The sequence below is a fragment of the Bradyrhizobium zhengyangense genome, assembly GCF_022012435.1.
GTDB lineage: Bacteria > Pseudomonadota > Alphaproteobacteria > Rhizobiales > Xanthobacteraceae > Bradyrhizobium > Bradyrhizobium zhengyangense.
The window spans coordinates 955,988-1,182,703 of sequence record NZ_JAKLUA010000001.1 but is presented as its reverse complement, the minus strand read 5'-3'; the positions used below and the strand labels follow the sequence as shown (position 1 = coordinate 1,182,703).

Annotated in this window: 218 protein-coding genes, 1 tRNA gene and 2 pseudogenes (2 of these 221 only partly in view); 130 read left to right on the top strand and 91 right to left on the bottom strand. The window is 64.0% G+C overall.

Annotated elements, in window-relative coordinates; genetic code table 11:
• Together L6637_RS05760 and L6637_RS05755 are read right to left on the bottom strand one after the other, a co-directional pair.
• Positions 1–386 carry the start of a glycoside hydrolase family 172 protein gene (locus L6637_RS05760; RefSeq protein WP_237858656.1) on the bottom strand. Its footprint begins 724 nt before the window's first position, so only the first 386 of its 1,110 coding nucleotides appear in the window; its start codon is at positions 384–386; its stop codon lies off the left edge, out of view.
• Between the two features lie 90 nt (positions 387–476).
• Positions 477–2,102 (bottom strand): long-chain fatty acid--CoA ligase, encoded by a 1,626-nt coding sequence (locus tag L6637_RS05755; RefSeq protein WP_237869569.1) that lies wholly within the window; start codon positions 2,100–2,102, stop codon positions 477–479.
• 177 nt (positions 2,103–2,279) lie between these two features.
• On the opposite strand from L6637_RS05755, the gene L6637_RS05750 reads away from it, so the two are divergent.
• The 14 genes from L6637_RS05750 (at position 2,280) to L6637_RS05685 (ending at position 17,100) form a co-directional block, all read left to right on the top strand.
• Positions 2,280–4,139, top strand: a complete 1,860-nt coding sequence (locus L6637_RS05750) for a flavin-containing monooxygenase (RefSeq protein ID WP_237858654.1) — start codon at positions 2,280–2,282, stop codon at positions 4,137–4,139.
• Between the two features lie 5 nt (positions 4,140–4,144).
• The gene (locus L6637_RS05745; protein ID WP_237859409.1) at positions 4,145–4,951 is read left to right on the top strand and encodes a shikimate dehydrogenase family protein; all 807 of its coding nucleotides are present in this window, start codon (positions 4,145–4,147) and stop codon (positions 4,949–4,951) included.
• Positions 4,952–5,071: 120 nt separating this feature from the next.
• Positions 5,072–5,890, top strand: a complete 819-nt coding sequence (locus tag L6637_RS05740) for a lytic murein transglycosylase (RefSeq protein WP_237869567.1) — start codon at positions 5,072–5,074, stop codon at positions 5,888–5,890.
• 111 nt (positions 5,891–6,001) lie between these two features.
• Positions 6,002–6,223, top strand: coding sequence for a hypothetical protein (locus L6637_RS05735; protein WP_194476437.1), 222 nt, complete (start codon positions 6,002–6,004; stop codon positions 6,221–6,223).
• Positions 6,224–6,235: 12 nt separating this feature from the next.
• Positions 6,236–6,658: a hypothetical protein gene (locus L6637_RS05730; RefSeq protein ID WP_237858652.1), complete on the top strand. Its 423-nt coding sequence runs from the start codon at positions 6,236–6,238 to the stop codon at positions 6,656–6,658.
• A 387-nt stretch (positions 6,659–7,045) separates the two neighbouring features.
• On the top strand, positions 7,046–7,492 hold the full coding sequence (locus L6637_RS05725; RefSeq protein WP_237869565.1) for a MaoC family dehydratase: 447 nt from the start codon (positions 7,046–7,048) through the stop codon (positions 7,490–7,492).
• A gap of 96 nt (positions 7,493–7,588) precedes the next feature.
• On the top strand, positions 7,589–8,086 hold the full coding sequence (locus L6637_RS05720; protein ID WP_237858650.1) for a hypothetical protein: 498 nt from the start codon (positions 7,589–7,591) through the stop codon (positions 8,084–8,086).
• Positions 8,087–8,295: 209 nt separating this feature from the next.
• The gene (locus L6637_RS05715) at positions 8,296–9,450 is read left to right on the top strand and encodes a helix-turn-helix transcriptional regulator (RefSeq protein ID WP_237858649.1); all 1,155 of its coding nucleotides are present in this window, start codon (positions 8,296–8,298) and stop codon (positions 9,448–9,450) included.
• 231 nt (positions 9,451–9,681) lie between these two features.
• Positions 9,682–10,656 (top strand): AraC family transcriptional regulator, encoded by a 975-nt coding sequence (locus tag L6637_RS05710; protein WP_237869563.1) that lies wholly within the window; start codon positions 9,682–9,684, stop codon positions 10,654–10,656.
• A gap of 190 nt (positions 10,657–10,846) precedes the next feature.
• Complete coding sequence (locus L6637_RS05705; protein ID WP_237858648.1) at positions 10,847–11,095, top strand: DUF6894 family protein; 249 nt, start codon at positions 10,847–10,849, stop codon at positions 11,093–11,095.
• A 241-nt stretch (positions 11,096–11,336) separates the two neighbouring features.
• Positions 11,337–14,372 (top strand): autotransporter outer membrane beta-barrel domain-containing protein, encoded by a 3,036-nt coding sequence (locus L6637_RS05700; RefSeq protein WP_237869561.1) that lies wholly within the window; start codon positions 11,337–11,339, stop codon positions 14,370–14,372.
• Positions 14,373–14,589: 217 nt separating this feature from the next.
• Positions 14,590–15,708 (top strand): helix-turn-helix transcriptional regulator, encoded by a 1,119-nt coding sequence (locus L6637_RS05695; protein ID WP_237869559.1) that lies wholly within the window; start codon positions 14,590–14,592, stop codon positions 15,706–15,708.
• Between the two features lie 219 nt (positions 15,709–15,927).
• Positions 15,928–16,185, top strand: a complete 258-nt coding sequence (locus L6637_RS05690) for a hypothetical protein (RefSeq protein WP_237869557.1) — start codon at positions 15,928–15,930, stop codon at positions 16,183–16,185.
• A gap of 186 nt (positions 16,186–16,371) precedes the next feature.
• Complete coding sequence (locus L6637_RS05685) at positions 16,372–17,100, top strand: sulfite exporter TauE/SafE family protein (RefSeq protein WP_237858634.1); 729 nt, start codon at positions 16,372–16,374, stop codon at positions 17,098–17,100.
• Here L6637_RS05685 and L6637_RS05680 read toward each other — a convergent pair.
• Together L6637_RS05680 and L6637_RS05675 are read right to left on the bottom strand one after the other, a co-directional pair.
• Entirely contained in the window at positions 17,097–20,297 is a 3,201-nt protein-coding gene (locus L6637_RS05680) for an efflux RND transporter permease subunit (RefSeq protein WP_237869555.1), read from the bottom strand. The genes L6637_RS05685 and L6637_RS05680 overlap by 4 nt on opposite strands.
• 179 nt (positions 20,298–20,476) lie before the next feature.
• Positions 20,477–21,718 (bottom strand): efflux RND transporter periplasmic adaptor subunit, encoded by a 1,242-nt coding sequence (locus tag L6637_RS05675; RefSeq protein WP_237869554.1) that lies wholly within the window; start codon positions 21,716–21,718, stop codon positions 20,477–20,479.
• 201 nt (positions 21,719–21,919) lie between these two features.
• Here L6637_RS05675 and L6637_RS05670 point away from each other — a divergent pair, with 201 nt between their 5' ends.
• Positions 21,920–22,564 carry a TetR/AcrR family transcriptional regulator gene (locus L6637_RS05670; RefSeq protein ID WP_237869553.1) on the top strand — a complete coding sequence of 215 codons (645 nt, stop codon included), beginning with the start codon at positions 21,920–21,922 and terminating at the stop codon, positions 22,562–22,564.
• A gap of 87 nt (positions 22,565–22,651) precedes the next feature.
• Here the strand turns inward: L6637_RS05670 and L6637_RS05665 are convergent, their stop codons facing one another.
• The 5 genes from L6637_RS05665 to L6637_RS05645 all read right to left on the bottom strand — a co-directional run bounded on the left by L6637_RS05665 (position 22,652) and on the right by L6637_RS05645 (position 28,901).
• A complete protein-coding gene (locus L6637_RS05665; RefSeq protein WP_237869552.1) occupies positions 22,652–23,605 on the bottom strand; it encodes an ABC transporter substrate-binding protein in 954 nt (317 codons plus the stop codon).
• A gap of 307 nt (positions 23,606–23,912) precedes the next feature.
• Positions 23,913–24,842: an outer membrane protein gene (locus tag L6637_RS05660; protein ID WP_237869551.1), complete on the bottom strand. Its 930-nt coding sequence runs from the start codon at positions 24,840–24,842 to the stop codon at positions 23,913–23,915.
• Between the two features lie 441 nt (positions 24,843–25,283).
• Positions 25,284–26,651: an MFS transporter gene (locus tag L6637_RS05655; RefSeq protein ID WP_237869550.1), complete on the bottom strand. Its 1,368-nt coding sequence runs from the start codon at positions 26,649–26,651 to the stop codon at positions 25,284–25,286.
• Between the two features lie 73 nt (positions 26,652–26,724).
• Complete coding sequence (locus tag L6637_RS05650; protein WP_237869549.1) at positions 26,725–28,254, bottom strand: aldehyde dehydrogenase; 1,530 nt, start codon at positions 28,252–28,254, stop codon at positions 26,725–26,727.
• The gene (locus L6637_RS05645; protein ID WP_237858624.1) at positions 28,251–28,901 is read right to left on the bottom strand and encodes a GntR family transcriptional regulator; all 651 of its coding nucleotides are present in this window, start codon (positions 28,899–28,901) and stop codon (positions 28,251–28,253) included. The genes L6637_RS05650 and L6637_RS05645 overlap by 4 nt, the downstream gene beginning before the upstream one ends.
• Positions 28,902–29,055: 154 nt before the next feature.
• On the opposite strand from L6637_RS05645, the gene L6637_RS05640 reads away from it, so the two are divergent.
• The 3 genes from L6637_RS05640 (at position 29,056) to L6637_RS05630 (ending at position 31,428) form a co-directional block, all read left to right on the top strand.
• The gene (locus L6637_RS05640; RefSeq protein WP_237869548.1) at positions 29,056–29,829 is read left to right on the top strand and encodes an alpha/beta fold hydrolase; all 774 of its coding nucleotides are present in this window, start codon (positions 29,056–29,058) and stop codon (positions 29,827–29,829) included.
• 371 nt (positions 29,830–30,200) lie between these two features.
• Positions 30,201–31,106 (top strand): ribonuclease Z, encoded by a 906-nt coding sequence (rnz, locus tag L6637_RS05635; protein WP_237869547.1) that lies wholly within the window; start codon positions 30,201–30,203, stop codon positions 31,104–31,106.
• A 118-nt stretch (positions 31,107–31,224) separates the two neighbouring features.
• Positions 31,225–31,428, top strand: coding sequence for a hypothetical protein (locus L6637_RS05630; RefSeq protein ID WP_128952352.1), 204 nt, complete (start codon positions 31,225–31,227; stop codon positions 31,426–31,428).
• Positions 31,429–31,464: 36 nt separating this feature from the next.
• Here the strand turns inward: L6637_RS05630 and L6637_RS05625 are convergent, their stop codons facing one another.
• A complete protein-coding gene (locus L6637_RS05625; RefSeq protein ID WP_237869545.1) occupies positions 31,465–32,325 on the bottom strand; it encodes an IclR family transcriptional regulator in 861 nt (286 codons plus the stop codon).
• 124 nt (positions 32,326–32,449) lie between these two features.
• On the opposite strand from L6637_RS05625, the gene L6637_RS05620 reads away from it, so the two are divergent.
• Genes L6637_RS05620 through L6637_RS05605 form a run of 4 tightly spaced genes read left to right on the top strand, consistent with a single transcriptional unit; the run spans position 32,450 to position 36,716 of the window.
• The gene (locus L6637_RS05620) at positions 32,450–33,385 is read left to right on the top strand and encodes a dihydrodipicolinate synthase family protein (protein WP_237858619.1); all 936 of its coding nucleotides are present in this window, start codon (positions 32,450–32,452) and stop codon (positions 33,383–33,385) included.
• A gap of 52 nt (positions 33,386–33,437) precedes the next feature.
• Entirely contained in the window at positions 33,438–34,544 is a 1,107-nt protein-coding gene (locus L6637_RS05615; protein WP_237870021.1) for a four-carbon acid sugar kinase family protein, read from the top strand.
• A complete protein-coding gene (pdxA, locus tag L6637_RS05610) occupies positions 34,541–35,569 on the top strand; it encodes a 4-hydroxythreonine-4-phosphate dehydrogenase PdxA (RefSeq protein ID WP_237869543.1) in 1,029 nt (342 codons plus the stop codon). Before L6637_RS05615 ends, pdxA (L6637_RS05610) begins: the two co-directional genes overlap by 4 nt.
• 16 nt (positions 35,570–35,585) lie before the next feature.
• Positions 35,586–36,716, top strand: coding sequence for an iron-containing alcohol dehydrogenase (locus tag L6637_RS05605; RefSeq protein WP_237869542.1), 1,131 nt, complete (start codon positions 35,586–35,588; stop codon positions 36,714–36,716).
• Positions 36,717–36,727: 11 nt separating this feature from the next.
• On the opposite strand, the gene L6637_RS05600 is transcribed toward L6637_RS05605, so the two are convergent.
• Complete coding sequence (locus L6637_RS05600; RefSeq protein ID WP_237869540.1) at positions 36,728–38,227, bottom strand: amidase; 1,500 nt, start codon at positions 38,225–38,227, stop codon at positions 36,728–36,730.
• A gap of 259 nt (positions 38,228–38,486) precedes the next feature.
• On the opposite strand from L6637_RS05600, the gene L6637_RS05595 reads away from it, so the two are divergent.
• Positions 38,487–38,560, top strand: a tRNA-Gln gene (locus L6637_RS05595).
• A 149-nt stretch (positions 38,561–38,709) separates the two neighbouring features.
• Here the strand turns inward: L6637_RS05595 and L6637_RS05590 are convergent.
• A complete protein-coding gene (locus L6637_RS05590) occupies positions 38,710–38,991 on the bottom strand; it encodes a hypothetical protein (protein WP_237869538.1) in 282 nt (93 codons plus the stop codon).
• Between the two features lie 628 nt (positions 38,992–39,619).
• Between L6637_RS05590 and L6637_RS05585 the strand changes: the two genes are divergently transcribed.
• The 4 genes from L6637_RS05585 to L6637_RS05570 are packed head-to-tail and all read left to right on the top strand — an operon-like array spanning position 39,620 to position 44,285.
• Complete coding sequence (locus tag L6637_RS05585) at positions 39,620–41,098, top strand: porin (protein ID WP_237869536.1); 1,479 nt, start codon at positions 39,620–39,622, stop codon at positions 41,096–41,098.
• 57 nt (positions 41,099–41,155) lie between these two features.
• Complete coding sequence (locus tag L6637_RS05580; RefSeq protein WP_237869534.1) at positions 41,156–41,296, top strand: hypothetical protein; 141 nt, start codon at positions 41,156–41,158, stop codon at positions 41,294–41,296.
• A 59-nt stretch (positions 41,297–41,355) separates the two neighbouring features.
• On the top strand, positions 41,356–43,362 hold the full coding sequence (locus L6637_RS05575; RefSeq protein ID WP_237869532.1) for an O-linked N-acetylglucosamine transferase, SPINDLY family protein: 2,007 nt from the start codon (positions 41,356–41,358) through the stop codon (positions 43,360–43,362).
• Positions 43,326–44,285, top strand: a complete 960-nt coding sequence (locus L6637_RS05570) for an FkbM family methyltransferase (protein ID WP_237869530.1) — start codon at positions 43,326–43,328, stop codon at positions 44,283–44,285. The genes L6637_RS05575 and L6637_RS05570 overlap by 37 nt, the downstream gene beginning before the upstream one ends.
• Before the next feature lie 135 nt (positions 44,286–44,420).
• On the opposite strand, the gene L6637_RS05565 is transcribed toward L6637_RS05570, so the two are convergent.
• The 3 genes from L6637_RS05565 to L6637_RS05555 all read right to left on the bottom strand — a co-directional run bounded on the left by L6637_RS05565 (position 44,421) and on the right by L6637_RS05555 (position 49,364).
• Entirely contained in the window at positions 44,421–44,990 is a 570-nt protein-coding gene (locus tag L6637_RS05565; RefSeq protein ID WP_237869528.1) for an invasion associated locus B family protein, read from the bottom strand.
• Between the two features lie 64 nt (positions 44,991–45,054).
• Positions 45,055–48,192: a multidrug efflux RND transporter permease subunit gene (locus L6637_RS05560; protein WP_237869526.1), complete on the bottom strand. Its 3,138-nt coding sequence runs from the start codon at positions 48,190–48,192 to the stop codon at positions 45,055–45,057.
• Complete coding sequence (locus L6637_RS05555; RefSeq protein WP_237869524.1) at positions 48,189–49,364, bottom strand: efflux RND transporter periplasmic adaptor subunit; 1,176 nt, start codon at positions 49,362–49,364, stop codon at positions 48,189–48,191. Before L6637_RS05555 ends, L6637_RS05560 begins: the two co-directional genes overlap by 4 nt.
• A 389-nt stretch (positions 49,365–49,753) precedes the next feature.
• Between L6637_RS05555 and L6637_RS05550 the strand changes: the two genes are divergently transcribed.
• From L6637_RS05550 to L6637_RS05520, 7 genes are all read left to right on the top strand, one after another.
• Complete coding sequence (locus tag L6637_RS05550; RefSeq protein WP_237858601.1) at positions 49,754–49,993, top strand: hypothetical protein; 240 nt, start codon at positions 49,754–49,756, stop codon at positions 49,991–49,993.
• Positions 49,994–50,227: 234 nt separating this feature from the next.
• Positions 50,228–52,642, top strand: coding sequence for a TonB-dependent receptor (locus L6637_RS05545; RefSeq protein ID WP_237870019.1), 2,415 nt, complete (start codon positions 50,228–50,230; stop codon positions 52,640–52,642).
• A 255-nt stretch (positions 52,643–52,897) separates the two neighbouring features.
• Positions 52,898–55,456, top strand: a complete 2,559-nt coding sequence (locus L6637_RS05540) for a TonB-dependent receptor (RefSeq protein WP_237869522.1) — start codon at positions 52,898–52,900, stop codon at positions 55,454–55,456.
• A gap of 17 nt (positions 55,457–55,473) precedes the next feature.
• Complete coding sequence (locus L6637_RS05535) at positions 55,474–56,163, top strand: Fe2+-dependent dioxygenase (protein WP_237869520.1); 690 nt, start codon at positions 55,474–55,476, stop codon at positions 56,161–56,163.
• Positions 56,160–57,164 carry a tonB-system energizer ExbB gene (exbB, locus tag L6637_RS05530; protein WP_237869518.1) on the top strand — a complete coding sequence of 335 codons (1,005 nt, stop codon included), beginning with the start codon at positions 56,160–56,162 and terminating at the stop codon, positions 57,162–57,164. Before L6637_RS05535 ends, exbB begins: the two co-directional genes overlap by 4 nt.
• Positions 57,165–57,167: 3 nt before the next feature.
• On the top strand, positions 57,168–57,629 hold the full coding sequence (gene exbD / locus L6637_RS05525; protein WP_237858595.1) for a TonB system transport protein ExbD: 462 nt from the start codon (positions 57,168–57,170) through the stop codon (positions 57,627–57,629).
• 10 nt (positions 57,630–57,639) lie between these two features.
• Entirely contained in the window at positions 57,640–58,431 is a 792-nt protein-coding gene (locus L6637_RS05520) for an energy transducer TonB (protein ID WP_237869516.1), read from the top strand.
• Positions 58,432–58,442: 11 nt separating this feature from the next.
• On the opposite strand, the gene L6637_RS05515 is transcribed toward L6637_RS05520, so the two are convergent.
• The 3 genes from L6637_RS05515 to L6637_RS05505 form a co-directional block, all read right to left on the bottom strand.
• Positions 58,443–58,865, bottom strand: coding sequence for a hypothetical protein (locus L6637_RS05515; RefSeq protein ID WP_237858593.1), 423 nt, complete (start codon positions 58,863–58,865; stop codon positions 58,443–58,445).
• Positions 58,866–58,940: 75 nt separating this feature from the next.
• Positions 58,941–59,621 (bottom strand): site-2 protease family protein, encoded by a 681-nt coding sequence (locus L6637_RS05510; protein WP_237858592.1) that lies wholly within the window; start codon positions 59,619–59,621, stop codon positions 58,941–58,943.
• 74 nt (positions 59,622–59,695) lie between these two features.
• A complete protein-coding gene (locus tag L6637_RS05505) occupies positions 59,696–60,562 on the bottom strand; it encodes a LysR family transcriptional regulator (RefSeq protein ID WP_237869514.1) in 867 nt (288 codons plus the stop codon).
• Between the two features lie 91 nt (positions 60,563–60,653).
• Between L6637_RS05505 and L6637_RS05500 the strand changes: the two genes are divergently transcribed.
• Entirely contained in the window at positions 60,654–61,565 is a 912-nt protein-coding gene (locus L6637_RS05500; RefSeq protein WP_237869512.1) for a DMT family transporter, read from the top strand.
• 2 nt (positions 61,566–61,567) lie between these two features.
• Here L6637_RS05500 and L6637_RS05495 read toward each other — a convergent pair whose 3' ends face one another.
• The 6 genes from L6637_RS05495 to gntR all read right to left on the bottom strand — a co-directional run bounded on the left by L6637_RS05495 (position 61,568) and on the right by gntR (position 67,876).
• On the bottom strand, positions 61,568–61,960 hold the full coding sequence (locus L6637_RS05495) for a GFA family protein (protein ID WP_237858589.1): 393 nt from the start codon (positions 61,958–61,960) through the stop codon (positions 61,568–61,570).
• Positions 61,957–63,114, bottom strand: a complete 1,158-nt coding sequence (locus tag L6637_RS05490; RefSeq protein WP_237858587.1) for a serine hydrolase domain-containing protein — start codon at positions 63,112–63,114, stop codon at positions 61,957–61,959. The genes L6637_RS05495 and L6637_RS05490 overlap by 4 nt, the downstream gene beginning before the upstream one ends.
• 39 nt (positions 63,115–63,153) lie before the next feature.
• Positions 63,154–63,900 carry an SDR family NAD(P)-dependent oxidoreductase gene (locus tag L6637_RS05485; RefSeq protein WP_237869510.1) on the bottom strand — a complete coding sequence of 249 codons (747 nt, stop codon included), beginning with the start codon at positions 63,898–63,900 and terminating at the stop codon, positions 63,154–63,156.
• A 21-nt stretch (positions 63,901–63,921) separates the two neighbouring features.
• Positions 63,922–64,653, bottom strand: coding sequence for an SDR family oxidoreductase (locus tag L6637_RS05480; protein ID WP_237858584.1), 732 nt, complete (start codon positions 64,651–64,653; stop codon positions 63,922–63,924).
• Positions 64,654–64,821: 168 nt separating this feature from the next.
• The gene (locus L6637_RS05475; protein WP_237858583.1) at positions 64,822–66,651 is read right to left on the bottom strand and encodes an IlvD/Edd family dehydratase; all 1,830 of its coding nucleotides are present in this window, start codon (positions 66,649–66,651) and stop codon (positions 64,822–64,824) included.
• A gap of 127 nt (positions 66,652–66,778) precedes the next feature.
• A complete protein-coding gene (gene gntR, locus L6637_RS05470; protein ID WP_237858582.1) occupies positions 66,779–67,876 on the bottom strand; it encodes an HTH-type transcriptional regulator GntR in 1,098 nt (365 codons plus the stop codon).
• Between the two features lie 203 nt (positions 67,877–68,079).
• Between gntR and L6637_RS05465 the strand changes: the two genes are divergently transcribed.
• From L6637_RS05465 to L6637_RS05410, 12 genes are all read left to right on the top strand, one after another.
• Positions 68,080–69,141 (top strand): ABC transporter ATP-binding protein, encoded by a 1,062-nt coding sequence (locus L6637_RS05465; protein WP_237858581.1) that lies wholly within the window; start codon positions 68,080–68,082, stop codon positions 69,139–69,141.
• Positions 69,142–69,187: 46 nt separating this feature from the next.
• Positions 69,188–70,501: an ABC transporter substrate-binding protein gene (locus L6637_RS05460; protein ID WP_237858580.1), complete on the top strand. Its 1,314-nt coding sequence runs from the start codon at positions 69,188–69,190 to the stop codon at positions 70,499–70,501.
• 69 nt (positions 70,502–70,570) lie between these two features.
• Positions 70,571–71,518, top strand: a complete 948-nt coding sequence (locus tag L6637_RS05455; protein WP_237858578.1) for a carbohydrate ABC transporter permease — start codon at positions 70,571–70,573, stop codon at positions 71,516–71,518.
• A 2-nt stretch (positions 71,519–71,520) separates the two neighbouring features.
• Positions 71,521–72,396: a carbohydrate ABC transporter permease gene (locus L6637_RS05450; protein ID WP_237858577.1), complete on the top strand. Its 876-nt coding sequence runs from the start codon at positions 71,521–71,523 to the stop codon at positions 72,394–72,396.
• A 76-nt stretch (positions 72,397–72,472) separates the two neighbouring features.
• Positions 72,473–73,459, top strand: coding sequence for a D-erythronate dehydrogenase (gene denD / locus L6637_RS05445; RefSeq protein WP_237869508.1), 987 nt, complete (start codon positions 72,473–72,475; stop codon positions 73,457–73,459).
• 29 nt (positions 73,460–73,488) lie between these two features.
• The gene (locus tag L6637_RS05440) at positions 73,489–74,457 is read left to right on the top strand and encodes a sugar kinase (RefSeq protein ID WP_237858575.1); all 969 of its coding nucleotides are present in this window, start codon (positions 73,489–73,491) and stop codon (positions 74,455–74,457) included.
• A 30-nt stretch (positions 74,458–74,487) separates the two neighbouring features.
• Entirely contained in the window at positions 74,488–75,138 is a 651-nt protein-coding gene (eda, locus tag L6637_RS05435; protein ID WP_237858574.1) for a bifunctional 4-hydroxy-2-oxoglutarate aldolase/2-dehydro-3-deoxy-phosphogluconate aldolase, read from the top strand.
• A 60-nt stretch (positions 75,139–75,198) separates the two neighbouring features.
• Entirely contained in the window at positions 75,199–76,368 is a 1,170-nt protein-coding gene (locus L6637_RS05430) for an acetyl-CoA acetyltransferase (protein ID WP_237869506.1), read from the top strand.
• A gap of 116 nt (positions 76,369–76,484) precedes the next feature.
• A complete protein-coding gene (locus tag L6637_RS05425) occupies positions 76,485–76,691 on the top strand; it encodes a hypothetical protein (RefSeq protein WP_237858572.1) in 207 nt (68 codons plus the stop codon).
• A gap of 115 nt (positions 76,692–76,806) precedes the next feature.
• Positions 76,807–78,006 carry a CaiB/BaiF CoA transferase family protein gene (locus tag L6637_RS05420; protein WP_237858571.1) on the top strand — a complete coding sequence of 400 codons (1,200 nt, stop codon included), beginning with the start codon at positions 76,807–76,809 and terminating at the stop codon, positions 78,004–78,006.
• A gap of 9 nt (positions 78,007–78,015) precedes the next feature.
• Positions 78,016–79,152, top strand: coding sequence for a thiolase family protein (locus L6637_RS05415; protein ID WP_237858570.1), 1,137 nt, complete (start codon positions 78,016–78,018; stop codon positions 79,150–79,152).
• Positions 79,149–79,502, top strand: a complete 354-nt coding sequence (locus L6637_RS05410) for a Zn-ribbon domain-containing OB-fold protein (RefSeq protein WP_237858568.1) — start codon at positions 79,149–79,151, stop codon at positions 79,500–79,502. The genes L6637_RS05415 and L6637_RS05410 overlap by 4 nt, the downstream gene beginning before the upstream one ends.
• Positions 79,503–79,724: 222 nt before the next feature.
• Here L6637_RS05410 and L6637_RS05405 read toward each other — a convergent pair whose 3' ends face one another.
• Entirely contained in the window at positions 79,725–79,985 is a 261-nt protein-coding gene (locus tag L6637_RS05405) for a hypothetical protein (protein ID WP_237858566.1), read from the bottom strand.
• Between L6637_RS05405 and L6637_RS05400 the strand changes: the two genes are divergently transcribed.
• Both L6637_RS05400 and L6637_RS05395 read left to right on the top strand, forming a co-directional pair.
• Positions 79,984–80,511: a carboxymuconolactone decarboxylase family protein gene (locus L6637_RS05400; protein ID WP_237858565.1), complete on the top strand. Its 528-nt coding sequence runs from the start codon at positions 79,984–79,986 to the stop codon at positions 80,509–80,511. The two genes, L6637_RS05405 and L6637_RS05400, sit on opposite strands and share 2 nt — an antisense overlap.
• Before the next feature lie 26 nt (positions 80,512–80,537).
• On the top strand, positions 80,538–80,840 hold the full coding sequence (locus L6637_RS05395) for a nucleoside triphosphate pyrophosphohydrolase family protein (RefSeq protein WP_237858564.1): 303 nt from the start codon (positions 80,538–80,540) through the stop codon (positions 80,838–80,840).
• 7 nt (positions 80,841–80,847) lie between these two features.
• Here L6637_RS05395 and glsA read toward each other — a convergent pair whose 3' ends face one another.
• Entirely contained in the window at positions 80,848–82,695 is a 1,848-nt protein-coding gene (glsA, locus tag L6637_RS05390) for a glutaminase A (protein WP_237869504.1), read from the bottom strand.
• A 142-nt stretch (positions 82,696–82,837) separates the two neighbouring features.
• Complete coding sequence (locus L6637_RS05385; RefSeq protein ID WP_237858557.1) at positions 82,838–83,059, bottom strand: biotin/lipoyl-containing protein; 222 nt, start codon at positions 83,057–83,059, stop codon at positions 82,838–82,840.
• 95 nt (positions 83,060–83,154) lie between these two features.
• Here L6637_RS05385 and L6637_RS05380 point away from each other — a divergent pair, with 95 nt between their 5' ends.
• The 3 genes from L6637_RS05380 (at position 83,155) to L6637_RS05370 (ending at position 86,293) form a co-directional block, all read left to right on the top strand.
• Positions 83,155–84,129, top strand: coding sequence for an IclR family transcriptional regulator (locus L6637_RS05380; protein ID WP_237858555.1), 975 nt, complete (start codon positions 83,155–83,157; stop codon positions 84,127–84,129).
• Entirely contained in the window at positions 84,059–85,618 is a 1,560-nt protein-coding gene (locus L6637_RS05375; RefSeq protein WP_237858553.1) for an acyl-CoA carboxylase subunit beta, read from the top strand. The genes L6637_RS05380 and L6637_RS05375 overlap by 71 nt, the downstream gene beginning before the upstream one ends.
• Positions 85,619–85,756: 138 nt before the next feature.
• Entirely contained in the window at positions 85,757–86,293 is a 537-nt protein-coding gene (locus tag L6637_RS05370) for a hypothetical protein (RefSeq protein WP_237858551.1), read from the top strand.
• Positions 86,294–86,320: 27 nt separating this feature from the next.
• Here L6637_RS05370 and L6637_RS05365 read toward each other — a convergent pair whose 3' ends face one another.
• Both L6637_RS05365 and L6637_RS05360 read right to left on the bottom strand, forming a co-directional pair.
• Entirely contained in the window at positions 86,321–87,796 is a 1,476-nt protein-coding gene (locus L6637_RS05365; protein ID WP_237858550.1) for an FAD-binding oxidoreductase, read from the bottom strand.
• Positions 87,797–87,981: 185 nt separating this feature from the next.
• Positions 87,982–88,431: a c-type cytochrome gene (locus tag L6637_RS05360; RefSeq protein ID WP_237858549.1), complete on the bottom strand. Its 450-nt coding sequence runs from the start codon at positions 88,429–88,431 to the stop codon at positions 87,982–87,984.
• Between the two features lie 340 nt (positions 88,432–88,771).
• On the opposite strand from L6637_RS05360, the gene L6637_RS05355 reads away from it, so the two are divergent.
• Positions 88,772–89,866 (top strand): alpha/beta hydrolase, encoded by a 1,095-nt coding sequence (locus L6637_RS05355; RefSeq protein ID WP_237869502.1) that lies wholly within the window; start codon positions 88,772–88,774, stop codon positions 89,864–89,866.
• A gap of 164 nt (positions 89,867–90,030) precedes the next feature.
• Here the strand turns inward: L6637_RS05355 and L6637_RS05350 are convergent, their stop codons facing one another.
• The 3 genes from L6637_RS05350 to L6637_RS05340 form a co-directional block, all read right to left on the bottom strand.
• Positions 90,031–91,326 carry an MFS transporter gene (locus L6637_RS05350; RefSeq protein ID WP_237869500.1) on the bottom strand — a complete coding sequence of 432 codons (1,296 nt, stop codon included), beginning with the start codon at positions 91,324–91,326 and terminating at the stop codon, positions 90,031–90,033.
• Positions 91,327–91,439: 113 nt separating this feature from the next.
• Entirely contained in the window at positions 91,440–92,636 is a 1,197-nt protein-coding gene (locus L6637_RS05345; protein ID WP_237869498.1) for an acetyl-CoA C-acyltransferase, read from the bottom strand.
• A 129-nt stretch (positions 92,637–92,765) separates the two neighbouring features.
• Positions 92,766–93,536 (bottom strand): enoyl-CoA hydratase, encoded by a 771-nt coding sequence (locus L6637_RS05340; protein ID WP_237869496.1) that lies wholly within the window; start codon positions 93,534–93,536, stop codon positions 92,766–92,768.
• 151 nt (positions 93,537–93,687) lie between these two features.
• Here L6637_RS05340 and L6637_RS05335 point away from each other — a divergent pair, with 151 nt between their 5' ends.
• Both L6637_RS05335 and L6637_RS05330 read left to right on the top strand, forming a co-directional pair.
• On the top strand, positions 93,688–94,227 hold the full coding sequence (locus tag L6637_RS05335; protein ID WP_237869494.1) for a PaaI family thioesterase: 540 nt from the start codon (positions 93,688–93,690) through the stop codon (positions 94,225–94,227).
• 59 nt (positions 94,228–94,286) lie between these two features.
• Complete coding sequence (locus L6637_RS05330) at positions 94,287–94,907, top strand: TetR/AcrR family transcriptional regulator (RefSeq protein WP_237869492.1); 621 nt, start codon at positions 94,287–94,289, stop codon at positions 94,905–94,907.
• 138 nt (positions 94,908–95,045) lie between these two features.
• On the opposite strand, the gene L6637_RS05325 is transcribed toward L6637_RS05330, so the two are convergent.
• Positions 95,046–95,954, bottom strand: a complete 909-nt coding sequence (locus L6637_RS05325) for a LysR family transcriptional regulator (RefSeq protein WP_237869490.1) — start codon at positions 95,952–95,954, stop codon at positions 95,046–95,048.
• Between the two features lie 101 nt (positions 95,955–96,055).
• On the opposite strand from L6637_RS05325, the gene L6637_RS05320 reads away from it, so the two are divergent.
• From L6637_RS05320 to L6637_RS05285, 8 genes and pseudogenes are all read left to right on the top strand, one after another.
• Complete coding sequence (locus L6637_RS05320) at positions 96,056–97,552, top strand: CoA-acylating methylmalonate-semialdehyde dehydrogenase (RefSeq protein WP_237869489.1); 1,497 nt, start codon at positions 96,056–96,058, stop codon at positions 97,550–97,552.
• 22 nt (positions 97,553–97,574) lie between these two features.
• Complete coding sequence (locus L6637_RS05315) at positions 97,575–98,720, top strand: isobutyryl-CoA dehydrogenase (RefSeq protein ID WP_237869487.1); 1,146 nt, start codon at positions 97,575–97,577, stop codon at positions 98,718–98,720.
• The gene (locus tag L6637_RS05310; RefSeq protein ID WP_237869485.1) at positions 98,717–99,784 is read left to right on the top strand and encodes an enoyl-CoA hydratase/isomerase family protein; all 1,068 of its coding nucleotides are present in this window, start codon (positions 98,717–98,719) and stop codon (positions 99,782–99,784) included. Before L6637_RS05315 ends, L6637_RS05310 begins: the two co-directional genes overlap by 4 nt.
• Before the next feature lie 24 nt (positions 99,785–99,808).
• Positions 99,809–100,702 (top strand): annotated as a pseudogene (gene mmsB / locus L6637_RS05305) (3-hydroxyisobutyrate dehydrogenase); the annotation flags it as partial.
• Positions 100,702–102,420, top strand: a complete 1,719-nt coding sequence (locus L6637_RS05300; protein ID WP_237869483.1) for an AMP-binding protein — start codon at positions 100,702–100,704, stop codon at positions 102,418–102,420. The pseudogene mmsB and the gene L6637_RS05300, both read left to right, overlap by 1 nt.
• Positions 102,421–102,900 carry a MaoC family dehydratase gene (locus L6637_RS05295; protein WP_237869482.1) on the top strand — a complete coding sequence of 160 codons (480 nt, stop codon included), beginning with the start codon at positions 102,421–102,423 and terminating at the stop codon, positions 102,898–102,900. It abuts the gene before it with no gap.
• Between the two features lie 118 nt (positions 102,901–103,018).
• Complete coding sequence (locus tag L6637_RS05290; protein WP_237869481.1) at positions 103,019–103,936, top strand: SDR family NAD(P)-dependent oxidoreductase; 918 nt, start codon at positions 103,019–103,021, stop codon at positions 103,934–103,936.
• Positions 103,933–105,162 (top strand): BaiN/RdsA family NAD(P)/FAD-dependent oxidoreductase, encoded by a 1,230-nt coding sequence (locus tag L6637_RS05285; protein ID WP_276575730.1) that lies wholly within the window; start codon positions 103,933–103,935, stop codon positions 105,160–105,162. Before L6637_RS05290 ends, L6637_RS05285 begins: the two co-directional genes overlap by 4 nt.
• A 100-nt stretch (positions 105,163–105,262) precedes the next feature.
• Here L6637_RS05285 and L6637_RS05280 read toward each other — a convergent pair whose 3' ends face one another.
• From L6637_RS05280 to L6637_RS05270, 3 genes are read right to left on the bottom strand one after another with little or no spacing between them, the layout of a single operon-like run.
• The gene (locus L6637_RS05280) at positions 105,263–106,342 is read right to left on the bottom strand and encodes a D-TA family PLP-dependent enzyme (RefSeq protein WP_237869478.1); all 1,080 of its coding nucleotides are present in this window, start codon (positions 106,340–106,342) and stop codon (positions 105,263–105,265) included.
• Positions 106,343–106,345: 3 nt separating this feature from the next.
• The gene (locus L6637_RS05275) at positions 106,346–108,154 is read right to left on the bottom strand and encodes an ABC-F family ATP-binding cassette domain-containing protein (RefSeq protein WP_237869477.1); all 1,809 of its coding nucleotides are present in this window, start codon (positions 108,152–108,154) and stop codon (positions 106,346–106,348) included.
• A 2-nt stretch (positions 108,155–108,156) separates the two neighbouring features.
• Positions 108,157–108,648 carry a YaiI/YqxD family protein gene (locus L6637_RS05270; RefSeq protein ID WP_237858507.1) on the bottom strand — a complete coding sequence of 164 codons (492 nt, stop codon included), beginning with the start codon at positions 108,646–108,648 and terminating at the stop codon, positions 108,157–108,159.
• Positions 108,649–108,755: 107 nt separating this feature from the next.
• Between L6637_RS05270 and L6637_RS05265 the strand changes: the two genes are divergently transcribed.
• The gene (locus L6637_RS05265) at positions 108,756–109,556 is read left to right on the top strand and encodes a hypothetical protein (RefSeq protein WP_237858505.1); all 801 of its coding nucleotides are present in this window, start codon (positions 108,756–108,758) and stop codon (positions 109,554–109,556) included.
• 101 nt (positions 109,557–109,657) lie between these two features.
• Here L6637_RS05265 and L6637_RS05260 read toward each other — a convergent pair whose 3' ends face one another.
• Complete coding sequence (locus L6637_RS05260) at positions 109,658–112,030, bottom strand: xanthine dehydrogenase family protein molybdopterin-binding subunit (protein WP_237869476.1); 2,373 nt, start codon at positions 112,028–112,030, stop codon at positions 109,658–109,660.
• Positions 112,031–112,241: 211 nt separating this feature from the next.
• Here L6637_RS05260 and L6637_RS05255 point away from each other — a divergent pair, with 211 nt between their 5' ends.
• Together L6637_RS05255 and L6637_RS05250 are read left to right on the top strand one after the other, a co-directional pair.
• On the top strand, positions 112,242–113,315 hold the full coding sequence (locus tag L6637_RS05255; RefSeq protein WP_237869475.1) for a Ppx/GppA phosphatase family protein: 1,074 nt from the start codon (positions 112,242–112,244) through the stop codon (positions 113,313–113,315).
• 1 nt (position 113,316) lies between these two features.
• The gene (locus L6637_RS05250) at positions 113,317–113,997 is read left to right on the top strand and encodes an RlmE family RNA methyltransferase (protein ID WP_237858499.1); all 681 of its coding nucleotides are present in this window, start codon (positions 113,317–113,319) and stop codon (positions 113,995–113,997) included.
• Positions 113,998–114,042: 45 nt separating this feature from the next.
• Here L6637_RS05250 and L6637_RS05245 read toward each other — a convergent pair whose 3' ends face one another.
• Positions 114,043–114,741: a winged helix-turn-helix transcriptional regulator gene (locus tag L6637_RS05245; RefSeq protein WP_237869474.1), complete on the bottom strand. Its 699-nt coding sequence runs from the start codon at positions 114,739–114,741 to the stop codon at positions 114,043–114,045.
• Positions 114,742–114,937: 196 nt separating this feature from the next.
• Between L6637_RS05245 and L6637_RS05240 the strand changes: the two genes are divergently transcribed.
• Positions 114,938–115,753: a class I SAM-dependent methyltransferase gene (locus L6637_RS05240; RefSeq protein ID WP_237858496.1), complete on the top strand. Its 816-nt coding sequence runs from the start codon at positions 114,938–114,940 to the stop codon at positions 115,751–115,753.
• A 176-nt stretch (positions 115,754–115,929) separates the two neighbouring features.
• Complete coding sequence (locus tag L6637_RS05235; protein WP_237869473.1) at positions 115,930–116,199, top strand: hypothetical protein; 270 nt, start codon at positions 115,930–115,932, stop codon at positions 116,197–116,199.
• 71 nt (positions 116,200–116,270) lie between these two features.
• Here the strand turns inward: L6637_RS05235 and L6637_RS05230 are convergent, their stop codons facing one another.
• Positions 116,271–117,761, bottom strand: a complete 1,491-nt coding sequence (locus tag L6637_RS05230; RefSeq protein WP_237858495.1) for an MFS transporter — start codon at positions 117,759–117,761, stop codon at positions 116,271–116,273.
• 436 nt (positions 117,762–118,197) lie between these two features.
• Between L6637_RS05230 and guaB the strand changes: the two genes are divergently transcribed.
• The 3 genes from guaB (at position 118,198) to L6637_RS05215 (ending at position 121,444) form a co-directional block, all read left to right on the top strand.
• On the top strand, positions 118,198–119,691 hold the full coding sequence (gene guaB / locus L6637_RS05225) for an IMP dehydrogenase (RefSeq protein WP_237858494.1): 1,494 nt from the start codon (positions 118,198–118,200) through the stop codon (positions 119,689–119,691).
• 225 nt (positions 119,692–119,916) lie between these two features.
• A complete protein-coding gene (locus L6637_RS05220; protein WP_237869472.1) occupies positions 119,917–120,951 on the top strand; it encodes an NADP-dependent oxidoreductase in 1,035 nt (344 codons plus the stop codon).
• A gap of 193 nt (positions 120,952–121,144) precedes the next feature.
• A complete protein-coding gene (locus L6637_RS05215) occupies positions 121,145–121,444 on the top strand; it encodes a hypothetical protein (RefSeq protein WP_237869470.1) in 300 nt (99 codons plus the stop codon).
• Positions 121,445–121,452: 8 nt separating this feature from the next.
• Here the strand turns inward: L6637_RS05215 and L6637_RS05210 are convergent, their stop codons facing one another.
• On the bottom strand, positions 121,453–122,295 hold the full coding sequence (locus L6637_RS05210) for a metallophosphoesterase family protein (RefSeq protein WP_237869468.1): 843 nt from the start codon (positions 122,293–122,295) through the stop codon (positions 121,453–121,455).
• A gap of 68 nt (positions 122,296–122,363) precedes the next feature.
• Positions 122,364–122,981, bottom strand: a complete 618-nt coding sequence (locus L6637_RS05205) for an acriflavin resistance protein (RefSeq protein WP_237869466.1) — start codon at positions 122,979–122,981, stop codon at positions 122,364–122,366.
• Between the two features lie 156 nt (positions 122,982–123,137).
• On the opposite strand from L6637_RS05205, the gene L6637_RS05200 reads away from it, so the two are divergent.
• Together L6637_RS05200 and L6637_RS05195 are read left to right on the top strand one after the other, a co-directional pair.
• Entirely contained in the window at positions 123,138–123,560 is a 423-nt protein-coding gene (locus L6637_RS05200; protein ID WP_237869464.1) for an MAPEG family protein, read from the top strand.
• Between the two features lie 35 nt (positions 123,561–123,595).
• On the top strand, positions 123,596–124,897 hold the full coding sequence (locus L6637_RS05195; protein WP_237869462.1) for an RsmB/NOP family class I SAM-dependent RNA methyltransferase: 1,302 nt from the start codon (positions 123,596–123,598) through the stop codon (positions 124,895–124,897).
• 97 nt (positions 124,898–124,994) lie between these two features.
• On the opposite strand, the gene L6637_RS05190 is transcribed toward L6637_RS05195, so the two are convergent.
• The 3 genes from L6637_RS05190 to L6637_RS05180 all read right to left on the bottom strand — a co-directional run bounded on the left by L6637_RS05190 (position 124,995) and on the right by L6637_RS05180 (position 126,389).
• Positions 124,995–125,204: a cold-shock protein gene (locus L6637_RS05190; RefSeq protein WP_027532363.1), complete on the bottom strand. Its 210-nt coding sequence runs from the start codon at positions 125,202–125,204 to the stop codon at positions 124,995–124,997.
• A 262-nt stretch (positions 125,205–125,466) separates the two neighbouring features.
• The gene (locus tag L6637_RS05185) at positions 125,467–125,799 is read right to left on the bottom strand and encodes a DHCW motif cupin fold protein (RefSeq protein WP_237858484.1); all 333 of its coding nucleotides are present in this window, start codon (positions 125,797–125,799) and stop codon (positions 125,467–125,469) included.
• 218 nt (positions 125,800–126,017) lie between these two features.
• Entirely contained in the window at positions 126,018–126,389 is a 372-nt protein-coding gene (locus tag L6637_RS05180) for a nuclear transport factor 2 family protein (protein WP_237869460.1), read from the bottom strand.
• 148 nt (positions 126,390–126,537) lie between these two features.
• On the opposite strand from L6637_RS05180, the gene guaA reads away from it, so the two are divergent.
• The 3 genes from guaA (at position 126,538) to L6637_RS05165 (ending at position 129,429) form a co-directional block, all read left to right on the top strand.
• Positions 126,538–128,136, top strand: a complete 1,599-nt coding sequence (gene guaA / locus L6637_RS05175; protein ID WP_237869459.1) for a glutamine-hydrolyzing GMP synthase — start codon at positions 126,538–126,540, stop codon at positions 128,134–128,136.
• A 53-nt stretch (positions 128,137–128,189) separates the two neighbouring features.
• Positions 128,190–129,092 (top strand): HNH endonuclease, encoded by a 903-nt coding sequence (locus L6637_RS05170; RefSeq protein WP_237869457.1) that lies wholly within the window; start codon positions 128,190–128,192, stop codon positions 129,090–129,092.
• 160 nt (positions 129,093–129,252) lie between these two features.
• Entirely contained in the window at positions 129,253–129,429 is a 177-nt protein-coding gene (locus L6637_RS05165; RefSeq protein WP_237869454.1) for a hypothetical protein, read from the top strand.
• 74 nt (positions 129,430–129,503) lie between these two features.
• Here L6637_RS05165 and L6637_RS05160 read toward each other — a convergent pair whose 3' ends face one another.
• On the bottom strand, positions 129,504–129,896 hold the full coding sequence (locus tag L6637_RS05160; protein WP_237870017.1) for a VOC family protein: 393 nt from the start codon (positions 129,894–129,896) through the stop codon (positions 129,504–129,506).
• Positions 129,897–130,062: 166 nt separating this feature from the next.
• Between L6637_RS05160 and L6637_RS05155 the strand changes: the two genes are divergently transcribed.
• Positions 130,063–130,941, top strand: coding sequence for an AraC family transcriptional regulator (locus L6637_RS05155; protein ID WP_237869452.1), 879 nt, complete (start codon positions 130,063–130,065; stop codon positions 130,939–130,941).
• Between the two features lie 30 nt (positions 130,942–130,971).
• Here L6637_RS05155 and L6637_RS05150 read toward each other — a convergent pair whose 3' ends face one another.
• Positions 130,972–131,877, bottom strand: a complete 906-nt coding sequence (locus tag L6637_RS05150) for a LysR family transcriptional regulator (RefSeq protein ID WP_237869450.1) — start codon at positions 131,875–131,877, stop codon at positions 130,972–130,974.
• Between the two features lie 122 nt (positions 131,878–131,999).
• Here L6637_RS05150 and L6637_RS05145 point away from each other — a divergent pair, with 122 nt between their 5' ends.
• The 4 genes from L6637_RS05145 (at position 132,000) to L6637_RS05130 (ending at position 134,722) form a co-directional block, all read left to right on the top strand.
• Positions 132,000–132,461, top strand: a complete 462-nt coding sequence (locus L6637_RS05145; protein ID WP_237869448.1) for a hypothetical protein — start codon at positions 132,000–132,002, stop codon at positions 132,459–132,461.
• Positions 132,461–133,576, top strand: coding sequence for an alpha/beta fold hydrolase (locus L6637_RS05140; RefSeq protein ID WP_237869446.1), 1,116 nt, complete (start codon positions 132,461–132,463; stop codon positions 133,574–133,576). Before L6637_RS05145 ends, L6637_RS05140 begins: the two co-directional genes overlap by 1 nt.
• A gap of 121 nt (positions 133,577–133,697) precedes the next feature.
• Positions 133,698–134,360, top strand: coding sequence for an SRPBCC family protein (locus L6637_RS05135; RefSeq protein ID WP_237869445.1), 663 nt, complete (start codon positions 133,698–133,700; stop codon positions 134,358–134,360).
• Entirely contained in the window at positions 134,360–134,722 is a 363-nt protein-coding gene (locus L6637_RS05130; protein ID WP_249801967.1) for an ArsR/SmtB family transcription factor, read from the top strand. Before L6637_RS05135 ends, L6637_RS05130 begins: the two co-directional genes overlap by 1 nt.
• Before the next feature lie 31 nt (positions 134,723–134,753).
• On the opposite strand, the gene L6637_RS05125 is transcribed toward L6637_RS05130, so the two are convergent.
• Together L6637_RS05125 and L6637_RS05120 are read right to left on the bottom strand one after the other, a co-directional pair.
• Complete coding sequence (locus L6637_RS05125) at positions 134,754–135,167, bottom strand: GFA family protein (protein ID WP_237858466.1); 414 nt, start codon at positions 135,165–135,167, stop codon at positions 134,754–134,756.
• A 109-nt stretch (positions 135,168–135,276) separates the two neighbouring features.
• Positions 135,277–135,774 (bottom strand): peptide deformylase, encoded by a 498-nt coding sequence (locus tag L6637_RS05120; RefSeq protein WP_237869443.1) that lies wholly within the window; start codon positions 135,772–135,774, stop codon positions 135,277–135,279.
• Between the two features lie 319 nt (positions 135,775–136,093).
• Between L6637_RS05120 and L6637_RS05115 the strand changes: the two genes are divergently transcribed.
• Positions 136,094–137,320 (top strand): MFS transporter, encoded by a 1,227-nt coding sequence (locus L6637_RS05115; RefSeq protein WP_237858464.1) that lies wholly within the window; start codon positions 136,094–136,096, stop codon positions 137,318–137,320.
• 6 nt (positions 137,321–137,326) lie between these two features.
• On the opposite strand, the gene L6637_RS05110 is transcribed toward L6637_RS05115, so the two are convergent.
• From L6637_RS05110 to L6637_RS05080, 7 genes are all read right to left on the bottom strand, one after another.
• The gene (locus tag L6637_RS05110) at positions 137,327–138,205 is read right to left on the bottom strand and encodes a bifunctional helix-turn-helix transcriptional regulator/GNAT family N-acetyltransferase (protein WP_237869442.1); all 879 of its coding nucleotides are present in this window, start codon (positions 138,203–138,205) and stop codon (positions 137,327–137,329) included.
• A gap of 94 nt (positions 138,206–138,299) precedes the next feature.
• Complete coding sequence (locus tag L6637_RS05105) at positions 138,300–139,481, bottom strand: VWA domain-containing protein (RefSeq protein WP_237858462.1); 1,182 nt, start codon at positions 139,479–139,481, stop codon at positions 138,300–138,302.
• Complete coding sequence (locus L6637_RS05100) at positions 139,478–141,703, bottom strand: DUF5682 family protein (protein WP_237869441.1); 2,226 nt, start codon at positions 141,701–141,703, stop codon at positions 139,478–139,480. Before L6637_RS05100 ends, L6637_RS05105 begins: the two co-directional genes overlap by 4 nt.
• Before the next feature lie 4 nt (positions 141,704–141,707).
• Complete coding sequence (locus L6637_RS05095) at positions 141,708–142,784, bottom strand: ATP-binding protein (protein WP_237869440.1); 1,077 nt, start codon at positions 142,782–142,784, stop codon at positions 141,708–141,710.
• A complete protein-coding gene (locus tag L6637_RS05090; protein WP_237869438.1) occupies positions 142,781–144,211 on the bottom strand; it encodes a DUF5691 domain-containing protein in 1,431 nt (476 codons plus the stop codon). The genes L6637_RS05095 and L6637_RS05090 overlap by 4 nt, the downstream gene beginning before the upstream one ends.
• Positions 144,204–145,592 (bottom strand): SWIM zinc finger family protein, encoded by a 1,389-nt coding sequence (locus L6637_RS05085; RefSeq protein ID WP_237869436.1) that lies wholly within the window; start codon positions 145,590–145,592, stop codon positions 144,204–144,206. Before L6637_RS05085 ends, L6637_RS05090 begins: the two co-directional genes overlap by 8 nt.
• 98 nt (positions 145,593–145,690) lie before the next feature.
• Entirely contained in the window at positions 145,691–146,065 is a 375-nt protein-coding gene (locus L6637_RS05080) for an MmcQ/YjbR family DNA-binding protein (RefSeq protein ID WP_237869434.1), read from the bottom strand.
• Positions 146,066–146,134: 69 nt separating this feature from the next.
• Here L6637_RS05080 and L6637_RS05075 point away from each other — a divergent pair, with 69 nt between their 5' ends.
• The 11 genes and pseudogenes from L6637_RS05075 (at position 146,135) to L6637_RS05025 (ending at position 155,257) form a co-directional block, all read left to right on the top strand.
• Positions 146,135–146,686 (top strand): carboxymuconolactone decarboxylase family protein, encoded by a 552-nt coding sequence (locus L6637_RS05075; protein ID WP_237869432.1) that lies wholly within the window; start codon positions 146,135–146,137, stop codon positions 146,684–146,686.
• A gap of 108 nt (positions 146,687–146,794) precedes the next feature.
• Positions 146,795–147,421 carry a PadR family transcriptional regulator gene (locus L6637_RS05070; RefSeq protein WP_237869430.1) on the top strand — a complete coding sequence of 209 codons (627 nt, stop codon included), beginning with the start codon at positions 146,795–146,797 and terminating at the stop codon, positions 147,419–147,421.
• A 204-nt stretch (positions 147,422–147,625) separates the two neighbouring features.
• Positions 147,626–147,722 (top strand): annotated as a pseudogene (locus L6637_RS05065) (methyltransferase); the annotation flags it as partial.
• A gap of 369 nt (positions 147,723–148,091) precedes the next feature.
• Positions 148,092–149,747, top strand: coding sequence for an acetolactate synthase large subunit (locus tag L6637_RS05060; RefSeq protein ID WP_237869428.1), 1,656 nt, complete (start codon positions 148,092–148,094; stop codon positions 149,745–149,747).
• A gap of 108 nt (positions 149,748–149,855) precedes the next feature.
• Positions 149,856–151,682, top strand: coding sequence for a chloride channel protein (locus tag L6637_RS05055; protein ID WP_237869426.1), 1,827 nt, complete (start codon positions 149,856–149,858; stop codon positions 151,680–151,682).
• Positions 151,683–151,706: 24 nt separating this feature from the next.
• Positions 151,707–152,054: a Lin0512 family protein gene (locus tag L6637_RS05050; protein WP_212066034.1), complete on the top strand. Its 348-nt coding sequence runs from the start codon at positions 151,707–151,709 to the stop codon at positions 152,052–152,054.
• A 4-nt stretch (positions 152,055–152,058) separates the two neighbouring features.
• Positions 152,059–152,751 carry a GNAT family N-acetyltransferase gene (locus tag L6637_RS05045; protein ID WP_237858446.1) on the top strand — a complete coding sequence of 231 codons (693 nt, stop codon included), beginning with the start codon at positions 152,059–152,061 and terminating at the stop codon, positions 152,749–152,751.
• A 148-nt stretch (positions 152,752–152,899) separates the two neighbouring features.
• A complete protein-coding gene (locus L6637_RS05040; RefSeq protein WP_237858444.1) occupies positions 152,900–154,084 on the top strand; it encodes a serine hydrolase domain-containing protein in 1,185 nt (394 codons plus the stop codon).
• Between the two features lie 94 nt (positions 154,085–154,178).
• Positions 154,179–154,388, top strand: a complete 210-nt coding sequence (locus L6637_RS05035) for a YgaP family membrane protein (protein ID WP_237858443.1) — start codon at positions 154,179–154,181, stop codon at positions 154,386–154,388.
• Positions 154,385–154,906 (top strand): RNA polymerase sigma factor, encoded by a 522-nt coding sequence (locus tag L6637_RS05030; protein ID WP_237858439.1) that lies wholly within the window; start codon positions 154,385–154,387, stop codon positions 154,904–154,906. Before L6637_RS05035 ends, L6637_RS05030 begins: the two co-directional genes overlap by 4 nt.
• Before the next feature lie 3 nt (positions 154,907–154,909).
• On the top strand, positions 154,910–155,257 hold the full coding sequence (locus tag L6637_RS05025) for a carboxymuconolactone decarboxylase family protein (protein ID WP_237858438.1): 348 nt from the start codon (positions 154,910–154,912) through the stop codon (positions 155,255–155,257).
• Between the two features lie 42 nt (positions 155,258–155,299).
• Here L6637_RS05025 and L6637_RS05020 read toward each other — a convergent pair whose 3' ends face one another.
• Entirely contained in the window at positions 155,300–156,640 is a 1,341-nt protein-coding gene (locus tag L6637_RS05020) for an RtcB family protein (protein ID WP_237858437.1), read from the bottom strand.
• 118 nt (positions 156,641–156,758) lie between these two features.
• Positions 156,759–158,084, bottom strand: coding sequence for a TROVE domain-containing protein (locus L6637_RS05015; protein WP_237869424.1), 1,326 nt, complete (start codon positions 158,082–158,084; stop codon positions 156,759–156,761).
• A gap of 1,200 nt (positions 158,085–159,284) precedes the next feature.
• Between L6637_RS05015 and L6637_RS05010 the strand changes: the two genes are divergently transcribed.
• The 3 genes from L6637_RS05010 (at position 159,285) to L6637_RS05000 (ending at position 161,017) form a co-directional block, all read left to right on the top strand.
• Entirely contained in the window at positions 159,285–159,950 is a 666-nt protein-coding gene (locus L6637_RS05010) for a DUF429 domain-containing protein (RefSeq protein ID WP_237858434.1), read from the top strand.
• A gap of 115 nt (positions 159,951–160,065) precedes the next feature.
• The gene (locus L6637_RS05005; protein ID WP_237858431.1) at positions 160,066–160,209 is read left to right on the top strand and encodes a hypothetical protein; all 144 of its coding nucleotides are present in this window, start codon (positions 160,066–160,068) and stop codon (positions 160,207–160,209) included.
• Between the two features lie 103 nt (positions 160,210–160,312).
• The gene (locus L6637_RS05000; RefSeq protein ID WP_237858429.1) at positions 160,313–161,017 is read left to right on the top strand and encodes a glutathione S-transferase family protein; all 705 of its coding nucleotides are present in this window, start codon (positions 160,313–160,315) and stop codon (positions 161,015–161,017) included.
• Between the two features lie 2 nt (positions 161,018–161,019).
• Here L6637_RS05000 and L6637_RS04995 read toward each other — a convergent pair whose 3' ends face one another.
• The 3 genes from L6637_RS04995 to L6637_RS04985 form a co-directional block, all read right to left on the bottom strand.
• The gene (locus tag L6637_RS04995) at positions 161,020–161,799 is read right to left on the bottom strand and encodes a sulfite exporter TauE/SafE family protein (RefSeq protein ID WP_237858428.1); all 780 of its coding nucleotides are present in this window, start codon (positions 161,797–161,799) and stop codon (positions 161,020–161,022) included.
• 3 nt (positions 161,800–161,802) lie between these two features.
• Complete coding sequence (locus L6637_RS04990; RefSeq protein ID WP_237858427.1) at positions 161,803–162,435, bottom strand: TetR/AcrR family transcriptional regulator; 633 nt, start codon at positions 162,433–162,435, stop codon at positions 161,803–161,805.
• A gap of 190 nt (positions 162,436–162,625) precedes the next feature.
• Positions 162,626–162,997, bottom strand: coding sequence for a tRNA-binding protein (locus tag L6637_RS04985; protein ID WP_128961888.1), 372 nt, complete (start codon positions 162,995–162,997; stop codon positions 162,626–162,628).
• Between the two features lie 128 nt (positions 162,998–163,125).
• On the opposite strand from L6637_RS04985, the gene L6637_RS04980 reads away from it, so the two are divergent.
• Positions 163,126–163,491, top strand: coding sequence for an ArsC family reductase (locus L6637_RS04980; RefSeq protein WP_237858418.1), 366 nt, complete (start codon positions 163,126–163,128; stop codon positions 163,489–163,491).
• Here L6637_RS04980 and L6637_RS04975 read toward each other — a convergent pair.
• Complete coding sequence (locus L6637_RS04975; RefSeq protein WP_237869422.1) at positions 163,488–164,135, bottom strand: PAS domain-containing protein; 648 nt, start codon at positions 164,133–164,135, stop codon at positions 163,488–163,490. The genes L6637_RS04980 and L6637_RS04975 overlap by 4 nt on opposite strands.
• A gap of 339 nt (positions 164,136–164,474) precedes the next feature.
• On the opposite strand from L6637_RS04975, the gene L6637_RS04970 reads away from it, so the two are divergent.
• The 7 genes from L6637_RS04970 (at position 164,475) to L6637_RS04940 (ending at position 171,045) form a co-directional block, all read left to right on the top strand.
• On the top strand, positions 164,475–165,230 hold the full coding sequence (locus L6637_RS04970) for an ABC transporter ATP-binding protein (protein WP_027535192.1): 756 nt from the start codon (positions 164,475–164,477) through the stop codon (positions 165,228–165,230).
• Positions 165,223–165,969 (top strand): ABC transporter ATP-binding protein, encoded by a 747-nt coding sequence (locus L6637_RS04965; protein ID WP_237858412.1) that lies wholly within the window; start codon positions 165,223–165,225, stop codon positions 165,967–165,969. Before L6637_RS04970 ends, L6637_RS04965 begins: the two co-directional genes overlap by 8 nt.
• A 43-nt stretch (positions 165,970–166,012) precedes the next feature.
• Positions 166,013–167,233, top strand: coding sequence for an ABC transporter substrate-binding protein (locus L6637_RS04960; protein WP_237858411.1), 1,221 nt, complete (start codon positions 166,013–166,015; stop codon positions 167,231–167,233).
• Between the two features lie 73 nt (positions 167,234–167,306).
• Positions 167,307–168,170, top strand: a complete 864-nt coding sequence (locus L6637_RS04955; protein ID WP_237858409.1) for a branched-chain amino acid ABC transporter permease — start codon at positions 167,307–167,309, stop codon at positions 168,168–168,170.
• Position 168,171: 1 nt separating this feature from the next.
• Entirely contained in the window at positions 168,172–169,140 is a 969-nt protein-coding gene (locus L6637_RS04950; protein ID WP_237858407.1) for a branched-chain amino acid ABC transporter permease, read from the top strand.
• A 156-nt stretch (positions 169,141–169,296) separates the two neighbouring features.
• Positions 169,297–169,941, top strand: a complete 645-nt coding sequence (locus tag L6637_RS04945) for a DUF47 domain-containing protein (RefSeq protein ID WP_128952241.1) — start codon at positions 169,297–169,299, stop codon at positions 169,939–169,941.
• A gap of 99 nt (positions 169,942–170,040) precedes the next feature.
• Positions 170,041–171,045, top strand: coding sequence for an inorganic phosphate transporter (locus L6637_RS04940; protein ID WP_237858405.1), 1,005 nt, complete (start codon positions 170,041–170,043; stop codon positions 171,043–171,045).
• On the opposite strand, the gene sugE is transcribed toward L6637_RS04940, so the two are convergent.
• Positions 171,038–171,352 carry a quaternary ammonium compound efflux SMR transporter SugE gene (gene sugE, locus L6637_RS04935; protein WP_237858403.1) on the bottom strand — a complete coding sequence of 105 codons (315 nt, stop codon included), beginning with the start codon at positions 171,350–171,352 and terminating at the stop codon, positions 171,038–171,040. The genes L6637_RS04940 and sugE overlap by 8 nt on opposite strands.
• Before the next feature lie 160 nt (positions 171,353–171,512).
• On the opposite strand from sugE, the gene L6637_RS04930 reads away from it, so the two are divergent.
• The 8 genes from L6637_RS04930 to L6637_RS04895 all read left to right on the top strand — a co-directional run bounded on the left by L6637_RS04930 (position 171,513) and on the right by L6637_RS04895 (position 180,309).
• The gene (locus L6637_RS04930; protein ID WP_237858402.1) at positions 171,513–173,135 is read left to right on the top strand and encodes a peptide chain release factor 3; all 1,623 of its coding nucleotides are present in this window, start codon (positions 171,513–171,515) and stop codon (positions 173,133–173,135) included.
• 175 nt (positions 173,136–173,310) lie between these two features.
• A complete protein-coding gene (locus L6637_RS04925; RefSeq protein WP_237858401.1) occupies positions 173,311–173,889 on the top strand; it encodes a hypothetical protein in 579 nt (192 codons plus the stop codon).
• 71 nt (positions 173,890–173,960) lie between these two features.
• Positions 173,961–174,545, top strand: coding sequence for an NnrU family protein (locus tag L6637_RS04920; RefSeq protein WP_237858400.1), 585 nt, complete (start codon positions 173,961–173,963; stop codon positions 174,543–174,545).
• Between the two features lie 73 nt (positions 174,546–174,618).
• On the top strand, positions 174,619–176,205 hold the full coding sequence (locus tag L6637_RS04915) for a class I adenylate-forming enzyme family protein (RefSeq protein ID WP_237869420.1): 1,587 nt from the start codon (positions 174,619–174,621) through the stop codon (positions 176,203–176,205).
• Positions 176,206–176,374: 169 nt separating this feature from the next.
• Positions 176,375–177,028, top strand: coding sequence for a tetratricopeptide repeat protein (locus L6637_RS04910; RefSeq protein WP_237858398.1), 654 nt, complete (start codon positions 176,375–176,377; stop codon positions 177,026–177,028).
• A gap of 34 nt (positions 177,029–177,062) precedes the next feature.
• Positions 177,063–177,623, top strand: a complete 561-nt coding sequence (locus tag L6637_RS04905; RefSeq protein WP_237869418.1) for a hypothetical protein — start codon at positions 177,063–177,065, stop codon at positions 177,621–177,623.
• Positions 177,624–177,673: 50 nt separating this feature from the next.
• Positions 177,674–179,056 carry a ribosome biogenesis GTPase Der gene (der, locus tag L6637_RS04900; RefSeq protein WP_237869416.1) on the top strand — a complete coding sequence of 461 codons (1,383 nt, stop codon included), beginning with the start codon at positions 177,674–177,676 and terminating at the stop codon, positions 179,054–179,056.
• Positions 179,053–180,309: a TCR/Tet family MFS transporter gene (locus tag L6637_RS04895; protein WP_237869414.1), complete on the top strand. Its 1,257-nt coding sequence runs from the start codon at positions 179,053–179,055 to the stop codon at positions 180,307–180,309. The genes der and L6637_RS04895 overlap by 4 nt, the downstream gene beginning before the upstream one ends.
• Positions 180,310–180,476: 167 nt before the next feature.
• Here L6637_RS04895 and L6637_RS04890 read toward each other — a convergent pair whose 3' ends face one another.
• From L6637_RS04890 to radA, 6 genes are all read right to left on the bottom strand, one after another.
• Positions 180,477–181,703, bottom strand: coding sequence for an ABC transporter substrate-binding protein (locus L6637_RS04890; protein ID WP_377802666.1), 1,227 nt, complete (start codon positions 181,701–181,703; stop codon positions 180,477–180,479).
• A gap of 215 nt (positions 181,704–181,918) precedes the next feature.
• Positions 181,919–182,659, bottom strand: coding sequence for an SDR family NAD(P)-dependent oxidoreductase (locus tag L6637_RS04885; protein WP_237869412.1), 741 nt, complete (start codon positions 182,657–182,659; stop codon positions 181,919–181,921).
• An 87-nt stretch (positions 182,660–182,746) separates the two neighbouring features.
• Complete coding sequence (locus L6637_RS04880) at positions 182,747–182,890, bottom strand: hypothetical protein (protein ID WP_237858383.1); 144 nt, start codon at positions 182,888–182,890, stop codon at positions 182,747–182,749.
• A 16-nt stretch (positions 182,891–182,906) separates the two neighbouring features.
• Positions 182,907–184,418 carry an amidophosphoribosyltransferase gene (gene purF / locus L6637_RS04875; RefSeq protein ID WP_237869410.1) on the bottom strand — a complete coding sequence of 504 codons (1,512 nt, stop codon included), beginning with the start codon at positions 184,416–184,418 and terminating at the stop codon, positions 182,907–182,909.
• 29 nt (positions 184,419–184,447) lie between these two features.
• Positions 184,448–185,077 (bottom strand): CvpA family protein, encoded by a 630-nt coding sequence (locus L6637_RS04870; RefSeq protein WP_092234672.1) that lies wholly within the window; start codon positions 185,075–185,077, stop codon positions 184,448–184,450.
• 167 nt (positions 185,078–185,244) lie between these two features.
• Positions 185,245–186,693, bottom strand: coding sequence for a DNA repair protein RadA (gene radA, locus L6637_RS04865; protein ID WP_237869408.1), 1,449 nt, complete (start codon positions 186,691–186,693; stop codon positions 185,245–185,247).
• Between the two features lie 203 nt (positions 186,694–186,896).
• Between radA and L6637_RS04860 the strand changes: the two genes are divergently transcribed.
• Together L6637_RS04860 and L6637_RS04855 are read left to right on the top strand one after the other, a co-directional pair.
• Complete coding sequence (locus tag L6637_RS04860; protein ID WP_237858377.1) at positions 186,897–188,054, top strand: ABC transporter substrate-binding protein; 1,158 nt, start codon at positions 186,897–186,899, stop codon at positions 188,052–188,054.
• 17 nt (positions 188,055–188,071) lie between these two features.
• Complete coding sequence (locus tag L6637_RS04855) at positions 188,072–190,108, top strand: putative bifunctional diguanylate cyclase/phosphodiesterase (protein WP_237869406.1); 2,037 nt, start codon at positions 188,072–188,074, stop codon at positions 190,106–190,108.
• A 102-nt stretch (positions 190,109–190,210) separates the two neighbouring features.
• Here the strand turns inward: L6637_RS04855 and L6637_RS04850 are convergent, their stop codons facing one another.
• On the bottom strand, positions 190,211–190,936 hold the full coding sequence (locus L6637_RS04850) for a sulfite exporter TauE/SafE family protein (protein ID WP_237858373.1): 726 nt from the start codon (positions 190,934–190,936) through the stop codon (positions 190,211–190,213).
• Positions 190,937–191,208: 272 nt separating this feature from the next.
• Between L6637_RS04850 and L6637_RS04845 the strand changes: the two genes are divergently transcribed.
• Positions 191,209–191,577 carry a GFA family protein gene (locus L6637_RS04845; protein WP_237858372.1) on the top strand — a complete coding sequence of 123 codons (369 nt, stop codon included), beginning with the start codon at positions 191,209–191,211 and terminating at the stop codon, positions 191,575–191,577.
• Positions 191,578–191,584: 7 nt separating this feature from the next.
• On the opposite strand, the gene L6637_RS04840 is transcribed toward L6637_RS04845, so the two are convergent.
• On the bottom strand, positions 191,585–192,355 hold the full coding sequence (locus L6637_RS04840; RefSeq protein WP_237858369.1) for an exodeoxyribonuclease III: 771 nt from the start codon (positions 192,353–192,355) through the stop codon (positions 191,585–191,587).
• Positions 192,356–192,396: 41 nt separating this feature from the next.
• Here L6637_RS04840 and L6637_RS04835 point away from each other — a divergent pair, with 41 nt between their 5' ends.
• Positions 192,397–192,615, top strand: a complete 219-nt coding sequence (locus tag L6637_RS04835; protein WP_237858365.1) for a cysteine rich repeat-containing protein — start codon at positions 192,397–192,399, stop codon at positions 192,613–192,615.
• A 12-nt stretch (positions 192,616–192,627) separates the two neighbouring features.
• Here the strand turns inward: L6637_RS04835 and alr are convergent, their stop codons facing one another.
• Both alr and L6637_RS04825 read right to left on the bottom strand, forming a co-directional pair.
• Positions 192,628–193,905: an alanine racemase gene (gene alr, locus L6637_RS04830; RefSeq protein ID WP_237859396.1), complete on the bottom strand. Its 1,278-nt coding sequence runs from the start codon at positions 193,903–193,905 to the stop codon at positions 192,628–192,630.
• A gap of 47 nt (positions 193,906–193,952) precedes the next feature.
• Positions 193,953–195,464, bottom strand: coding sequence for a replicative DNA helicase (locus L6637_RS04825; RefSeq protein ID WP_237858363.1), 1,512 nt, complete (start codon positions 195,462–195,464; stop codon positions 193,953–193,955).
• Between the two features lie 549 nt (positions 195,465–196,013).
• Between L6637_RS04825 and L6637_RS04820 the strand changes: the two genes are divergently transcribed.
• Entirely contained in the window at positions 196,014–196,220 is a 207-nt protein-coding gene (locus L6637_RS04820; protein WP_237858361.1) for a transcriptional regulator, read from the top strand.
• 3 nt (positions 196,221–196,223) lie between these two features.
• Here L6637_RS04820 and L6637_RS04815 read toward each other — a convergent pair whose 3' ends face one another.
• The gene (locus L6637_RS04815; protein WP_237858359.1) at positions 196,224–197,474 is read right to left on the bottom strand and encodes an SAM-dependent methyltransferase; all 1,251 of its coding nucleotides are present in this window, start codon (positions 197,472–197,474) and stop codon (positions 196,224–196,226) included.
• Between the two features lie 281 nt (positions 197,475–197,755).
• Between L6637_RS04815 and L6637_RS04810 the strand changes: the two genes are divergently transcribed.
• Positions 197,756–198,784 carry a hypothetical protein gene (locus L6637_RS04810; RefSeq protein WP_237869404.1) on the top strand — a complete coding sequence of 343 codons (1,029 nt, stop codon included), beginning with the start codon at positions 197,756–197,758 and terminating at the stop codon, positions 198,782–198,784.
• A gap of 160 nt (positions 198,785–198,944) precedes the next feature.
• Here L6637_RS04810 and rplI read toward each other — a convergent pair whose 3' ends face one another.
• The 4 genes from rplI to rpsF form a co-directional block, all read right to left on the bottom strand.
• A complete protein-coding gene (gene rplI, locus L6637_RS04805; RefSeq protein WP_237858357.1) occupies positions 198,945–199,544 on the bottom strand; it encodes a 50S ribosomal protein L9 in 600 nt (199 codons plus the stop codon).
• A gap of 46 nt (positions 199,545–199,590) precedes the next feature.
• The gene (locus L6637_RS04800) at positions 199,591–200,568 is read right to left on the bottom strand and encodes a DUF2232 domain-containing protein (protein ID WP_237858354.1); all 978 of its coding nucleotides are present in this window, start codon (positions 200,566–200,568) and stop codon (positions 199,591–199,593) included.
• 216 nt (positions 200,569–200,784) lie between these two features.
• Positions 200,785–201,024: a 30S ribosomal protein S18 gene (gene rpsR, locus L6637_RS04795; protein ID WP_007592020.1), complete on the bottom strand. Its 240-nt coding sequence runs from the start codon at positions 201,022–201,024 to the stop codon at positions 200,785–200,787.
• A gap of 5 nt (positions 201,025–201,029) precedes the next feature.
• Positions 201,030–201,527 carry a 30S ribosomal protein S6 gene (gene rpsF, locus L6637_RS04790; RefSeq protein ID WP_128952215.1) on the bottom strand — a complete coding sequence of 166 codons (498 nt, stop codon included), beginning with the start codon at positions 201,525–201,527 and terminating at the stop codon, positions 201,030–201,032.
• Positions 201,528–201,871: 344 nt separating this feature from the next.
• Between rpsF and L6637_RS04785 the strand changes: the two genes are divergently transcribed.
• The 9 genes from L6637_RS04785 to gmk all read left to right on the top strand — a co-directional run bounded on the left by L6637_RS04785 (position 201,872) and on the right by gmk (position 210,542).
• Positions 201,872–202,576 (top strand): TetR/AcrR family transcriptional regulator C-terminal domain-containing protein, encoded by a 705-nt coding sequence (locus tag L6637_RS04785; RefSeq protein WP_237869402.1) that lies wholly within the window; start codon positions 201,872–201,874, stop codon positions 202,574–202,576.
• A 3-nt stretch (positions 202,577–202,579) separates the two neighbouring features.
• Positions 202,580–203,605: a fatty acid desaturase family protein gene (locus L6637_RS04780; RefSeq protein WP_237869400.1), complete on the top strand. Its 1,026-nt coding sequence runs from the start codon at positions 202,580–202,582 to the stop codon at positions 203,603–203,605.
• 176 nt (positions 203,606–203,781) lie between these two features.
• Positions 203,782–204,741, top strand: a complete 960-nt coding sequence (gene fabD / locus L6637_RS04775) for an ACP S-malonyltransferase (RefSeq protein WP_237869397.1) — start codon at positions 203,782–203,784, stop codon at positions 204,739–204,741.
• 68 nt (positions 204,742–204,809) lie between these two features.
• Positions 204,810–205,547 (top strand): 3-oxoacyl-[acyl-carrier-protein] reductase, encoded by a 738-nt coding sequence (fabG, locus tag L6637_RS04770; protein ID WP_237858343.1) that lies wholly within the window; start codon positions 204,810–204,812, stop codon positions 205,545–205,547.
• Between the two features lie 309 nt (positions 205,548–205,856).
• A complete protein-coding gene (locus tag L6637_RS04765; protein WP_008130699.1) occupies positions 205,857–206,096 on the top strand; it encodes an acyl carrier protein in 240 nt (79 codons plus the stop codon).
• Positions 206,097–206,204: 108 nt separating this feature from the next.
• Positions 206,205–207,470 carry a beta-ketoacyl-ACP synthase II gene (fabF, locus tag L6637_RS04760; RefSeq protein ID WP_237869395.1) on the top strand — a complete coding sequence of 422 codons (1,266 nt, stop codon included), beginning with the start codon at positions 206,205–206,207 and terminating at the stop codon, positions 207,468–207,470.
• A gap of 125 nt (positions 207,471–207,595) precedes the next feature.
• On the top strand, positions 207,596–208,864 hold the full coding sequence (mltG, locus tag L6637_RS04755; RefSeq protein ID WP_237858340.1) for an endolytic transglycosylase MltG: 1,269 nt from the start codon (positions 207,596–207,598) through the stop codon (positions 208,862–208,864).
• A 130-nt stretch (positions 208,865–208,994) separates the two neighbouring features.
• Positions 208,995–209,882: a YicC/YloC family endoribonuclease gene (locus tag L6637_RS04750; RefSeq protein WP_237858339.1), complete on the top strand. Its 888-nt coding sequence runs from the start codon at positions 208,995–208,997 to the stop codon at positions 209,880–209,882.
• Positions 209,883–209,885: 3 nt separating this feature from the next.
• Positions 209,886–210,542: a guanylate kinase gene (gmk, locus tag L6637_RS04745; protein ID WP_237858336.1), complete on the top strand. Its 657-nt coding sequence runs from the start codon at positions 209,886–209,888 to the stop codon at positions 210,540–210,542.
• Here gmk and L6637_RS04740 read toward each other — a convergent pair.
• The 14 genes from L6637_RS04740 to lptF form a co-directional block, all read right to left on the bottom strand.
• Positions 210,475–211,689, bottom strand: a complete 1,215-nt coding sequence (locus tag L6637_RS04740) for a hypothetical protein (RefSeq protein WP_237858334.1) — start codon at positions 211,687–211,689, stop codon at positions 210,475–210,477. The genes gmk and L6637_RS04740 overlap by 68 nt on opposite strands.
• Positions 211,690–211,841: 152 nt before the next feature.
• Positions 211,842–212,348 (bottom strand): hypothetical protein, encoded by a 507-nt coding sequence (locus L6637_RS04735; RefSeq protein ID WP_237858333.1) that lies wholly within the window; start codon positions 212,346–212,348, stop codon positions 211,842–211,844.
• 25 nt (positions 212,349–212,373) lie between these two features.
• Positions 212,374–213,717 (bottom strand): caspase family protein, encoded by a 1,344-nt coding sequence (locus tag L6637_RS04730; protein ID WP_237858332.1) that lies wholly within the window; start codon positions 213,715–213,717, stop codon positions 212,374–212,376.
• Between the two features lie 225 nt (positions 213,718–213,942).
• Positions 213,943–214,176 carry a hypothetical protein gene (locus L6637_RS04725; protein ID WP_237858331.1) on the bottom strand — a complete coding sequence of 78 codons (234 nt, stop codon included), beginning with the start codon at positions 214,174–214,176 and terminating at the stop codon, positions 213,943–213,945.
• 61 nt (positions 214,177–214,237) lie between these two features.
• Entirely contained in the window at positions 214,238–214,411 is a 174-nt protein-coding gene (locus L6637_RS04720; RefSeq protein WP_237858329.1) for a hypothetical protein, read from the bottom strand.
• A gap of 40 nt (positions 214,412–214,451) precedes the next feature.
• Positions 214,452–214,643, bottom strand: a complete 192-nt coding sequence (locus L6637_RS04715) for a hypothetical protein (RefSeq protein ID WP_237858327.1) — start codon at positions 214,641–214,643, stop codon at positions 214,452–214,454.
• A gap of 280 nt (positions 214,644–214,923) precedes the next feature.
• Positions 214,924–215,151 (bottom strand): hypothetical protein, encoded by a 228-nt coding sequence (locus L6637_RS04710; RefSeq protein WP_237869393.1) that lies wholly within the window; start codon positions 215,149–215,151, stop codon positions 214,924–214,926.
• A gap of 74 nt (positions 215,152–215,225) precedes the next feature.
• The gene (locus tag L6637_RS04705; protein WP_237858324.1) at positions 215,226–216,284 is read right to left on the bottom strand and encodes an alcohol dehydrogenase; all 1,059 of its coding nucleotides are present in this window, start codon (positions 216,282–216,284) and stop codon (positions 215,226–215,228) included.
• A 22-nt stretch (positions 216,285–216,306) separates the two neighbouring features.
• Positions 216,307–217,164 (bottom strand): 16S rRNA (adenine(1518)-N(6)/adenine(1519)-N(6))-dimethyltransferase RsmA, encoded by an 858-nt coding sequence (rsmA, locus tag L6637_RS04700; protein ID WP_237869391.1) that lies wholly within the window; start codon positions 217,162–217,164, stop codon positions 216,307–216,309.
• A complete protein-coding gene (gene pdxA, locus L6637_RS04695; RefSeq protein WP_237869389.1) occupies positions 217,164–218,186 on the bottom strand; it encodes a 4-hydroxythreonine-4-phosphate dehydrogenase PdxA in 1,023 nt (340 codons plus the stop codon). The genes rsmA and pdxA (L6637_RS04695) overlap by 1 nt, the downstream gene beginning before the upstream one ends.
• Positions 218,186–219,130, bottom strand: a complete 945-nt coding sequence (locus tag L6637_RS04690; protein ID WP_237869387.1) for a SurA N-terminal domain-containing protein — start codon at positions 219,128–219,130, stop codon at positions 218,186–218,188. Before L6637_RS04690 ends, pdxA (L6637_RS04695) begins: the two co-directional genes overlap by 1 nt.
• A gap of 69 nt (positions 219,131–219,199) precedes the next feature.
• On the bottom strand, positions 219,200–221,683 hold the full coding sequence (locus L6637_RS04685; RefSeq protein WP_237858315.1) for an LPS-assembly protein LptD: 2,484 nt from the start codon (positions 221,681–221,683) through the stop codon (positions 219,200–219,202).
• A complete protein-coding gene (lptG, locus tag L6637_RS04680) occupies positions 221,683–222,780 on the bottom strand; it encodes an LPS export ABC transporter permease LptG (RefSeq protein ID WP_237858313.1) in 1,098 nt (365 codons plus the stop codon). The genes L6637_RS04685 and lptG overlap by 1 nt, the downstream gene beginning before the upstream one ends.
• Positions 222,777–223,946: an LPS export ABC transporter permease LptF gene (lptF, locus tag L6637_RS04675; RefSeq protein WP_237869385.1), complete on the bottom strand. Its 1,170-nt coding sequence runs from the start codon at positions 223,944–223,946 to the stop codon at positions 222,777–222,779. Before lptF ends, lptG begins: the two co-directional genes overlap by 4 nt.
• Positions 223,947–224,288: 342 nt before the next feature.
• Between lptF and L6637_RS04670 the strand changes: the two genes are divergently transcribed.
• The 3 genes from L6637_RS04670 to L6637_RS04660 form a co-directional block, all read left to right on the top strand.
• Entirely contained in the window at positions 224,289–225,788 is a 1,500-nt protein-coding gene (locus L6637_RS04670; RefSeq protein WP_237858310.1) for a leucyl aminopeptidase, read from the top strand.
• Positions 225,785–226,237 carry a DNA polymerase III subunit chi gene (locus L6637_RS04665; RefSeq protein WP_237858308.1) on the top strand — a complete coding sequence of 151 codons (453 nt, stop codon included), beginning with the start codon at positions 225,785–225,787 and terminating at the stop codon, positions 226,235–226,237. The genes L6637_RS04670 and L6637_RS04665 overlap by 4 nt, the downstream gene beginning before the upstream one ends.
• A gap of 163 nt (positions 226,238–226,400) precedes the next feature.
• Positions 226,401–226,716 carry the 5' portion of a hypothetical protein gene (locus L6637_RS04660; protein WP_237859393.1) on the top strand. The gene runs 185 nt beyond the window's last position, so only the first 316 of its 501 coding nucleotides appear in the window; the start codon lies at positions 226,401–226,403; its stop codon lies beyond the right edge, outside the window.

The window sequence follows — 226,716 nt, the reverse complement described above, 5'->3', positions numbered from 1 at the left end:
GACGACACCTGCGCAAATTCCTCCCAGCCACAGGCGAAGAAATCGCCCGCCGGGCACTCCACGCTCGGATGCGCCTGGTCGTCCCAGTAGACGCGCAGGATGGAATGGCGCAGCCGTCCGCGTGCCAGCGTCATCCAGATCTGCTGGATCGCGCCCTGACCCTCGATGTCCGCGAGCGTGAAGGTCGCGCCGGGCTCGATCACGACAAAGGGAGACACCTTCCAGCCCTGGCCGAGGTCGCGGGCCTGACGCGCCGCCGGGCCATCGACGGACATGCCGCCCTTGCCCTTTTCGCCGGTGAAATTCTCGGGGCTGATTGACCGCGTCTGCGCATTCGACAGGCGCGACAGATTGCCGAGATGCAGGCCCAACCCGGAAAACGCCATGATGTCCTCGATCAGGAGTTAGCGATATCAGGATATATCGCTCCCGAATCTACCAAAAGATGAAGATGACGGCGTACCGAAAGCCAGAGACTACGCGACGCGATACGCTTTGAACTTCTCGCGCAGCGCCGATTTGAGCACCTTGCCGGTCCCGGTCATCGGGAATTCGTCCAAAAATTCGACCGCATCCGGCATCCACCAGCTCGCGATCCTCGGGCGCATGTGGTCGAGCAGGGTCTTGCCGTCCACGGTCGCGCCCTTCTTGCGGACGACCAGAAGGAGAGGGCGCTCCTGCCATTTCTCGTGCGCGATGGCGACCACGGCGGCTTGCAGCACGTCAGGGTGGGACAGCGCGATGTCCTCGAGCTGGATCGACGAGATCCATTCGCCGCCGGACTTGATCACGTCCTTGGAGCGGTCGGTCAGCGTGACGTGGCCCTGCGGATCGATCACGGCCATATCGCCGGTGATCAACCAGCCGTCGCGATCGAGGCCTTCGTCGAGCTTCATGTAGCCGGAGGCGACCCAGGGCCCCCTGGCGCGCAAGTGCCCGACCGTCTTGCCGTCGCGCGGCAGCTCAACGCCTGAATCGTCGACGATGCGCAAGGTCGTGCCGAAGCAGGCGCGACCGGAGACCTGGCGCCGGTCGAAGAATTCGGTTTCGCTGAGATGCTCCGAGCCGGGCCGGAGGCCCGGCATCGAGCAGCCCAGCGCCTCCGTCATGCCCCAGGCCTGAATATAGTCGACCTTGTAATCGCGCTTGAGTTTCTCGACCATCGCGCGCGGCGGCGCCGAGCCCGATGACAACGTTGCGCGCAGCGTCGAGAATTTGTTGCCGGTGCGGCCGAGCCAGTCGAGCAGGATCAGCCAGAAGCTCGGCACGCCGGCCGAGAGCGTCACCTTCTCGCCCTCGAGCAGCTCATAGAGCTTGTCGGGCTCGTAATTGCGGCCAGGCAGGACCAGCTTCGAGCCGGTATAGGGCGCGGTGAACGGCATGTTCCAGCCGTTGCCGTGGAACAGCGGGGCCATCGGCATCATCACCTCGCGCACGCCTTCGACATGTCCGGGCAGGAAGTCGAAATTGCAGCAGGTCATGGTCTGCAGGATCGCCGCGCGGTGCGAATAGATCACGCCCTTCGGATTGCCTGTCGTGCCCGACGTGTAGCAGATGGTCGATGCGGACTTTTCGTCGAACTCCGGCCAGGCGAAGCCGGTGTCGCTCTCCTTTTCGAGCAGCTCCTCGTAGCAATGCACGTTGGCGAGTTTTGTCTCCGGCATCCGCTCGCGCGAGGACATGATGACATAGGCCTCGACCGTCTTCAGTTGCGGTGCGATCGCCTCGACGATCGGCAATGTGGCGCGGTCGATGAACAGCAGGCGATCTTCCGCGTGGTTGATGATGTAGACCAGCTGTTCGGGAAACAGGCGCGGATTGACGGTGTGCAGCACGTAGCCCATGCCCGGCGCGGCGTAGAACATCTCGAAATGGCGATGCGTATTCCAGGCCAGCGTACCGACGCGATCGCCTTGCTTCATGCCGAGCCGCTTCAGCGCCAGCGCCATGCGCTTGATGCGTGGATGAGCGTCCGCATAGGTGTAGCGATGGATGTCGCCCTCGATCTCGCGCGCGACGATTTCCGCTTCGCCGTGGTAGTCGGCGGCATACTGGATCAGGCCGCTGATCAGGAGCGGCATGTCCATCATCAATCCCAGCATCGTTCCCTCCAGATCGCCACGTCGTTGCGTGGCATACGCTATGATTTGCGCGAAAGGTTAGCGGAACGCCGCGCGGCGTTCACGCAAAAAGCGATGGACGCGATTGCATGCGTCACTTTTTCGGGGCTAAGTGGCGCCAGCTCCCGGCGAAGCAGCGGGCCGCGGTGGAGGAGATCGATGTCAGCGGAAAGACACAAGACCGGAGCAGCCGGCGTACCTACGGTCGACATTCAAGCCTTGCGTGCGCGCTATCGCGACGAGCGTGACCTGCGTCTTCGCTCCGAAGGCAAGGCGCAATATGTCGAGGTATCAGGCGACTTTGCCCGCTATCTCGACGATCCTTGGGCCGATGCTGGCTTCACGCGCAAAGCCTTGAGCGAAGAAACCGAAGTGCTGATCGTCGGTGGTGGCTTCGGCGGCCTGCTGTGTGGGGCGCGTCTGCGCGCGGCCGGTATCAACGATTTCCGCATCGTGGAAAAGGCCGCCGATTTCGGCGGCACCTGGTACTGGAATCGCTATCCAGGCGCCGCCTGCGATACCGAAAGTTACATCTATCTGCCGCTGCTGGAAGAGACCGGCTACATGCCGGTGCGCAAATACGCGCGTGCGCCGGAGATCTACGAGCACTCGCGCCGCATCGGCCGTCATTTCGATCTGTACGAGCGCGCGCTGTTTCAGACCGTGATCTCGCGCATGACATGGCAGGAGCAGGAGGGGCGCTGGCTGGTCGAGACCGATCGCGGTGATCGCATCCGCGCGCGCTTTGTGATCCTGGCTGGAGGTCCGCTGAGCCGGCCGAAGCTGCCGGGCATCCCCGGCATCGAAAGCTTCAGGGGCCACAGCTTCCATACCAGCCGCTGGGACTATGCTTACACCGGCGGCAGCGCGGAGGGCGGTCTCGATGGTCTTGCCGACAAGCGCGTCGGCATCATCGGCACCGGCGCCACATCAGTGCAATGCGTGCCGCATCTCGGCCGTTCGGCCAAAGAGCTCTACGTGTTCCAGCGCACGCCGTCCGCGATCGGTGTGCGCGCCGACCGCCCGACGGATACCGCCTGGGCGGAAAGCCTGAAGCCCGGCTGGCAGCGTGAGCGGATGGACAATTTCACCGCGGTGATCTCAGGCGAGCCGTTCGAGCACGATCTGGTGCAGGACGGCTGGACCGGCCTGCTCGGCGAGATCCTGCTGGCGCCGCGCCGTCAGCCGCAGCCGGTGACCTCGATGGAAGAGGCGCTGAAGGTGATCGAGCAGGCCGACTATCGCAAGATGGAGGAGATCCGCGCCCGCGTCGATGCGATCGTGAAGGATGAGGCGGCCGCAGCGGCGCTCAAACCCTGGTACAAGGCATTCTGCAAGCGGCCGTGCTTCCACGACGAATATCTCGACACGTTCAACCGCCCCAACGTGCATCTGGTCGACACCAAGGGCAGGGGCGTGGAGCGCATCACGGAGAACGCGGTCGTGGCTGGCGGCAAGGCCTACGAGCTCGACTGCCTGATCTACGCCAGCGGTTTCGAGGTTGGCACCGACTATGCACGCCGCATGGGGTTTGAAGTCTACGGTCGCGACGGCAAGAGCCTGTCCGAGCGCTGGCGCGATGGTGTCAAGACGATGCATGGCTTCTACAGCCGCGGCTTCCCGAATTGTTTCCTGATCGTGACGGTGCAGGCCGGTCAAAGCGCCAACTTCCCGCACATCATCGACGAACAGTCGCAGCACATCGCCTATGTCATCGCTGAGGCACGCAAGCGCGGCGCAAGAACGTTGGAGCCGACGCTCGCGGCCGAGAACGCCTGGGTCGATGAGGTCGTGAAGGCCGCGGTCGGCCGCCAGACTTATCTGGCCGAATGCACCCCCGGCTACTACAACAACGAAGGCGTGTTCGATCCGGTCGCGGCGCGCAACAGCCAGTATTGGCGCGGGCCGATGGCGTTCCTCCGGCTGCTCGCCATCTGGCGGAAGGAGGGCAATCTGGACGGGCTGGAATTGACCTATGGAGCCGACGCGAAGAGCCAGGGGGCTCCGCTCTCGGCATGAACGGCATGATCCCGGCTCCATCAGGTGCGACCCGGCTCTACGTCATCATCGGCGATCCCATCGCACAGGTGCGTTCACCCGCGGGTGTTTCCGCGGAGTTCGCTGCGCGCGGCCATGACGGCATTCTCGTCCCGGTTCAGGTTGCGACCGACGATCTTGCTGATTTTCTCTCGGTGGCGAGCCGGTTGAAAAATCTCGACGGCATCGTCGTGACCATTCCGCACAAATTCGCCTGCTACCAGGCGTGTGCCAGCGCGAGCGATCGCGCGCGCTTCCTACGCACTGCGAACCTGATGCGCCGGCGTGCCGATGGTTCGTGGCACGGTGACATGGTGGACGGTCTCGGCTTCGTCGGCGCCGCGCGGACGAAGGGGATTGATCCCAAAGGGATGCGAGCTCTTCTTGTCGGCGCCGGTGGGGCCGGCTCGGCCATCGCGCTGGCGCTGGTCGAGGCCGGCGTCAGGGAGCTCGCCATTCACGATAGCTCGGCCGAGCGACGGGATGCGCTGATCGGCCGGCTCAACGAGCTCGGCAAAGCACCCGTGCGGTCGGGCAGCGGCGATCCCGCAGGCTTCGATTTCGTCGCCAATGCGACACCCGCCGGGATGAAGGGCGGCGATCCGCTTCCCGTCGACGTTATCAGGCTGGCGCCGTCAACTTATTGCGGCTGCGTCATCACCAAGCCGGAAATCTCGCCCTTCATCGCGGAAGCCCGCAAGCTCGGCTGCGTCACCGCGACCGGCACCGACATGTACCGGCAGCACCAGGGCATCATGGTGGATTTCCTGCTCGGGACCGACGGCAGCCTTTGATTCATGTCAAGCGTATTGCGTGCATCGATTGCACCGGTCGGGGCTTGAGCTGATACGGCTGACGTAGGATCATGCCCATGCGCGAGCCGGTCGCGCAATTTGAAAGAAGGATACGCTGGAATGACTGAGGGCAGGACCGTTGCGACGGCGATGATCGGCGCGGCCGCGCTGCTGTTGTTCCTGGCCCCCTCGGCCATGGCTGCGCAATGCGGCAACGGGCCCGGCGGATTCGAGGCCTGGAAGCGCGAGTTCAGCGCGGAAGCGCAGGGCAAGGGCATCGGCCAGACCGCGATCGCGGCGCTGATGCAGACCAATTATGCCAGCGCGACGATCAACGCCGACCGCAGCCAGCACAGTTTTTCGCTGTCGCTCGACCAGTTCCTGGCCAAGCGCGGTGCGACCACCATCGTCGCGCGCGGCCGGTCGCTGAAGCAATCGCAGGCGCCGATGTTCGCCTCGATCGAGCAGCGTTATGGCGTGCCGCCCGGGCCGTTGATTGCGATCTGGGGCATGGAAACCGGTTTCGGCAGCCAGCGCGGCAACCAGAACATGCTCTCGTCGATCGCAACGCTCGCCTATGACTGCCGTCGCCCCGAATTCTTTACCGAGCAGCTCTATGCGGCGCTGAAGTTGGTCGACCGCGGCGCGCTGTCTGGATCGACCCGCGGCTCCATGCATGGCGAGGTCGGCCAGACCCAGTTCATGCCCAAGAACATCCTGGCCTATGGCACCGGCAATCTCGACGTCGCCGCCAACGCGCTGAGCTCGACCGCGAACTTCCTCAAGGCCAACGGCTGGCGTGCGGGAGCCGGTTACCAGCCCGGCGAACCGAATTTCGCCGCCATCCAGGCGTGGAATGCGGCCGGCGTCTACCAGAAAGCCATCGCGCTGATGGGCCGGCAGATCGACGGGGGTGGCGGGGCGGCGGCCGTGCGTTGAGCTGCTCCGCAAGGCGTGACTGGGCGTCTCAGAGAAAGTTGTTGCTTTCGGGAACTGACGGCACGAGGTTTGCTTTGATCAAGTTCAGGGCTGGGCATGAGGAGACTCAACATGGCTACCCAGATCGTGATGGATCAGACCGGCGATACGCGCCACGAGTTTGATCCTGAAAATGCCGAAGCGTTGGCGCGGGCCGAACAGCGCTTTCGGGAATTGACCGGCGCGGGCTTTACCGCGGCGTACCGGACCGGACCCGGCGAAGTCACGCGTATCAAATCGTTTGACCCGACCGCGCACGAAACGCTGTTCTATCCCCGCCTGGTCGGCGGTTGATCTGAACGGTCCATGATCGCGGTCTTCAGGCTTCGCGCGCCCGCGCGAGCGCGTCTGCACGCGCTCCGCGAGCTCTACCGGCGCTTCTTTGGCGAGAACACGCCAGAGGCGCGGGGAAGGAGGCTATTGGCTGAATGGCTCACCGACGAGCAGCGCGCTCAGTTCGAGCAGCACCGGCACTTTGACGTCATCGGCTGCGACAGCGGCAAGCGTTATCGCATCCACTACGGTACTGCGGCCAATGTCCACGAGATCGACGCGTCAGGCAATGCAACGATGGGGTGGTGCTTCGTCCCGTCAGGCTTCCTGGTGCCCGGCGACGTCATGCTGGCGCAGAAGATCGCGCTCGAGACGGACGAGAAGGGGGCGCTGGCGCTCGCCAACCGGTTTCCGCCGGCGACGCATTCAGAGCATTTTTACCGGCGTCCGTTCTAGGCTACCGGGATCGCCGGTCAGAAGTGGGTGGTGCGATAAGCGTCCACCGCATGCGCCGCGAAGACGCCGATGCTGCAAAGCACGAGGAGGGCTGAGATCAACTCGATCATAGCTCATCCTCCCCGAGCGGCTGGGCGACGAGATGTTGGCAGCAGGCATATTCGCTGATCAGGTCGAGGAAGAATTGCATGACGCACGTCCCTGTATGATTTTGACAACCAGATAACCGGCCGTCTGTTTCAGGCGTGTTTCGTCGAGATAGGAAAGGGGTTTCGCGGGGAACCGGGACCTGGCCTGCAGGCCGCCGAACCGCTACATCCCCGTCACCGATCCATCCTCTGGCCGTGCGCAATGCGCGCGCGGCATGTCACATTTCGAGGCAAAATCATGGCTCAGGTCGCCTGGTTCGACGATCTCACCCTGGGGATGCGCTTCAAATCCCCCGAGGTCGTGGTCAGCGAAGCCGACATTAAGCGGTTTGCCGCCGAGTTCGACCCGCAGCCGATGCATCTCGATCATGAGGCCGCCAAGGACACCCTGTTCAAGGGGCTGGCTGCCTCGGGTTGGCACACCGCGGCGATCGCCATGAACCTTGCGATCCAGACCCGCCCCTTCGGCCCGCACCCGCTGATCGGAGCCGGTGTCGACGGGCTGCGCTGGACCATTCCGGTGCGGCCGAATGACCGGCTGCATCTGGTCGGCGAGGTCATGAGCCTGACGCCGTCGAAGTCGAAGCCGCAGGGCATCGCCATGGTCAAATGGACGATGTTCAACCAGAACGGCGAGGAGGTTTACACCTTCACCCCGATCGCGATTGTGCCGCGGCGGGCGTAGGGAGCGCGCATTTCGCCACCGGCTGCGTCGAGCCGGCCCTTGCGGCCTTCCAGGAGAGATGGTCAGCTTGGCGTGGGGAAAACGCTGGAGGCTGACATGAAACGATTCTGCCTTGCCGCTGGACTATTCGCCGGGGCCTTGATCGCCGGGCCTGCGCTCGCGCAACAATCCAAGGTCGGTGACTGGACCATCGAGAAACGCAGCCAGGACACCCATTGCAACGCCAGCCGCGGCTACAAGGACAAGGACGACGAGAACCGTGACTACGTCATCGTCATCACCTACTCGGACAAGGCCATCGTCATCGTGATGATCTATGACGGCTGGGAGTGGGACAAGGTCGGCGAGATCCTGCGCGCCGACGTCGGCACCGACGATGCCGACATCATGTCGAAGGCGAAGTGGGAGGTCATGGACAAGACCACCGTGCGCGGCATCTTCGAATACGATCAGTCCATCATGGACCGCCTGTCGAAAGCCAAGCGTCTGACGCTGGACTTCGAGGACGATGACGACGACAGCATCGAGATGCAGATCCCGCGCGCCGGCGAGGCGCTCGCCGCGCTGAAGTTCTGCGAGGAGAACCGGAAATAGAGATCCGTGCCCTCAGGCGCGGTCGATTGAGCAGGCAGCGAGCGGACGCGTGATATCAGGCTCACAGTCCGCCCGCTGTTCGCTTTTATCCTAGTCTTTGGCGAAAACGTCCAAGCCGCACCCTGCGGTTGACGTTACGCAAGGACGATGTTCGATATTCCAGCATTTTTATCTTACGTTTTTGCTTCGTCCCCGGCGTCGTTCGTCCGATGACAATGCTGGAGGCGAACAGGTTCTCCGCGCTCGTCGGCGAGATCTACGATGCAGCGGTCGACCCAGCGCAGCGCGGTGCCGCGCTGGAGCAGGTCGCGGGGTTCGTCGGCGGCTCCGCCGTGACCATTCTCTCGCGGGATGCCGCCAGGCTCTCGCTCGAGATCCACCAGCACTACGGAACGGATTCCCGTTTCCGCGAGCTCTATCGTGACAGGTTTGTCGAGCTCGATCCGCTGCTCGATCGCCACCTTGATCTTGCTGTCGAACGGACCGTCGGCGTGGCCGACGTCATGCCCTATTCGGACTTCGTGGCGACCAGCTTCTACCGGGAATGGGTGGAACCGCAGGGCGCGGTCGACCTCGCGACCGTCACGCTCGAGCGGTCGACTGCACGCACGACGATTCTTCAGGTCATGCGCAGCCGGTCGCGTGGAAACGTCGATGATGCGATGCGCGAGCGCATGCGGTTGATTGCGCCGCACATCCAGCGTTCCCGCGTCATGAGCAAGCAGATCAGGGCCCGCTCGCACACCGTCGCCGATCTTGCGGAGGTCCTTGATCGCCTCAGCACCGCAATCTGCCTGTTCGATGCGGAGGGACGGGTTGTCCACGCCAATGCGGCTTGTCGCAAAATGCTCGCTGACGGCGGTCTGCTCGCGATCGTCGGCGATCGCATCGTGGCCCGCAACACCCAAGCCGACAAAATATTCCGCAGTATGTTCGATGTTGCCGCCAACAGCGGAATCGGCCCGGCCGAGCGCCGCAGGATCGAAATCATGACGTCGACCGACGGTCAGCACTACCTGGCTCACGCCTTTCCGCTGACGCACGAACGCAGCCTGCAACGCGACGGGGTCGCGACGGTGCTGTTCCTGCAAAAGGCTGCGATGGCCGCCCGGCTCGCAACGGAGGCGATCTCTGCTGCATTCAGGCTGACACCGTCTGAGATCCGTGTGTTGACGGCCATCATCGAGGTCGGTGGAGTTCCCGATGTCGCGGCAAAGCTCGGAATTGCCGAGACCACGGTGAAGACCCATCTCGGCCGTCTGTTCGAGAAGACCGGCGCGGGCAGGCAGGCCGATCTCGTGAAGATCGCGGCAGGCTTTGCTGCTCCGTTCGTTCAGGCGACCGGCCCTGACGACGCCGTGTGATCCAATTCATATTGTGCCCGACGAAATTGCGCGATCTCATTCCATTGTGAAGGCGAGGCGACACGCGTCCTCCGAACGTATGACGCGTGTCATTTGACACTTTCGTATGGAACGTTTCCTGAAATGAGAAGGGCAATGCGCGCCACAACGATAATGCGCGATGGCACCGGATACGGGTGCGGGGAAACAACAGCGCGTGGCCGAGCCTGCTCTTCGGTTGGAGAGATTGCAGTGAGCAGCAAGGATCAGTCTTCCATTCTCAACGTGTCGACAAACGGCGTTCCCGAAAACGAACGTCTCGCGCTGCTGCGCGAATTCTATCGCTGCGGGGTGGTCAAAGCCGAGGTTGATCCGAACGAAGGGCAGCCGCTCGACGCGAGCTTCAACTGCTACGCCGTGCCGGAAGCGCAATTGATGACGGGAAAGTTGTCGGGAGCTCGACTCATCAGGACGAAGGAACTGGTTGTCGACGGTGACGACAGTCTTGCCCTGGTCGTGGTTCGATCCGGAGCCGTCGGGATATCTGCGCGAGGTCGCGACCTGCTGCTCGGTCCTGGAGAAGCTGTCTTGGCCAGCGCCGAGGATACGGTGGTGCTCGAGCGGCATCTGGCCGGCGATTGCTTCTCGCTTCGCGTGCCGCGGCGCATTCTCGCGCCGATGATCATGGATGTCGACGACGCGGTCATGCGCATCATCCGGGACCGGCCCAGCGAGATCAGGGTGCTCGTCGACTACGCGACCTCGCTGGTTCGGGAGAACGGGTTTGCGACGCCGGCGTTGCGCCAACTGGGTGTCGGACATTTGCATGATCTCCTGGCTCTCGTGCTCGGTCCCACCGACGACATCAGGGAAAGCGCTGGTCGGGGTGGCGCGAAGGCCGCCCGCTTGCGCAAGGCCAAATTCATGATCGTCAACAATTGCTGGCGGCAGGACTTGTCGGTCGCCGGCGTCGCGCAGGAGCTCGGCGTCACGCCACGCTACCTCCAACGCCTGTTCGAAGCCGACGGCAAGACATTCTCTTCCTTCCTGATCGAGCAGCGCCTGAAGCGAGCCCATCGCATGTTGCGGGAACCGGAGTTCGCCGAGCGTCCGGTCTCGTCGATCGCCTACGACGTCGGCTTCGGCGATCTCTCCTATTTCAATCGCTCCTTTCGACGGGCCTACGGCGCGACGCCGAGCAACGTCAGGAGCGGCGCGGCGGAGTGAGCTCTTCCCGGCGAATTTGAGCGACCTGCCGTTTTTTCGAGCGCAAGCAGGGAATTTTTCACATGATCCTTGATCGTGGAATCATGACTGTTGCGGGAGTGTTGGGCAGGGGTGTCGTTGTTGCTGACGTGCTCTGCGGCACGCCGGTGCCGTATTCCGCCGACTACGTATTCCGGCGCGTGGAGTAGATATGCGCCGATTCTTCTTCGACCTCTTGGTCGGCAATGTCGTGAAGATCGATCCGGGTGGCATGGTGTTCGAGAATGCGCGGGCGACATTCGTCGTCGCCGATGAGATGGCAAAGCATCTCTTCGTCTGGCGCGATGATCTGCGCGATCGCGATGCCTGGATCCGCGTCAGGAATGACGGCGGCCGCGAGATATATCGCGCCGCGGTCTGGGCAGAGAGCGCGGAGAAGGCGGGCTGGGACCAGGCATAGTTCCTGCCGGCGGTGTCGCAACTCTGCATCAGTCGCAGCCGAAAGGGCCTCAGTTCGTTTTGAGCCGAAACCCAGTCGCATTAGTCCAAGTCGGATGATGGGCGTCCTTCTACCTTGGCGATCAGCGATTCACGGATCGCGGCGTCGGCCTCCTCCGATCGGAGGAGGGCGATCGCAACAGGCTGCACGCGCGTCGCGTGGCAGGCTTCGTTTGGGGAATGAAATGAAACGAAGGCTTCTTATGACCGTCAGCCCCCGCGTGCTGCGGATCCCGGTGTCCGCGCTGCTGCTGGCGCCATGGATCATGACTGAGCGCGCGGAAGCTGCCTGCACGCCGCCGTCACCGGTCAATGATGCGGTCGTCACCTGCTCCGGAACGGTAACCAATGCGAACGGGACGATCGGCTATGGATCGGCAACCGACACCGGCAACACGATCAACGTGACCTCAGGCACATTCTTGAACGGCACGACCTCCGGCGTCACGCTTAACCGGGGCGCCATCAACAATGCCGGCGCCATCCTCGGCGGCACCGCGGCGTCGAATGACGCCACCGGAATTGCGGCCGGTGGGGACCTCGACCTGAAGAACACCGGAGATCGCGTTCAGGCAGCAGGGACAAATGGTATCGCCATCAGCAGCTCTGGTACGGTGAACATTGAGAATGCAGCAGGCATCTTCGCGATCGGCACAGGTGGAATCGCGATCCAGGCAAACATTGTCAACCTGGCGACCAACTCCGGCCAAGTCGATGGACTCCGGTTTGGAATCTTTGCAACGACCTCCGTTGTGGTCAACAACACCAGCTCCGGGTCAGTCTTCGCAGACGGAACGAACGGCGCAGCGATCACGACATCCGGTAGCGTCCTCATCAACAACGCCAACTCCGTTTTCGCAACATCGAGCGGCAGCGTGGCAATTCGCGCCGGCACCGTGACTGTCGCTAGCAACACCGGCACAATCGCGGGAGGCTTGGCCGGCATCTCCTCCGCCGGGGCGGCCACGATCAACAACGGCGCTTCTGGCGAAATTGAATCCACCCTCGCGAACAGCGTCGCCATATCGAGCGGGAGCGCTGTCACGGTTGCCAACGCCGGCGAGGTTATTGGCAACGCGGTGGGAAGCCGGGGCATCGCAGCGAATACCGTCGTGGTATCCTCGAATTCCGGAAGGATAGAAGCCGGAGCGCAAGGCGTCTTTGCCAATACGGCAACGGTGACGAACGGCAGCGGTGGCACCATACAGGCGCTCGACCAGAACGGATCCGCCGTCAATGCGCTGATCGCGAACGTCTCGAATGCCGGACAGATCCTGGCATTGAACGGCGGCGGCTTCGCTATCCTCGCCGGAACGGTGAACGTGACGGCCAACACCGGCACGATCTCAGGCGAGTTCAATGCGATCCGATCGCCGTCAGGTTCCGTGACGGTCAACAACAACGGTGGCACAATCCAGAGTACGAACTTCAATTCCACCGCGGTGTTCGCCAAAACGGACGCGACCATCGTCAATGCGGGCACGATCAAGGGCGGTGCAGGCGGCGGAATCGGAATCCGCGCCGATGGCACGGCGACGGTCGACAACGCCGCCGGCGGGCTGATCTCCGGCGGCCAATTCGGCATCAGTGCCGTCGACGTCAAGCTCAACAATGCCGGCATCGTGGAATCGAGCTTTGCGGCCGCTGGCGTCGATGCCCGGACAGCCGAGATCACCAATTCCGGCATGATCCGAGCGAATGACGGCGCCGCAATTCAAGCGTTCGATGCGCTGACGCTGAGCAATTCCGGAACGATCACCGGTGCACCGGCCGCGGAGGCCATTTCCGTTCGGGGAACCGCTGCGATCAACAATGCGGGCATCATCTCCACGGGCGTGCGCGGTGTGTCGGTCGATGGCGCCGCAACCATCGTCAACTCGGGTTCGATCTCCGGTGAAACCGGTGTGCAGGTGCGGGGCGGGGCTGAGATCGCGAACTCCGGCACGATTACCGGAACCGGCGGCACGGCGATCAAGCTCTCCGCCAACGCGGATACGCTGACGCTGCGGCCGGGATCGAAGATCAACGGCGTGGTCGATTTCGGCTTCGGCAACGACGTCGTCAACGTCGATTTCGGAGTGCGCAGCAGGGTATCGTCGCTGACAACGATCGACCTGCCGACCTTCATCAATTTCGACGGCACGATCAACACCATCACCTCGGGATTCAATGGTCCGTCAGTCGTCTCCGGAACGACGCTGGCAACCCTCGACCCCACTGCGCTCGCCCAGACGGACCGCACGCTGATGGACTTCACCGGCGGTGTGTCCTCGCTGGTGCAGGGCCGCTTGAGCGGCGCTGGGTCCGGCGCGAACAACATGATGGCGATGGCCTTTGCGCCAGATACCGCGCAGGCCGGCCCTTTCACCAAGGCACCGAAGAGTCTCTGGACCGATCCGGCGCCGATCACGGTCTGGGCCAACAGCTTTGGCGGTCAGCGCATCCAGGACGAAACCGCCGCTACCCTGCGCGCGACCTCGACCGCGTGGGGCGGTGCGATCGGCCTCGACCGCAAGGTGCAGCCGAACTGGCTGGTCGGCGCCTTCCTCGGCGGCGGGCAGGGCGGCCTCTCGGTCGACCTCAACTCGCAGTCGGTCGACACCGTTTATGTCTTTGCCGGCGCCTACAGCCGCTTCGAATGGGCCGCGCAGTTCTTCGATTTCACGCTCCAAGGCGGCAATGCCGACAACAAATCGCGGCGGCTGGTGCTCAACAATGCCGCGGTCGGCGGCATGGAGACGGCGACCGCCAGTTACAGCGGCTGGTACATCAGCCCCGAACTCGCCTATGGCTACAAGCTCGATATCGGCAACGGCTATCTGCTGACGCCGACGGTGCGGCTGCGCTACGTCGCGGGCCGGTTCGACGGCTATAGCGAGGCCGGCTCGGCGCAAGGCTTGTCGGTCGGCAGCCGCACGCTCCAGGATCTTGAGGAGCGCGGCGAGGTCGATCTCTCCAGGGTGACACGCTTCGACGGCGGCGCGCTCACGGCGAACGTCCACGGCGGCGTGATCGCGCTCCAGCGCGTCGGCGACACCGGCATCAACACGGTGCTGCTCGGGCAGAACCTGTCCTTCGACACGCCGGGCAGCCGAAGCACGATCGGCGCGGTGGCGGGCTTCGGCCTCGACTATCGCACGACCAGGAACGTATCCGTGTTCGGTGCCGTGGAGGGCATGGTGATGTTCGACCAGAGCCGCACCGGAACCGCGAAAGGGGGCCTACGCGTCGCGTTCTGAGCCGGCATCAGCCCTGGCGGCCTGAACGCGGCGCTTGCCGGCCGGGCTCCATCCGCCCGGCCGGCGCATCCTCCGATCGGAGGATGCCGCATGCGGGGGTTGTGATAGCTTGGTGATCGCTGTCTGAGTTGAACCTTTTGCTTCTGTGATAGACTCACCTAGGCCGCCGGGCATGAAGAACATTTCGCTATCGCCTGTTTGACCATTGGCTCTTTCGATGCCCCGACCTCCAAAACAGTCCGATTTGATCGAGCGCATCTATGATGCCGGTCTCGATCCTGGGTTGTGGGGCGACGTGGTCGTCATGCTCAATGGGTTCATTGGCAGCCGGGCCTGCGGTCTGATTTCGAAGGATCCGATCAGCAAGTCCGGTGCGACGCATTATTATTGCGGGGTCGATCCGCACTACATCCAGCTCTATGCGGAAACCTACGCCCGGTACGATCCCCTCGCCAGGCTTCCCCGCTATGGCGAGGTGCGCAACATCCCGGACCTCGTGAATTTCGAGGAATATCGCCGTGGCCGCTTCTATCAGGAATGGCTGCGCCCACAGGGCTGCGCCGATGTCGCCAACGTGGTTCTGGAGCAGTCGCAGTCGTCGTGTCCGATGTTGCTGACCGTGATTCCGGGCAAGGAGATGCTCGACGCGGTGCAGCGGGCGAGGATTCAGGCCGTCGTCTCGCATGCGAGCCGGGCCCTGGTGATCAATCGAGCGATCGAGCGAAAGCAGCAGCGCGCGACCGCGCTCGCTGACGTCGTGGATCAACTGAATGCAGGCCTCATCCTGCTCGATGCGGCCTGCAATATCGTCCACGGCAATCCGGCCGCGGATACGTTGCTCGCCGCCGACGACGTCCTGCGATCGGTTTCGGGGCGGCTCGTGGCAAGATCGTCCGCAGCGAATTCCGTTCTGCGCGCGACCTTTCGTGACGCGGGAGAGGTTGCCCTGGCGGCGGCCTCGGGGCAGAAAATTCCGCTGATGTCGCACGACGGTTCGTACTACATCGCGCAAATCGTCGCGCTGCCCTCGCTGCTGCGTAACGGAGGGGAATCGGCTGGCGGCGCCATCGGAGCCCTGTTTGTCTGGAAGGCCGAGGTCGACAGTCAGTCGTGCGCCGGCCTGATCGACCGTACGTTCGGATTGACGCCTGCGGAGCTTAGGGTTCTGCAATCCATCGTCGAGGTCGGCGGCGTTCCGGAGACCGCGATCGCGCTCGGCATCGCGGAGACGACGGTGAAGACGCATCTGCATCGCGTCTTCGCCAAGACGGGTGTTTCGCGTCAGGCCGACCTCGTCAAGCTCGCGGCCGGGTTTTCCAATCCGCTCGTCCACTGACGCATCAGGGCGCTGAAGCAAGCATCAGCGCGTCGCCTTCAAATTCATCATCAGAATGTTATTGCGCGTCATTCGTTTGGGTGACGCGATTTGCTGCGTTCTCTCCTACCAGAACGCACACGATTTCTTGTTCGTCGCGCTCGAGCTTCGTGTGAAGCAACTCACAGCGCGCGGACGTGAAGTCCATCAATCTCGCTTGCAGGTTGAAAGGAGGTTGTCATGCCAACACCGTTGCGGAGCCTGGTTTGGACGTTCCACGGCGTTGCCAATCGCATGCTCGCAGGGCTGCATCAGCAGCGTGCGATCGAGGCGCGGCGCGTGTTGCGGCGCTATCGCCATCTCCTGGAAACGCAGCACGAAACATTGCCTTTGAACGAAATCGATTCTGTCTGCAGCGAAGAGGAATTTATAGAAAATGCCCACCGATCTGATGCGCACCAGCGTTCGGCCAGTCGCCGCAGTCTCGAGCACACGTAACCTCAATAGTGTCGCGCTGGCTCTCACCGCGGCCCTCGTCACGCTTCAACTCGCCGGTCTTGTCATGCTGGAGCGAGCTCACGCGCATGCCATGCAGGTGTCGTTTCCGCGCGAGCCTGCGGCGTGCGCGGACAGCACCGTAGCGCCCGTATCCCAGATTCCTTACGACTGAGCGGAGGGCGGACCATGCCTGACGTCGCGACCCTCCTGCTGCTCAGCGTTGCCGTGTTCGCCGGAGCCTTCGTCTCGGGGCTCTCCGGCTTCGCATTCTCGGCGGTGGCGGGCGCGGTCTTGCTGCGCGTGTTCCAGCCGCTGGAGGCGGTGCCGCTGATGATGGCGTGCAGCATCGGCGTGCAGGCAACCAATCTGTGGGCGCTTCGGCGCAGCATCCGCTGGGAGGGAAGCCTCCTGTTGATCGTCGGTGGACTGATCGGCGTTCCCATCGCGGTCTCGCTGTTGCAATCGACCGATACGCATCTGCTCCGGCGCGGCTTCGGCATCGTCGTGTCCCTCTATGCCGGCTACATGCTGCTGCGACCGACGCTGGTGACGGCCAGCGAGGCAGTCGGCCGGCACTGGGTTGCGCTGATCGGATTCGGAGGAGGGCTCGTCGGCGGGCTCACCGCCATGCCTGGCGCGATCCCGACGATCTGGTGCGACATGCGCGGCATGCCCAAGAGCGAGCAGCGCGGCCTGGTGCAGCCGTTCATTGCGGCGATGCAGGTCTTTGCGATCGCCCTGCTGGTCGGACACCAGGACCTCTCGTCAAAGGTCTTCGTCGACCTCGCCGTCAGCCTGCCTGCGTTGTTTGCCGGATCCGCGCTCGGCGTGATCGCGTTTCACCGGGTCAACGAGACGGTCTTTCGCAAGACCGTGCTCGTGCTGTTGTTGATCTCCGGGATATCCCTGATCTAGTGGCCGGGATTGGTGACTGAGCCCTGAACTGGCGCGGCGCTGGTGTCGCTGGTGTGATGCACCAGCGGCTTCATGCCGGTGATGGTTCGCAGCAGCACATAGAACACCGGCGTCAGGAACAGGCCGAACACGGTGACGCCGATCATGCCGGAGAACACGGCAACGCCCATCGCGCGCCGCATTTCGGAACCTGCGCCGGTCGAGAGCACCAGCGGCAGCACGCCCATGATGAACGCCATCGAGGTCATCAGGATCGGACGCAGGCGCAGCCGGCTCGCCTCGATCGCGGCCCGGATCGGCGTGCGGCCGGCGAATTCGAGCTCGCGCGCGAATTCGACGATCAGGATCGCGTTCTTGGCCGAGAGTCCCACGAGCACGATCAGGCCGATCTGGGTGAAGACGTTGTTGTCACCCTTCGAGAGCCAGACGCCGAACATCGCAGCCAACAGGCCCATCGGCACGATCATGATGATTGAGAGCGGCAGGGTCAGGCTCTCATAGAGCGCGGCTAGCACCAGGAACACCAGCAGGATCGCCAGCGGAAACACCCAGAGCCCGGAATTGCCGGCGATGAATTCCTGATAGGTCAGGTCGGTCCATTCGAAGGCGAAGCCGGGTGGCAGCACCTCCGCCGCGATCCGCGTCGCTGCTTCCTGCGCCTGGCCGGACGAATAGCCCGGCGCGGCCGCCGCGTTGATGTCGGACGACAGAAAACCGTTATAGCGGATCGCGCGCTCCGGACCCGCGCTCTGGCGGATCGTGAGCAGCGCCGACAATGGCACCATGTCGCCCGAGGATGAACGCACCTTCAACTGCCTGATGTCGTCGGCCCGGGCGCGGAACGGCGCATCGGCCTGGACATAGACGGAGTAGGTGCGGCCAAACTTGTTGAAGTCGTTGACGTAGTAGGACCCGAGGTAAATCTGCAGCGTGTTGAAGACCTCGGTCACCGGCACGCCAAGCTGCAACGCCTTGGTGCGGTCGATGTCCGCGAACAGCTGGGGCACGTTGACCTGGAAGCTCGAGAACACGCCGGCGATCTCCGGCGCCTTCTGCATCGCCGCCATGAACGCCTTGGTCGCGTCGTTCAGGGCTTCATAGCCCAAGCCGGCGCGGTCCTCGATCTGGAGCTTGAAGCCGCCGATGGTGCCGAGACCGTTGACCGGCGGCGGCGGGAACATGGCGATGAAGGCTTCCTGGATGCCGGCATATTTCTTGTTCAGCTCGGCCGCGAGCGCGGGGCCGCTGAGTGAGGGATCCTTGCGCTCATCGAACGGTTTCAGCGTCGAGAACACGATGCCGGCGTTGGAGGAGTTGGTGAAGCCGGAGATCGACAGGCCCGGGAAGGCGACCGAGCTCTCGACACCGGGCTGGGTCAGGGCGATGTCGCTCATCTTGCGGATCACCTCTTCGGTGCGGTCGAGCGTCGCGCCGTCGGGCAGCCGCGAGAAGCCGACCAGATATTGCTTGTCCTGGCCCGGCACGAATCCACCAGGCACTTGCTGGAACAGGAAGGCGGTGATGCCGACGAGGACGACGTAGAGACCCATCACCGCGGCCTTGCCGGAGATCACCTTGGTGACGGTGCCGCTGTAGCTGTTCGAGGAGTAGGTGAACGCCTGATTGAAGCGGCGGAAGAACCAGCCGAGGCTCTTCTCCATGATGATCGTCAGCCGGTCCTTCGGCTCGTCGTGACCCTTCAGCAGCAGCGCCGACAGGGCCGGTGACAGCGTCAGCGAGTTGACGGCCGAGATCACGGTCGAGATCGCAATCGTCAGCGCGAACTGCTTGTAGAACTGCCCCGTCAAGCCTGAGATGAATGCGAGGGGCACGAACACGGCGATCAGCACCATCGCAATCGCGATGATCGGTCCCGACACCTCGCGCATCGCCTGATAGGTGGCATCGCGCGGAGACAGCCCGCCCTCGATGTTGCGCTCGACGTTCTCGACCACGACGATGGCGTCGTCGACCACGATGCCGATCGCGAGCACCAGGCCAAACAGGCTCAGCGCGTTGATGGAGAAGCCGAACACGTGCATGACCGCAAACGTGCCGACGATCGACACGGGCACAGCGAGCAGGGGGATGATCGAGGCGCGCCAGGTCTGCAGGAACAGGATGACGACCAGCACCACCAGCGCGATTGCCTCCAGCAGCGTATGGATCACGGCCTCGATCGAGGAGCGCACGAACTGGGTGGGGTCGTAGACGATCTGATAGGACACGCCCTCCGGCATGTTTTTCTTGATCTCGGCCATGGTGGCGCGGACGTGGTCGGAAATCTCGAGCGCATTGGAGCCCGGTGCCTGGAAGATCGGGATCGCCACCGCCTGCTTGTTGTCGAGCAGCGAGCGCAGGCCGTATTCGGAGGCGCCGAGCTCGATGCGGGCGACGTCGCGCAAGCGCACGACCTCGCCGCGCGTGCCGGTCTTGACCACGATGTCGCCGAACTGCTCCTCGTTGGCGAGCCTGCCCTCCGCGTTGACGGAGAGCTGCAGGTCGATGCCCTTGACGTTCGGCGACGAGCCGACCACGCCGGCGGCGGCCTCGACGTTCTGCGCCTGGATTGCCTTGACGATGTCGCTCGCGGTCAGGCCATGCTCGGCCGCCTTCTGCGGATCGACCCAGACCCGCATCGAATAGTCGCCGGCGCCGTAGAGCTGGACGTCGCCGACGCCGTCGATGCGCGCGAGGCGGTCCTTGACGTTGAGCACCGCATAATTGCGCAAATACGTCATGTCGTAACGGTTGTTCGGCGACAACAGATGCACCACCATGGTGAGGTCCGGCGAAGACTTCTTGGTGATGATGCCGAGCTGGCGCACCACGGCCGGCAGGCGCGGCTCGGCCTGCTGCACGCGGTTCTGCACCAGCTGCGTCGCCTTGTCGGGGTCGGTGCCGAGGCGGAACGTCACCGTCAGCGTCATCGCGCCGTCGGTGGTCGCCTGGCTCGACATGTAGAGCATGCCTTCGACGCCGTTGATCTGCTCCTCGATCGGCGTCGCCACCGTCTCCGCGATCACCTTGGGATTGGCGCCGGGATAGGTTGCACGCACGAGCACCGAGGGCGGCACGACATCGGGATATTCCGAGATCGGCATCGCGAACAGCGAGATCAGTCCGGCGAGGAAGATCAGCACCGACAGCACGCCGGCGAAGATCGGACGATCAATGAAGAACTTTGAGAGATTCATGGCTTTGCCCCTGGGCAATATCTTTCTCGTCTCCACACAGCTCCGCCCTCATTCCGGGGCGCGCGAAGCGCGAACCCGGAATCCAGAGGTGATGTGCTCTGAGCCTCGTTACTTCGAGACTCTCAGGTGCGCTATTGCGCACCGTAGTTCGCGCTACGCGTGCCCCGGAATGACGGTGACTAGCGTTGCACCACGTCCTGGTTGCTGTGGTTGGAGGCCTGCTGTCCGCGCGCACCCATCGCGGCCACTTCCATCTTGAGGAGAGCGCCCGGACGCACGCGCTGCAGACCGTTGACGACGATGCGATCGCCGGGCTTCAGACCCGCGGTGACGATGCGCAGGCCGTCGACCGCGCCGCCGAGCGTGATCGGCCGGTAGACCGCACGGCTGTCATCGCCAACAGCCATCACGAACTTCTTGTCCTGGTCGGTGCCGATCGCGCGCTCGTCGATCATCACCAGCGTCTGCTGCTTCGGCTGGCCCATCCGCACGCGGGCGAATTGGCCGGGGATCAGACGCCCGTCGTCGTTCTGAAAAACAGCGCGCACACGAATGGTGCCACTCTGGCCGTTGACCTGGTTGTCGATGAGCTGGATGTGCCCCTTGGCGGAGAGACCGCCTGAGGTCGCCATTTCCACCGGGATCTGATCGAGATTGCCGCGCTTTCCTGACGCCTCCGCGATCGAGTTCAGTGCGCGCAGCACGACCTCTTCATCGGCGTCGAAGGAGGCGTAGATCGGATTGACCGAGACCAGCGAGGTCAGAACGGGAGAGGCGGTGCCGGCGGCAACGAGATTGCCGACGGTGATTTCGATCTTGCCGACGCGGCCGTCCACGGGCGCGCGCACCTCGGTGTAGTCGAGATTGAGCTTCGCGGTCTGCAGAGTCGCCTCGGCCGCCTTCACATTGGCGATCGCTTCACGATTGGCATTGTCGCGCTGGTCGTAGTCGCGCCGCGTGACCACGGCATTGCCGACCAGTTGCGCGCCGCGCTCGAGCTCGCCCTGGGTGAAGACGACGCGCGCTTTCGCGGCCTCGAGCTGCGCGTTGGCCTTGTCGACCTCGGCCTCGTAAGGCGCCGGATCGATCTTGAACAGGACGTCACCGGCCTTCACCAGTGCACCCTCGGTAAAATTGGTCGCGAGGATCGCGCCGGCAACGCGCGGCCGAAGCTCGACGCGGTTGATGGCCTCGAGCCGGCCGGAGAAATCGTCCCACAGCACGGTCTGCCTTGGTTCGATCAGCGCGACGGTGACGGGAACGGCCTGTTCGGCTGCCGCCGCCGTTGCGGTCGCCTGCGCGGCGCGAAAATAATGGCCGGTCGCGATCGAGCCGGCCACGGCGAGGGCGCCCACAACAGCAACGCCGCTGAGAAGTCGGCGGATCCGGCCGGGACGAGAGGGTGTTTGGGTGGGGGGCATTTGCGCGCTCCAGATATGTAGTGTTTACTACAGATGTGGAGCTGGATACCGCAGCGCAAGATACTTATGTACCGTTCGCTAAGAAAATTGTACCCGCTTACCGCAAGATTGGGAAGGCGGAAGAGAAAAGAAAGATAGAACAAATAGATAGGACCAGGCGTTAGATCGAGGGACGACGCCGAATCCAAGGAGGATAGTGGCATGGGCATGGGACGCCCCCGCGAATTCGACGCTGATGTCGCGTTGGATCGGGCGATGGAAGTGTTTTGGCGCCATGGCTATGAGGGCGCCACGATCGCCCAGCTCACGGAGGCCATGGGTATCAACCCGCCGAGCCTTTATGCCTGCTTCGGCAACAAGGAAGGCCTGCTCAAGGCCGCGCTCGACCGCTACACCAAACTGCGTGGCGCGTGGATGGACGAAGTGGTGTCCGCACCGACCGCCCGCGAAGTCGCCGAGCGGATGCTGATGGGCATCGCCGAGAAGCAGACCGATCCCGCCAATCCGCCGGGCTGCCTGCTCGTGCAAGGCGGCATCGCCACCGGTGCCGGCTCCGAAAACGTCCCTTTCGAACTCGCAGCGCGCCGCGCCCAGAACGAAGAGCAACTGCGCGAGCGCTTTGTCCGGGCCAAGGCAGAGGGCGATCTCAAGGACACGTCAGATCCCGCAGCACTCGCGCGTTATGTCTCGGCGGTCTCAGTCGGCATGGGCGTGATGGCCTCCTCAGGCTCTGATCGCGAAGCGCTGCGGCAGGTGGCTGATGTCGCGGTGCAGGCCGTGGAGGCGCAGTCGGAGCGGGACCAGGCTGTGAACTCGTTAAGCGGCAGGCCGCCTAATGTCCGCTGAAACTCTAACAGCCGCGGAAAAGCGGCATTCTCCCGATGTCGCTCAAGGGCCGATTCCGGACTCATGCACCGCAGCAAGCGAGGTGGTCTATCCGATTACCTCGTCCGCGCGAGCAACTAAATCGGGAGGCAATTGTAAGCCAAGTTGCCGAGCTGCTTTTTGGTTTACGACCAACTCAAACTCGGTTGGAGCTTGAACGGGCAGTTCGGCGGGATCAGCGCCGCGCAGAATCCGATCAACGTACGACACCGCACCATCGAATATCTTTATGAAGTAGACGCCGTACGAAATTAGGCCGTCAGCGTCGCAGAAGGAACGGAGTGGATATATTGCTGGAATGCGGTATTGGCGGACCAAGGCCGTAAAACGATCTGGTTGTGAACTCGTGAATGCATCAGGCAAGAAAATGAGGCCGCTATCGGGCTTGTCTTTAAAGGAAACGATCAAACGCTCTATGTCGGATTCTCCGCCGCTGGGCGTTTCCACTGACGCGATTCCTGATGCGCGCGCGGTCCTGTCAATCGATTCGCGGAATGCCGCGGAATTGTTTCCGGGTTCAGGATTGTAGACGAGCCCGATGTGCTGGATGTTCGGCGCAATCTCCTTCAGGAGAGAAACCCACTTGCCACCCAAGCTCGGCTCAAATGGTGTGAAGCCCGTCACGTTGTGGCCCGGTCTGGAAAAGCTATCAACGTAATGCATTCCCACCGGATCACTGACCATGGCAAAGACAGTACGAAGCGTTGAGCCCTCAGCTTGAAGTGCCGCCATGGACGTATTGGTCAATGCAAACAGCACATCCGGCTTCAGGGAGATCAGCTCGCGGGCATAACGATGCGCCAGATCAGTATTTCCGTTGTATATTCGGCTTTCAATCATGAGATTATCGCCAAGCTTCCAGCCACGTTGTTTGAGGCTATCTTCAAGAAACTTCTTTGTAATTTCTCCTACAAGCAGTGCACCTACACGACGGACTTTATCTTGAGCCATTGTGTGAGTGGCTACTGCGCCGAAGCCGGCGACAACACTGACAGCTTTCATGAAATCCCGTCGTTTCATGGCGCGCGCCCTCTAGTCTCCAGCTTCGCCAACAATATGATGCTGCCGAGAAGGAAGACAGCCACACATTGATCGATGCGAGTTCCGCTTCGGGTCAAAATGCGAAGAGCTCAGGTTGAGCAAATCCGGTCCGCCCTACGGCGATGAGCGAACCTCCGTCAGACGCGGCGCAACTTCGCTGACGGGCCAACAGACGATATGGCCAGCGTCCTGCCTGGATGGCACCGCAAACAAAAAAAGCCCCGGCGCAAGCCGGGACTTTCTTCGCTTCCCGGAGGAAGACGTTCAATCAGTACTTCGCAACCACCGGACCACCGAATTGATAGGCCGCGCCTACGCGCACGCTGTCAATGTCGAGGTTGCCCCAGTTCGCGCGCCAGCCGCAACCCGCGCAAGCTGCTGCCCCGTTGGCTAGGACGGCCGGTACGATGCCGCTCGCACCGTCAAATCCGTAGTGGAGGTATTCGACGCGAACCAGCCACTGCGGCGCAACTCGCCATTCGACGCCGGCGCCGGCGACCCAGCCGACTTGGTTTCGTGAGAAGGCAACGGCCGAGGTCCCAAAACACGTGGTGGCAGCGGCGCCCGGACATCCGAATCCGAACAGGCTGGCCGGATTCGTCGACGGGGTGAACACGGCAGAGTACTTGGTATCAGTAAAGGCCACACCGCCTGTGCCGTAGAGCAACACGTTGTCGCCAGCACCCACGACCATGCCGACGCGTCCTCGCAACGAAGCCAACCACTGGGTTGAGCTGTTTAACTGCATGTTCGTGCCCAACGGGGGGAAGTTGGCGGGCTGCCCCGTGAACGAGCCGACGACGGTTTGGGCGTCGCTTCCCGTCTTATTGTCCGTCCATGTTATATCGCCCTCGAAGCCAAACACCCACTTGTTCTGCTGCCAGTTGCAGCCTCCATAGCCGCCGCCCAAGACGCTGTCGCGCGACAAACCATGCGATGTGGGTAGAACGCCGTACCCCGCGATTCCCGCTCCGTTGATCGCAGGCGCTCCGAAGCCCGGTGAGGGGAACGCCGATGTGTCCCCGTTCTGATGAGCGTGGTACCAGCCGACGTCACCACCGATGTAACAGCCGGTCCAGCTTACAACGACCGGCGGCGGCAGTGGAGGCGCCTTGACGGCCATGTCAGCCGCGTATGTGGAGCCGACGCTTGCGATGATCATCGACGACGCGATCGCCGATTTAAGAGCAGCCTTCATGCAGACTTCCCCCTTAGAAATTATTGATAATGCAAATTCCAACGGCAGCGTAATTTGAGGACGTGCGATTGACGAGCGCAAACGCCGGTTCCATTTGGCTTACCAGCATTTTCCTCGACCGATGTTGCCGGATTGCAACCTCAAAGGGTCAGCATCGCTGATGCATTTCAAGTTGGTGCGCCAAGCTGCCCGGACTGCGTGAAATATTTTTCATGAGCGTAGCCGTCCGTTCGGACGACCTGGTCTCATTGGCTTGCGCAAGTATGCGGCGCTCCGCAGCGGTTGTGTGGGGTGTTCGTCCAGGATATTTCGGTGAGCCCGTTCGAGCCCCTTGTTGCCAAGTACACGCTCCAGCTCGCCGCCGGAGAGTGCAGCAAAGCAAGACGCCCCGATGTCAGCCATCGGAGCGTCATGAGCGAGAGAGCGTGGAGCTATTGGTTCTCAGGACACTTCGCTCAGAACGGGCGCCGCCGCTTCCTCCGTCTTCAGCTCCTCGAGGCTGCGATGCCTGGGCTCGATGCCAAGCGCCCAGACCGTGATGATCTGAATCACCAGCAGCCCGATCATCAGCGCCATCACGCCGGCAACGCCGCGCGATTCAAACAGCGACACAACGAGGAACGGTGTGACGATCGTGGCGCCGCGCCCCAGCGTATTGACGATGCCGGAGGCGCGCAGGCGAACCTCGGTCGGAAACAGCTCGGGAATGTAGATGCCGAACAGCAGGGCGACCAGGACGTAGATCGGCACGGTCAGCGCAAAGCCCACGGCCGGCAGCAGGATCGGATCCGAGATCATGGGATAGAGGATGCCCAGCGCCACCGAGACCAGCGACGCGCCGATGATGGTCGGCTTGCGACCCCAGCGGTCGGCTGTCAGCGCGCCGATCGCCGAGCCGATCGGCGCGCCCAGCGCCATCAGCAGCGAATAGCCGAACGAGGTCGCGATCGACAGACCCTGCTTGACGAAGAACACCGGAAGCCAGGTGACGAAGCCGTAGAGCAGGGTGTTGATGGTGATCAGGCAGACCGCACCGACGATCATCCGCGACAGCAGCGGTGCGGTGAACAGTGTGCCAAGATCGGCCGAGACCGGGGCCGATGTCGTGGCCGCTGGCGCAGGCACGGGCTGACCTTGCGCCGCCTCCCTCTCGATGGCCTGCATCAGCGCTTCGGCCTCCGCGGTCCGTCCCACCGCTTCCAGCCAGCGCGGCGATTCCGGCAGCGACTTGCGCATGTACCAGACCACGAGCGCGCCGATGCCGCCGAGCACGAACATGGAGCGCCAGCCGAATTGCGGCACCAGCACGGATGCGACCAGCAGCGCGACGGGCAGACCGGTGACGACGCACACGGTGGTGAAGCCGAGCCATTTGCCGCGGGTCCGCGCGGGCACGAACTCCGTCATCGTCGAATAGCCGACGACGTTCTCCGCGCCGAGCCCGACGCCCATCACGAAGCGGCAGGCAATCAGGAAGGCCATGTTTGGCGAGAATGCAGCAGCAAGGGAGGCAACGCCGAAAAGCAGCAAATTGAATTGATAGGTGAAGCGGCGCCCGTAACGGTCACCGAGAAAACCGGTGCCGAATGATCCCAGCATCATCCCGACGAAAGTCGCGGAGATGAAAACCGCGTTCTGGGCCAGCGTCGAGAAGCCCGTCTTCAGCGTCACGCTGAGCACGGTCCCGGCGATGTAAATGTCAAAACCATCGAAGAACATGCCGATGCCGATCAGCAGCATGATGCGACGGTGGAATGGCCCGATCGGCAGCCGATCAAGACGGCTGCCTGCGTTCACCGATGTCGACATTGACGCTCTCCCTTGACTGTTATTCTTGATGATGCGGCCCGCCTTCTCTGAGCGATCTGCCGCTTGTCGTTCTCTAGTTCAGCCGCTTCTGGTTGGCCGTGTCGCGATACCAGTCGAACGGCTGCTCGTGCGTGGCGACCATCACGCTCTTGGTGTTGAAATGGTCGTCGAAACTTTCGGTGCCGCATTCGCGGCCGATGCCGGAATCATCGACGCCGCCCCAGGGCGAAGCCGGATCGAGCCGATGATGATCGTTGACCCAGACGATGCCGGCCTTGACGGCAGCGGCGACGCGGTGGGCGCGCGCGACGTCCCGGGTGCGGATCGCGGCGGCGAGGCCGAAGGGCGAGTCGTTGGCAAGCCGCAGCGCATCGGCTTCGTCCTTGAACGGCGTCACCGAGGTGAAGGGACCGAACACCTCCTCCTGGAAGATGCGCATGTCGGAGGTGACGTCGGCGAAGACCGTCGGCTCGACGAAATAGCCAGCGTCGTGACCCGGCACCTTCGCGGCAACGCCGCCGGTGACGAGACGTGCACCGTCTTGGTGACCGTAGCCGGAATAGGCGAGCACGCGGTCACGCTGCCGGGCGGAAATCACGGGGCCAAGCTGGGTGTTGGCATCGAAGGGATCGCCGATGCGGATGGAGCGGGTCTTGGCCTGCAGCTTCTCGACGAACTCGTCGTAGATCGAGGCCTGCACGATATGGCGCGAGGCGCAGACGCAGGTCTGGCCGGCGCCGATGAAGGCACCGAACGCCGCGTAATTGACGGCGCGGTCGACGTCGAAATCGTCGAACACCATCACCGGCGTCTTGCCGCCAAGTTCCATGGTCTGATGCGCAAACACCCTTGCGGCCGCGCTGCCGGCGATGCGGCCGGCCTCGGTGCCGCCAGTCAGGACCAGCTTGTTGATGTCGCCGTGCTCGGCGAGCATCTTGCCGGCGCTTTGGCCGAGACCGAGAACGATATTGAAGACGCCGGGCGGCAGACCGGCCTCGGTGAAGATCTGCGCGAGCTTCAACGTCGTCAGCGGCGTGTATTCGGACGGCTTGACCACGGTGACGCAGCCGGTCGCCAGCACAACGGCGAGCGACTTGCACAGAATCATCAGCGGATGATTGAACGGTGTGCAGTTGGCAACGATACCGATGGGGGTGCGAAGCGTGTAGTTGAGATACGGGCCCTCGACAGGGATCACGGAATCGCGGCGCGACAGCGCGACGCCGGCAAAGTAGCGGAAGAAGTCGGGGAGGCGGGAGAGCTGGGCGCGGGTCTCATTGATCGGGCGGCCGTTGTTGAGGGTCTCCAACCGGTACAGGCTGTCGAGATTGGCCTCGAAGGCATCGGCAAGCTTGTTGACCAGCCGGGCGCGTGCGCGCGTGTCCATGCCGCCCCAGGCCTTGCCTTCGAAGGCGGCGCGTGCGCTTCGCATGGCGCGATCGATATCCTCAGCGGTCGAATTGGGAATGCGGGCGATCACATCGCCGGTCGCAGGATTGCGCACGTCCAACATCGCGCCGCCTCCGGCTTCGACTTCCCGGCCATCGATGAAATTGCCGTGAATTTCGACGTCGATCGAGGCGGGTTTCGACGGAACGTTCATGATGACCTCTCTTCGACGATGACGGCGTTGCGCTTGAGCGCCGGCAGAACGCGTTTTTCGGTGGCCCCGATATGGGCCTTGATGATGCGTGCCGCGGTTCGCGTTTCGCGGCTCTGCATGGCGTCGATCAGCGCGACGTGTTCGGCGACGAGTTTCGCCGGGTCGTGTCCCTTCAGATTCGAAACGCTGACGCGGACCAGCCGATCGGCCTGGCCGATCAAATCGCAGAGCGCCGTTGCCATGCGGCGATTGCCGGACGCATGCGCCAGCGCGGTGTGGAAGCCGCGATTGTAGACGATGAAGTCTTCGTGGTTGCCCGAGAAGCGGCGAAAATCGTCGAGCGATTTCAAGACGCTGTCAGGCGCACTCTCGATCGCCTCGGCAACGCAGGCCGGCTCCAGCGCAAGGCGGAAGCGCAAGAGGTCGCGCGCATCCGAGAGCGAGATCGGCGTGACCCGATAGCCCTGGCGCGGCTGCACCGTCACGAGGTGCTCGCGCTGCAGCCGCAAAAGCGCGTCCCGCACCGGTTGCCGGCTCACCTCATAGCGCTCGGCGAGGTCCTGCTCTCGCATTTCATCGCCAGGAGCAAGGCGGCAAGCTAAAATATCAGCTCTCAGAAGATCGTAGATATTCTCGCGCAAAAGCATGACCTGTAGGACCTCCGTGAGTGTAATCTCTCAGTCCTGATATTTCACGTCAAGGCCTCAATGCTTGAATTCCCGGCGATTTGATTTATCAATCGAGCCAATAGGACGCGCGGGTCGCGCGTGCTCTGACCGACGCAATCGAGAAAGACCGGACATGGACAGGCTTCTTGCCAACGGAACCGTCAACGCCGCGGAATCGGGCGAGGGGCCGCCGTTGTTTCTCTTTCACTCGCTGTTGTCGGATCGCGCGAGCTTCGATGCGATCGCGCCGGAGCTTGCGACATCGTTTCGAACCATCGTGCCGGAGCTGCCCGGGTTTGGCCGTTCAGGCGCCGTGGAGGGCGGCCTTGCTGCGGTCGCGGACCGGATGGCCGAGGCCGTACGGGATGCGGCGAACGGCGCGCCGGCGATCGTGCTCGGCAACGGCTATGGCGGCTTCGTCGCCTTGCAGATGGCGATCCGGCATCCTGAGATCGCCGCTAAGCTCGTTCTCGCCGACAGCGGCGCTGCGTTCTCGGAGCCCGGCCGCGAAGCGTTTCGCAACATGGTGAGGGTGTCGCGCGAGAAAGGGCTGGAGGCGATCACCGACGTCGCCATGCGGCGCCTGTTCGCGCCGGAGTTTCAGGAGCAACATCCTGAGCTGATGAAGGATCGTCGCGCAGCGTTCCTGCGGACGGATCCCGATGTCTTCCGTGCCGCGTGCGATGCATTGGCAAGCCTCGATCTCCGCGCTCAACTCGCCACGGTGAAGGTTCCCGTCCTCGTTCTGGTCGGTGAGCACGATGAGGCGACGCCGCCGCCGATGTCGCACGAACTCGCCGCCGGATTGCCGCACGCCAGGCTCGAGATCATTCCGGGCTGCGCGCACGTGCCGCAGCTGCAATCGCCGCGGCAGTTTCTCGTTGCTCTCAACGGCTTCTTGTTCTGATCGGCGCGGGCGCCGCGTTCGAAATGGCGATGGCTTCCGAACCGTTAATGGTTCGGAGTGATTGCGAATTCACGACTGGGGATCATGCCATCGTGCGCCTGTTTTGCCCGACGTGTCAAACGTCCGCCGTCGGCGAGGCGCGCGGCGTGAGGCGCGAATTTCTCCAATGATTTGTACTGTGCATGGGGTTGTTTTCGCGTTTTCGATTGAGCGCCCTCACCCAGCGAGGCGCCTTCCTCAAATGGCAGCAGCGCATCCAGGCCGCAGAAGCCGCGTCGATGGGACTATACGCACTGCTGCCCACGTGGCATTGGGAACGGTGAGGCCGTCCGGGGGGAGGTCTCGGCCGACCCGCTGGACAACTGACCGCCATGTTCGCCCTGACTTTCCTCGGCACCTCCGCGAGCGTTCCATCTGCAGAACGTAACCATCCAGCGCTTCTCCTGGAGGCCGCGGGCACGCGCATGCTGATCGACTGCGGGGAGGGGACGCAGCGCCAGATGCTGCGAAGTGGCGCCGGCTTTCGGCGGCTCGACCGCATTCTCCTTACGCATGGTCATCTCGATCACGTGCTGGGCATTCCCGGTCTCTTCTCGACTCTGGGATTGCGACAGATCTCCGACGTGATGAGCATCCATGGCGGGCCTGGGACGCTCGATATCGTGATCTCCATGCTCGCGGGCCTGTGGGGCGCGGGAAGGGCGCCGATCTCCGTACAGTTCGCGCCGCTGTCTGAAGGGCAGGTCATTGACGCCGGCGACTTCACCATCGACTGCTTTCCGGTCCGCCATCGCGACACCGACAGCTTTGGATTCTCATTCCAAAGTCCGGCGCGCCGCCATCTGTTGTCTGATCGCCTCTCAGCGCTGGGTGTGCCTGATGGTCCGCTGCGGGGCGAGTTGGCCGCAGGGCGTACCATCACGGTTGAAGGCGGCCGGACGATTGATCCGGAAGATGTTTTGGGGCCGCCAAGCGGCGGCAAGAAGCTCGTCGTGATCGGCGACACCGAGACCACCGATGGGCTTTCGAAGCATGTCGCGGATGCCGATCTGCTTGTGATCGAGGCGACGTTCCTGGATCGGGATGCGCCGACGGCGCGAGACTACGGCCACCTCACGGCAGCAGAGGCGGCCCGGTTTGCGGCCACCAACAATGTCCAACAACTCGTGCTGACTCATCTTTCGGGTCGCTATGAGGACGATGAGATCTTGGCCGAAGCGGCAAAGATCTTTCCGAGCGTCAGGATCGCCGCCGATCTGGAACGCATCGCCGTTTAGGCAGTGCGTTGCACGACCATTAATCTTACCTGTCAAGGTTGACGCGACTTCATTCCCGCAGCCACGCGTCAGCGCGATATTTTCGCGGATCAAAAGTCAGCTTGTACTGAGAGTATTTATGTCCCGTTCCGTTGAATTGATCGTTGAGGGCTATGTGAGGCTGAACGATCGTGATGCGCTGGAAGGTATCTTGACGCATCGCCAGGACCTGCTCCGGCAATTGGTGGCCGTGACTGGTGTCGATCCGAAGCAGGCCATCGCGCAGGTCAGCGAGGAAATCACCATTATCGAAGCCGGTCTCGCGACGCTCGTTCCGGAATAGCCGCCGCCAAGATCGCGTCCCGCCTGGAGATGCCGATCAGCTCAACAGTCCTGACTTGATCGCGAGCTCCTGTACTTTGCTCGTCAGCCGCATCAGCTTCGGCAGCGCCTGATCGCGGAAGGTCGGCATGTCCATGCGCATGGCATCCACGGTGACGCTCAGTCCGGCGATGACAGAACCCTGGGCGTCGAGGATCGGCGTCGCCAGCGTGCGCAGACCATAGGCGTTCTCGCCATCGGAGACGGCATGGCCCTTCTTCTTCACCTGGTCGAGCCGGGCGAGCAGGGCATCGAGATCGGTCAGCGTCCGCTCCGATAGCTTGACGCGGGGGCGTGACTCCAGCCGCGCAATCTGCTCATCGCGCTGAAGATGCGCCAGCATGGCATGGCCGAGAGCAGCGCTGTAGGCCGGGATGCGGGTGCCCGGCCGGCGATCCATCTTGTAGCGGTCGAGGCCTGCACTGACGCGTGCGAGATAAATCACGTCACCGCCATCGAGTATGCCGAGCGAGGCCGCATCGCCGACCTCGGGCACGAGGTCGCGCAGCAACGGCTCGACGATGGCGCGCAACGATCCGTGCGATAGCACGGTGTAGCCGAGATCGAGGCAGGCAACGCCGAGACGGAACCGGCGGCTCTGCGGCACCGCCTGGAGGTAGCCGAGCTCGATCAGGGTCTGGATCAGCCGGAACGCCGTGCCGCGATCGAGATCGGCGCGCGCGGCAACTTCGCTCAATGTCAGCTCGAACGCCTCGCTGGTGAAACTCTTGAGCACCGCAAAGGCCTTGCCGACGGATGCGACGTAATTCTTGGGGTTATTCTTCGGATTTTTGGGCTCCGGTGATTTTGCAGCCGCGTCCGCTGTGCGCTTCGCCGCCTTGTTTTCGACCTTGGCCATGCCTGAATGCCCTATCATGACGGCTACGGCCCTTGACGCCGCGGCAGCCTGCTCTTACCAACGAGGCAGATTATAACAAATGTTCGCATTCCGAACAACATCGATCTGACGATCGGAGGAAGCTTTGTCGACATCGTCGTTGCACCCCCAGTCCTTGAACTCCCACGGCGTGTTCTCCGCGGCGCTGACGCCGCTCGACGCCGATCTCGCGCCTGATCACGCGCGCTTCATCGCGCATTGCCGCTACCTTCTGGACGAAGGCTGCGATGCCATCGCGATGCTGGGTACGACGGGGGAGGCGAACTCCTTCTCGGTCGCCGAGCGCACTGCATTGTTGGAGGCCGTGATCGCCGGCGGCATCAAGCCGAACCAGTTGCTGCCGGGCACCGGCGTCGCGGCCTTCACCGAGACCGTCGCGTTGACGCGCCACGCACTGTCGGTCGGCGTCGGTACCGTGGTGATGTTGCCGCCGTTCTATTACAAGAACGTCAGCGATGACGGCGTCTATGCCGCCTACAGCGAGATCATCCAGCGCATCGGCGATGCCAGGCTCAAGATCGTGCTCTATCACATCCCGCAGATGTCGATGCAGCCGATCTCGCATGCGCTGATCGAGCGGCTGCGCAAGGCGTATCCGTCGACCATCGTCGGCATCAAGGATTCCTCGGGGGACTTCGCCAACATGACCGCGATGGTCGAACGTTTCCACGGCTTTGCGGTGCTGACCGGAGCCGACCCCCTGTTGCTGCCGCTGCTGCGCAAGGGCGGCGCGGGCTGCATCACCGCGACCTCGAACCTCGTGGCGCGCGATCTTGCCTATGTCTTCAAGCATTTCCGCGACAGCGACGACGACGCAGACCTTGCTGCAGCGCAGGCGCGGATCGTGAAGGCGCGCGAGCTGGTCTCGCGCTTCGCACAGATGCCTTCGCTCAAGGCGCTGATGGCCGAGCGTACCGGTCACGCGGGCTGGCAGCGCCTGCGGCCGCCGCTTGAGACCTTGCCTGCAGCTCAAGTGAAAGAATTGCTCGCGAGTGCCGCGGCATTCGCGAAAGCCGCTTAGAGGCGGACGCGCACGACGAGGCGATCCGATGTCCGAATCTTTCGGAGATGCGTTGACCAGCGTCCGTATGCTTGCCGACGACCTCACCGGGGCGCTCGACACCGCGGCGGAGTTCGCCGGCCCGTGCGGACCATTCGACGTCGTATGGGGAGAAGCGCCTGTCGCGTCAGACTCCCCGAGCCTTGCGATCGACAGCGGCACCCGTGAGCGTTCGAAGGCCGAGAGTGTCGAGATCGTCACTCGGTTGGCGCCGCTGCTTCAGCACGGAGAGATCGCGTACAAGAAAGTCGACAGCCTGCTTCGTGGCGCATGGGCGGCCGAGCTCGGTGCCTGCCTGAGCACCGGCCATTGGGCGTCTTGCGTCGTCGCGCCTGCTTTCGACTATCAGGGACGCCGCACGGTCGAGGGCCAGCAATATGCGCGCACCATGCAGGGCGACTGGCATCGGGTCGGCGACAATCTGCTGGATCAGTTGAGGCAGGACGGCATCGCGGCGCTACGTGGCAGCTCCGACACGCTGTCACAAGGCGGCGTTCAGGTGTTTGATGCCGAGAGCGATCTCGATCTTGATCGCGTCGTCGAAATGGCCCGACGCATGCCGGGACCTGTGCTCTGGTGCGGCAGCGGCGGTTTGGCCGGAGCGCTTGCGCGAAATCATGGGGCCGCAGCGCCGTCGGTTCTGAAGCGTCCGGTGCTGGGCTTGTTTGGTTCCGATCAGGCGACATCAGCCTCTCAGCTCGCGGCGTGTGGCGAGGCCACCATTGCGTTGGCTGAAGGCGAGGGCGGCGCCGTTGTTGAGCGGAAGCTCATGGATGACGGTGTGGCCCTGGTGAAATTCACGCTTGCCGAGGGCCTTGCGCGTTCCGAGGCGGCGCGGCGGATCGCGCATGAATTGACGGCACTGATCGCGTCGCTCGATCCGCCTGGAACCCTGATCGTTGCTGGCGGCGAGACGTTGAAGGCCGTATGCCTTGCCCTCGGCGCGCGTGCGCTCCAGGTCACGGGTCGCATCGCGCCGGGCTTGCCGCGTTCGACGCTGCTAGGTGGCCGCTGGGCCGGCGTCGACGTCATCTCGAAATCCGGAGCGTTCGGCGCGCGCGAGCTGTGGCGCGATCTGCTGCGGGCCAATCATTTTCTCAACTTGGAGAGTCCGACATGACCTCTCGTCACCTTGCCATCACCATGGGCGATCCTGCCGGTATCGGGCCGGAGATCATCGTCAAGGCCTGCGTCGGACTGAAGCACCGGATCGCAAAAGGCGATCTGCGTCTGTTGATCATCGGCAGCGGCGAGGCGCTGGACGGCGCGAAGGCCGCGCTCGGCGCCAACGTTGCAATCCCGCAAGTCACAGCCGACGATCGCGACTGGCCGAACCTCTGTTATCTGCAAGCCGACGCCGAAGGCGACCCGATCAAGCCCGGCGTGCTCAGCGCCGATGGCGGCCGCTTTGCCTACAAGGCGATCGAGCAGGGCGTGCGCCTGACACAGGCTGGTCGTACGGCGGCGATCGTCACGGCGCCGCTGAACAAGGAAGCGCTCAACAAGGCCGGCTATCATTTCCCGGGCCATACCGAGATGCTGGCGCATCTCACCGGCGTGCGCGGCTCGGTGATGCTGCTTGCCCACGGCAACATGCGCGTCAGCCATGTCTCGACCCATGTGGCGCTGGAGGACGTGCCGAAGCGTCTGACGCCGGAGCGTCTGCGTATGGTGATCGATCTCACCGATGATGCGCTGCGCCGGCTCGGCATTGCAAAGCCCAAGATCGCGATCGCTGCGCTCAATCCGCATGCCGGCGAGGGCGGTCTGTTCGGCCGCCAGGACATCGACGTTTCCGCGCCGACGATCGCCGAGGCGGTGGCTGACGGTCTTGACGTTGTCGGCCCCGTGCCCGGCGACACCATCTTCGTCAAGCTGCGCGCCGGCCAGTTCGACGCGGCGGTCGCGATGTATCACGACCAGGGGCACATCCCGGTCAAGCTGCTCGGCTTCCAGGTCGATCCCGCCACCGGCCGCTGGCAGGAGCTGTCCGGCGTCAACATCACGCTGGGCCTGCCGATCATCCGCACCTCCGTCGATCACGGTACCGCTTTCGACATTGCCGGACAGGGCATCGCCAACGAGCACAGCCTGATCGAGGCCATCGACTATGCCGAGCGGCTCGCCGCGGGCGCTTCCAAGTAACGAGATCGAGCCTGAGATGACCAACGCCTTCACGCCCATCGAAATCCTTCGCCCCACCATCCTCGAGTTCGGTAATGGCACGATCACCGCGGCCGCGCGCTTCGCCGAGCGGATTGGAGCCAGGCGACCACTGGTCATCTCCGACCCCTTCAATGCGCGCCGCGTCGACACGTTGGCGCTGCCGGGCTCAGTCAATGTGTTCGGCGAGGTCAAGCCTGAGCCGGACCTGCCCAATCTCGAGAAGGCGGTAGCGATGGCGAAAGAGGTCAGGCCCGATCTCGTCGTCGGCTTCGGCGGCGGCAGCGCGATGGATCTCGCCAAGCTGGTCGCGGTGATGTGCACGTCGGATGTGCCCTTCGCCGACATCGTCGGGCCGGAGAAGGTGGCCGGCCGCAGCGTCCCGCTGATGCAGGTCCCGACGACGTCCGGCACCGGCAGCGAAGCCGGCACCCGCGCGCTCGTCACCGATCCCATCAGCCAGAACAAGCAGGCGGTGCAGAGCCGCTTCATGCTGGCCGATATCGCCATCGTCGATCCCGATCTGACGATGACCGTGCCGAAGGAGATCACCGCCGCCACCGGCGTCGATGCGCTGGCGCATTGCGTCGAGGCCTATACCAGCCGCAAGGCGCATCCGACGATCGATCTCTACGCGCTCGAAGGCGCGCGGCTTGTCGGGCGTTATCTCAAGCGCGCGGTCGCCGATGGTGGTGATCGCGAGGCGCGCGCCGGTCTCTCGCTGGCCTCGCTCTATGGCGGCTATTGCCTCGGGCCGGTGAACACCACCGCCGGTCATGCCGTGGCCTATCCGCTCGGCACGCGCCATCACATCGCCCACGGTCTCGCCTGCGCAATGATCTTCCCGCACACGCTGGCGTTCAACATGCCGGCGGTCGAAGAGAAAACGGTCGCGGTGCTGCGGGCGCTCGGTTTGCCCGAGCAGAGCGATGCGAAGCGCGCATTCGAAGCCACCTATGCGTTCTGCAAGAATCTCGGTGTCGAGATGCGGCTGTCGGCACTCGGCGTGCCCAGGAATGATCTTGGCCTGATGGCCGACGAGGCTCACGCCATCAGGCGCCTGCTTGACAACAACCCGCGCGATCTAAGCCGGGATGCGATCCTCAACATGTACGAGGTCGCGTTCTAGGCCTCTCCGCATCAAGATGGACGGGCGAGCGATGGCGGCGGCACGAAGCCGCCGAATTCGCGTTCGATCAATCCGGCAAGTGCGATCGTCGTGCGGTCCTCCAGATACGGTCCGATGATCTGCACGCCGATTGGGAGACCCGACGGCGACCGGTCGATCGGAACAGCGGTCGCCGGCAGTCCGCAGGTCGATGCCGGATCAGCCCAGATGAAGCAGGCGTCGGCGTAGGGGTGTGCCTTGCCGTCGATGTCGAGCTGCCGCGCATCGAACGGCTCGGAATGATCATGCGGGAAGGCCGGCACGGCCGCTGCCGGGTAGATCACCGCGTCGAAGTCGCGGAATAGCGCGTGCCACTGCGCCTGCAGACGCAGGCGCATCGCATCGGCTGCGAGCCAGTCTCGATGGATCATGCCCCAGCCGCGGGCGCGCTCGGCTTGCAGGCTGCGGTCGCCAGGCGCGAGCGCAGCGGCCAATTGCTGGGCTTCGGTCAGGGCCTCTGGTGTCAGGCGCGGACTGCGCGCTGCGTTCAACAACCTCATATAGAGGCGCGCCGAGTCCGCGAGATCGGGCAGCGCGGTGCTCGATCGCGAAACGTGTGCGCCCGCTTTGGCGAGCCGCTCGGCCAGTCGGACGATCGCCGAACGCACGGCTTCGCCCGTTGGCATCAACGGATGGCTATCGATGGCGAGGATTCTGAAATCCCTGAGGCTGTTGTGCCGGGAGGAGGGCAAGGCGAGGCGATAGCCGATGCCGTCGCGGGCTTCGTCGGGCCCGGCAATCACGTCGAGCGCCAGCGCGAGGTCGAAGGCGGTGCGCGCCATGGGGCCGACGACGGCAAGATCGCCCCGGCCCGGAACGGGCGGCGCCGGCGGGAGGCTGTAGCCTCGCAGCGGGACCAGGCCGAGGCTCGGCTTGTGTCCGAACACGCCGCAGAAATGTGCGGGCACGCGGATCGAGCCGCCGATGTCGGAGCCGATCGACAGCGGACCGAATCCCGCCGCCAGCGCTGCCGCGCATCCGCCTGAGGAGCCGCCAGGCGAACGGCCGAGGTCCCATGGGTTCTTCGTGGTCCCGTAGATCTCGTTGTAGCTTTGGAAATCCCGCAGTCCGATCGGGATATTGGTCTTGCCGATGATGATTGCGCCGGCCGCCTTCAATCTGGAGACGAGCAGCGCATCCTCTGCCGGCCGGAAATCCCGAAAATGCGGAAAGCCCCATGTGGTCGGCAGGCCCGCGACGTTGAAGGGCTCCTTCAAGGTCACGGGAATGCCGAGGAGCGGGCCTCGCTCGCCGCGGCCGAGCGCGGCATCGGCAACGCGCGCAGCGTCTCGTGCGCGATCGAAGTCGCGAACGACAACCGCGTTGATGTCGCCGTCCAGCGCCTCGATGCGCGCAATCGTGTGCGCGAGCAGCTCCGACGCCGACAGCTTTTGCGCAATCAAAGCGCTCTGCAGTGCGCCGATTGAGCCGTAGTCGAGGTCGGGGGTGTCTGCGGGTAACCCTCGCTGCATCGGAATCTCCAATTGGAATCTCCAAGTGTCTCGCAGTTATTTCGGCGCCGGCACGGCCACCGACCGATGCTGACATTTAGAGATTTGGGCGACCGGGCGGGAGAGGTGCCTGAGCACGCGCTTCCGTGCACAGCCGCGCTTGCCAGCCTATGGCTGAGCGGGTAGAAGGCTGCACGCCTGAGCCGTGATTTGCGCAAATTGCGCTGCCGGCCACAGTCGGACAAATCAGTAAGGCATTGAATTTGTTCGACTATTCCGTTGGGGAATGGTGTAACGGTAGCACAACAGACTCTGACTCTGTTTGTCTTGGTTCGAATCCAGGTTCCCCAGCCAAGCGTCAGATTCCCGACCGGAAGCGCTGATTGATCCGCTGATCGCGGAACCTCCCTGTCAGCATTGCACCCCTTGCTCCGCTCGGACCAAATCAAGCGCATCGGAGGATGACGCGAACTATGCAGGCGTCCTGCGCAGTTCGCTCGCGTTCACATGTCGTCGTGTTGTGTGTTGAGTTCTTGACGTTTGCAGATGCAGATGCCGGCAAAGATTGTCGCCGTTTGCCTTCGCAGAATTTCGATCATCACTCGCTGCACATCATGCGGCTCGTTTGAAAGCTTGGTGATTCTGTCCGCGATATTGAGAGGCTTCTCTCTGATTGCCCTGCAGCGGCTCGGCGAGAGCGAGGCATTTGCAATATTTGCCGGCGAGCCATCCGGGCTGTTGCTTCCGGCTTTCGGACGACCTGAATAGCGACGCCTTCCGCTCATCGAGATGTCCCGCGGTCGCTGCGAGCCTCTGATTCCAGTGATTGCGGGGATGCGGGGCCAGTTCGGCTCGCCGGGGATGGACGCTTTTGCGATCCTGGCTTGGTCCGTAGCCCGTAGCGGCTGAAGTTTCCCCTTTATTTTCAAGTCGCGGTTCGCTCAGGAGCGCGCCTTTCGAGCGCTTTTTCCTCGCGGTCCGATTCGACCTTTTCAAGGTCGGAAGTTGGTCTCCCGGGATCGGCTTCCCAATCCCGCTGCGAGGAGTTCCATTGGCAACCTCACGCGTCACGCAGCTGTGATCGATATTTTATGCAGCGTAATCAATTAGTTATCTATTCTCCGCCCCAAAAATGTTGCGTGATTTTTGTGCAACACCTGACCGGATTCGGATTGTTGGGGGGTGTTTGGGGCCGTTCGGTTGTTGCGTGTGCATCGGCCATCGATCATGGTGATCAGGCGACGGAGGGGGGCATCCCAAGGTCGTCCCGTTTAGGTCTTTCGCTTAAGTCCCTCGCGTTCATGCGGGTGTGTCCGAAGACGCGAAGGCGGCCAAGGCGGTGATTTAAAGGGGGTTGGGGAATTGGCCGTTCGGGTCAGTGACCTTCCCTGAAGAGCAACTTGGAGGTTTAACATGAAGTTGGTTAAGAGCCTTTTGCTCGGCTCAGCGGCGGGTCTGATCGCCGTGGGCGGAGCTCAAGCAGCCGATCTCCCCGTGAAGGCCAAGGCGGTCGAATACGTGAAGATCTGCTCCCTGTACGGTGCGGGTTTCTACTACATGCCGGGCACCGACACCTGCATCAAGTTCGGTGGCTACCTGCGCGCTGACGTCTGGGCCAATGGCGGCGACTACGGTTTCCGTCAAGGCGCGAACCAGGGTTCGAACAACCGTCTGACGAACTACTGGGGCGAACGCGCTCGTATGGACTTCACGGTCGATACGCGCACGGCGACCGAGTATGGCGTGGTTCGCACCTTCGCCGACATGGTCTTCTCGTGGGATACGACTTCGGTCACCGGCAGCGCCCCGTCGGCGTTCTCGACCGGTTCGGCCTCGCTCGGCCTGTACCACGCGTTCATCCAGTTCGCCGGCTTCACGTTCGGCCGCACGGTCTCGATCTTCGACGCTCCGTGGCAGAGCTATCCGGCTGGCGGTCCCGATACCCTTCCGGGCGGTTCCAACCACGTGACCGGTATCAACCAGGTTGCCTACACGGCTGATTTCGGCCAGGGCATCACCGGTTCGATCGCGTTGGAGGATGAATCGACCTCCGCTAACGGTCAGTCGAACCTCTGGAACCTGTCGGGCGCGACTGCGGCCAACATGGTCACGGGCGTGTACGGCAACAACAGCTGGGGCGGCACGCGTTCTCCCGACATCACCGGTGCGGTCCGTGTTGACCAGGCCTGGGGTCTGGCTCAGATCTCGCTTGCTGCACATGACATGCATCCTGCCTACTACGGCGCCACGGAACCGACGGGTCACCCCGGCGACAAGTGGGGTTGGGCGATCCAGGGTTCGTTGTCGATCAAGAACATCCCGACTGGTGCGGGCGACTCGATCAACTTGCAGGCGGTCTATACCGACGGTGCGAGCCGCTACAACTTCCAGAGCCTGTTCCCGCAGACCTTCTTCATGTACAGCGGTACTGGCTTGGCTGGCGCCTATCAGGGTCTCGGAATCGCCGGCATTGCTGATGGTGTCTTCACCACCGGCGGTGGCATCGAATCCGTCAAGTCTTGGGGCTTCCGCGGTGGCTACACCCACAACTGGAACCCGAACTGGGCGAGCGCCATTTATGGTGGCTACGGCGCCCTGCAGTACGGTGGCGCTGGCAAGGCAGCGATCTGCGCGAACATGGTTGCTCTGCTCGGCCTCACCGGCGCCTGCAACCCCGACTTCAACTTCGCTGTGATCGGTGTCAACACCATCTGGACCCCGGTCAAGAACCTGGCCTTCACGGCGGACGTGAGCTGGTCGCGTCTTGACCAGAAGTACTCGGGCACCATCGCGAGCCCGGGCGTTGCGGCCGCTGCCAAGCCGGCAGCTCTCTATGAGATGAAGGATCAGGACTCGGTCGCCCTGCTCCTCCGCGCTCAGCGTAACTTCTAAGCTCACTCCTGAGCCGATAACAAAGACCCCCAGCGGTTTCGCTGGGGGTCTATTTTTTTGCCTGTCACTTTGATCATCCTCGCCGCGAAGTATCGAAAAGCCAAACGAGTTGGTGGCATCGACAATGTCGCGCGCGCGGTCTTTAGTGCTTTGCAGCGCGACGGCGCTGCCGTTGTTCTCTCCGGCAAAGGCGACTAGAGTTTTTTGCACCAGTTCACCTGAAAACCGACCCGTCGTCGGGTGCGGAATCCAATCAAATGGCGCAGCAAAGCCGCAACAAGGGAGCCTCGGCTCCCATCTCACTCCATCCGTCGGCTGGTCTGGACCAGGCAATTGCAGCGCACCGTTCCGGCAATCTGTTGGAGGCGGAGCGGGCCTATACGACCATCCTGAAGGGAAGCAAAACGCATCCTGTAGCGCTGCATATGCTGGGGCTGTTGCGCGCTCAGCGGGGTGATTTCGCGGACGCCGAGCTGCTGCTCAAGAAGGCAGCTCGCCTTGATGGCGGCAATCCCGACGTTCTTTTCAACTATGCCAACGTGCTGCGTGCATTGAACAAGACGGACGACGCGCTCGCTTGGCTAGCGAAGGCGATTGCCCTTTCGCCTGATTTCGCCGATGCGTATCTCAATCGCGGAGCGATCCTGATGGCACGGCAGGAGCTTCACGGGGCCATCGCGGAATTCGATCGCGCCATTGCGATCGCACCATCGAGCGCGGCGTTCGCAAACCGGGGCAGCGCGTTCCAGCAACTCGGTCAGCTCGACGAAGCCCATGACAGCTACCAGCGTGCCGTGGCGCTCGCACCGTCGAATCCACAGAACCATTTCGCTTTGTCCGAGGTCCTTGGCCAAATGGGCCGACACGACGAAGCGATCGCAGCGCTCGAAAGAACCGTCGCACTGGACAAGGCCTTCCCGTTCGCGTTGAGCAAGCTCGTTGATTCCAGGCGGAAGCGCGCCGACTGGCGCAGTTTCGAGCGTGAACAGGCCGGCCTGGACGAGGCCGTCGAGTCAGGCGTGGCGGTCGATCCCTTCACATTCCTTCATGCCTCGTCGTCTCCCGCACGCCAATTGACCTGCGCGAAGACGTTTGTCGCCAAGGTCGCCCCGGAGCGGGGTGCCGCGATAGCCAGAACGCCGTCGCCGGTTTCGCGGCTGCGGATCGGGTACATGTCTGCCGATTTTCGCAATCACGCCATCGGGCACTTGATGGTCGGAGTCATCGAGGAGCACGACCGCGAGCGCTTCGAGGTCAGCGCCATTTCCTATGGACCCGACGACCGGAGCGAGTTGCGCGACCGCCTGAAGGCAGCGTTCGAGCGCTTCGAAGACGTCAGCCATCTTCCCGACGAGGACGTGGTCAAGCTGATACGCCAGCTCGACATCGAGGTTCTCGTCGATCTGGGAGGCTTCACCGCCGGTGCGCGGCCGAGGATCCTCGCGCACCGGGCGGCTCCCATCCAGGTCAACTATCTCGGCTACCCCGGCACGATGGGCGCGCCCTACATGGACTACGTCATGGCCGACCCGATCATCGTCCCCGAAGCAGAGCAGAAGCATTACAGTGAGAAGGTGATTTATCTCCCCGACAGCTATCAGGCGACCGACGCGAGGCGATCGCTCGCAAATGTACCTGCCAGGAGTGAGGTCGGGCTGGCGGACGATGCATTCGTCTACTGTGCGTTCAACAGAACGTCCAAGATCACGCCCGTGCTGTTCGATGTCTGGATGAGGCTGCTTGCCAAGACCGCCGGCAGCGTCCTCTGGCTGCTCGATGGGGACCCGATCGCGAAGGAGAACCTGAAGCGTGAGGCCGTTGCGCGCGGCATCGCGGCAGAGAGGATCGTGTTTGCACCACACGCGCCTGCCGACGCGCACTTGGCGCGCCACCAGCTCGCCGATCTGTACCTGGACACGCTGCCCTACAATGCCCATACGGCGGCCAGCGACGCTCTCTGGGCCGGCTTGCCGGTTGTGACCTGCCTCGGCACCGCCTTTGCGGGACGCGTTGCAGCCAGCATCCTGAACGCTGTCGGCCTGCCTGAACTGGTGACGCAATCGCTGGACGACTATGAGAGCTTGGCGCTTCGGATCGCGCATGATTCCGAACTTCGAGCCGCCCTGAAGGGCAAGCTGGCGTCGCAGCGGACCACTTGGCCTCTGTTCGATACGGCCCGCATGACGCGGCACATCGAAAAGGCCTTCAATGAAATGTGGCGCCGGCATTGCGCTGGCGAAGCGCCGGCCTCGTTTGCCGTCTAAATCTCATCATGAGGTCGCCTTGGTGTGAAGCCTCATGTCATTCCTTCCATGGGCTTCGCATGACTGACAACGAACCGGACTATCTAAACAATCTCATCCGGCCGGCACGGCTGACCTCGGTCGTTGATATCGGGGCCAATCCGATCGATGGCGAGCCGCCCTACAAGGCGATGCTGCAACGAAGGCTTTGTACCGTCATTGGCTTTGAACCGCAGGACGAAGCGCTTGCAGAGCTCAATGCCCGCAAGAGCGACCTCGAGAGCTACTATCACTATGTCGTTGGGAATGGGCATAAGGCCAAGCTGCGTCTATGCCGAATCCCGGGAATGACGAGCCTGCTGCTTCCGGATCAGAATGTGCTGTCGCATTTTGCCAAATTTTCCGAATGGGGCACCGTAGTCAGCGAACATCCGGTCCAGACCCGCCGGCTCGACGATATTGCCGAAATCCGGGATCTGGATTTCCTCAAAATCGACGTTCAGGGCTCCGAGCTGGCTGTCTTCGGAAGCGGGCGGCAGAAGCTGAAGCAGGCCGTCGCCATTCAAACGGAGGTCTCGTTTCTTTGTCTCTACAAGGACCAGCCGACATTCGGCGATATCGATGGCGAATTGCGCAAGCAGGGATTCGTTCCTCACGCCTTTACGGCCATTAATCGGCGTATGATCGCTCCCTTGAGCGACCCATCCAATCCCTATGCGGCGATGAACCAGTTGCTGGAGGCCGATATCGTCTATGTGCGAAACTTCATGCGGCCGGCCGACATGACCGTGGAGCAACTCAAGCATCTGGCAATGATCTCTCATCATTGCTACCGCTCATTCGATCTTGCTGCGAACTGTATTCACCACCTGATCGCGCGCAAATCGATCCCTGATCAGTCGATCCACGATTACATGGCGTCGATCCAGCTTCCGCAAAGCTGACCTGCGCTGGTCGCGCCCGGATCAGAAGTTACAATCGCGGCTTCACGATGCCGTTGCCGGCGGGCGAGCTGAACGGCTGACCGCCTCGCCTGAAGCAGTGGCAGTCAAGCAGGTGTCTCGAAGGACGACCGTAAATTACTTGATCTTGTCGTAGGCCGCCGCGAAATCGTTCAACGGCATCGGGATCGCGATCGTCTCCTTGGCCATGTTCTGGAAGGAAACCTTCAGCTGCTTGCCCGAGCGAAGGCTCGCAAGCAGGTCGGGCGCGATCGGCGTCGAGGCGTAGCAGCCGCGGTTCTCGCAGGTCTGGATCTGCAGATCGATCGCCTTGCCTTCGTCGACCTGAAGCTTGGCGCCGAGCGGAAGATTGAGACCGAGCGGCAGCTGCAGCAGTGCAACTGGCGTGCGGGTGTCGGGCGCGATGCGGATGTTGATCAGGACGATGGTCTGGCCGGTCTTGGTCAGCACTGCGTTCTGCTCGATCGCGCATTCGAGCGGGGCGTCGCGGCTCGCGCTGGTGCAGCGTGCGATCCAGCCAGGCTGCGGCGGCGTGCCCTCGGCTTGCGACTGGGCCGGAGCGGGCGTGGGCTGGGCCGCGGGGGCAGGGGGAGCCGCGTTCTTCTTGGCGCCCTGCTGGGCAGACGCGGCGCCGCTCGACAACAGGACAGCGGCGGCAAGGGCGACGAGTCTGGATTGTATGGGCATGGCGTGACCGCGTTGGCGTGAAGCGAGGGCTTGGCTGTAGCGTCGCGAAAGCCGCGACGCAAGCTTACTCGGCGGCTTCCTTGACGGCGCCGTGCGCCGACGTCTCGTGCCCTTCCGCGTCGGTCGAGCTGCCCTTGAACAGGTTCGAGAACTTGTCGAGATAGAGATAGACCACCGGGGTGGTGAAAAGGGTCAGCGCCTGGCTGACGATGAGGCCGCCGACCATGGCGTAGCCAAGCGGCTGGCGGATCTCGGCGCCGGTGCCGTGGCCGAGCATCAGCGGCACGCCGCCGAGTAGCGCTGCCATCGTCGTCATCATGATCGGGCGGAAGCGCAGCAGCGCGGCTTGGCGGATCGATTCCTCCGGCGTCTTCCCGTCGCGCTCGGCTGCGATGGCGAAGTCGACCATCATGATGCCGTTCTTCTTCACGATGCCGATCAGCAGGATGATGCCGATCAAGGCAATGAGGCTGAAGTCGAAGCCGGCCGCCATCAGGATCATGAGCGCCCCGACGCCGGCCGAGGGCAGGGTCGACAGAATCGTGATCGGATGAATGTAACTTTCGTAGAGGATGCCGAGGATCAGATAGACCACGACCAGCGCCGCGAGGATCAGCAGCGGCACGGTGCCGAGCGATTGCTGGAACGCCTGCGCAGTGCCCTGGAAGCTCGAATTCAGCGTCGCCGGCGCGCCGAGATCGGCCATCGCCTTCTGAACGGCCTGGGTGGCCTGGCCGAGCGCAACGCCCTGGGCGAGGTTGAAGCTGATCGTGATCGCCGGGAATTGGCCCTGGTGGCTGATCGAAAGCGGACGAACCGGATCGGTGGTCCAGGTCGCAAAGGTCGACAGCGGCACCTGATCGCCGGTCAGCGGCGATTTCAAATAGAGCTTGTTCAGCGAATCCAGGTTGCCTTGCATCTCCGGCAGGATTTCCAGGATCACCTTGTAGGTGTTGAGCTGGGTGAAATACTGCGTAACCTGCCGCTGGCCGAAGGCATCATAGAGGGTGTCGTCGATCAGCTGCGGCTGGATACCGTAGCGCGAGGCGGTGTCACGGTTGATCTTGAGCTGGACCGTGGTGCCTTGGGTCTGCTGGTCGGTCGCGACGTCACGCAGCTCCGGCAGCGTCTGCATCTTGGCGAGAATTCTCGGCGCCCATTCGTTCAGCTCGGAGAGATCGGCATCCTGCAGCGTGAACTCGAACTGCGTGCGTGTCGGCCGGCCGCCGAGCCGGACGTCCTGGGCCGCCTGCATGTAAAGCCGCGCGCCCGGCACCTTCTCGAACTGCGGACGGAGTCGTCCAATGACCTGCTGCGCAGAAACGTCGCGCTGATCGCGGGGTTTCAAGGTGATGAACAGATTGCCGTTGTTGCCGGCCCTTCCGCTGCCGCCGATGGCCATGGCGACGCTGGCGACGGCAGGATCTGCCTGTATGATCTTGGCAAGCGCCTCTTGCCGTTCCTTCATGGCCGAGAAGGAGATGTCCTGTGAGGCTTCTGAGGTCGCGGTGATCAGGCCGTTGTCCTGCTGCGGGAAGAAGCCCTTGGGGATCAAGACGAAGAGATAGACTGACAGCGCAAGCGTTGCGAAGAAAATGACGAGCGTCGTGCGCTTCCAGCTCAAAGCGATGTCGAGGATATGCTCATAACCGCGCAGCATCGCGTCAAAGGCGCGTTCGCTCCACTGATAGAAGCGGCCGTGCTGGATCTCCCCATGGGCGCGCAGGAAGCGCGACGCCATCATCGGAGTGAGTGTCAGCGAGACGATCATTGAGACGAAGATGGTCATCGCCAGCACGACGGCGAACTCGCGGAACAGACGGCCGATGATGCCGCCCATCAGCAGCAGCGGGATCAGCACCGCGACCAGCGAGATACTGATCGAAACGATGGTGAAACCGATTTCCTTCGCGCCCCTGAAGGCGGCAGCCATCGGCGCTTCACCTTCCTCGACGTAGCGGGAGATATTCTCGAGCATGACGATGGCGTCGTCGACCACGAAGCCGACAGCGATCGTCAGCGCCATCAGGGACAGATTATCCAGGGTGTAGCCGAACACCCACATCAGGGAGCAGGCGCCGAGCAGCGCCAGAGGCACCGTGATCGTCGGAATCACCGTCGCCCAGAAGCTGCGCAGGAAGATGAAGATGACCATGACCACCAGGAAGATGGTCAGAAGCAGAGTGTACTGCACGTCCTCGACCGCGGCCCGAATGGTCTGGGTTCGGTCGCTCATCAGCTCGATCTTGATCGCCGGCGGGATCGCCGCAACGAGGCGGGGCAAGGCCGCTTTGATCTTGTCCACGGTTTCGATGACGTTCGCGCCGGGCTGCTTGAACACCACCAGGAAGACGCCGCGTTTGCCATTCGCCCAGGCGGCCTGTTTGGCGTCCTCGGGGCCGGTGACAGCCTGGCCGATGTCGCGGATGCGCAGCGGACCGCCATTGCGATAGGCGATGATGACGTCGTTCCAGTCCTTCGACTGCGTCAGCTGATCGTTGGCGTAGATTGTATAGGCGCGCTTCTCGCCGTCGATATTGCCTTTGGGACTATCGACTGTCGTGATCGCTATCTGGGTCCGCACGTCCTCCAGTGACAAGCCCTTGGCGACGAGCTTGGCGGGATCGATCTGGACCCGGATGGCCGGCTTCTGCTGACCGCCGATGATGACCTGTGCGACACCGGAGATCTGACTGATCTGCTGGGCAAGCTGCGCGTCGACCGCATCGCTGACGCTGGTCAGGGGCAGCGTCTCGGAGGTGGCGGACAGAAGCAGGATTGGAGAGTCCGCCGGATTGACCTTGCGATAGGTCGGCGGCGAGGGCAGGTTTTTCGGCAGTTGACCGGCGGCGGCGTTGATGGCGCCCTGCACGTCGTTCGCGGCGCCGTCGATGCTGCGATTGAGGTCGAACTGGATGGTGATCGAGGCGGTGCCCAGATAGCTCGTCGAGGTCATCTGCGCGATGCCGGGAATCTGGGCGAACTGGCGCTCCAGCGGCTGGGCGACCGATGAGGCCATCGTCTCCGGGCTGCCGCCCGGCAGATTGGCCGTGATCTGGATGGTCGGGAAGTCCACCTGCGGCAGCGGCGCCACTGGCAGTAGCGGATAGGCGACGAGACCGACAAAAAGAATGCCGGCCATCAGCAGCGATGTGCCGATGGGATAACGGATGAAAGGTGCCGAAATCCCGCCTTCGGTCATTCCTGCTGAACCTTGTTTTTCTGGACCGGATCCGAACTCGCGACAGTCGTCGAGACCAGGCTGCCGGGCTGAACCTTGTACTGTCCGCCGGTAATCACCTGCTGACCAGGACTCAATCCTTTATCGACGACCGAACGTCCGTCGATGGAGTAGCTGACCTTGATCTTGCGGACCTCGGCCTTGTTGGCCTGGCTGACAGTGTAGGCGTAGAGGCCGTTGGTCGAATGCTGGACCGCGTCATCGGGGACGATGGTCGCGTCCTTCAGCGTTCGTACCAGCAGGCGTGTCGACACCGATTGTCCCGGCCACAGCGCGTGCTCCTTGTTGTCGAACACCGCCTTGAGCCTGATAGTCCCGCTGGTCGTATCGACCTGGTTGTTGATGACGGCAAGCTTGCCTTCGGCCAGCGTTTTCTTGCCGTCGGTGGTGAACGCGATCACCTTGAGCTCGCCGGACTTCTGGCCCTCGCTGATATAGGGCAGCTGATCCTCCGGCGCGGTGAAGATCACCGTGATCGGCTCGACCTGCGCGATGGTGACGACGCCGGTCTGGCTCGAGGCGTTGACGATGTTGCCGATGTCGACCTGGCGAAGGCCGGCGACGCCGGTGATCGGCGACTTGACCTGGGTATAGTCGAGCTGGGTCTGGGCGTTGGAGATCGCGGCTTCGTCGGAGGCGATCTGGGCGGTGAGCTGGGCAACGGTGGAGCGCTGCGTATCGGTCTGCTGCCGCGTCGCGAATTCACCGAGTTTGGTGTAGCGCTGAAGGTCGAGATTGGCGTTGGCGAGGTTGGCCTCGTCCTGGGACTTCTTGGCCTTGGCTTGGTCGAGGGCGGCCTGGAACGGGCGCGGGTCGATCTCGACCAGAAGATCGCCTTGCTTGACCATTTGGCCCTCGGTGAAGGCGATCTTGTCGATCTGGCCGTCCACCCGGGTCCGGACTTGGACGGTGTTGAAGCCCTGAACGGTGCCGAGGCCGGTCAGGTAGACCGGGAAGTCGGCCTTCTGGACCGGTGTGATGCTGACGGGCACGGCAGGGGCGCGCGGCGCACCCTTCTGAGCCGTTTGGGCTTTTCCGGCCTCCGCGGCCCGATATCGCTGCCAGCCGTAATAGCCGCCGCCGGCCACGGCTGCGATGATGACAATCCACAGGATCGGCCGTGACTTTTTCATTTGTGAGCGTATCGGCTTGTATGCCCAAAACAACGAATTGCGGGGCAATCAATGGGTTCCAGCGAGGCTTGTATATTACACGCCAAGTTCCAGTGTAAACAGCACTATCAGTTGAGAATCCTAAACAATTGGAAAGCTTTGCACCCCGTAGGCAAACGGGTGACGCGCCGGTGTGCAGTGCTGCATTTTCCTCTGATGAACGAGGAGCGTGCGAGAGACAGGAAATGCTCGCGGACGGCGTGGGCCTGCGACGGGGGCGCGAGTGAGCGCGCCGTGCGGGGAAGGCGAATTTGCCTTCGCGAGAACGGTTCTAAACCACCGGGGCCGCGTTTCGGTTGTCACCAAAACCAGCGTCGTTCATATCAGCGCCGCCATATCAGGAGTGCGGAATGGACGAATTGAACGGCAAGCTGATCGCGTGCCAGATCTTGATCACGGGATTGATCGCGCGCGTCGCCAATGAACAGCGCGATCCCTTGCGCTTCCTCACAGACTTCCGCGACGAGATCAAAGCCGTCGTTGGCGGCGTCAACATCGCCGGCATGGACAACACCGACCGCGTGCGTGTAACCGCGCAGCGCACCGTCGATGAATTGTTCTCGCTCATGAAGCCGCCGAGCAGCGACTGACGCCTGCGCGAGATGATGCGCGAAGACAAGTGCCTCAGCGTTCTGCTGCATCAATGTGTCGCGCGACACTTCAGCTTTTTCGAAATCGATTTTTTAGAATCGCTTTCATCTGGACCTATTCAAGTGCTGTCTCGGGCCCCGTTGCATTGACCAGATTTTTTGCGGTCGATAGCACCACCCTATCGTTCGTCGCGCATGTTGCGCATCGGCGAGTTTGGAATGGGGTGCGTTGGAATGGGGCTGGTGATGGCTCCGCGATCGCTGCGTGCGATCACGGCAAGAAATTCAGTTGAAGAGAAGCTCGAGGGCAATTCCGGCAAGTCGGCATCAGTCGTTGCCGGCCTGATTGCGGTGGCGTCGGTGTCGAGCGGCGCGCAGGCGCAACAATCAAGCCTGCCTCCGGTGAATGTCGATGCGCCGGTCGAGCGTCCGCGCCCGGCGGCCTCGAAGCCGTCGCCCGAGCAGGTCCGCGCGCGCAACGCGCTTCGCCGCGCCGCGCAGCGCCAGCAGGCGCAGCAGCAGGCTGCTGCTGTTGCGCCGGCCCCGGCCGGAGCGCTCGATCGAAATCCCTACGCCGATCCGGCCGCGCCCTACAAGGTCGACCACGTCCAGGCGTCCGGCAAGTTTCCCGAGCCGATGCTGAACACGCCGAAGACGATCACGGTGCTCAGCAAGGAAGTGCTCGAGGACAAGAACGCGACCACGCTGAAGGAGATCGGACGCTCGACCGCCGGCGTGACGCTGGGATCGGGCGAGGGCGGCAATGCTTTCGGCGACCGCTTCTTCATCCGCGGCTTCGACGCGCGCAACGATGTCTTCATCGACGGCATCCGCGATCCCGCCGTGTCGATCCGCGAGAACTTCTTCACCGAGCAGATCGAGATATTGCGCGGGCCGGCATCGTCCTATGCCGGACGCGGCACCGCCGGCGGCGCCATCAACATCGTCACCAAGCAGGCCGGCGACGTCAACTTCAAGCGGATGGACACCGAGTTCGGCACCGACATGACCAAGCGCGTCACGCTCGACGTCAACCAGGTCATCGATCCGACCTTCTCGGTGCGCACCGGTGGCCTGTTCCAGGACGCCAATGTCGCCGGCCGCAATTACGTGACCGACGATCGCTGGGGCACCTTCCTGTCGACCAAGTACACCCCGACCAACGACATCAAGATCACGACCAACTACGTCCACACCGATCTCAGCGGCCTGCCGGATTTCGGCGTGCCCTTTTACAAGCAGGGCAATTTGCCGGTGACGTCGGCCGGCATTCCGCGCGGCAACTGGTACGGCTTCCTCAACCGCGACTTCCAGACCGCGCGGCAGGATTTCGGCACAGCAACGGCCGAGTACAAGGTCAACGAAGCCATCACGCTGACCAGCAAGGTGCGCGGCGAGCATTCGCTGCTCAATTACATCGGAACGCTGCCGCAGAATCCGATCACGACCAATCCCAATCCGTTGCTCTGGACCACGACGGCGAGCGCGCAGAGTCGCTACCAGACAGCGGACGTGTGGGCCAACCAGAACGAGGCCACGTTCAAGCTCGACACCGGCGGGGTCAAGCATACCGCAGTGTTCGGCGCCGAATACACCAACGAGAATGTCTCGATCGATCGTTACGCGGGTCTGACGTCGGAGCTCGCCGGCTCGCCCTTCACGAGCAACGGGGCGATCTCGGGGGTTAATCTCTACTCACCTCAGTACACGTATCTCGGTGGCTTCGGGTCGGCGTCGCTGACAGGCAACCCGACGCGCTATGGCGTCAACACCAGCAGCGTCTACGCCATGGACACCGCGAACTGGCAGGATACCATCATCCTGAACGGCGGCGTTCGCTACGACGGCTACAACATGAGCTCGTCGACCAACACCGCCTATCTGAAAATGAACTCCGATCTGGTCAACTACAATGTCGGCCTGGTCTACAAGCCGATGTCGATCGGCAGCCTTTACGCGGCCTATGCGACCTCGGCCAATCCGTTCGGCTCGGAGCTCGACGCGACCGGCACCGATTACGGCGGCGTTCCCGCCAACACGGCCGTCCTGCTCGGCCCCGAGCGCAACAAGGCGGCCGAGCTCGGCACCAAATGGGAGCTGGCTGATCGTCACCTGCTGGTGAGTGCCGCATTGTTCCAGACCACGAAGGACAACGCGCGCGAGACCAATGCGGCGGGCGTGCTCACCTCGAATGCGGCCTACCGCATCCAAGGGATCGACATCGAGGCCGAGGGCAAGATCACCGATCGCTGGAGCGTCTTCGGCGGCCTGGTCCTGATGCAGTCCAAGGTCACACAGAGCAACATTGCGTCCAACATCGGCCTTCAGCTCGCCAACGTCGCGCATCAGTCGTTCAGCATGCTGACCAAGTACAAGTTCGACGGCGACTGGGAAGTCGGCGGGCAGGCGGTATACCGCTCGAAGGTCTATGGCGGCACGTTCGCCGCCAACACCGGCAACGAGCTGCCGAGCTATTGGCGCTTCGATGCGTTCGTCGAAAAGAAGATCGACAAGAACTGGACCATGAAGTTCTACGCCCAGAACCTGACCAACAAGCTCTACTACGACACGCTTTACCGGAGCGCCGTGCCGTTCGTCGCAGTCGCGCCGGGGAGGGCCTTCTACATCATCACGACGGCCAAGTTCTGATGAGGTCCTTGTCAACCCGCCATAATCGCGATGCACGAGACCGTGCATCGCAAGGACAAACATCGGCTCCAGTTTAGAACGCTTACAAACTCGCGTTTAGAACGGTTTCAAACTCAAGTTTAGAATCGTTTTGATCTGGATGGATTCAAGATTGCTCTCGCCGTGACTGCGTTGACCCTCACTGCCCCGCTCGATACGACCAGTGTGTCGCACTGTCACGGTGCGACACACTGCAGCAATGGAATGGGGCGTAGGATGGGCATGGCAAGGGCTCCGCGGTCGTTGCGTTCGACCGCGGCACGGCAAGCATTGGTCGGCAATTTCGATGGTGCGGCCGGCAGGACTGTTTCCACCGTTGCAAGCCTGATCGCAGTCGCCTCCGTATCGAGCGCAGCACAAGCGCAGCAAACAAGTCTGCCGCCTGTCAACGTCGACGCACCCAAGGAACGGCCACGCTCCACCACCGCAAAACCGACGCCTGATCAGGTCCGCGCCCGCAACGCGTTGCGGCGTGCCGCGCAACGTCAGCAGGCTGCAGTGGCTCCGGTCGTCGATGCAGCCGCACCGTCGCCCGACCGCAATCCCTATGCGGATCCCGCTGCGCCCTACAAGGTCGATCACGTCCAGGCCGGCGGCAAGTTTCCGGAGAAGCTGGTCGATACGCCGAAGTCGATCACGGTGCTCAGCAAGGAAGTGCTCGAGGACAAGGGCGCCACAACGCTGAAGCAGGCGATCCTGAGCACGGCCGGCGTGACGCTCGGCACTGGCGAGGGCGGCAACGCCTTCGGTGATCGCTTCTTTATCCGCGGCTTCGATGCCCGCAACGACGTCTTCATCGACGGCGTGCGCGATTCCGGCGTAAGCGTGCGTGAGAACTTCTTCACCGAGCAGGTCGAGATCCTGCGCGGTCCCGCGTCGTCCTTCGCGGGCCGCGGCACGGCGGGTGGCGCCATCAACATCGTCACCAAGCAGGCCGTGACCGAGAAGAGCTTCTATAACATGGACACGACGTTTGGCACCGACCAGACCAAGCGTGTTACGCTCGACGTCAACCAGGTGATCAATCCGTCGCTCGCCGTTCGTGCCGGTGGCTTGTTCCAGGATGCCGACGTTGCGGGGCGGGACCGGGTCAAAGACAATCGCGATGGCGCCTTCGTCGCCACGACCTGGAAGCCGACCGACGCCATCAAGATATCAGGCAATTACATTCACACCGAACTGACCGGCATTCCCGATTTCGGTGTGCCGTACTATCGACCGAGTACGTCGTCGACATCAGGCGGTCCTTTCCCGGATTTCGGCGTCAACCGGAATAATTTCTACGGCTTCGTCAACCGCGACTTCTACCGGACCGGCCAGGACATAGGCACGATCAATGCCGAAGTCCAGGTCACGCCCGATCTGTTGCTCACCAACAAGATCCGGGAATCGCGTTCGACGCAGAACTACATCGGCACACTGCCGGAATCGCCGACGCTGGCCGCAGGCGCTCCATTCACGGCCTATACTTTGAGCGCCAACCCGCAGAGCCGGTACCAGGCCACGGACGTGTTCGCCAACCAGACCGAGGCCACGTACAAGTTCGACGATTATGCCGGCTTCAAGCACACGTTGCTTGCGGGCATCGAATACGACAACGAGCGATCGTCGATCGACACTTACACCGGACTTGGCTCGGAGATCACGACGGGGACAACGCCTTTCACCGGTTCGGGATCGACGTCCGGGGTCAGCGTGTTTTATCCGCAGGCCACCGACAATCCGTTCCCGATACCGGGAGGCTTGACCGGCAGGCCGACCAAGATTGGAATCGAAACGATCAGCGGCTACGTCGTGGACAGCGCGAATTATCGTGACGTCCTCATTCTCAACGGCGGCTTCCGCTATGACGATTACAGCATCAAGACGTCGGCCTTCACGGCGGCGGGTGCTTTCGGGCAGCAGAGCGCGGAATTCCTGGTTCCGGACTACAACCTCGGCCTCACGCTGAAGCCGCTGCCCAACGGCAGCGTCTATGTGGCCTATGCGACCTCGGCGAACCCCGTGGGCTCGGAGTTCGACGGTACCAGCACCGCCTATGGCGGCATCAATCCGAATTTGGCCGGCGGCAACAACCAGATCTTTGGGCCCGAGAAGAACAAGGCGATTGAGCTCGGTACCAAATGGGAGTTGTTCGATCGCCACCTGCTTCTGACCGCAGCACTGTTCCAGACGACCAAGGAGAACGCGCGCGAGGCGCAGAACGTCGGAAGCACCGTCGCCGCCGCGGCGCTTGGCTGCACCTATGCTCCGGTGGCTCCGGCAACCACCGTATCCTGCATCACGGCGGGGGCGGCTTATCGCGTCCGCGGTATCGATCTCGGCGTCGGCGGCAAGATCACCGATAAGTGGAGCGTGTTTGGAGGCCTCGTGCTGATGCAGTCGGAGGTGACGAAGTCGCTCGCGCCGCCGGCCAATACGACACTCTATGCCTCGAACGTCGGGCGGCCGCTCGCCAACATCGCGCACCAGTCGTTCAGCCTGCTCTCGAAGTACCAGCTCAACGACACCTGGGAGTTGGGCGGGCAGGCGGTGTACCGCTCGAAGATCTATGGCGGCACATTGCTCGCGGCCAATCAGGGCACGTCAATCCCAAGCTACTGGCGGTTCGATGCGTTCGCGGAAGCCAAGATCAACAAGAACTGGCGCCTGAAGCTGTTCGTCAACAACATCTTCGACAAGCGCTACTACGACGCGCTGTACCAGAGCGCCGCGCCCTTCGTGCTCGAAGCACCCGGACGCGCTGCTTACGTGGTGATCTCGGCGCGCTACTGACGGAGACATGAGCTGCCATGCTGACATGCATAGAAGGCGTCCTGAGCAAGGATGATGTGGCGGAGTTCCGCCGCATCATGGACGCCAGTGAATGGGAAGACGGCCGTTCCACCGCGGGCGCGCAGTCAGCAATGGTCAAGCGCAATGAGCAATTGCCGCCGGATAGCGAGGTCGCGCGCAAGCTCGGCCATCGCATCATCTCGGCGCTGACGGCGAACCCGCGATTTCTGGCAGCGGCAATCCCGCTCCAGATCTTCCCGCCGCTGTTCAACCGCTATGCGGCGGACAGCGGTCACCATTTCGGCCTGCATGTCGACAACGCCATCCGCGGCGACCGCCTGACCGGTCTTCGCATCCGCACGGATCTGTCGGTCACGCTGTTCCTCAGCGAGCCCGAGGATTACGAGGGTGGCGAACTTGTGATCGAGGACACCTACGGTTCGCACGAAGTCAAGTTGCCAGCCGGGGACTGCGTGCTCTATCCCTCAACCAGCCTGCATCTGGTCACACCGGTGACCCGGGGGGCGCGGGTTGCGTCTTTCTTCTGGCTCCAGAGCATGATACGGGACGATCAAGCCCGCAGCATGATCTTTGACCTCGACACCGCCATTCAGGCGTTGGTGGCACGGCTCGGGCGTGACGATCCCGAAACGGTCAAATTGACGGGTATCTATCACAACCTCATTCGCACCTGGGCCGAAGTATGAAGACCACATCTTTCCAAGCAAGCCTCGCTGCAGCCGTGCTGCTCACGGCCACCTGGCTTGCAGGGCCTGTTTCTGCCCAGACACAAACGCAAGCCCCGACACAGACGCGTCCCGCGGCGCCTGCACCTGTGGCCGCCCAGCCGGCGCCGGCGGCTCCCGCTGCCGCAGCGCAACCAACCGCGATTGCGGCGCCATCGGCCGCGGCCCCCGCGGCTGCGGCTCCCGTGGCCGTGACGCCCAGCGCGCCCGCGACCGAGGCTGTTGTGGCCCCGGCGTCCGAGGCGGCGCCGAAGGCCGGCATCGCTCCGGCCATGAAGGAATTGTCGCCCTGGGTGATGTTCATGTCGGCGGACGTCATCGTGAAGGCGGTGATGATCGGACTTGCCTTCGCCTCGCTCGTGACCTGGACCGTCTTCATCGCGAAGTCGATCGAGCTGTCGTTTGCGTCCGCGAAGCTTCGTTCGGCTTTGAAGAAGATTGCAGAGGTGCGCTCGCTTGCGGAAGCCCAGATGGCGCTCGGCACCAAACGGGGCATCCTGTCGTCCTTCCTGGCGGCCGCTCTGCGCGAGGCGCGGATGTCGGCGGGCCTGTCCAGCGACATCGGCATCAAGGAGCGCGCAGCCTCGAGCTTCGCCGAGATCGTGCGCGCGGAAGCGCGCCGCATCCGCGTCGGTATGGGTGTGCTTGCGACCATCGGTTCGACGTCGCCGTTTGTCGGTCTGTTCGGCACCGTGTGGGGCATCATGAACAGTTTCATCGGCATCTCGAAGTCGCAGACGACGAATCTTGCTGTGGTTGCCCCCGGCATCGCAGAGGCGCTGCTCGCGACCGCCATCGGTCTCGTCGCCGCTATTCCCGCCGTCATCATCTACAATTACTTCTCGCGCGTGACGAAGGGCTATCTCGAGCTCGTCAGCCGGGCCTCGGGAGCTGCGGCGCGGCTGTTGTCGCGCGATCTCGACCGCAGCCATGGCAGCGCGCATTCGCGCGCGGCGGAGTAAGCCATGGCCGTTTCGCTCACCGACAACGATGACGACGACGATTTCTCGGAAACGCATGACATCAACGTCACGCCGTTCATCGACGTCATTCTGGTGCTGCTGATCATCTTTATGGTCGCAGCCCCGTTGTCGACGGTCGACCTGCCGATCGACCTGCCGACATCAAGTGCGACCCCGCAGAAGAAGCCGGACAAGCCGACCTATGTCAGCATCAAGCCCGATCTGACGCTCGCGATTGGCGAAAATCCGGTCAAGCGCACCGACCTCGTCAGCTCGCTCGACGCCATCGCCGACATGAGCAAGGACAAATACGTGTTCCTACGCGCCGACAAGGCGGTGCCTTACGGCGAGTTGATGGGCGTCATGGAAATCCTGCGATCCGGCGGCTATTCTCGGATCAAGCTGGTGGCGCTCGAGGCTCCTCCTGCGGCGGCCGGGCCGGCGCAAGGAGCGGTCCAACCCTGATGGCAGCGCGATGACCGACCCTGTGTTCGAGGCAAAATCCTCGCGGCCGTTGTGGATCCTGGCCGCTGTCGTGGCTGTCGGCCTGCACCTTGGCGGGGCCGCGCTGGCGCTCGCGAACCTTCGCCCCGACGACGCTGACGATGGTCTCGGCGCCAACGGCGCGGAATACGCCGTCGAAATGACCTCGCCAAAGCTCCCCGAGACTGATCTGCCGCCTGGCCCGGACAGCGAAGCCTCGCAGTACCAGCCGCAGCAGATGCAGCAGCAGGCCGAGGTGAAAGAGACCGATCTGCCGAAGGATATCCCCCAGGAAGCCGAGGACCCGGACCGCCTGGTTACCGAGAACGACTCCAAGAAGCCGGTCGAGGACACCACGGAGGTGGCCAAGGTCGAAACGCAGGCGGTCGAGGAGATGCCGAACGCCCAGGAATCGGCCAGGCAGGCGCTGAACGAGGACGCGCGCGAGGGCGAGAAGGCGGCCGCCCCCCATCAGGGCATCGGCAAGGACATCCGCAAGCTGACGGCCGAATGGGGCAAGCGGATCAGTGCCTATTTCGAGATTCACAAGCGCTACCCCAAGGAGAAGAGCAAGACGACGACGGTCAAGCTCAGCCTGGTCCTGAACCGGCGCGGCAATGTCGTGTCCGTCAATGTCGCGGAGTCCTCAGGGGACCCCGCCTTCGACGATGCGGCCATTTCAATGGTGCGTCGCTCGGATCCGGTGCCGGTTCCGCCGGCTGAGCTGACGGATGACCAGTTCGCCTTTAGCCTGCCGGTGAATTTCAAGAAGCCGTCGAAATAGCGGCGTGGCCGTCAGCGCCAGTAGAACTTGATCCCGACATAGACCACGACCAAGCACGCAAAGATCAACGCCACCGGCAGGGGGCGCTTCTGCGTTCCCCCGACCGTCGTCGCCCCGAAGAAGCTGGCCTTTTTCGGTTTGGGGGCCGGGCGCCGGAAAGCGGTAACATTGTCCTTTGCCGGTTCGGCCGGCCGGGTGCGGACGTCGGGCGGGTTTCCACCGCCGCCCATCTCCAGATAGTAGGATTTATAGACCTCGGCGATGGTGGCCTCGGACGCTTCGTCCTCGTTCATCCGCTCCAGCAGCTTCTTGTAGCCATCGAGGAAGCCCTGTGCATCCGGTGGCAGCGCCGACAGCCCATTCAGCTTGGCCATCATCTTCCAGGTGGCGAAATCGGCGCGGGCACGGGTGTCGGCGCGTCGCGCGATCAGCATATCGGCAGCTTTGACCAAGTTGGCCTCTAGCCCTCAGGCTTGTCTTCAAGTGCAGGGTCGGGTGTACGGCTTCAACTACGCATTGCCGGTAGCGAAGAGAACAGCTTGAATCACATAACCGGTCAACGTTCGCAGTATTGCTGAAATAACATCAAGATTTAGACCGAACTGGGAACCCGCCAGCGGCAACAGGATCAGGAGCGCGATCAGGATCAGCATGCCGAACGGCTCGAGCCGGGACAGGGGCAAAGCGAGCGGCCGGGGCAACAGCCCGACCGCGACCCGTCCGCCGTCGAGCGGCGGGATCGGCATCATGTTGAATACGGCCAGCACGGCGTTGATCAGCAGCGCATTCTTGAGATTGTCAAAGATCCATTGCGCTGAGCCTGCCGGCGCCCAGGGCAAAACGTGGAGCGCGAGGCCCGCGAGCAGCGCCAGTAGGATGTTGGTGATGGGGCCGGCGAGGGCGACCCAGACCATGTCCATCTTCGGATTGTTGAGCTTGCGAAAATTCACCGGCACGGGCTTGGCATAGCCGAACAGGAACGGCGAATGCGCGAACAGCAGCATCGCCGGCAAAATGAGCGTGCCGAACGGGTCGATATGGCGGAGCGGGTTGAAGCTGACGCGGCCGAGCTGCCAGGCGGTGTTGTCGCCGAGCCGGTGCGCCACGAAGCCGTGCGCGGCTTCATGGAACGTGATGGCGAGCACCAGCGGCAGCACCCACACAGAGAGATCATAGAAGGAAATGTTCACGTCGTATCTTGCCCGTATGTGCCTGTCGCCTTGCAGACGACCCGGCCAAACCGGCGGTGCAGCAACGCTTCAGCTCAACATAGGGTGGCCGGTTCCGAAATGCCACGCTGCAAATGATCGGCGAGCAGCGCCGCCGGGCGCGGCAGCTTGCGCGCGCGGTGCAGGCGGATGTCCGCCGCGGGCAGCGGCGGCAGACCATCGCGCAGGCCGAGAGTGCGCAGGCGAGGCGGCAGGGTGCCTGCCTTCACCACGGTGACCGCGAGGCCCTGCGCCGCGATCGCTTCCACCGCTGCCAGCGTCCGGCTGACAAAGGCGAGCCGCCAGGGCCGGTAGGCGTGATCAAGCGCCTCGGTGGCCCATTGGCGGAACAGGCAGCCGCGCGGGTAGAGCGCCACGGGCAGGGTGTCTTCCGCCACGGCGCGACAAGAGGCGGCGGCCGCCCAGACGGCCTGCTCGCGCCGCAACAGCTCACCACCGCCGCGCCCTTCCGGATGCATGGCGATAACGAGATCATAGGCCTCGCCGAGCCGGGCCGGCATGGTCGCGGTCAGTCCGGTCTCGACCTCGACCCTGACAGTCGGATGGCTTTTGGCAAAGTCCGCCAGCAGCGGCGGAATGACGATCGTGCCATAATCGTCCATCACGCCGAGGCGGATGACGGCCTCCGGCTTGCGCCCATGCAGAGCACCGACTGCCTCGGCATGAAGGGCAAGGATTCGCTGCGCATAGGCGCACAGCTCCTGGCCCGCCGCGGTCGGCACGACGCCGGAGCGATTGCGCTGAAACAGCTTTGTGCCGAGCCGCTCCTCAAGTCGCCTGACCTGCACGCTCACCGCCGACTGGGTCCGGTTGAGCTGGTCGGCCGCGCGCGTGAACGAGCGATGCTCGGCGACGGCGAGAAAAGCCCTCAGCAAATCGGGATCGAGATCGGACGCGGTCATGATGGAACGTTATCCCAGCATGACGGAAATTCCATTCCCAGTTTTGGCACGCCCCGTATGCTGTTCGTCGACCTGTCCGAGTGGAGGAATTGTGGGCGAGATTTTTGGCGTTCTGGCCGCAGTGCTGTCGAGTGCGCTGGGCGGCACCTCGATCGGCGCGACGCGCTATCTCGTGAGCAGTATCGATCCGCTGGCGATCGGCTCGTTCCGGTTCGGCATCGGCTTTCTGCTGCTGCTGCCGCTGACCTTGCTGCGAGGCGATCGTTGGCCGGCGCGAGGCGACTGGGCTGTTGCTATTGGGCTCGGCATCCTGTTCTTCGCGCTGTTTCCGATCCTGTTCAATGCATCTTTGATTTTCACGACGGCCGCGCGCGGTGCGCTCGCGCTGTCGACGCTGCCGCTGTTGTCGCTGGTGATCGGCGCCGCCCTCGGCAGCGAGGCCCTGAGCTGGCGCAAAGCGATCGGTGTCGTGGTGGCGACGCTTGGTGTTGCCGTCGCGCTGCTCACTGACCTCAGTTCGGCGCCATCAGGCGCCTGGCGCGGTGATCTCCTGATGATGGCGGCTGCACTGTGCATGGCACTGTACGGCATCTGGTCGAAGCCGGTGATCCGGCGCTCCAGCCCGATCGCCTTCACGACCATGAGCATGGCCGCAGGCGCTGCCTGTCTCATCCTGCTCTCGAGCGTCCGTGGCAGTTTCGCACCCATCGCAGATTTCGGCAGGTCGCAATGGCTCGCGGCGTTCTATCTCGGCGCATTTGGTGCGGCGCTGACCTTCTATCTCTGGGCCTTCGCGTTGGAGCGGACCACGCCGACGCGCGTGGCGATCTCGGTGACGGTCAATCCGACCACGGCATCGCTGGTCGGCGCCTGGCTGCTGCATGAGCCGCTGCGCTGGAATCTCGCCGCCGGCATCGTCGCGGTGTTCGCCGGGATCTGGCTCGCCACGACGACTGGACGGCGCGTTGAGGCCGCCGGCCTGTCTGCTTCAAGCCGCTCCTAAGATCACGCCGGGATCGTTCCCTGATATTGCGTCAGGCCGTCGTCGAGCTTCACCCAGACGAGCTTTTCCGAGACCCAGATGTGTTCGGTCGGTGCGAAAGCGTTGCGGTCGTCGAAGGTCGCGAGTGCGACGCCTGCCAGCGTGCCGTTGCGCCGCCAGGAGAACAGCCGCGTGCCGCAGGTCTTGCAGAACACGCGATCGATCGCTTCGGACGACTTATAGCGGCCGGTGTCTCCCTCGACGGTCAGCATTTTCTGGTCGAACTGGGCGCGGGCGAAATAGGGCGAGCCCATCGCCTTCTGGCACATGCGGCAGTGACAGATGCGCACGTTCAGCGGCTCGCCCTCCGCCTTGAACCGCACCGCGCCGCACAGGCATCCACCTTCTCTAATCATGCCACCCGCCATTCGCTGACTTGCCGCGCCATGTTCCAGTTGAGCTCATCGAGGTCGCCATCCATGTTGGTGTTCGGCCGGCTGACATTGGTGAAGGCGGCCCAGCAGAAGCCGCCATGGGTTCTGACCGCAATGGTGCTGGTGCCTGGCAGGCTGCCATTGTGCCACCAATTGTCTGATTTGTTGATGCAGAAACCCTTGGCGTAATCAGGGCTGTAGCTCGGCGCTGATGTCATCGTCTGGATGGTGTGCGGCCGCAAAATGTTCGCCGGCCGTGCATAGCCGTCGACATGCATCAGGAATTGCACGAGGTCGGTCGGCGTCGCGATCCAGCCGCCATGGGAATCCATGCGGTGGACGTTCATCTCGTAGGGACTTTCGACCTTGCAGTAATAGGCGACTTCGCCCGCCTGGCGCTGATCGCGAGTGTTGCCTGCGAGCGTCATGTCGTTGACGCCGCAACGGCCGAGCACTTCGGCGCGGACATGCTCGGCGTAGCGCTGGCCGGTAAGCTTCTCGATCACCCGGCCCAGCACGCAATAGCCGAAATTCGAGTAGGCGTAGTGCTGGCCCGGCGGACGGTCCAGCGGCCGGTTGGCCAGCGTCCAGGTGATCAGCTGCGCATGATCCATGTGCGGATGCGTGAACATGGGATCGTGGTTGTCGTTGGTCCAGCCGCCGCCGGTGTGTGTCAGGAGATGCTCGAGCGTGATCTGGTCGATGCCGGGCGAGGTGGGCGGCGCGCCGTAATCGGTGCCGAGCAGCGCACCGGGGCCGAACACGCGGTCGCCGAGCTTGACGCGGTTCTCCTCGATCAGCCGGAACAGCGTGACCGATGTGATCATCTTGCTGACGCTGGCGATGCGAAACAGGTGCTGCGGCGTCGTTGCTTCGTTCTGCTCGCGATCGGCCACGCCAAAGGCGGCCTGGTGCACGATCGCGCCGGCATAACCGATCGCAAAGGAGAGCCCCGGCACGTCGTATTTGCCCATGAAGGTCTGCGCCAGTCGGCCCATCGCTGCGCGTTCGGCCGGCGAGGGCGGGCGGATGCTTGGCGGGTTCGGCGCGAGCTGCGCGATTGCAGGATGCGAAAATAGCGACAGCGCGCCTGCGCCCGCTGCGAGCTTCACAAAATCGCGTCGCCTGAGCTGCATGGTCCGCCCCTTCGGAGTCCCCTTGGGGCGGCCAATGGCTCAGTAGGTCGCCCGTCCCCCGGAAATATCAAAGACCGCGCCGGTCGAGAAGCCACAATCCTGAGATGCAAGCCAGCTCACCATCGCGGCGAGCTCTTCGACCAGCACGAAGCGCGCTTTGGGGATCTTAGACAGCATGAAATCGATATGCTGCTGCGTCATCTGGTCGAAGATCGCGGTCTTGGCCGCGGCCGGCGTGACTGCATTCACGAGAATGTCATGCGCGGCGAGCTCCTTGCCGAGCGACTTCGTCAGCGCGATCAGGCCGGCCTTGGAGGCGGAATAGTGCGCGGCGTTCGGGTTGCCTTCCTTGCCGGCGATCGAGGCGATGTTCACGATCCGCCCGTATTTCTGTTCGAGCATCACAGGCACGATCGCCTTGCAGACGATGAAGGGGCCGTCGAGATTGATGCGCAGCACCTTGCGCCATTCCTCGAGGTCGGTTTCCCAGACCGGCTTGTTGACGCCGGCGATGCCGGCATTGTTGACGAGGATATCGATCTTGCCGAAGGCGGCCAGCGTCGCATCGCGGGCCTGCCCGACGCCTGCGGTGTCGGTGACATCGACCTTGAAGGTGCGAACGTTGTCGCCGATGTCCTTGGCGGTTTTCTCGGCCAAGCCTGAGTCGAAATCCCAGATCGCGACCCGGGCGCCGGAGGCGACGAAACGTTCGGTGATGGCGCGGCCAAAGCCCTGCGCGCCGCCGGTGACGACGGCGACCCGATCGTTGAGATCAATCTTGTTCATCAGATGTGATCCGGGTGGACGTCAGAGCATGTAGCCGCCGTCAACGACGAGGTCGACGCCAGTGGTGAAGGCACTCTCGTCGCTGCCGAGATAGATCGCCATGTTGGCGATTTCGTCGGCCGTGCCGAGCCGACCCATCTTCTGGCGCGAGATGAACATCTCCTTGCCCTGCGGGCCTTGCGCGGCCGCGCGGTCGAGCATCGAGGGGGTCTCGACGGTGCCGGGGCAGATCGAGTTGCAGCGGATGCCCTTGGTGATGAAGTCGAGCGCCACTGCACGCGACAGCAGCGACACCGCTGCCTTCGATGAGCTGTAAACGTAGCGGTTCGCCGGCGGCCGCAGCGCCGCGCAGGACGAGATGTTGACGATGCTGCCGCCGCCGCCTGCGATCATGTCGGGCAGGAAGGCCTTGATGGTCCGGTGCATCGACTTGACGTTGAGGTCGAACGAGAAATCGAAATCCTCTTCCGAGCAGTCCAGGATGCTGCCGTGGTGCACGAAGCCGGCTGCGTTGAGCAGGATGTCGATCTTGCCGACACGCTTGGCGAAGGCGTTCACGTCGGCGGTGTTGCGGACGTCGAGCTTGGCGACCTCGGCGATGCCTTCCTTGGTCAGGCCTGCGATGCCGGCCTCGTTGATGTCGGTTGCGATGACGGTCGCGCCCTCACGTGCGAACGCAACGGCGCATGCGCGCCCGATGCCGGCCGCTGCGGCCGTGATGACGGCGCGCTTGCCCTTGAGGCGGTCTGCCATGTTGTTTTTCTCCCTTGTGTTCATTCGAATGCCAACCCCACCTCATTGCGAGGAGCTCGTGACAAAATTGCGGAGCAATTTTGCACCGATGCGACGAAGCAATCCAGGACTGTCTCCGCGGAGATATCTCTGGATTGCTTCGCTTCGCTCGCAATGACGGTGTGGCTGCTAGTGATTATCCCGCGGCACGCCAAACGCCGAGGCGACGTTCTGGTAGCGCGTGGCGAGCTCCATACAGGCGCCGGTCGATTGCTGGCCGACGGTGTTGCGATAGATCTCCTGCCACGGCGTCTGGTTCGGCGGATGCTTGAAGCCGCCGGCGGCCTTGAGGTCGGCGTGACGCTTCTTCAGCTCCTCGTCCGTGATCAGGATGTTGGCGCTGCCCTTGTTGAGGTCGATGCGGACCTTGTCCCCGGTCTTGAGGATCGCGAGCCCGCCATTGGCGGCCGCTTCCGGCGAGGCATTCAGGATCGAGGGCGAGCCCGAGGTGCCGGACTGGCGGCCGTCGCCGATGCAGGGCAGGGCGAGGATGCCACGTTTGATCAGCGCGGCCGGCGGCTGCATGTTCACGACCTCGGCGCCACCGGGGTAACCGATCGGGCCGGTGCCGCGGATGAACAGCACGCAATGCTCGTCGATCCCGAGCGCGGGATCCTCGATCCGTTCATGATAATCTTCCGGCCCCTCGAACACGACCGCGCGTCCTTCGAACGCGTTCAGGTCTTTCGGGTTGCTGAGATAGCGCTCGCGGAACTCCTTTGAGATCACGCTGGTTTTCATGATCGCGGAATCGAACAGATTGCCGCGCAGCACCAGGAAGCCGGCATCCTTCACCATCGGCTTGTCGTAGGCCCAGATCACATCCTGATCGGGCTTGGGCGCACTTGCGCAGTTCTCGCCGATGCCGCGGCCGTTGACGGTGAGCGCGTCCTCATGGATGCGCTTGTGCTTCACGAGTTCGCGAATCACGGTGGGCACTCCGCCGGAGCGATGGAATTCCTCGCCGAGATAGAAGCCGGCCGGCTGAAGGTTGACGAGCAGTGGCACGTCGTGACCGACTTTCTGCCAGTCGTCGATTGAGAGCTCGACGCCGATGTGGCGCGCGAGCGCGTTGATATGGATCGGCGCATTGGTCGAGCCGCCGATGGCCGAATTTACCACGATGCAGTTCTCGAACGCTTTGCGGGTCAGGAAATCCGAGGGCTTCAGATCCTCCCAGACCATATCGACGATGCGCTTGCCCGTCTCATAGGCGATCTGGCCGCGCTCGCGATAGGGCGCCGGGATCGCCGCGCAGCCCGGCAGCGAGAAGCCAAGTGCTTCTGCAAGCGCATTCATGGTCGAGGCCGTGCCCATGGTGTTGCAGTGGCCGACCGAGGGTGCCGAGGAGGCCACGATCTCCATAAACTCTTCATAGTCGATCTCGCCGGCGGCGAGCCGCTCGCGCGACTTCCAGACGATAGTGCCGGAGCCGGTGCGCTCACCGTCATGCCAGCCGTTCAGCATCGGGCCACCCGACAGAACGATCGCAGGCAGGTTGACAGTCGCAGCGGCCATCATGCAGGCCGGCGTGGTCTTGTCGCAACCGGTGGTCAGCACCACGCCGTCGAGCGGATAGCCGTAGAGCACCTCGACCAGGCCGAGATAAGCCAGGTTGCGGTCGAGCGCCGCCGTCGGGCGCTTGCCGGTCTCCTGGATCGGGTGGGTCGGGAACTCCATCGCAATGCCGCCGGCCTCGCGGATGCCTTCGCGGACGCGGTGGGCGAGCTCGATATGGTGGCGGTTGCAGGGCGACAGGTCATTGCCGGTCTGGGCGATGCCGATGATCGGCTTGCCGGATTGCAGCTCGGCACGGGTGAGGCCGAAATTCAGGTAGCGCTCCATATAGAGCGCGGTCATGCCCGGATTATGCGGATTGTTGAACCAGTCCTGCGAGCGAAGATGGCGGCGGGTGCCGTTGCCGGCGGGCGCGTGCCCATTGGTTGGCTTTTTTGTCATGGGTTTCTCCTTCAATGCAAACGCACGGGCCGACGTTTGGGATGTCGATCGGTGCGCTGCCCGGCAGTGCGAGCAAGTAAAGACGGCCCGCCTGCTGGCGAACATTTCCTCATCGTTGGGATATTACTCACGGGTCGTTGGTAACGCTATCATTTTGTACGGCGGGCGCCCATTCACCCGCGCGGGGGCTCGCCGTCGGCCGTTGTGCTTGTGAACTCTGCCGTTCGATGACCGTGAAGCCGAGATCGAGCACGGGCTTTTCGGGACGCTTTCCCTCGATCGCCTCAATCAGCATCGCGGCAGCCGTGCTGCCCATCTCGTAACGGTTGGTCCGCACGCTCGTCAGCGTCGGCACCGAGGAGGCCATGAATTCGAGGTCGTTGAAGCCGACGATTGCGATCTGATCGGGGACCGGGATCTCGCGGCGGCGGCATTCGAAGAGAACGCCGAGCGCAAGGTCGTCATTGGCGCAGAACACCGCGTCGATGTCAGGCTCGCGCGCGATCAGATCGGCAAACAGCGCGCCACCCAGCGTCACCGAGGTCGGCGTCGCCGTCGTCACGATCAGTCTTTGGTCGAACAGGCCGGCGTCTTTCATGGCTGCGGCATAGCCGTCGAGCCGGCGCTGCACCCGGGGATCCATGCGGGCGCCTACGAAGCCGATCCTGCGGTGGCCCTGTGCGAACAAATGCGCAATTGCTGCGCGCGCTGCATCATAATGGGAAAAGCCGATCATCATGTCGACCGGATTGGGCCCAATCTCCATGATCTGCACGATTGGGCAGTCAGCCGCCTCTAGCATCGCGCGGGATTCGGTGGTCTGGTCGATGCCCGTGACGATCAGTCCCGCCGGCTTCTGCGCCAGGAACAGGCGCAGCAGCTTCTCCTCCTGAAGAATGGAGTAGCGCGTGTTGGACAGCTGGATCGAATAGCGGCTGCCTTCGGACGCATCGTAGATCCCGCGGAGCACATCGGAAAACACGTTGTTGGTCAGTGACGGAATCAAGACACCGATCACCTCGGTGCGCTGCGAAGCCAGCGCCCGTGCCGCAAGGTTGGGCACATAGCCGAGCTCCCGGGCCGCGCTTTCGACCCGCGTCCGCTTGGCGACCGACAGCGCCTCGGGATTGCGGAAGAAGCGGGACGCTGTGATCGGGCTGACGCCGGCCAGCTCGGCGACTTCCGCCAGCCGAATCTTGCCAGACTTGGTGCGCTTTCGACCCATTTGTTGCTCTTAACACAGCCTATCCCGCAAACAAAGGATCGTTGACAGCGCTACCAGCAGCGACTAACCAAAGACAAATTGCCAAACCCGCACAAACTGCTGACAATGTCGCCTGTTAAGAGGGCTTCAGGTCAGCGAAGTTCAGAAAAACAAGACGGTGGCGGCGCGCCAGTTGCGTCGTCTAAGTCGAAGGAGGGAGCTAGATGTCGTCTGTGCAAATCCGCGACGTGCGGAAATCGTTCGGCAATTTTGAAGTCCTGCACGGCGTCTCGATCCCGATCGAGGACGGCCAGTTTGTCGTCCTGGTTGGCCCCTCCGGCTGCGGCAAGTCGACGCTTCTGCGCATGCTCGCAGGCCTCGAGAACATCACATCAGGCACGATCTCGATCGGCGACCGCGTCGTCAACAATGTCCAGCCCAAGGAGCGGGACATTGCGATGGTGTTCCAGAACTACGCGCTCTATCCGCACATGACCGTCGCCGAGAACATGGGCTTCTCGCTGAAGCTGCGGAATGCCGGCTCGGACGAGATCAGCAAGCGCGTCAAGCGCGCCGCTGAGATTCTTGCACTGACGCCATTGCTCGACCGCTATCCGCGCCAGCTCTCAGGTGGCCAGCGCCAGCGCGTCGCCATGGGCCGCGCCATCGTGCGCGATCCCCAGGTGTTCCTGTTCGACGAGCCGCTGTCGAACCTCGACGCCAAGCTGCGCGTCGCCATGCGGACCGAGATCAAGGAGCTGCACCAGCGGCTCAAGACCACCACCGTTTACGTCACCCACGACCAGATCGAGGCCATGACCATGGCCGACAAGATCGTCGTGATGCATGACGGCATCGTCGAGCAGATGGGCACGCCGCTCGAGCTCTACGACAAGCCGGAAAACCAGTTCGTCGCCGGCTTCATCGGCTCGCCGGCCATGAATTTCCTGAAGGGGCACATCCGCGTCAACGGCGTTGCCACCTTCGAGGGACCGAACGGCGTCAAGCTGCCGCTCAAGAGCGCGCCGGCTGCCTCGGACGGCAAGCCCGTCGTTTACGGCGTCCGTCCCGAGCATTTCACCATTGCCGACGACGGCGCCGACGCCGAGATCGTCGTGGTCGAGCCGACCGGCTCGGAGACGCAGGTATTTGCGAAGGTCGGTGGCGAGCAGGTCGTCGCGGTCTTCCGCGAACGTCACCAGTTCAACCCGGGCGACAAGGTCAAGCTGAAGCCCGATCCGGACGTGATTCACTTGTTTGACGAGGCGACAGGCAAACGCCTGTAGCGACTTCAGAACGACCAAATACAATTAAAAAATCAGGGAGAGAACGATGAGCGATTTCGACAGGCGAAGTGTGCTTAAAGCCGGCCTGGGCGGCGCAGCGTTGCTGGCTGGCCCGGGGATCGTCCCCGTCCGGGCTGCGGAGTGGACCAACACGCCGGAGCCTAACGCCTCGATCCGCGTGCTGCGCTGGAAGCAGTTCATCCAGGCCGAGTTCGACAAGTTCGCCGAGCAGACCAAGAAGTTTTCCGAGAAGACCGGCATCAAGGTGAAGCTCGAGGCCGAGAGCTGGGAAGACATCCGCCCCAAGGCCGCGGTCGCCGCCAATGTCGGCGCGGGTCCGGACCTGATCATCGGCACGCTCGACGATCCCTTCAAATTCCCGGAGAAGCTGATCGACGTCACCGACGTTGCCGACTATCTCGGCAAACAATATGGCGGCTGGTATCCGGTGGCCGAGCGCTACGGCAAGAAGGGCAACAACTGGATCGCGATTCCGCAAGGCGCGACCGGCGGCTGCCTGAACTACCGCATCAGCCACATGAAGGCCGCGGGCTTCGAGCAATTCCCGAAGGATACCGACGGCTTCCTCAAGCTGTGCCAGGCCCTGAAGAAGAACAATACGCCGGCCGGCTTCGCCCTCGGCCACGCCACGGGTGACGCCAACGGCTGGTGCCAGTGGGCGCTGTGGGCGTTCGGCGGCAAGGTCGTCAACGACAAGAACGAGGTCGTGCTCGATTCTCCCGAAACGATCGCAGCCCTCGAATACGTCAAGCAGCTCTATGCGACGTTCATTCCGGGCGTGCTGTCGTGGAATGACTCGAACAACAACAAGGCGTTCCTCAACGGCGAACTCAGCCTTACCCTGAACGGCATCTCGATCTGGACCGTCGGCAAGACCTCGCCCGATCCGAAGCAGCAGGAGATCGCCAAGGACATGGACCATGCGCCGATGCCGATCGGGCCCGTGGGCGTGCCGACCGAGCAGCAGAACGTCCTCGTCTACTACGGTTACAAGCACTCGAAGTATCCGAAGGCGGTCAAGGAATACATCAAGTTCATGATGGATAAGGAGAACTACGACGCGTGGGAGGTCGCCTCCAACGGCTACGTCTCGCCGCCGCTTCCGGCCTATAATGACAATCCGGTGTGGACCTCCGATCCCAAGATCACGCCGTATCGCGACTGCCTAAAGCGTTGCCGCGACAACGGCTATGCCGGCGATCTCGGCTACGCCTCGGCCGCCGTCATGGGCGACTTCGTCGTGGTCGATATGTTCGCCGAAGCCGCCTCTGGACAGGCCACGCCGCAGGAAGCAGCAAAGCGCGCCGCCGAGCGCGCCAAGCGCTACTACCAGGTCTGATCTGCTACCACCTCGGCGGCGCCCGGTTTGCTGGGCGCCGCCGTTGTCGTTCTTGAAGGGGAGTCCGACATGGCCGTTATCGCCGAGCCCGCCGCTGCGCAGGTCAAGCGCAGCAGTTTGTGGAGCAGGGCGTTCGAAAGCCGAAACTTCCTGGGCGCCATGTTCATGGTGCCGGCAATCGCCATCCTCATTCTGTTTCTGGCTTACCCTCTGGTGCTCGGCCTGTGGCTCGGCATGACCGACACCAAGATCGGCGGGGTCGGGCGCTTCATCGGCTTCGGAAACTTCGTCTCGCTGGCGAAGGACTCCGTGTTCTGGCTGTCGGTGTTCAACACCATCTTCTACACCGTGGCCGCCAGCATCGTGAAATTTGCGATCGGTCTTTACCTGGCGCTGCTGCTCAATGAGCGGCTGCCGTTCAAGTCGATGATCAGGGCTATCGTACTGTTGCCCTTCGTGGTGCCGACGGTGCTCTCGGCGATCGCGTTCTGGTGGATCTATGACAGCCAGTTCTCGATCATCTCCTGGGTGCTGATCAAGGCCGGCTTGATCACGCGCTACATCGACTTCCTCGGCGATCCCTGGAATGCGCGCTGGTCGGTGGTTGTCGCCAACATCTGGCGCGGCGTGCCCTTCGTTGCGATTACGCTTCTCGCCGGACTCCAGACCATCTCTCCCTCGCTTTACGAGGCCGCTAATCTTGACGGCGCCACCAATCTGCAGCGATTCCGTCACATCACGTTGCCGATGCTGTCGCCGATCATCGCTGTCGTGATGACGTTCTCGGTGCTGATGACGTTCACCGACTTCCAGCTGATCTACACCATCACGCGCGGCGGTCCGATCAACGCCACGCATCTGATGGCGACGCTGTCGTTCCAGCGCGCCATCACCGGCGGCAATCTTGGCGAGGGCGCAGCGATCTCGAATGCGATGATCCCGTTCCTGGTTGCGGCGATCCTGTTGAGCTTCTTCGGGCTTCAGCGCTCTCGCTGGCAGCAAGGCGGAAGGGACTGACCATGAGCACCGCGGACGACCAAAGCGTCGGAATGGACTACCTCGAACGTTTTCCGCGGAAGTTTCTCCGCGTCTACCTTCCGCTCGGCCTGATCGTCGTCTTCCTGCTGTTTCCGTTCTATTGGATGACGGTCGCGACCTTCAAGCCGGACGCGGAGATGTACGACTACGAGAAGTACAATCCGTTCTGGATCGTACATCCGACGTTCGAGCACATCACAAAACTGTTCTTCGAGACCGACTATCCGCTGTGGATGTGGAACACGGTGATCGTCTCGGTGTCCTCAACTTTCATCTCGCTGTTCGCCAGCGTCTGCGCCGCCTATGCGATCGAGCGTCTGCGCTACAAGGGGTCGCGTTATGTCGGCCTTGCGATCTTCCTTGGCTATCTCGTACCGCCCTCGATCCTGTTCATTCCGCTCGCCGCGATCGTGTTCCAGCTCGGCCTGTTCGACGGCAATCTGGCGCTGATCCTGACCTATCCGACTTTCCTGATCCCGTTCTGCACCTGGCTGCTGATGGGCTATTTCCGCACCATTCCCTATGAGCTGGAGGAATGCGCGCTGATCGACGGGGCCACGCGGCTGCAGATCCTGGTCAAGATCACGCTTCCTTTGTCTCTGCCGGGAGTGATCTCCGCCGGCATCTTCGCCTTCACGTTGTCCTGGAACGAGTTCATCTACGCGCTGACCTTCATCTCCTCCTCGGAGAACAAGACCATTCCGGTCGGCGCCATCACCGAGCTCGTCAATGGCGACGTCTACCATTGGGGCGCCCTGATGGCGGCGGCCCTGACCGGCTCGGTCCCCGTAGTTATCCTTTATTCCTTCTTCGTAGAGTACTATGTGTCGGCAATGACCGGCGCCGTGAAGGAATGACCAGCGGGGCCTGCCTGAGAACGCGCCAACATGTCTCAAGAGCGGCGCGTTCCGGCCAATAAGAAGGAGTAGGCTCTTGCACATTCTGGTTCTGGGCGCCGCCGGCATGGTCGGCCGCAAATTGTGTGAACGTCTCTTGCGCGACGGCCGTCTCGGCAAGAGCGACATCACCAAATTGACCATGCACGACGTGGTCGAGCCCAAAAAGCCGGAGAAATCAGGTTTTGCCGTCGAGACCGTCTCGGGCGATTTCGCCGTGCCGGGCGCTGCCGAGAAGCTGATCGCCGGCCGTCCCGATGTGATCTTCCATCTCGCCGCCATCGTCTCGGGCGAAGCCGAGCTCGATTTCGACAAGGGCTACCGCATCAATCTCGACGGCACGCGGATGCTGCTGGATGCTGTCAGGCTGGTCGGTGGCGGCTACAAGCCGCGCGTGGTGTTCACGTCCTCGATCGCGGTGTTCGGCGCGCCGTTCCCGGATGCGATCGGCGACGAATTCTTCCACACCCCGCTGCTCAGCTATGGCACCCAGAAGGCGATCGGCGAGTTGCTGCTCGCGGACTATTCCCGCCGCGGCTTCCTCGACGGCATCGGCATCCGCCTGCCGACCATCTGCATCAGGCCCGGCCTGCCCAACAAGGCGGCATCGGGCTTCTTCTCCAACATCCTGCGCGAGCCCTTGGCCGGCAAGGAAGCGATCCTTCCGGTGTCCGAGGACGTTCGCCACTGGCACGCCACGCCGCGCTCGGCCGTCGGCTTCCTGCTGCACGCCGGCACCATGGACCTCGCCACGGTCGGTCCCCGCCGCAATCTGACGATGCCGGGCCTGTCGGCGACCGTCGGCGAGCAGATCGCGGCCTTGAAGCGCGTCGCCGGCGAGAAGGTTGCTGCCCGCATCAAGCGTGAGCCCGATCCTTTCATCGTCGGCATCGTCGGTGGCTGGCCGCGCAACTTCAACGCAAAGCGGTCACTCGAGCTCGGCTTCACCACCGCCGAGAAGAATTTCGACGATATCATCCGCATTCACATCGAAGACGAGCTGGGCGGCAACTTCGTCGCCTGAGCTATCAGACGAACAGCGTGGATATGACGATGGCGAGCGTGGCTTGCATCGGTGAATGCATGGTCGAGCTTCGGCAGGCCCAGGGCGGCCAGTCTGCCGGGCAGGGCGGTGGCCTGTACTCGCGTGGCTTCGGCGGCGATACCCTGAACACGGCGGTTTATCTGGCGCGGCTCGAGGTCAAGGTCGACTATCTCACCGCGCTCGGCGACGACGGCCTCAGCGAGGAAATGATCGCGGCTTGGAACGCCGAGGGCGTCGGCACGCGCCGTGTCGTGCGGCTGCCGGGGAAGCTGCCCGGCCTCTACATGATCCAGCTCGATGCCAACGGCGAGCGCCAGTTCTTCCACTGGCGCGACAGCGCGGCGGCGCGGCAGCTGATGAGCCTCCCGGAGACCGACGAGCTGCTCAACTCGCTGATGAGCTATGACATCGTCTATCTCTCCGCGATCACGCTCTCGATCTACGACGCGGCCGGGCGCGATCGCCTGTTCGCGGCGATCAAGCGCGCACGCCTGCTCGGCACCCGCTTCGTGTTCGACACTAATTTCCGCGCACGCGGCTGGCCCGATCGCGACGTCGCGCGCGAGGTGTTTGCCGCGGCGTTTGCGGCCGCCGACATCGTGCTGACGTCGGCCGAGGATCTGCTCGCGCTCTATCCCGGCGAGAGCCCCGAGCAATTGATGGCGCGCATCCCGACGCCGGAGCTGGTGTTCCGGCTCGCCGAGCCCGTCAGCCTGCTGCGCTACCCCGGTGGTACCCACGAGGTCCGCGCTGAACCCATGACGAAGCCCGTCGTTGATACCACCGCTGCCGGAGACAGCTTTGCCGCGGCCTATATCGCGGCCCGGCTCGGCGGCTCCGATCCGGTCGAGGCGGCCCAATCAGGCCATCGCCTCGCCAGCCTCGTGATTTGCTATCCCGGCGCCATCATTCCGGGCTATGCCATGCCGCCGAAGAAGCGGCACCGGCCGGCAACCACGCGCCAAGCCACGAAGTAACGCGACCACGTCAACGAAAAGATCCCTGAGATGCCCACTGCTGCCCAACAGAACCACCTCGTCGCGCTGTTCAAGGCCGCGACCGTCATTCCCGTGCTCACCATCGAGCGGATCCAGGATGCCGTACCGTTGGCAAAAGCCCTGGTGGCCGGCGGCGTTCGCACGCTGGAGGTGACCATGCGGACGCCCGTTGCGATCGAGGCGGCGCGGGCGATGATGGCCGAGGTCCCCGATGCGGTGGTCGGCATCGGCACCATTCTCACTCCGGCCGACTTCACCCGTGTCGAGAAGCTCGGTGTCGCCTTTGGCATCAGCCCGGGCCTGACCCCCGATCTCCTCAAGGTCGCCGGAGATAGCTCCCTGCCGTTCGCACCCGGTATTGCCACGGCGTCCGAGCTGATGACGGCGCTGTCCTACGGCTTCGACGTCGCCAAGTTCTTCCCGGCCGAGCAGGCCGGCGGCATCAAGGGCCTGCGCTCGCTTGGCGGGCCGTTCCCGAATGTGCGGTTCTGCCCGACCGGCGGGGTGGGCGAGGCCAATGCAGCGACCTGGCTCGCCGAGCCAAATGTGGTCTGTGTTGGCGGTTCCTGGCTGTGCCCGACGGCGGAGATCAGGGCCGGGAACTGGGCCGGCATAACTGCCATCTGCCAGCGCACCCTCCAGGCCCTTAAACCCGCGTGAAGTCTTGCCATCCCTGGGCTAAGACTTAGGTCAGCAAGAGACCGCCAGGGAGAGAAGACCATGACTGCCAGCATCGTCGGATGGGCGCATACGCCGTTCGGCAAGTTCGACACCGAAACTGTCGAAAGCCTCGTCACCCGGGTCGCCAATGAGGCGATGGCCGATGCCGGCATTTCGGCCTCCGATGTCGACGAGATCGTGCTTGGCCATTTCAACGCTGGCTTCTCGGCGCAGGATTTTACCGCCTCGCTGGTGCTCCAGGCCGACCCGAAACTGCGCTTCAAGCCGGCGACCCGCGTCGAAAATGCCTGTGCCACGGGGTCTGCTGCCGTGCATCAGGGCCTGCGCGCGATCGCCGCTGGCGCCGCCAAGATCGTGCTGGTCGTCGGCGTCGAGCAGATGACCCGCACGCCCGGGCCCGAGATCGGCAAGAACCTGCTCAAGGCCTCCTATCTGCCCGAGGACGGCGACACGGTCGGCGGCTTTGCCGGCGTGTTCGGCAAGATCGCCAGCTCCTACTTCCAGAAATACGGCGACCAGTCCGATGCGCTGGCGCTGATCGCGGCCAAGAACCACAAGAACGGCGTCGCCAATCCCTTTGCCCAGATGCGCAAGGATTTCGGCTTCGACTTCTGCCGCGCCGAGAGCGAGAAAAATCCTTATGTCGCAGGCCCCCTGAAGCGCACCGACTGCTCGCTGGTGTCCGACGGCGCCGCCGCGCTGGTGCTGGCCGACGCCGAGACCGCCAAGGGGATGAGCAAGTCGATCGGCTTCCGTGCCACCGCGCATGCGCAGGATTTCCTGCCGATGAGCAAGCGCGACATCCTCCAATTCGAGGGCTGCACGGTTGCCTGGCAACGCGCCTTGGAGAAGGCGGGCGTGACGCTGTCCGATCTCTCCTTCGTCGAGACCCATGACTGCTTCACCGTCGCCGAGCTGATCGAGTACGAAGCGATGGGACTGACGCCGAGGGGGCAGGGAGCCCGCGCCATCAAGGAGGGCTGGACGCTCAAGGACGGCAAGCTGCCGGTCAATCCGTCCGGCGGCCTGAAGGCCAAGGGCCACCCGATCGGCGCTACCGGCGTCTCCATGCATGTGATGACCGCGATGCAACTCGCCGGGCAAGCGCCCGAGGGCATGCAGCTGAAGAACGCCAGGCTGGGCGGCATCTTCAACATGGGCGGCGCCGCGGTCGCCAACTACGTTTCGGTTCTCGAGCCATTGAAATAGGTCTTGTAAGGTGGGCACAGGCGCAAGCGCCGTGCCCACCTTTTCCTTGCGTTAGATCATGGTGGGCCGGTTCCAGCTCGCCTTAATGCTCCTGATTGATTTGCAGGGAATGCATCATGGGCAATGACTACGAAGATTCACTCTCTATCGAAGCTCTCAACGATCGCATCGCGATCCTCGAGGACAACATCCGCCAATTGATCGAGCAGGCTGCCGCCGCCTCCGGCGAGCAGAACGAGTCGCGCATCGCCGACCGCATCAACCAGCAGAACGACGAGCTCGAGCGTCTCATGAAGATCCGCGAATCCCGCCAGAAGAAATAGCGGCTGCGTCCATGCGCATGCGGCCATACGCCGGCCGCCCTTGCGCATGTGCCGTTACTCCCCTTAGCTGGACCGAAATCGCGCATCTTGAGTGCGCGCAATCGGGAGCGAACCAATGGGGCCGTTGAAGGGCATCAAGGTCGTCGACATGACAACCGTGCTGATGGGCCCCTATGCGACCCAGATGCTCGGCGACTACGGGGCCGACGTCATCAAGGTGGAATCGCTCGACGGCGACGTCACCCGCCTGATCGGCCCGATGCGGCACACCGGCATGGGCCCGGTGTTCCTCAACACCAATCGCAGCAAGCGCTCGATCTGCCTCGACCTGAAGAAGCCCGCAGGCCGCGAAGCCGTGCTGCGGCTGCTGAAGGATGCCGACGTGCTCGTCTACAACGTCCGCCCGCAGGCGATGGCGCGGCTGCAGCTCGGCTATGACGTCGTCTCGGAGATCAATCCGCGCCTCGTCTATGCCGGCGTGTTCGGCTTCGGCCAGGACGGGCCCTATGCTGCTAAACCCGCGTATGACGATCTGATCCAGGGCGCGACCGCGCTGCCGGCGCTGATGGCTCAGACCGGCGACGGCGTGCCACGCTATGTGCCGAATGCGCTGGTCGATCGCATCGTCGGCCTCACCGCCGTCGGCGCGATCTGCGCCAGCCTCGTGCATCGCGACCGCTCCGGGCGCGGCCAGCGGGTCGACATCCCGATGTTCGAGACCATGGCCGGTTTCGTCATGGGCGATCACATGGGCGGACTCACCTATGAGCCGCCGCTCGACAAGGGCGGCTATGCCCGGCACCTCTCGCGCGACCGCAGGCCGTACAAGACCTCGGACGGCTATCTCAGCGTGATCGTCTACAACGACAAGCAGTGGGAGAATTTCTTCAAGGCGACAGGCCGCGACGATCTGCGTGCCGATCCAAAGTTCGCGACTTTCGCCGGCCGCGCCGCCAATATCGATGTCGTCTATGCCGAGCTCGCGCGTATCTTCGAGGCGCGCACCACCGCCGAGTGGATCGACCTTTTGACCAGGGCCGATGTGCCCGTCATGCCGATGCACGATCTCGCCTCGATCCTGCACGACGAGCATCTGGAGGCGACCGGCTTCTTTCCGGTCGTCAACCATCCAACCGAAGGCCCAATCCGCAGCATGAAGGTGACGGCGACCTGGTCGGAGACCGAGGCTGAACCCGTGCGCCTCGCGCCACGCCTCAACGAGCATGGCGCGGAGATTCTTCGCGAGATCGGCTACTCCGCTGACGAGATCGCTGCCATGGTCCGCGACGGCGCCACGCGCTCGGCGCCGGAGTAGGAGAGCGCCATGAGCTTCATCACCGGCGTCGGCCTCACGCCTTTCGGCAAGCACGACGGCTCATCCTCGCTCGACCTGATGAGCAAGGCGGCGCAATTCGCTCTCGACGATGCCGGCCTCAAGCGTGCGGAAATCGACGGTATCCTCTGCGGCTATTCCACCGTCTCGCCGCACATCATGCTGGCGACGGTGTTCGCCGAGCATTTTGGCATCCGCCCGTCCTACGCCCACGCCGTGCAGGTCGGCGGCGCCACCGGCCTTGCGATGACCATGCTCGCCCATCATCTTGTCGAAGAGGGTGTCTGCCGTAACGTGCTCGTCGTTGCCGGCGAGAATCGCCTTACGGGCCAGAGCCGCGACGCCTCGATCCAGGCGCTGGCACAGGTCGGCCACCCCGACTACGAGGTGCCGCTCGGTCCGACCATCCCCGCTTACTATGGCCTCGTTGCTAGCAGATACATGCACGAATACGGCCTGACCGAAGAAGACCTCGCCGAATTCGCGGTGCTGATGCGTGCGCACGCCTGCACTCATCCCGGCGCGCAATTCCACGATCCCATTTCGGTTGCCGACGTCATGGCCTCGAAGCCGGTGGCGATGCCGTTAAAATTGCTCGATTGCTGCCCGGTGTCCGACGGCGGCGCGGCGTTCGTCATCAGTCGCGAGCGGACCGGCGACGCCGGCGTGCGCATCCGCGGGTGTGCCCAGGCGCATACGCATCAGCACGTCACCGCCGCGCCGGGCTTAAGCGAGCTCGGCGCCGAGATCTCCATCGCGCGCGCGAAGGAGGCCACGGGCCTGGCGATATCAGACGTGCGTTACGCCGCGATCTACGACAGTTTCACCATCACACTCGCCATGCTGCTGGAGGACCTCGGCCTTGCTGGACGAGGCGAGGCGGCTGCGCGCGTGCGATCGGGTCATTTCGGCCGCGACGGTGCGATGCCGCTCAACACCCATGGAGGCCTGCTCAGCTACGGCCATTGCGGCGTCGGCGGGGCCATGGCGCATCTGGTCGAGGCACATTTGCAGATGACGGGGCGGGCGGCGAATCGCCAGGTGCGGGACGCCTCGATTGCGCTGCTGCACGGTGACGGCGGCGTGCTGTCGTCCCACGTCAGCATGTTTCTGGAGCGAGTGAGATGAGCGAACGTCTGGCCGACTGGACCAGGGGCGAAGAGGCCATCACCTACCAGACCTGCGCCGCGTGCGGTCATGTCCAGTATTTCCACCGCGCCTTCTGCGCCGCATGTGGAACCGCAGGTCCGCGCGAGGCGCGTGCCAGCGGCAAAGGCAGGGTCTATGCGACCTCGCTGGTCTGCCGCGCCGCCACGACCGAGACGCGCGCGCACGTGCCCTACAATATCCTGCTGGTCGATTGCGCCGAGGGATTTCGCATGATGGCCCATGGCGACAACGGATTGGCCATCGGCGATGCGGTCACGGCGAGCTTCAAGCCTTTTGCCGGGAAGCTGGTACCGTTTTTTACGAAGTAAGGGATTTCGCCATTCGGGGGCGGTCATGGGACCGAGCCTGGAACGGGAATTCTGGGCCTGGCCTGTGCGAGGGCCACCCCGGAATGGCGAAAACTGTAAAACTCCAACTCAGCGCGCGTAGAACAATATGCTGGCGATGACGAGCATTGCCATCACCGCCAGCATATGCGCGAGCGCTTCCGAGGCCGCCCCCTTGGAGGCTTCCTTCATGCCGTTTTCTCCCTAGACTTGGGCGTGACTCATCGTTGCGTGGTAAGCGCGCAGACGGCCAATTGTTTTTACTCGGAACACCCCACTCGAGTATTCACCGCAATGTGTCCCCACGCGGCGAATATCGACTGTGCCAAGGTCGATCAGCAATGCGGCGGCAATTTGACTCGATGATGTTGCTCCTGCGTCGGGCTGCGAATAGAGTTTTTGGGAACTTATTCCGGTAACGACAATAAGCCTCAAAGGCGTCAGGAAAAACTCAAGGTAAATCATGGCCCGTATCGACTACAGCGATCCGTCCAAGGCGTCGGACCGCACCCGCGAAATCCTCGACAAGAACCGCAACGCCAACATTTTCCGCATGATGGCGCACTCGCCGAGCTATTTTGAGCAGTATTGCCGACTCGGCGGCGCCATCAGGCACAAGGGCGAGCTCGACCCCATCGTGCGGGAGCTCGCGATCACGCGCACCGGGATTCTGTGCGAGGCGCCGTACGAGATCATCGCGCACAAGCGCATCGGCAAGAATGTCGGCGTCACCGACGCGCAGAACGAGGCGCTCGAGAACTGGCAGGCCGCAGACTGCTTCGATGAGACGCAGCGCGCCGCACTCGCCTTCACCGATGAGATCGTCAAGCTGAAGAAGCCGACGGATGCGACCTTCAAGGCGATTGCTGCAAGACTGACGCCGGCGGCACTGGTCGAGCTTCAGCTCTCGATCGGCTTCTACATCATGACGTCAAAGTTCTTGGAGACATTTGAGATCGATCTCCAGCCCGTCACCGAAGTGGTGGGCTGATCAGGCGCGAGCCGCGAGGAATGGCCATGACGATCGATGAATATGCGGTCTGGGCCGCAACCATTGCGAAAGTCGATGAGCAGCCCTCGAACGAGCGGCTGTCCTATCTCGGGTTGGGCCTCGCCGGTGAAGCCGGCGAGGTCGCCGAGCACATCAAGAAGCTGCTCCGCGACGACTGGCTCGACAAGGCGGGTCTCGTCGAAGAGCTCGGCGATGTCATTTACTACTGGGCCTGTCTGTGCGCCGCCACCGGCCACCAGCCGTCCGAACTGCTGAAAGCAAGTGCTGCCAAGATCAAGCGGCGCATCAGCGAGGCGGCGAGCCGCTAAGCTTAGCTTACGTCGACGTCAGGATATCCACCTTGGTGTTGGCAACGATCAGGCGATCGGCCAATAGCTGCGCCAGATTGCGCATGATGCGCTCGCTCGCCCGCGGGTGCTGCCTGCGAAAGCGCTCAAAGTCCTTCAGCGGGACTTCAAATGCCGTCGCTGCCATGTCCGCGAACACGTCGGCGGAGCGGGTGGTCTCGATCAACGCCATCTCGCCAAAGGCCATGCCGGCGGTGAGCGTCGCCAGGCGCACGCCATCGGGCAGGGTGACGTGCACCGCGCCGCTGCGCAGGAAGAACAGGGCATCGGCAGGATCGCCGGTCGTGACGATCTTTGCGCCGGTCTGATAGGTCCTGATGGTGCAGATCGAGGCAAGATCCGTCAGCTCTTCCGCGCCGAGGCCGTCGAGTAGCGGTTGCTCCGACAGCTCGGTGGTCTCGTGAAAGTCGATCGAGCCGCCGTAGCGATAGACGATCTGGTCTTCCGCCCATTCGATCGCGGTGTCGAGCAGATAGAAGTCGCGGACGTTCTTCAATTCGGCCGTCCATTCGCGCAGCGTGTCCCATTCCTTGGAGGCGCGACGAACGCCTGAGATCACCACGGTGACATCAAGCGCGGCGAGCTCCTCGAAGGCTTCGGCGAACAGCCGGGCGCCGGCGCGGGTCGTGGAGGTGACGCGGTGCAGGTCGAACACGGCGATTTGCGGTCGCGGCCGCCCGGCGAGCCGCCGCGAGACATAGTCGACGGCCGACAATGACAGCACGCCAACCAGCTCGATCACGCGCACGGCTTGCTCGTGCGCGGCGAGGATGTCGCGCTCCTGCTGACGGCGGACGCGGCGTGACGGGCTCTTGCCGATATCGTAGTCGGCGATCACGGCGTTGCGGGCGTCGTCGCTGCGGTTGAGCATGTGCAGATCATAGTGCGAGGACAGCGCCTCGCAGACCTTGATGCCGCGCACGCTGTTTCCATGCTTGTCGAGTTTTGGCGAATAGCTGCCGAGCCCGAGACGGGCAGGGAGTGCAGCCAGGATGCCGCCGCCAACGCCGCTCTTGGCGGGAATGCCGATGCGGTAGATCCACTCGCCGGCATAGTCGTACATACCCGACGACGTCATTACCGACAGCGTGCGCGAAATCGCATACGGCGTCACCACCTGTTCGTTCGTGACTGGATTGACGCCGCGATTGGCCAGCGTTGCGGCCATCACCGCGATGTCGCGCGCGGTGACCAGCACCGCGCATTGCCGGAAATAGACGTCGAGGACGCCGGCGACATTGTCCGAGATCACCGCATTGGTCTTGAGCAGATAGCCGATGGCGCGGTTGCGGTCGCCGGTCTGGCTCTCGGAGGAGTAGACCGCCTCATCGACGGCGAGATCGCGACCGGCAAAGCGGCTGAGCGCAAGCCGGATCTGCTCAAAGGCCTCAGGGCCCTTGCTGTCGTAAATCAATCCCGTGCAGGCGATCGCGCCTGCATTCACCATCGGATTGAACGGATGGTTGTCCGCATTGAGCCGGATCGAGTTGAAGGGATCGCCCGAGGGCTCAACACCGATTGCGCTCTCGACCTTGCCCGCGCCCAAGAGATCCAGTGCCAGCGCAAACACGAACGGTTTTGACAGCGACTGGATGGTGAAGGGCACCCTGGAGTCGCCGACTTCATAGACGTGGCCATCGAGCGTGGCGAGGCTGATGCCAAAATAGGCAGGGTCGGCTTTGCTCAGCTCGGGGATGTAGTCCGCAACCGCGCCCGAGGTCTCCGCGGAGAATTCATTCAGGCATGTGTCGAGAAACCGCAGCAGCGGCGGCTTCGAGCGGGTCCAGGCGGAGGCATGCGACGGTTGCGCTATCATCGCTCACTTGTGCAACGCAATCAGGGAACACGCAACCCGTCCGGCCTCCTGTGGTGGCGCCCGAACGCAAGATGCCGCGCGCCATTCCGATATCATCTGCTCCAGATTGTCACGGCCGCGAGGAGCCGCTGATGGCGCGTGCTCAGCTCGCGACGATCGCGATCGCTTGTCCCTCGGCAACGAGGTCATCGATCTTCACGAGCAGTAATTTCAGCGTGCCTGATGCAGGAGAGGCTACCGGTATCTCCATCTTCATGGCCTCGACGACCACAACGTCGTCGCCATCGGCGACAGTTCCTCCAACTTGCACGGGAGTTGCGCAGATGCGGCCGGCGACCTCCGTCACGATCTTAATTTCTGGCATGCCATCGCCTTTTTGTTGTCGTCGCAAAATGCCTGAGGTAGCGTCGTTCACAAAGTGGAATTTAATTCCGCAGAGCGGAACAAACGGTAGGGATCATGGGACGACGATCGGAGCGGTTAAGCAGGCAAGGTGCGCTCGCTGGTGATGCCGGCGAGGGTGATGTCATCCAGGTGGTGTCGCGCGCGTTCGACGTGTTGCGATGCTTCGAGGGCCACGAGGCGCGGCTCGGCAATCTCGAGATTTCAAATCGCTGCGGCCTGCCGCGCTCGACGGTGTCGCGGCTCACGCACACGCTGACGCGCATGGGGCAGCTCGTCTATTTGCCGCGCGATCAGAAATATCGGATCGGTCCGAGCGCGGTAGCGATGAGCGCTTCGATGATGAAGGGCGCGCAGCTGCGCAGCATGATCCGGCAGCGACTTCAGGAAGTCGCCGAGCAGTTGCCGGGCACCGTCGGCTTCGTCGTGCCTGATCGCTTCCATCTGGTCTATCTTCAGTTCGCACGCTCGCCTTCAGCGCTCGGTCTGCACGAGGGCACCGGTAGCCGCATCTCGATGGCCTCCACCGCGGCGGGCGCGGCCTACACCGCGGCCTTGGCGCCTGAAGTCGGCGATGCCTTTATCAACGACATGGAGCGCGAAGCGCCGGAGGCTGTAAAGATCCTGCGGCCCCGCATCGAGGCCAACAGGCAATCGCTGCGCGAGCGCGGCTATGTCACGGCTTGCGGCCTGTGGAGCCCGCACATCAATGGCCTGGCGGTCCCGATCTGGTCGCCGCAGTACCAGACCTTCGTGGTCGTCACGATCGGTTTGCTCTCGGCGATGTATGACGAGCAGCGTCTGCATGCCGAAGTCGCGCCGCTGATGCTGGCGCTCGGCCGATCGCTTGGCAGCCTGATGGAGGGCGCCGAAGGCGATGCCTTCAACAACCGCATCTCGCGCAAACCGGTCGCAATATCGGTGCATAACAATAACAAGCCGATGAGTTCGGAGGGAGTGAATGAACTGGAAGACGGAACTCGACGAGCTCGCCCGGCGCGAAGCCTTCGCGCGGGAGATGGGCGGCGTTGACAAGGTCAAGCGACAGCATGACCAGGGCCGGCTGACAGTTCGGGAACGCATCGACAGACTGATCGACAAGGGTAGCTTCCACGAGATCGGTGCCGTCTCCGGCATCGGTGAGTACGATCCCACGGGCGAGCTGAAGACCGTGACGCCGGCGAACTGCGTGTTCGGCCGCGCGCGCGTCGATGGCCGCACCGTGGTCGTGGTCGGTGACGATTTCACCGTGCGCGGCGGCTCGGCGGACGCGTCGATTTCGGCAAAGCCCTTGATGGCGGAGGAGATGGCGCACGACTTCCGCCTGCCCATCTTCCGCATCATCGAAGGCTCCGGCGGCGGCGGCTCGGTCAAGACCATCGAGACCAAGGGCGCGGCGAATCTGCCTGGCGGTATCGGTGGCACGCGCTGGTATCGCTTCACGACGGAGAATTTGTCGCGCGTGCCCGTGGTCGCGCTCGGCCTCGGCTCGGTCGCGGGCCTTGGCGCGGCGCGCCTTGCCGCCAGCCACTATTCCATCATGACCCGGAAGTCCGCGATGTTCGTCGCAGGGCCACCGGTGGTGAAGGCGCTCGGCCAGAACCTCTCGAAGGAAGAGCTTGGCGGCGCCGATATCCAGACCAAGGCCGGAGCGATCGACCATGCCGTCGATACCGAGGAAGAGGCCTTTGCCTGCGCGCGGCGCTTTCTGTCCTATCTGCCGTCGTCGGTCTACGAGCTGCCGCCGACGCTGCCTTGCATCGACAATCCGGAGCGCACGGAAGAAGCGCTGATGAAGGCGGTGCCGCGCAACCGCAAGCAGGTCTACAAGGTCAGGCCGATCATTGAATCGGTCGTCGACAAAGGCTCGTTCTTCGAGGTCGCCAGCAATTTCGGCAAGCCGATCATCGTTGGCCTGGCGCGGCTCGAGGGCAGGGCCGTGATGGTGCTCGCCAGCGACAGTTTTCACTATGGCGGCTCCTGGACGGCGGATGCCTGCCAGAAAGTGGTGCGCTGGGTCGACTTCGCGGAGACCTTCCATCTGCCGATCGTTTATCTCATGGACTGCCCGGGCTTCATGATCGGCCTCGATGCCGAGAAGGCGGCGACCATCCGCCACGGCGTCCGCGCCATGGCCGCGGTCAACCAGACCACCGTGCCCTGGTGCACGGTGATCCTGCGCAACGCTTTTGGTGTGGCCGGCGTTGTGCACCAGCCCGCCGACCGCTTCTCGATCCGCTACGCCTGGCCGTCGGCCTATTGGGGCTCGCTGCCGCTCGAAGGCGGCATCGAGGCCGCTTACCGCGCCGACATCGATGCGGCCGAGGACAAGGCAGCAAAGCTGAAAGAGATCGAGGAGCGTCTCAACAAGCTCCGCTCGCCGTTCCGCTCGGCCGAAAAATTCTGGGTCGAGGAGATCATCGATCCCCGCAAGACGCGCTCGCTGCTCTGCGAGTTCGCGCGCCTCGCCGAGCCGCTGCGGAAAGCGGGGCCGCCGGAGAACATGACGATCCGGCCGTAAAGCTCGGCTGCGGGGAAGTTAACGCAGGTTAATCGCACACAAAGGCAGCCCTTTTCCGCCGCTCTTCAGGCCCATTTCAGCCAAACCAATATTGGTTGTTGCCGATCGGGGCAGGACCCTCCAACCCAGAGTCCTGCAATGATCAAGCAAGTTGTTTCTGCGTGTCTCGCTATTGCCGCCAGCTCCATTGCCGCGGAAGCGCGGCCTCATCGGAGTCTTCAGGCGCCAGAGTGTAACGTCACCATGCCGTGCGATTTCGCGTATGCGCAGACGCGCCGCGAGCGGGCTCCCAGGCCGTCATTGCAGGCCTATCGCTCAACGCAAATGACGGTGACCGATGCCGGCGCCACGGCCACCACGATCAGCGTTGCCGGCGAGCGCGTCGTCGGAGGCCGACCCGCCGGCTGCCCGTCGTCGTTCTGTGGCTGCGGCGCAGCGATCCGTGTGTTCGGCCATGTCGTGCCGGAATTGAATCTTGCATCCAACTGGCTGCGCTTTCCGCGCGCGGCGCCGGCGCCGGGGATGGTCGCGGCGCGCCGCGGGCATGTCTTTGTTCTCGAGCAGTCTCTCGGCGGCGATATGTGGATGGCGTATGACGCCAACTCGGGCGGTCACGCCACACGTATGCACGCGCGTTCGCTGCGGGGCTATACCGTCGTCAACCCGCGCGGCTGAGGAAACGGCGAGGGTGCTCGACCCCCATCACACCCGCAACACCTTGCCGGGATTCATGATGTTCTGCGGGTCGAGCGCGCGCTTGATGGTGCGCATGATGTCGAGCTCGGTCTTCGAGCGGTAGTCGCTGAGCTGGTCGAGCTTTTCGATGCCGATGCCGTGCTCGGCCGAGATCGAGCCGCCCATGGAGGTGATGAGGTCGTTCACGGCGCGCGTAATCGCGGCGGTGTATTGGTTCAGCGTCGGCTGATCCATGCCATCAGGGCCCATGAAGGAGAAATGCAGGTTGCCGTCGCCGATATGCCCGAGCGGATAGGGACGAATGCTCGGGAGAATGTCGAGCACGGCCTTGAGCCCCTTGTCGATGAACTCCGGAATTCTGGAAATTGCCACCGAGATGTCGTAGCTGATCCCCGGTCCCTCGGCGCGGGAGGCCTCGGCCATGGCTTCCCGGATGCGCCACATGTTGCGGGATTGACTGACGGTCTGCGCGATCACCGCGTCGAGCACGCGACCGGCCTCGAGTTGGTCGGCGAGAAACTGCTCCAGCTTCTCCGACATGCCATCGGCCCCGTCCTGTCGCGGGCGCGAGGACGACCATTCCAGCAGCAGGTACCACGGCGTATCCGCCTTGAGCGGATCCTGGACGCCGGGAATGTGGCGCATCACGAGATCGACCGCCGCGCGGCTCAAGAGCTCGCAGGACCCGACATTGTCCTCGGAGGCCGCATGCGCCTCGGACAGGATCTCCAGCGCCGCGCGCGGATCGCGAACGGCCAGCCACGCGGTGGAGATGTCCTTCGGCGCCGGCCACAGCTTGAGCACGGCCTTGGTGATGATGCCGAGCGTCCCTTCGGCGCCCATGAAAAGGTGCTTGAGGTCGTAGCCGGTGTTGTCCTTCTTCAGCGCCCGCAACCCGTTCCAGACATCGCCATTGGGCAGCACGACCTCGAGCCCGAGCACGAGATTGCGGGCATTGCCATAGCGCAGCACCTGCACACCGCCGGCATTGGTCGAGAGGTTGCCACCGATCATGCAGGAGCCCTGGGCACCGAGGCTGAGCGGCAGGAACCTGTCGTGTCTGGCCGCGGTCTCCTGAAGCGTTTCCAGCACGCAGCCGGCCTCGACCGTCATGGCATAGCCGACGGGATCGACGTCCAGCACGCGGTTCATCCGGCCCAGCGACAGCACGATTCCGGTGTGCGCAGGCCAGGGCGTCGCCCCGCCCATCAGCCCGGTGTTGCCGCCCTGGGGCACGATCGCGATGCCATGCTCGTGGCACAGCCGGACGACTTGCGAGACCTCCTCGGTGCTGCCAGGGCGCACGACGGCCCCGGCGCCGCCAACCAGCAGGCCACGCCAGTCCCGTACGAAGGGCTGCATGCCATGCTCGTCCTCAATAAGCCCCTTTTCGCCCACGATCGCGCGCAACCCGTCGCGGATCTGGGCTGTCAAGGGCACGGTCGGAATGGTGGGGACGGGCGACGGGAAGGCAGTCGGCATGTTGTTTCCTCAGGCGCATCTTGGTGTGCACTGTGCGCGCGAAGCGCTTGAGGTCGTATTGTCCACGTTTGGGCCGCCGAGTCTAACGGCAATATGTCCCGAGCGAGACCGTGGGAGGCAACGCCCGGCGGCCGCTCTGGAGGGCGCCCCAGCGCGAACGGTAGGCCGTCTCGATGCAGCCCGTGCTATTTTTGCTGAATACGGCTGAGATAATCGATCACAGCGAGGATGCGCTTTCGCACGACGACCTCAGGCTTTTGATCCGGACCGGCCTTTTCCCAATACGACGGATCGACATAGTGAGGCAGATTGACGATGGGATTGAATCGCTCTCCCCAGACTGGCATTTCGCGCGTGCCATGAGCGGGGACGGTTTTCGTTCCATCGATGGCTTGATAAAGAGCGTCCGTGGGAAACACGCCGTTGTTGTTCTTGGCCAGCATCGTCAAATCGGCAGGCGGTACGCGCAGCTGGGCGCTGACCGGACCCTTGCCCCTCGCATCCACACCATGACAACTCGCGCAGGACGACTGAAACTCTCCCTTGCCGATGTCGACGTCTTCGGCCTGGGCCGCGGCGGTGAAACCAGCGGCAAGACCGGCAATAATCAAACACTTAAGACTATGTTTTTCCATGTCGCGCTCCGACGCCGGCTTGCAAGGCTTCAATTCCTAGCTGCTATGTTCCCCGATCGCTTGATGCACATCAAGACCCGCTTGCGGCACCGGCCTGCGAATGTTCCGGGCTCATGCGGATTCGTGCAGGCGCGGCTTTGGGCCAAGGTTCTGGGAAAGGGAGCATCGCGCCGTCCGCGCACGGCTTGCCGGAGCGGATGATTGATCTGGATCAATCGGAATTGCCGGTAGCTGCCCTTGTTTGCTGGATACACGCGCTGGCGGCGTCAAAATCGAGGCCGGCAACGAGCGATTGTCAGACTGCTCCGGAGCCAGTTGTGCGCGCCGGAAGGAGAACCGGATGCATCCTCGGGGCCGTACCGCTGTTTCTATGCACGTCGCCGCTGCCGTGCTGACGGTGCTGGTCTCCGCCTCCTGCTCGATGCGCCCTCTGCAGGGCGTTCTGGTGCCGAGCAGCGAGGCCGTTGAAGCGGCCTCCCAGGTCCCAATCCTGATCGGAACGACGCGCGCGCGATCCAGCAGTGACCCCGGCGAGATGTTCAGCCGCGAGCCGTCCAGCGAAATGGCTTTTGCGCAAGTCACAGTGTCGATTCCACCGGATGGATCGCGCAAGGCCGGTGAAATCCAGTGGCCATTGTCGCCTCCCGGGGACCCGCGCAAGGAGTTCGTCACGGCATCGGCGGGCTATCTGGATCGCACCGAATTCGGCGCTGCCGTATCCAGCGCGGCAAAGGCCAGACATCTGACCAAGACGTTGGTGTTCGTGCACGGCTTCAACAACCGTTTTGACGATGCGGTGTATCGCTACGCGCAATTCGTCCATGACGGCCGGCTTCCCGTCATTCCGATCCTGTTTTCTTGGCCATCGCAGGGGGCCGGCAACCTCGGGTCATACGACCACGATCGCAAGGTCGCGGGCCGATCGGGCTCGGCATTGACCGAGCTGCTGGACACCGTCAACGCCAATCCCGCCGTCAAGGAGATCACGTTCGTCTGCCATTCCATGGGCTGCCTGGTCACGCTCGATGCGTTGCGGAGCAGGGCCTCGCACGGCGGATCGGTGCCGAAGCTGAAGAATGTCGCGCTGGTCGCGCCCGACATCGGCTTCGACGAGTTCATCAGCGCGGTCGGAGCTTTGGGGCCGCGGCGCCCCCGCATCGGCCTGTTTCTGTCGCAGGATGATACGGCTCTCAAACTATCGAAGTCGCTCGCCGGAGGGACAACGCGCCTCGGCGATATCAATCCGCAGGATGAGCCGTACAAAAGCGCGCTGGCGCAGCAGAAAATCCTGGTGTTCGACCTCACGCATCTTGGCGGAGACGATTCCCACTCCAGAGCCTTCGGCGAGGTAGGTTCCGTCATGGGGATGATCAAGCAGAGGCTCGCGCAGGGCCAGCAGCTCGGTGAGGATCCGTCGCGAACAGCCTCTCACTAGCGCGGCTTTGGCATCGTAAAGCCGAGCACGTCCTTGACGCCAATGATGAGGTGGTCGAGATCGCAGCCCGCAATGGTGGGATCGCTCCTCCCGATCGGTTCGGGATCATCTCGCGGATCGGTGACGCCGCGGTGCGCGGCGCCACCACCACGATCAGGTGCTAACTAGGCCATCGCGGGTTTTGCTTGCGGCTTCGGCTGCCGCGACAGTGTCAGCACGATCAGCGAGGCAAATACGCAGAGCGTACCGGCGACGAAGAAGGCCGGCAGATAGCTTTGCAGCAGCGTCCGCGACAGGCCCGCGCCGAAGGCGGCCGTGCCGGCGCCGAGCTGATGGCCGGCGAAGATCCAGCCAAACACCAGATTGGCGCGCTCGGGTCCGAACTTCTGCGCCGTTAGCCGCACCGTCGGCGGCACGGTGGCGATCCAGTCGAGGCCGTAGAACATCGCGAAGATGGACAGGCCATAGAACGAGAAATCGCTGAAGGGCAGGAAGATCAGCGAGAGCCCGCGCAGGCCGTAGTACCAGAACAGCAGGAAGCGGTTGTCATACCGGTCCGACAGCCAGCCCGACATGATGGTGCCAAAGAAGTCGAAAATGCCCATCGCCGCCAAAAGGCTCGCCGCCTGCACCTGCGGGATACCGAAGTCGAGGCACATCGGAATCAAATGCACCTGGACGAGGCCATTGGTCGAGGCGCCGCAGACGAAGAAGGTCGCAAACAGGATCCAGAACGCGCTCGACTTCGAGGCATCGCGCAGCGTGCCGAGCGCCACTGATGTGATCGAGCCGTGATTCACGGGCGGCGCGGGCAGGGGCTCGGTGCCTTCGTCGCCGAACGGGCGCAGGCCGAGATCGCTTGGGCGATCGCGCATGATCAGCAAGACCGCGGTCGCGGAGACGCCGAGCATGATACAGACGAAGCCGAGCGCAAGCCGCCAGCCGAAGCGCTCGGTCAGGCTTGCGAGCAGCGGCAGGAACACGAGCTGGCCGGTGGCGACGCTCGCTGTCATGATGCCGATGACGAGGCCGCGGCGCGCTGCGAACCAGCGCGTTGCGATGGTCGCGCCCAGCACCAGCGCGGTCATGCCGGTGCCGATGCCGATCACCACGCCCCACAGCGCCACGAGCTGCCAGACCTGCGTCATGCCGAGCGAGAGCACCAGCGCCGAGACGACGATGAGCTGCGCGGTCAGCGTGACGTTGCGCAGGCCATAACGGTTGAGGAGGGCGGCGGCGAATGGCGCCATCAGCCCGAACAGGATGAAACGGATCGAGAGCGCCGAGGAGATCTCCGCCGTGCTCCAGCCGAACTCCTTCTGGAGCGGAACGATGAACACGCCGGGCGCGCCGACCGTGCCCGCGCTGATCAGGGCGGCGAAGAAGGTCACCCCGACCATCACCCAGCCGTAATGGATGTTGCGACGGCCTAGCGTGGCCGAAAGCCAGTTCGAGATCATTGCCCTCAATCCAGGTTGGCGGGCTCCGGAACACCCGCGTCATTGTTGCAGTCTGGCACGAGATCGGGAAGTCTGAAATGACAGACTTCCCTCAATTTCGGACGTTACGACGGTTAGTGTGCGAGACGCTCGACCGCGATCGCCGTGGCCTCGCCGCCGCCGATGCAGAGCGCCGCGACGCCGCGCTTGAGGTTGTTGGCCTCGAGCGCATGCAGCAGGGTCACGATCAGCCGGGCGCCGGTGGCGCCGATGGGATGACCGAGCGCGCAGGCGCCGCCGTTGATGTTGAGTTTTTCGCGCGGGATGCCGAGATCGCGCTGTGCTGCCATCGCGACCACCGCAAACGCTTCATTGATCTCAAAGAGATCGACATCGCCTGCGCTCCAGCCAACCTTGTCGAGCAGTTTCTTGATCGCCGGAATCGGCGCAGTGGTGAACCATTGCGGCTCCTGGCTGTGCGTAGCGTGGCCCTTGATCTCGGCGATGGCAGGCAGGCCGTTGCGATCGGCGAGCGAACGTTTCGTCAGCACCAGCGCAGCGGCGCCGTCGGCATTGGCGGAGGAGGCCGCCGGCGTGATGGTGCCATTGGCGCGGAAGGCTGGCTTCAGTCCGGGAATCTTGGCGGGATCAACCTTCAGTGGATGCTCGTCATTGGCGATGACGCGCGGGCCTGCCTTCTCGGTCAGCGTGATTGGCGCGATCTCCGCCTTGAACGCGCCTCCCTCGACGGCCTTGCGGGCACGGCTCAGCGTCTCCATCGCATAGGCGTCCTGGTCCTTGCGGGTGAACTGATAGGCTTCGGCGGTGGCTTCGCCGAAATCGCCCATCGAGCGGCCGGTCTCATAGGCGTCTTCGAGGCCGTCCATCATCATGTGGTCGATGATGCGATCATGGCCGGCGCGATAGCCGCCGCGCGCCTTCGCGAGCAGATAGGGCGCATTGCTCATGCTCTCCATGCCGCCCGAGACGACGATCTCGGCCGAGCCGGCGCGGATGATGTCGTGCGCCAGCATGGTCGCCTTCATGCCGGAGCCGCAGACCTTGTTGACGGTGGTGGCACCGGTCGCGTCGGGCAGCCCCGCTGCGCGCGCGGCCTGGCGCGCTGGCGCCTGGCCCTGGCCGGCCGGCAGCACGCAGCCCATGAACACCTCGTCGACCTTCTCGGGCGCGAGCTTGGCGCGTTCCAGCGTTGCATTGATCACATGCGATCCGAGCTTGTGGGCGGCAAGCGGCGACAGCTCGCCCATGAAGCGGCCGAGCGGGGTGCGGGCGGCGGAGACGATGACGACGGGATCGGCGGCTTCGGCCATGACAAACTCCCTGTGATGATCCGTTGGATTATGATCATCATATGATGCGGCGCAAAAAATGCAACCGCGCCTGGCATGAGAAAATGTCGTAGTTCGGATGAATTGATCGTCCGATTGGCGCTGGAGCGCCTACCGCTTCCTGTTCACGAACGCGCCCATCAGTCGCGTCGGCTCGTCCGTCAGGAACGACTCGCCGAACACCTTGACGCTGAGGTTCACCGACTCGGTGAGCGGCAATTCCTCCCATTGCCGCAGCAGTGCCTTCTGCGACCGCAGCGCCTCGGGGCCGCATTCGAGCAGCGCCTTCACGAGGTGCTCGATCTCGGCATCCAGCCCGTCCGCCGGCGCGATCTTGTCGATCAGGCCCCAGGACAGCGCCGTCGACGCATCGATGTTCTCCGCGGTCATCACCAGCCAGCGCGCGCGGGCCCAGCCGATCAGGCGGGGCAGCAGTGCAGCGTGGATCACCGAGGGGATGCCGACGCGTACCTCCGGCATGCCGAAATGCGCATCATGCGCGGCGATCCGGAAATCGCAGGCGGCTGCGACCTCGAGCCCGCCGCCGAGGCACCAGCCGGGCATGCGCGCGATCATGGGGGCAGGGAATTGCCGCACGGCCTCGCAGAGATCGCGCAGGCGGCTGATGAAGGCCTCGGCCGACTTTTGGTCGAGCTTGGCCATCTCCTTGATATCGGCGCCGCCGATCATGCTCTTCTCGCTTTGGCCGCGCAGCACCACGACGCGGATGCTGCGGTCGGTGGCGAGCTCTTGCAGCCCTTCCCGGACCGCGTCGGTCACACGCGAGCCCAGAATGTTCAGCGAGCCGGCGTTGCAGATCGCGACATGAACAACGCCGCGCGCATCGCGCGTTACGCCGCAGTGGTTATTGAGCATTTCCATCTGATGTCTCTAAGCTTTGTGGACGGACGCGACTGCGCCCGGTCGCGATTACTTCCCGGCCTAAATGCATCACTTGTCAAGCAGGAGTGGATGGAGTTGCCAGCGCGAAGTTCGCAGCATAGTATGATAGTAATCATATTATGAGGTTGCCATGACCGAACTTGCTCAAATCGATCTGTTTTCGCCCGCGCAACGTCGCGAGCGCGTCGTGGACTGGCAGGTCCCGGCGCCAGTCGCGAAAGTGGCCATGGGTCTGTCGGGTATGGACGCCATGCTGGGCATCCGCGACGGCAGGCTGCCGCCGCCGCCCTTCGCAAAATTGATCGGCTTCATCGTGGGCGTAGTCGAGCCGGGCCGGATTGTGATGGAACTGGAGCCGCGCGAGGATCTCGAAAATACCATCGGCCTTCTGCATGGGGCGACCGCGGCCGCTCTGCTCGACACCGCCATGGGCTGTGCGATTTCGACTCGGCTTGAGGCCGGACAGTCGTCGGTGACGCTCGATCTGAAGATGACCTTCCTGCGTCCGCTCTCGGTCCGTTCGGGGCTGATCTCGGCCGAAGGCAGGGTGATCAAGCTCGGGCGCCAGACCAGCTACACCGAGGGCTTCGTCCGCGACGGTAACGGGGCGCTCGCAGTCCATGCAACTGCAACCTTTTCCATGGTCGGCAACATCTTTTCCGGGAATTAATGCGCCACTCGGCTGATATACGTGTTATGAGATGACCTCCGACATCCAATGAGAGCCGCATGCGCTATTCCAGGGAACACAAGCAGGAAACCCACGACCGCATCGTGAGGAAGGCGTCCGTGCGGCTTCGGGAAAAGGGTGCCCACGGCATCGGCGTCGCCGACCTGATGAAGGAGGCGGGCCTCACCCATGGCGGTTTCTACGCCCATTTCGATTCGCGCGAGGCGCTGGTGATCGAGGCCTTTGCCTACGCCATGGACCGCTCGATGGAGCACTGGCGCAAGCAATCCGATCAGCTTGCGCCCGATAAGCAACTGGCCCAGATCGTGGAGACCTATCTCTCTGCACTGCACCGCGACAATCCCGGCCATGGCTGCTCGATCCCCGCGCTCGGCGCCGAGATCGCCCGCGAGAGCCCGAAGACGCGAAAGGCATTTGCCGGCAAGCTCGATGAGATGGTCGAGATGATGACCGATTTCATCCCGAACGTTCCACGCAAGGCCGCGCGCAAGCAGGCGATCGCCACGCTGGCCACCATGGCTGGCACCATGCTGCTGGCGCGCATTGCCGGCTCCAGCGAACTGTCCGATGAGGTGCTGAAGGCCGGTAAGGAGAGTGCCCTCGAGGGCGCGAAGCGTGAGCCGAAGGTAACTGCTGCGAAGAGGGCGAAGCAGAACTAGGCGAGATGCTGTACGGTGGGCAAAGGCGCGCAAGCGCCGTGCCCACGATCTTTCTCGTTCGCAAAAAATGCGTGGCACGCTTGCGCCTTCGCTCTGCGAGCTAGGGCGGACAAGTCGCTTTGCCCACCCTGCGATTTCTCACCGTCCCGCAAACAGCGCCCGCTCGCGCTCCACGATCTCGCCGATGTAATCCGCGACCGCCCGGATCCGCGCGAGATCCTTGCTGTCGGCGTGCATCAGCATCCAGAACGTCCTGGTGATCGAGATCTCCTCGGGCAGCACCGCCACGAGCTGCGGATAATCGCTCGCCATGAAATGCGGCAGCACCGCGATGCCGAAGCCTGAGAGCGTGGCGTTGAGCTGCGCGATCAGATTGGCGCTGCGGAAGCGTGCCGAGATGCGCGGCGACACCTGCGGCAGATAGTCGAGCTCAGGCGTGAACAGCAGTTCCTCGATATAGCCGACGAAACGGTGCTGCGGCAGGTCCTGCCGCGAGGCGATTTTTGGGAAGCGGTCGAGATAGGCGGGGGCGGCATAAAGCCCGAGGCGGTAGTCGAGCAGCTTGCGGCCGACGATGCGGCCTTCCTTCGGCATGGTCAGGCTGATCGCGATGTCAGCCTCGCGCTTGGAGAGACTAAACAGCCTTGCGGTCGCCACAAGTTGCAGATCGAGATCGGGATAGCGGTCGGCGAACGGGGCGAGCCGCGGCGCCAGGAAGGCGGTGCCGAAGCCGTCGGGCGCGCCGATCCGCACCGTTCCGGTCAGCCGTGCCACCGAGCCGCCCACCTGCTCCTGGTTGGCGACAATGGTCGATTCCATTGCTTCGGCGCTGTCGGCGACGCGCTGGCCGGATTCGGTGAGGAGATAGCCGGTCTTGCGCCGGTCAAACAGCTTGGCCGAAAGGTGCTTCTCCAGCCGGTCCACACGCCGGATCACGGTGGCATGGTCGACCCCGAGCTGCTTTGCCGCAGCCGACACCGAGCCGCCCCGCACGATGGCCAGCACGAAGCGGAAGTCGTCCCAGTCGATGCTACCTTGATCCAGCATTTTCGCACATCTATGGTGCATTATCTCAGACTTGAATCCTATAAAATGCAGGTCGATAGGATTTGTCAAAGCGAACAGGCTGGCCTCAAGGAGATCATTCCATGCGTTCAATCGGACATTTCATCGGCGGCAAGGAAGTCAAGGGCACCTCAGGCCGCACCGCCGACGTCTTCGAGCCGATGACCGGTGACGTCCAGGCCAAGGTCGCGCTGGCATCCAAGGCCGAGGTTCGCGCCGCCGTCGAGAACGCCCGCGCCGCCCAGCCCGAATGGGCCGCGACCAACCCGCAGCGCCGCGCCCGCGTGATGATGAAGTTCGTCGAGCTGGTGCAGCGCGATTACGACAAGCTCGCCGAGCTGCTCGCGCGCGAGCACGGCAAGACCGTGCCCGACGCCAAGGGCGACATCCAGCGCGGCCTCGAAGTCGCCGAGTTCGCCTGCGGCATCCCGCATCTGATGAAGGGCGAGTACACCGAGGGCGCCGGCCCCGGCATCGACATCTATTCGATGCGCCAGCCGCTCGGCGTCGTCGCCGGCATCACGCCGTTCAATTTCCCGGCGATGATCCCGATGTGGAAGTTCGCGCCCGCGATCGCCTGCGGCAACGCCTTTATCCTCAAGCCGTCCGAGCGCGATCCCGGCGTGCCGATGCTGCTCGCCGAGCTGATGATCGAAGCGGGCCTGCCGGCCGGCATCCTCAACGTTGTCAACGGCGACAAGGAAGCGGTCGACGCCATCCTCGACGATCCCGACATCAAGGCCGTCGGTTTCGTCGGCTCCACGCCGATCGCGCAGTACATCTATGAGCGCGCGGCCCAGACCGGCAAGCGTTGCCAGTGTTTTGGCGGTGCCAAGAACCACGCCATCATCATGCCCGACGCCGACATGGACCAGGCCGTCGACGCGCTGATCGGCGCGGGCTACGGCTCGGCCGGCGAGCGCTGCATGGCCGTCTCGGTTGCCGTTCCCGTCGGCAAGTCCACCGCCGATCGCCTGATGGACAAGCTGATCCCGCGCGTCGAATCGCTCAAGATCGGCACCTCGATCGATCCGTCCGCTGACTACGGTCCGCTGGTGACGCGCGAGGCGGTCGAGAAGGTCAAGAGCTACATCGACATCGGCATCAAGGAAGGCGCAACGCTGGCCGTCGACGGCCGCGGCTTCAAGATGCAGGGCTACGAGAAGGGCTTCTATCTCGGCGGCTCGCTGTTCGATAACGTCACTAAGGACATGCGGATCTACAAGGAAGAGATCTTCGGGCCCGTGCTCTCGGTCGTGCGCGCGCACGACTACAAGGAAGCGCTGGCGCTGCCGTCCGAGCATGACTACGGCAACGGTGTTGCCATCTTCACCCGCGACGGCGATGCCGCGCGCGACTTCGCGGCCAAGGTCAACGTCGGCATGGTCGGCATCAACGTGCCAATCCCGGTGCCGATCGCCTATTACACTTTCGGCGGCTGGAAGAAGTCGGGCTTCGGCGATCTCAACCAGCACGGCCCGGACTCGGTCCGCTTCTACACCAAGACCAAGACGGTGACCTCGCGTTGGCCGTCCGGCGTCAAGGAAGGCGCGGAATTCTCGATCCCGCTGATGAAGTAATCCTCCCAGGAGCGAGGCCGGGATGCAGTTCGCTCTGAACGAGGATCAGGTCGCGGTTCGCGACATGGCGTTGGCGTTTGCGGCTTCGAGGATCGCGCCGCACGCGCTGCGCTGGGACGAGGAGAAGCACTTTCCCGTCGACGTGATGCGCGAGGCGGCCGCCCTCGGCATGGGCGGCATCTATATCCGCGACGATGTCGGCGGCTCCGCGATGTCGCGGTTCGACGCGGCGCTGATCTTCGAGGCGCTGGCGACGGGTTGTCCGACCACCTCGGCCTTCATCTCCATCCACAACATGGCGAGCTGGATGATCGATGCCTTCGGCAGCGACACCCAGCGCCATCAATGGCTGCCAAAACTCTGCTCGATGGAGCTGATCGCGAGCTACTGCCTGACCGAGCCGGGCGCCGGCTCCGACGCAGCGGCGCTGCGGACGCGTGCGGTGCGCGACGGCGATCATTACGTGCTCAACGGCCAGAAGCAATTCATCTCCGGAGCCGGCGGTACTGATCTGCTGGTCGCCATGGTGCGCACCGGCGGCGATGGCCCCGGCGGCATCTCGACGCTTGTCATCGACGGCAAGACGCCTGGCGTTTCCTTCGGTGCCAACGAGCGCAAGATGGGCTGGAACGCGCAGCCGACCCGCGCCGTGATGTTCGAGAACGCCCGCGTCCCGGTCGCGAACCGGCTGAGCGAGGAGGGCGTCGGTTTCAAGATCGCGATGGCAGGCCTCGACGGCGGCCGCCTCAACATTACGGCGTGCTCGCTCGGCGGCGCGCAGACCGCACTCGACAAGGCGCGTGCCTACATGAAGGAGCGCAAGGCGTTTGGAAAGCGTCTGGACGAATTCCAGGCGTTGCAGTTCAAGCTCGCCGATATGGCGATCGAACTCGAGGCCGCACGCACCTTCCTGTGGCGTGCCGCGGCTGCATTGGATCGCAAGGATCCCGACGCCACCATGCTCTGCGCGATGGCCAAGCGTTTCGGGACCGATGTTGGCTTTGAGGTCGCCAACCAAGCGCTTCAGCTGCACGGCGGCTACGGTTACCTCAGCGAATACGGCATCGAGAAGATCGTGCGCGATCTACGCGTGCACCAGATCCTCGAGGGCACCAATGAAATCATGCGGCTCATCGTGGCGCGCAAGTTGATCGAGGGCGCGCGATGAGTTCGGTGGAAGAGGGCGATCTCGTCGCCCGTGTCGAGGGCGCGGCCGGTATTATCAGGCTGAACCGTCCCAAGGCGATCAATGCCGTCACGCTGGAGATGTTTCGCGACATCGAGAAGGCGCTCGACCGCTTCGAAGCCGATCCCGCTGTTGCCGTGATCCTGCTGGAAGGCGCCGGCGAGCGCGGCCTGTGCGCCGGCGGCGACATCCGGGCGCTCTGGGAGAGCTCGAAAGTCAACGGTGATCTCGGCAAGATCCTATGGCGCGAGGAATACATTCTCAACGCCCGGATCAAGAAGTTCCCTAAGCCCTATGTCGCCTTCATGGACGGCATCGTCATGGGCGGCGGCGTTGGCTTGTCCGCGCATGCGAGGCATAGGGTCGTTACGGATCGGACCAAACTTGCGATGCCTGAGGTCGGGCTCGGTTTCTTCCCCGATGTCGGCGGCACCTATTTGTTGTCGCGCTCGCCCGGCGAGATCGGCACGTTCTTCGGCCTGACCGGTCAGACCATGAATGGACCGGATGCTATCCATGCGAAGTTCGCCGATTGGGTGGTCCCGGCAGTGAAATTGCCGGAGTTGCGTGAGGCCCTGACCGAGGTTCGCCCGGGCTCGACTGCCGCCGACGTCAGCAAGCTGATCAGGGATTTTGCGACTGGCGAGACCGCCGGCCCGGTGGCGGCGAAGGAGCCCGCGATCGATGCGCTGTTCGGCTTCGACCGTATGGAAGACATTTTTGCGGCGCTCAAACGCGACGGCTCCGACTTTGCGCTGGCGACGCTGAAGACACTCAACGAAAAATCGCCGCGTGGCATGGTGGTGACGCTGAAGCTGCTGCGTCTGGCGCGCACTGCGTCAAGTCTGGAAGAATGCCTGGTGCGCGAATATCGCGCCGCGAACGAGGTCTTTCGCAGCGACGATTTTCGCGAGGGCGTCCGCGCCGCCGTCATCGACAAGGATCGCAATCCGAGCTGGTCGCCACCGCGGATTGAGGATGTGACGCCGAAGATGCTTGCACCCTATTTCGCCGAGATCGGCGCCGACGAGCTCAAGTTCAACTAATCAACGAAACGAGCGGAGGAAACGACAATGGCCACGATCGCATTCATCGGTCTCGGCAACATGGGCGGCCCGATGGCGGCTAACCTCGTCAAGGCCGGGCACAAGGTGGTGGCATTCGACCTCGTCGAGGCCTCGCGCAGCCAGGCCAAAGCCGACGGCGCCAGCATCGCTGACAGTGCGTCAGGCGCGGTGAAAGGCGCCGATGTCGTCGTCACCATGCTGCCCGCCGGCAAGCACGTGCTCGGCGTTTGGAACGATGTCGTGCCCGCCATGACCAAAGGCGCGCTGATCATCGACAGCTCCACAATCGACGTCGAGAGCGCGAGGGCCGCGCACGCGCTCGCCGCCAAGAACGGCGTGCTCTCGGTCGACGCGCCGGTTTCCGGCGGCACCGGCGGCGCCAAGGGCGCGACGCTCACCTTCATGTGCGGTGGCGAGGAGGGCGCGTTCGCGGCGGCAAAGCCTGTACTGGAAAAGATGGGCAAGAAGATCGTCCATTGCGGCGGCGCCGGCGCGGGCCAGGCCGCAAAAATCTGCAACAACATGATCCTCGGCATCTCCATGATCGCGGTGAGCGAAGCCTTTGCGTTGGCTGAGAAGCTCGGCCTCTCGCATCAGGCGTTGTTCGACGTCGCCTCGACTTCGTCGGGCCAGTGCTGGTCGCTGACCACCTATTGCCCGGTTCCGGGCCCGGTGCCGACGTCGCCCGCAAACAACGATTACAAGCCGGGTTTCGCCTCGGCGCTGATGGTGAAGGATCTGACCTTGGCGCAGGACGCCGCGAAAGCGACGGGCGCCGCGACGCCGCTCGGCAAGCATGCGCAGGAGATCTATCAGTCTTTCGACGCAGCCGGCCAGGGCGGGGTGGATTTTTCCGGAATTATCAAGCACGTTAGGGGGCTAGCCGGGAAAGCTTAATGACGACATTTCAGGACGCGCGCGCGTTTCTTCTCGCACACCGCACGGATTACGAGACAGCGGTCAGGGATTTCCGCTGGCCCGATCCTGCCCCCTTCAACTGGGCGCTCGACTGGTTCGACACCGAGCTGGCGGCGAACGCGGAGAGCAGGGATCGGCCCGCGCTCTGGATTGTCGATGCCGCGCAGGACAAGCAGACGAAGCTGTCCTTCGCGACGCTCTCGAAGCGCTCCAACCAGGTTGCCAACTTTCTTCGCGCGCATGGCCTCAAGCGCGGCGATCATCTGCTGCTGCTGCTCGGCAATGTGGTTCCGCTGTGGGAGACGATGCTGGCCGCGATCAAGCTCGGCGTCGTCGTCATCCCCGCGACCACGCTGCTGACCGCCGACGAGCTGCGCGATCGCCTCGAGCGCGGCAAGGCGAAGGCGGTGGTGGCCGCGCAGGACCAGGTCGCGAAATTCGCGAGTCTTGGCGTGAACGATGTGGTGCGTATCGTCGTGGGCGAGGCGTCCGATGGCTGGCTTGCCTATGACGAGGCGGCGAACGCTTCAGAGAGTTTTGCGGCTGACGGTCCGACCAATGCCGACGACCCGATGCTGCTGTATTTCACCTCGGGCACGACGGCAAAGCCAAAGCTCGTCAGGCACAGTCAGCGAAGCTATCCTGTCGGGCATCTGTCGACCATGTACTGGATCGGGCTGAAGCCCGGCGACGTCCATCTCAACATCTCCTCTCCCGGCTGGGCCAAGCACGCCTGGAGCTGCTTCTTCGCACCGTGGAATGCAGGCGCCACCGTGTTCGTGGTCAACCAGCCGCGCTTCGACGCGAAAGGCCTGCTTGCCACCATCGGCCGCTGCGGCGTCACCACGCTGTGCGCGCCGCCCACCGTGTGGCGATTGTTCATCCAGGAGAACCTGGCCTCGTTCAAGGTAGCCCTTCGCGAAGTCTGCGGCGCCGGCGAGCCGCTCAACCCCGAAGTGATAGACCAGGTGCAGGCCGCCTGGGGCCTGACCATCCGAGACGGCTACGGCCAGACCGAAACCACGGCACTTGCCGGCAACTCGCCGGGCCAGAAGATCAAGGTCGGTTCGATGGGCCGGCCGTTGCCGGGCTATCGCGTGCAGGTTAGCGATGCCGACGGCCATCCGGCCGGGGAGGGCGAGGTGGCGCTGCTGCTGGGCGCTGATCGTCCGGCCGGCCTGATGCAGGGCTATCAGGGCGACGACGGCAAGCTCTCGGGCGCCGAAGGCGAGCTCTATCGCAGTGGTGACGTGGTCTTCGCAGACGAGGACGGCTATCTCACCTTCGTCGGCCGCTCCGACGACGTGTTCAAATCCTCAGACTATCGCATCAGCCCGTTCGAGCTGGAGAGCGTGCTGCTCGAGCACGAGCTTGTCGCCGAAGCCGCGGTGGTACCGAGCCCCGACCCCATCAGGCTCGCGATCCCCAAGGCCTTCGTGCTGCTGGCCGCAGGCGCCGAACGGACGCCCGAAACCGCGCTCTCCATCTTCAGACACCTGCACACGCGGCTTGCGCCGTTCAAGCGCATCCGCCGGCTCGAAATCGTCAGCGAGCTGCCGAAGACGATCTCTGGCAAAATCCGCCGCGTGCAGCTACGACGGCTCGAACGCGACAATGATCGCGACGATCCGCTGCGCGGCCGGGAATTCCGTGAGGAGGATTTTCCCGAACTGCCGAAAACGAGAAGTGAGACCTAAGTGAACGAAATCTGGAAGAAGCCGCCGATCACGCTCGAGGCCTATCAGGCCATGGTCGGCAAGGAGATCGGCGTGTCGTCCTGGCACCTCATCGACCAGCCCCGCATCGACACCTATGCCGACGTGACCGCAGACCACCAGTTCATCCACGTCGACCCCGAGAGGGCGAAGCAGGAGACCGCGTTCGGCACCACCATCGCGCACGGTTTTCTGACGATGTCGATGTTGTCAGTGATGTCCTATGAGGTGATGCCGGCGATCGCCGGCACCACGATGGGCGTCAATTACGGCTTCGACAAGCTGCGCTTCATCTCGCCGGTGCGCTCGGGCAAGCGCGTTCGCGGCCGTTTCGTCCTGGCGGAAGCCAAGCTGCGTAAGCCGAACGAATTGCAGTCCCGTACCAATGTGACGGTCGAGATCGAGGGCGAGGACAAGCCGGCGCTGGTCGCGGATTGGCTCGGCCTGATTTATTTCGCGTAAGGCAGGCCGTGTTGGCCGGGCTTGACCCGGCCATGCATCGCTGCTCAAAAGCCTCTCAATTTTGATGGGTGGCCGGCGCAAGCCCGGCCGTGACACCTAACATCCAGGAAGCACACTCATGGCAATCAGGTTCGACGGACGCGTCGCCATCGTCACCGGCGCGGGCAATGGTCTCGGCAAGGCGCATGCGCTGGGCCTTGCGAGCCGCGGTGCGAAGGTCGTCGTCAACGATTTCGGTGGCGCCCGCGATGGCACCGGGGCTTCGCTCTCGCCGGCCGAAGCCGTGGTCGAGGAGATCCGGAAAGCCGGCGGCACCGCAATGGCCGACGGCGCGGACGTCTCGAATTTCGAGCAGGTCACCGCCATGGTCGAGCGCGCCACCAGGGAGTGGGGCTGCGTCGACATCATGTGTGCCAATGCCGGCATCCTGCGTGACAAGTCGTTCGGCAAGATGGAAGCAACCGATTTTCAGAAAGTGCTGGACGTGCATCTCGTCGGCACTTTTTACTGCTGCAAGGCGGTGTGGGCCGGCATGCGCGACCGCAACTATGGTCGCATCGTGCTGACGACATCGTCCTCGGGCCTCTATGGCAATTTCGGCCAGGCCAATTACGGCGCGGCCAAGTCAGGCATGGTCGGTTTGATGAATGTGCTCGCGGAAGAGGGCCGCAAGAACAACATCCGCGTCAACATCATCTCGCCGACGGCGGCGACCCGTATGACCGAAGAGCTGCTGCCGCCTCAGGCGCTTCAATTGATGAAGCCGAATGCGATCACGCCGGCCGTCGAGTACATGCTGAGCGAGGACGCGCCGACCCGCACCATCATGGGTGCCGGTGCGGGCTCCTTCGCCGTGATCAAGATCATCGAGAGCGAAGGCATCAACCTGCCGGAATCCGACTGGACCCCGGACGCGATCGCCGCGCATTTCGCCGAGATCAGCGACATGTCGAAGGCCAAGGCGCTCGCCGGTGCGTTCGAGCAGACGCAAAAGTATGTCGCGCAGGCCGCGGCGCGGGCGGGGATCAAGCTCTGAGCGACGTCGCCGTCATCGGTGCCGGTCCCGCCGGGCTGATGGCGGCGGAAGTGCTGGCGCAAGGCGGCGCCAGCGTCACCGTCTACGATGCCATGCCGTCGGCAGGCCGCAAGTTTTTGATGGCCGGCCGGGGTGGACTCAACCTCACCCACAGTGAGCCGTTGGCGGATTTCCTCCCTCGCTACCGGGAGGCGATGCCTCACTTGCGCGACGCGATCGAGGCGTTTCCTCCCGACGCGCTGCGTGACTGGAGCGCAGGCCTCGGGCAACAGACCTTTATCGGCAGCAGCGGGCGTGTGTTTCCAAAGACGTTCAAGGCCTCGCCCCTGCTGCGTGCCTGGCTGCGCCGGCTCGATGCGGCGGGTGTGCAATTCGCCTTCCGCCACCGCTGGGCCGGATGGGACGAGCAGGGTCGGCTTCAATTCCAGACGCCCGATGGCACGCGCGCCGTCGCCGGCAGTGCAACAGTGCTCGCGCTTGGCGGTGCGAGCTGGCCGCGGCTCGGCGCGGATGGCGCATGGGGCGATTTGCTCGCAGCAAAGGGCATCACCCTCTCAAAACTGCGGCCGGCGAATTCCGGCTTCACTGTCGCCTGGTCCGATGTGTTTCGCGATCGGTTTGAAGGCCAGCCGCTCAAGGGCGTGGCACTGACGATCGGCGCGCACACGGTGCGTGGCGAGGCGATGATTACGCGTGCCGGCATCGAGGGCGGCGCGATCTACGCGCTGTCGGCAGAGCTGCGCGATGCGGTGCTGGGGATCGGGCAGGCGACGTTCACAATCGCATTACGGCCCGATCTCGACACGGCCGCACTGACCACGCGCCTGTCGGGCACGCGTGGCAAGCAATCACTGGCGAATTTCCTGCGCAAGGCGGCACAGGTGTCGCCGGTCGGCATCGGCCTGATGCAGGAGGCGGCCATCGCCTCCGGCCGGTCACTGGCTGCGTTCTCGCCGGCAGAGCTTGCGCATCTGATCAATGCCATTCCGATCCAGCTGACCGGCGTTGCCTCGATCGATCGCGCCATTTCCACCGCAGGCGGGATTGCCTTCGACGAACTCGACGACCACTTCATGTTGCGCAAGCTGCCCGGCGTGTTTGCCGCCGGCGAGATGCTGGACTGGGAAGCCCCGACCGGCGGCTATCTGCTGCAGGCCTCGTTCGCGACGGGGGCAGCAGCGGGCAGGGGCGTGCTGGAGTGGCTCGCCCAATTGCAGAAATCGTAAGGTGGGCAAAAGCGCACAGCGCCATGCCCACCATCTTTCGTAGTTGGGACACAAAGTCGTGGGCCCGCTTCGCTTGGGCCCACCCTACGGCAGCGGCGATCTACCGCAGTTTCCCTCGCGCCGCCACCGGCAGCGTACCGATGATCTCGTCGCCGCGGACCATCAACACCTCGTCCATCATGTTGACGACGACACAAACGTGGTTCGGGACGATGCGGACGACGTCGCCGACATTGGGCCGCGTGTTGCTGCGGGAGAGATCGAGGAAGCCGTGCTCCTCGGCGAACTTCGCGATCTTGGCTTCGGGGTGCTCCAGGATCAGGCCGTGGCCATCGAGGCCGCCGGTGTCCGTCGTCAAGGTCTTCGAGCCGGCATCGAGAATGCCGCGCTCGGGGGCGGCGCGGCTCACCACCGTCGAATAGATATGCAGCGCGCAATCGTCCCAGGTGGCGGAGCCGGCCGCGACCTGCATGCGGTCGTTGTAGATATAGGTGCCGAAGCGATGCTCGGTGCCGCCTTTGAGCTTGCCGATGTTGACGAGGTTTGGCGTGCCGCCGGTCGAGACGATTTTTGCGTCCAGCCCGTGCGCGTGCACGCCGGCGAGCGCCTCGTCGTAGAATTTCTGCGCATCCGCCCAGCCGGTCTCGGTCGGGTACAGCATGAAGCCGGCGAACGCGAGCCCCTTGGACGCCGCGATCTCGCGCGCCAGCGCAATCGCTTCCGCCGGCGTCTCGACGCCCGCGCGCTTGCGTCCGGTGTCGCATTCGACCACGACCGAGAGCGGGCGGCCCGAGGCCTCGGCGGCCTTCGGCAAGCCCGCGACGACCGTCGAATTATCGGCGGCGACCGTCATCCTGGTCTTGGCATTGAGCGCGCCGAGCCGCGCCATCTTCTCTTCGCCCAGGAGGTTGTAGCTGATCAGGATGTCGTCGATGCCGGCATTGGCCATGATCTCGGCCTCGCCGATCTTCTGGCAGGTGATGCCCTTGGCGCCGGCCGCGACCTGCATCTTGGCAATGGTCGGGTTCTTGTGCGTCTTGATGTGCGGGCGATTGGCAACGCCGGCGTCATCGCAGGCCTTCTGGATCCGCGCGATGTTGCGCTCGACCTTGTCCATGTCGATGACAGCACAAGGCGTGCCGTATTCGCGGGCGATCTTGGCGGCGAGGGGTGTGGTCATGGGTTAAGCCTGTTCAATTTCTTCGCGGAGCATTTCAAGTTCAAGCCAGCGCTCTTCGGCAGCGGACAGTTCTTCATGCGCCTTGGCGATGGCGGCCGACGTGTCGTCGAATTTCTTGCGATCCCTGGCATAGAGATTGGGATCGTCGAGGACGCGTTGCAGATTGGCGATATCGGCGTGCAACGTTTCCATCTTCTTCGGCAGCGTCTCCAGCGCGTGCTTCTCGTTGAAGCTCAGCTTCCTCTTCGCCGAGGCGGGGACAGCGGCGCGTTCCTCTTTCTTTTCTGCTGGCGCCGGGGTCTTCGTGGTCTCACGCTTGAGATCCGCGCCGCGCTGCGCCAGCATGTCGCTGTAGCCGCCGGCATATTCGATCCACTTGCCGTTGCCCTCAGGCGCGATCACGGAGGTGACGACGCGGTCGAGGAAGTCACGGTCATGGCTGATGAGGATGACCGTGCCCTCGTAGTCGCCGAGCATTTCCTCCAGCACGTCGAGCGTCTCGAGATCGAGATCGTTGGTCGGCTCGTCCAGCACCAGGAGGTTTGATGGCTTGGCGAGCGCACGCGCGAGCATCAGCCGTCCGCGCTCACCGCCGGAGAGCACCTCCAGCGGCGTGCCGCGTTGCTCCTGTGCGAACAGGAAGTCCTTCATGTAGCCGACGACATGCTTGGGCTTGCCGCCGACCATGACGTGATCGCCGCGGCCGCCGGTCAGCGCTTCGGCAAGCGTCGATTTGGGGTCGAGGCTTTCGCGGTGCTGGTCGAGCGTTGCCATCTCCAGATTGGCGCCGAGCCGCACCGTCCCGGAATCCGGCTGCATGCCGCCGGTGAGCAAATTGACCAGCGTGGTCTTGCCGGCGCCGTTCGGCCCAATGATGCCGAGCCGGTCGCCGCGCTGGATGCGGGTGGAGAAATTGTCGACGATCACGCGATCGCCAAAGGCCTTGGTGATGCCCTTGGCCTCGATCACCAGCTTGCCGGATTGTTCGGCCTCGGTCGCGGCGAGACTGGCTGTGCCGGCGGTGCCGCGATAGTCGCGGCGCTGGTCGCGCAGCGCATGCAGATTGGCGAGCCGCTTGACGTTGCGCTTGCGCCGGCCGGAGACGCCGTGGCGTAGCCAGTGCTCCTCGTCGACGATCTTGCGGTCGAGCTTGTGTTGGTCGCGCTCTTCTTCCGCCAGCACCTCGTCGCGCCAGGTCTCGAACGAGGCAAAACCGCGATCGATCTGCTTGATCTTGCCGCGGTCGAGCCAGGCGGTGGAGCGCGAGAGGTTGGCGAGGAAACGCCGGTCGTGGCTGATGATGACAAGCGCGCTGCGCCGGGAGTCGAGCTCCTTTTCCAGCCATTCGATGGTGGAGAGATCGAGATGGTTGGTCGGCTCGTCCAGCAGCAGGATATCGGGCGAGGGAGCCAGCACGCGCGCCAGCGCCGCACGGCGCGCTTCGCCGCCGGAGACGTTGGCCGGGTTCTCGTTGCCGGTGAGCCCAAGCTGTTCGACAAGGTAGCGGGCCTGGTACGGATCGTCGCCCGGTGCAAGCCCGGCCTCGACATAGGCGAGCAGAGTCTTGTGCTCGCCGAAGTCAGGCTCCTGCGGCAAATAGCGGACGGTGGCACCGGGCTGCACGAAGCGCGTGCCGCTGTCGGGCTCGACGAGGCCGGCCGCGATCTTCAACAGCGTCGACTTTCCGGAGCCGTTGCGGCCGATCAGACAGACGCGCTCGGATGGCGCGACGTTGAGCTCGACGCCGGACAGCAGCGGGGTGCCGCCGAAGGTCAGCTTGATGTCTTTCAGTTGAATCAGCGGGGGCGCCATGACTAGCCCTGACTCGTAGCAGCCTGGTCGGCGCGGCGGCGCTGGATCCGTCGCAGCGTCTGGTCGAGCGCCGAGAGAAAGGCGGAGCGGTCGCGCGGTGCGAACGAGCGCGGGCCGCCGGTGACTTCGCCGGCCGAGCGCAGATCCGTCATCAGATTGCGCACCGCCAGCGTCATGCCGATCGATTCCTCCGTGAACGGCTTGCCGTTCGGCGCGATCACGTCGGCGCCGGCCTTCACGCAGCGGCTCGCCAGCGGAATGTCCGAGGTGATGACGACATCGCCGGGCCTCGCCCGTTCCGCGATCCAGTCGTCGGCCGCATCCATGCCCGAGCCGGCCGCGATGCGCTCGATCAGGGGCTCGTGCGGCACGCGGATAAAATTGCCGGCGACCACGCTCACCGGCACGCCGTGGCGGAGCGCGACGCGATAAATCTCGTCCTTCACAGGGCATGCGTCGGCGTCGACATAGATGCGGGTGGGGGTGTTGGTCATTCGCCGCGTGGTACCGCATTCGGGCCGCAAAGGCGAGGGGATTGACCGGTGTTCCCCGGGGCCTACGATCAGCCCCGAAACAACAAGAATTTTGGGGAAGCCAAGCCATGCCGAACCGGCTCGAAACCTGGCGCGTCGAGGCCTACAACACCGCCAAACAGTCCGAAAACAAGATGCATGACGACACGGTGGCGCGCCGCTTCGGCTTTTCCGGTGGGCTGGTCCCCGGCGTCGACGTCTTCGCCTACATGATGCACGTGCCGGTGGCGCGCTGGGGCCGCGATTTCCTCTCCCGCGGGCTGGTCGAGGCCCGCTTCATCAAGCCTGTCTATGACGGCGAGACCGCCGACGTCGATGCGACCGAGCACAACGGCCTGCTCACGATCGAGGTGTTCAGTCGCACCGAGCTGTGCGCCACTGGCACTGCCTCGCTGCCGGCGGCGGCGCCAGTGGTGTCATTGGGCGACTATGTCGAAGTCCCCGCGGTCGCTGAGCGCAAGCCGGTCAGCCCCGACATCTTCGAGGTGGGCAAGTGGCTCGGCACGGCGCCACGTCGCTGGGCCGGGCAGGACGCGAGCGACTATCTCGCCGACATCAGGGAGACCGATCCGATCTTTGCGCGCGAGGGCCTCGGTCATCCCGGCCTGATCCAGCGCGTCATGAACCGCGTGCTGGTCGACAACACCATTCTGGGCCCCTGGATTCACGTCGGCAGCCGCATGCAGCTCTTGTCAGCCGCGCGCGCCGGCGACGAGATAGTGGCGCGGGCAAAGGTCACCGCGAATTACGAGAAGAAGGGCCACCGCTTCGTCGAGCTCGACGCGCTCGTCGTCGCGAATGGTGCGACCCCGATCGCGTACTGCCAGCACACCGCGATCTACCAGCCGCGCGAGCAGGCGGCGGCGTAGCATCCAGCACCGTCATTCCGGGGCGGTCCGTCAGGACCAAACCCGGAATCTCGAGGTTCCGGGTTCGATGCTTTGCATCGCCCCGGAACGACGAATGTCGCCTACGCCGCCTTCCCCTTCGCGTCCTGGATCGCGCGCCACACCCGTTCCGGGGTCAGCGGCATGTCGATGTGCTTGATGCCGTGGTCCGAGAGCGCGTCGAGCACCGCGTTCACCACCGTCGACAGGCTGCCGGCGCAGCCGGCTTCGCCGCAACCCTTGCTGCCGAGCGGATTGGTGGTGGCCGGCACCGGGTGATCGCCGACCGTCATGTTCGGCACATCCTCGGCGCGCGGCAGCGCGTAGTCCATCAGCGACCCCGTGATCGGCTGGCCGCTCTCGTCGTAGCGGACATGCTCCATCAGCGCCTGGCCGATGCCCTGGACCACGCCGCCATGGAGCTGGCCCGCGACCAGCATCGGGTTGATCACGGTGCCGAAATCGTTCACCGCGCTGTAGCGCACGATCTGCACCACGCCCGTCTCAGGATCGACCTCGACCTCGGCGACGTGGCAGCCGTTCGGGAACGCCGAGGCGATGGGATCGCTGGTGTGATCAACATCGAGCGAGTCAGGCACACCATCGGGCATTTTGCCGTCATGCAGCTTCTTGGCGAGCTCCATGATGTCGATGCTGCGGTCAGTGCCGGCGATGGTGAAAGCGCCATCGGCGAATTCAATGTCGGCCTCCGAGGCCTCCAGCATATGCGCGGCGGCGCGCTTGCCCTTCTCGATGACGAGCTTTGCGGCGCCCACGATGGCCTGGCCGCTCGCGGTGATCGAGCGCGAACCGCCGGTGCCGTTGCCGGTGTGAACGATGTCGCTGTCGCCCTGCACGAGCTTCACGCTCTCGAAGGGAACGCCAAGCTGCGCACACAGCACCTGAGCGAACGGCGTGGCGTGGCCCTGGCCGTAGTCGAGCGTGCCGGTGATGAGCTGCACGGTGCCATCGGGATCGAACACGATCTTGCCGAGTTCGGGGCCTGGCGGCGCGGTGACCTCGAGATAGGAGCCGACGGCGATGCCGCGCAGCTTGCCGGCCTTCTTGCTCTCCTTCTTGCGCTTGGCAAAATTGTCGTGGTCGGAGATTTCCAGCGCTTTGTTGAACACGGCCTGGAAGTCGCCGCTGTCATAGGTGACGCCTGACGAGGCCGGGAAGGGCATCTGGTTCGACTTGATGAAGTTGCGCTTGCGCATCGTCAGCCGGTTGATGCCCATCTCGTCGGCGGCACGGTCGATCAGCCGCTCCATGTAGTAGTTGGCCTCGGGCCGGCCGGCGCCGCGATAAGCACCCATCAAAGTGGTGTTGGTCAAGACCGTCTTGATGTCGATCGCCATTAGCGGCGTCCGGTAGACGCTGGAGAAGTTCTTGCCGGTGTTGAGCGAAAGCGGGCTGGGCGCAACGCCGGTGATATAGGCGCCGAGATTGCCGTAGCCGGACAGTCTTGCTGCGAGGAAGTGCCCCTCGGCGTCGAGCGCCAGCTCGGCGTGGATCTTCTGCGCGCGGCCGTGGCTGTCGGACAGGAAGCTGGTCGAGCGCTCGTCGAGCCACTTCACCGGGCGTCCCAGTGCCTTCGCGGCGTACAGGATGCACATGTACTCGGGATAGTTGACGTTCTTCATGCCGAAGGAGCCGCCGACATTGGCGGTGAGGATTCGCACCTTGTCGTTCGGCACCTTCAGGTTCTTGGCAAGGTTGGCGCGGTTGCCCGCGACGCCCTGGGTCGGCATCTGGATGGTGTAGCGCTCGGTCTTCTTGTCGTAGGAGGCAAGGCCGACGCGCGGTTCCATCGACACCACCGCGACACGGGTGTTCTCGATGTCGACCTTGGTGACATGGGCGGCGCTGGCGAAGGCCGCGTTCACCTTCTCCGTGTCGCCATAGTGATAGTCGAGCGCGACATTGTTGGGGATGTGATCGTAAAGCTGCGGCGCGCCCGGCTTGGCAGCTTCCTCGGGATCGGTCACCGCCGGCAACGGCTCGATGTCGAGCTCGACTGCCTCGGCCGCATCGCGCGCCTGCGCCAGCGTCTCCGCGACGACGAAGGCGACGGGATCGCCGACGAAGCGGACCTTGTCGGTTGCCAGCGGATGGCGGTTGGTCTGGAGCAGGGGCGAGCCGTCGCGACTCTTCAGCGGCAGACCGCAGGTGAAGGGGCCATAGCCGGCGGCATTGAGATCCGTCCCGGTCCACACGCCCAGCACGCCCGGCATCGCCTTGGCCGCGTCAACGCCGATGCCGCGGATCATGCCATGGGCATGGGTGGAACGGACAATCACGGCATGGGCCTGGCCGGGCAGATTGAAATCGTCGGTGTAGCGGCCCTTTCCGCGCACCAGCGTGTCGTCCTCCTTGCGGCGGACGGGCTGCCCGACCCCATATTTTTGCAGTGCAATAGCGTTTTCGAGCGTGGACGATTTGGTGTGTTCTTGCATGGAGTTGACCTGAAAAGCCGGCAATTGCGCGATTTGGGGGCGCCTGGAGGACCGGACCCGCCAAAAATAGCCCACGGTCCCGTTCACGACAACGCACGAATGGGCATGGTCCTATGTGATGCGATGTTGCGCATGCCAGCCGCGCTGCTAATGTTTCAGGCGAAAAATCAATTCCGGATCGGCCCCTTAGGGTCGTGGAAAGACAGTTTGTATGAATGACGACACGCGGCTCCGCGACGGCCTTGCGCCGCACGGTGAGCTGGAGGGGTCGATGGCGGCGGTGGCGTTGGCCACGGAGCCTGCAGTCCCTGCGCAGGCGCCGGGAACCGGCGTCTATGCGGCGCTGGACCTCGGGACCAACAATTGCAGGCTCCTGATCGCCTGTCCGACCCACGATGGTTTTCGCGTGGTCGATTCCTTCTCGCGCATCATCAGGCTCGGCGAGGGCGTCTCGGCGACGGGATGCATCAGCGAGGCTGCGATCGATCGCGCCATCGCCGCGCTCAGCATTTGCCGGGACAAGATCAACCTGCGCAAGGCCAAGCGGCTGCGGCTGATCGCCACCGAAGCCTGCCGCGCGGCCTCGAATGCGGAAGGTTTTCGCAGCCGCGTCGCGGCCGAGACCGGCATCGAGCTGGAGGTGATCGACCGCGAGACCGAAGCCGCGCTCGCGATGCTCGGCTGCTCGCCGCTGGTCGATCCCAGGGGCCGCGGCGCCATCCTGTTCGACATCGGCGGCGGCTCGACCGAGCTGGTGCGGATCGAGCGCGACCCGCAAGATCCGGAGCCGCGGATCAAGGCGTGGATGTCGATCCCGCTCGGCGTCGTGACGCTGGCCGAGCAATTTGGTGGTCGCGACGTGACGCCGGCGATCTATGCCGCAATGGAGCAGGAGGTCGCCAATCACGTTGCGCCGTTCGCTGCGGAGCACGGCCGCGATCTCACCGACATGCATCTGCTCGGCACGTCGGGCACCGTGACGACGCTCGCCGGCATCCATCTCAATCTCGTGCGTTACGATCGCCGCCGCATCGACAGCATCTGGATGAACGATCCCGACATCACCGCGACCATCAACAAGCTGCTCGGCATGAGCTACGAGGAGCGCGCGGGCAACAGCTGCATCAGTGTCGAGCGTGCTGATCTGGTGCTGGCTGGCTGTGCCATCCTCGATGCCATCAGGCACGCGTTCCCGCTGCCGCGCCTGCGCGTCGCCGACCGTGGCCTGCGCGAGGGCATGCTGGTCGAGATGATGCGCGAGGACGGCGCGCTCAGGAGCTGGTGAGATGGCGAAAGACACCACCGGCCGCTTGCACGTCCAGGTCAAGACCGGCGGCAAGCGCAAGCTGTCGTCGAAGCTGTGGCTGGAGCGGCAGCTCAATGATCCCTATGTCGCCAAGGCGAAGGCCGCGGGCTATCGGTCGCGCGCCGCGTTCAAGCTACTGGAGATCGACGACAAGTTTCGCTTCTTAAAGCCGGGCATGGCCGTGGCCGATCTCGGGGCCGCACCCGGCGGCTGGAGCCAGATCGCGGCCAAGCGCGTCGGCTCGGTCGAAGGCAAGGGCAAGGTCGTCGCCATCGACCTGCTGGAGATGCCGGAGATTCCCGGCGTCGATTTCGCGCAGCTCGACTTCATGGACAACGACGCGCCCGACAAGCTCACCGCGATGCTGGGTGGCGGCGCCGATGTCGTGATGTCCGACATGGCCGCCAACACCACCGGCCACCGCAAGACCGACCAGCTCCGCATCGTCGGCCTGGTCGAGACGGCGGCTGCCTTCGCATGCGATGTGCTCAAGCCCGGCGGCACGTTCCTCGCGAAGACCTTCCAGAGCGGCGCCGACGCCGACCTGCTCGCGCAGCTCAAGCGCGATTTTGCGACGGTGCGTCATGTCAAGCCGGCAGCAAGCCGGCAGGATTCCTCCGAGCGCTATGTGCTCGCGACGGGGTTTCGTGGGCGCAGTTAGAGTGCGCCGATCATCGGCGCTGCGATTGGTTTGGACGCTCGAGCCTTAGGCCACTTTTTTCTCGAAATTGGCATACACGCTGAGCTTCAACCAAGCGCGGAGGTCGGTGGCCAGCTTGCTGCTCCCGGTCAGGACAAGCCGACCATCATCCGACATCTGGTCGGCAGTTACGTATCCAAGCCAGATCTCGGTCATCGATTGAAGATCCGTCGACACGTAGAGATCGACATCGAAGCCTGGATCGACGAGGCAGAGGTCAACGTCCTTGTTCGGCTCCACGATCAGCCAATAGTTGCGCTCCGAGTTGGGTCTGTCCTTGAAAATGAATTGGATGGTGTTGCGGCGTGGCGGCATCGGATCGGTATTGAGAGTTCGCCTGACGTCCCACATCAAAAGATTGGCATCGAGGTTCTTCAAGGTTGCTTCTGTCGTCACCCATCTGTGGCCCCAGGCGCCGATGGCTTCGATGATTGGGCGCAGCTCCGTCCCCGCTTCGGTGAGATGATATTCGTGGGCGCCGGAGTCCCGCTCTGCGGCGACGCGGGTGACGATGCCCGCGGCTTCGAGCTCTTTGAGTCGCTTGGATAGAAGAGCAGGCGACATGCTGGGGACGCCTCGCCGCAGCTCATTGAACCGGGTCGATCCCATTACCAGCTCTCGCAAGACAAGCAGCGTCCAGCGAGAGCAAATGATTTCGGCTGCCATTGAAACTGGGCAGAACTGATTGTAGCCGCCATCCGCCATTCGATTGCTTCCTTTCGGCCAGTCGTCTCCGAGGTCGCGAGGCTAGGAGGAAGTCGACAGATTGGCCAGTACAGAATCTGTACCGCTCCGGTTCAGTTACGGAACTGGATGCCTTCGGGCAGTTATGGCTCGCTGTTGTCCAATCGCGAGATGCGATGCCGCTTCCGGCGGGTTGCCGGGCAACAGGAGATGACTGATGTCAGTGACGACGCTCCCCCTCGACTATACTTCCATCAAACAACGACAGCGCACGGTCTGGTCGGCAGGTGACTATGCGATGATCGGGACCACGCTTCAGATCGTGGGCGAGCGGCTGTGCGAGGCTCTCGATCTGCGGGCTGGGAGCCGCGTGCTCGATGTCGCCGCCGGTAACGGAAACGCGACGCTCGCCGCTGCGCGCCGCTTCGCGCAAGTCACGTCCACCGACTATGTCGGCGCGCTTCTCGAGCGGGGTCGGGAGCGCGCCGCCGCCGAACGCGTTGCCGTCGATTTCCAGGAGGCCGATGCCGAGGCCCTGCCGTTTCCCGACGGCAGCTTCGATACTGCGTTGTCTACATTCGGCGTCATGTTCACCCCAGATCAGGATAAGGCGGCGGCCGAGCTCGTGCGTGTGGTGCGCCGCGGTGGAAAGATCGGGCTCGCCAACTGGACGCCGGACGGATTCATCGGTCAGCTCCTCAAGCTCGTCGGAAAGTATGCGCCGCCGCCGTCCGGCGTTAGGTCGCCGACGCTATGGGGCACCGTCGCGCGGCTTGGCGAGCTGTTTCCCCGTCAGCAGATCAATGCCTTGGAGCAGACGTTCACTTTCCGGTACCGGTCTCCGGCCCATTGGCTTGACGTTTTTCGTTCATTCTACGGTCCCACCAACCGCGCATTCGCCGCGCTGGATGCGGACAAGGCAGCGGCGCTGGAGGCCGACATTCTCGATCTGCTGGAGAAATCGAATTGGGGCGATCGCGGCGACCTCGTCGTTCCCAGCACCTATCTCGAGGTGGTCGTTACGATCACGTGAGTGCTGGATGAACGACGGGGCCACGACTGTCCGGTCCGTGGGCCGCACGAAAGTCCCGGCGGTCGAGTGATCATTGGATCGAACAGGTAGAGGCCTCGCTACAGACGGGCAGCGGCCTCTACGCACCGGTCACATTTCGGGCCATGCAGATTCATGGCCTACGCAGGAGTGACTCCATGAGATGTTGTGCCGACGTTCGCGACACGAACCAAAAGTGTCTCACCGAACAAGAAAGTATCGAGGAACGCTTTCTCGAACAATTCGCTCTGCTTGAGGACGGTTTGGCACATCTTCAACTTCAGATGCGCCGCATGTCGGAGGGCGCCAAGCAGTTTGGCAGCCTCGCGAGGCAGATGCGGCGAGCAACCTATCCCGCAGATCGCGGCGACGAAGGCATGTCCAGTCGGTTCGAGAACCGCGGAGGTCATTCGGTCAAAGGCGAGTAATCCTTTTCCGAGCCTGGCGCGGATTGAGCGACGGTTTCCGCGCTCCGAATCTGAGCGATTGGTATCGTGGGCTACCCCAGCCGCTGATCGCGCATGTCCTGCGTATCTTCGGTGGCCGCCTTCACCGCAGCGCTCGCGGCGCTCTTCGCCGCGCCCTTGCGGCTTGCGACCTCAATCGCCTTGCGGCCGGAGATCTCGTGGCCTGCATCGCTCGGCATCTGCCAGAAGAACCAGCTCGAGGCCGCCGAGGTCAGCGCCACCACGACAAAGGCCGGCATGAACACGGTGGCATTGAGCTCGCTGACATGGTTCAGCCACATCGTCGTCTCCACCGAGGCGGCGCCGACCGCGACGCCGGCGGAGACGGCGAGCTGCTGGTTGACGCTGACCAGCGTGGTGGCGCGGCTCATCTGCGGGCTGTCGACCTCGGCATAGGCCACCGTATTGATCGCGGTGAATTCGAGCGAGCGGAAGAAGCCGCCGACCACCAGGATGACCATGATGATCAGCAGCGGGGTCGTCACCGTGAACAGCGCGCAGACGCCGAGGAAGAACGCGCTGACGATCGCATTCACCGTCATCAGATTGCGGAAGCCGAAGGCGCGGATGAGGCGCGCCGCCAGCGTCTTCATGCCCATCGCGCCGAGCGAGGAGGAGAAGGTGACAAGGCCGGAATGGAACGGCGACAGGCCGAAGCCGATCTGCATCAACAGCGGCAGCAGAAAGGGCAGGGCGCCGATGCCGAGCCGGAACATGAAGCCGCCGATAATAGCCGCGCGCAATGTCGGCAAGGTCAGCAGCGAGAAATCCAGCACCGGCGAACCCGTCCGTCGGGCGTGAATGACGTAGAGCGTCATCGAGATCGCGCCGCCCGCAACCAGGGCCGCCACCGTGCTCCAGGGCAACAGATTGAGGCCGGCGACCGAAAGACCGAACGCGATGCCGGCAAGCCCGACACCGGCGAGCACCATGCCGTAGAGATCGAACTTCTCCTGTGTCTCGCTCTTGATCGGCTCAATGAACTTCAAGGCCATGAAGATGCCGAGCAGTCCGATCGGGATGTTGATCAGGAAGATCCAGTGCCACGACGCGTAGGTCGTGATGAAGCCGCCGAGCGGCGGGCCGATCACGGGGCCTATCAGGGCAGGGACCGTCACCCAGGCCATGGCGTTGACCAGCGCGCTCTTGTCGACCGAACGCAGCAGCACGAGGCGCCCGACCGGCGTCATCATCGCCCCGCCCATGCCTTGCAGGATGCGTGCGACCACGAAGCCGGTAACCGAACCTGACAGCGCACAGCCGACCGAGCCGATCATGAACACGCCGACCGCGATCGCGAACACCATGCGCGCGCCAAACCGGTCGGCGGTCCAGCCACTCGCCGGGATGAACACGGCGAGTGACAAGAGGTAGGACGTGATCGCGAGCTTCAGCGTCAGCGGGCTGGTGCCGATGTCGGCCGCGATCGCCGGCAGCGAGGTGGCGATGACGGTGGAATCCATGTTCTCCATGAAGAGAGCCGTGGCCACGATCAGCGGAATGATGCGTTGCTTGTCGAGCATGTCGGGTTGGTCACGGAAATGGAGCGGAAGGGCGAGAATTTTGGCTTATCATCGCCATCCCGGCGGGACTATTGCGGATGAACGCATAGCACCTAAATCCTGAACCCACCCCCTTTGTCATTCCGGGGCGCGCCACTTGGCGCGAGCCCGGAATCCATTGGGCCGCAGGGACCGCTGCGGAATGGATTCCGGGCTCGCGACTTCGTCGCGCCCCGGAATGACCGTATGGATGGGCAATCCCCGCCGAATTTGCGCAAAAAAGCCTGTGCATGGCTGGCCAGCGGTCCGATTTGCTTTGATTCGTCACGCGGACATGCTATCGACCCGCGTCAACCCCACCGATGGGCTCCGATTCTCAAGGCGATGCCGCAAGGTACGCCGAGGGCGGCGCTCATCCATAATCGTTTGCGGCACGGCCGCAGGAAGGAGTTGGCATATGGCCACGGTGCAACTTCAGGGCATCCGCGAAGCTTTTACGTTCGATGACGTGCTGTTGAAGCCGGGCCTGTCCGACGTCATGCCGGGCGAGGTCGACATCCGCTCCCGCGTCACCCGCGCCATTCCACTCAACATCCCGATCATGGCCTCCGCCATGGACACCGTCACCGAAGCCCGCATGGCCATCGCCATGGCGCAGGCCGGCGGCCTCGGCGTCATCCATCGCAATTTCGATCCCGAAGGCCAGGCCGCTCAGGTGCGGCAGGTCAAGCGCTACGAGTCGGGCATGGTGGTTAACCCGCTCACCATCAGCCCCGAGGCCACGCTCGACGATGCGCTCAAGCTGATGAGCGATCACGGCATCTCCGGCATTCCCGTCGTCACCGGCGCAAGCAAGGCGACGCCCGGCAAGCTGGTCGGCATCCTCACCAACCGCGACGTGCGTTTTGCCACCGACCGCCGGCAAAAAGTCTCCGAGCTGATGACGCGCGAGAACCTCGTCACGGTGCGCGAGAATGTCAGCCAGGACGAAGCCAAGCGGATGCTGCACCATCACCGCATCGAGAAGCTGCTGGTCGTCGACGATCAATATCGCTGCGTCGGCCTGATCACCGTCAAGGACATCGAGAAGGCCGTCGCCCATCCGCTCGCTTGCAAAGATGCGCAGGGGCGCCTCCGCGTCGCCGCCGCCACCACCGTCGGCGACACCGGCTTCGAGCGCACCGAGCGCCTGATCGATGCCGGCGTCGACCTCGTCGTCGTCGACACCGCGCACGGCCATTCCCGTCACGTGCTGCATGCGGTGAACCGCATCAAGCGTCTCTCCAACTCCGTGCAGGTCGTCGCCGGCAACGTCGCGACGTCGGACGGCGCGCAGGCGCTGATCGATGCGGGCGCTGATTGCATCAAGGTCGGCATCGGCCCGGGCTCGATCTGCACCACGCGCATCGTCGCCGGCGTCGGCGTGCCGCAGCTCACCGCGATCATGGATGCGGTCGAGGCCGCCAAAAAGTCCGACATCCCCGTCATTGCCGATGGCGGCATCAAGTTTTCCGGCGATCTCGCCAAGGCGCTCGCCGCCGGCGCTGACATTGCGATGGTCGGCTCGCTGCTCGCCGGCACCGACGAGACGCCCGGCGAAGTGTTCCTGTGGCAGGGCCGTTCCTACAAGGCTTATCGCGGCATGGGCTCGGTCGGTGCGATGGCGCGTGGATCTGCCGACCGCTACTTCCAGCAGGACATCAAGGACTCCCTCAAGCTCGTGCCTGAAGGCATCGAGGGCCAGGTGCCCTACAAGGGCCCGGTCGGCAACGTCATGCACCAGCTCGCCGGTGGCCTCCGCGCAGCCATGGGCTATGTCGGCGCCAAGGACATGAACGAGCTGCACGCGAAGGCACAGTTCGTCCGCATCACCGGCGCGGGCCTGCGCGAAAGCCATGTCCACGACGTGACCATCACGCGCGAGAGTCCAAATTATCCGGGCGGCGGTTAGTCGCTTCGCGTCATCCGAGCGCGGGTTCGACACGCTTACCTCAACGAGGCTGTCATGCGCCGGCTTGACCGGGGCATCCAGTACGCCGCGGCTCCTCGGTTCAATCACGACTGTCTCGGAGTACTGGATCGCCCGCTTTCGCAGGCGATGACACCGAGCGTGTTGGGATTTGCTTCATTCCCGCGTACCTCCTAAATGACTGCAACAAGCAATCAGGAGGAAGCCATGTCCCAAGTTCAACATAGCGCCAAACGCATCGTTCTCGCCGCGCGTCCCGTCGGCGAGCCCAAATCATCCGATTTTCGTCTGGAGGAATTCGCGGTGCCGACGCCGGGCGCTGGCGATGTTCTGCTGCGCACGATCTGGCTTTCGCTCGATCCCTATATGCGCGGGCGCATGAGCGACGGTCCGTCCTATGCCGCGCCGGTGCCGGTCGGCGGCGTGATGGAAGGCGAGGCGGTGAGCGAAGTCGCGGCCTCCAACAATCCTGATTTTGCCAAGGGCGACATCGTGCGCGCACGGACTGGCTGGCAGACGCACGCGATCTCGAACGGCAAGGGTCTCATCAAGGTCGATCCCAAGCTCGGTCCGATCTCGACCTCGATCGGCGTGCTCGGCATGCCCGGGATGACCGCCTACACGGGCCTGCTCGACATCGGCAAGCCGCAAGCCGGCGAGACCGTCGTCGTCGCCGGTGCCTCCGGCGCAGTCGGCTCCGCGGTCGGCCAGATCGCCAAGATCAAGGGCGCACGTGCGGTCGGCATCGCCGGCGGCAAGGACAAGTGCGACTACGTGGTGAAGGAGCTCGGCTTCGATGCCTGCATCGATCACCGCGATCCTGATCTGGCGGCGAAGCTGAAAGACGCCTGCCCGAAGGGCATCGACGTCTATTTCGAGAATGTCGGCGGCGCGGTGTTCGAGGCGGTCTTCCCGCTGCTCAATCCCTTCGCGCGCGTGCCGGTCTGCGGCCTGATCGCGCATTACAACGACACCGAAGCAAAGCCGCCGAAATGGGCCGCATCGATGATGCGCGCGACGCTGACAAAGCGGCTGACCTTCCGCGGCTTCATCGTCTCCGACTTCGCCTCGCGCCATGGCGACTTCCTGCGCGACATGTCCGGATGGGTCCGCGATGGCAAGGTGAAGTACAAGGAGTTCGTCACCGACGGCCTGGAGAGCGCTCCCGGCGCCTTCATGGGGCTCCTGAAGGGCGCCAATTTCGGCAAGCAGCTGGTCCGGGTCGGGCCAGACAAGGCGTAAAGCCATTGCTTTTAGCGTCTCCAGGAGGCCTGAGGCGTCCTGGAGTTGCGCCTTTGCCACATACCGGACGTCGCTGGTTAACAAATAGTTACCGATCGGCCACACCTGCCCGTAAAAGGCGCAGCGTGTGACCGAGGGTTCATTGACGCCAAGGCGAAGGCATTGAATCATCGCGCATATTTCAGGTGCTGCGATGTTAGAGATCGGTATTTTCTGCGTAATCCTGCTGGCTGCCGGCTATTGGGCGGCCATGTATGTCATGGGCCGCCATGACGACGTCATCCACGGCAAGTTCGTGAACATCGAGGAGGAGGGCGAGTCTGCTGCTCCCGCGATGCCGGCGCCTCCGCCGCGCTTTCCGAAGCCATCGGTCAGGACGACCGATCGCGTCAACGTGGTCCCCGCCAATGGTCCGGCGCCGCAGCCGGTGAGCAGCGAGGCGCTGCAGTCGTTGCTGGCTGCAATCCAACACGATCTCAAGAGCGTCGCCTGAGAGCTAAGCTAGTGCTCGCCGCCCATCTGGGCGAACAGCTCTTCGATGTCGATATCGACCTGGCCCGCGGCGCGGACGTGGCGGACTTCAAAACTGTTTGACGCGAAGCGGTACTCGACGAGGCCCGTCTCCTTGATCGCGATCCGATCCTGGCGTGTGTCATTGATCTTGAAGCCGGCTGAGGGCGCCCAGACGTGCCTGGCGTGGCGGGACGTGAAGTCGCGGCGCTGATGCACGTGACCGCTGGCGACCAGGCGGAGATCGGCGCGCGCGAACATCTCGATCAGCCGCGCGCGCGCCGGCTGCGGCACGTAGCGGATCGAGGTCTCCGGGAGTTCAGGATCGTCGGGCAGGTTGAGAAACAGCGGCTTGTGGATGAACAGCGCGACCGGCCTGCCGTTCACCTCGGCGATCTCCGAAGCGAGCCAGTCGAACTGCTCGGCCTCGAACGCGAGCCCTGAATTCATCACCAGCGAGTTGAGGCCGATGAAGCGCCAGCCGGCAGCATCGAATGACCAATGGTCCTCGCCGATGATGTCGCGAAATTGCTGGCGGTGCGCCTCGGTGACCGGCGGCTTCGGCGCCGGCCCGAGCGCCGTCGGATTGTCACCGATGTCGTGATTACCAGGGATGTAGCGACAGTCGACGGGCAGGGCAGCGTGCAGGCTCTTCGCGAACGCGACATCGTCGCGGCTCGTCGGTCCGTCGAACGACACGTCGCCGGTGTTGATGACGAGATCGGGCCTGCTTGCATCGATGTGCTCGCTGACCGCCTGGAAGTTTGCGATCAGGCCGGGAAAACGCCGGCCGAGATGCGTGTCGGAAATCTGCGTGATGCGAAATTCGGACATGCGCGAAGTATCATCTAGCCAAACGTCGGAACGATGACATCGGCGCAAGATCGGCGATGAAACAAAGTTTAAAGCACGCGATAGCGGATCGTGTAGGCGTCCTGCTGCGCGACGCTGCCCGCCACGGGCGAGGCGATGCGGTCGGCGAGATGCCAGGGGCCGAACTGCTCGGTGCGATGCGGCTCGGCCGGCAGGCGCAGGCGGAACTCGAACGTGCCCTTGCCCGGCAGGCTCACCACCAGCATGCGGTCGGTAGTGCGATGGGTGAGGGCGACCGCGCCGCGCAGCACCGCGCGTCCGTCAGTGAGGTCGCTGACGCCGTCGACCAGCGCAAGTGTCTGGTTGCGGTCGGTGTGCAGCTCGATCTGAGCGTCGGCGGACGCAGCCGTCAAGGTTTCGCGTGGCATCCGGATCTCGAACTCCACCGCCGGCTTGGACGGGTTGAGGCCGAGATAGGCAAGCGCGGCGTGGCGCATGTCGAAGGCAACGAACGCGAGCAGCGCGGCTGCCGCGAGCACCGCCAGGCCGTGCCTGACGACATCGCGCCAGGTGCGGTAGGCCAGGCGGAAATAGACTGTCATCGCCAGCGCGACGGCGAGCGCCGCCGCGACGCCTGACAGCGCCGACATCCAGATGCCGAGCTGGCCGTCGGCGGATTCGGACCAAAGGCTGGACAGGGTGCTCATGGCGGCTCGCCTCGAAGGCCCGCAATGGGGCAAAATCGCTTTAACAATCGCTGGTTGGTCGCGGACTCGGGAACGCTGGTTCAACTCCTTGATTGTCAGCGTGAGAAGTCGCGGCTAATGACGGTCCGCGGCATACCGCCTCACGGGAAAGTTCCGATGTCCGTTCAAATGGTCCTGCTGCCTGTTTTCGTGCAGATCGGGCTTACCTTCGCGCTGCTGATCGGCATGGTGTTCGGGCGGCGGAAGGCGCTGGTCTCGGGCGAGACCAAGATCCGCGACATCGCGCTGGGCGAGCCGAACTGGCCGAAGGGCGCCACGCAAATCGCCAATTGCTACCGCAACCAGTTCGAGCTGCCGGTGCTGTTCTACGCCCTCATCGCGCTGGCGCTGCCGCTCCGCCATGCCGATCTCTTCATCGTGCTGATGTCCTGGGTGTTCGTGGTGACACGCTTTGCCCATGCCGGCGTGTTCGTCACCTCGAACGATCTCGGCCGGCGCTCTTCGGTCTGGCTTGCCGGCGTGCTCGTGCTGCTGGCGATGTGGATCTACTTCGCACTCAAAATTCTGTTGCTGATCTAGGCGTTTGCTCGCCGATCCTGATCTGAAAGATTCAAATGACTCCCGCTGCCCGGCTGTCCGCAGCCATCGAAGTGATCAACACCATCGAGAAGGACCGCGTGCCGGCGGCGAAAGCGCTGAAGGAGTGGGGCACCGCGCACCGCTTTGCCGGCTCCGGCGACCGCGCCGCCATTGCCGGTCTCGTCTGGGACGTGCTGCGCCGCTTTTCCTCCAGCGCCTACCTGATGGATTCCGATACCGCCCGCGCGCGGCTGATCGGCATGCTCCGCCTCGAGCGCAACATGGACACCGCGACCATGGCCGCGATGTTCGACGGCAGCCGGTTTGCACCTGAACCACTGACGGACGCCGAGCAGGCCGCGCTCAGCCATCGCTCACTGAAAAACGCGCCCGCCGCGATCGCCGGCGACTATCCGGAATGGCTCGATTCCCATCTTGCAAAAGTGTTCGGCGAAGACCGCGCCGCCGAGGCGGTGGCGATGGCGAGCCGGGCGCCGCTCGACTTGCGCGTCAACACGCTAAAATCCAACCGCGACAAGGTGCTGAAGGCGCTTGCTCATCTTCATGCGAAACCGACGCCGTGGTCGCCAAACGGCCTGCGCATCGAGCTTTCAGCCGATGCGCGCAACCCCGGCATCCAGGCGGAAGAGGATTTCATCAAGGGCGGCATTGAAGTGCAGGATGAAGGATCGCAGCTTGCGGCCCTGTTCACCGCGGCAAAGCCGGGCGAACAGGTGATCGATCTCTGCGCCGGTGCCGGCGGCAAGACGCTGGCGCTCGCCGCCCTGATGCAGGGCAAGGGTCGCCTCATTGCCACCGACCGCGACAAGCGCCAGCTTGCGCCGATTCACGAACGCCTGTCGCGCGCCGGCGTCCACAATGCCGATGTCCGCACCCCCAAGGGCGAGGCCGATCCGCTTGTCGATATCAGCGCGACCGCCGACCTCGTCGTCATCGATGCGCCCTGCACGGGAACCGGAACCTGGCGCCGCAACCCCGATGCCAAATGGCGCATGCGGCCGGGCGCGCTCGAGATCCGCCTGAAAGACCAGGCCGAGGCGCTGGAGCGCGCGGTTCCGCTGGTGAAGCAGGGCGGCCGCATCGCCTACATCACCTGCTCGGTACTGTCGGAGGAGAACGGCGAGCAGGTGAGGGCCTTCATCGCCCGGCACCCGGAGTTTGCGGTGGTGCCGCCGGAGCAGACCGCGAGCGTGCTCTGGGACAAGGCCGAGGACTTCGCACAAGCCGCGCTGCAATCGCCTGAGGGCTGGCTGATGACGACAAGGCGCACGGGGACGGATGGCTTCTTCGTGTCGGTCCTGAAGAAGGCGAGCTAATCCCCAAACAAAAACCCCGCGAACCGGATCCCGGTCGCGGGGTTTCTTGTCTCAACACTCTGCCGGTACGTCCGTGGTCAGAGCGTCTGCGCGGCCACTAGCCGGCGCGGAGGTTGTCGGCCGAGGACTTGCCGCTGCGGCGGTCCGCGACGATGTCGAAGGAGACCTTCTGGCCCTCGTTGAGGGTCGACAGACCAGCGCGCTCGACGGCGCTGATGTGAACGAAGACGTCCTTTGCGCCGTCATCCGGCTGGATGAAGCCAAAGCCCTTTTGGTTGTTGAACCACTTCACGGTGCCCATTGCCATAGTCATTTCCTTTCAATTGACGATGCACTCAGGGGGACAAATGCGCATTTTGCGCCCACGTCCCGATTGGTCGATTTTGGAGAAATACCTGAAACGTGCTCGCCCATTGGAAATGAGACGGAGCGGCCCAGTCGTTCGGCCAAGGATCGATCATCACAATCTAGCGATTTTTTGGGGCAACTTCAAGGCGGCACGCCCAGACAGCGAGTCGCGCGACATTTGCTATTTTGCGCTGCACACCGGGCCCTGAAAGACAGTTCCGTCAATCCACGATGAAGAGCGTCGCGCCCACTGATGTCGAGGAGCGATGCGCGGCATCCCCGAAATCCGACACCTGGTAGCTCATCCCCGGCGTCAGCTTGAACTTGCGCCCGTCGCGCAGCTCGCTGTCGAGCTCGCCCTTGAGCACGTAGAGCACGTGCCCACGATCGCACCAATGATCGGCCAGATAGCCCGGCGAATACTCGACCATCCGCACGCGGAGCTCGCCGATATCAAGCGTGCGCCACAGCGCGTGCCCGGTCTCGCCGGGATGCCTGGTGGCTTCGACCTTGCTCCAGTCGGTGACGGTGAACGGCGAGGCGGGGAGTTTCATGGGTGGGTCCTGTTTCAGAGCCGGCGAGGCCGTTGTTAGCGCACGCGCGCGCCCCAGTCTCCGTTGTTGCAAGCTTGGGGCACATGCGTCCCTCGCTCTCGCTGTCATCGCCCGACTTGATCGGGCGATCCAGTATTCCGAGACGTCCGTGGTTCATCGAAAAGCCGCGGCGTACTGGATTCCCCGCCTTCGCGGGGAATGACAGCGGTGGTTGGCACTCACCCCACCAGATGGTTCGCCGATCCCTGCACGATCAGCCCCGCATCATTCACTCGCAGATACTCGCAGATCCTTTTTCCGCGCTCGTTCTGGTAAAACACCACCAAACTGTCGGGGCTGACGAACACGTCGATCAGCGAGAAGTGCAGCTTCGGCAACAACCCCAGCGCCTTGCTCCAATAGGCACGCAGAGCATCCTTGCCGCGCACGGTGCCGCTGGCATCGAACCCCATCGCGGGGATGCGGTCCGAGGTCATCACGGTGGCATCGTCATAGAGCGTGAGCACGCGCTCGAGATCGCGCGCATTCCAGGCCTCGACCCAGGTGCGGCCGAGTGCGGCGAGCGTTGAAGGCTGATGGAATTTCGACATGGCGTTCTCCCTGATCGGCCCCTGGTTCGCGGCGAGGCAATTAGGTCAATAATACTTACCTATATCCATTTGTCCATGCCCAAAGAAGCATGTGGGCGCGCGCAGAGGCGCGGTTGCGGGCCGGGGGCTCATCGCGTATTGGCTTGCCATGACAGCAGCACAGAACGACCGCTCCGCGTCGACGCCCTCGGTGGCCTCGGCGCACGACAAGATTCTCATCGTCGACTTCGGCAGCCAGGTGACGCAGCTGATTGCGCGTCGCGTGCGCGAGGACGGCGTCTATTGCGAGATCGTCCCGTTCAACAAGGCCGAAGAAGCCTTCAAGGAGATGAAGCCGAAAGCGGTGATTCTCTCCGGCGGGCCTGAGTCGGTGCATGAGGCCGGCTCGCCCCGCGCGCCGCAGCTGATCTTCGCCTCCGGCGTGCCCGTAATGGGCATCTGCTACGGCCAGATGACCATGGCCGCCCAGCTCGGCGGTGAGGTCGAGGGCGGCCATCACCGCGAATTCGGCCGCGCCGACGTCGAGGTCAAGGCCGACAGCAAGCTGTTCGAGGATGTCTGGTCGTCAGGCAGCAAGAACCAGGTCTGGATGAGCCATGGCGACCGCATCACCAGGATGCCGCCGGGCTTCTCCGTCGCCGGCACCTCGCCGAACGCGCCCTTCGCGATCATCCAGGACGAGAAGCGCAAATATTACGGCCTGATGTTCCACCCCGAAGTGGTGCACACGCCAGACGGCGCAAAACTGATCCGCAACTTCGTGCGCAAGATCGCCGGCCTCACCGGCGACTGGACCATGCGTGCCTTCCGCGAGGAGGAGATCGCAAAGATCCGCCAGCAGGTCGGCAAGGGCAAGGTGATCTGCGGCCTTTCCGGCGGCGTCGATTCCGCCGTTGCCGCCGTGCTGATCCACGAGGCCATCGGCGATCAGCTCACCTGCGTGTTCGTCGATCATGGCTTGCTGCGTCTCGACGAGGCCAAGACCGTCGTCGACCTGTTCCGCCACCACTACAACATCCCGCTCGTGCACGTGGATGCGTCCAAGCAATTCCTCGGCGAGCTCGAAGGCGTCACCGATCCGGAAACCAAGCGCAAGACCATCGGCCGCCTCTTCATCGAGGTGTTCGAGCAGGAGGCCAAGAAGATCGGCGGCGCCGACTTCCTGGCGCAAGGCACGCTCTACCCTGACGTGATCGAGAGCGTCTCCTTCACCGGCGGACCTTCAGTCACCATCAAGTCGCACCACAATGTCGGCGGTCTCCCCGAGCGCATGAACATGAAGCTCGTCGAGCCCCTGCGCGAGCTGTTCAAGGACGAGGTGCGCAAGCTCGGGCGCGAGCTCGGCCTTCCCGAAATCTTCGTCGGCCGCCACCCGTTCCCGGGCCCGGGTCTCGCCATCCGCTGCCCCGGCGACATCACGAGAGACAAGCTCGACATCCTGCGCAAGGCCGATGCCGTCTACATCGACCAGATCCGCAAGCACGGCCTCTACGACGACATCTGGCAGGCCTTCGCCGTGCTGCTCCCCGTCAAGACCGTCGGCGTCATGGGCGACGGTCGCACCTATGATTATGTGGTCGGCCTGCGCGCCGTCACCTCCACCGACGGCATGACCGCGGACTTCTACCAGTTCGACATGAAGTTCCTGGGCGAGACCGCCACGCGCATCATCAACGAGGTGAAGGGCGTGAACAGGGTGGTGTACGACGTGACCAGCAAGCCGCCGGGGACGATTGAGTGGGAGTAGGGGGCATGATTGTTCAATCCCTAGCTCTCCGGAGAGGCGACGCCGTTTGAATCATGGGATTTGGGGTATTCATCCATCGATCGGACTCGATCTACGATGACAGTCCCGCTGAACGATATCAGTTTCCCAGTCAGTATCTCCGCCGCGTTGAAGCCTGCATAGGCGATTGGATCATCTATTACGAGCCGAGCAAAGTGGCCGAGACGCGCGGCTATTTTGCGATTTCTCGGGTTCAGCAGATTATTCCTGACCCGGGCACTCCAGGGATGTATCTCGCTCTGATCGAGCCTGGAAGCTATCTCGATTTTGCCAATCCGGTTTCGTTCAACGGGCCGACTGGTCCAGTAGAGCGCGGTGTCCTGAATGAGCAGGGACGAATTTCCGGACGTGCTCAATCGGCAGTCCGTCCCATCTCACCCGAAGATTTCAATAGAATATTCGAACTTGGTTTCGCGGAAGGTGCACCGCTGCTGCCCCGCGTTGATGCCGATGTTCGGTTGGCCGAGCTCGATGAAGGGGAACAGGCGCCGTTCATATTCGAGCAGCAAAGAGATCGCGTCAGCCTTTCCGTATCGCGAGCTCTGCGCGATCGCGTATTTCGTCGGATCGTGCTGCGCGCCTATGATGAACGCTGCGCCATTACCGGATTGAAGCTCATCAACGGAATGGGGCGCGCAGAAGTTGCGGCGGCGCACATTCGGCCTGTCGAGGCAAATGGGCCGGATATCGTTAGCAATGGGATCGCCCTCTCAGGTACGGCTCATTGGATGTTCGACCGTGGTCTGATCACCTTAGCCGACGATCTAGAAATACTTATCTCGCGTCAGACAAATGACCAGGAAGGAGTCCGGTCGATCATCAATAGGACCGGTCGTGCTCTTGAGCCGAGAAGACCGTCTGATCGGCCTCATCCGCACTTCTTGAAATGGCATCGCGAGAACTGCTTCAAGCAATGAGTCGGTTGGATGGGTATCGCTTTGCTCCACCCGTCCTTCGAACTCTGGCAAGCAGGCAATGTCGATAGTCGCGGAGGGGGTGCATGGGTGAGGACGACAAGAAGACGTTCCCTCCGAAATTTACGATGATGAGAAATACGAGGAGATTAAACCGGGGGAAGTGGCTTCAGAGCTTCTGGAGCAATGGTTCGCCCAAGCGTGGCGTGCCCATGGGCCTAAGGCGCTTCCGGCATATATCGGCCACCACGACAGCTATTTCAAGATCGAGCTGGCCACCGGCGAGAAGACGAATTGGGAAGTGATCGTTGCGCGAGCAAAGGCTGGGCTCGCCTCATAGTCTCTCAGAAGTGATGTAACCCTGAGAAGGCCAGTATCCGAGCGTGGCGCAGCTGTCGCTGCATGGGGCGTCTACTAGGAACGTATCTCCTGCGCGATCTCCCACATATGACCTGACGGATCGGCAAAGGCCGCGGTGCGACGACCCCAGGGACGATCGATGGGACCGTTCACCAGCGCCACACCGTTTTGCCGGAGCCTCGCGCAGGCTTCATCGACATCGGCGACGCGAATGGTCATGAGCATGCGAGGCCCGGCGCTTGAAGCCGCCGGCACCATCGGCTCCACGAGCTGCGGCGCCTCCGTCTCCTGTAGCAGATTGACCATGACGCCACCGAGCCCGATCACGCTGCATACGGCATCGGAATAGATCGGCCTGGCGTCGAACGCGGCCTCATAGAATGCCCGCGTGCGCGCGAGGTCGGCAACGAAGAGGGTGACGCACTCCAGATTGTTCAAGCTGTTCATTTCGAGGGACCTCGGTTGACCAGGAGGTGTTTTGACAAAAGATAATGACGTATTTTGAAATAAGGAAGCGGATCGCCATTTCGCGATATCTTGCCAAACCGCAAGATCGGTCGAGCGCATCGCGGCCATTCCGGCCTAACTCATGCCGCCACGAAAGGAAGGGACGATGACGGCGGCGCTGCAAAACTATCGGGACCGGATGCGGCGGGTGCTGGACTATATCGACCGGCATCTCGACGCCGATCTGGACCTGGAAACGCTGAGCGGCGTTGCCGCCTTCTCGCGGTTTCATTTCCATCGGCAGTTCACGGCGACTTTCGGGTTGTCAGTGCATCGCTATGTCCAGCTGGCCCGTATGAAGCGCGCTTCCTACCTGCTGGCCTACAGTGACGCTGACAGCGTCACCGACATCGCGATGGAGGCCGGTTACGATGCCCCTGACGCCTTCGCCCGCGCCTTTCGGCAACGGTTCGGGCAGTCGCCGTCGTCCTTCCGCAACGCGCCCGAATGGGAGCCGTGGCTTGTGGCCTTCGGGCCTCTCGATAGTGCGAGGAGCAAGCTCATGAAGATCTTTACCACCGACGACGTGACGATCCGCGATGTGCCCCCCACGCGGGTGGCGATCATGGAGCATCGGGGCGACCCGGCAAGGCTCGGCGACACCGTCAGGCGGTTCATCGCCTGGCGCAAGTCCGCCGGACTGCATCCCAGGACAAGCCCGACCTTCAATGTCTGGCGCTCCGAACGGCGTCCGTCCTCGCCGGCTGCTTACAGCACGGACCTCTGTGTCGGGACCGAGCAGCCGATCGAGGCGAATGGGGAGGAGATCAAGGTCGGCGAAATCCCCGGCGGGCGCTGCGCGGTGCTGCGGGTCGTCGGCTACACCGACAATCTGGAGCCCGCCGCGCTCTATCTCTATCGCGACTGGCTTCCGGCCAGCGGCGAGGAGGCGCGCGACTTCCCGCTCTATTGCCAGCGGCTGAGCTTCTTCCCTGAGGTGCCGGAGCACGAGACTGAAGCCGACGTGTTTCTGCCGCTGAAATAGCGCGCTCTACCCATCCTGCATGTCGCCCGCCTATGCCGCCGCGAGGCCTTGTTCCAGGGTTCGCTTCTCGCGGCGGTACGTCTCGGTGATGGCGTTCGAGACGGCCTTGATGCGCGCGGCGCGCTTCATGTCCTGATGCATGATCATCCACAGCGCGCGCCGCGCCGGCGGCCGGTCGGGCCAGACGCGGACGACGTCAGGCGCGCGATCGCCGAGAAAGCAGGTGACCTCGGCGATGCCGGTATGGTTCGCCGCGGCGCGAAGCTGGATGAAGGGGCTGTCGGAGCGAAGCGCGACCTGCGCGCCCTCGATCGACTCCCCCATGAAGAAAGGGCCCATTGCGGTCGGCGTGCCGCTGTAGGTGATCAGGTCGAAACCCGCCAGCCCCTGGCCCTGCTTCGGCGCGCCCTTGCTCGCCAGATAGCGTTTTGAGGCGTACAGCGAGAAGGCGACGTCGCCGAGCTTGCGGCAGATCAGGTCCGAGGCCGAGGGCCGCGCGAACCTGACGGCGAGGTCGGCTTCGCGCCGCGCGATGTCGAGTGTGCGAACGCCGGTGATCAGGTCGACGCGCAGCTCCGGATGGCTCTTGCGCAGCGTTGCGATCGCCGGCGCGACCAGCTGGTAGCCGAGGGCCTCGGTCGTGGCGACGCGAACCGAGCCCTTCAGCAGCGCGTCATGTCCGGCGACGATGCGCTCGAGATCAGCAGCGGCGCTCTCCATCGCCGCGCATTGGCGCAGGATCGCTTCGCCGGCCGGCGTCGTGACGAATCCGTCAGGATTGCGGTTCAGCAGCGTCACGCCGAGCTGCTTCTCCAGCAGCGCAATCCGCCGCCCCACCGTGACATGACCGACGCCAAGCGTGCGCGCCGCCGCCGAAAGGCTGCCGGCACGCGATACGGCGAGGAAGAAGCGGATGTCGTCCCACTGCCAGGTCATGTGCGCTCCCTGTTCATTTCCGAACAACATATGTGAACAAATCGACCATACAAGCCGCGCCCCCGCGCGTCTATGTGATCAGGCGAGGCCGACGCCGCCGTTTCAGAACAAGGAGGCCCGCCATGACCGCACTCAAGAGACCGATGGGCGCGCTGCGCAGCGTCGTCGTCGCATTCGTGCTCGCTTTGACAGGAGGATCATTGATGACCATCCCGGCCGCCGCTCAAACCCAAACCCAATCCCAAACCCAAGCCGCTGCGCCCGCCGTAACTGGCGTATTCGTCATCCTGACCGTGAAGCAGGGCGTTGCCCGCGAGCAGGTGATGGCGGTGCTGCCGGCTGAAATCCGGGCGACGGTGCAGCTCTATCTCGGCGGGAAAATCCGCGAATGGTATTCGCGTGGCGATGGTCGCGGCGTCGTCTTGCTGCTGGACACCAGGGACGTCGCCGAGGCGCAGGCGATCATGGACGGGCTGCCGCTCGGCCAGGCGCATCTGATGGATCACGACTACATCCCGGTCGGTCCGCTGCAACCGCTCGGGCTGCTCATGGCCAATCCCGTTGCGACGAAGGGAGCACAGTGATGTCGAGGGAGCCGACGCTGTCTCGCCGCGACATGCTCTGGGCCGCGGGCGCGCTCACCACCGGTGTCGCATTGGCGCGGCCGTCGCGCTCTGCTGCGACCGGGCTCGCTGCCGAAAATGCGGAGCCGTCCTCCTGGGTGGATCCCACGATGCCGGAGGTGAAGCATCGCATGATCGAGACCAATGGCATCCGCCTTCACATCGCCGAACAGGGCGATGGTCCGCTCGTCATTCTCTGTCACGGCTTCCCCGAGTGCTGGTACTCCTGGCGGCATCAGCTCGGCGCGCTGGCGAAGGCCGGCTTCCATGCTGTGGCGCCGGACCTGCGCGGCTATGGGCACAGCGACCGTCCGGAAGAGGTCGAGAAATACACGATCCTCCACGATATCGGCGATGTCGTGGGTCTCCTCGATGCCTTGGGCGCAAGGCAGGCTGTCATCGCCGGGCACGACATCGGCGCTGCGATCGCGTGGCAGGCGGCGTTGTTGCGCCCCGACCGCTTCTCGGCCGTGATCGCCATGAGCCCGCCGTTCCGGCCGCGCGCGTTTGGCGACAGCGCGGCGCCGCCGACCACGCTGATGCCGCGCAACGAGGATGCGGTGTTCTATCAGCTCTTCCTGCAGACGCCTGAAGCCGTAGCCGGGCTGGGCCGCGATCTGCGCCGCACCTTCCGCTCCCAGTTCTATCTGCAATCGGGCGATCGGCCGCCGTCGGCTTCAGGCGGATTTGCCGCCGGAATGGTGCCGCGCAAGGGCAATGTCCTGGCCGAGCCGCCGGCCTTGCCGCCATGGCTCACGGAGGCCGATCTCGACGTCTATGTCGAGGCCTATGCGCGAAGTGGATTCCATGGCCCGCTTGCCTGGTGGCGCAATGTCGATCGTGGCTGGGAGCTGATGTCCGCCTTCAACGGGGCGATGGTCACGGTGCCCGCGCTCTATCTCGTTGGCGACCGCGATTTCGTTGCTGCCGCATTTGGGCAGGATATCAAGAGGCAAGCAGCGTTCGTGCCGAAGCTCCGGCCGCCGATTGTGCTGCGGGATTGCGGCCACTGGACCCAGCAGGAACGCGCGGGCGAAGTCAGCGCCGCCATGATCGATTTCCTTCGGAGCCTCTAGGGCCATCGCCGATGGCGCGCCGGATGTTCCACTCTCTGGCGCTATCGCATGAATATAAGACTTGACTTATATTAGTGTAGATCGATATTCGTCCTCGCGCTCAACGACAGGGAGGACAGCAATGGAGATCGACGTCGCCAGGGCATTGGGGCTCGTGACGCGCTCGGTGCGCAATTTCGAGAAAGACGGGAAGCCGGCCAGCGCGGTGACGCTGACCAGGCTCTACGACACTGATGTCGAGGACCTCTGGGACGCCGTGACCAGCAAGGAACGCATTCCGCGCTGGTTCTTGCCGGTCGAGGGCAACCTTCAGACCGGTGGAAAGTACCAGCTGAAGGGCAACGCAGGCGGCACCATCACGGCCTGTACGCCGCCGACGCATTTTGCAGCCACATGGGAATTCGGCGGCGCCGTCAGCTGGATCGACGTCAGGCTTGCGGCGGAACGCAGTCAGGCGCGGTTGACGCTGGAGCACACCGCGATCATCGAGGATCACTGGAATCAGTTTGGCCCGGGCGCAGTCGGGATCGGCTGGGATCTCGCCATTGCCGGCCTCGAGCGGTATGTTGCGACGGGAGCGGCAGTCGACCATGCAACGGCGGAGGCATGGATGGGCTCTCCCGCGGGCAAGGACTTCATGGCAAATTCGGGCGAATATTGGCGCGCGGCTCATGTCGCAAGCGGCGTCGATCCCGACACGGCGAAGCAGCGGTCGGACCGCACCATCGCGTTCTATCGCGGCGAGATGCCGCCCGACGTCGCACATCCGGGCACGGGAAGCTGATGCACGTCTTTGAGGTCCTCGCCGATCCCGTGCGCCGCCGCATCCTCGAGTTGCTGGCGCCGGGCGAAATGGCATCCGGTGAGGTTGTCGAAGTGATTGGAGCTGAGTTCGGCATCACGCAGGCGGCCGTATCGCAACACCTCAAAGTGCTGCGCGAAAGCGGCTTTGCCACAGTTCGCGCGGAGGCGCAGAGACGGCTCTATCAGGTTGATGGCGCGGGGCTTCGCGCGGTCGATGCCTGGGTCGGCCAGTTCAGGACTTTCTGGGAGCCGAAGCTCGACGCGCTGGCGACGGAGATCGCGCGCGGCAAGCGGGAGCGTCGGCACGCGCATTTGACGAAGCGGGGCGGGAAGAGAGCCTGACCGCTTCGTGGAGTGGAGAGCCCCGAAGGCGCTATCTCGATGCCGGATGCCATTCCGGCAGCTTTGGGAGTTCGGGATCGAGATAGTCCCAGGCATAGCCGCGCGAGCAGAACAACACGACGGACGGCCTGAATGTGCTGGCATCGTCCAATGTGCCGACATAGATGCCGATGTAGTCCGGCTTCTCCTCCGGCTTGTTGTAGATGGGCGAACCGCAGTTCGGACAAAAGCCTTTGCGCTTGACGGCGCCGCTGTCCGCGGCGCGTGCGATCTCGCGCACCTCGCCGGTCACGGAGACCGCCTGGCGCGCGAACACCAGGACCGAGCTGTGGCCGCTTCCGGTATCACGCTGGCAGTCCGTGCACTGGCATTGAAAGCCGCGGATCGGTGCGGCAGCGATGGTGTAGCAAACCGCGCCGCAGGCGCAGCGGCCGGAAAAATTCATTCGTCACTCTCCCGCGAAGAAGTCGACGGATTGCCATCATATCAGCCCAGACACGTTTCTCCACATCGAACAGCCGGCGCCGGCTCAAACAAGCTCGATGGACGGCACGTCAATCGCGCGACATCTTCTCAAACCGCTTCACCAGCCGCTCCCGCTTCAGCCGTGACAATCGCTGGAGCCAGAACATCCCGTCAAGCTGATCAATCTCGTGCTGGTGGCAGACGGCGCGCAAAGCCTCGGATTCCTCGATCTGTGCGTTGCCGTCGAGATCCCAATAATTGATCCGCACGCGGGCGTGGCGCTGCACCTCGTCATTGACGCCGGGCATCGAAACGCTGCCTTCCTTGTGCATGATCATCTCGGGCGAGGCCCATGCGATCTCGGGATTGACGTAGGTCTGCGGGCCCGCCTTGGCATCGAGCTCGAGCACCACGACGCGCAGGGGCACGCCGATATGGGGCGCCGTGATGCCGATGCCGGGCGCGGCGCGCATCGTTTCAAGCAAATCCGCCGCAAGCTCGCGCAAGCCATCGTCGAAAGCGGTGACGGGGCGGGCGGGCACTGTGAGGCGGCGGTCGGGATAGCGGACGATCGGGCGAATGGCCATGAAGTCTCGGCGCCAGAGGCGCGGTGCAATCGAATTGTCGGGATGATGCCATGATGCCGGTGTTTTGCCCGACGTGTCAAATCGCGGCTTTGGCGCGGCAGGTTCCGGAGTCAGGAGTTGTCAGCATCAAAGTCGGTGTTCCCGCTGCGGCCGTCTACTGTGCATGGGGTTGTTTTCGCGTTTGCGGTGACCGGACGGGATTTCGGGCTCCGTCCGGCTGTGCGCGGTCGCGACGGTCTGCGAAATAAAGTAGGATCGCCTGTCTGCTTTTGCCATTTCCATTCGTCTTCCACCCAGAGAGACCTGACGGGAGACCAAGATGACCTCTTCCAGATATCGCTGGGTGATCGTCGCCGCCGGCGGCTTGCTCGGATGCGTCGCCATCGGCGGCATGTTTTCGCTGCCGGTGTTCCTGCAGCCGATCGCGAAGGACACCGGTTGGTCGGTGACCGGCATCTCCAGCGCGATGACCATCGGATTCCTGGCGATGGCCTGCAGCAGCATGATCTGGGGCACGCTGACGGACAGGTTCGGTCCGCTGCCGGTGGTGCTCACCGGGTCGACCGTGCTGGCGCTCAGCCTGTTCGCCGCGAGCCACGCGACCTCGCTGATCGCGTTCCAGTTCGTGTTCGGCCTCTTGGTCGGCGCATCCTGCGCTGCGATCTTTGCACCGATGATGGCGACCGTCACCGGTTGGTTCGACACCCATCGCGGCCTCGCCGTCTCGCTGGTGTCGGCCGGCATGGGCGTGGCGCCGATGACGATGGCGCCGCTCGCGGCCTGGCTGGTGTCGCATCATGACTGGCGCACCGCGATGCAGATCATATCGCTGGTGGTTGCCGTCATCATGATCCCGGTCGCGCTCCTGGTGCGCCGTCCGCCGGCGCTCGCGCATCCGCAAGGTCAGGCAGCAGGCCCGGGTGGCCCGCAGGCCGACATGACGGTGGGCGAGGCGTTGCGCTCCCCGCAATTCCTGATCCTGCTCGCCACCAATTTCTTCTGCTGCGCCACCCATTCCGGCCCGATCATCCACACGGTCAGCTACGCCGTAAGCTGCGGCATCCCGCTGATCTCGGCGGTGACGATTTACAGTGTCGAGGGTCTCGCCGGCCTCGGCGGCCGCATCGCCTTCGGCCTGATGGGCGATCGCCTCGGTGCCAAGCGCGTGCTGGTCTCGGGCCTGTTCGCGCAAGCCTTCGGCGCGCTCGCTTATGTCTTTGCTCACCAGCTCACGACCTTCTACGCGGTCGCGACGGTGTTCGGCTTCATCTATGCCGGCACCATGCCGCTCTATGCCGTGATCATCCGTGAAAACTTTCCGCTCAAGATGATGGGCACCGTGATCGGCGGCACGGCGATGGCCGGCAGCCTCGGCATGGCGACCGGCCCGCTCGCCGGCGGCATGATCTACGATGCGTTCTCCAGCTACGCCTGGCTCTATATCGGCTCCTGGGCGATGGGCCTGGGCGCGTTCCTGATGGCGATGACGTTCCGCCCGTTCCCGAAGCCGCAAGCCGAGCCGGCTCCAGCGCCCGTGGCGGCGTGACGAACTCTACGACCGGATCTGTTTCTCGAAGAACAGGTCCGGATACGGGTCGTCGTTGAAGCGCGGGATCTCGCGCCAGCCGGTGGTGCGATAGAGCTGACCAGCCTCCGGCAGCGCGCTGTTGGTGTCGAGCCGCAACAGCGCGATGCCGAGCGAGCGCGCGGCCTCTTCAGTCCTGTCCATCAGGCGCTTGCCCAGCCCCAATCCGCGCGCGGAAGGGGCGACCCAGAGACGCTTGATCTCGGCATAGCCGTGGTCGGTGCCCTTCAGGCCGACGCAGCCGATCGGCAGCGTGTCCGACATCGCCACGATGAAGCTGCCGCGCGGCCGGCGCATGTCCTTGGCGTCAGGATCGCGTGACAGTGAAACGTCAAAGCCTTGTTTGAAGCGGCGGCTGAGCTCGGCGTAGTACTCAGCCAGGCAGTAGCGCGCCGCGTCGCTGCGCGGGTCCAATTCGGTGAGCGCGATGCGGTCGCGTGTCAGCGCGGAGGCGATTAAATCCATCGCCGCAAGCAGCGCCTCGCGTTGCGAGTTGCGGGCAAGAAAACCTTCGGCCTGACTGTTCGACAAGTCCTCATAGGCTGCGAACTCGCGCTTGCCTGTGCGCGTCAGGCTCACCACGCGGCGCCGCGCATCCTCCTCATGCGCGTGCGTCTCGACCAGGCCTTCGTCTTCCAGGCCGCGCAATAGCCGGCTCATCAACCCGGAATCGAGGCCGAGATAATCGCGGATCTCGCCGATTTCGGAGCGCCCGTGTCCGATCGCGTTGAGCACACGCGCCGCCCCGAGCGGCCGCCCGCGCCCGAGGAAGGACGTATCGAGCGCGCCGACGGCGGAGGTCACGGCGCGGTTGAAGCGGCGGACGCGGGAGATGGGGTCGAGCATTATCTGACTTTAGTCAGATAATTGCTTCAGTCAATGGCGAGCGGATGATCTCGTGGCGGCCGCGCCGCTGCGACGGTTCTGGACCCCAAACCGGTCACCCTTCGGACCGGATCAGCTTGATATCCTGGTCGGCCGCCCAATCCGCAACATCCTCGCGCTTCAGCGCGGTTGCCATCAGGTCGGGAAACTGATCCGGCGTGCAGGCAAAGACGGGGATGCCAAGACTGGCAACTCTTGCCGAAAGCACGGGGTCGTAGGACGGACGGCCGGTGTCAGTCAGCGCCAGCAGCACGATCACGTTGATCCCGCGCGTCGCGAGCCGGGCCAGCCGGTCGACCAGCGCATCCGCATTGCCGCCTTCATAGAGATCGGTGATCAGGATCAGATGCGCCTTGGACGGGCGCTCGATGCGCTCCTCGCAATAGGCGACCGCGCTGTTGATGTCGGTGCCGCCGCCGAGCTGAACGCCGAACAGGACCTCGACGGGATCGGCGAGGTCTTCGGTCAGGTCGACGATCGCAGTGTCGAAACAGACGAGCTTGGTCGCGACAACAGGCAGCGAGGCCATCACCGCCGCGAAGATCGAGGCATAGACGACGGAGCTTGCCATCGACCCCGACTGGTCTACGCACAGAATGACTTCCTCGAGATCGACGATGCGACGCTGCTGGCGCAGGAAGCCGATCAGCCGTTCCGGCACCACGGTGCGATACTCTGCCTGGTAATGGCGCAGATTGGCCTTGATGGTGCGCGGCCAGTCGATGTCGGCAAAGCGCGGGCGATTGGTTCGCAGCGAGCGATTCAGCGCACCACGGACCGCGTCCGCCGTGCGTCGCTCGAGCCGTTCCATCAGCTCGGCCACCACCTTGGCGATGACGATCCGTGCGGTCTCCTTGGTCTTCTCGGGCATCACACCACGCAGCGCGACGAGGTCGGCGATCAGGTTCACGTCGGCTTCGACGGTTGCGAGGAATTCCGGCTCGAGCAGCATCTGGCGCAGCCCCTTGCGCTCGAACGCGTCCTTCTGGATCACCTGGACCACAGGAGCCGGGAAGAACTCCCTGATATCTCCAAGCCATTTCGCGACACGGGGTGCCGAGCCGCCGAGACCGCCGCGGCCCTTCTTCGGCGCGTCGTCGCCGTTGCCGTAGAGCGCCGTCAAGGCTTCGGACATGCGGCGGTCGCTGTCGGAGAGCGCGCTTGTGTTTTCGGCATCCTCTGCGTCAACGCCGAGGGCCAGCGTCCATCGGCGATTGCGCTCGTCGGTCTCGCTCATCGGGGGGCTCCGGCGTTCAGCAGCGCGATCACGCGCGCCTCGTGCTGCTGCCAGATCGCGGCGGCATCTGCGATCAGCCGATATCCTTTCGCGCCGCCGCTGTTCCGAGCAAACAACGCGTCCATCAGCCGCCTGCGCTCGTTGCGGTCCAGTGCCGAGAAGACGCGGCGAAACAGCGGCAGGCTGGCAGTGAAGGCGTCGTCATCGAGAGACAGCAGCCAGCCGTCGACCGCGCCGCGCAGCGCCGCGTCGTGGATCAGCCGCTGGCCTGCGCCCTCGAAGAAACCTTCGAAGAAACCTGCTGCGTCGGCAATTGGCGTGCCCGGCGACAGCATCCGCGCCAGCAGGTCGGCGGTGTGATCGGCCGCCAGCAACTCCGCCTCGTACAATAGCCGTGCCGCAGTGCCGGCGATCAGCCGGGTGGCCTGGCCATCGTGCAGCAAGGCCGTCAGCGCCGCGCGCCATCCGGCCACGACGTCGGTCTCGAGCTGGGCCAGCTGGATCGCCGCATCGCCCGCGAGGATCGCGCCGCGCAGCTTGGCTGCGGCAGGAACATCCAGATTGCGCGCGGCGTAGGGCAGGGCAAGCGCCGCCTGTACCACGATCCGCGGCATCAGGGCCGCGAGATGCTGGGCGGTGCCGGCACGCGCCTCGCCATAGCGCAGGATGTCGGCCATCGGCGGCAGCGCGTCGAGCAGCGACTGGCCGTCGCTGGTGAGGGCTGCCTTGGTTTCGAGCGCCGCGATGCCGGATTCGGTGGCCCCAGGCAGATCCGCGATCATGGCGTTGCGCACGAGGCCCGCCAGCGCGCCGAGCTCGCTCTCCTTGCCCATGGCTTCGATCAGGCGGCCGGCAGCGGCTTCCATGATGGTCGAGCCATAGAGCAGGTTCTCGACCAGCCGCACCGCGAATTCCGGCTCCCAGCGCAGCTGCCAGTTTTCGCGGAACGTCCCGCGGCTGCGGCCGGCGTCCGTCAACCGTCCCCAGGGCACGTCGAGCGCATTGAGCCGGTGCAGCAGCGTCGAGCGCATCAGCCCGCTTTCGCTGCGCAGATCGAGTGTCAGCGGCCGTTCGAGCGCTTCCGGTTTCAGCCTCGTCGCCTTCTGTTGTCTTTGGAGATCTTCCAGCAGCGGCGCCAGCGGCGTCGCCGACGGAATCGAGCCGACGCCCGCGCCGACCAGGAGCTCGGCGGCGATGTCGTTCCACATGGCGCGCTCGCCGTTGCACAGGCACGCGATCGCCGCCTGGCGCAGCTCCTCGAAGCCGGGCGAGGGCCGTTCGCGCAATGCCGCCAGCGCCACGCCGAGACGCTGCGCCTCGATCACGGAGGCGGTCGAGACGAAATGACCGCGATCGCGCAGCACACGCGTTACCTTGGCAAGCCAAAGGGCGACGCGGTCGCCGTCGTGCGTCTCCCAGAGATGCGCGCACCAGCCGGGCGCGACCACGCCTGCGCCATAGCCGCTCGCGCGCGACAGGCGCGGCGCGGTCCACGGCGCCCAGGTCGCCTTGATCTTCGTCTTCGGCCGCCCCTTGAGCAATTCGCGGTCGGTCGCGAGGCTGCGACGCTCGGCCAGCGCCGGCACGTGCCAGGCGCCGCAGACGACCGCGACGGCACCGTCGCACTCCTTCGCCGCCTTGGCGATCTCGATCCGCATATGCGCCTCGCGCGCGGCCTCCCGGGTCGATACCGCCTTTTCGTCCGCGCGCAGCGCCGCCATCGCATCGGCCACGGCCGCGAACACAGGACCTGTCGCTGGATTTTCCTCGATGACGTCGGACCACCAGGACTCGCCGTCGTCATAGCCAGCAGCGGTAGCGAGCGCCCCGATCGGATCACGGCTGACCGGATCCTCCTCCGATCGCGCGGCAATTTCCCCGGCGATGTCCGCGGCTGAGGCTCCCAACCTGTCGGAGGCAGGCAGATCGATGAAGCGCAAGGCCGCGCCGTGCCGCACGGCCCAGCAGGCGGCTTGGTATTCCGGTGAATAGGCGGCGAAGGGAAAGAAGCTGGCGTTGGCCGGATTGTCTTCGGCGTAAGTGAGCAGCGCTACCGGCGTCACCATTTCGGGGGAGGCGAGCATCGGCAGCAGGTCGGAGGCATCCGCAGGGCCCTCGATCAGCATCGCGACGGGCTGGAGCGCGTCGAGGGCTTCGACCAGCCGCCGCGCTGATCCCGGCCCATGGTGCCGGATGCCGAAGAGATGGACGTCGCCGGCCATGATGTCAGATCAGATCGGTCAGCGAGGCATAATAGCCTTCGAAGCCGCGCTTTTTCTTCAGCACGGTCTCGAGATATTCGCCGAGCACCGCGGCGTCCTGCACGGGATCCTTGACCACCGCGCCGATCATGTTGCTTGCCAGCGTCTCCGGCGTCAGCTTGCCGTCGTTGAAGAAGGTTGCCTGGCTGATGCCGCCGACCATCACCGCGATCGCCTCGGCGGTCGAAAGGCCGCCGGAGGGAGATTTCAGTGCGACCTTGCCGTCCTCGGTCGAGCCCGAGCGCAACTCGCGGAAGATCGCGACAACCCGCGCCACCTCGTCGGCGACGTTCTTCGGTGCGGGCAGATCGAGGTTCTGCGCCATCTCGCCGACGCGCTTGACTACGATCGACACTACTTCCTCGGCGCTGTCAGGCAGCGGCAGCACGACGACGTTGAAGCGGCGCTTGAGCGCGGATGACAGCTCGTTCACGCCCTTGTCGCGATTGTTGGCGGTCGCGATGATGTTAAAGCCGCGCTGCGCATAGACGGCGGTGTTGAGCTCCGGGATCGGCATCATCTTTTCGGACAGTACAGTGATCAGCGTGTCCTGCACGTCGCTGCCCATGCGCGTCAGCTCCTCGAAGCGACAGAGCTTGCCGCCCTCCATTGCGCGCATCAGCGGGGTCGGCACCAGCGCTTCTCGGCTCGGTCCGTGGGCAAGCAGCTGGGCATAGTTCCAGCCGTAGCGGATCTGGTTCTCGTCGGTCCCTGCGGTGCACTGGATCACGAGCGTGGAATCGCCGGTGACGCCGGCGGCCAGATGCTCGGAGACCCACGACTTGGCCGTGCCGGGCACGCCGAGCAAGAGCAGCGCACGATCGGTCGCAAGCGTCGCAACGGCGGTCTCGATCAGCCGCTTGTCGCCGACATATTTGGGTGTGATCGTGGTGCCGTCGGCCGCCTTGCCGCCCATCAGATAGGTCACGACCTGGCGCGGCGAGAGCGCCCAGCCCGGCGGGCGATGCCCTTCGCCGGCGGCGAGCGCCTTCAGCTCGCTCGCAAAGCTGTCCTCGGCGGGTAACCGCAGTTTCTCGCTCATGGCTTCTCTCCTTGATCGTCCAACGCGGCGTTGAGCCGCAGCATGTCGAGGCGCGGGTCGCCTTGCAGCAGGCCCGCAGCCGTCAGGCGCTGCGAGGTCTGCTGCGCCGCCGCCTGCGAGGCGAGCACGCCCAGCGCGTGAAATTCCTCAGCATGGTCCGACGGCTTGGCGTCGTCGCGCCTGATCTCGGCCAGCAGTTTTGCGCCAGCCGGCGCCGAGAGCGGATCGTCGAGGCGCGCCGCAACGCCGGCGATCACCTGCGCTATCTCGAAGCGGAAACCGTGCGTGCGCAAACCAGCCACGGCGAATTTGGCTCGCTCAGTGGGGGCGAGACGCGGTGCAAGCGCCACGATGAGGCCGGTCGCATCATGTTCGCTGACGATCTCGGCTGCCTGTACAAGCTGCGCATCGGTGCCGGTCTCTATAATCAACTTGATCAGCCCGGCATCGGCCGCCGGGTCCACCTTCCAGTCCCAGGCAGCGATCAAGTCCTGCGGGGCAAGGCCGAGCGCGCCGGCGAACGATGTCAGGTCGGTGCCGTCGAGCAGGGCTTTCCGTCGTTGCCATCGTGCCGGCGTTTTGGGCGTTTGAAAGTCGATCACGCGAGAGCGGCGCAGCAGCCCCTTCGTCTTCACCGAGAAGAAGCCGGCAAGCTCCGCGATATCCTCGCCCGCGGCGGGACCGTGGCCGAGTCGGGCGAGCATGGATGTTGCAAGCGCCTTGACCTTCGGCGCGCGATCGTTCGCTACGAGGCCTTCGAGAAAGGCAACGTCGTCATCGGACAACCGCTCCGAAAGCAGGGACACCAGGCGCAGCCGCGCATCGGCATTTTCGTTGCCGACTTTTGCTTCAAGCAGCGCGCGTGCCGCTGATGGATCGCGCCGCCTCAAGCCGATCAACGCGGCCTTGCGCGCGGCGGGCCAGAAGTCTTCCCAATTCTCTACTGTGATCTGGTCGTTCGTCTGTCGCTGCGTCGTAGCGCCGGCAGCGGTGAATGCGCTCCAGTCGCGCCACGCGGCGTAGACATCGGGCGCGTCCTCGTCGCTTGCATCAGGCATCCAGTCGGCAGGATGGGTCGTCCAGCCGCGTGCGGCGAGGAAGTGGACGAGCTCGGTTCTGGACGCTGCGTCCTTGCTCGCCGCAAGGATCCGGCGCACCAGCGGTCGCAGCGCCTCTGCTACGGTCGGCAGTGCAAGCGGGGGAATGTCGGGCAGCACGCGCAACGCAGACGCCGGCTCGGCCGTCACGGTTGCGCCGAGGAATTGGCCGGACAGAGCGAGCAGCCGCAACTCGGCCTCGACGGGATCGTCGCCAAGTTCAGTTCGCCAGAACGAAGCCGCAGCGGCTGCGGTCGAACCCATGGTCCAGCGCGTCACGACCGCCCCCATGGCCTCGAAGATCGCTTCTGCGCCCGCTGTTTCAGTCATGGCCGTCAATCCGACCCCAGGGAGACTGTGCGGCAAGGATCGTGAGTCGGTTGCCCGACCAGATCGCGGCGGTGCGCGTCAGCTCCGTGCCGGTTAGCAAGCCCTCAGCGCTGCCTGCGACGGGCAGCGTGGCCGTGCCATCGGCCGCTCGCCACCAGGCGGCTCCTGAATCGTCTCGCGCGATCCGCCCCTGCGGGAGAAGCAGGGGAAGCTCGATCATCCACGGCTCGGCCAGCAGCGGCCGCGTCAAGGCATCGGAGAGCGTGTGACCCGGCGCGGGCCATTCGGACACAAGCGTCTCATCCGCGGCGTCGCGCCGCACGAGCAGGGCGCGGAGCGGTTGCTGCGACGGATAGAAGACGAGCTCGCCCCGGAAGCGCTCGCCTGAGGTGAAAACTGAACCGCGACGTCCGGCACTTGCCGGGAAAAAGTCGAGCAGCATGGCGAAGCGCGGGCCTGACGCGGCAAGGTTGAGCAGCCATGTGGTCTGCGAGACCAGACCGTCGCGGCGCGTCTGCACCTGCTCGGCGAGAACCTCCCAATGCCCGTTCACGCGCGGCGACTGAGGATCGGCCAGCACCGTCTCGCGTGTCTCCGATGTCGCAACGGCGCGCCGGATCTCGGCGTCACGTGGCGTTGCCCGGAAGGCGCGCGCGAGCAGCACCAGCTTGCCAAGCTCGACGACCGCCCCGCGCGGCCGGTCGCCGGCGGCGAGCGCGAGCAGGCGGGAGGGCAATTCGTCGATCCGGCTGGCGAGCGCCGCGGCCTTGCCGTCGACCAGGCGCGCCGCGATGCGCCGGCATCGCGCCGTGGCATCATCGATGAAGCTTGACAATCCCAGGCGGAGCTGATCGCCGATCCATTGCTCCAGCGCATCCAGCGCATCGAGGATCGCGCGCTCGGTGTCTTCGTTGCGCTTGGCCGCCTGCGCCTCGCGCCGTGCGGCATCCTTCGGATCTTCGGGCGCTTCGGGCTCGAGGGCGCGTGCGGCGCGCAGATCCTTGTCGACCGTTGGGGCGCCAGCGCTCGCCGGCTTTGCGGCTGAGGTGCCGCGCCTGCGCCCGAGCCAGTCGCTGACCCAGGCCGGCGTGTCGGCGGGCGCGAACGGCACGATCGATTCCGCATTCAGCCACAACAGGCCGAGCACATGTTTGCAGGGAAATTTGCGCGACGGGCAGGTGCACTTGTTACCGAGGTCACGCAGGTCCGCCATCACCCGGTAGGGATTGGCGCCGGAGCCCGCGCATTCGCCCCAGATCAGCGCGCCATCCGGGCTGCCGCCGACGCCGGACCAATTCGCCGGCTTGGCAAGGCCGGCGGCCGCCTTGAGCGAGGATTGATCGGTAGCGAGTTGCTCGACCGCCTTCAGATCAATCGCCACGCCGGCTTCCCAATTCGAATCCAGGACCGGCAGTATATCGGGGCAGGATGAAAGCTCAATGTCGCCGCGCGCAGACGATCCGCTGCACGCGGAGATCGTCACGCGGGTCCGGTGTGTGGCGACGCAAGCCCAAGCTCCTTGCGCTTTTTGATTGTCAGCTTCGCCACGATCAGCCCATGGGCCTGCGCCAGATAGGCCGTCAGCTCCGAATCCGGCAGTGCGTTATTGCTGACAAGCTGCACCCATTTGGCCCGTGCGAGATAGGGCGCCGGCCGCGCCAGGCCGTGCTCGATCAGCATGGCATAGGCCATGTTCGAGACCTTGAACATGTAGCCGCCGGACTCAGCCGTATACCCGCCGCTCAGCGCGAACATCTTGCCGCCGACCTTGAACACGGAGGTGCCTTCCCACTGCACCACCTTGGTGGCGGCGGGCAGGCGCAGGCAGCGTGCTTCAAAGCTCTTGGGAGTCATGCGATTGCGCTAGCGGACATCGGCGCACCTTTATGGCAGCATGCATGTTCCAACCGAGGATGGAATGCCATGTCGCGCGTGTCGATCAAGACCCGAAACGATCTGCCGGAAGCATTGCGACCGCTGTGGGACAAGATGACGACCTATGGTGCGTTCGAGAACCAGGCTGGTGTGATGGCGCATCGCGCCCCGATCTTCAAGCACATGTGGTCGCTGCTGGTCGATCTCGCCAGCGACGGCATGATCTCGAAGCGCCATCTTGAGCTGGCGCTGGTCACGGTGTCACTGCTCAACAAATGCGATTACTGCGTTTCGCATCACGCACCCAAACTCGCGGTGCAGGGCGTGTCGGAGGAGGGCGCTGCGCGCCTCGTTGACTACAAGGATCATCCCGAGCTCGATGACCTCGACAAGCTCGTCGTCGAATACTCCATTGCTGTGACCAACAACTGGAACCGGACGCGCGACGAGATCTTTGCTCGCCTGCGCACCCATTTCTCCGAAGCGCAGATCGTCGAGCTGACCTGGCGCATCGCGCTGTGCGGTGCCTTCAACCGCTTCAATGACATTCTTCAGCTCGAGGTCGAGCAGGGCGGGTCCCACAGTGAGGCAGCCGAGTAGCGGCCGTCGGTCGCTGCTCCCGCTGGCAGACGATCACGGATCTGTGATTTGCGCCCGTATTATCGCAAATTATATCGTAAGATATGTTTTGAGAAGGAGACGTACGATATGATCGGCAAACACCGAGACCACAGAGACTTCCATTTCGGGCACTTCGCCCATTTCGCCATGGGCCGGCACGGCGGGCGGCATCGCTTCGGCCGCGGCGGCCATGGCTTTTTCGGACGCGGCGGCGACGATTTCCCGGGCGCACGACGGCTGTCCTCGCAGGATCTCCAGCTCGTGATCCTGGCCCTGCTCGCCGACAGGCCGGCGCATGGTTACGAGCTGATCAAGATCATCGAGGAGCGGTCGGAGGGATTTTATACGCCGAGCCCCGGCGTGATCTATCCGGCGCTGACCTATCTCGAAGAGGTGGGTCATGCGAGCGTCGCGCAGGATGGCGGCCGCAAGCTCTACAGCATCACGCCGCAAGGCGAGGCGTTTCTTGCCGAGCAGCGCGGCACCGCTGATGCAATTCTGCAAGCGCTGTCGCGGATCGGACGGCGCATGGACGAGGTGCGCGAGGCTTTTGCCGGCGTCAGCGATCTCGATGCGGATGCCTCTGACGAATTGCATCGCGCCCGCCACAACCTCAAGCGCGCGCTGCGCAGCAAGCATGGCAGCGATTCCGCCGAGGCGCGTCGCATCGCCGGCATCCTGGAGCGCGCGGCGGCTGAAATCCTCGGCAAGTGAGGGACGCCAGATATGAATGATCGGCCGCACAGCCCGATTCAAGATCCGCGCGTCAACGCCGTGATCGCGCGCCTGCAAGGCGCGCGGCAGCGGCCCTCCGGTGGCGGCCCGCGCGGCGGCTCCGGCAGCCGCGATCCTCACGCCTGTGCCGAGCAAGATTTTTCGATTCATCCCGAGCAGGGCGAGTTGATCTATTTGTTGTGCCGCGGCCTGCGCGCCACCCGCGTCGTCGAGTTCGCGGACCTCGGTCGGGATGTCCACGCTCTATTTTGCCGCCGCGCTCCGCGACAATGGCGGCGGTACGGTGCGCCGCAGCTGCTCGTCGGCGGCTATGTCATGAATGACAATGCCGAGCCCGACTTTCTCGCCTTCATCCGCGATCCCAAAAACGGCTTTGTGTCGATGACGCTGCCGCTCAAGGGCGGCACGGAACTGTCATTGAAGGTGAAGTGAGGCACAAGCCCTTGCGTTGCCTGACGGGCTAAAGCACGCCGCGAGGACGCAAATGTGTCTCTGCGTGGTCGGGCGAATTGAAAGAGCGCAGCGCGGTTGCTCACACTCCATCGGTTGTTGATGGAGTGATGCGCCGCTTTGTGAATTGTGCCCGCGGCTCAGTTGGCTACCATGAGATGGCTTCGGGAACACGGAGCCAGCAGCAAGCGGAGGCGACATGAGTGCGCAGGAACGCAAAGTTAAGGGATCGGACCTGTTCGTCGCGGCGCTGGAGAACGAAGGGGTCGACCGCATTTTTGGCGTGCCTGGCGAGGAAAATCTCGACCTCGTCGAATCGCTGCGCACCTCGAAAATCGAGCTGGTGCTGACCCGCCATGAGCAGGCCGCCGCCTTTATGGCCGCGACCCATGGGCGATTGACCGGCAAGCCTGGCGTCTGCCTCTCCACGCTCGGCCCTGGCGCTCTGAATCTCTCCACCGGTGCGGCCTATGCGAATCTCGGCGGAATGCCGATGATCCTGATCACCGGCCAGAAGCCGATCATGAGCAGCCGGCAGGCGCGCTTCCAGATCGTGGACGTGGTCGCGACCATGAAGCCGCTGACAAAGCTGTCGCGACAGATCGTCAGCGCCTCGTCGATTCCAACAGTGGTGCGCGATGCCTTCCGCGTGGCGATGGAGGAGCGGCCGGGACCGGTGCATCTCGAATTGCCCGAGGACATCGCAGGCGACGAGGTCGAGGCCGTTCCTGCGATCCCGGTCCATCCGATCGAGATCCCGGTCGCGCATCGCGCCGCGCTCGATCGTGCCGCCGAGATGATTCTGGCCGCAAAGCGTCCGCTGGTGATGATGGGCGCCGCGACCAGCCGGCCGCGGTCGACCCACGGCATTGCGAGCTTCGTGCGGCGGACCGGCATTCCGTTCTTCACCACCCAGATGGGCAAGGGCACCGTGCCCGGCGGCACCAATCTCTACATGGGCACCGCGGCGCTGTCCGAGCGCGACTATGTCCACGATGCCATCGATGCCGCCGATCTTATCATTGCGATCGGCCACGATCCGATCGAGAAGCCGCCCTTCATCATGGGGCCATCAGGGCCGAAGGTCATTCACGTCAGCTACACCTCGGCCAGCGTCGAACTAGTCTATTTTCCCGATGCCGAAGTGGTCGGCGACGTCGGTCCGAGCCTGGAGCTGCTCGCCGACCGGCTCGAAGGCAAGCTGCCGCAGGCGGCGGCGCTGTTGCCGCTACGCGAAGGGATCCTCAATCACATCGCCGACCGCGCCACTGAAGCGCGCTGGCCGCCGACGCCGCAGCGCATCGTGCACGACATCCGCCAGGTCATCCCGGAGAACGGTATCGTCGCGCTCGACAACGGCATGTACAAGATCTGGTTCGCGCGCAACTATCGTACCCGTGTCGCCAACACGCTGCTGCTCGACAACGCACTGGCGACGATGGGCGCCGGCCTGCCGTCGGCGATGATGGCCGCGATGCTCTATCCCGATCGCCGCGTGCTCGCAGTGGCCGGCGACGGCGGCTTCATGATGAACAGCCAGGAGATGGAGACCGCGGTCCGCCTCAAGCTCAACCTGGTCGTGTTGGTGCTGGAGGACAACGCCTACGGCATGATCCGCTGGAAGCAGGCGGTCGATCATTTCGCCGACTACGGCATGACCTTCGGCAATCCCGACTTTGCGCTTTACGCCAGGGCGTATGGCGCCAAAGGCCATCGTATCGAAAGCATCGACAGCTTCCGTCCGACGCTGGATGCCGCCTTCAAGGAGGGGGGCGTGCACCTGGTCGCGATCCCGATCGACTATTCGGAGAACGTGCGGGTGCTGGTCGACGAGCTGCGGGCGCGGCAGAAATAGCAGCAACTCTGCGGAAATTGCCCGGGAGGATCATACCAGCCATTCCTTGATATATATCGTTCTACGATATATTTCAGGCGCGAAGAATCCTCCCGACAAGAGACATTCATGCGCCAGACCCCCGACATCGCCGGCGGCCTCCCGCGTCCTCGCGGCAAGCCCGGAGATTTTACCGCCGACCGCCGTGTTCTGGTCCTGATCGGCATGGCGCTGCTGGTCGGCAGCATCAGTGCCGGGGCCGCCTGGGTGCTGTTGAAGCTGATCGCGCTGGTGACCAATCTGGTCTGGTTCGGTCACCTGAGCACCGCGAACGTCTCGCTGGCGAACGCCCATCCAGGGATCTGGATGGTGCTCGCGCCGGCGCTGGGCGGGCTGGTGATCGGGCTCATGGCGCGGTTCGGCTCGGAGAAGATCCGGGGCCACGGCATACCCGAGGCGATTGAGGCGATCCTGATCGGCGGCAGCCGGATGCAGCCGAAGGTCGCGATCCTGAAGCCGCTGTCATCGGCGGTATCGATCGGAAGCGGCGGCCCGTTCGGCGCCGAGGGACCGATCATCATGACGGGCGGCGCGATCGGATCGATCTTCGCCCAGTGCTTCCATCTCACCGCGGCCGAGCGCAAGACGCTGCTGGTTGCAGGCGCTGCCGCCGGCATGACGGCCATCTTCGGCACGCCGATCGCCGCGGTGCTGCTCGCGGTCGAATTGCTGCTGTTCGAATGGAAGCCGCGCAGCTTCCTGCCCGTGGTGACGGGGGCGGTGATCTCGGCTGCGTGGCGTCCGCTGCTGTTCGGGACCGGACCGCTGTTTCCGTTCGCGGAGCGGACGGACCTGCCTTGGTGGGGCCTCGCGGCTGCGATCGGCGTCGGCATTGTTGCCGGCCTGCAATCGGGGCTGATGACGCGGCTGCTCTACGCGATCGAGGATTTGTTCGATCATCTGCCTGTGCACTGGATGTGGTGGCCGATGCTTGGCGGCCTCGTCGTCGGCCTTGGCGGGCTGATCGATCCGCGTGCGCTCGGCGTCGGCTACGATGTCATTGCCGATCTGTTGTCCGGCCACATGGTGCGCGACGAAGCGATCCGGCTGTTGCTGGTGAAGTCAGTGATCTGGGTGGTCGCGCTGAGCTCGGGCACGTCGGGCGGCGTGCTGGCGCCGCTGCTGATCCTCGGCGGCACCGCCGGCTGGATGGAGGGCTTGGTGCTGCCCGGCGGCGCGTCGTTCTGGGCGCTGGTCGGCATGGCCGCGATGATGGGCGGCACGATGCGCTCACCGCTGACAGGCGTGATGTTCGCGATCGAGTTGACCGGCAATATCGACATGCTGCTGCCGCTGCTGGCGGCGACCGGCGCCGCGCATGCCGTCACCGTGCTGTTGCTCAAGCGCTCGATCCTGACCGAGAAGATCGCGCGCCGCGGCCAGCATATCACCCGCGAATACGCCATTGATCCGTTCGAGCTGATGCGCACGGCCGACGTCATGGTGACTAATGTCGACACGCTGCCGGTCGACATGACCATCGACACGGCGGTGGCGTTTTTCACCTCCGACCAGCGCCGTCACAAATCCTATCCCGTCGTCGCTGGCGATGGACGGCTGACCGGCATGGTGACCCGTGCCGACGTCCTGCGCTGGCGCACCGAGGGCGATCATCAGGCGGCAACGCTCGATGACGTCGCGTCGGACAGCTCGAGCGTGGTGGCGCATCCCGATGATGTGCTGGGGCGGGTCGCCGATCTCATGGTTGCCTCCGATCTCGGGCGGCTGCCGGTGGTCGATCGCGTCAGCCATCGCGTGGTTGGCCTCATCGCTCGCAAGGATTTGCTGCGAATTCGCGCGGTCGTGAACGCGCAGGAGGAGGACCGCAACGCATATTTCCTGCGCGAAAAGGCGCTTGTGCCGGAGGCGCGGATCGCGGAAGGTCAGCCCCTCTGAACTCCAGCACCGACAGGAATGAGCATGACTCGCGTTCGTTGTGTTACCGAGATGGGCATGGGCGTCGACGTTCACGGCAGGGACGCCACCAAGGCGGCGAAACGCGCGGTGTCTGATGCCATCAGGCATTCGAGTCTCGGCTTCTTCCGGATGATCGGCAAGACCGCGAACGACATGTTCGTCGACGTTACCATCGGCGTGCCCAACCCTGAGGCCGTCGACAAGGATGCGGTCGCCAAGGAGCTTCCTTACGGCACCGTGACCGTCACCGCGGTCAAGGGCGGGCTGGAGATTCCCTCGGCCACGGAAGTGGCGAACGATCCCATCCTTATCGCCAATGCTGCCGTCATCGTCAGCTTCGACAAGGACTAGACCGGTGTCCGACAGCGATGAAGCATTATTGGATCGTCCGATCTGGAGCGCGCTGACGACGAGCCATAAACATCTGGCCGAGGGCGGCCCACGCGCGCTACGCTATCCCGTGGACATGACGCCGTTCGCCGACATGGTCGACATGTCCGCTGAGAGTTTCGCCGCGCTGGGCGATCTCATGGCGCCCTCGCAGGTTGTCGCGCTGTTCACGCCGGAGGCGGTCGACGTTCCCGCCGGCTTCAAGGTGGTGCTGGCCGAGAGCGGTGACCAGATGATCGGCTCACCCGCCGACAGCCCGCTCCGCGATGCCGAGATCGTCACGCTCGGGAAGGCCGACGTGCCCGCGATGACGGCGCTGACCACCCTGACCAAGCCCGGGCCGTTCGCCGCGCGGACGCACGAGCTCGGGACCTTCCTCGGCATTCGTGCTGGCGGCGAATTGGTCGCGATGACGGGCGAGCGGATGAAGCCGGGCAAGTTCGTCGAGATGACGGCGGTCTGCGTCCACCCCGATTATCGCGGGCGTGGCTACGCGCAGGCGCTCCTCGCAGCTGTCGCGCGCCGGATCGAGGCGCGCGGCGAAATTCCGTTCCTGCACGTGTTTTCGAACAACGCATCCGCCATCGCGTTGTACGAGCGACAGGGCATGCGCATCCGTCGCCGGCTGCACGTGACGGCATTCATGAAGCAGGGGTGAGAGCCCGGCACGTACGCCGGAGCGGGCGCATCGGCTCGCGTCGTCGACGAGCAGCGAGTTCGGCTGCTCAATCTGCTCCGCGAACGGGCTTCCCCGCGGCTGATTTGTTGCTATATCCATCGCAATCATCTCGGGGAGGAACCGATTTATGGACGCCAGGACGCCAGATTTTTCCGCCGCGCGGACGGCGATGCAGCGCTACGTCGATCAGGAGATCATTCCTGGCGTGTCCTGGGCGGTGCTGCGCGGGCGCGAGGTGGTCGATCAGCAATGCGTCGGCTTCGCCGATCGCGAGGCGAAGACCGTGCTCCGGCCCGACCATATTTTCCGCGCATTCTCCAACACCAAGATATTCGTCACCTCCGCGATCATGCTGCTGGTCGAGGAAGGCCGCATCGGACTCGATGACCCCATCGAGAAATTCCTGCCGCAGCTCGGCAATCGCAAAGTGCTCAAGCAGGGCGCATCGAGCCTTGCCGATGTCGAGCCGGCAAAAAGCTCGATCACGATCCGGCATCTGCTGACCCATACGTCCGGTCTCAGCTACGGCATCTTCGATCCCGGCACGGTGCTGTTCAAAGGCTACAACGACGCGCGCGTGCTCAATCCGCTGACGCCGCTGACCGACATGATCGACAAGCTCGCCGATCTGCCGCTGTCCTATCATCCCGGTACGAGCTGGGAATACTCAGTGGCGACCGACGTGCTCGGCCGCGTGGTCGAAGTCGTCGCGGGCAAGCCGCTGGATGTCGTCTTCAAGGCGCGTATCTTCGATCCGCTCGGCATGACCGATACGGGTTTCTTCGTGCCCGAAGCGAAGCAGGGCAGGCTGGTCGCACATTACACCGGTGCCGACGTGCTCGATCCGATGAAGCCCGGTCTCACGCGCGCCGACGATCTGCCTTTTCCGCAGGCCTATCGACACCCGTTCCCGCGCCTGTCGGGTGGCGGCGGGCTGGTCTCGACCCTGCCTGATATGCTGGCCCTGGTGAAGGCGCTGCTCCCCGGGCCGGATGCGCTGCTGAAGCCGGAGACGCTGCAGCAGATGTTGACCAATCAGCTGCCGGCAGGTCAGACCATCCGCTTTGCCAATCTCGGGCCGATGCCTGGCAAGGGCTTTGGCCTCGGCGGCGCATTGACCTTCGCGCCGACGCCGTTCGATCCGCCGAATTCCACCGGCGAATTCCAGTGGGGCGGGCTCGCCGGCACCCATTGGTGGATCTGCCCTGAGGCCAATACCGCTGGCGTGCTGATGGCGCAGCGCCATCTCGGTTTCTGGAATCCGTTCTTCTTCGAGTTCAAGCGCCTGGCCTACCAGGCCGTCGGAGCCTGACCGCAAAAAATTGCGCATCCCCGCGAATCCTTTTCGGCCGTCGCGCCCTCCTAGTGGTCGAGGCAATCCGCCTCAACTCATTTGGGAGGATGCGATGGGGTTCTACAGGAAGAATATCGGCGGCCTGCACCAGGCGGTGCGGGTTGCCGCCGGGATCGCGGTCGCGGTCGCCGCCTTTGTCTATTTCACCGGCGCGTTGGCCTGGCTGGTCGCGCTCGGCGGCGCTGGCTTCGCGCTGACCGGCCTCGTCGGCTATTGCCCGATGTGCGCGATGGCGGGTATCGACCGGGGAGGCGTCTCGTGAGTGCGGCGGCGATCTCGCAAAACCTGTTCGAGGCCGCGCGGCTCGGCGACATCAAGGCGATTGCCCGCCTGCTCGAGACGGCGCAGCCTGACATCCGCCGCTACGCACGAGCGACGTGCCGCAGTTCGGCGGATGCCGAAGATGCCGCGCAGGAGACGCTGTGGATCCTGTTCCGGCATGTCGGCACGATCCGCTCGCTGCTCGCGTTGTCTGCCTGGTTGTTCAGCGTCGTTCGCCGCGAATGCCTGCGGCTCGCACGCAAAGCGGGCTTGGCCGTGCCTGTCGGTGACAGCGAGACGGAGGTCGCATTGCTCGCGCGGCCCGAGGCTGAACTGCGGCTCGATGTTGCCGCGGCGTTAGAAGCGCTGCCGCCGCATTACCGCGATGTCGCGCTGATGCGCGACGTCAGGGAAATGACCATCGATGAAATCGCCGAAGCCCTCGGTGCGACGCGTCAGACAGTGAAAGCTCGGCTGCATCGCGCCCGTGCCTTGATGCGCGAATACCTGACGAGATAAGCCATGACCGACTATCAGAGTTCTGACGACTTGAAATCGATTCCCGCTTTCGTCGCGCTGGCGCCGGTCGAGGCCAACGCGTTCCTCGCGTTCAACCATGCGGTCGAGCGCAAGGACGGATTGATCCCGCCCAAATATCGCGAGCTGATCTCGCTCGCGGTCGCGCTGACGACGCAATGCGCCTATTGTCTCGACGTGCATACGGCGCAGGCGGCGAAGGCAGGCGCCACGCGCGAAGAAGTCGCGGAGGCCGCGTTGATCGCAGCCGCTGTGCGCGCCGGCGGCACCCTTGGCCATGCGCTGCTGGCGCAGCGGCTGTTTGACGGACATCGCGGCGAGGGAGAAAACTAGATGTTGTGGGTGGGAGGCCATGCCTCCCACCCACGATTTGCGTTAGTCCTTCCACGGATCAAATTCGCCTTCGCCGGCCATGGCGACGGCGAACGGCCGCAGCGTGTGCAGCACCCGCACGGTGCCGGCGTGCTGCGCGAGCACGTCGGGCAGGCGACGATAGGCCATCGGGCTCTCGTCGAGATCGGCACCGATCAAGGTGACGCCGCGTTCGTTGAGCCAGCGGTCCATCTCGGCGCGCGAGAAGCGGCGCTTCGCTTCCTTTCGCCCGAACATGCGGCCGGCGCCGTGCACGGTCGAGTAAAGCGAAGCCTTGGCTTCCGGACTGTCGATGCCTTCGAGGATGACGGCGTCGTCGCCCATCGAGCCGCCGACAAATCCTTTCTGGCCGGGAAACGCCGGTGTCGCCCCCTTGCGCACCACCCACAGATCCTTGCCGTCGTGGGTCTCACGCCAGGCATAGTTGTGGTGGTTGTGCACGCTCTCGGTCACGCTGCCGCCGATGATCTGGCGGACGCGTTCGACGACCCACTCGCGGCCCGCATAGGCATAACGCCCGGCGAGCTGCATCGCCGCAATGTAGCGACGGCCGAGCTCGGAATCCTCGTCGACCACGGCGGGCGGGACGTTCATGCCGTCCTTGCCGCCGGCGGCCTTGAGGTAGCGCGTCGCGGACGTATGCCCGAGGCCGCGGCTTCCGAAGTGGACACCGATCCAGACGAAGCCCTCTTCGTCGCGCATGAGGTCGACATAGTGGTTGCCCGATCCGACCGTGCCGAGCTGGCCCACCGCCTTCTGGCGGTAGGCCTCCATGTCGCTTTCGCGCCAGGCATCGCCGTCGTCGAATAGCGCGTGCTCGGCCCGCTCTGCGTTGGCGCGGCCGACACCGAACGAGATCACCTTGGCGACGTCGCGGATGATCGTCGGAGCGACCGCCGCGATGTCGTCGAAGCGCGTGTCGAGCCGGGCCGCCATATTGCCGCAACCGATGTCGAAGCCGACGCCGGAGATGCTGATCTGCTTCTCGTAGGCGATGACCCCGCCGACCGGCTGGGCGTAACCGAGATGGCCGTCGGCGCAGATCACGCCGGACACGACGTTGCCGACCGCCATGCAATTGCGCATCTGGGCGATGGTCGCATCTTCATGCGGGCCGAAAATCTTCAGCGGCGCATTCTGGAAGCGGGCATCCTGCGGGCGCAGTGCGGCGATGGCGCCCGCGGTCGCATCGGCCTCGCGGGCCAGATGCTCCTTGCGCGCCGCGTCCTTGTATAAACACCAGGCCGGCCGGCCGCGTCCCTCGCCAACGCGCGAGTCCGGATCGACGCCGGCAGCGAGGCAGAGCTCTCGGGCGCGTTCCATGTAGGGATCAGGTCGTCGCATGATCGTGTGTCCTGCTTTGCATTCCGCCCGCACCATAGCCGGGACGGGCGGATCATTTCAGAGGTTTCAGTGGCCCCGGGCGCGATGTCTTGCGTCCGGGGCGGTTGTTGTGGAGGGATCAATTCAATGCCATCTCCGACGCCGCGATCCACGCGACCACGGCCTCGGAGAAGCCGTTGACGCGGGTCCAGGCGCCGTGGCCGACGCCGTGCTGATACGAGGCCACGTTCACCATGGTGCCGTGCGCCTTTGGCTCGCTCACGCGGTCGTGGCTCTGCTCGTCGGTGAAGACGATCAGTCGATCGCCCTTGCGGTCGATCTCCGCCACTGCCTTGCCAAGCCAGGTCCCGCTATGGGCCTGCGAGTTGATGATCGCGTCCCGAAGCGCGAAGCCGCGGCGGGGAGGGACCTTCACCACCTTGTCGGAGAAGGTGAAGATCTCGACCTCGTCGCAGATCTCGCGCGCCAGGATGGCAAGACCGCACGCCGCCTCCGCCCGCGTCATTTCCGACTGTGCGGAGAGCGGCGTGAACATCGAGCCGGATACGTCGATCAGGAGCCGGGTGGGGCCGGGAAGCCGCACATGGTCCTTGACCGACTTGAGCATCGCAGTCTCGAGCTCAGGCTCGAAGTCCGGCGCGTAGCGCGCCGCTGTGATGAAGCGATAGGGAAGGATACGATCCGTCCGCATCGCCTCGATCGCGCCTGCGATGGTCTCGCGCGGGACCTCCGCATTCTGCATCAGCCGCAGGTTACGCAGCAGCGCCAGTCCGCCGAGCTTCTTCTCGGCGATCAGCCGCTCGAAGGTCTCGCGCTTGCTCTTGCCGGCCGAGAGCGAGACCTCCCAGGTGTCGGGGGAGGCAAGCTCGCCATCGACGAGCTGCTTCCACACCTTTTCCTGCTCGGCGTCCTTCGGCTTGGCGTGCACCAGGAACAGCACGTCCCGGATGCGCACCGCGCCGTCGCGGTCGTACTTCGCGAGCTGGTAGGCGTCGAACTTGGTCAACGCGCGGGCAAGGCCTTTCTTGACCTGCGCGGAGACCGGCTGACGCTTGCGCTGCTGCATCGGCCCAAGCGCATCCGCCCAGTAGATCGCGAGCAGCTCCGTCATCTCGTCGGGGCGCTGGATCACCTGGGCAAGCGTGTCGGCGACGAGCGCGCGATGCTTTTCGCTGCGCGCCATCTCGCGGATGACGAGCAGAGGCGCGTGCCGCAGCTTCATCACCTCGCGCGCCTCGATCGCGAGCTGCGCCACGCGGGCAGGAGCGACCTTGGGCACGAGGGCCTTGATGCGGTCGGCGATGGAGACGCCGTCCTCGTAGAACTGGTCCTCCCACAGGAGGCAGTTCATCAGCGCCCGCTTCAGCTCCATCTCGGGCGTGAAGCGCACGGCGCGCGCACCCTCACGCGTGAAGGCGCGAACGATCTTGTTGAGCTCGACCATGACGGCCTCCTCTGGGTTGATGGGGAATGAAAGCGGTGCCGGGGAACAAACGAGGCTGTACTGCTCCTCTCGGAGCTTCGCAGAGCGGGCTCGATGTCCGAAGAAGATCGAGGCACTGCCGCTGCGATCACGAAGTAACAGCGCTCTTCACCACCGGCGGTGGGGATGAGAAAGACACGATCCGGGAACGGGCGATGCTGAGACCCCAGCTTGCAGCTTACCCTGCGTGCCGGGTAGCGCTCTATCCTCTGAGCTACCGGTGCACAGTACACCGGGCGGGATTCGAACCCGCGACCTCTCGATTATCAGTCGAAGTAACAGCGATCTTCACCACGGACGGTGATGGGGTTGGCGGGGAACGGGCGACGCTGTTGCTGCCCTTGCGGGCGATCCGCCTTTCGGCGCGCAGGGTTCGAACCTGCTCGGCGCTCTCGCGCCTTCACCACGAAGTAACAGACATCTTCACCACCGCCAGACCGATGCTTTCGCATCGGCTGTTGAGGGGTACGCTGGGGAACGGGCGATATCGGCTCTCAGTGACGACAACACAGGCGCCGTCCTTGCGGACGGATCCTGCGCCGGGCCGCGTGCGAACCTTTTCCGAGGCCGCATCCCGGTGCGTGTGTCAAAGGCGGGGTTCGAGCCCGCTTTACCGCGGAGGAAGTATCCGACATCTTCACCACCAGCGTCGGTTGAGCCGCGATCGTCGCGACAAACCGAACTACGAAATTTCTATCGCGGCGCTGTCGACGCGCCGCCAATTGCGAACCCTCAGGGTTCGCTCTGCCATCGGTTTCCGGCTCTTCGCCTCGTCCCCTCCGGCAGGCCCCGCGCGCTTGGGCACGCGCATCGTTTGCGCGAGCCCCGAGATCCGGGTCTCTCGTTCCGGCCATGGCCGGGATGTTCGAACGAGCCGCGCGGCGGGCAACAAAAAACCCTCCGGAGCGGCAGGCTCGGGAGGGTCCGTGAGAAGCGGACTGTCGATCTTGCGGTCAGGCAAGATCGCTCCCATGAGCCAGGCATGCGCAATCGATTGGCCGGAGGCCATTCGACAGTCGCGCAAATCTTTCGTAGCTGTGCTTCATCACTGGGTTCATGCGTTTACGAACGGAAGTGTTCGTGAGGGCGCGGGACATACGCCCGCAACTTGCGGATGTCAAGCGACGCGAATGTGAAACTCGCGAGACGGGAAAGCGCGACGTGCCAAACTATCTCGGTCTCGATGGATTTCGGTTCGGCTGGGTTGCTGCCTGGATCGACGAGCGCGGCCAACATGGATTCGATTATGCACCTGGCCTGACGCGTCTGCTTGCGATGCCGCATGCGCGTGCGATGATCGACATGCCGATCGGGCTGAAGCCGAGCGGCTATCGTACGTGCGATTTGCATGCGCGCGAACTCATCGGCCCCGCCGTGTTTCTCGGGGCTCGCCGCGACCTCTGGAGATTTCCGGACATGGCCGCGGCGAACGGGCATTACTGGGAGCGCGAAGGCAAGGGCAGGGGCATCTCCGCGCAGCTCTGGAATATCAGGGACAAGATCAGGGACGTCGACGAGATCATGACGCCGGCGCGGCAAGCGACGATCGGCGAGGCACATCCGGAATTGATCTTCTGGAATCTTGCGGGGTGCGTCCGGCTTGCGACGAAGACATCGGCGGATGGTCGCGAGCAGCGCATTGCACTGCTGATGCAGCGCGGCTTCACGCGTTTGCCGAAATGGCTGACGCACCGCCACGGCACCGGCATCGGCCGCGACGATCTCATCGATGCCTGTGCCTGCGCGGTCGCTGCACGCGACAGCACGGAGCGCGTCGGCGGCGATGAAATCGATCCGCGCGGTTTGCGGATGGAGATCAATTACTGATGCGGCCGGCGGGTCATACATTCGGGAAAAACAGGCAAATTATTTGAACCCCGCAGGAACTGGCGATGACCGGTCTGCGTTCCCCGTGCGAACCTGTTTGAGAGAAGCTCGTGCGATGAATGATGCCAGTCAGTTCGCGACCGCCATGCTCGCGCTCGTTTTCGTCGGAGCATTGCTCGTCACCGGGCAGCTCTTCATCGAGCAGCGCGCCCAACGCGACGCGGTCTACGCCACTACGCACCTGCTGCGGCCGTTGTGATCGAGATTCTTCGACAGAGATCGGTGTAACGACGGCCCGGCCTTGCGCCATGTCCCGGCTCGCCTAGATTAGTCAGAATCTCACGCAAGCAGCCGGGGTCCCCATGCCTGATTTATCCGTCTTTCCGATCACCACGCGTTGGCCGGCGAAGAATCCCGAATTGCTTCAGCTTTATTCGCTGCCGACGCCGAACGGCGTGAAGGTCTCGATCATGTTGGAGGAGATCGGGCTGCCGTACGAGGTCCATCTCGTCGATTTCGGCAAGGACGATCAGAAAACGCCGGAGTTCCTCTCCCTCAATCCGAACGGCAAGATCCCGGCGATCCTCGATCCCAACGGTCCAGGCGGCAAGCCGTTGCCACTGTTCGAGTCCGGTGCGATCCTGCAATATCTCGCGGAGAAGACCGGCAAGCTGCTGCCGCAGGATGCCGGGCGGCGCTATCAGACCCTCCAGTGGCTGCATTTCCAGATGGGCGGCATCGGGCCGATGTTCGGCCAGGTCGGCTTCTTCCACAAATTCGCCGGCAAGGACTTTGAGGACAAGCGGCCGCTGGAGCGTTACGTCGGTGAGTCCAAGCGCCTGCTCGGCGTGATGGAGACGCATCTGTCCGGGCGGCAGTGGTTCATGGATGACGAGTACACCATCGCCGACATTTCCATGCTCGGCTGGGTTCGCAACCTCATCGGCTTCTACGGCGCTGGCGATCTGGTCGCATTCAACCAGTTCAAGTCGGTCGGTGCCTGGCTCGAGCGTGGGCTGGCGCGCCCGGCCGTGCAGCGCGGCTTGAACATTCCGAAGCGACCTTGAATCTAGCTCAGCGCCTTGTAGGTCATGTAGAGCGCCATCAGAGCGACGAGGGCGATCATGCTCCGGCGCAGCACCGTCTTGTTGACGCCGTTGGCCGCGCGGGCGCCGAGATCGGTCCCGACCCAGAGGCCGGCAACAATTCCGATGATGGCGGGCCAGCCGACCATCAGCCCCTTGCTCCAATAGATCCACGCTGCCGGAATGTTGGTCGGGATCACCGAGAAGATCAGGCTGACGAGTTGCGCCTGATGCTGTGGCACGCGCAAGCCCGCGGCGAGGCCGACTGTGATCGCGAGGCCGCCACCGATGCCCATGAAACCGGAGGAGAAGCCGGCAAGCCCACCGATGAGGAGCAGGGGAGGCCAGGGCAACTTGTCGCGATCACCGGCGCCGTCCCCGTCCTTGCGGTCGCTCCGCAGGATCAGCAGCGCGATCAGCGCGACGAGATAGGCGACATAGGTCCATTGCAGCACCGCGTCGGAGACGGCGGCTGCGGCATAGCCGCCGCCCATACCGCCGATCAGAAATCCGATGCCGATCCAGACGATCCATGGCAACGGGCTGCGATTGCCGCTCTGCCAGTAACGGCGCGCGCCCGCGAGGCCCGTCGGCGGTATCTGCGTGATCAGCGACGTGCCCTGAGCGACGTGCTGTTCGGCGCCGAGCAGCAGCACGCTGAAGATGACGAGGCCGCCACCCGGACTGGTGCCGCTGAAGCCCGATGCCAGCCCCGCGACGAGGCCGACACCGCCGCCGGCGAGAAGCTCGTGAATCCAGGACATCGCTTACGTCCTGGTTCGCCGCTTCATATCGGCCGTGGTCGGGCGAAAGCCGTCAATCACGGTGGTGACCGTCGCCATGCAGGCTGCGACGTCAAAATCTTCGCCCCAGCATTTTTGCAGCACAAAGCCCTGGAAAATCGCGATCAGCATGCGCGCGATCGCATCGGCGCCGATGTCGCGCCTGATCAGGCCGTCGTGTTGCCCGCGCTCGACCAGCGCCACGATCAGCGCGCGCGGCATGTCGATGCCCTCGACGACGCTGATACGAACGCGGCGGTTGCGCAGCGCCTCGGCCCAGCCGTGGATGCCGACACGGCGCCGTGCTTCGCCCATCGGGTCGGTCAGCCACTGCGCATAGACGCGCGCCAGCGCGTGCAGTCCCTCGATCGGATCGCCGGAGCCTTGTGCGACCGAGTTGAGGATAGCCTCGCGGCGATGCCGATCGTCGGCGAGCGCCTCGATCAGATCGTCCTTGCTCTGGAAGTAGAGATAGACCGCGCCGTGGCTCAGGCCCGACCGCTTGACGATGGCGGCCATGCCGGTCTGGTGAAATCCGTCTTCGGAGAAGCAGGCCAGCGCCGCTTCGAGGATCTGCTGACGCCGGTCTTCCCGCTTCTTGTCGCTGATCTTGGGCATCCATCCGGTCCATAAATAACTGACAGATCGATCGTTTTAGAAAAATGCCAAGACCAGCTCAGCTATAGCCGATCCATATAAAAAACGATCAGTCAGTCATTAATATTCGCGGAAAGGACCTTGGTCAAGCCTGGACGGCTGGGCCTTGGAAGGGAGGATGAAGTATGGGTGGCTGCGAAGGCGCTGCCGCCTAGAACAGCCGTCCGCCGTTCGGCACCGGCTTGCTCGGCTGCATCAGCACGACCTTGCCGTCGGCATCGGGGAAGCCGAGCGTCAGCACCTCCGAGACGACAGGTCCGATCTGGCGCGGCGGGAAATTGACGACGGCGGCGACCTGCTGTCCGACCAGTGTCTCGAGCGGATGGTTTTCGGTGATCTGTGCCGAGCTCTTGCGCACGCCGATGGCCGGGCCGAAGTCGATCCACAGCCGCCAGGCCGGCTTGCGCGCTTCAGGAAACGGCTTTGCGTCGACGATGGTGCCGACGCGGATATCGACTGCGAGGAACGTATTGAAGTCGATGGTCGGCGAGGCGGATGCGGCGGGATCGTGGGTGACGTGCATTGGTATGTCCGTTCGGAAGAGGTCGAAGGCGTCGTTCGCAATATTGTCGCGTGATCAGGAGTTGCGTACAACGCCACGGGACGTGAAACGCCCTAGAGATCACTCACGACGCATGCGCGAGGACCGTCTTGCCCAACATCATCTACGGTATCAAGAACTGCGACACCATGAAGAAGGCGCGCACTTGGCTCGACACTCATGGCGTCGCTTACGAGTTCCACGATTATAAGGCGGCCGGCGTCGAAAAGGACAAGCTCAAGCAATGGAGCGACAAGCTCGGCTGGGAAACGCTGCTCAATCGTGCCGGTACGACCTTCAAGAAGTTACCCGACGCCGACAAGGAGGGCCTGACGGAAAAGAAGGCGCTGGCGCTGATGCTAGCGCAACCATCGATGATCAAGCGGCCGGTGCTTGAGATCGGCGGCAAGCTCCTGGTCGGGTTCAAGCCTGATATCTACGACAAGGAAGTCGGCGCAAAGGCAAGCAAGAGCTAATTCAGCTCGATGATCTCGGCGCTGACGGCGGGACCGGACTGATCGGCGAATTCCACGACGTCGGCGGCCGCGATGCGGCCGGGGGCGCGGTGAAGCAGATCGCGGTCGATCACCGTGCGCAGTTTCGGCCGCGGCGGCGCGTCATTTCCGCGCAGCAGATCCTTGATCTCGAAGCCGCCGTCCTCGCAGAAGGTCTTCACCGACGCGATGATGTGGCTGACCTTGTCGTCGGTCAGGAAAGGCAGCAACAGCCGTTCATAAGCGACGACACGGCCGTAGATGTCGTCGACATCGGCGACGCTATAGACCGGAAGTCCACGCGCGATGCATTCGTGATAGATCGGCATCACGAAAGGCGCCATTCGCGGCCCGACATAGTCCTCCAGCAGGATTCCCTTGCCGGTATGGCCGTAGGCGCGGGAGATCCGCGTGCCTTCGCTCTGGATGGTCAGGCGCGGCGTCGGCGTCGAATTGTCCACTGTGTAGTAGATGAGATCGGACAGTTCTTCCTCGAGCCGCGCGGGCTGATATTCCCAGATCGCAGGTGCAACCTGATGACGCGCGTAAAGTCGCAGCCACGTGTTCAGCAGGTCACGTTGCTTGATCGATTTGACGACGGAAGGAGCAGCGCTGGCAAAATCCAAAACAATAGTCCCGGCGAGTGAAACCCGCTGATAATCTCGCTCGCGGGAAAATTTTTGATGAAGGCTGGCGCACGGAAGCAAAGACCGTTAACGACGACTTGATGACCGGTGTCTTGTGAGCCGGGAAGCCGGCAGGCGACATCACGAGGCCTCCGACTAAGGGAGCATGAGGCTCCCCGCCAAAGGCCTGACCTGCTCAGCTTTCCGCCTTGCCTAACCCCCGTCACCTCCGGCATATTCCGCGCCCGGAGGCGGTGTTCCGGAACAGGCTCCAAGGCCTCCGGAAAGCCGAATTAACAAGGATAGCTACGCGTATTGCGCGGGCAGGGGGAAATCTGTTTGGCCGATGAGTTCATTCTCGAAACGGAAGGCTTGACCAAGGAGTTCGCGGGCTTCTTCGCCGTCCGCGACGTTGCGCTCAAGGTTCGCCGTGGGAGTATCCACGCGTTGATCGGCCCGAACGGTGCCGGCAAGACGACGTGCTTCAATCTTCTGACCAAGTTCCTCAAACCGTCTGCCGGAAAAATCCTGTACAAGGGACAGGACATCACCGCGATGGCGCCCGCAGACGTGGCACGCCTGGGGCTGGTGCGTTCGTTCCAGATCTCGGCGGTATTTCCGCATATGACAGCGCTGGAGAATGTTCGTGTCGCGCTCCAGCGCCAGCACGGCAGCTCCTTTGATTTCTGGCGCTCCAAGTCGGTGCTGAATCAGTTCAACGACCGGGCGCGCGAGCTATTGAACGATGTGGGTCTCAGCGAGTTCGCCAACACGCCAGCGGTCGAGATGGCCTATGGGCGCAAGCGCGCGCTCGAGATCGCAACCACGCTCGCGCTCGATCCGGAAATGATGCTTCTGGACGAACCGATGGCCGGCATGGGTCACGAGGACATCGACAAGATCGCGGCGCTGATCAAGCGGATCTCGGCGAAATACACCATCCTGATGGTCGAGCATAATTTGAGCGTCGTCGCCAATCTCTCCGACATCATCACCGTGCTGACGCGCGGGCAGGTGCTCGCGCAGGGGCATTATTCCGAGCTCACCAAGGACGAGCGCGTCAAGGAAGCTTATCTGGGAGCCGGTCATGCCTGAGACTGCAATGGCTGAGGCCCCGGTGACGGCTGCATCCGGCGGCAATATCCTCCAGGTTCGCAACTTGGAGGCCTGGTACGGCGAGTCCCACATCCTGCACGGGATCAATTTCGACGTGAATGCGGGCGAGGTCGTTACGCTGTTGGGGCGCAACGGCGCCGGCAAGACGACCACGTTGAAGTCGATCATGGGAATCATCGGCAAGCGTACCGGTTCGGTCAAGTTCAACAACCAGGAGATCATCCGCACGACCTCCGACAAGATCGCGCGCATGGGTATCGCGTTCTGTCCGGAGGAGCGGGGAATTTTCTCCAGCCTCGACGTGAAGGAGAACCTGCTGCTGCCACCGGTGGTGCGCGCAGGCGGATTGCCGCTCGAGCAGATCTTCGACCTGTTTCCGAACCTGAAGGAACGGCTGAGCAGCCAGGGCACCAAGCTGTCCGGCGGCGAGCAGCAGATGCTCGCGATCGCGCGCATCCTGCGCACCGGCGCAAGCTTTCTGATGCTGGACGAGCCGACCGAAGGTCTGGCACCCGTCATCATCCAGCAGATCGGTCACACCATTGCGCGGCTCAAGAAGGAGGGCTTCACGATCCTTCTGGTCGAGCAGAACTTCCGCTTCGCCTCCACCGTCGCCGATCGCTATTACGTGGTCGAGCACGGCAAGATCATTGACGGATTTTCCAATGCGGAGCTTGCCGCCAACATGGACAAGCTCCACACCTATCTCGGCGTCTAGTACGGCCAACGGTCGACACGAGAGGATTTACGAGGGAAGTAGCATGACAAAGTCGATTGCATCGTTGTTGCTCGGCACGGCATTGGCCGTGACCACAGCTGGCGCCGCCTTCGCACAGGACAAAGCCGTCAAGATCGGCGCATTGTCCGATCAGTCCGGTCTCTATGCCGACCTCGGTGGGCCCGGCTCGACGCTTGCGGCGCAGATGGCGGTTGAAGATTCGGGCCTCGCCGCGAAGGGTTGGAAGATCGACATCATCTCGGGTGACCACCAGAACAAGCCTGACATCGGCACCGCGATCGCGCGGCAATGGTTCGACGTCGACAAGGTCGACATCATCGTGGACGTGCCGAACTCCGGCGTGGCACTCGCGGTCAACAATGTCGTCAAGGAAAAGAACGGCGTCTACATCAATTCCGGTGCGGCGACCTCGGACCTCACCAACGCGCAGTGCTCGCCGAACACCGTGCACTGGACCTACGACACCTACATGCTGGCTCACACCACGGGTCAGGCGCTGGTGAAGGCCGGCGGCGACACCTGGTTCTTCCTGACAGCAGACTACGCCTTCGGTGCGGCGCTGGAGCGCGATACCACTGCGGTCGTCACCGCCAATGGCGGCAAGGTGGTCGGCGGGGTCAAGCATCCGCTCAACACGCCGGACTTCTCCTCGTTCCTGCTCCAGGCGCAGGCCTCCAAAGCCAAGATCATCGGCCTTGCCAATGCCGGTGGTGACACCACCAACACGATCAAGCAGGCTGCCGAGTTCGGTATCGGCAAGGGGGGCCAGAAGCTCGCCGCGCTGCTGCTGTTCCTCACCGACGTCAAGGCGATCGGATTGGAGACCGCGCAGGGCCTCAACTTCACCGAGACGTTCTACTGGGACATGAACGACCAGACCCGGGCCTTCTCCAAGCGGTTCTCGGAGAAGATGAAGAACGGCGCGATGCCGACCATGGTGCAGGCGGGTGTCTATGCAGGCGTGCGCCACTATCTGAAGGCGCTGGAAGCGCTCGGCGGCAATCCGCATGACGGCGTCAAGGTCGTCGACAAGATGAAGTCGATGCCGACCGAAGACGATCTGTTCGGCAAGGGCGAGATCCAGCCGAACGGCCGCACCATCCACAACGCCTATCTGTTCGAGGTGAAGAAGCCCTCCGAGTCCAAGGGACCGTGGGACTTCTACAAGCTCGTCGGCACCGTGCCGGGCGATCAGGCGTTCACGCCGCTCTCCGAGAGCAAGTGCGCGCTGCTCAAGAAATAAGACCAACAGCCCGCCGGCTGCGTGCCGACGGGCGCTACTTTGGGAAACGCCGAAGGGACTGGGTGCTGGATCGATGCAGGCTCTCTACGCACAGCTACTGGTGGGACTGATCAACGGCTCGTTCTACGCGCTGCTCAGTCTCGGGCTCGCCGTGATCTTCGGCATGCTCAACATCATCAATTTCGCCCATGGCGCGCTCTACATGATGGGCGCCTTCGTCGCCTATTTCCTCCTGAACATCGGCGGCATCAGTTACTGGTGGGCGCTGCTGCTGGCGCCTGTCATCGTCGGCATCTTCGGCATGATCCTGGAACGGACCATGCTGCAATGGTTGACCGGGCTCGATCACCTCTACGGCCTGCTGCTCACCTTCGGCATCGCGCTGATCGTGCAGGGCGTGTTCCAGAACTATTTCGGCTCGTCCGGCTTGCCTTATTCCATTCCGGACCAGCTCAAGGGCGGCGTGAATCTGGGCTTCATGTTCCTGCCGATCTATCGCGGCTGGGTCGTCATCTTCTCGCTGGTGGTGTGTCTGGCCACCTGGTTCCTGATCGAGAAGACGCGGCTTGGCGCCTACCTGCGCGCCGCCACTGAAAATCCGACGCTGGTGCGCGCCTTCGGCATCAACGTGCCGCGCATGATCACGCTCACCTACGGCCTCGGCGTCGGTCTTGCCGCGCTCGCGGGCGTGCTGTCGGCGCCGATCAACCAGGTGCGGCCGCTGATGGGCGCCGACCTCATCATCGTGGTGTTCGCGGTGGTGGTGATCGGCGGCATGGGATCGATCATGGGCTCCATCATCACCGGCTTTGCGCTCGGTGTGATCGAGGGCCTGACCAAATATTTCTACCCCGAGGCCTCCAACACCGTCGTGTTCGTGCTGATGGTGCTTGTGCTCCTGGTGAAGCCAACGGGATTGACGGGAAGGGCAGCCTGATATGACAGCCTTGACGGACGATACGCTGCCGGTCACCCCGCGCGCGATGCGTGACGAGATGATCTTGTTCGTGGTGATGGCGGTGCTGCTCGCGGCCGTGCCATTCAGCGGCATCTACCCCTTCTTCGTGATGCAGGCGCTGTGCTTCGCGCTGCTTGCCTGCGCCTTCAACCTTCTGATCGGCTATGGCGGCTTGCTGTCGTTCGGCCATGCGATGTTCATGGGCACGGCAGGCTATTGCAGTGCGCATGCGCTGAAGGTGTGGGCGCTGCCCCCGGAGCTCGGCGTCCTCGTCGGCATCGCCGCAGCGTTCGTGCTGTCGATCATCACGGGCTATATCTCGATCCGCCGCCAGGGCATCTATTTCTCGATGATCACGCTGGCGCTGTCGCAGCTCCTGTATTTCATCTACCTGCAGGCGCCTTTCACCCATGGCGAGGACGGCATCCAGGGCATTCCGCAGGGGCACATGTTCGGCGTGCTCGATTTGTCCAAGCCGACCGTGCTCTATTATGTCGTGCTCGTCGGCTTCCTCGCCGGCTTCCTGCTGATCTACCGCATCATCAACTCGCCCTTCGGCGAGGTCCTGAAGTCGATCCGCGAGAACGAGCCGCGTGCGATCTCGCTGGGCTACCGGACCGACCAGTACAAGTTCCTGGCGTTCGTCCTGTCGGGGACGCTGGCAGGTTTCGCCGGCGCACTGAAAGTGTTCGTGGCGCAGAACGCCTCGCTCACTGACGTGCACTGGTCGATGTCTGGCGAAGTCGTGCTGATGACGCTGGTCGGCGGTCTCGGCACCATCTTTGGTCCCGTGGTCGGCGCCTTCGTGATCATCGCCATGCAGCAATATCTGGCCGGCTTCGGCCAGTGGGTGACGGTGATCCAGGGCTCGATCTTCGTGATCTGCGTGCTCACCTTCCGCCGCGGCGTCATCGGTGAAATCGCGCATTACTTCCGACGATCGCTGTAACTCATTGATGTAACACAAGTTTCGTTGGCGCGCGAATCCGGTGGATGATCCGGCTCCGCAAGCGCCAGATGACACGCGCGCGACGCGAAAATGGTCTATGACGGTTTTGTGACGGCTCGTTCGGGCCTGCCCATTTCCATCAGGTAGACTATCCCCATGATGCGTTGGTTTCGCGCTTTCCTGCCCAAGGAAGAACGGTTTTTCGACCTGTTCGACCGCCATGCCCAGACCGTGATCCAGGGCGCAATCGCGCTCCAGGGCGTGCTGAACGGCGGCGAGGAGACGCCGGTCTATTGCCAGCGCGTCAGCCAGTTCGAGAACGACGCCGACAACATCACCCGCGAGGTGCTGACAGCGGTGCGCCGCACGTTCATCACGCCGTTCGACCGGGGCGACATCAAGAACCTCATCACCTCGCTGGACGATGCCATCGACCAGATGCAACAGACGGCCAAGGCCGTGATGCTGTTCGAGGTTCGCACCTTCGAGCCGCCGATGCGCGAGATCGGTGCGCTGCTGATCGAGTGCGCCAATCTGGTCGGCCGTGCGCTGCCGCTGATGCAGGAGATCGGCAAGAACGTGGCGATGCTGACCGCGATCACGGAGGAGCTGACCAAGCTCGAGGGCCGCGTCGACGATCTCCACGACATCGGCCTGAAGGAGCTGTTCCTCAAGCACCGCAACGGCAGCGCGATGGACTTCATCGTCGGCGTCGAGATCTACGATCACCTTGAAAAGGTGGCCGATCGCTTCGACGACGTCGCGAACGAGATCAACAGCATCGTCATCGAGCAAGTGTAGCGCATGATCCGGAAAAGTGTGCAGCGGTTTTCCTTCGCGACAAACGCGGAACGCGTTTGCGCGGAGATCATCCGCAAGGCTTAGAGTAGGGGCCACGCCGTGGATGCTGCGTTGGGTCTTCCCGTCCTGGTCGGCTTGGTTGCCGTCGCGCTGCTGTTCGATTTCCTGAACGGCCTGCACGACGCCGCCAATTCGATCGCGACCATCGTCTCGACTCGCGTGCTGCGGCCGCAATTCGCGGTGTTCTGGGCGGCGTTCTTCAATTTCGTCGCCTTCATGGTATTCGGCCTGCACGTCGCCCAGACCATCGGCACCGGCATCATCGATCCCGCCATTGTCGACGCCCAGGTGATCTTCGCGGCGCTGGTCGGCGCCATCGTCTGGAATCTCGTGACCTGGGCGCTCGGCATCCCATCGTCCTCGTCTCACGCCTTGATTGGCGGCTTATTCGGTGCTGGCGTGGCAAAGGCCGGGCTCTCGGCGGCGGTCTGGAGCGGATTGTCCAAAACGGTGATCGCGATCGTGCTGTCTCCGCTCGTCGGCTTCCTGCTTGCGATGATGCTGGTCGCGATCGTGTCGTGGCTTTCGGTGCGCTCGACGCCATTCGCGGTCGACCGCGCCTTTCGCATCCTGCAATTCGCCTCCGCCTCGCTCTATTCGCTCGGCCATGGCGGCAACGACGCGCAAAAGACCATGGGCATCATCGCCGTGCTGCTCTATTCGCAGGGCCAGCTCGGGAGCGAATTCTTCGTGCCGTTCTGGGTGGTACTGTCGTGCCAGGCGGCCATGGCGATGGGGACGCTGATGGGCGGCTGGCGCATCGTGCGTACGATGGGACTGCGGATTACAAAACTGACGCCGATGCAGGGCTTTTGCGCCGAGACTGGCGGCGCGGCGACCCTGTTCATGGCAACCTTCCTCGGGGTTCCCGTCTCGACCACCCACACCATCACCGGCGCCATCGTCGGCGTCGGGGCTGCCCGTCGGCTCTCGGCGGTGCGCTGGAATGTTGCGAGCTCGATCGTCTATGCCTGGGTCATCACGATGCCCGCCTCGGCAATCGTCGCGGCGCTGAGCTGGTGGGCGGTCCAGATCTTCAAGTAACGAGCTTCAGCCCGACGATGCCTGCCACGATCAGCCCGATGCTGGCGAGGCGAAGCGCTGTGGCCGGCTCGCCGAACAGGAAGATGCCGAGCGTGGCCGTGCCGACCGCGCCGATGCCGGTCCAGACCGCATAGGCAGTTCCGACGGGCAGGGACTTCAGAGCAATGCCGAGCAGGATCACGCTGCCGGCCATGGCCGCGAGCGTGATGACGGAGGGAACCAGCCTGGAAAAGCCCTCGGTATATTTCAGGCCAATCGCCCAGGTGATCTCGAGCAGGCCGGCGACGAACAGGACGCTCCAGGCCATGACAACCCTCCATTCAAGGCAGGGCCGTCCCCGCTAGGCTAATATGCTGGTGAACGGGGAGGTCGTCCTCCCCGGAAGCCGATATGGGGCTGGCCGAAGGGCTGTGCAATCACCAAATGAGGCTTGATCGCTCCCATTTTCCCTGCCAAACGCTCCCGCCATGTCCGACATTGCAGCCACCACAGCCGAATCGCCGGCCCGTTCCCCGCTTGCCGCAGAAGTGTCGCGGCGGCGCACCTTTGCGATCATCTCGCACCCGGACGCCGGCAAGACCACGCTGACCGAAAAGCTGCTGCTGTTCGGCGGCGCCATCAATCTCGCCGGTCAGGTCAAGGCCAAGGGCGAGCGGCGCAACACCCGTTCGGATTGGATGAAGATCGAGCGCGAGCGCGGCATCTCGGTCGTGACCTCGGTCATGACCTTCGAGTTCGAGGGCCTCGTGTTCAACCTGCTGGATACGCCAGGCCACGAGGACTTTTCGGAAGACACCTACCGCACGCTGACGGCGGTCGATTCCGCCGTCATGGTGATCGACGCCGCCAAGGGCATCGAGGCGCGCACGCGAAAACTGTTCGAGGTGTGTCGTCTGCGCGATATCCCGATCATCACCTTCATCAACAAGATGGACCGCGAGAGCCGCGACGTGTTCGAGCTGCTCGACGAGATCGAGAAGACGCTGGCGCTCGACACCACGCCGATGACCTGGCCGGTCGGCCGTGGCCGCGACTTCCTCGGCACCTATGACGTCATCAACGGCGGCGTGCGTCTGCTCGAAGGCGGCGGCGCCAAGACCGGTGCAGCGCAGCAGATCGAGATCGCCGAGCTTGCCAAGCTCAACGCCAATCTCGATGCCTCCGCGGTGAAAGACGAACTCGAGCTCGTCACCGAGGCCTCAAAACCGTTCGAGCTCGAGGCATTCCGCGAGGGCCATCTGACGCCGGTCTATTTCGGTAGCGCGCTGCGCAATTTCGGCGTCGGCGACCTGCTCGAAGGTCTTGGCAAGTTCGCTCCCGAGCCGCGCGCTCAGGACAGCGACCAACGCAAGGTCGAAGCCACCGATCCGCGCATGAGCGCGTTCGTGTTCAAGATCCAGGCGAACATGGATCCGAACCACCGCGACCGCATCGCGTTCGCGCGCCTTTGCTCCGGCAAGCTCAGCCGCGGCATGAAGGCGAAGCTGGTACGCACCGGCAAGAGCATGCCGCTGTCGAGCCCTCAATTCTTCTTCGCACAGGACCGTTCGGTGGCGGACGAGGCCTTTGCCGGCGACGTCGTCGGCATTCCCAATCACGGCACGCTGCGCATCGGCGACACGCTGACCGAAGGCGAGGACTTCAATTTCGTCGGCGTGCCGAGCTTCGCGCCGGAAATCGTCCGCCGCGTCCGTCTGACCGACGCGATGAAGGCGAAGAAGCTGAAGGAAGCCCTTCAGCAGATGTCGGAAGAGGGCGTCGTGCAGGTGTTCCGTCCGCGCGACGGGGCCCCGGCGCTGGTCGGCGTGGTCGGCGCACTGCAGCTCGACGTGCTCAAGGCACGGCTCGAAGCAGAATATTCGCTGCCGGTCGAGTTCGAAGTGAGCGAGTTCCAGCTCGCGCGCTGGATCTCCTCGGAGGATCGCAAGAAGCTCGATACCTTCGTTGCCGCCAACACCTCCAGCATCGCCGATGACGTCGACGGCGATCCCGTGTACCTGGCCCGGAACGAGTTCTATCTCGGCTACACCAAAGAGCGCGCCGAAGGCATCGAGTTCACCAACGTCAAGGACGTCAAGAAGAAGGGCTAGGGGCTCGTGCTGCCTACCGCCCTTAGGCTCTGCGGCCACACCCTCCGCTGTCATGCCCCGGCTTGGCAAGCCGGGCGACGACAGCGTACCTGAACGCGAGCATGTGAACGCCCGCAGGGTTGACGCGTTCATTGAGGATGCCACGTTTGTTCGCGTGACATCGCGGGCTCAAAGCATGTGGCGCGGCATTCTCGTTTTCACGTTGTTGGCGATCTCGACCGTTGCCTCCAACGCGCAGCGTCGCCAGATCAATCCAATCCCGTTTGCGCATGAGCCGTGCAGTGTGCTCGATGGTCGGCCTTGCACGCCGTCCTATTGCAGTCCGCTCGAGCCCGGCCCCTGCATTCCCGAGATCGACTATCCCTACGGCGAGAACCTTCAGCTCACGATCGAGAGCGTGCCGGCGGAGGCTGATCGGGCCAAGTATCAAAAGCCGGATCACGATCTCGATACGATCGGCGACCTCTTTGCCGAACTGCGCACGTGCTGGTCGCCGCCGTCCGACAATGTGCGCGCAGGCATGCAGATGGCTGTTCGCTTCAGCTTCAATAAAGCCGGCGGCCTGGTCGGCCCGCCGCGGCTGACTTTTGCGACTGCGGGCGTCCCCGCCGATATCAGAACCACTTACCTCAACGCGATCAATTCGTCTCTGAACGCCTGTCTGCCGCTGAAGTTCACCAGCGGCCTCGGCGGTGCTCTAGCCGGACGACCAATTGCGATCCGCTATGTCGACAATCGCGAGCCCGGAAAGTAGCGCATCAGTTGCGACCGGCGGCCAATCGATGATACCTCAGAGGCGGGGCGCTGGTTCAAGGGGAGGATGTCGTGGGTCTGTTGGTCATGATCCTGGGGCTGGTGCTGTTTTTCGCCGCCCATATTTTCACAACGAAGCGGGACGCACGCGCACAGGCGATCGCGCGCCTGGGTGAGGGGACCTACAAGATCCTCTATTCGGTCGTCTCGCTTGCAGGGCTGGCGCTGATCGTCTGGGGCTTTGCCCACTATCGCGCGACCGGCTGGATCGACGTTTGGTATCCGCCAAAGGCGATGAAGCACATCACGGTCGCGCTGATGCTGCCTGCCGTCATCCTCGTGGTCGCCTCCTACCTGCGAGGGCGCATCTATGCGACGCTGAAGCATCCGATGCTCGCCGGCGTGAAGCTTTGGGCGTTTGCGCATCTGCTCGCCAACGGCGATCTCGGCTCCATCATCCTGTTCGGCTCGTTTCTCGGCTGGGGCGTGTATGACCGCATTTCGCTGAAACATCGCACCGACAGCGGTGGCCCGCCGATCCCGGTGGGCGGCGTCACCAACGATCTGATTGCGATCGCAGTCGGCATCGTCGCCTATCTGGCGCTGGCGTTTGCATTCCATCCTGTCGTGATCGGCGTTCCCGTGATGGGCGGTTAACCGATCAGCGCAACATATCACCTCCGTGCTGATGCGCGGAGTGTGACAAAAGCAACAAGACGAGGGCTCTCCGATGGACTGGTCACGATCTCAGATTCCGCCGATGCGGTCCGAGGCGCGCTTTGGTGATCGGGTGGTGCCGGCCTTCGTCGATCGGCCTTCGAGCTTGTGGGCCATGATAGCGGAGGCCGCCGCGCGCAATGGCGACGGCGAGGCGCTGGTCTGCGGCAATGTCCGGCTGAGCTGGCGGCAAACGGTGGAGCAGGCCGTGCGGATTGCATCGGGCTTTCGCAAGCTCGGCCTGCAACGCGGTGACCGGGTTGCGATCCTGCTCGGCAACCGCATCGAATTTCCGTTGCTGCTGTTCGCTGCCGCGCATGAGGGGCTGGTTACGGTGTTGCTCAGCACGCGCCAGCAGAAACCAGAGATCGCTTATGTGCTCGCCGATTGCGGCGCCAAGATCCTGATCCACGAGGCGGCACTCGCTGAACGGCTGCCGGATGCGCGCGATGTTCCTGACGTGATGCACCGTATTGCCGTCGATGACGACGCGAAGCTTTCGCGCTTCTCGGTGCTGGCGGACAACGCGCCGGCGCCAACGCCGATCGAGACGAACGAGGAAGACACCGCGATGATCCTCTACACCTCGGGCACGACGGGCAAGCCGAAGGGCGCGATGCTGGCCCATTGCAATATCGTGCATTCCTCGATGGTGTTCGTGTCCTGCCTGGAATTGACGGCGTCCGACCGCTCGATAGCAGCCGTCCCACTTGGTCACGTCACCGGCGTCGTCGCCAACATCACCACGATGATCTGCTGCGGCGGCGCGCTGATCATCATGCCGGAATTCAAAGCGGCCGATTACCTCAAGCTCGCGGCGCGCGAGCGCGTCACCTATACGGTGATGGTGCCGGCGATGTACAATCTCTGCCTGCTGCGGCCCGATTTCGATAGCTATGATCTCTCGAGTTGGCGCATCGGCGGCTTCGGGGGCGCGCCGATGCCGGTCGCGACGATCGAGAAGCTGAAGGCAACGATTCCCGGCCTGAAGCTCGCAAATTGCTACGGCGCGACCGAGACGACGTCGCCGTCCACCATCATGCCGGGCGAGCTGACGGCAAGCCATATCGACAGCGTCGGCCTGCCGTGTCCGGGGGCGCGGATCATTGCTATGGGGACGGATGGCCGCGAACTTCCACCCGGCGAGATCGGCGAACTCTGGATTCAGAGCGCCTCCGTCATCAAGGGCTACTGGAACAACCCGAAAGCGACGGCCGAGAGCTTTACCGCCGGCTTTTGGCATTCCGGCGATCTCGGCTCGATCGATCTCGATGGGTTCGTCCGCGTGTTCGACCGCCAGAAGGACATGATCAATCGCGGTGGCCTCAAGATCTACTCGGCCGAGGTCGAATCGGTGCTGGCCGGTCATCCCGCCGTGGTCGAGAGTGCGATCATCGCAAAGCCATGCCCGGTGCTGGGCGAGCGGGTCCACGCGGTCGTGGTCACGCGGGCGCAGGTCGGCAGCGACGACTTGCGGGCCTGGTGCGCCGAGCGACTGTCCGATTACAAGGTGCCGGAGACAATGGTGATCACCGCCGATCCCCTGCCGCGCAACGCCAACGGCAAGGTCCTGAAGCGACAGTTGCGGGAGCTCTGGTAGGGACCTCCCGCATCTCCGGACTATCCCGGATCGCGCGTTAACGCCTTGATCGGCCTTGCTTTGCCTTGCCACCGCCATATCGTTAGGGTATCGCCGCCGCCAAGTGGGGACGGGCTTTCGACGCGCGCGATCTAGCGCGCGCTCCCGGCCGGGCATGGGATTACCTTAAGTGTCTGAATTATTTGACGAAGTCGACGAGGAAGTACGTCGCGAACAGCTCAAAAAGCTGTGGGACAAATATTCGCTCTACTTCATCGCCCTGATGGTGCTGATCGTGGCCGCCGTGGGCGGCTGGCGCGGCTACCAGTACCTGGAGGCCAAGAAGGCCGCCGAGGCGGGCGCCACCTTCGAAAAGGCCGTCGAGCTGTCGGAGCAGGGCAAGCACGCGGAGGCTGAAACAGCTTTCGCCGATCTTGCCGCCAAGGCCCCGTCTGGCTATCGCATCCTGTCGCGGCTGCGTGCCGCAGCAGAGGTGTCGGCTCGCGATCCCAAGGCCGCGGCAAAGATGTTCGACGACATCGTCGCCGACCGCAGCGTCGGCAGCGAGTGGCAGGATTTGGCGAAGATCCGCGCGGCGAGCCTGCTGGTGGACAGCGCGAGCTACGCCGACATCCAGCAGCGGCTGGAAACGTCCGCCGAGCCCAAGTCGACCTTCCGCCACAGCGCCCGCGAGTTGCTGGCGCTGTCGGCCTGGCGCAACAACGATATGACCGCCGCCCGCAAATGGGTCGACGCGATCGCCGAGGACGGCGAAACGCCTCCTAGCCTGCGCTCGCGCGCCGAGGCGCTCCAGGCCCTGCTGCCGCCCGTCGCCAAGAGCTGACGGTCCTGAGAGCTGACTGAGACGAGATATCGATATGCGCCGCACGCCACGTTTGATTGCAGCCGCCGTCCTGATCGCCTTCACGGGCGTCCTGGGCGGCTGCTCCAGCGGCGGATTCGATCCGAGCGACCTGATGGACTTCCTCGACACCAAGAAGAAGCTGCCGGGCGAGCGCAAGCCTGTTTTCCCCGAGGGCGTGCCGGGCCTCGAGCAGGGCGTGCCGAAGGAGATGTACAAGGGCGCGCAGCAACAGCAGGACGCGCCGGCCGTCGCGGCGCTGCCGGCTGAGCCGCCGCCCGCCGAGCCCGCCAAATCGTCAAAATCGGCCAGGGGCAAGAAGACGAGGCAACCGGCCCCCACCGCTGCTGCACCGGCTCAAGCGCCGGCCGGCGAGGTCGACGGCGAGGCTCAGCCCGAGGCGGCACCGGCCGCCCCGCCGCCCAAGCACAAGATCGTTCGCAAACGCACCACCGCGCCGCCGCCGGACCAGCAATCCACTCAGCAGCCGGCGCAACCGGCGCAGCAGACCACCCAGCAACAGCAGACGCAGGGAGCCTTCCCGGCGCCGATGCCCAGCGGCAGTTTCTCGCGCTGATATTTTTCACCGAATTGACAGGCGCAGCCTCCGCGGCGCACGAATGACCAATGTCCTTTACGATCGCCATTATCGGCCGGCCCAATGTCGGCAAGTCGACGCTGTTCAACCGCCTGGTCGGGCAGAAGCTCGCGCTGGTCGATGACCTGCCGGGCGTCACCCGCGACCGACGCGAGGGTGAGGCCAGGCTCGGCGATCTCGAATTCACCATCATCGATACCGCCGGTCTCGATGAGGGCGCCAAGGGCTCGCTGACTGCGCGCATGCAGGAGCAGACCGAGGCCGCGATCGCGCAGGCCGATGCCCTGTTCTTCGTGATCGATGCCCGCATCGGCCTCACGCCGACGGACCGCGCCTTCGCCGATTTCGCCCGCAAGGCCGACAAGCCGGTGCTGCTGGTCGCCAACAAGAGCGAAGGCAAGCATGGCGATGCCGGCGCCATGGAATCCTTCGCGCTTGGCCTCGGCGATCCCATCCAGATTTCCGCCGAGCATGGCGAAGGCATGGGCGAGCTCTACGACGCGCTTGCCAAGCTGATGCCGGAGCCTGTCGAGGAGGATGAGGCCGAGGACGACGAGCCGATCTCCGAGGAAGAGGCTGCAACGCGCCCGATCCGGGTGGCCATCGTCGGCCGTCCCAATGCCGGCAAGTCGACGCTGATCAACCATCTGCTCGGCGAAGAGCGCCTGCTGACGAGCCCGGAAGCCGGCACCACGCGCGATTCCATCGCAGTCGAGATCAACTGGAAGGGCCGCGAGTTTCGGGTGTTCGACACCGCAGGTCTTCGCCGGCGCTCGCGCATCGAGGAGAAGCTGGAGAAGCTCTCGGTCGCCGATGCACTGCGTGCGGTGCGCTTCGCCGAAGTCGTCGTGATGATGATGGATTCGCAGAATCGCTTCGAGGAGCAGGATCTGCGCATCGCCGATCTGATCGAGCGCGAGGGCCGCGCGGTCGTGCTTGCCGTCAACAAATGGGACCTGATGGAAACCAAGGGCGGCGGCGCGATTTCGGGGCTGCGCCGCGATGCCGACCATTTGCTGCCGCAGCTCAAGGGCGTGCCGATCGTCGCCGTCTCCGGCCTGATGGGCGAGGGCATTGATCGCCTGATGCAGGCGATCCAGGACGCCTACGCGCTCTGGAACCGGCGCGTGCCGACGTCAGCGCTCAATCGCTGGTTCGAGCAGGCGGTCCAGGCCAATCCGCCGCCGGCCGTCTCAGGACGCCGGCTGAAGCTGAACTACATCACCCAGACCAAGGCGCGCCCGCCGAGCTTTGTCTTGTTCTGCTCGCGCGCGGACGCGGTGCCGCAGTCTTATTTGCGCTACCTCATCAACTCGATGCGTGAGGCCTTCGATCTGCCGGGCACGCCGGTGCGCATTACCCTGCGCGAGAAGGCCAATCCGTTCGCCCACAAGCGCAAGCGGCCGTCGTGAGCGGCGATGCCGGCGAGGCGATAGCGCAAGGCGCTGCGCCGATCCGGCGCGGGGCCGCCGCCTTCATCTTCGTCACCATCCTGCTCGACATGCTCGCGCTCGGGGTGATCATGCCGATCTTGCCCAAGCTGATCGGGAGTTTTGTCGGCAACGACACCGCGCATGCGGCCCGCATCTTCGGCCTGTTCGGCACCGCATGGGCGCTGATGCAATTCGTGTTCTCGCCCCTGCTCGGCGCGCTGTCGGATCGTTTCGGCCGCCGGCCGGTGGTGCTGCTGTCGAATTTCGGGCTTGCCGCCGACTACGTGTTGATGGCGCTGGCGCCGTCGTTGAACTGGCTGTTCGTCGGTCGCGTGATCTCAGGCATCACCTCGGCCAGCATCTCGACCGCCTTTGCCTATATCGCCGACATCACGCCGCCGGAGCGGCGCGCTGCGGTCTTTGGCAAGATCGGTGCGGCATTCGGCGCCGGCTTCATTCTCGGCCCGGCGCTGGGCGGTCTGCTCGGCGATATCGATCCGCGACTGCCGTTCTGGGCATCGGCCGCTCTCAGCCTTGCCAATGCGCTCTATGGGGTGTTCGTCCTGCCGGAATCGCTGGCCCCCGACAAACGCGCGCCGTTCCGCTGGACCAGCGCCAATCCGATCGGTGCGCTTCATCTGCTGCGCTCCAGCGCGGCGCTGGCGGCGTTATCGGTCGTCAACTTCATCGCGCAGGTCGCGCATGTCGTGCTGCCCTCGACCTTCGTGCTCTATGCGACCTATCGCTATGGCTGGGATTCCAAGACGGTGGGACTGACGCTCGCGATGGTCGGCATCTGCGCCATGGTGGTGCAGGGGCTCGCGATCGGCCCGATCGTGCGCGTGCTGGGCGAGCGCAACGCGTTGCTGCTTGGCCTGTGCTGTGGCGCGCTCGGCTTTATCGTTCTCGGCACCGCGCCGACCGGGCCGCTCTCCTGGATCGGTATTCCGATTCTGGCGCTGTGGGGCATCTCGGGAGCCGCGTCTCAAGCGTTGATGACGCGGCTGGTGGCGCCCGATCAGCAGGGCCAGTTGCAGGGCGCGACTTCGAGCGTGCAGAGCGTGTCACAGCTCGTCGGCCCGTTCCTGTTCACGCTGACGTTTTCCTATTTCATCGGCGCCGGCGCGCCGCTGCATCTGCCCGGCGCACCGTTCTTGCTTGCCGCAGCCTTGATGGTGGTGTGCGTGGCGATCGCTGTGCGGACCCTCGCGACCGCAAAGACGGTCCCGTAGAGTGGGCAAAGGCGCCCTTGCGCCGTGCCCACGATCTCTCTCGATCAGGTAAAATGCGTGGGCACGCTTCGCTTTGCCCACCTACGGCAGTCTCGTTCCGGGCTAGGAACGAGAATGCCCGGGACTAGCCCGGGCATGACGTCGTGGAGTTAGAGACCCTTACGCGCTTACTTCTTCACCAGCGGACATTCGCTGTCCTTGAGCGGCCTTGCGGCGTCTTCCGCAGAAATGGTCGAGACCAGCTTGTAATAGTCCCAAGGGCCCTTCGACTCTTCAGGCTTCTTCACCTCGAACAGATAGGCCGGGATGATGCGGCGGCCGTCCTCGCGAAGCGGGCCCTTGCCGAACAGCGGGTCGTCGGTCGGGATTTCTTTCATCTTGGCGACGACCTTGGCGCCGTCATGCGGATTGCCGCCGAGCGCCTCGAGCGCCTTGAGGTAATGAATCACGCCGGCATAGTTGCCGGCCTGGGTCATCGACGGCATTGCCTTGTTGGCCGTCTTTTCCTGGAAACGCTTCGACCAGGCGCGCGTGGCATCGTTGAGGTCCCAGTAGAAGGATTCCGTGAAGGTCAGGCCGTGCGCGGTCTTGAGGCCGAGCGAGTGGACGTCGTTGATGAACAGCAGCAGCGCTGCGAGCTTCTGGCCGCCCTCGACGATGCCGAATTCCGCCGCCTGCTTGATCGAGTTGGTGGTGTCGCCGCCGGCGTTGGCAAGCCCGACGATCTTTGCCTTCGAGTTCTGCGCCTGGAGCAGGAAGGATGAGAAGTCGGAGGTGTTGAGCGGATGCTTGACGCCGCCGAGCACCTTGCCGCCATTCGCGGTCACGACCGCGCTGGTGTCGCGCTCGAGCGCCGCACCGAAGGCGTAGTCGGCGGTCAGGAAGAACCAGCTGTCACCACCGGCCTTGGTCAGCGCCTTGCCGGTGCCGGTGGCGAGCATGTAGGTGTCGTAAGTATAGGAGATGGTGTTGGCGTTGCAGGCCTTGCCGGTGAGGTCGGCGCTGGCGCCGCCATTGTTGAGCAGGACGACGTTCTTTTCCTTGGCGACGTTGCTGACCGCCAGCGCCACGCCCGAGTTCGGCGTGTCCGTGATCATGTCGACCTTCTGGGTGTCGATCCACTGCCGCGCGATGTTGACGCCGACATCAGGCTTGTTCTGGTGGTCGCCGCTGACGACCTCGATTTTCCAACCCTTGGCAGCCAGACCGGAATCCTCGACCGCCATCTTGACCGCCACCACGGAGCCGGGACCGCCGATGTCGGCGTAGAGGCTGGACATGTCGTTGAGCACGCCGATCGTGACGGTCTTGTCTTGAGCGGAAGCGGGTGATGCAAATCCGAAAGCGGCGGCACAGGCCAGAAGGGCCGCAGAGCGGCGCGCGAACATCGTCATAAAAGGTTTCCTCCATTGTCAAATATGCGGACGGCTCTCTTGCGGAGCCTCGGTCCGGCAAATTCCGTAGCCTGTCCCAGGGACGGCGGCAATGCACCTTAAGCCGGATCATGCTGCGTCGTAGCGTCATCCGTCGGTTAACTTTTGGGCAAGATGCGTTGAGACGCTATTTCAGCGCTCGGGCAGTCTGGATCCCGGCGAGGCGCGGCAGCCAATCAGGCCGGCGCGCGGAAGCTCATCAGGCTGCGCGTCTTGTAGTCGTAGAACTTGCCGGTCTCGGTCCAGTCGGGCGCGCACATCGGAACGATGAATTCGGCGACTTGCTCGGGCGTGTCGAGCGTCGCGGGATCTTCGCCCGGCATCAGGGTGGCGCGCATGCGGGTGCGGACCGGGCCCGGGTTGAATAAATTGACGCGGATGGCCGTATTCGCGGTCTCCTGCGCCCAGGCGCGCGCCAGCGTCTCCAGCGCGGCCTTGGAGGCGGCATAGGGGCTGACATAGGCGGTCGCCATGTTGGCGGCGCCCGAGGTGATGAACACGGCGCGGCCGGCATCGGACTGCTTCAGCAGCGGCTCCATGCAGCGGATCAGCTGGAAGTTCGCGGAGACGTTGACGGCCATCACGTCGTTGAACGTCTTCAGCTCGATATGGCCGATCGGTGAGGAGGGGCCGAGCACGCCGGCATTGCCGACGAGGATGTCGAGCTTGCCGTAGCGCTCGTGCAGGCCCGCGCCGAGCCGCGCGATGCCGTCGGTATCTGTGAGGTTGAGTGGTACCAGCGTGGCGCTGCCGCCTACTTTCCGGATCTCGTCGTCGAGCTCCTCGAGGCCGCCTTGCGTGCGCGCGGTGGCAACGATATGCGCGCCGGCCTTGGCGAGCACGAGCGCCGTGGCAAAGCCGATACCGCGCGAGGCGCCGGTGACGAGAGCGATGCGACTGGCGAGGGGTTTTGTCATGTCCGTGTATCCACGTCTTCGCGACGGGTTTTACAGACATGGGTCACCGAGACAAGCCCGGTATGACGCAATTATTGCCTCCGCGCCTTAGCGGTCGCGGGTCAATTGCTTATTATCGTCGTTCGAGCCGCTTTCCGAGTTTTTGGGCGTGACCTTCATGCCCTGGACGAACGCGAAGACGATGAAGCCGACCAAAAGCACCCCGCAAAGAATGGCGATGATCGTCTGCATCGGCGCCGCTTCGTCGTCAGCTCGCCTCCGCCAGCAGCGACAGCTGCCGCGGCTGCGGCTCGATCTGGGTCTGGTCGGTGAGGTGGGTCGGATAGACACCGGTGAAGCAGTGATCCGCAAACTTCGGATTGGCGGGGTCGCGGCCGGGCTCGCCCATCGCGCGGTACATGCCGTCGATCGACAGGAAGGCGAGTGAGTCCGCGCCGATCAGCTCGCGCATCTCCTCCAGCGAATGCGTCGCGGCCAGGAGACCGCCGCGGTCGGGCAGGTCGATGCCGTAATAGTCGGGATAGAGGATCGGCGGCGAGGCGAGGCGGAAGTGCACCTCCTTGGCGCCGGCATCGCGCATCATGCGCACGATCTTCTTCGACGTGGTGCCGCGCACCAGGGAGTCGTCGATCAGGATGATGCGCTTGCCTTCGATCGCGGCGCGGTTGGCCGAGTGCTTCATGCGCACGCCGGATTCGCGGATCGCCTGCGTCGGCTGGATGAAGGTGCGGCCGACATAGTGGTTGCGGATGATGCCGAGCTCGAACGGCACGCCCGAATGCTGGCTGTAGCCGACCGCCGCGGGCACGCCGGAATCCGGCACCGGCACCACGACGTCGACAGGCACATGGCTCTCGCGCGCGAGCTGCGCGCCGAAGGCCTTGCGCACTTCGTAGACCGAGCGGCCGTGGACGATGGAATCCGGACGCGAGAAGTAGATGTATTCGAAGATGCAGGGGCGCGGCGCCATCGGCGGGAACGGCTTGTGGATGTCCTGGCCGTTCTCGTCGAACACGATGACTTCGCCGGGCTCGATGTCGCGCACGAAGCGCGCGCCGATGATGTCGAGCGCGCAGGTCTCCGACGTCAGGATCGGGCAGCCGTCGAGATCGCCCAGCACTAGCGGGCGGATGCCACGCGGATCGCGCGCGCCGACCAGCTTCTTGTTGGTGAGCGAGACCAGCGCATAGGCGCCTTCGATCTCACGCAGCGCGTCGATATAGCGCTCGATGAAGCGGCTGCGCCTCGAGCGCGCCACCAGGTGCAGGATCACCTCGGTGTCGGAGGTCGACTGCATCATCGCGCCGCTTCTGACGAGTTCGCGGCGCAGCGTCAGGCCGTTGGAGAGGTTGCCGTTGTGAGCGACCGCGAGGCCGCCGGCATTGAGCTCGGCGAACAGCGGCTGGACGTTGCGCAGAATGGTGGCGCCGGTCGTGGCGTAGCGGACGTGACCGACCGCCATGGTGCCGGGGAGGCGATCGATCACCTCGCGGCGGGAGAAGGTGTCACCGACGAGGCCGAGGCGGCGTTCACTGTGGAAGCGGCTGCCGTCGTAGGAGACGATGCCGGCTGCTTCCTGGCCGCGATGCTGAAGGGCGTGGAGACCAAGCGCCGTGATGGCGGCGGCTTCAGGATGTCCGTAGATGCCGAATACGCCGCATTCCTCGCGGACCGTATCTCCGTCCAGGTCGTCCTGAAGCTCTAGCGCGGCGGAGCCGGGATCGAGTTCAGTGTGGGCGTCCTGGTCAGGGTGTCGCATCTCGTCCGCGCCTCTCTTTAGGGCTAAAATCAACGCGCCGCAGGTTTCTCGATCAGCTTCTTCAGGCTGTCACGAGCCGGTTTGCTGTAGCCGTCGCCACTGCCCGAAGGCTGCTGCTCGGTATCAGCTTGATCATCATCTGGTTTGTTTTTCTTGAATCTCTTCAAGATGGTGTTCTCGGGGTCGTCCGGCAAGAGGGACATCAGCCAATCCCCGGTTCCCTGGAGCACCACGCGGGATTTGGCCCCTGAGACCCAGTCCGGGCGCTGCTTGTCCGGCACCAGCCAGGTGAAGAACAGGAAGGCGACCACGACGATCAAGAGCCCGCGAGCCAGGCCAAACAGGAAGCCGAGGGTGCGGTCCAGCGCGCCGATGCGCGAATCCAGGATCATGTCGGAGATCCGGACCGTGATCACGGAGACCACGACCAGGGTACCGACGAACACGCCGGCGACCACCACCACGCTCGCGACGGTGTCGTTGTTGAAATAGGTCTTGGCGGTCGGCAGCAGCTTGGAAAACGAGTACAGCGTCACGATCGCCGCCGTGCCCCAGGCTGCGATCGAGAGGATCTCGCGCATGAAGCCGCGGACCATGGCGAGCAGGCCCGAGATCAGCATCACACCGAGCAGGATCAGGTCGAGGAGTGTAACTGGCATCGGCTGGTCTGGTCCGCTCGTACGCTCAAAGGGTGCTCAGCGAATCGGTGTTTGGCCGCCGCCCTAACTGAAGGCCAGACGACGTTCCCGGCAAGGCCGCAACCACGCAATCCATGCTGCTTTTGTGACGGCTGTATAGCGGTGGGGGCGCTTGGCGTCACCTCCAGCTACCCCTCTCCACGGCGGAATCTTGCCGGTGTGGCATTTTTCTCCGCTGGCGGGGGTGAGTCGCCGCGGCGGGAGCCCTTGGCGGCGATCTCTGCAACCAGTGTCGTCAGGCTGTTCACCGCGTTCAGGGTCAGTCCCGCATCACCGCCGGCATCGCCGCCGCGGGCCGATTCGGGCAGCACGGCGCGCTTGAAGCCCAGCTTGGCTGCTTCCTTGAGCCTGGCCGGGGTCTGCGCCACCGGGCGGATGACGCCGGAGAGCGAGATCTCGCCGAAATAAACGACATCGGTGGGTAACTGCGCATTAACCAGGGACGACACCAGCGCGGCGGCCGCGGCCATATCAGCTGCCGGCTCGTGGATGCGCAGACCACCCGCGACATTCAGATAGACATCGTGGCCGGACAGCTTGACCCCGCAATGGGCCTCCAGCACCGCCAGCACCATCGAGAGCCGGCTCTGATCCCAGCCGACCACGGCCCGACGCGGGGTGCCGAGCGAGGTCGGCGCCACCAGCGCCTGCAACTCGACCAGAACGGGCCGCGTGCCCTCGATGCCCGCAAAGACTGCGGTGCCGGGGGTGCCGAGATCGCGCTCGGACAGGAACAGCTCGGAGGGATTGGTGACCTCGCGCAAGCCGAGCCCCGTCATCTCGAACACGCCGATCTCGTCGGTCGGGCCGAAGCGGTTCTTGACGGCGCGCAGGATGCGAAACTGCTGCGAGCCTTCGCCCTCGAAGGACATCACGGCATCGACCATGTGCTCGACGACGCGGGGGCCGGCGATCTGACCGTCCTTGGTGACGTGACCGACCAGAATGATGGCAGCGCCCGACTTCTTGGCGAAACGAATGAGCGCCTGCGCCGACGCGCGCACCTGCGTGACCGTGCCGGGGGCGGATTCCACTGTGTCGGTCCACATGGTCTGGATCGAGTCGATCACGATCAGCCGCGGCACCGCGCCTTCGGACAGGGTCGAGATGATATCTTCCACCGACGTCTCGGCCGCGAGCTGCACCGGCGCGTCCGACAGACCAAGCCGCTCGGCGCGTAAGCGCACCTGGGCGATGGCTTCTTCGCCGGAGATGTAGACGATGCGGTGGCCGGCGCGCGCCATCATGCTGGTCGCCTGCGTCAGCAGCGTCGACTTGCCGATGCCGGGATCGCCGCCGACGAGCAGTACGGATCCGCGCACAAAACCGCCGCCGGTGACGCGGTCGAGTTCGGTCATGCCCGAGGACATGCGAGGCGCATCCGGGCTTTTGCCGGCCAGGCTCTCAAGCGCAAAGGTTCGGCCCTTGCGCTTGGAGCGGATCGAGACCGGCACGCTACCGCTGGTGTCTTCCTCGGCGAGCGTATTCCACTCGCCGCAGGACTCGCACTTGCCCTGCCAGCGGTTGTAGGCCGCGCCGCAGTTCTGGCAGACGAAGGAAAGCGTGTTCTTGGCCATGGGTATGGTGAGTCGGAGGTTACAAAATGCGCTGATAGCACGGAACGGTGGGCGGCGCGGGCGTCCGTGAGCCCTTCCATGAACCCAATTCCGCGCGGCCGATACACCCTTTGTTAGCACTACGCCGCCGCATCATACCGGACTTTGCCAAATGTTAGCGGACGCGGGTCCAGTTTCGGAACCAAGACGGGGTGACGAAACAAATGACGATAATCTTGCGCATATGGCTCGCAGTGAGCATTGCCTGCGGCATTCTTGCGCCAGCCGGCTCCGCTGTTGCGGCCGATGCAAAACCGCTCAACATCGTCTTCGTGAGCCCGGGCAAGACCGGCGAGGTCTATTGGGACATGGTCGCCCAGACCATGCAGGCCGCCGGCCGCAAGCTTAACGCCAGGGTCGAGGTGCTGACCAGCGAGCGCAACTACCGGACCATGCAGGAGCTCGGTCTCGGTGTGGTCGCACGCGCCGATAAGCCCGACTTCCTCATTCTCTCGAACGAAGAGTCCGCCGCCGTTCCGATCCTGGAGGCCGCAGAGGCCGCGGGCATCAAGACGCTGTTGCTGTCGAATTCGTTGATCGGCGAGGATGCGAAACGTCTTGGACCGCCGCGCCACATTCTCAAGAATTGGCTCGGGGACATCACGACCGATCTGGCGACCGCAGGCGCGCGGATGGCGAATGCACTTATCGGCGCGGCCCGCAACGAAAAATGGCAAAGCCCCGACGGCAAGATCCATCTTCTCGCGATCGGCGGCGACGAGATCACGCCAGCTTCGATCGCCCGCAATGCCGGCCTCCAACTCGCGGTCGCAGCCGCGCCTGACGTGGTGCTGGATCGGATGCTGTTCGCGAACTGGACGCAGTCCGAAGCGGAGCAGGTCGCGGCCAATTATCTCGGCTGGGCGCAGCGCAAGGGCATTCGTCCCGCGGGGATCTGGGCCGGCAACGACCCGATGGCGCTGGGCGCGCTCAAGGCTGTCGCGGCCGCCGGCATCACACCGGGTGAGGCGATCCAGGTGGTCGGCCTCAACTGGTCGGAGGACGCGCTGCGCGAAATCAAGGCCGGCCGCCTGCTGCTGACCGATGGCGGCCACTTCCTGCTTGGCGGCTGGTCGATCGTGCTGCTCCGCGACTTTGCCGACGGTTGCGATTTCGCGGCCACCTCGCCGCATGTCGAGGTCAAGACGTCGGCGATCACGCGCGACAATCTCGCCTCCGTCGCTACGCTGATCGCCACTCATGCCTTCGACCAGATCGATTTTGCGCAGTTCAGGGCCAAGGCAGGACATTGTGGCCAATACGACTTCTCTGTGGAGGCTCTGATCTCCTCAATATCGCCTCCAGGCGGCGCCGGCGAATGATGCGGGACGCTGACGGGATGAACGGTTCGAGCAAGCCGGCACCATCGCGCTCGGTCGTTCGCGCGATGATCTGGGCGACCGTGCCCGTGCTGCTGCTGGTGCAGCTGCTCGCTTCGGCCGGCGTCGAGGTCTCGAGCTTCTGGTCGCAGATCAGGCAGCTCGATGCACGCATTGCCCGCGTTGCCGAGAGCCGCGCCGAGCTGATCGCCGAGCCGCTCTGGAAGATGCGCTACGACCGGGTCACAGGCGTGCTCAACGAGATCATGCACGACGAAACCATCGCGGCGGCCGCCGTCTACGACGACACCGGCGTCGTGGTCGCCCGCGTGGTGGCGCGGCCCGAGGTACAGGCGCTCACGGAAGTCTCGCGCCCGATCAACTACAGCAACGGCAACATGGCCGTTCAGGCCGGTCGCATCGCGATCGCCTATTCCTACGCGACCCTCTATATGGACGCCGGCAGCAGGCTGGGGCTGCTTCTCGTCGTCGGTCTGCTCGCAACGCTTGCGACCGTGATCGCGATGCGGATCTCCGCCAACATCTTCATCGGCAAGCCGCTGGCTGCGATGATGTCGGCGATCCAGCGCAGCAAGCAGGACAGCCGCGCTTATCCAGCCGATGTCAAATCGTCCAACGAATTCGGCCAGCTCGCGATCGCCTTCAACGCGATGCAGCATACGACCTCGGGCGCGCTCGACCGGCTCGGCCACATGGCCTCGCACGATCCGCTCACGGGGCTGCCCAACCGCCGCACCCTGTCCGAGCGCCTGGCGACGTTGAGCCGGGATGCCGGCTCTCAGGACGCGCTGATCGCGTTCTGCTTCATCGATCTCGATGATTTCAAGGGCATCAACGACACCTTTGGTCACGACGCCGGCGACAAATTCCTGGTCCATATCTCGGAGCGGCTTCGGGGCACGGTCGAGGCGGAAGATTGGGTCGCGCGGCTCGGCGGCGACGAGTTCGTTGTCATTCGCCCCGAGGTCAGCAATGAAGCGGTCGCGCAGGCTTTCGCGCGGCAATTGCTGGAGGCGATCTCCGAGCCGATCATGCTGCATGACAAGCAGGTCGTGCCGCGCGCCAGCATCGGCCTTGCCGTGCGCCGTGCCGGCGATCCTGAATTGTCGCACTTGCCGGCGCTCGCCGACATCGCGCTCTACCACGCCAAGAGCAAGGCACCCGGCACCGTCGCGGTGCTGGATGAAGCGCTTCAACACGATTATCGCCGCCGCAGGGATCTGGAGCTTGCCATTCCGACAGGCTTCTCCGAGGGGCAGTTCGAGGTCTGGTATCAGAGCCAGGTCGACCTCGTGACCCAGGACATCATCAGCCTGGAGGCACTCATCCGCTGGCGTCATCCGGAGCATGGCGTGATCGGCCCTGGTGAATTCCTGCCGCTGATCGAGCGCAGCGGCAACAATGCGCGCCTGACGCGCTACGTGCTGACCGACGCCTGCCGCGCGCTGCAACAGCTGGCCGAGGCTGGCAGGCCGCACATCAGGATCGCGATCAATTTGCCGCCCTCGGAGCTTGCCGACCATTCGCTCGCCGCCTGCTTGCGCGAGACGTGCGAGCGGTTCGATGTTGCGCCCTCGTTGCTCGAGCTCGAGATCACCGAAGGATCGCTGATCAACAATATGGCCAGCGCATCGGACACGCTGCGCCGGCTGCGGCGCCTGGGGGCGACCATTGCGCTCGACGATTTCGGCACCGGCTACAGCTCGCTTGCGCATCTCAGGCGGTTTCCGCTCGACAAGGTCAAGATCGACAAGGCCTTCATCCGCGAAATTCCTGAAAGCGCCGAGGACAAGGCGATCGTCGGCGTGATCGCCTCGCTCGCGGGCACGCTGGGGCTCACGCTGGTTGCGGAAGGCATCGAACGGGCCGAGCAGGCGCAGGCGATGCGCGAGATGGGTGTGAGGCTCGGCCAGGGCTTTCTGTATCACAAGCCGCAGCCGCTCGATGCGGTCCTGCGCCAGCTTGCGGAAATTGGCGGCGGCGAAGACCGCGGGCTGGTCGACAGCCCGTCGATCGCGCCCGAATTCGCCGCTTGAGCGCTAGAGCATGATCCGGAAAGTGTGAAACGGTTTTCCGAAAAGATCATGCCAAACAAAGAGCTAAAGCGCGATGACGACTCAACTCAATCTCATCGCGCTTTACGGCTGCGTCGCATTCCAGAGCATCGAAAGCCCGGCTGCGATCATGATCGCGTCCATCACCAGGCGAAACATCTCCGGTTTCAGGTGCAGCACGAAGCGCTTGGCGACGAAGGCGCCTGCCATCAGCGAGGAGCCCGCGATCAGGCCCTTGATGAAGACCTCCTGCGTCAGCGCGCCGAAGCGCTCGAACGTCACCGATTTGGCGAAGTAGAGGCCGAGCGAGGCGGCAGCCTCGGTCGCGAGAAACGCGCCTCTGGAGAGGCCGTAGAACAAAAACAGCGGCACGCTGAGCGGACCGGTCGAGACCACGATGCCGGTGAGATAGCCGATGATCGCGCCACCGACGCAGAGGTGCCAGAGATTGGCCTTGAGGTCGTGCCGCGCCAGCCAGTGCCGCACCGGCACCATCGCGATCAGGAAGATGCCGATGGCGAGGTCGACCGTATGTGAGGGCAGGGCGAGCAGCGTCCGTGCGCCCAGCGCTGCGGCCGGGATGCCTGTGACCGAATAGGCCAGGCACGCCCGCCAGTCGACCTCGCGCCACCACGCCAGAATCCGCGAAAAATTTGCCATCACGGAAGCAATGGCCATGATCGGCACGGCCTCTTTCGGCCCATACGCGTAGACCAGCACCGGCATCAGCATGATCGACGAGCCCGTGCCGACGATGCCGGAAATGGTGCCTGCGATCAGGCCGACGCTGAGGACGAAGAGGAAGGCCAAGGGAGGCACGCTCCGGGGCTCGGGGAATGACAGTTCCCGATCAGTGCTTGCTGCTCGCGGTGCACAGGGAGCCGTCTATGGTGACATCCTGCCAGTGTTTTGCCCGACGAGTCAAATTGAATTTCGGAATAACCGCATAAGCTTGTCTGGCGGGAGTCGTCTACTGTGCATGGGGTTGTTCTTCATGATCTGTTTGGGTGCAAGTACTGCTGACAGCATGTTGGCAGCAGGGGCGGGCTATGACCACCTCCTGACAAAGCGGGGAGCGGATCATGCCGGTCGAGGCAAGCTGTCATTGCGGTGAGACGGTGTTCGAGGTGACAGAGGCGCCTGCGAGCGTGACGCGTTGCACCTGCTCGCTCTGCGCCAAGCGCGGTGCGCTGTGGGCCTATTACACGCCGGCGCAATTTCGCCTGCTGTCGCCCCCCGACAATGTCGCGACCTATCTGTGGGGGAGCCGCACCGTCAAGCATCATTACTGCGCGAATTGCGGCTGCGGCACCTATTCGGAGTCGCCGGACTGGTCGACCGGCAAGCCCGATTTCGACAATCCCAAGGTCGCGGTGAACGCACGCCTGTTCGACGATTTCGACCTGGAGGCGGTGCCGGTCAATATGATCGACGGCAAGAATCTGTGGTGACGATCGCTTATTTGAGCACCACCCACGCCGGTGCATGATCGCTCGCACCTTCTTCGCCCCGCACCTTCTTGTCGACGCCAGCCTTTGTCAGTCGCGAGACCAGGGCGGGGCTCAGCAGCAGATGATCAAGCCGCAGGCCCGCATCGCGCGGCCACCGGTTCCGCTTGTAGTCCCAGAAGGTGTAGATGCGCTTGTCTCCGTGCAGTTCGCGGATCGCATCGCACCAGCCTTGCTCGACAAGCGAGGCGAAGGCCGCGCGGCTCTTCGGCTGGATCAGCGCATCCTTGTCCCATGAGCGCGTCGGATAAATGTCGATCTCTGTGGGCGCAACGTTGTAGTCGCCTGCGAGCACGACGGGCAGATCCTGCTTGAGAAAGGTCTTGGCGTGGCGCTTCAGCCGCGCGAACCAGTCGAGCTTGTAGTCGAATTTTGGCCCCGGCTGCGGGTTGCCGTTCGGCAGATAAATGCTGGTGACGATGACGCCGCGCACGGCAGCCTCGATGTAGCGCGCCTCGTGATCGTCGGGCCGTCCCGGCAGGCGGTCGCGCGTCAGCACGGGCTCGGCATTGCGGGCGAGGATGGCGACGCCGTTCCAGGTCTTCTGTCCACGCCAGACTGCGCCGTAGCCGGCTCTTTCGATCGCTTCTGCCGGAAATTCGCCATCACTTGCCTTCAATTCCTGAAGCGCGACGACATCAGGCTTTGCCGCGCGCAACCATGCGAGCAGATTGGGCAGGCGGCGGTTGATGTTGTTGATGTTGAATGTCGCAATCTTCATGTCGAGCTGATCGCCTCGTACGTCCCCACACCGGAGATACAATGTCCAAATTGACCTTTGCCGCCTTCATCGTCGTTGCTGCGATCTCCGGGACAGCTTCGGCACAATCGCCCGATCCGCGCGGCGCGTGCAAGGTGGATTACGACAAGTTCTGCGCCGGCATTGCGCCGGGCGGCGGCAAGATCATCGCCTGCCTCAACGCCAAGCGCGACCAGCTCAGCGCGACCTGCAAGGCGGCATTGGACAGCCGGAAGAAGTAAGCGGCGAGACGCTCAGCTCGGCAGTGGCGGCGGAGCCGAAGGCTGCTCGAGCGGTGGCGGGGAGGGTGGCTGTTCCGCGGCCTTCGCGGGTTCCGGCTTCACCAGCGGCTCGACCACGTTGCCGCCCTTGTAGACGCGGGCGTAGCGGTGGCCGAGGCTGGTCAGCACCTCATAGCCGATCGTGCCGAAATGATGCGCGAGCTCGTCGACGGTGATGCCCTCGCCGAGCAGCGTCACCATGTGGCCGCGGCGCGCCGCGTTCGGCGGCAGATCGGTGATGTCGATCGCAATCAGGTCCATCGAGATGCGCCCCGCGACCGGGCAGCGCTTGCCGGCGACGATCACCTCGGCACCGCGCGTGCCGTCATTGGAACTGGCGGCACGGAAATAGCCGTCGGCATAGCCGACCGCGATGATCGCAAGCTTGGTCGGCCGCCGTGCGGACCAGGTGCCGCCATAGCCGACGGTCTCACCGCGCTCGATCGAGCGGATCTGCACGATACGCGCCTTGAGGTCGACCACCTGCTGCATCGGATTGTCGGCCTCCGGCGTCGGATTGACGCCGTAGAGCGCGGCGCCCGGCCGGACCAGGTCGAACTGGAACGGCGCGCCGAGGAAGATGCCGGATGAATTGGCGAGCGCCGCCGGCACACCTGAGAATTCGCTGGCGATGCCGCGGAAGGCCGCGAGTTGCTTTGCGTTGATGGGGCTGTTGAGCTGCTCGGCCGAGACCAGGTGGCTCATCACCAGCGTGATGCCGTGATCGCCGGCATTGATGCGGGGGATGATGGCCTGCGCCTCCGAGAGCGTCAGCCCGAGCCGGTTCATGCCGGTGTCGATATGGATGGCAGCGCCGCCGGACCAGCCGGTGCGGCGGCAGAACACGTCCCATTCGGCGAGCTCGTTGAGATCGCCGATCACCGGACGGCAGTTGATCTTGGCGTAGTGCTCGCCGGTGTTCTGGAAATAGCCGCCGAGCACGTAGATCGTGGCGTCAGGGACCGCCGCGCGCGCCGTGCGGGCCTCCTCGATAGTGGCGACGAAGAAGGTCTTGCAGCCGGCCTTGTTGAGCGCCTGCGCGACCTGCGCGGTGCCGCAGCCATAGGCGTCGGCCTTGATCACCGCCGAGCACTCGGCCGGCACGGCGGTCTTCTCGAGCTTGCGCCAGTTGGCGATGATGGCGTCGAGATCGACGGTGAGCACGCCGCCAAAGGCGGCGAGCGCGGCAGCCTGGTTGGCCTCCGCGGAAAGAAGGCCGGATTGCGGGATCATGTTCGGGTCGGACGCCATTGTCATGGCGCCGTTTTACGCGAAGAGGCGGGGCCGGTTCAAGGAACTCAGTAGTCATCGCCGGCGCGAGCCGGCAGCTGAGCGTCTGGCGCGAGGTCGCCGAACCTTGTGACCGAGGCTTCGAACGCCAAATCGACGGTGCCGGTCGGACCGTGGCGCTGCTTGCCGATGATGACCTCGGCTTTTCCGTGCGCAAGGCTCATGTCGAGCTGCCACTTCTCGTGTTCGGGCGTTCCCGGGCGAGGCTCCTTCATCGCGAGATAATATTCCTCGCGGTACACGAACAGGACGACGTCGGCGTCCTGCTCGATTGATCCGGATTCACGCAAGTCGGAGAGCTGCGGCCGTTTGTCGTCGCGGGACTCGACCTGACGTGAGAGCTGCGACAACGCGATGACGGGAACATTGAGTTCCTTGGCGAGTGCCTTCAGGCTGGTCGTGATCTCCGTGATTTCCTGCACGCGGCTGTCGCTGGCGCGCTTGCTTGAGCCGGAGAGCAGCTGGATGTAGTCGATCACGAGAAGGTCGAGGCCCTTCTGTCGCTTGAGCCGGCGTGCGCGCGCCATCAATTGCGCGATCGACAGGCCACCCGTCGCGTCGACATAGAACGGCAGCGATTGCAGCTCGATCGAGACCTCCCGGATCTTCTCGAAATCGGCTTCCGAGATGCCGCCGCGGCGGATGTGGGAGGAGGGAACGCCGGTGCGCTCGGCCACGATACGCGTGGCGAGCTGGTCGGCCGACATTTCGCAGGAGAAGAATCCGATCACGCCGCCGTTGGCGGCCTTGGTGGTGCCGTCGGCCTGGAGTTCCGGAACGTAAGCTCGTGCGACGTTGTAGGCGATGTTGGTCGCAAGTGAGGTCTTGCCCATGCCGGGACGGCCGGCGACGATAATGAGGTCGGAGTGCTGCAGGCCGCCCATCTTGGTGTCGAGGTCGCGCATGCCCGTCGAAATGCCGGACAGTTTTCCGTCGCGCTGGAAGGCCTTGGCCGCGAGATCGACTGCGACCGCCAGCGCCTGCGAGAATTTCTGGAAGCCGCCGTCGTAGCGGCCGGACTCGGCAAGTTCGTAGAGCTTTCGCTCGGCGTCCTCGATCTGCGCCCGCGGCTGGAAGTCGACCGGCGCGTCATAAGCGACATTGACCATGTCCTCGCCGATGCCGATCAGGTCACGGCGCAAGGATAGGTCGTAGACCGTGCGCCCATAGTCTTGGGCGTTGATGATGGTGGTCGCTTCGGCCGCGAGCCGCGCCAGATATTGGCCGATGGTCATGCCACCGACGTCGGTGTCGGCGGGCAGGAACGTCTTCAACGTGACGGGCGTGGCGATCTTGCCCATCCGGATCAGGCTGCCGGCGGTCTCGAAAATGGTCTGGTGGAGCGGCTCGAAGAAATGCTTCGCCTCCAGGAAGTCGGAGACCCGGTAGAAGGCGTCGTTGTTGACCAGAATCGCGCCCAGAAGGCTCTGTTCCGCCTCGATATTGTGCGGCGCGCTCCGATAAGCGGGCGTTCCGGGCTCGGGCGCGAGTTTGAGGACGTTCGAATCAGTCAGGGCCATGGTCGACCGATAGCAATTTTCTGCGGCGGATGCGGGGCCGGGATAAAGCGCCGCTCCAGGCCAAAGCGGAAGCTAAAACTTCGTCACTATCAACCGATCTTAAAAGCGGTGGATGATTGGCGGCCGCGGCATTCGCCGCGCTTGACGGATTTTCACGGAACTCAAGCCCGAACCGGAATCGGCCGCGATCGCGCCACGGAAAAATCCGGAAGCGATGAACCTAATGATTTGAATGCAGACGTATTTAAAGGCGCGCGAAAACGGCGCGCTGGAGCTTCCGGGACGGATTCAGACCAGCAGGAGGTAGACCAGCGCAACCAGCGCCGCGCCGACGCCGGTGGCGATCAGGGCGTAATCGGTGCGGAGGTCGTCCTGCACGTCGAAGGAGGTTCGGGTCTCTTTGCTCATGGCGACGGTCTAAGGCAGCGCCGTCGAGAGGAATGTGAACCAGATCACATCTACCCGGATTCTTTCGGGGGTAGGACAAGGAACAGGCAGACGGGCAGGGGATTGTCTCCAACGCCCCGCCAACAGGGAACGAGGCAAGCGATGCGGCCAGAACGGCAGCAGCAGATCTGGCGAAGCGAGGCAGGCAGCCGGCTTTGGTTGTCCGGGCTGATCGCCGCCATGCATCACGCCGAGCGGCCCGAGATCCGGCGTCAGCCGGTCGCTCCAGAGGTCATCGTGGCGCTCAGGGCGCAACTGGCATTAACGGCGTCTTTCCGGGTTTCGCCGATTTCGACCCTTCGTCACTAGGACTTATTCACCAGCAAGCTTCAGCTTCGGTTTGGCGCCGCCCTCGAGGGCGCGCAGCCGGGCTTCCTCGTGGACGATATAATCGCGGGTCATCGGCACCACGCCCTGGCGCTTAGTCAGCTGGATCTGGAAGTTCATCATGCCCTGCTTGCGGAACGTCATCTCGCAGGCGGCCAGATAAAATTCCCACATCAACGCAAAGCGCTCGTCGTAAAGCTGCACGGCTTCCTCGCGCCGCGCAATGAAGCGCTCGCGCCAGGCTTTCAACGTCTCGGCGTAGTGCAGCCGCAGAATCTCGATGTCGCAGACCAATAGACCGGCGTTCTCGATTGCGGGCAACACCTCCGAGAGTGACGGGATGTAGCCGCCGGGGAAGATGTATTTGGCGATCCAGGGATTGGTCGAATCCGGTCCCTGCGAGCGGCCGATCGAGTGCAGCAACATGACGCCGTCGTCGCTGAGCAGCTCGGCGCAGCGCTGGAAATAACTGTCATAGAATCTGGCTCCGACATGCTCGAACATGCCAACCGACACGATACGGTCGAATGGCCCCGCGATGTCGCGATAGTCCTGGAGCAGGAAGCGTACCTGATGCGTCAGTCCCTTCTCGGCGGCGCGCGCATTCGCAAGCTGCAACTGCTCCGTTGACAGCGTCACGCCGGTCACGTCGGCGCCCGCGATCTCGGCGAGATAGAGACCGAGCCCGCCCCAGCCCGAGCCGATGTCGAGCACGCGCTGGCCGGGCTTGGCCCGCAGCTTTGCGGTGACGTGCCGCTTCTTGGCGAGCTGCGCGTCGTCGAGCGTGGCGTCGGGCGTCTCGAAATAGGCGCAGCTATATTGCTTGTCGGCGTCGAGGAAGAGCGAATAGAGCCGCGCGTCGAGATCGTAATGATGCGCGACGTTGCTGCGCGAGCGTGTCCGCGGATTGAACTGTCTCAGATGCCGGACGAGATAGCGCAGGTGCCACCAGGGCTTTGCCCAGCGCGGCAGCAGCTCGGCCTGGTCGAGCAGGATCGCGAGGACATCAGCTATGTTGCCACGCTCGACGACGAACTCGCCGTTCATATAGGCCTCGCCAAGCCCGAGCTCGGGATTGATGAGGATCTTTCGCTCTGCGTCTGATGTGGCGAAGCGCACGGCGATCGGCTCGCCCGAGCCATCGCCGACAGTGAATTGCGATCCCGTTGCCGTTGTCACTGTCATCGACCCGCGGCGAATGAATTGAGACAGGAAGCTACGTAACAATCGGTCCATCCACACCTTCCTCTTGAGCGAACCCGAAGAGATGCGACTAACCCGGCCTTTTCGCTCTGACGCTCAGGGTCCCGCTCGGGTTCCTATGCGTTTGCATCTAAATCTGGGGAGGGCTTTCAGGTGCCGCTATTGCGTTGTGTTCACGGCAGATATTCCCGAGGCGCTTAATCACATCCTTGCGCCTGGAGCCTGCTTCCATTCGCAGCGCAATCGGCTAAAAGGTGACCGCCGCCGCGCCGAATGCCGGCCGTATCTGTCGGATTTCAATGGAGATGATGGGAATGTCGAGCCGAGCGCTCAGCCTCGCCACGGTGCTGTTTCTGATCGGCTTCGGCGCCTCCGATGCCGTTCTGGCGCAGGCGACGAACCTCGAGGCCGGGAAGGCCCCATCCCAGATCTTCGCGCAGACTTGCAATGCCTGCCACAAAAGCCCGCGGGGGCTGTTGAAGACGGTGTCGCCGGGCTCGCTTCCAGGCTTCCTGCGTCAGCACTACACCACCAGCCCTGATATGGCTGGTGTGCTGGCCTCCTATCTCGTCTCCAACGGTGCCACCGACGCCCGCTATCAGTCCAAGGACGGCGGCAAGGACAAGAAGGACGGCGCCAAGGAGAAGGATGCCAACACGACTCCGGGACAGTCGCCCGAGCATCAGGGCCGCCGGCAGCGTCAGGAAGCCGCCAAGCCGGAGGGCGAGGGCGCGGCGACTCAGGCGCCTGAGGGCCGCCAGAAGCGCGCGGCGCGGCCGAGCGAGGAAGGTGCTAAGGAAGGTGCAAAGGAGGGCGCAAAGCCTCAGGCCACCACTGAACAGCCGCCCGAGGGCCGCAAGGGCAAGCGGCTGAGCAAGCGCGCCAAGCCGGCAACCGAAGACGCCGGCGCGCCGAAGGTTGAGCCCAAGGTCGATTCCAAGATTGAACCCAAGACCGAGCCCAAGACCGAGCCCAAGATCGAACCGAAGAGCGAGAGCGCGAAGGTCGATTCCGAGTCCAAGCCCGACAGCGCGAAGCCGGCGGAGAAGCCCGCAGAAGCCAAGCCGGAGAGCGCCAAGGTCGAGCCGAGCACCAGCGAGACGCCGGCTTTGCGTCCCGATCCGGTGCCGCAGGTGACGCCGGCACCGCCGGCCGCCGCCAAGCCGGCTGAACCGGCTGCGCCCAAGCCCGCGGAAGCGGCCGTTTCCAAACCGGCAGAGCCCGCGCCCAGCGCCGAGCCGGCAGCTAAGGCGGCAGAGCCGGCGCCTGCTGCACCCGCCGCGGCTCCGTCGCCCGCGCCCGCCGAGTCGTCCGGCCCGCCGGCTCCGCCGATCTCGCGTTAAGCAGCGCATCCCCTCGATCTCCGAAGGCCGCGCCCAGCGCGGCCTTCGTCGTCTTCAGCGCTCGCTTCGATCGCGATGCTGAGCGAGGATGTCAGTGCAAAAGCAAAAAGCCCGGCCGCTTGAGGCAGCCGGGCTTCGCAGACTTGCGTAAAGAGGAAGCTTACTTCTCTTCCGCAGCCGGGGCCGGCTCGACGTCGTCGTGCTGGGCTTCCGGATCGAAGAACTCGCCGGCGGCGGCGATCGCTTCGGCGGCCGCATCGCGGTCCTCGTTGCGGGTGGAGATGTCCTCGCCGCGGTTGATGCGCTCGGCCTCGTCCTGGCTGCGCGCAACGGTGACGGTGACTTCGACCTCGACCTCGGGGTGAACGGCGACGGTGATCGAGTGCTTGCCGATGGTCTTGATCGGCGCATCGAGCTGCACCTGCGGACGGGCGAGCGAGACGCCGTCAGCCTCGAAGGCGACAACCACGTCACGCACCGTGACCGAGCCGAACAGCTGGCCGGCTTCGGACGCCTGACGGATCACGATGATGTTCTTGCCCGCGATCTTCTCGGCGACCTTGGATGCCTCGCCCTTCGAGGCGAGGTTGCGAGCCTCGAGGTCGGCCTTCATGCCGTCGTACTTGGCGCGGTTGTCGGCGGTGGCACGCAGCGCCTTGCCGCGCTTGAGCAGGAAATTGCGGGCATAACCGTCGCGAACCTTCACGACTTCGCCCATCTGGCCGAGCTTGCTCACGCGTTCCAGCAAAATGACTTCCATATTCGTTCTCCTTTGAAGTGCTCTGGTTTTCAGTTTCGGGTTGAACTCAAGAGGTCGGCAATGGCGGCGGCTGCCGGTTGCGCAGGAAACGCTCGCGGAAGCCGAACACGGCATCCGCGAGGCCGAGGGCCACCATCGCGATGACAGGCCAGCCGAACAGGACGACGACGGCATAAGTTGAACCGAGCCAGAAGGTGCGGCTCTTCAGCGCGAGCGTCAGCGTATGCAGCACGGCGAAGCCGGTCAGCGCGTAAGCCATCATCAATGCCGCCGTGGCGATCTGCGCGGCGATCGCGAGCAGGCCGCCGGTGAAGCAGAAGGCGAGCGCGATGCAGAGCACCGCGAGTGTCATCGCCGGCAATTGGGCCGTCTTCATATCCGGCCAGGGGCGGCGCAGCCGGCCCGATGTCGCCGTCACCTTGGCGCTGAGCCAAAGATTGAGGGTGAGCGTCATCATCGAGACGATGGCGGCGGCAGCCGGCGCAATGCGCACCAGCGCGTCGATAAACTGGTCGGCCTCACCGGTGGCCTGGGGATCGGTCGCATGGAGGATGCGTGTCAAGCCACGGTGCAGCGTACCGGTGATGGTGTCGGCATCGGTGCCGAGCGTGAGCAGGGCGGCGATCGTGGTCAGCATCGCGAAGCCCGCGATCCACAACAGGATCTGGCCGACCGGATACCATTCGATTTCGGGTTCGGCTGGCGCAGCGATGGCTGCGGCAGGCGTCGCGCTCGAAACGTGCCGACCGAGCAAGACAAGATGGCCCAGCCACCAGGCCGGCAACGCGACAGTGACGGCAAAGGCGACACAATAGGGCAGGCCAAAGATGGCGCCGAGGCCGACCGCGGCGGCGATTCCGCCGAGACTCGCATAGAGCGGCCCCCAGCCGATCGCGGCGACCATCAGCGGCAGCGGTGCGAGATAGAACAGGACGAGCGAGATCAGCGCGCCCGACACGATCGAGGCGAACATCAGGGCCGACGCTGCGCCGGCGATCAGGGCTATCAGTCCAAACATCATCATCAGCTGTCCCGCTCCCTTCGAGCGGTTAGAGGCGCCTTGCCCCAACCATCGGCGACCGGACGACCCGGAAGCCTTATGAAAATCAAGCATGATCCGGAAAAGTGTGCAGCGGTTTTCCGAAAAGATCATGCTCAAACGACAAATCCAAAACGCGATGATGAATCATCGCGTTTTGGAGTGCGGCCGGCGGCTTGATCGCCGCCGGCCGAATCCGTCTTAGCGAATGACGTAGGGCAGCAGGCCCAGGAAGCGCGCGCGCTTGATGGCGCGGGCGAGCTCACGCTGCTTCTTTGCGGACACCGCGGTGATGCGGCTCGGAACGATCTTGCCGCGCTCGGAGACGTAACGCATCAACAGCTTGGAGTCCTTGTAGTCGATCTTCGGCGCATTGGCCCCCGTGAACGGGCAGCTCTTGCGGCGACGGAAGAACGGGCGACGTGCACCAGCTTCAGCCATTGTTCTTACTCCCCATCCGTCGTTTCAGCTTCGTCGCGCGGGCGGCGCGGGCCGCGATCGCCGCGGAAGCCACCACCATCACGATCGCCACCACGGAAACCGCCTTCGCGGTCGCCACGGAAGCCGCCTTCACGCTCGCCGCGGAAGCCGCCGCCACGATCGTCACGCTCGCGATCGCGATCAGCCTTGCGCATCATTGCAGACGGACCTTCCTCGAGCTCTTCGACGCGGACGCTGAGATAGCGGATCACGTCCTCGCTGATGCGCTCCTGGCGCTCGATCTCGGCGATCGCCGCGGAGGGCGCGTCGATGTTGAGCAGCACGAAGTGCGCCTTGCGGTTCTTGTTCATGCGGTAGGTGAGGGAGCGAACGCCCCAATTCTCGGTCTTGGTGACCTTGCCGCCGAGACCTTCGACGATGCCGGTCATCTGCGCAGTCAGCTCTTCGACCTGCTGCGTGCTCGCGTCCTGGCGCGCGAGAAAAACATGCTCATAGAGAGCCATTGTCGTCCTTTCCTCGTGTTGGCGCATTGCCCGGCGTCAAGCCCTTAAGAGACCTTCGGAAAGGACTCTGGGATTAAGCTCAGAAGGCGGAAACACGGGACGACGGGCCGACTGGCCCTGCCACACCAAAATCACTGAGGATTTGCTGAGACCGTCCGTTCAGCTCCCGGCCGGGGTCTGCGGATGGCGCGCTTATACGGATTTTGGCCGGCTTTGCAAGGTTTGAGGCTCGGGTTTTCGGCCCAGATGGTTCCGGAACGGGTCGTGAGATCGGTCCTCCCATACCACATCCCGGCTTGATCTATTTGTTTGTATGTCATACAAATAAATCAGGGGGAGGATCCATGGTGGAAAAGCCGGCGCACGAGCCGCTTGAGGCGGCTGCCGATCCCAAGCACGCCGCGCGGGCGACGCGCTCGGCCGGGCGCAAGATGCGGTCTCTGCTGCTGGATGCGGCGAGCCCGCTGTTTCGCGAGCGGGGGCTATCAGGCACCGCGATCACCGACATTGCTGCCGCCGCCGACGCATTCCCGAGCCAGATCACCTATTACTTCCGCACCAAGGAGGCGCTGTTCGTCGAATGCGCCTGTCGCGATCTTCTGTATCTGGCCCGTGCGACCGAGCAGGCGGCGCTGAAGGCGCGCACGCCGCGGGACTACACGCAGGCTTTGGCCGAGACCGTGACCGCGAGCGATTCGGTCGCGTTCTTTGCCGAGGCACTGACGCTGACGCGGCGGCGCCAGGACCTGGCGCCGCTGGTCGAGCGGACCATTGAGCGCCTGCATTCTGAAGGCGCACGCGCCTATGCGGGCCAGGTGGTGCGCCACGGCTGGCGCTCGCTGCGCGCGCCCGATGAAAGCTCGCGGCGGTTCTGGGCCGTCGCCATCGGCGTCATCCTGGAGGGTTACGCGATGGGTCGCTCGCCCGAAGCGCTCTGCGCCGAGATGCTGCGCGTGCTCGGCGAGCAGGCGAAACCGGCCGGTGATACTGCGCGCCTGCGTCTCGTCGACGAGCACGACACACCGAGCAATTCGAATGAGGAGGGGTAGGCGATGACTGCGCTTCGCATGCGTGCCCGCGATTTCCTGACCGACGATCAGCTCGCCGACGTGCGCCAGCGCGTGACCTGGAAGGGCGTCGCGATGATCGTCCACGCCTGGGCGCTCATCATTGCCGCGATCGCGCTGGTCGCGTGGTGGCCCAATCCGATCACCTATGTTCTCGCTGTCGCCATCATCGGCTCGCGCCAGCTTGGGCTCGCGATCCTCATGCATGACGGTGCGCATGGTTGTCTGTCCGCGGACGAGAAAACCAATCTGGCGCTGAGCCAATGGTTTTGCGCCTATCCTCTGTTTGCCGAAACTCGCAGCTATCGGCGCTATCATCTGCAGCATCATGCGCGCACGCAGCAGGAGGATGATCCTGATCTGGTGCTGTCGGCGCCGTTTCCGATCACGAAACTGAGTTATCGGCGCAAATTCATCCGCGACGTCACCGGACAGACCGGCTACCAGCAGCGCAAGGCGCAATTGCTCAACGCGCTCGGGCCGAAGGACTGGCCGTTGCGGCAGCGCGCCGCACATTTCTGGGACAAGCTCGGTCCGCAATGCCTCGTCAACGCCGCGATGTTCGCAGGTCTCGCGGCGGCCGGCGTGTGGTGGGCCTATCCGCTGCTATGGCTGGTGCCGCTGCTCACCTGGATGATGGTGATCACCCGCATCCGCAACATCGCCGAACACGCCGTCGTGCCTGACAGCAGCGATCCGTTGCGCAACACGCGTACCACGCACGCCAATTTCCTCGAGCGTCTGTTCATCGCACCGTACTACGTGAACTACCACCTCGAGCATCATCTCTTGTTCTACGTGCCCTGTTACAACCTGCCGAAGGTCCACCGCGTGCTCAGCGAGAGTCGCCACGCCGGTCGGATGGAAGTGCAGCCGAACTACGCCGCAGTGCTGCGGCTTGCCACCGCCAAGCCCAATCGGGATGACCGTCCAGGCCAGCTGGTGAGCAGTGCGCGCCGCGCGCGGGCGGGGGCGACGGTCGATTCCAACCAGACCAACGGTGGATTTTAGGGGCCGCATCCCCCAGGTGAATGCAAGCCGAAGTTCCTATCTTGGCTTGACATTCCGGCCCCGGACAGTGTCTACGGCCCCTTTCGGAGCATGGTCGGGAGCCAAGGCTCGGGCCGGACGTCATCGGCTGCCGGGTTCTCGTGGCACACGGGTTGAGCGATCCAGGGAGCGCGCCGATGACGGCAGCATTCACATTTCCGGGGCAGGGTTCCCAGGCGGTTGGCATGGGCAAGGCCCTGGCCGACGCTTTTCCGGTGGCGCGCGCCGTGTTCGACGAGGTCGACGCCGCGCTTGGAGAGAAGCTGACAGCGACCATCTGGGACGGCCCGGCCGAGACCCTTCAGCTCACCGAGAACGCGCAGCCGGCCCTGATGGCGGTGTCTGTAGCGACCCTGCGCGTGCTAGAGGCTGAGGCCGGATTTTCCGTGGGACGGGATGCTGCCTTCGTCGCTGGTCACTCGCTCGGCGAATATTCGGCGCTGGCTGCGGCCGGCAGCCTGACAATCTCTGATACCGCGCGGCTGCTTCGCACCCGCGGTCTCGCAATGCAAAAGGCCGTGCCAGTCGGCGCCGGTGCCATGGCCGCGCTGCTCGGCCTCGATTATGACGCGGCCATGGAGGTCGCCAAGGAGGCGGCGCAGGGCCAGGTCTGTCAGGCTGCCAATGACAATGGTGGGGGCCAGGTGGTCGTCTCCGGCGACAAGGCTGCGGTCGATCGCGCCGTCGAGATCGCCAAGACCAAGGGCGCCAAGCGCGCGATGCTGCTGCCGGTGTCCGCACCGTTCCATTGCAAGCTGATGCAGCCCGCGGCCGACGCGATGGCCGAAGCGCTGTCCAAGGTCACGATCAAGGCGCCGGCTGCGCCGCTGGTCTCGAATGTGCTGGCCCGCGCAATCATCGATCCCGACGAGATTCGCCGCCGGCTGGTCGAGCAGGTCACGGGCACGGTGCGCTGGCGCGAGTCGGTCGCCTATATGGCGGGGCAGGGCGTCACCCGTTTCTTCGAGATCGGTGCGGGCAAGGTGCTGACGGGGCTCGTCAAGCGCATTGCCGACGGCGCCGTCGGCGTTGCGGTCGGTGGTCCGAACGATATTGCCGCCGCCAGGGATGCATTGGCCGCCGCGAAGCAGGCTTAAGTTTACGCACGATCTTACCGGAAAACCGCTGCACACTTTTCCGGATCGTGCTTTGAAGGAGTCTCTCAATGTTCGATCTGACTGGCCGAAAGGCGCTCGTCACCGGCGCGACCGGCGGCATCGGCGGCGCGATCGCGCAGGCGCTGCATGCGCAGGGCGCGACCGTCGCGATCTCAGGGACGCGCAAAGAAGTGCTGGATGAGCTTGCCGGCAAGCTCGGCGAGCGCACTCATGTGCTGCCCTGCAATCTCTCCAAGGCCGACGAAGTCGAAGCGCTGGTGCCGGCTGCGGAAGCCGCGATGGGGCAGGTGGACATTCTCATCGCCAACGCCGGTATCACGCGCGACAATCTGTTCGTTCAGCTGCGTGACGAGGATTGGGATGAGGTCATCAACGTCAACCTGACCGCGACCTTCCGCCTGGCGCGCGCCGCCACCAAATTGATGATGCGCAAGCGCTTCGGCCGCATCATTGCCATCACGTCGATTGTCGGCGTCACCGGCAATCCGGGGCAGGGCAACTACACCGCGTCGAAGGCCGGCCTGATCGGCATGATCAAGACGCTGGGCGCCGAATACGCCAAGCGCGGTGTCACCGCCAATTGCATCGCGCCCGGCTTCATCAAGACGCCGATGACGGATGCGCTCAACGACAAGCAGCGCGAGACCATCTTGGCCAAGGTTCCGGCTGCCCGTTTGGGCACGCCCGAGGATATCGCGGCAGCCGCGGTCTACCTGAGTTCGAACGAGGCCGCTTACGTCACCGGCCAGACCATCCACGTTAACGGTGGCATGGCCATGATCTGACGCGGCGTTCCGCACTGCCCACATGGACAGTGCGGATGCGGCAAACGGCCGTTTCCAGAGTGAATTGAGGCGTGTAGTCAAGGCAGTTGAAGTATGATAACCGGACCTTCAACGGATGGGCAAAGAACGCCATTGCAGGTTTTTGAAACCCTGTATATTGGCGATGCGGAGCCTTGGCCGTCGTTCGCCGGGCCTCTATCGGTTAAGATGGGGTCAAATCAAAGTTCGTAAGCGAAGGCAGTCAACGACCACGACGGCTCGTATCGTCCCGGGGGGTCGGGTCTACAGGGAACAACACGAGGTTATGCAATGAGTGACATTGGCGAACGGGTTAAGAAGATCGTGGTCGAACACCTTGGTGTTGAACCCGAGAAGGTTGTCGACGCAGCGAGCTTCATCGATGACCTCGGCGCCGACAGTCTGGACACCGTCGAGCTGGTGATGGCGTTCGAAGAAGAATTCGGTTGTGAGATTCCGGACGACGCCGCTGAGACGATTCTCACCGTCGGCGACGCCACGAAGTTTCTCGAGAAGAACGCGAAGAGCTAAGGCTCTTCATTTTCGCGGGGACAACATTGAAACCGGACGGGCCGCTTCCCAGCGGCCAGCCGGTTTCTTGTTATTGGCCGTGAATCTTTCGATGCGGAGTTTTCGGATATGAGGCGGGTTGTCGTCACTGGTCTCGGCATGGTGTCGCCACTCGGCTGCGGCGTCGATGCCACCTGGAAACGCATCCTCAACAGCGAAAGCGGTGCGCGCAAGATCGAGAGCTTCGATGTCTCCGATCTGCAGACCAAATACGCCTGCACCGTCGTGCGCGGCGACGGCAGCAACGACAGCTTCAATCCCGACAAGTGGATGGAGCCGAAGGACCAGCGCAAGGTCGACGACTTCATCATCTTCGGCATGGCCGCGGCAGGCCAGGCGCTCGACGATGCCAACTGGCACCCCGAGACCGAAGAGGACAAATGCGCGACCGGCACCATGATCGGCTCGGGCATTGGCGGCCTCAACGGTATCGCCGACACCGCGATCCTCCTCAAGGAGCGGGGCCCCCGTAAGGTATCGCCGTTCTTCATTCCTGGCCGCCTGATCAATCTCGCCTCCGGCTATGTGTCGATCAAGCATGGGCTGAAGGGCCCGAACCATTCAGTGGTCACGGCCTGCTCCACCGGCGCCCACGCCGTTGGCGATGCCGCCCGTCTGATCGCGCTCGGCGATGCCGACGTGATGGTCGCCGGTGGCGCCGAGTCGCCGATCAGCCGCATCGGCATCGCCGGCTTCAATGCCGCACGCGCGTTGTCGACCGGCTTCAACGAGACGCCCGAGAAGGCCTCGCGTCCCTACGACAAGGATCGCGACGGTTTCGTGATGGGCGAGGGCGCTGGCGTCCTCGTCCTGGAGGAGCTCGAGCATGCCCGGCGCCGCGGCGCGAGGATCTATGCCGAGGTGATCGGCTACGGCCTGTCGGGTGACGCCTATCACATTACGTCGCCGTCGCCCGATGGTGATGGCGGTTTCCGCAGCATGTCGGCCGCGCTCAAGCGCGCCGGCCTGACCGCGGCAGATCTCGACTACATCAACGCTCACGGCACCTCGACGCCGCTAGGCGACGAGATCGAGCTCGGTGCGGTGGAGCGTTTGCTCGGCAATGCCGCCTCCAAGGTGGCGATGTCCTCGACCAAATCGTCGACCGGCCATCTGCTCGGCGCGGCCGGCGCGATCGAGGCGATCTTCGCGATCCTCGCGATTCGCGATAATGTCGTGCCGCCGACCATTAACCTGGACAACCCGTCGGTGGAGACCGCGATCGATCTCGTGCCGCACAAGGCGAAGCAGCGCGAGGTGAACGTTGCGTTGTCGAACTCTTTCGGTTTCGGCGGTACCAATGCGTCGGTGATCGTCCGGCGTCTGGCCCAATAGTTTGCGTTTGAGACGAATCCACCGTTTTGCCGTATTCGGCGATAGTCATGTCTGTGGGCGCGTGCATTTGGCTCGGCAAGCGATTGTCTGGCTGCGATTGAACCGGCAGGATTCAGGTTGCTTCGATGAGTGAAAGGCCGCCCATTTCGCCCCGGAGTCCGCGGGCAGCGCTCGAGCCGGAGCAGGTCCCGCCGCCGCCGAAGCGTTCGGAGCGGGCGCGCAATCCGTTCGTCGTGGTCGGCAACGCCATCATTACCTTGCTTCTGATCGGCATGATCGGCGCCGGCGCGGCCTATTATTACGGCCGGCAGGTGCTGGAGTCGCCGGGACCGCTGAAAGAAGACAAGGTCGTGAATATCCCGCAGCGTGCGGGCAAGCGCGACATCGCCGAGACCCTGAACAAGGAGGGCGTCACCGACGTCAACCCATGGGTGTTCATCGGCGCCGTGGCTGCGCTGAAGGCGAGCTCGGACCTGAAGCCCGGTGAATATTCGTTCCAGAAGAACGCGAGCTTGCGCGACGTCATTGGCACCATCGTCGAGGGTAAGGTGGTCCAGCACGCCGTCACGATTCCCGAAGGCCTGACCTCCGAGCAGATCGTGGCGCGGCTCACCGACAACGACATCTTCACCGGCAGCGTGCATGAGTTGCCGCGCGAAGGCACGCTCCTGCCCGAGACCTACAAGTTCCCGCGCGGGACCCCGCGTGACCAGGTGATCCAGCGCATGCAACAGGCGCACAAGCGCGTGCTCGCCGAGATCTGGGAGCGCCGCAGCCAGGACCTGCCGGTCAAGACTCCTGAGCAACTGGTGACGCTGGCCTCGATCGTCGAGAAGGAGACCGGCAAGCCGGACGAGCGCAGCCGTGTGGCAGCCGTGTTCGTCAATCGCCTCAAGCAGAAGATCAAGCTGCAGTCCGACCCGACCATCATCTACGGCCTCGTCGGCGGCAAGGGCACGCTGGGACGTCCGATCAAGCGCAGCGAGATCACGCAGCCCTCGCCCTACAACACCTACGTGATCGAGGGCCTGCCGCCGGGCCCGATCTCCAATCCCGGTCGCGCCTCGCTGGAGGCCGCCGCCAACCCGGCCCGCACCCGCGACCTCTATTTCGTCGCCGACGGATCGGGAGGCCACGCCTTCACAGAGACCTACGACGCGCACCAGAGGAACGTCGCGAAACTCCGCGCGATGGAGAAGCAGATCCAGAACGACACGGTCGAGCCGGCCGACGATGCTCCCGCGCCGGCCACCGCTGCGCCGGCGGCCGCGGATACGGCACCCACCGCGACCACGCCGCCCAAGCCGACCCAGCAGAAGAAGCCGCCGGCGCGGCCGGGAGCGCCGGCCCGCCAGGGCGCGGTGCAGCCGTCACCGCCGGTGGTCCAGCGCTAGGCCTGCTCCCATCGGCGTCCCTGCAGACCTGCCTGCGGACTTTGCGGATTCCACTTTCCTGCAAAATAGTCTTAAGATTCGCGTGGCCTGATGGCCTTGCGAATCCCATGTATCCGGAGAATTTGACCTGATGGCGCTGTCGTCCATGACCGGCTTTGCCCGAAGCCACGGCGCAAGCGGGCCGTATACGTTCGAATGGGAGTTGAAGTCGGTCAACGCCAAGGGCTTTGACCTCAGGGTCCGGCTGCCGCAGGGATTCGACGAGCTCGAGGCCCACGCCAAGAAGCGCGCCGGCGAGCTGCTCTCGCGCGGCACCGTCTATGCCAATCTCAACGTCAAGCGCGCCAATGCGGCCGCCACCGTCCGCGTCAATGAGGACGTGCTCAACGCGGTGCTGAAGGCGGCCGCCGTCATCTCCGGCAAGATCGACGCCGTCGCGCCGAGCATCGACGGCCTTCTGGCCATCAAGGGTGTCGTCGAGGTCGCCGAGCCCGAGGGCGATGAGGAGGAAGACAAGGCCGCGCGCGCTGCCGCCGCCGACGCTTTCGACAAGGCGCTCGACGAGCTCGTGGCGATGCGCAAGCGCGAGGGCACCTCGCTCGGCCAGATCCTGACCCAGCGGGTCGACGAGGTCGAGCAACTCGCGAAGAAGGCGGAAAGCGCGCCCGGCCGCAAGCCGGAGGCGATCAAGGCGAAGCTCGCCGAGCAGATTGCCACGCTGCTCGACACATCAGACCGTTTCGATTCCGACCGCCTGATGCAGGAAGCGATCCTTATCGCCACAAAGGCCGACATCCGCGAGGAGCTCGACCGCATCGCATCCCACATCGCGCAGGCGCGCGAGCTGATCGGCAAGGGCGGCCCGATCGGCCGCAAGCTCGATTTCCTGGCGCAGGAGTTTCACCGCGAGGTCAACACCTGCTGCTCGAAGTCGAACGACATCGAGCTGACCAATACCGGGCTCGCCATGAAGAACGTGGTCGAGCAATTCCGCGAACAGGTCCAGAATCTGGAGTGATCGATGACGACGGGGCACGGCACTGACGGGGTCGAGCGGCGCGGATTGATGTTCGTGCTGTCTTCGCCATCGGGGGCGGGCAAGACGACGCTGTCGCGCATGCTGATCGACCGTATGCCGGGCCTTCGCATGTCGGTGTCCGCGACCACACGCGCGATGCGGCCCGGCGAGGTCGACGGCCGCGATTATCTGTTCGTCGACAAGGCCAAGTTCGACGCCATGGTGAAGGGCGACGAGCTCCTGGAATGGGCCACCGTGTTCGACAACAGCTACGGCACGCCGCGCGCGCCCGTCGAGACCGCGCTGTCGGCGGGGCAGGACGTGCTGTTCGACATCGATTGGCAAGGAACCCAGCAATTGCGCGAAAAAGCGCGCGCCGACGTCGTCAGCGTCTTCATCCTGCCGCCGTCGGCCGGCGATCTCGAGAAGCGGCTGCATTCGCGCGCGCAGGATTCCGACGAGGTCATCCGCAAGCGCATGAGCCGCGCCAGCCATGAGATGAGCCACTGGGCCGAGTACGACTACATCGTCATCAATCACAACGTCGATGACGCCTTCGCCGAGGTGCAGTCGATCCTGAAGGCCGAGCGCCTCAAGCGCGAGCGGCGGACCGGCCTCGTGAGCTTCGTGCGAGGGCTGCAAGGTCAGCTTCAAGGCTAGGCTCGATTCTCGGCTGCGTCAGCCGCGGCCCCTCGTTCGCCAGCCGTTCCAGCATCGCCGTGATGACGTCGACGTCGACGGCATTGTCGTCGCGCGCATGGTCCTCGTGCGCGTCCGCGTCGTGGACGTGCTCCTGATGCGCGTTCACATCGTGATCGGTCGTTTCTTCGCCATGGCCGTCGTCTTGGCCGTCGGCCGCGAGAGACGCTGTCGCCTCGATCTCGAACTCGCCATCGAAATAGTCGATCTCGGTCTTCTCGGGCTCCGCGGCCGCGACCGCAAGGGGACGGCTTTGCGCTGCGATCCGGCGGATTTCGTCGGTGAATGCGGCGATCTGCGGCGGCTCCGGACGCACAGCGTCGAAGTCCACCGGAAGCGGCCGCTCTGCGCGCGGCGCCGCGTGCCAGGGCGCGCGGCTGTTGCCATCATCCTGCCTGTCCCAATTCACGCGGCGATCGGCCGTCTGCACGCGCGCTCGGCCACCGGCGAAGCGATAGATTACGCTGGCGATGAGGCCGGCGAGCGCGAGCGCTCCGACGATCACGAGCAGCAATGTCGGGAGCGACCCCGTCGGCTTGTCAGCATTGTCGGCCGAGGCGGGCGCCACCGGGGCAGGGGATGCCGGCGGCTGCGCGCTCGGCTGGTCGATTGCTGGCGCGGGTGCCGCTGCCAGCTCCGGCGCGGCGGCTGCCGTCATGGTATCAGGCCAGCGCGTGGCGACGGCCGGCTGCTGCGTTTCGCCGCTGCTGGTGGGCGCGGGCTGAGTTGCCTTCGGCGCGGTCGCAGGCGCTGCTTGCGCGGGCGTTCCCTGCGGCACGATATATTCGGCGCGCGCATTCTGCACCGATTGCGGTGGCGATGAATCCGGTTGCGCCGAACCTTCAGCGGTCTGCGCGGTGGTTGTGGCCTTAGCGCCCTCGGCACGCAGATACCAACACTGCCGCTTGGTCCCGCGTTCCACGCGATAGTGCCAGTGCTGTCCCTGCGGCGCTGTGCCCTTCGGCGAGCCGAGACAGTCGCTCGCGGCATTCGCCGTGCTTGCAGCGGCAGGGGCGCTTGGCGCGTTCTGTGAGACAGCGGCCAATGGTGCGCCGGCAATAATGCTGCCGACCAGCGCGGATAGAAACTTTGCGGTGCGGTTGCCCATCCTGGTCTCCCGATTACGCATGACGCAACTCGTTACCTTCCCTTTCTCAACAAAGAGTTAGGTGGCAATGAGCCGCAAATCCGGAGAGGATGTGGCTTGAATCGGGCCTGCGCGGCGTTCGTTCCCCCGCGAATTCAGGCTTTTTGCCGGCGTTATTGCTTGCTCGCGGTCCAGGTTCCCGAGCAGCCGTCGGAGCGGCGGAACGTGCCGGAACCGCTGCGCCCGGACAGGCGGCCGGCGCCGGTATAGGTGATGCCGCCTTCACCATGCCCGAACGTGTGCACCGCGCCGTTCGGGCTGACGGTCCCGCTGACGCCTTCGGCGATCACACGGCCCGAGGTCACGACGGTCGCGCCGCTGACCGTGCCGCCACAGCCGACGCTGGTGACGGACCAGGCGCCGTCGAAGCTGCCTCCGCCACCGCCTCCACCACCGCGCCGTGACGACGAGCGGGGTTCGTCTGCGGCCGGTTTGCTCCGGCGCGCCGACGGCGCGGGTTCGGCGGAGCGGCCGGGCGCACTGTCCTGGCGCGAGCCGGACAGGGACTTCTCGTCATTGCCAATCGAGCCGCCGGCGCTGCCGGATTGCGCGAATGTGGCTGTCGAGGCGAGGGTGACGATGAGCGAGGTGAGCGCAAAGGCGCGGGCGAAGTTCGTCATGAGCAACCAATCCACATTATGAAAATCAACGACCGGAGCCGTCGGCGCAGACGGCCCCAATAATGCGGCAAGCTTTGCCAGCCTTTCCGCAATCGTCAAGCGCTGCGTCCTTCGCGCGCTGGACGCTGTCGCGCTGGACCAGCGACCAGGATTTGTCCGAGATTGCGAACGCGCCACAGCTCTTGCCGTAGAAGGAGAGCTCGATCGCACATTTGGCACCGGCGCAATTGCCGCGCGCATCCGCCACCGCCGCGCGCCGCGAGGCGTGATTCCACGAGATGCCCCATTTGTTGCTGTCGGGCCCGTAGACGATCGAGCCCCACGGCTTGAGATCCTCCATCTTGCGCATCCGCAGCAGCAGGCCCTCGGTCGCTTCGCCTGTTGGTGCCATGGCAATGCGCTGTTGAAGTTTCGTGATGGCGCGCGTCAATCCGTCGGGCGTGTCAGGATCGAAATTGAGCTCGTAGAGCCGCTCGTTCAACTCGCTGAGCAACGCGGCATCGCGCAACGGAACGCGGTCGGGGTCGGCACGGAGGCGCTCCGACGGCAGTGGATCGGGCTGCATCGCCGCGACCTGTGGTGGCGCGGTTTGCGTCGGTGGCACGAAGTAGAACGTGCCGTCGATTGGCGAGGACGAGACCCAGGGTTGCTGCGCGCCTGCGGTGGCGCGCTTCACGGCAAGCCCGACCTGGTTGAAGGTCTGGAATACGTCGAGGCCTGCGGTGCGGACGGTCGCGGCGAGCGCCTTGGTGTAGGGGCTGTGACCGTCGCTGCCGTCCTGGGCGACATTGCCGGGCTGTGTCGCGTAGGAGATCAGCGTGCCCTCGGGCGCGCGCATCTGCGCAAGGCCCCCTTCGGAGGAACGTAGGCCGCGCGAGCCGAAGGGATTGTTGCGGCAGGCATCGAGAATGACGAGGTTGAGCCGCGTGCCGGAGCCCTGCATCTGCCGCAGCACGAGGTTGACGTCGGTCATCTGGAAATCGACGTCGGCCTCGCGTGTCGGATTGGCGCCGACCGGGACGAGGTAGTTGGAGCCGGCTACCTGTACGCCGTGGCCGGCATAATAGAACAGCGCAACGTCAGCGCCCTGCACCTGCTTCCCAAAGCTCTGCACGGCGATGTCCATCGCGGCCTTGTCGAGATCGAGCTGGGCGTGGCCGCCGACCAGCGCGAAGCCGAGCGAGCCGAGCGTGTCGGCCATCAGCGTCGCGTCCTTGGACGGATTGTCGAGCGGCGTGATGTTCTTGTAGGCGGAGTTGCCGACGACCAGCGCGATGCGCTTCTCGGCCGATGCCGGCTGCGCGGCAACAAGCGTGGCTGCGATGAGCGCCGCCAGCGTCAGGACGCGATTGAAAATCCTCGCGTGCATGAAAGCCCCCAAATCAATGCCGACAATCTACCAGCCGGGCGCGCTCGCGAAAAGCGGTGTGCGACATTCCGTGCGGCAGCGAGCCTTCCAGGCCTCGCGGCCGGGAAGGGCAGGACACATCCATCTCGCGGCGGCTTTTGCCCGAGGCTTGCTTTGTGACTTCGCCCGATGGAGGCCAAAGCGATACACTTTTGCCCCCGTCGCACCGGCAGGGCCGAAGGGGGTCTATCTCCACACACTCGCCAGCTTCAGCGCCAACATGCCGAGCACGCCGCCGATCAATCCCACCATCACGTAGGATTGCGCGAACACGCCGGTTTGAATGAAGACCTGGCACGCGATCGCAAAGCAGATCGCGGTGACAAGGAGGCAGGCGCAGCCGGCGATGATCGCGAGATAGCGGATCGCGATTGCAATGGGCTTAGCGACAGGCCTGGCGGAGGATGCGGGATCGGTCATGCAGAAAGACTAACATGTGGCTGACGGCGCGCTGCTTCGCCGTCACGCACGGGCAAGAGCATCACTTGCTTGCGCAGCAATCGACCAGCAGGCGCCAGATGCGCTGGATCTCGATGGACCTCTGCATCTCGAGTACGTGGTTCTCGCTGGCGTGGGGGGAGGGAGCTACGACGTGGAATTCGCGCGGCGCGATCCAGCGTTCGGAGATCGGATCGTACCATTTGCCGGGGGTCATCAAGTTCGTATCTCCTCTTTAGTCCCCCTGGTTTCTGCGCCTAGCCCATGCGCCGGTTGCTGGTGTTCTGGGTGATGTTGCCGTGGGCAGCCTGCTCACGGATGTTCTGTTTCTCGTCGTCGCGATGGCCTTTGGTCGTGTCGACAGGAACTGTCGGCGCGCTGCCGGCGCCCTTGTGGCTCTGGTTCTCGTTGGGAACAGGTTGCACGGTTTTTGTCAGCGGCTTCGTCATGCAAATCGGACTCCGTTATTGCCTTGACGAGTGGTGAACGCGCTGGACGCACACGGCGTTCCAAGCTCGGGTCTGAAGTGATCGCAACGCGAACGCAGATCAACTGGCGCACTGGCCTTACGGGAAATTGAAAGAGATTGATGTCGGGCGCCGCCGCGCAAGCATTGTTGCCTGTCCGCCACGCTTCGAACTCTGTTCTTGACCGGAGAACACCGGATATTTCGAAAACGGAACACCCGCTCTGTGCAACAGTGAACACAGCGTATGCGCAGGTGACCCGCTACCCCAGGCGGGCCTCGCGCGCCGCCGACTGGCGGTTCGCCCGCCGATAGGCCTCGATCGCTCGGTTGGAGAGCATCAGCGGCCGGCGCTCGCCGGTCCTGAGTTGCGCCTCGATCGCATCGAGAATGATGTCCGCGGACGCATCAGGCGGCCCGAGCTCGCCGGTCTTCTCAAGGAAGCTCCAGGCGATGAAGAATGCGCTCTCGACCGTACAGCGAATGGACATGCGCTGCCAACGCGGTGCGACCGAAGCCGTTCCGGGCGCGGCGGCGAGACGTGCATCCCGCCGCCGACTGGTACTCAGTTCTTCAGCACGATACGGCCGACCACCTTGCCGCCGCGCAATTCGTCGATCCACTTCTGGACGTCGCCCATCGGCTCTTCGCGCATCGGCGTCGGCTTGATCTTGCCGGCGCGGGCGAGCGCCATCAGCTCATGCGCCTCGGCAAGCGTGCCGACCATGAAACCCTCGACGGTGAGGCGCTTGTAGACCCATTGCACCATCGGCAGCGTGAACTGGCCGCCCATCAGGCCTGAGATCACGACCTTGCCGCCGCGCGCGGCGACCGCGACCGCAAACGCCATCGATTTTTCGTTGCCGGCGAAGTCGACCACCTCGTCGAAGCCGCCGCCGGTCTCCTTCAGGATACGCTTGATCACGTCGGGCTCGGACGGGTCATAGGCGACCGCAGCCCCGTTCTTCAGCGCGGTCTCGCGCGCGGCTGGCGACAGATCGGCAACCGTGATCGGCTGCTTGAACATCGCCTGCGCGAACGACAGGCCCATCATGCCAACGCCGCCAAGACCGATCAGCAGCAGATTGCGTTGGCGCGGACGATCGACCAGGCGCTTGAGCGCGCCGTAGGCGGTGACGCCGGAGCACATCAAGGTCGCAGCCTGGTTGACCGGCAAGGGATCGTAGTCGAGCAGATATTTTGCGTCGGGCACCAGCACGTGGGTGGCGAAGCCGCCGTCGATGGAGACGCCGAGGAAGCGCTGCTTGGCGCAAAGATTCTCGTCGCCGTTCTTGCAGTCGCGGCACTGGCCGCAGCCGATCCAGGGAAACACCGCCTTCTTCGAACCGACGAGGCTTGCGGGCACATCAGGGCCGACTTCGTCGACGACGCCGGCGATCTCATGGCCGAGGGTGAAGGGCAGCGTCATGCCGCGCGTGGTGTCGAGCTTCTTGCCGCCGCCGAGATCGGCATAGCCGTCCTGGATGTGCAGGTCGGAATGGCAGAGGCCGCAGCGCTCGATGCGCACCAGCACCTCGGCAGCTTTGGGCTTGGGCGTATCGACGATGGTCTCGCACAGGGGCGCATCGAACTTGACCAGCGACTGCCGACGCATCAACGCCATTTTTCTTCCTCCGGAATTCTTGTTACCCAGCTTCGCTGCGTATATCCGCCAATTCACGCGCCATGGCAACAAAGCCGGAGATGGGGATCGTCTCGGCGCGCCGCGTCGCATCGACACCGGCGGCAGCAGCAAGCCGCGCAGGATCCGCTTGAAGCGATTTCAGGCTCTGCCGCAGCATTTTCCGGCGCTGTCCGAAGGCCGCGGCTGCGACCTGCTCGAGCAACTTGCGATCGCACGGCAGAGGCTCGTGGCGCGGCACCAGCCGCACGACGGAGGAGGTGACTTTCGGCGGCGGCACGAAGGCGGACGGCGCAATGTCGAACAGGATCTTTGTTTCGCAGCGCCAGTTGGCGAGCACGCCGAGCCGGCCGTAGGCGTCCTCGTCCTCGCGCGCGACGATGCGCTCGCCGACCTCGCGCTGAAACATCAGCACCATCATGTCGTACCAGGGCGGCCAGGGCTCGATGGTGAGCCAGTTGATCAGAAGCTGGGTCGCGATGTTGTAGGGGAGATTGGCGACGATCTTGGCGCGCTCGCCGCCGAGCAGCGGTCGCGGGTCGAAGGTCATGGCATCGCCATGCACGATCTCGAGCCTGTCAGGGTAGCGCGCGGAAATATCCTGCAAGGCAGGAATGGCGCGCTCGTCATGCTCGATGGCAATGACGCGCTTGGCGCCGAGCGCGAGCAGCGCGCGGGTCAGTCCACCGGGGCCGGGGCCGATCTCGACAATGGTGCTCTCTTCAAGCGGCGCAGCCGCGCGGGCGATGCGCGCGGTAAGGTTGAGATCGAGCAGAAAATTCTGACCCAGCGATTTGCGGGCCGACAGCGCGTGCTGGCGAATGACCTCGCGCAGCGGCGGGAGGTCGTCGATCGCGCTCATCAGCTGTTTGCAGCCGCCATGCGGCTGGCAAGCTTCAGCGCGGCGATCAGGCTCGCCGGGTTGGCCTTGCCGGTGCCGGCGATGTCGAAGGCGGTGCCGTGATCCGGCGAGGTACGGATGAAGGGCAGGCCGAGCGTGACGTTGACCGCGTCGTCGAACGCCACGGTCTTGATCGGGATCAGCGCCTGGTCGTGATACATGCAGACGGCGCAGTCATAGCTGGTGCGCGCGGCTTCATGGAACATGGTGTCGGCGGGCAGCGGCCCCCTGGCGTCGATACCGTCGTTGCGCAGCACCTTGAGCGCCGGCGCGATCACGGTCTGCTCCTCGTGGCCGAGCGAGCCGTCCTCGCCGGCATGCGGATTGAGTCCGGAGATCGCAATGCGCGGTCGGGCAATGCCGAAACGGGATTTCAGCTCGGTCGCAACGATGTGCACGGTCGAGACGATGAGATCGCTCGTGAGCTGGGTGAGGGCATCGCGCAACGACACGTGGATCGTCACCGGCACCACGGCGAGTCGCGGCGACCACAGCATCATCACCGGCTGCGGCACGCGTCCGTCCGCTTCGGCGAGCTCTGCGAGGAATTCGGTGTGACCGGGATGGCGGAAGCCGGCGCGGTAGAGCACGCTCTTGGCAATGGGATTGGTGACGACGGCGCTGGCATGGCCCGCCCGCACGTCGGCGACGGCTTCGCGGATCGAGGCGAGCGCGGCCGGTGCGCTCGAGGCGTCGGGCTTGCCGGGCTCTGCGGTCGCGTGCTCTCCGGTCGCAACCACGGGCAGGGCGCCGGCAAAGGCGGCCTCGGTCTCGCCTGGGCTCACCGAGGCGATCGCGATGTCGGCGCCGAGCCCCTTGCCCAGTGTCTTGGCGCGCCGGGCGATGAACGCCTCGTCGCCGCGCAGGTAAAAGGCGGGCAGGCCGAGCTCGCGGCGCCTCAGCCAGGCGGCGATGGTGATGTCGGGGCCGATGCCGGCGGGTTCTCCCAGCGTGAGCGCGAGGGGCTTTGTAGGAGCGGCCATCAGCGGTTGCGATATTCGATCATCGCCGCTTTGCGGAGTTCGTCGAGATAGGCCTTCTGGGTCTTCTCGTATTTCTCCACGTACATCTTGTCGCGGATCTCACGCTTCTTCGGCGTATCGATGGTGGTCGGCTTGCGGTCGCACAGCACCACCATTTCGATACCTGCCTTGGTCACCTCGGGCGCGGTCAGATGACCGATCGGGGTGTCGTCGAGCACCTTGCGCAGCGCCTCCGGAAGATCTGCCGTGGTCTTGGTGACGCTCTCGCGGATGGTGGCGTTCGGCGTCGCGCGGAACAGCGAATTGGCTTCCTCGCAGCTCCCGATGCGCGCGCGATAGGTCTCGGCTTCCTTCATCCGCGACTCCTGCAAGCCCGCAGACGAGCCGCGCGGCACGATCAGCACGATCGGCTGCATCTTGTATTCGGTGCCCTCGATCTGGAGCTTCTCGGTGCCGCCTTCGCGCACCTTGTCGGCGACGTCTTTCTCGCCGACGATCAGCTTCTCCTTGAACCGGCCGCGCACGAGGCTGGTCCAGACCATCTCGGACTTCATGCGGCTCTTGAGGACGTCGGGACGTATGCCCTTGACCTCGAGCGACTTCGTGAGCTGATCGGGCGAGATGCGCATGCGCTGCGCCATACCCTCGTAGGACTGGTTGACGTCGGCGGCGGTGGGATCGACGCCGTATTTCTTGCCTTCCTTGATCTTGATCTTGTCGTCGATCAGCGCGTTGATGACGTCCTGCCGGCTCGGCGTCTTCTGAGTTGTCAGCGTGTCGAGCTTGGAGCGCTGCTCGATGTCGAAATCGGTGATGGGATCACCGTTGACCATTACCACGATGTTTTGCGCCCGGGCCGGCGCGCCGGCGAGCACGAGCATGGCGACCAGCAAGGCGCCGAGAGCAGGAGGGAGGAGGCGGAACACAGGCAAGGAGGTCGTCATGGTTGTCGCTCGCATGTCAGCCGAAATGATCCTGCGATAGGGATCGCGCGGCCGGCATTTTGGACGGGTTCACTGGATGCCGGCGGAACTGCTGGCCCCCGTCGAGGTCGCCAGCGTGCGCAAGCCGATCTGGAACATGAACGCGTGGCTCAGCACGGGCGGCGTGGTGCCCGCGGAGTAGGCATACGAAGTTACATAGTTCGCCGCCAGCACGAAGCAATCGTCGACATAGCCGGCGCCGAGCACATATTGGTTGATCTTGTTGGCCTGGAGATCCCAGCGCGCCGAGCCCGTCACCACCCAGTTGGTCGCGACCTTGATCGAGCCCGTCGTCAGGATGCCCTCGCGCCGGGTCAGGTAGCCGAGCTCAGGCTGGGCGGCGTAATTGCCGTACAGCATGCTGACCGACCAGCGATTGAAATTGGCGCGGCCTTCCGCCTCGAAGCGCTGGAAGTTCCAGGTCTGCTCGTCCATGCGGGAGCGGACGCTGAACGTATAGGTGCTGTTCGGCGAATAGCTGGCGCTGGCCACGTAATCCGAGCGCGGCTTGTCCAGGCCGGAATTGATTCCGGTGTTGATGGAGTCCTGCACCGCGAAGGAGTTCATGCCGAACAGCTGGTAGGACTGGCCGAACAGCACCTTGATCGCGCCACCCCTGTCGAACTGCGTGGTCGACTGCACGCCGACATTGGCGCGGCCGCCGCCCTCGACGCGGTCATAGCCGGAGAACTTGTCGACACTGAACAGGTTCGAGGCGTCGAACACCATGCTCTGCGCGTCCTCGTTCGGAAGCTTGCCGGCATAGGTCTCGTTTGGACGGATAATGACCTGGGCGATCGGCTCGATGGTGGTCGAGCCCCAGGGCTGAACGTTGATGAAGGGATAGCGGTATTCGAGGCCGACGGTCGGCATCAGGCGGAACGCCTGGGTGTCGCCGACGGGCAGGTAGTTCGCCACGCCCGGCTGGTTCGAAACCTCGGAGTTGATCGCGTCGGCGCGCAGGATCGCGAACGGCGTCCAGATCTCGCCGAAGGGATCGGTGTAGGACTTGCGCCATTGCGCCTCCGCCGACAGGCGGGTGTAGGTGCCGGGGAAGCCGCGCAGCAGGCACTGCGCCGGCGTGCGCGCGAGCGGATCGGCCGAGAGCATCGTGCACAGGCTGTTGGTATTGGCCAACGTCGTGATCGGATCGAACGTCGCGTCGTTACGCGTCAGATTGACGAAATTCGTCTTGTAGGAGACCTCGCCGCCGAAGATCGGATAATTGAGCACGTTCGAGTAGTCGATCACGGGATAGACGACCGGGACCTGCTGCTGGTTGCCCGAGAAGCTCAGGAAGTACATCGTGCGGGCATCGAAGAAGCTGCGATTGCCGACGCCGGTCAGATAGAGCTGCGAAATCGCTTCCGTCGGCAGATTCAGGAACGATCCGAGCGGATCGCGATAGGCCGACAGGCGGTAGTCCGACATGAAATAGTAATCGGACAATAGGACGCCGTCCCAGCCCCAGACCCATTTGTCGTTCAGAGCGAACTGCCCCTTGGTCTCGACGCCGCCACGGAACTGGCGGTCGCCGGGCTGGCCGACGAAATGGCCCGGATCGAGCTGGTCGATGCCGTAGACGCGAACCTGGTAGGCGCCGTCCTGCAGGCGCTGGCGGAACTCGGCCTGGAACAGCACGCCCTGCCTGGAGGTGATGCGCGGGTTGAAGGTTGCGTCCATATCGGGCGCGATCGCCCAATAGAACGGGACTTCGACCCCGTAGCCAAACGCCGTGTAGGAGGTGAAGCCCGGCATCAGGAAACCGGTCTTGCGCTTCACGGTCGGGTCTGGCGTTGAGAAGTAGGGCATGTAGGCGAGCGGCACGCCGAAGAATTCGAGCTGCGCCGTCTCGAAATACAGCATCTTCTCCTGCTGGTCGTGGATGATACGGGCACCCTTGACCTGCCAGAGCGGCGGCTTCTTCGGATCGTCCCGGCACGGCGCGCAGGCCGTGTAGACGCCGTTCTCGAACACGGTGTAATTGCCCGAGGAGCGGTCGGCGCGGGTTGCGGCCATGCGGGTCTGATCTTCGGTGTCCACGCGCAGCGAATCGACGAAACCGTCGCGGTAGTCGTCGGACAGGTCCATCATCTCGGCATAGGTGATCTTGCCGTCGGCATCCGTCATGCGGATGTTGCCCTCGGCATGCAGCCGCTTGGTCTTCTGGTCGTAGATGACCCTGTCGGCCTCGACGCTGGTGCCATTGTAGAACAGCTGGACGTTGCCGACCGCCGAGACGCGCGAATTGTTGTAGTCGTAGTCGACCTCGGTCGCCTGCACGAGCATCTGGCCGTCATTGGCGGCCCGCGGCGGCTTCGGACGCGGCGGCAGCGGATTATAGGTGAAGCTCTGCGCGGCCGCAGGCGTCACCGCGGCATCCATCATCCCGGCGAGCGAGGCGACGGCAATAGCGGCGAGCACGAGCTTGCGGATTGACAAGCCGCCTCCGTTCGCGCGCACCACGTTGCGCTGCGCCCAGCCAGCCGGATGTCCTCGGCGGACGGCCGTCACTATCCGTCCTCCTGATACAGCAAGGCCAAAAAGCCGGTGAGGCCGCCCACCACTACGGGCAACCACGCCGCAGCGATCGGATGCATCAACTCAGCCTTGCTCAAGTCTTCAGTCACTTTCGACAGAACGTAGAGCAGAAAGCCTGCGCCCACGCCACTCAAAACCATCTTCTGTACGCCACCCATCCGGAAGAAGCGCAACGACACAGAGGCCGCGAGCATCACCATGGCGGCGAGCAAAAACGGCTGTGCCAGCAATTTGTGATACTGGAGTCGATAGCCGGCTGTCGCGAAGCCCGAGCTCTCGGACGAGCGGATGTAGCTCGGTAGTTGCCAAAAGGACACAGTCTCGGGTGTGGAAAAGCTGTTGCGGACCTGCGCCTCGGTCAGCGTCGTCGGAATCTCCAGGCTAGCCTGGTCGACCGGCGGGGCGTCGAGCGTGAAGCGGCGCACGCCCTTGAACAGCCAATGGCCGGACTCGAGCGTCGCCTCGCGCGCCTCGATCCGCTCCTTGAAGTGCTGATCTGTGTCAAACCGGAACAGCGTAAGGCCCGTGAGCCGGATGCCCTGCTGCTCGCTGCGTGCGGCGTTGATGATGGTCTGGCCGTCGTTGGTCACCTGGTTGAGCCAGAAGCCCGAGGCGTCCTGGATGCCGCCGCCGGGCGCCGAGCCGAACAGCTCGGCTTCCATGCGCTTGGACAGTTCGCGCAAATTGGCCGACATCGGATTGTAGGCGACCGTGGCGAGCACGCCGATCAGCAGCGCGCTGCCGAGCGCCGGCGAGATGAACTGCCAGGCCGAGATGCCGGCCGCGCGCGCCACCACGAGCTCGAGCCGGCGGGAGAGGGCGAGATAGCAGGTCATGGCGCCGATCAGCATGCAGAACGGCGTCAGCTTCTCCAGCAATTGCGGCACCCGGAACAACGAGGTCTCGGCCACCATGATCGCGGAGGCGGAGGCGAGCCCTGAAGTCTTGCGCACCATCTCGATGTAATCGACCAGCACCAGCAGCAGGAAAATGCTCGCGAACACGCCGAGTGCGGCGACCACGAAGCGGCCGGCGAAATAGCGCCCGAGCGTGTTGGTGAGCATGCTCATGCGGCGGCCGGCCGTCCGAACAGCCGCGCGATCCGCGCGTTCGACCTGTTGATGGCCTCCAGCAGGCCGGGCGGCGGCTCGACCACGATGCCGCCGACGATCATCCAGATGCCGGTGCCGATCGCGACCACCAGCATTGCGTATTGCACGCCGGCGACGAATGGCGTCTTCACGGCCATCACGGAGCAGGCAAAGCCGGCCATGCGCAGCCCAAACACCGCGAGCACCGAACCGCCGATCGAGAAGTTGCGGCTCTGCCGCGTCGTGCGCGGCGCGCCGAGGAAGGCGAAGGTCAGCGCCGCAAAGGCGAACGGATAGAGCGGCGCCATCAGGCGATCATGCAGCTCCGACCAGAACTGGCCGGGGACCGCCTTGTAGACGGGATCGTCCTGGGACGGCGTGAACAGCTCCCAAAGATAGCGCTCGCGAATGCCGAGGGTGACGTCGTGGCCCTGATTGCCGAACTTCGACATGTCGAAGCCGTAGCGGCCGAATGCCACCAGCGCGGGGTCGCGCTTGCCGGCCTCGAAGCGCTGGAGATTGCCGTCCTTCAGCACCAGGAACGATCCGTTCTCGTTCTTCACGACCTCGCCATGCTCGGCGACGATCGAGACGCGCTCGTTGGGATCGCGGCGGTCGTCGATGAAGATGCCGGCTAGGATCCCGCCGGGCAGCCGCTCGCGGATGCGGATCGTGAGGTTCTTGTCCAGCTGGGCGAAGCGGCCGGGCTGCAGGATGTTGGTGAGCACGTCGGCGGTGATCTCGGCGTCCCATTGCTTGATCCGCCGCATGCCGTCGGGGGCGAGGTAGGCCGCGATGAAGGCGACCAGCAGCGCCACCACGCAGGTGGCGTAGAAGAACGGATAGAACAGCCGGAACGGCGAGAAGCCGGCGGCATTCATCACGATGATCTCGGAATCGGTCGCGAGCTTGTTCAACGTGTGCGAGATCGCGATCATCAGCGCGATCGGCGAGATGATCAGCACCAGCGCCGGGATCACGAGGCTGGTGATGCCGAGGAAGGTCATGATGGTCTGACCCTGGCTCGTCATCAGGTCGATGCCGCGCAACGCCTGCGTAATCCAGATCACGCCGGTGAGGCTGACCAGGACCAGCGCAAACGACGCCAGCGTCGTGCGGAAAATATACCTGTCAATCGACCCCATGCGCTACCGCACGAATCCCACCAAAGCCCCAACGCGCGCACCGGAATTCCGGCTGTTCGACCAATCCCCTGACGGGGATCCCCGAGGTCGCCCAACCGGCTCTTCCGGCAGCTTACTTTCTCACTACCATCCCTTTGATCCGTCAACAAAATGGCTGACCCGTGGCACCGTCAATATATGGTTAATATTTCCCTCGATGTGACCTCCACGCCACGGGCGGTGCTTGGCATCGACCGCCGATCTCGCCCATAGTGTGGAAAGCAGAGTGAATCGCCGTTCAGGTCCGGCTTTCGACCGTATCGATCGATCGGCAAAAAGCCCCATGTTTTCGAGGAGTTACCCATGTCCGATGCCATCAAGGTCGGCTTCGTCCCGCTCGCTTCCGCCGCCCGTGGCATTCTGGTCGTATTTTGTGACGATGCTCTGAAGGTTGGCCCGGCAACCGCCAAGGCGCTCGGCGGTGCCAGCGAACTTGTGAAGCGGGCGGCGGGGGCCGGCTCATTCAAGGGCAAAAGCGGCGCCGCCCTGGACATCCTCGCCCCCGAAGGCCTGAAGGCCGAACGGTTGATCGTGATCGGGACCGGGAAGACCTCGAGCCTGAAGGGCAACGACTTCCTCAAATTCGGCGGCATGGCCGCCAGCAAGCTCAAGGCTGGTTCCGCGTCCATGACCATCATGGCGGAACTGCCTGATGGCGCCATGAACACCGAGCAGGCGGTCGCGATCGCCTCGGGCCTGCGCTTACGCGCCTACAAGTTCGATCGCTACAAGACCAAGAAGAAGGACGGCGAAGAGGGCGCCTTGCGCGCCGACGTCTCGCTGGCGGTCGGCGATGCGACTGCTGCGAAGAAGGCCTTTGCCTCGGCCGGCGCGGTCGTCGACGGTGTCATCATCGCGCGCGATCTCGTCAACGAGCCGCCGAACGTGCTGTATCCCGAAGAGTTCGCGCGTCGCGCCGGCCAGCTGAGGAAGCTCGGCGTGAAAATCGAGGTGCTCGACGTCAAGTCGATGCAGAAGCTCGGCATGGGCGCGCTGCTCGGCGTCGGCCAGGGTTCGGCCCGACCGAGCCGCACCGTGATCATGCGCTGGGACGGCGGCAAGAAGGGCGAGGCACCGGTCGCCTTCGTCGGCAAGGGTGTCTGCTTCGACACCGGCGGCATCTCGATCAAGCCGGCCGGCAGCATGGAGGACATGAAGGGCGACATGGGCGGGGCGGCCTGCGTCGTCGGCCTGATGCATGCGCTCGCGGCTCGCAAAGCCAAGGTCAACGTGGTCGGCGCCATCGGCCTCGTCGAGAACATGCCCGACGGCAATGCGCAGCGCCCGGGCGACATCGTCACCTCGATGTCAGGCCAGACCATCGAGATCATCAACACCGACGCCGAAGGGCGCCTCGTGCTGGCCGACGTGCTCTGGTACGTCGCCAAGAAGACCAAGCCGAAATTCATGGTGGACCTGGCGACGCTGACCGGCGCGATCGTGGTCGCGCTCGGCACCGATCATGCCGGCATGTTCTCCAACAATGACGAACTGGCCGAGCGTCTGCTCGCGGCCGGCATCGAGAGCGGTGAGAAGGTCTGGCGCCTGCCGCTCGGCCCCGAATACGACAAGCTGATCGATTCCCAGTTCGCCGACATGAAGAACACCGGCGGCCGCCACGGCGGCTCGATCACCGCCGCGCAGTTCCTGCAACGTTTCGTCGATGGTACGCCCTGGGCGCATCTCGACATTGCCGGCACCGCGATGGGCGCGCCGAAGACCGACATCAACCAGAGCTGGGGCTCGGGCTACGGCGTCCGGTTGCTTGATCGTCTGGTGGCCGATCATTACGAGCGCAAATGACAGAAGTTCTTTTCTATCATCTGCAAAACATGACGGTTGAGAACGTCTTGCCGCCGCTTCTCGAGAAATCGCTCGAGCGCGGCTGGCGGGTCGTGGTGCAGTCAACGTCACCCGAGCGCGCCGATGCGCTGGATGCGCATCTATGGACCTATCGCGACGATTCCTTCCTGCCGCACGCGACATGGCGGGTGAACGATGTTGCCGAGCAGCCGATCGTGCTGGCGATCGAGGCAGACAATCCGAATGGCGCCAATGTCCGTTTCCTGGTCGACAACGCCGCCTTGCCCGAGGATGCGGAAGCCTATGAGCGCATGGTGCTGCTGTTCAACGGCGACGATCCGGACGCGCTTGCGGCGGCGCGCAGCACTTGGACGGATTGCAAGACGCGCGGATTTGAGGTCACCTATTGGCAGGCCGACGAACGGGGAAGGTGGCAGCGGCGAAATTAGCGGCCGTTCCAGGTTAATGATAATTTGGGCTTTCAAGGGCAGATTGGTTTCGGCCACCTTCATGCCGCAAAGTGATGTTGGGACAATCGCTTAGGGCAGCTCCTTCACGCGGGGAATTTAGGTTATCGTGCGACATCAAAAGCTTCCAAAGTCGCTCCTGGTATTGGTCGCCGTCGCACCGCTGATGGCGGGCTGCGCGGGCGCATCCGACATGCTGACGTCCGCCAAAGACGCTGAATGGTTCAACAAGCCGAGCCGCCTGTTCATCAAGAACATCTCGATCGAATCGCCGCCGCTGACCCCCGACAAGCCTGTTGGCGCTGAGGATCTCGTCAGCGCCGACGGCGCTTGCCCCGGCATGGCGCCGCCGCCCGGTCCCGCCGACGCCAATGCGTCGACCACTGCACCGGCGCCAGTTGGCGGCACAGTCGCGCTCGGCCACACCGAATGCGACGTGGTGCGCGGCATCGGCGCGCCCT

Coding starts and splice junctions, on each gene's coding strand:
- L6637_RS05755 (WP_237869569.1), bottom strand. CDS start 2,102: ATGCTGGGATTGATGATGGACATGCCGCTCCTGATCAGCGGCCTGATC.
- L6637_RS05750 (WP_237858654.1), top strand. CDS start 2,280: ATGTCAGCGGAAAGACACAAGACCGGAGCAGCCGGCGTACCTACGGTC.
- L6637_RS05745 (WP_237859409.1), top strand. CDS start 4,145: ATGATCCCGGCTCCATCAGGTGCGACCCGGCTCTACGTCATCATCGGC.
- L6637_RS05740 (WP_237869567.1), top strand. CDS start 5,072: ATGACTGAGGGCAGGACCGTTGCGACGGCGATGATCGGCGCGGCCGCG.
- L6637_RS05735 (WP_194476437.1), top strand. CDS start 6,002: ATGGCTACCCAGATCGTGATGGATCAGACCGGCGATACGCGCCACGAG.
- L6637_RS05730 (WP_237858652.1), top strand. CDS start 6,236: ATGATCGCGGTCTTCAGGCTTCGCGCGCCCGCGCGAGCGCGTCTGCAC.
- L6637_RS05725 (WP_237869565.1), top strand. CDS start 7,046: ATGGCTCAGGTCGCCTGGTTCGACGATCTCACCCTGGGGATGCGCTTC.
- L6637_RS05720 (WP_237858650.1), top strand. CDS start 7,589: ATGAAACGATTCTGCCTTGCCGCTGGACTATTCGCCGGGGCCTTGATC.
- L6637_RS05715 (WP_237858649.1), top strand. CDS start 8,296: ATGACAATGCTGGAGGCGAACAGGTTCTCCGCGCTCGTCGGCGAGATC.
- L6637_RS05705 (WP_237858648.1), top strand. CDS start 10,847: ATGCGCCGATTCTTCTTCGACCTCTTGGTCGGCAATGTCGTGAAGATC.
- L6637_RS05700 (WP_237869561.1), top strand. CDS start 11,337: ATGACCGTCAGCCCCCGCGTGCTGCGGATCCCGGTGTCCGCGCTGCTG.
- L6637_RS05695 (WP_237869559.1), top strand. CDS start 14,590: ATGCCCCGACCTCCAAAACAGTCCGATTTGATCGAGCGCATCTATGAT.
- L6637_RS05690 (WP_237869557.1), top strand. CDS start 15,928: ATGCCAACACCGTTGCGGAGCCTGGTTTGGACGTTCCACGGCGTTGCC.
- L6637_RS05685 (WP_237858634.1), top strand. CDS start 16,372: ATGCCTGACGTCGCGACCCTCCTGCTGCTCAGCGTTGCCGTGTTCGCC.
- L6637_RS05680 (WP_237869555.1), bottom strand. CDS start 20,297: ATGAATCTCTCAAAGTTCTTCATTGATCGTCCGATCTTCGCCGGCGTG.
- L6637_RS05675 (WP_237869554.1), bottom strand. CDS start 21,718: ATGCCCCCCACCCAAACACCCTCTCGTCCCGGCCGGATCCGCCGACTT.
- L6637_RS05670 (WP_237869553.1), top strand. CDS start 21,920: ATGGGCATGGGACGCCCCCGCGAATTCGACGCTGATGTCGCGTTGGAT.
- L6637_RS05665 (WP_237869552.1), bottom strand. CDS start 23,605: ATGAAAGCTGTCAGTGTTGTCGCCGGCTTCGGCGCAGTAGCCACTCAC.
- L6637_RS05660 (WP_237869551.1), bottom strand. CDS start 24,842: ATGAAGGCTGCTCTTAAATCGGCGATCGCGTCGTCGATGATCATCGCA.
- L6637_RS05655 (WP_237869550.1), bottom strand. CDS start 26,651: ATGTCGACATCGGTGAACGCAGGCAGCCGTCTTGATCGGCTGCCGATC.
- L6637_RS05650 (WP_237869549.1), bottom strand. CDS start 28,254: ATGAACGTTCCGTCGAAACCCGCCTCGATCGACGTCGAAATTCACGGC.
- L6637_RS05645 (WP_237858624.1), bottom strand. CDS start 28,901: ATGCTTTTGCGCGAGAATATCTACGATCTTCTGAGAGCTGATATTTTA.
- L6637_RS05640 (WP_237869548.1), top strand. CDS start 29,056: ATGGACAGGCTTCTTGCCAACGGAACCGTCAACGCCGCGGAATCGGGC.
- rnz (WP_237869547.1), top strand. CDS start 30,201: ATGTTCGCCCTGACTTTCCTCGGCACCTCCGCGAGCGTTCCATCTGCA.
- L6637_RS05630 (WP_128952352.1), top strand. CDS start 31,225: ATGTCCCGTTCCGTTGAATTGATCGTTGAGGGCTATGTGAGGCTGAAC.
- L6637_RS05625 (WP_237869545.1), bottom strand. CDS start 32,325: ATGGCCAAGGTCGAAAACAAGGCGGCGAAGCGCACAGCGGACGCGGCT.
- pdxA (WP_237869543.1), top strand. CDS start 34,541: ATGACCTCTCGTCACCTTGCCATCACCATGGGCGATCCTGCCGGTATC.
- L6637_RS05605 (WP_237869542.1), top strand. CDS start 35,586: ATGACCAACGCCTTCACGCCCATCGAAATCCTTCGCCCCACCATCCTC.
- L6637_RS05600 (WP_237869540.1), bottom strand. CDS start 38,227: ATGCAGCGAGGGTTACCCGCAGACACCCCCGACCTCGACTACGGCTCA.
- L6637_RS05590 (WP_237869538.1), bottom strand. CDS start 38,991: ATGAGCGGAAGGCGTCGCTATTCAGGTCGTCCGAAAGCCGGAAGCAAC.
- L6637_RS05585 (WP_237869536.1), top strand. CDS start 39,620: ATGAAGTTGGTTAAGAGCCTTTTGCTCGGCTCAGCGGCGGGTCTGATC.
- L6637_RS05575 (WP_237869532.1), top strand. CDS start 41,356: ATGGCGCAGCAAAGCCGCAACAAGGGAGCCTCGGCTCCCATCTCACTC.
- L6637_RS05565 (WP_237869528.1), bottom strand. CDS start 44,990: ATGCCCATACAATCCAGACTCGTCGCCCTTGCCGCCGCTGTCCTGTTG.
- L6637_RS05560 (WP_237869526.1), bottom strand. CDS start 48,192: ATGACCGAAGGCGGGATTTCGGCACCTTTCATCCGTTATCCCATCGGC.
- L6637_RS05555 (WP_237869524.1), bottom strand. CDS start 49,364: ATGAAAAAGTCACGGCCGATCCTGTGGATTGTCATCATCGCAGCCGTG.
- L6637_RS05550 (WP_237858601.1), top strand. CDS start 49,754: ATGGACGAATTGAACGGCAAGCTGATCGCGTGCCAGATCTTGATCACG.
- L6637_RS05545 (WP_237870019.1), top strand. CDS start 50,228: ATGGGGCTGGTGATGGCTCCGCGATCGCTGCGTGCGATCACGGCAAGA.
- L6637_RS05540 (WP_237869522.1), top strand. CDS start 52,898: ATGGGCATGGCAAGGGCTCCGCGGTCGTTGCGTTCGACCGCGGCACGG.
- L6637_RS05535 (WP_237869520.1), top strand. CDS start 55,474: ATGCTGACATGCATAGAAGGCGTCCTGAGCAAGGATGATGTGGCGGAG.
- exbB (WP_237869518.1), top strand. CDS start 56,160: ATGAAGACCACATCTTTCCAAGCAAGCCTCGCTGCAGCCGTGCTGCTC.
- exbD (WP_237858595.1), top strand. CDS start 57,168: ATGGCCGTTTCGCTCACCGACAACGATGACGACGACGATTTCTCGGAA.
- L6637_RS05520 (WP_237869516.1), top strand. CDS start 57,640: ATGACCGACCCTGTGTTCGAGGCAAAATCCTCGCGGCCGTTGTGGATC.
- L6637_RS05515 (WP_237858593.1), bottom strand. CDS start 58,865: ATGCTGATCGCGCGACGCGCCGACACCCGTGCCCGCGCCGATTTCGCC.
- L6637_RS05505 (WP_237869514.1), bottom strand. CDS start 60,562: ATGACCGCGTCCGATCTCGATCCCGATTTGCTGAGGGCTTTTCTCGCC.
- L6637_RS05495 (WP_237858589.1), bottom strand. CDS start 61,960: ATGATTAGAGAAGGTGGATGCCTGTGCGGCGCGGTGCGGTTCAAGGCG.
- L6637_RS05490 (WP_237858587.1), bottom strand. CDS start 63,114: ATGCAGCTCAGGCGACGCGATTTTGTGAAGCTCGCAGCGGGCGCAGGC.
- L6637_RS05485 (WP_237869510.1), bottom strand. CDS start 63,900: ATGAACAAGATTGATCTCAACGATCGGGTCGCCGTCGTCACCGGCGGC.
- L6637_RS05480 (WP_237858584.1), bottom strand. CDS start 64,653: ATGGCAGACCGCCTCAAGGGCAAGCGCGCCGTCATCACGGCCGCAGCG.
- L6637_RS05475 (WP_237858583.1), bottom strand. CDS start 66,651: ATGACAAAAAAGCCAACCAATGGGCACGCGCCCGCCGGCAACGGCACC.
- gntR (WP_237858582.1), bottom strand. CDS start 67,876: ATGGGTCGAAAGCGCACCAAGTCTGGCAAGATTCGGCTGGCGGAAGTC.
- L6637_RS05465 (WP_237858581.1), top strand. CDS start 68,080: ATGTCGTCTGTGCAAATCCGCGACGTGCGGAAATCGTTCGGCAATTTT.
- L6637_RS05460 (WP_237858580.1), top strand. CDS start 69,188: ATGAGCGATTTCGACAGGCGAAGTGTGCTTAAAGCCGGCCTGGGCGGC.
- L6637_RS05455 (WP_237858578.1), top strand. CDS start 70,571: ATGGCCGTTATCGCCGAGCCCGCCGCTGCGCAGGTCAAGCGCAGCAGT.
- L6637_RS05450 (WP_237858577.1), top strand. CDS start 71,521: ATGAGCACCGCGGACGACCAAAGCGTCGGAATGGACTACCTCGAACGT.
- L6637_RS05440 (WP_237858575.1), top strand. CDS start 73,489: ATGGCGAGCGTGGCTTGCATCGGTGAATGCATGGTCGAGCTTCGGCAG.
- eda (WP_237858574.1), top strand. CDS start 74,488: ATGCCCACTGCTGCCCAACAGAACCACCTCGTCGCGCTGTTCAAGGCC.
- L6637_RS05430 (WP_237869506.1), top strand. CDS start 75,199: ATGACTGCCAGCATCGTCGGATGGGCGCATACGCCGTTCGGCAAGTTC.
- L6637_RS05425 (WP_237858572.1), top strand. CDS start 76,485: ATGGGCAATGACTACGAAGATTCACTCTCTATCGAAGCTCTCAACGAT.
- L6637_RS05420 (WP_237858571.1), top strand. CDS start 76,807: ATGGGGCCGTTGAAGGGCATCAAGGTCGTCGACATGACAACCGTGCTG.
- L6637_RS05415 (WP_237858570.1), top strand. CDS start 78,016: ATGAGCTTCATCACCGGCGTCGGCCTCACGCCTTTCGGCAAGCACGAC.
- L6637_RS05410 (WP_237858568.1), top strand. CDS start 79,149: ATGAGCGAACGTCTGGCCGACTGGACCAGGGGCGAAGAGGCCATCACC.
- L6637_RS05400 (WP_237858565.1), top strand. CDS start 79,984: ATGGCCCGTATCGACTACAGCGATCCGTCCAAGGCGTCGGACCGCACC.
- L6637_RS05405 (WP_237858566.1), bottom strand. CDS start 79,985: ATGATTTACCTTGAGTTTTTCCTGACGCCTTTGAGGCTTATTGTCGTT.
- L6637_RS05395 (WP_237858564.1), top strand. CDS start 80,538: ATGACGATCGATGAATATGCGGTCTGGGCCGCAACCATTGCGAAAGTC.
- glsA (WP_237869504.1), bottom strand. CDS start 82,695: ATGATAGCGCAACCGTCGCATGCCTCCGCCTGGACCCGCTCGAAGCCG.
- L6637_RS05385 (WP_237858557.1), bottom strand. CDS start 83,059: ATGCCAGAAATTAAGATCGTGACGGAGGTCGCCGGCCGCATCTGCGCA.
- L6637_RS05380 (WP_237858555.1), top strand. CDS start 83,155: ATGGGACGACGATCGGAGCGGTTAAGCAGGCAAGGTGCGCTCGCTGGT.
- L6637_RS05375 (WP_237858553.1), top strand. CDS start 84,059: ATGAACTGGAAGACGGAACTCGACGAGCTCGCCCGGCGCGAAGCCTTC.
- L6637_RS05370 (WP_237858551.1), top strand. CDS start 85,757: ATGATCAAGCAAGTTGTTTCTGCGTGTCTCGCTATTGCCGCCAGCTCC.
- L6637_RS05365 (WP_237858550.1), bottom strand. CDS start 87,796: ATGCCGACTGCCTTCCCGTCGCCCGTCCCCACCATTCCGACCGTGCCC.
- L6637_RS05360 (WP_237858549.1), bottom strand. CDS start 88,431: ATGGAAAAACATAGTCTTAAGTGTTTGATTATTGCCGGTCTTGCCGCT.
- L6637_RS05355 (WP_237869502.1), top strand. CDS start 88,772: ATGCATCCTCGGGGCCGTACCGCTGTTTCTATGCACGTCGCCGCTGCC.
- L6637_RS05350 (WP_237869500.1), bottom strand. CDS start 91,326: ATGATCTCGAACTGGCTTTCGGCCACGCTAGGCCGTCGCAACATCCAT.
- L6637_RS05345 (WP_237869498.1), bottom strand. CDS start 92,636: ATGGCCGAAGCCGCCGATCCCGTCGTCATCGTCTCCGCCGCCCGCACC.
- L6637_RS05340 (WP_237869496.1), bottom strand. CDS start 93,536: ATGGAAATGCTCAATAACCACTGCGGCGTAACGCGCGATGCGCGCGGC.
- L6637_RS05335 (WP_237869494.1), top strand. CDS start 93,688: ATGACCGAACTTGCTCAAATCGATCTGTTTTCGCCCGCGCAACGTCGC.
- L6637_RS05330 (WP_237869492.1), top strand. CDS start 94,287: ATGCGCTATTCCAGGGAACACAAGCAGGAAACCCACGACCGCATCGTG.
- L6637_RS05325 (WP_237869490.1), bottom strand. CDS start 95,954: ATGCTGGATCAAGGTAGCATCGACTGGGACGACTTCCGCTTCGTGCTG.
- L6637_RS05320 (WP_237869489.1), top strand. CDS start 96,056: ATGCGTTCAATCGGACATTTCATCGGCGGCAAGGAAGTCAAGGGCACC.
- L6637_RS05315 (WP_237869487.1), top strand. CDS start 97,575: ATGCAGTTCGCTCTGAACGAGGATCAGGTCGCGGTTCGCGACATGGCG.
- L6637_RS05310 (WP_237869485.1), top strand. CDS start 98,717: ATGAGTTCGGTGGAAGAGGGCGATCTCGTCGCCCGTGTCGAGGGCGCG.
- L6637_RS05300 (WP_237869483.1), top strand. CDS start 100,702: ATGACGACATTTCAGGACGCGCGCGCGTTTCTTCTCGCACACCGCACG.
- L6637_RS05290 (WP_237869481.1), top strand. CDS start 103,019: ATGGCAATCAGGTTCGACGGACGCGTCGCCATCGTCACCGGCGCGGGC.
- L6637_RS05280 (WP_237869478.1), bottom strand. CDS start 106,342: ATGACCACACCCCTCGCCGCCAAGATCGCCCGCGAATACGGCACGCCT.
- L6637_RS05275 (WP_237869477.1), bottom strand. CDS start 108,154: ATGGCGCCCCCGCTGATTCAACTGAAAGACATCAAGCTGACCTTCGGC.
- L6637_RS05270 (WP_237858507.1), bottom strand. CDS start 108,648: ATGACCAACACCCCCACCCGCATCTATGTCGACGCCGACGCATGCCCT.
- L6637_RS05265 (WP_237858505.1), top strand. CDS start 108,756: ATGCCGAACCGGCTCGAAACCTGGCGCGTCGAGGCCTACAACACCGCC.
- L6637_RS05260 (WP_237869476.1), bottom strand. CDS start 112,030: ATGCAAGAACACACCAAATCGTCCACGCTCGAAAACGCTATTGCACTG.
- L6637_RS05255 (WP_237869475.1), top strand. CDS start 112,242: ATGAATGACGACACGCGGCTCCGCGACGGCCTTGCGCCGCACGGTGAG.
- L6637_RS05250 (WP_237858499.1), top strand. CDS start 113,317: ATGGCGAAAGACACCACCGGCCGCTTGCACGTCCAGGTCAAGACCGGC.
- L6637_RS05245 (WP_237869474.1), bottom strand. CDS start 114,741: ATGGCGGATGGCGGCTACAATCAGTTCTGCCCAGTTTCAATGGCAGCC.
- L6637_RS05240 (WP_237858496.1), top strand. CDS start 114,938: ATGTCAGTGACGACGCTCCCCCTCGACTATACTTCCATCAAACAACGA.
- L6637_RS05235 (WP_237869473.1), top strand. CDS start 115,930: ATGAGATGTTGTGCCGACGTTCGCGACACGAACCAAAAGTGTCTCACC.
- L6637_RS05230 (WP_237858495.1), bottom strand. CDS start 117,761: ATGCTCGACAAGCAACGCATCATTCCGCTGATCGTGGCCACGGCTCTC.
- guaB (WP_237858494.1), top strand. CDS start 118,198: ATGGCCACGGTGCAACTTCAGGGCATCCGCGAAGCTTTTACGTTCGAT.
- L6637_RS05220 (WP_237869472.1), top strand. CDS start 119,917: ATGTCCCAAGTTCAACATAGCGCCAAACGCATCGTTCTCGCCGCGCGT.
- L6637_RS05215 (WP_237869470.1), top strand. CDS start 121,145: ATGTTAGAGATCGGTATTTTCTGCGTAATCCTGCTGGCTGCCGGCTAT.
- L6637_RS05210 (WP_237869468.1), bottom strand. CDS start 122,295: ATGTCCGAATTTCGCATCACGCAGATTTCCGACACGCATCTCGGCCGG.
- L6637_RS05205 (WP_237869466.1), bottom strand. CDS start 122,981: ATGAGCACCCTGTCCAGCCTTTGGTCCGAATCCGCCGACGGCCAGCTC.
- L6637_RS05200 (WP_237869464.1), top strand. CDS start 123,138: ATGTCCGTTCAAATGGTCCTGCTGCCTGTTTTCGTGCAGATCGGGCTT.
- L6637_RS05195 (WP_237869462.1), top strand. CDS start 123,596: ATGACTCCCGCTGCCCGGCTGTCCGCAGCCATCGAAGTGATCAACACC.
- L6637_RS05190 (WP_027532363.1), bottom strand. CDS start 125,204: ATGGCAATGGGCACCGTGAAGTGGTTCAACAACCAAAAGGGCTTTGGC.
- L6637_RS05185 (WP_237858484.1), bottom strand. CDS start 125,799: ATGAAACTCCCCGCCTCGCCGTTCACCGTCACCGACTGGAGCAAGGTC.
- L6637_RS05180 (WP_237869460.1), bottom strand. CDS start 126,389: ATGTCGAAATTCCATCAGCCTTCAACGCTCGCCGCACTCGGCCGCACC.
- guaA (WP_237869459.1), top strand. CDS start 126,538: ATGACAGCAGCACAGAACGACCGCTCCGCGTCGACGCCCTCGGTGGCC.
- L6637_RS05170 (WP_237869457.1), top strand. CDS start 128,190: ATGGGATTTGGGGTATTCATCCATCGATCGGACTCGATCTACGATGAC.
- L6637_RS05160 (WP_237870017.1), bottom strand. CDS start 129,896: ATGAACAGCTTGAACAATCTGGAGTGCGTCACCCTCTTCGTTGCCGAC.
- L6637_RS05155 (WP_237869452.1), top strand. CDS start 130,063: ATGACGGCGGCGCTGCAAAACTATCGGGACCGGATGCGGCGGGTGCTG.
- L6637_RS05150 (WP_237869450.1), bottom strand. CDS start 131,877: ATGACCTGGCAGTGGGACGACATCCGCTTCTTCCTCGCCGTATCGCGT.
- L6637_RS05145 (WP_237869448.1), top strand. CDS start 132,000: ATGACCGCACTCAAGAGACCGATGGGCGCGCTGCGCAGCGTCGTCGTC.
- L6637_RS05140 (WP_237869446.1), top strand. CDS start 132,461: ATGTCGAGGGAGCCGACGCTGTCTCGCCGCGACATGCTCTGGGCCGCG.
- L6637_RS05135 (WP_237869445.1), top strand. CDS start 133,698: ATGGAGATCGACGTCGCCAGGGCATTGGGGCTCGTGACGCGCTCGGTG.
- L6637_RS05130 (WP_249801967.1), top strand. CDS start 134,360: ATGCACGTCTTTGAGGTCCTCGCCGATCCCGTGCGCCGCCGCATCCTC.
- L6637_RS05125 (WP_237858466.1), bottom strand. CDS start 135,167: ATGAATTTTTCCGGCCGCTGCGCCTGCGGCGCGGTTTGCTACACCATC.
- L6637_RS05120 (WP_237869443.1), bottom strand. CDS start 135,774: ATGGCCATTCGCCCGATCGTCCGCTATCCCGACCGCCGCCTCACAGTG.
- L6637_RS05115 (WP_237858464.1), top strand. CDS start 136,094: ATGACCTCTTCCAGATATCGCTGGGTGATCGTCGCCGCCGGCGGCTTG.
- L6637_RS05110 (WP_237869442.1), bottom strand. CDS start 138,205: ATGCTCGACCCCATCTCCCGCGTCCGCCGCTTCAACCGCGCCGTGACC.
- L6637_RS05105 (WP_237858462.1), bottom strand. CDS start 139,481: ATGAGCGAGACCGACGAGCGCAATCGCCGATGGACGCTGGCCCTCGGC.
- L6637_RS05100 (WP_237869441.1), bottom strand. CDS start 141,703: ATGGCCGGCGACGTCCATCTCTTCGGCATCCGGCACCATGGGCCGGGA.
- L6637_RS05095 (WP_237869440.1), bottom strand. CDS start 142,784: ATGAGCGAGAAACTGCGGTTACCCGCCGAGGACAGCTTTGCGAGCGAG.
- L6637_RS05090 (WP_237869438.1), bottom strand. CDS start 144,211: ATGACTGAAACAGCGGGCGCAGAAGCGATCTTCGAGGCCATGGGGGCG.
- L6637_RS05080 (WP_237869434.1), bottom strand. CDS start 146,065: ATGACTCCCAAGAGCTTTGAAGCACGCTGCCTGCGCCTGCCCGCCGCC.
- L6637_RS05075 (WP_237869432.1), top strand. CDS start 146,135: ATGTCGCGCGTGTCGATCAAGACCCGAAACGATCTGCCGGAAGCATTG.
- L6637_RS05070 (WP_237869430.1), top strand. CDS start 146,795: ATGATCGGCAAACACCGAGACCACAGAGACTTCCATTTCGGGCACTTC.
- L6637_RS05060 (WP_237869428.1), top strand. CDS start 148,092: ATGAGTGCGCAGGAACGCAAAGTTAAGGGATCGGACCTGTTCGTCGCG.
- L6637_RS05055 (WP_237869426.1), top strand. CDS start 149,856: ATGCGCCAGACCCCCGACATCGCCGGCGGCCTCCCGCGTCCTCGCGGC.
- L6637_RS05050 (WP_212066034.1), top strand. CDS start 151,707: ATGACTCGCGTTCGTTGTGTTACCGAGATGGGCATGGGCGTCGACGTT.
- L6637_RS05040 (WP_237858444.1), top strand. CDS start 152,900: ATGGACGCCAGGACGCCAGATTTTTCCGCCGCGCGGACGGCGATGCAG.
- L6637_RS05035 (WP_237858443.1), top strand. CDS start 154,179: ATGGGGTTCTACAGGAAGAATATCGGCGGCCTGCACCAGGCGGTGCGG.
- L6637_RS05025 (WP_237858438.1), top strand. CDS start 154,910: ATGACCGACTATCAGAGTTCTGACGACTTGAAATCGATTCCCGCTTTC.
- L6637_RS05020 (WP_237858437.1), bottom strand. CDS start 156,640: ATGCGACGACCTGATCCCTACATGGAACGCGCCCGAGAGCTCTGCCTC.
- L6637_RS05015 (WP_237869424.1), bottom strand. CDS start 158,084: ATGGTCGAGCTCAACAAGATCGTTCGCGCCTTCACGCGTGAGGGTGCG.
- L6637_RS05005 (WP_237858431.1), top strand. CDS start 160,066: ATGAATGATGCCAGTCAGTTCGCGACCGCCATGCTCGCGCTCGTTTTC.
- L6637_RS05000 (WP_237858429.1), top strand. CDS start 160,313: ATGCCTGATTTATCCGTCTTTCCGATCACCACGCGTTGGCCGGCGAAG.
- L6637_RS04995 (WP_237858428.1), bottom strand. CDS start 161,799: ATGTCCTGGATTCACGAGCTTCTCGCCGGCGGCGGTGTCGGCCTCGTC.
- L6637_RS04990 (WP_237858427.1), bottom strand. CDS start 162,435: ATGCCCAAGATCAGCGACAAGAAGCGGGAAGACCGGCGTCAGCAGATC.
- L6637_RS04985 (WP_128961888.1), bottom strand. CDS start 162,997: ATGCACGTCACCCACGATCCCGCCGCATCCGCCTCGCCGACCATCGAC.
- L6637_RS04965 (WP_237858412.1), top strand. CDS start 165,223: ATGCCTGAGACTGCAATGGCTGAGGCCCCGGTGACGGCTGCATCCGGC.
- L6637_RS04960 (WP_237858411.1), top strand. CDS start 166,013: ATGACAAAGTCGATTGCATCGTTGTTGCTCGGCACGGCATTGGCCGTG.
- L6637_RS04955 (WP_237858409.1), top strand. CDS start 167,307: ATGCAGGCTCTCTACGCACAGCTACTGGTGGGACTGATCAACGGCTCG.
- L6637_RS04950 (WP_237858407.1), top strand. CDS start 168,172: ATGACAGCCTTGACGGACGATACGCTGCCGGTCACCCCGCGCGCGATG.
- L6637_RS04945 (WP_128952241.1), top strand. CDS start 169,297: ATGATGCGTTGGTTTCGCGCTTTCCTGCCCAAGGAAGAACGGTTTTTC.
- sugE (WP_237858403.1), bottom strand. CDS start 171,352: ATGGCCTGGAGCGTCCTGTTCGTCGCCGGCCTGCTCGAGATCACCTGG.
- L6637_RS04930 (WP_237858402.1), top strand. CDS start 171,513: ATGTCCGACATTGCAGCCACCACAGCCGAATCGCCGGCCCGTTCCCCG.
- L6637_RS04925 (WP_237858401.1), top strand. CDS start 173,311: ATGTGGCGCGGCATTCTCGTTTTCACGTTGTTGGCGATCTCGACCGTT.
- L6637_RS04915 (WP_237869420.1), top strand. CDS start 174,619: ATGGACTGGTCACGATCTCAGATTCCGCCGATGCGGTCCGAGGCGCGC.
- L6637_RS04905 (WP_237869418.1), top strand. CDS start 177,063: ATGCGCCGCACGCCACGTTTGATTGCAGCCGCCGTCCTGATCGCCTTC.
- der (WP_237869416.1), top strand. CDS start 177,674: ATGTCCTTTACGATCGCCATTATCGGCCGGCCCAATGTCGGCAAGTCG.
- L6637_RS04890 (WP_377802666.1), bottom strand. CDS start 181,703: ATGACGATGTTCGCGCGCCGCTCTGCGGCCCTTCTGGCCTGTGCCGCC.
- L6637_RS04885 (WP_237869412.1), bottom strand. CDS start 182,659: ATGACAAAACCCCTCGCCAGTCGCATCGCTCTCGTCACCGGCGCCTCG.
- L6637_RS04880 (WP_237858383.1), bottom strand. CDS start 182,890: ATGCAGACGATCATCGCCATTCTTTGCGGGGTGCTTTTGGTCGGCTTC.
- purF (WP_237869410.1), bottom strand. CDS start 184,418: ATGCGACACCCTGACCAGGACGCCCACACTGAACTCGATCCCGGCTCC.
- L6637_RS04870 (WP_092234672.1), bottom strand. CDS start 185,077: ATGCCAGTTACACTCCTCGACCTGATCCTGCTCGGTGTGATGCTGATC.
- radA (WP_237869408.1), bottom strand. CDS start 186,693: ATGGCCAAGAACACGCTTTCCTTCGTCTGCCAGAACTGCGGCGCGGCC.
- L6637_RS04860 (WP_237858377.1), top strand. CDS start 186,897: ATGACGATAATCTTGCGCATATGGCTCGCAGTGAGCATTGCCTGCGGC.
- L6637_RS04855 (WP_237869406.1), top strand. CDS start 188,072: ATGAACGGTTCGAGCAAGCCGGCACCATCGCGCTCGGTCGTTCGCGCG.
- L6637_RS04845 (WP_237858372.1), top strand. CDS start 191,209: ATGCCGGTCGAGGCAAGCTGTCATTGCGGTGAGACGGTGTTCGAGGTG.
- L6637_RS04840 (WP_237858369.1), bottom strand. CDS start 192,355: ATGAAGATTGCGACATTCAACATCAACAACATCAACCGCCGCCTGCCC.
- L6637_RS04835 (WP_237858365.1), top strand. CDS start 192,397: ATGTCCAAATTGACCTTTGCCGCCTTCATCGTCGTTGCTGCGATCTCC.
- alr (WP_237859396.1), bottom strand. CDS start 193,905: ATGGCGTCCGACCCGAACATGATCCCGCAATCCGGCCTTCTTTCCGCG.
- L6637_RS04825 (WP_237858363.1), bottom strand. CDS start 195,464: ATGGCCCTGACTGATTCGAACGTCCTCAAACTCGCGCCCGAGCCCGGA.
- L6637_RS04820 (WP_237858361.1), top strand. CDS start 196,014: ATGCGGCCAGAACGGCAGCAGCAGATCTGGCGAAGCGAGGCAGGCAGC.
- L6637_RS04815 (WP_237858359.1), bottom strand. CDS start 197,474: ATGGACCGATTGTTACGTAGCTTCCTGTCTCAATTCATTCGCCGCGGG.
- L6637_RS04810 (WP_237869404.1), top strand. CDS start 197,756: ATGTCGAGCCGAGCGCTCAGCCTCGCCACGGTGCTGTTTCTGATCGGC.
- rplI (WP_237858357.1), bottom strand. CDS start 199,544: ATGGAAGTCATTTTGCTGGAACGCGTGAGCAAGCTCGGCCAGATGGGC.
- L6637_RS04800 (WP_237858354.1), bottom strand. CDS start 200,568: ATGATGATGTTTGGACTGATAGCCCTGATCGCCGGCGCAGCGTCGGCC.
- rpsR (WP_007592020.1), bottom strand. CDS start 201,024: ATGGCTGAAGCTGGTGCACGTCGCCCGTTCTTCCGTCGCCGCAAGAGC.
- rpsF (WP_128952215.1), bottom strand. CDS start 201,527: ATGGCTCTCTATGAGCATGTTTTTCTCGCGCGCCAGGACGCGAGCACG.
- L6637_RS04785 (WP_237869402.1), top strand. CDS start 201,872: ATGGTGGAAAAGCCGGCGCACGAGCCGCTTGAGGCGGCTGCCGATCCC.
- L6637_RS04780 (WP_237869400.1), top strand. CDS start 202,580: ATGACTGCGCTTCGCATGCGTGCCCGCGATTTCCTGACCGACGATCAG.
- fabD (WP_237869397.1), top strand. CDS start 203,782: ATGACGGCAGCATTCACATTTCCGGGGCAGGGTTCCCAGGCGGTTGGC.
- fabG (WP_237858343.1), top strand. CDS start 204,810: ATGTTCGATCTGACTGGCCGAAAGGCGCTCGTCACCGGCGCGACCGGC.
- L6637_RS04765 (WP_008130699.1), top strand. CDS start 205,857: ATGAGTGACATTGGCGAACGGGTTAAGAAGATCGTGGTCGAACACCTT.
- fabF (WP_237869395.1), top strand. CDS start 206,205: ATGAGGCGGGTTGTCGTCACTGGTCTCGGCATGGTGTCGCCACTCGGC.
- mltG (WP_237858340.1), top strand. CDS start 207,596: ATGAGTGAAAGGCCGCCCATTTCGCCCCGGAGTCCGCGGGCAGCGCTC.
- L6637_RS04750 (WP_237858339.1), top strand. CDS start 208,995: ATGGCGCTGTCGTCCATGACCGGCTTTGCCCGAAGCCACGGCGCAAGC.
- gmk (WP_237858336.1), top strand. CDS start 209,886: ATGACGACGGGGCACGGCACTGACGGGGTCGAGCGGCGCGGATTGATG.
- L6637_RS04740 (WP_237858334.1), bottom strand. CDS start 211,689: ATGGGCAACCGCACCGCAAAGTTTCTATCCGCGCTGGTCGGCAGCATT.
- L6637_RS04735 (WP_237858333.1), bottom strand. CDS start 212,348: ATGACGAACTTCGCCCGCGCCTTTGCGCTCACCTCGCTCATCGTCACC.
- L6637_RS04730 (WP_237858332.1), bottom strand. CDS start 213,717: ATGCACGCGAGGATTTTCAATCGCGTCCTGACGCTGGCGGCGCTCATC.
- L6637_RS04725 (WP_237858331.1), bottom strand. CDS start 214,176: ATGACCGATCCCGCATCCTCCGCCAGGCCTGTCGCTAAGCCCATTGCA.
- L6637_RS04720 (WP_237858329.1), bottom strand. CDS start 214,411: ATGACCCCCGGCAAATGGTACGATCCGATCTCCGAACGCTGGATCGCG.
- L6637_RS04715 (WP_237858327.1), bottom strand. CDS start 214,643: ATGACGAAGCCGCTGACAAAAACCGTGCAACCTGTTCCCAACGAGAAC.
- L6637_RS04710 (WP_237869393.1), bottom strand. CDS start 215,151: ATGTCCATTCGCTGTACGGTCGAGAGCGCATTCTTCATCGCCTGGAGC.
- L6637_RS04705 (WP_237858324.1), bottom strand. CDS start 216,284: ATGGCGTTGATGCGTCGGCAGTCGCTGGTCAAGTTCGATGCGCCCCTG.
- rsmA (WP_237869391.1), bottom strand. CDS start 217,164: ATGAGCGCGATCGACGACCTCCCGCCGCTGCGCGAGGTCATTCGCCAG.
- pdxA (WP_237869389.1), bottom strand. CDS start 218,186: ATGGCCGCTCCTACAAAGCCCCTCGCGCTCACGCTGGGAGAACCCGCC.
- L6637_RS04690 (WP_237869387.1), bottom strand. CDS start 219,130: ATGACGACCTCCTTGCCTGTGTTCCGCCTCCTCCCTCCTGCTCTCGGC.
- lptG (WP_237858313.1), bottom strand. CDS start 222,780: ATGAGCATGCTCACCAACACGCTCGGGCGCTATTTCGCCGGCCGCTTC.
- lptF (WP_237869385.1), bottom strand. CDS start 223,946: ATGGGGTCGATTGACAGGTATATTTTCCGCACGACGCTGGCGTCGTTT.
- L6637_RS04670 (WP_237858310.1), top strand. CDS start 224,289: ATGTCCGATGCCATCAAGGTCGGCTTCGTCCCGCTCGCTTCCGCCGCC.
- L6637_RS04665 (WP_237858308.1), top strand. CDS start 225,785: ATGACAGAAGTTCTTTTCTATCATCTGCAAAACATGACGGTTGAGAAC.